Source organism: Streptomyces tirandamycinicus, assembly GCF_003097515.1.
In the GTDB taxonomy this organism is placed as follows: domain Bacteria; phylum Actinomycetota; class Actinomycetes; order Streptomycetales; family Streptomycetaceae; genus Streptomyces; species Streptomyces tirandamycinicus.
In genome coordinates this window covers 6,898,447-7,127,667 of sequence record NZ_CP029188.1, presented here as the reverse complement: position 1 = coordinate 7,127,667, position 229,221 = coordinate 6,898,447, and the positions used below count along the sequence as shown (strand labels likewise).

208 protein-coding genes and 6 pseudogenes (2 of these 214 cut by a window edge) are annotated in these 229,221 nt (G+C 72.0%); 123 read left to right on the top strand and 91 right to left on the bottom strand.

What is annotated here, in order from left to right; genetic code table 11:
• From DDW44_RS30815 to DDW44_RS30795, 5 genes are all read left to right on the top strand, one after another.
• Nucleotides 1-71, top strand: the 3' portion of a protein-coding gene (locus tag DDW44_RS30815; RefSeq protein WP_108908576.1) for a hypothetical protein. Its footprint begins 289 nt before the window's first position; 71 of the gene's 360 nt are visible here — the last part of the coding sequence; the start codon falls outside the window, past its left edge; it ends in the stop codon at nt 69-71.
• 1 nt (nt 72) lies between these two features.
• Entirely contained in the window at nt 73-2,493 is a 2,421-nt protein-coding gene (locus DDW44_RS30810) for a phage portal protein (RefSeq protein WP_108908575.1), read from the top strand.
• Nucleotides 2,490-2,735 carry a hypothetical protein gene (locus tag DDW44_RS30805; RefSeq protein ID WP_244224164.1) on the top strand — a complete coding sequence of 82 codons (246 nt, stop codon included), beginning with the start codon at nt 2,490-2,492 and terminating at the stop codon, nt 2,733-2,735. The genes DDW44_RS30810 and DDW44_RS30805 overlap by 4 nt, the downstream gene beginning before the upstream one ends.
• A 63-nt stretch (nt 2,736-2,798) precedes the next feature.
• The gene (locus DDW44_RS30800; RefSeq protein ID WP_146207073.1) at nt 2,799-23,948 is read left to right on the top strand and encodes a UvrD-helicase domain-containing protein; all 21,150 of its coding nucleotides are present in this window, start codon (nt 2,799-2,801) and stop codon (nt 23,946-23,948) included.
• A gap of 14 nt (nt 23,949-23,962) precedes the next feature.
• Nucleotides 23,963-24,190, top strand: coding sequence for a hypothetical protein (locus DDW44_RS30795; protein WP_108908573.1), 228 nt, complete (start codon nt 23,963-23,965; stop codon nt 24,188-24,190).
• Here DDW44_RS30795 and DDW44_RS30790 read toward each other — a convergent pair.
• Together DDW44_RS30790 and DDW44_RS30785 are read right to left on the bottom strand one after the other, a co-directional pair.
• Entirely contained in the window at nt 24,180-24,368 is a 189-nt protein-coding gene (locus DDW44_RS30790; protein WP_146207072.1) for a hypothetical protein, read from the bottom strand. The two genes, DDW44_RS30795 and DDW44_RS30790, sit on opposite strands and share 11 nt — an antisense overlap.
• 56 nt (nt 24,369-24,424) lie before the next feature.
• On the bottom strand, nt 24,425-24,682 hold the full coding sequence (locus DDW44_RS30785; RefSeq protein ID WP_108908571.1) for a hypothetical protein: 258 nt from the start codon (nt 24,680-24,682) through the stop codon (nt 24,425-24,427).
• Nucleotides 24,683-24,899: 217 nt separating this feature from the next.
• On the opposite strand from DDW44_RS30785, the gene DDW44_RS33295 reads away from it, so the two are divergent.
• The 16 genes from DDW44_RS33295 (at nt 24,900) to DDW44_RS30710 (ending at nt 36,135) form a co-directional block, all read left to right on the top strand.
• Nucleotides 24,900-25,031 carry a hypothetical protein gene (locus DDW44_RS33295; RefSeq protein ID WP_279634823.1) on the top strand — a complete coding sequence of 44 codons (132 nt, stop codon included), beginning with the start codon at nt 24,900-24,902 and terminating at the stop codon, nt 25,029-25,031.
• A gap of 301 nt (nt 25,032-25,332) precedes the next feature.
• Entirely contained in the window at nt 25,333-25,905 is a 573-nt protein-coding gene (locus tag DDW44_RS30780; protein ID WP_108908570.1) for a hypothetical protein, read from the top strand.
• Between the two features lie 107 nt (nt 25,906-26,012).
• Nucleotides 26,013-27,953: an HK97 family phage prohead protease gene (locus tag DDW44_RS30775; RefSeq protein ID WP_167455556.1), complete on the top strand. Its 1,941-nt coding sequence runs from the start codon at nt 26,013-26,015 to the stop codon at nt 27,951-27,953.
• 167 nt (nt 27,954-28,120) lie between these two features.
• Entirely contained in the window at nt 28,121-29,431 is a 1,311-nt protein-coding gene (locus tag DDW44_RS30770) for a phage major capsid protein (protein ID WP_108908568.1), read from the top strand.
• 80 nt (nt 29,432-29,511) lie between these two features.
• The gene (locus DDW44_RS30765) at nt 29,512-29,781 is read left to right on the top strand and encodes a hypothetical protein (protein WP_244224163.1); all 270 of its coding nucleotides are present in this window, start codon (nt 29,512-29,514) and stop codon (nt 29,779-29,781) included.
• Nucleotides 29,778-31,025, top strand: coding sequence for a hypothetical protein (locus tag DDW44_RS30760; RefSeq protein ID WP_108908988.1), 1,248 nt, complete (start codon nt 29,778-29,780; stop codon nt 31,023-31,025). Before DDW44_RS30765 ends, DDW44_RS30760 begins: the two co-directional genes overlap by 4 nt.
• Nucleotides 31,026-31,105: 80 nt before the next feature.
• The gene (locus DDW44_RS30755; RefSeq protein WP_108908567.1) at nt 31,106-31,519 is read left to right on the top strand and encodes a hypothetical protein; all 414 of its coding nucleotides are present in this window, start codon (nt 31,106-31,108) and stop codon (nt 31,517-31,519) included.
• A gap of 67 nt (nt 31,520-31,586) precedes the next feature.
• A complete protein-coding gene (locus DDW44_RS30750) occupies nt 31,587-32,069 on the top strand; it encodes an IPT/TIG domain-containing protein (RefSeq protein WP_108908566.1) in 483 nt (160 codons plus the stop codon).
• 69 nt (nt 32,070-32,138) lie between these two features.
• Nucleotides 32,139-32,630, top strand: a complete 492-nt coding sequence (locus tag DDW44_RS30745; protein WP_108908565.1) for a hypothetical protein — start codon at nt 32,139-32,141, stop codon at nt 32,628-32,630.
• A gap of 12 nt (nt 32,631-32,642) precedes the next feature.
• Nucleotides 32,643-33,509 (top strand): hypothetical protein, encoded by an 867-nt coding sequence (locus DDW44_RS30740; RefSeq protein ID WP_108908564.1) that lies wholly within the window; start codon nt 32,643-32,645, stop codon nt 33,507-33,509.
• 7 nt (nt 33,510-33,516) lie between these two features.
• On the top strand, nt 33,517-33,846 hold the full coding sequence (locus DDW44_RS30735; RefSeq protein ID WP_108908563.1) for a hypothetical protein: 330 nt from the start codon (nt 33,517-33,519) through the stop codon (nt 33,844-33,846).
• Entirely contained in the window at nt 33,846-34,379 is a 534-nt protein-coding gene (locus DDW44_RS30730) for a structural protein (RefSeq protein ID WP_108908562.1), read from the top strand. The genes DDW44_RS30735 and DDW44_RS30730 overlap by 1 nt, the downstream gene beginning before the upstream one ends.
• Before the next feature lie 69 nt (nt 34,380-34,448).
• Nucleotides 34,449-34,703: a hypothetical protein gene (locus DDW44_RS30725; RefSeq protein WP_108908561.1), complete on the top strand. Its 255-nt coding sequence runs from the start codon at nt 34,449-34,451 to the stop codon at nt 34,701-34,703.
• Between the two features lie 2 nt (nt 34,704-34,705).
• A complete protein-coding gene (locus DDW44_RS30720) occupies nt 34,706-35,149 on the top strand; it encodes a hypothetical protein (protein ID WP_108908560.1) in 444 nt (147 codons plus the stop codon).
• Nucleotides 35,146-35,469 (top strand): hypothetical protein, encoded by a 324-nt coding sequence (locus tag DDW44_RS30715; RefSeq protein WP_108908559.1) that lies wholly within the window; start codon nt 35,146-35,148, stop codon nt 35,467-35,469. Before DDW44_RS30720 ends, DDW44_RS30715 begins: the two co-directional genes overlap by 4 nt.
• 75 nt (nt 35,470-35,544) lie before the next feature.
• Complete coding sequence (locus DDW44_RS30710; protein WP_108908558.1) at nt 35,545-36,135, top strand: phage tail tube protein; 591 nt, start codon at nt 35,545-35,547, stop codon at nt 36,133-36,135.
• A 97-nt stretch (nt 36,136-36,232) separates the two neighbouring features.
• On the opposite strand, the gene DDW44_RS30705 is transcribed toward DDW44_RS30710, so the two are convergent.
• Entirely contained in the window at nt 36,233-37,162 is a 930-nt protein-coding gene (locus DDW44_RS30705) for a ParA family protein (RefSeq protein WP_108908557.1), read from the bottom strand.
• 11 nt (nt 37,163-37,173) lie between these two features.
• The gene (locus DDW44_RS30700) at nt 37,174-38,556 is read right to left on the bottom strand and encodes a ParB/RepB/Spo0J family partition protein (RefSeq protein ID WP_167455555.1); all 1,383 of its coding nucleotides are present in this window, start codon (nt 38,554-38,556) and stop codon (nt 37,174-37,176) included.
• 241 nt (nt 38,557-38,797) lie between these two features.
• Here DDW44_RS30700 and DDW44_RS30695 point away from each other — a divergent pair, with 241 nt between their 5' ends.
• The 11 genes from DDW44_RS30695 to DDW44_RS30645 all read left to right on the top strand — a co-directional run bounded on the left by DDW44_RS30695 (nt 38,798) and on the right by DDW44_RS30645 (nt 53,111).
• Entirely contained in the window at nt 38,798-39,328 is a 531-nt protein-coding gene (locus DDW44_RS30695) for a hypothetical protein (RefSeq protein WP_108908555.1), read from the top strand.
• A complete protein-coding gene (locus DDW44_RS30690; protein ID WP_108908554.1) occupies nt 39,325-39,612 on the top strand; it encodes a hypothetical protein in 288 nt (95 codons plus the stop codon). The genes DDW44_RS30695 and DDW44_RS30690 overlap by 4 nt, the downstream gene beginning before the upstream one ends.
• Complete coding sequence (locus DDW44_RS30685; RefSeq protein ID WP_146207071.1) at nt 39,605-43,663, top strand: hypothetical protein; 4,059 nt, start codon at nt 39,605-39,607, stop codon at nt 43,661-43,663. Before DDW44_RS30690 ends, DDW44_RS30685 begins: the two co-directional genes overlap by 8 nt.
• A complete protein-coding gene (locus tag DDW44_RS30680; RefSeq protein ID WP_108908552.1) occupies nt 43,650-44,588 on the top strand; it encodes a hypothetical protein in 939 nt (312 codons plus the stop codon). Before DDW44_RS30685 ends, DDW44_RS30680 begins: the two co-directional genes overlap by 14 nt.
• Before the next feature lie 86 nt (nt 44,589-44,674).
• The gene (locus DDW44_RS30675; RefSeq protein ID WP_108908551.1) at nt 44,675-45,661 is read left to right on the top strand and encodes a hypothetical protein; all 987 of its coding nucleotides are present in this window, start codon (nt 44,675-44,677) and stop codon (nt 45,659-45,661) included.
• Nucleotides 45,661-46,866: a hypothetical protein gene (locus DDW44_RS30670; RefSeq protein WP_108908550.1), complete on the top strand. Its 1,206-nt coding sequence runs from the start codon at nt 45,661-45,663 to the stop codon at nt 46,864-46,866. Before DDW44_RS30675 ends, DDW44_RS30670 begins: the two co-directional genes overlap by 1 nt.
• Before the next feature lie 56 nt (nt 46,867-46,922).
• Nucleotides 46,923-50,816, top strand: a complete 3,894-nt coding sequence (locus DDW44_RS30665; protein ID WP_108908549.1) for a hypothetical protein — start codon at nt 46,923-46,925, stop codon at nt 50,814-50,816.
• A 13-nt stretch (nt 50,817-50,829) separates the two neighbouring features.
• On the top strand, nt 50,830-51,201 hold the full coding sequence (locus DDW44_RS30660; RefSeq protein WP_108908548.1) for a hypothetical protein: 372 nt from the start codon (nt 50,830-50,832) through the stop codon (nt 51,199-51,201).
• A gap of 127 nt (nt 51,202-51,328) precedes the next feature.
• Nucleotides 51,329-51,832, top strand: coding sequence for a hypothetical protein (locus DDW44_RS30655; RefSeq protein ID WP_108908547.1), 504 nt, complete (start codon nt 51,329-51,331; stop codon nt 51,830-51,832).
• Nucleotides 51,833-51,919: 87 nt separating this feature from the next.
• The gene (locus DDW44_RS30650; RefSeq protein ID WP_108908546.1) at nt 51,920-52,246 is read left to right on the top strand and encodes a hypothetical protein; all 327 of its coding nucleotides are present in this window, start codon (nt 51,920-51,922) and stop codon (nt 52,244-52,246) included.
• A gap of 307 nt (nt 52,247-52,553) precedes the next feature.
• Nucleotides 52,554-53,111 (top strand): hypothetical protein, encoded by a 558-nt coding sequence (locus DDW44_RS30645; protein ID WP_108908545.1) that lies wholly within the window; start codon nt 52,554-52,556, stop codon nt 53,109-53,111.
• A 731-nt stretch (nt 53,112-53,842) separates the two neighbouring features.
• Here the strand turns inward: DDW44_RS30645 and DDW44_RS30640 are convergent.
• The 8 genes from DDW44_RS30640 to DDW44_RS32285 all read right to left on the bottom strand — a co-directional run bounded on the left by DDW44_RS30640 (nt 53,843) and on the right by DDW44_RS32285 (nt 60,675).
• Nucleotides 53,843-55,543, bottom strand: a complete 1,701-nt coding sequence (locus DDW44_RS30640) for a DEAD/DEAH box helicase family protein (RefSeq protein WP_108908544.1) — start codon at nt 55,541-55,543, stop codon at nt 53,843-53,845.
• A 191-nt stretch (nt 55,544-55,734) separates the two neighbouring features.
• On the bottom strand, nt 55,735-56,172 hold the full coding sequence (locus tag DDW44_RS30635) for a hypothetical protein (protein ID WP_108908543.1): 438 nt from the start codon (nt 56,170-56,172) through the stop codon (nt 55,735-55,737).
• Between the two features lie 86 nt (nt 56,173-56,258).
• Complete coding sequence (locus DDW44_RS30630; protein ID WP_146207070.1) at nt 56,259-57,446, bottom strand: DUF2637 domain-containing protein; 1,188 nt, start codon at nt 57,444-57,446, stop codon at nt 56,259-56,261.
• A gap of 165 nt (nt 57,447-57,611) precedes the next feature.
• On the bottom strand, nt 57,612-58,418 hold the full coding sequence (locus DDW44_RS30625; protein WP_167455554.1) for an ATP-binding protein: 807 nt from the start codon (nt 58,416-58,418) through the stop codon (nt 57,612-57,614).
• A 31-nt stretch (nt 58,419-58,449) separates the two neighbouring features.
• On the bottom strand, nt 58,450-59,409 hold the full coding sequence (locus tag DDW44_RS30620; RefSeq protein WP_108908540.1) for a hypothetical protein: 960 nt from the start codon (nt 59,407-59,409) through the stop codon (nt 58,450-58,452).
• A complete protein-coding gene (locus tag DDW44_RS30615; protein ID WP_108908539.1) occupies nt 59,406-59,726 on the bottom strand; it encodes a hypothetical protein in 321 nt (106 codons plus the stop codon). Before DDW44_RS30615 ends, DDW44_RS30620 begins: the two co-directional genes overlap by 4 nt.
• A 68-nt stretch (nt 59,727-59,794) precedes the next feature.
• Nucleotides 59,795-60,106 carry a WhiB family transcriptional regulator gene (locus DDW44_RS32290; protein ID WP_167455553.1) on the bottom strand — a complete coding sequence of 104 codons (312 nt, stop codon included), beginning with the start codon at nt 60,104-60,106 and terminating at the stop codon, nt 59,795-59,797.
• Nucleotides 60,103-60,675, bottom strand: a complete 573-nt coding sequence (locus DDW44_RS32285; protein ID WP_167455552.1) for a class I SAM-dependent methyltransferase — start codon at nt 60,673-60,675, stop codon at nt 60,103-60,105. The genes DDW44_RS32290 and DDW44_RS32285 overlap by 4 nt, the downstream gene beginning before the upstream one ends.
• 452 nt (nt 60,676-61,127) lie before the next feature.
• On the opposite strand from DDW44_RS32285, the gene DDW44_RS30605 reads away from it, so the two are divergent.
• From DDW44_RS30605 to DDW44_RS30590, 4 genes and pseudogenes are all read left to right on the top strand, one after another.
• Nucleotides 61,128-61,763 (top strand): ParB N-terminal domain-containing protein, encoded by a 636-nt coding sequence (locus DDW44_RS30605; protein ID WP_108908538.1) that lies wholly within the window; start codon nt 61,128-61,130, stop codon nt 61,761-61,763.
• Between the two features lie 27 nt (nt 61,764-61,790).
• Nucleotides 61,791-62,405, top strand: coding sequence for a hypothetical protein (locus DDW44_RS30600; protein ID WP_108908537.1), 615 nt, complete (start codon nt 61,791-61,793; stop codon nt 62,403-62,405).
• A 70-nt stretch (nt 62,406-62,475) separates the two neighbouring features.
• Complete coding sequence (locus tag DDW44_RS30595) at nt 62,476-63,405, top strand: peptidoglycan-binding protein (protein ID WP_108908536.1); 930 nt, start codon at nt 62,476-62,478, stop codon at nt 63,403-63,405.
• Between the two features lie 62 nt (nt 63,406-63,467).
• A pseudogene (locus DDW44_RS30590) lies at nt 63,468-63,830 on the top strand (single-stranded DNA-binding protein); the annotation flags it as partial.
• 89 nt (nt 63,831-63,919) lie between these two features.
• Here DDW44_RS30590 and DDW44_RS32460 read toward each other — a convergent pair.
• Genes DDW44_RS32460 through DDW44_RS30575 form a run of 3 tightly spaced genes read right to left on the bottom strand, consistent with a single transcriptional unit; the run spans nt 63,920 to nt 66,667 of the window.
• On the bottom strand, nt 63,920-65,602 hold the full coding sequence (locus DDW44_RS32460) for a hypothetical protein (protein WP_108908535.1): 1,683 nt from the start codon (nt 65,600-65,602) through the stop codon (nt 63,920-63,922).
• Nucleotides 65,599-65,985: a hypothetical protein gene (locus DDW44_RS30580; protein WP_108908534.1), complete on the bottom strand. Its 387-nt coding sequence runs from the start codon at nt 65,983-65,985 to the stop codon at nt 65,599-65,601. The genes DDW44_RS32460 and DDW44_RS30580 overlap by 4 nt, the downstream gene beginning before the upstream one ends.
• On the bottom strand, nt 65,966-66,667 hold the full coding sequence (locus tag DDW44_RS30575) for an RNA polymerase sigma factor (protein ID WP_167455551.1): 702 nt from the start codon (nt 66,665-66,667) through the stop codon (nt 65,966-65,968). The genes DDW44_RS30580 and DDW44_RS30575 overlap by 20 nt, the downstream gene beginning before the upstream one ends.
• A gap of 396 nt (nt 66,668-67,063) precedes the next feature.
• Here DDW44_RS30575 and DDW44_RS30570 point away from each other — a divergent pair, with 396 nt between their 5' ends.
• The 4 genes from DDW44_RS30570 to DDW44_RS30555 all read left to right on the top strand — a co-directional run bounded on the left by DDW44_RS30570 (nt 67,064) and on the right by DDW44_RS30555 (nt 70,492).
• The gene (locus tag DDW44_RS30570; RefSeq protein ID WP_108908532.1) at nt 67,064-67,303 is read left to right on the top strand and encodes a hypothetical protein; all 240 of its coding nucleotides are present in this window, start codon (nt 67,064-67,066) and stop codon (nt 67,301-67,303) included.
• The gene (locus DDW44_RS30565) at nt 67,300-67,680 is read left to right on the top strand and encodes a hypothetical protein (protein ID WP_108908531.1); all 381 of its coding nucleotides are present in this window, start codon (nt 67,300-67,302) and stop codon (nt 67,678-67,680) included. The genes DDW44_RS30570 and DDW44_RS30565 overlap by 4 nt, the downstream gene beginning before the upstream one ends.
• Before the next feature lie 206 nt (nt 67,681-67,886).
• Complete coding sequence (locus DDW44_RS30560; protein ID WP_108908530.1) at nt 67,887-68,438, top strand: hypothetical protein; 552 nt, start codon at nt 67,887-67,889, stop codon at nt 68,436-68,438.
• A 635-nt stretch (nt 68,439-69,073) separates the two neighbouring features.
• Entirely contained in the window at nt 69,074-70,492 is a 1,419-nt protein-coding gene (locus tag DDW44_RS30555) for a hypothetical protein (RefSeq protein WP_108908529.1), read from the top strand.
• Nucleotides 70,493-70,534: 42 nt separating this feature from the next.
• Here DDW44_RS30555 and DDW44_RS30550 read toward each other — a convergent pair whose 3' ends face one another.
• Nucleotides 70,535-71,026, bottom strand: a complete 492-nt coding sequence (locus tag DDW44_RS30550; protein WP_108908528.1) for a hypothetical protein — start codon at nt 71,024-71,026, stop codon at nt 70,535-70,537.
• A gap of 176 nt (nt 71,027-71,202) precedes the next feature.
• On the opposite strand from DDW44_RS30550, the gene DDW44_RS30545 reads away from it, so the two are divergent.
• The 4 genes from DDW44_RS30545 to DDW44_RS30530 are packed head-to-tail and all read left to right on the top strand — an operon-like array spanning nt 71,203 to nt 75,135.
• Entirely contained in the window at nt 71,203-71,709 is a 507-nt protein-coding gene (locus DDW44_RS30545) for a hypothetical protein (protein ID WP_108908527.1), read from the top strand.
• A gap of 5 nt (nt 71,710-71,714) precedes the next feature.
• Nucleotides 71,715-72,341, top strand: a complete 627-nt coding sequence (locus DDW44_RS30540; protein WP_244224161.1) for a hypothetical protein — start codon at nt 71,715-71,717, stop codon at nt 72,339-72,341.
• Nucleotides 72,338-73,561: an MAB_1171c family putative transporter gene (locus DDW44_RS30535; protein WP_108908526.1), complete on the top strand. Its 1,224-nt coding sequence runs from the start codon at nt 72,338-72,340 to the stop codon at nt 73,559-73,561. Before DDW44_RS30540 ends, DDW44_RS30535 begins: the two co-directional genes overlap by 4 nt.
• A complete protein-coding gene (locus DDW44_RS30530) occupies nt 73,561-75,135 on the top strand; it encodes an amidase family protein (protein ID WP_208648028.1) in 1,575 nt (524 codons plus the stop codon). The genes DDW44_RS30535 and DDW44_RS30530 overlap by 1 nt, the downstream gene beginning before the upstream one ends.
• Nucleotides 75,136-75,261: 126 nt before the next feature.
• Here the strand turns inward: DDW44_RS30530 and DDW44_RS30525 are convergent, their stop codons facing one another.
• From DDW44_RS30525 to DDW44_RS30465, 14 genes are all read right to left on the bottom strand, one after another.
• Complete coding sequence (locus DDW44_RS30525; protein WP_244224160.1) at nt 75,262-75,939, bottom strand: hypothetical protein; 678 nt, start codon at nt 75,937-75,939, stop codon at nt 75,262-75,264.
• A gap of 233 nt (nt 75,940-76,172) precedes the next feature.
• Complete coding sequence (locus DDW44_RS30520; RefSeq protein ID WP_108908523.1) at nt 76,173-77,165, bottom strand: DUF6884 domain-containing protein; 993 nt, start codon at nt 77,163-77,165, stop codon at nt 76,173-76,175.
• Between the two features lie 77 nt (nt 77,166-77,242).
• Nucleotides 77,243-77,965: a hypothetical protein gene (locus tag DDW44_RS30515; RefSeq protein ID WP_108908522.1), complete on the bottom strand. Its 723-nt coding sequence runs from the start codon at nt 77,963-77,965 to the stop codon at nt 77,243-77,245.
• Nucleotides 77,966-78,059: 94 nt separating this feature from the next.
• The gene (locus tag DDW44_RS32280; protein ID WP_167455550.1) at nt 78,060-79,058 is read right to left on the bottom strand and encodes a hypothetical protein; all 999 of its coding nucleotides are present in this window, start codon (nt 79,056-79,058) and stop codon (nt 78,060-78,062) included.
• 121 nt (nt 79,059-79,179) lie between these two features.
• Entirely contained in the window at nt 79,180-79,974 is a 795-nt protein-coding gene (locus DDW44_RS30505) for a hypothetical protein (protein ID WP_108908521.1), read from the bottom strand.
• Between the two features lie 161 nt (nt 79,975-80,135).
• Nucleotides 80,136-81,215: a hypothetical protein gene (locus DDW44_RS30500; RefSeq protein WP_108908520.1), complete on the bottom strand. Its 1,080-nt coding sequence runs from the start codon at nt 81,213-81,215 to the stop codon at nt 80,136-80,138.
• 5 nt (nt 81,216-81,220) lie between these two features.
• Nucleotides 81,221-81,568, bottom strand: coding sequence for a hypothetical protein (locus DDW44_RS30495; protein WP_146207069.1), 348 nt, complete (start codon nt 81,566-81,568; stop codon nt 81,221-81,223).
• Nucleotides 81,561-81,854 (bottom strand): hypothetical protein, encoded by a 294-nt coding sequence (locus tag DDW44_RS30490; protein WP_108908518.1) that lies wholly within the window; start codon nt 81,852-81,854, stop codon nt 81,561-81,563. The genes DDW44_RS30495 and DDW44_RS30490 overlap by 8 nt, the downstream gene beginning before the upstream one ends.
• A 2-nt stretch (nt 81,855-81,856) precedes the next feature.
• On the bottom strand, nt 81,857-82,483 hold the full coding sequence (locus DDW44_RS30485) for a hypothetical protein (protein WP_108908517.1): 627 nt from the start codon (nt 82,481-82,483) through the stop codon (nt 81,857-81,859).
• A gap of 138 nt (nt 82,484-82,621) precedes the next feature.
• Nucleotides 82,622-83,485: a hypothetical protein gene (locus DDW44_RS30480; protein ID WP_108908516.1), complete on the bottom strand. Its 864-nt coding sequence runs from the start codon at nt 83,483-83,485 to the stop codon at nt 82,622-82,624.
• 84 nt (nt 83,486-83,569) lie between these two features.
• Nucleotides 83,570-84,376 (bottom strand): hypothetical protein, encoded by an 807-nt coding sequence (locus DDW44_RS30475; protein WP_146207068.1) that lies wholly within the window; start codon nt 84,374-84,376, stop codon nt 83,570-83,572.
• 94 nt (nt 84,377-84,470) lie between these two features.
• The gene (locus DDW44_RS30470) at nt 84,471-85,064 is read right to left on the bottom strand and encodes a hypothetical protein (RefSeq protein ID WP_108908514.1); all 594 of its coding nucleotides are present in this window, start codon (nt 85,062-85,064) and stop codon (nt 84,471-84,473) included.
• Nucleotides 85,065-85,223: 159 nt separating this feature from the next.
• The gene (locus DDW44_RS32275) at nt 85,224-85,361 is read right to left on the bottom strand and encodes a hypothetical protein (protein ID WP_167455549.1); all 138 of its coding nucleotides are present in this window, start codon (nt 85,359-85,361) and stop codon (nt 85,224-85,226) included.
• A 223-nt stretch (nt 85,362-85,584) separates the two neighbouring features.
• Complete coding sequence (locus DDW44_RS30465; RefSeq protein WP_108908513.1) at nt 85,585-86,328, bottom strand: hypothetical protein; 744 nt, start codon at nt 86,326-86,328, stop codon at nt 85,585-85,587.
• 274 nt (nt 86,329-86,602) lie between these two features.
• Between DDW44_RS30465 and DDW44_RS30460 the strand changes: the two genes are divergently transcribed.
• From DDW44_RS30460 to DDW44_RS30390, 15 genes are all read left to right on the top strand, one after another.
• On the top strand, nt 86,603-86,932 hold the full coding sequence (locus DDW44_RS30460; protein WP_108908512.1) for a hypothetical protein: 330 nt from the start codon (nt 86,603-86,605) through the stop codon (nt 86,930-86,932).
• A gap of 106 nt (nt 86,933-87,038) precedes the next feature.
• Nucleotides 87,039-87,722 (top strand): hypothetical protein, encoded by a 684-nt coding sequence (locus DDW44_RS30455; protein WP_108908511.1) that lies wholly within the window; start codon nt 87,039-87,041, stop codon nt 87,720-87,722.
• 66 nt (nt 87,723-87,788) lie between these two features.
• Entirely contained in the window at nt 87,789-88,322 is a 534-nt protein-coding gene (locus tag DDW44_RS30450) for a hypothetical protein (protein WP_108908510.1), read from the top strand.
• A 95-nt stretch (nt 88,323-88,417) separates the two neighbouring features.
• The gene (locus DDW44_RS30445) at nt 88,418-88,921 is read left to right on the top strand and encodes a hypothetical protein (RefSeq protein WP_108908509.1); all 504 of its coding nucleotides are present in this window, start codon (nt 88,418-88,420) and stop codon (nt 88,919-88,921) included.
• 80 nt (nt 88,922-89,001) lie between these two features.
• Complete coding sequence (locus tag DDW44_RS30440) at nt 89,002-89,622, top strand: hypothetical protein (protein ID WP_108908508.1); 621 nt, start codon at nt 89,002-89,004, stop codon at nt 89,620-89,622.
• Between the two features lie 130 nt (nt 89,623-89,752).
• Entirely contained in the window at nt 89,753-90,886 is a 1,134-nt protein-coding gene (locus DDW44_RS30435) for a hypothetical protein (RefSeq protein WP_108908507.1), read from the top strand.
• A gap of 112 nt (nt 90,887-90,998) precedes the next feature.
• Nucleotides 90,999-91,451: a hypothetical protein gene (locus DDW44_RS30430; RefSeq protein WP_108908506.1), complete on the top strand. Its 453-nt coding sequence runs from the start codon at nt 90,999-91,001 to the stop codon at nt 91,449-91,451.
• The gene (locus DDW44_RS30425) at nt 91,448-91,666 is read left to right on the top strand and encodes a hypothetical protein (RefSeq protein WP_108908505.1); all 219 of its coding nucleotides are present in this window, start codon (nt 91,448-91,450) and stop codon (nt 91,664-91,666) included. Before DDW44_RS30430 ends, DDW44_RS30425 begins: the two co-directional genes overlap by 4 nt.
• A 64-nt stretch (nt 91,667-91,730) precedes the next feature.
• Complete coding sequence (locus tag DDW44_RS30420) at nt 91,731-91,985, top strand: hypothetical protein (RefSeq protein ID WP_108908504.1); 255 nt, start codon at nt 91,731-91,733, stop codon at nt 91,983-91,985.
• 65 nt (nt 91,986-92,050) lie between these two features.
• Entirely contained in the window at nt 92,051-92,602 is a 552-nt protein-coding gene (locus tag DDW44_RS30415) for a hypothetical protein (protein ID WP_108908503.1), read from the top strand.
• Nucleotides 92,603-92,667: 65 nt separating this feature from the next.
• Nucleotides 92,668-92,934: a hypothetical protein gene (locus DDW44_RS30410; protein ID WP_108908502.1), complete on the top strand. Its 267-nt coding sequence runs from the start codon at nt 92,668-92,670 to the stop codon at nt 92,932-92,934.
• A 69-nt stretch (nt 92,935-93,003) separates the two neighbouring features.
• Nucleotides 93,004-93,327 carry a hypothetical protein gene (locus DDW44_RS30405; RefSeq protein ID WP_108908501.1) on the top strand — a complete coding sequence of 108 codons (324 nt, stop codon included), beginning with the start codon at nt 93,004-93,006 and terminating at the stop codon, nt 93,325-93,327.
• Complete coding sequence (locus DDW44_RS30400; RefSeq protein WP_108908500.1) at nt 93,324-93,866, top strand: hypothetical protein; 543 nt, start codon at nt 93,324-93,326, stop codon at nt 93,864-93,866. Before DDW44_RS30405 ends, DDW44_RS30400 begins: the two co-directional genes overlap by 4 nt.
• Nucleotides 93,867-93,964: 98 nt before the next feature.
• Nucleotides 93,965-94,420: a hypothetical protein gene (locus tag DDW44_RS30395; RefSeq protein ID WP_108908499.1), complete on the top strand. Its 456-nt coding sequence runs from the start codon at nt 93,965-93,967 to the stop codon at nt 94,418-94,420.
• Nucleotides 94,417-94,752 (top strand): hypothetical protein, encoded by a 336-nt coding sequence (locus tag DDW44_RS30390; RefSeq protein WP_108908498.1) that lies wholly within the window; start codon nt 94,417-94,419, stop codon nt 94,750-94,752. Before DDW44_RS30395 ends, DDW44_RS30390 begins: the two co-directional genes overlap by 4 nt.
• A gap of 43 nt (nt 94,753-94,795) precedes the next feature.
• On the opposite strand, the gene DDW44_RS30385 is transcribed toward DDW44_RS30390, so the two are convergent.
• On the bottom strand, nt 94,796-95,104 hold the full coding sequence (locus tag DDW44_RS30385) for a hypothetical protein (protein WP_108908497.1): 309 nt from the start codon (nt 95,102-95,104) through the stop codon (nt 94,796-94,798).
• Between the two features lie 86 nt (nt 95,105-95,190).
• Between DDW44_RS30385 and DDW44_RS30380 the strand changes: the two genes are divergently transcribed.
• The 10 genes from DDW44_RS30380 (at nt 95,191) to DDW44_RS30335 (ending at nt 100,679) form a co-directional block, all read left to right on the top strand.
• Nucleotides 95,191-95,559 carry a hypothetical protein gene (locus tag DDW44_RS30380; RefSeq protein WP_108908496.1) on the top strand — a complete coding sequence of 123 codons (369 nt, stop codon included), beginning with the start codon at nt 95,191-95,193 and terminating at the stop codon, nt 95,557-95,559.
• An 88-nt stretch (nt 95,560-95,647) separates the two neighbouring features.
• Nucleotides 95,648-96,091: a hypothetical protein gene (locus DDW44_RS30375; RefSeq protein ID WP_108908495.1), complete on the top strand. Its 444-nt coding sequence runs from the start codon at nt 95,648-95,650 to the stop codon at nt 96,089-96,091.
• Between the two features lie 99 nt (nt 96,092-96,190).
• Nucleotides 96,191-96,406: a hypothetical protein gene (locus DDW44_RS30370; RefSeq protein ID WP_108908494.1), complete on the top strand. Its 216-nt coding sequence runs from the start codon at nt 96,191-96,193 to the stop codon at nt 96,404-96,406.
• Between the two features lie 87 nt (nt 96,407-96,493).
• Nucleotides 96,494-96,853 (top strand): hypothetical protein, encoded by a 360-nt coding sequence (locus DDW44_RS30365; protein WP_244224159.1) that lies wholly within the window; start codon nt 96,494-96,496, stop codon nt 96,851-96,853.
• Nucleotides 96,854-96,895: 42 nt separating this feature from the next.
• Nucleotides 96,896-97,081, top strand: a complete 186-nt coding sequence (locus DDW44_RS30360; protein WP_108908493.1) for a hypothetical protein — start codon at nt 96,896-96,898, stop codon at nt 97,079-97,081.
• A 351-nt stretch (nt 97,082-97,432) separates the two neighbouring features.
• Entirely contained in the window at nt 97,433-97,933 is a 501-nt protein-coding gene (locus DDW44_RS30355) for a hypothetical protein (RefSeq protein WP_108908492.1), read from the top strand.
• Nucleotides 97,934-98,005: 72 nt separating this feature from the next.
• Nucleotides 98,006-98,500: a hypothetical protein gene (locus DDW44_RS30350; RefSeq protein WP_108908491.1), complete on the top strand. Its 495-nt coding sequence runs from the start codon at nt 98,006-98,008 to the stop codon at nt 98,498-98,500.
• A 115-nt stretch (nt 98,501-98,615) separates the two neighbouring features.
• Nucleotides 98,616-98,996 (top strand): HNH endonuclease, encoded by a 381-nt coding sequence (locus tag DDW44_RS30345; protein WP_108908490.1) that lies wholly within the window; start codon nt 98,616-98,618, stop codon nt 98,994-98,996.
• Nucleotides 98,993-99,421, top strand: coding sequence for a hypothetical protein (locus DDW44_RS30340; RefSeq protein WP_108908489.1), 429 nt, complete (start codon nt 98,993-98,995; stop codon nt 99,419-99,421). The genes DDW44_RS30345 and DDW44_RS30340 overlap by 4 nt, the downstream gene beginning before the upstream one ends.
• A 223-nt stretch (nt 99,422-99,644) precedes the next feature.
• Entirely contained in the window at nt 99,645-100,679 is a 1,035-nt protein-coding gene (locus DDW44_RS30335) for a hypothetical protein (RefSeq protein WP_108908488.1), read from the top strand.
• A 234-nt stretch (nt 100,680-100,913) separates the two neighbouring features.
• Here the strand turns inward: DDW44_RS30335 and DDW44_RS30330 are convergent, their stop codons facing one another.
• Nucleotides 100,914-101,891: a pentapeptide repeat-containing protein gene (locus DDW44_RS30330; protein WP_244224158.1), complete on the bottom strand. Its 978-nt coding sequence runs from the start codon at nt 101,889-101,891 to the stop codon at nt 100,914-100,916.
• Between the two features lie 394 nt (nt 101,892-102,285).
• Between DDW44_RS30330 and DDW44_RS30325 the strand changes: the two genes are divergently transcribed.
• The 5 genes and pseudogenes from DDW44_RS30325 to DDW44_RS30310 all read left to right on the top strand — a co-directional run bounded on the left by DDW44_RS30325 (nt 102,286) and on the right by DDW44_RS30310 (nt 107,211).
• Nucleotides 102,286-104,052 carry a hypothetical protein gene (locus DDW44_RS30325; protein ID WP_208648027.1) on the top strand — a complete coding sequence of 589 codons (1,767 nt, stop codon included), beginning with the start codon at nt 102,286-102,288 and terminating at the stop codon, nt 104,050-104,052.
• Between the two features lie 98 nt (nt 104,053-104,150).
• Complete coding sequence (locus DDW44_RS30320; RefSeq protein ID WP_108908486.1) at nt 104,151-105,185, top strand: hypothetical protein; 1,035 nt, start codon at nt 104,151-104,153, stop codon at nt 105,183-105,185.
• Nucleotides 105,186-105,319: 134 nt separating this feature from the next.
• Nucleotides 105,320-105,799, top strand: a pseudogene (locus DDW44_RS33665) (Rv1352/Rv1906c domain-containing protein); the annotation flags it as partial.
• 18 nt (nt 105,800-105,817) lie between these two features.
• Nucleotides 105,818-106,097 (top strand): annotated as a pseudogene (locus DDW44_RS30315) (HU family DNA-binding protein); the annotation flags it as partial.
• Between the two features lie 259 nt (nt 106,098-106,356).
• The gene (locus DDW44_RS30310) at nt 106,357-107,211 is read left to right on the top strand and encodes a DUF4396 domain-containing protein (RefSeq protein ID WP_108908485.1); all 855 of its coding nucleotides are present in this window, start codon (nt 106,357-106,359) and stop codon (nt 107,209-107,211) included.
• A gap of 45 nt (nt 107,212-107,256) precedes the next feature.
• Here DDW44_RS30310 and rbsD read toward each other — a convergent pair whose 3' ends face one another.
• The 8 genes from rbsD to DDW44_RS30270 all read right to left on the bottom strand — a co-directional run bounded on the left by rbsD (nt 107,257) and on the right by DDW44_RS30270 (nt 117,591).
• Nucleotides 107,257-107,646: a D-ribose pyranase gene (gene rbsD / locus DDW44_RS30305; protein WP_018890613.1), complete on the bottom strand. Its 390-nt coding sequence runs from the start codon at nt 107,644-107,646 to the stop codon at nt 107,257-107,259.
• Nucleotides 107,643-108,545 (bottom strand): ribokinase, encoded by a 903-nt coding sequence (locus DDW44_RS30300; protein WP_108908484.1) that lies wholly within the window; start codon nt 108,543-108,545, stop codon nt 107,643-107,645. The genes rbsD and DDW44_RS30300 overlap by 4 nt, the downstream gene beginning before the upstream one ends.
• Before the next feature lie 148 nt (nt 108,546-108,693).
• Complete coding sequence (locus DDW44_RS30295) at nt 108,694-110,655, bottom strand: ABC transporter permease/substrate-binding protein (protein ID WP_108908483.1); 1,962 nt, start codon at nt 110,653-110,655, stop codon at nt 108,694-108,696.
• On the bottom strand, nt 110,645-112,165 hold the full coding sequence (locus tag DDW44_RS30290) for a sugar ABC transporter ATP-binding protein (protein ID WP_108908482.1): 1,521 nt from the start codon (nt 112,163-112,165) through the stop codon (nt 110,645-110,647). The genes DDW44_RS30295 and DDW44_RS30290 overlap by 11 nt, the downstream gene beginning before the upstream one ends.
• Nucleotides 112,162-113,199, bottom strand: a complete 1,038-nt coding sequence (locus DDW44_RS30285) for a LacI family DNA-binding transcriptional regulator (protein WP_108908481.1) — start codon at nt 113,197-113,199, stop codon at nt 112,162-112,164. The genes DDW44_RS30290 and DDW44_RS30285 overlap by 4 nt, the downstream gene beginning before the upstream one ends.
• A 289-nt stretch (nt 113,200-113,488) precedes the next feature.
• The gene (locus tag DDW44_RS31845; RefSeq protein ID WP_167455548.1) at nt 113,489-113,707 is read right to left on the bottom strand and encodes a hypothetical protein; all 219 of its coding nucleotides are present in this window, start codon (nt 113,705-113,707) and stop codon (nt 113,489-113,491) included.
• Between the two features lie 601 nt (nt 113,708-114,308).
• A complete protein-coding gene (locus DDW44_RS30275; RefSeq protein ID WP_018890608.1) occupies nt 114,309-115,553 on the bottom strand; it encodes a cytochrome P450 in 1,245 nt (414 codons plus the stop codon).
• A gap of 517 nt (nt 115,554-116,070) precedes the next feature.
• Nucleotides 116,071-117,591 (bottom strand): ricin-type beta-trefoil lectin domain protein, encoded by a 1,521-nt coding sequence (locus DDW44_RS30270; RefSeq protein WP_108908479.1) that lies wholly within the window; start codon nt 117,589-117,591, stop codon nt 116,071-116,073.
• Between the two features lie 360 nt (nt 117,592-117,951).
• Between DDW44_RS30270 and DDW44_RS30265 the strand changes: the two genes are divergently transcribed.
• The 5 genes from DDW44_RS30265 to DDW44_RS30255 all read left to right on the top strand — a co-directional run bounded on the left by DDW44_RS30265 (nt 117,952) and on the right by DDW44_RS30255 (nt 121,183).
• Nucleotides 117,952-118,578 (top strand): TetR/AcrR family transcriptional regulator, encoded by a 627-nt coding sequence (locus tag DDW44_RS30265; protein WP_108908478.1) that lies wholly within the window; start codon nt 117,952-117,954, stop codon nt 118,576-118,578.
• The gene (locus DDW44_RS33120; protein WP_244224157.1) at nt 118,562-118,924 is read left to right on the top strand and encodes a phytanoyl-CoA dioxygenase family protein; all 363 of its coding nucleotides are present in this window, start codon (nt 118,562-118,564) and stop codon (nt 118,922-118,924) included. The genes DDW44_RS30265 and DDW44_RS33120 overlap by 17 nt, the downstream gene beginning before the upstream one ends.
• Nucleotides 118,905-119,108, top strand: a complete 204-nt coding sequence (locus DDW44_RS33425) for a phytanoyl-CoA dioxygenase family protein (protein ID WP_341867095.1) — start codon at nt 118,905-118,907, stop codon at nt 119,106-119,108. The genes DDW44_RS33120 and DDW44_RS33425 overlap by 20 nt, the downstream gene beginning before the upstream one ends.
• Nucleotides 119,066-119,410, top strand: coding sequence for a phytanoyl-CoA dioxygenase family protein (locus tag DDW44_RS33115; RefSeq protein WP_244224156.1), 345 nt, complete (start codon nt 119,066-119,068; stop codon nt 119,408-119,410). Before DDW44_RS33425 ends, DDW44_RS33115 begins: the two co-directional genes overlap by 43 nt.
• Before the next feature lie 471 nt (nt 119,411-119,881).
• A complete protein-coding gene (locus DDW44_RS30255; RefSeq protein WP_244224155.1) occupies nt 119,882-121,183 on the top strand; it encodes an MFS transporter in 1,302 nt (433 codons plus the stop codon).
• 317 nt (nt 121,184-121,500) lie between these two features.
• Here the strand turns inward: DDW44_RS30255 and DDW44_RS30250 are convergent, their stop codons facing one another.
• From DDW44_RS30250 to DDW44_RS30240, 3 genes are all read right to left on the bottom strand, one after another.
• Nucleotides 121,501-121,923, bottom strand: a complete 423-nt coding sequence (locus DDW44_RS30250) for an MmpS family transport accessory protein (RefSeq protein WP_018890603.1) — start codon at nt 121,921-121,923, stop codon at nt 121,501-121,503.
• A gap of 182 nt (nt 121,924-122,105) precedes the next feature.
• Nucleotides 122,106-123,047 carry an endonuclease/exonuclease/phosphatase family protein gene (locus DDW44_RS30245; RefSeq protein WP_244224154.1) on the bottom strand — a complete coding sequence of 314 codons (942 nt, stop codon included), beginning with the start codon at nt 123,045-123,047 and terminating at the stop codon, nt 122,106-122,108.
• Between the two features lie 321 nt (nt 123,048-123,368).
• A complete protein-coding gene (locus DDW44_RS30240; protein ID WP_018890601.1) occupies nt 123,369-124,844 on the bottom strand; it encodes a SulP family inorganic anion transporter in 1,476 nt (491 codons plus the stop codon).
• 500 nt (nt 124,845-125,344) lie between these two features.
• On the opposite strand from DDW44_RS30240, the gene DDW44_RS30230 reads away from it, so the two are divergent.
• The 3 genes and pseudogenes from DDW44_RS30230 to DDW44_RS33110 form a co-directional block, all read left to right on the top strand.
• Nucleotides 125,345-125,752 (top strand): MerR family transcriptional regulator, encoded by a 408-nt coding sequence (locus tag DDW44_RS30230; RefSeq protein ID WP_108908475.1) that lies wholly within the window; start codon nt 125,345-125,347, stop codon nt 125,750-125,752.
• 316 nt (nt 125,753-126,068) lie between these two features.
• A pseudogene (locus DDW44_RS30220) lies at nt 126,069-126,719 on the top strand (ATP-binding cassette domain-containing protein); the annotation flags it as partial.
• Between the two features lie 125 nt (nt 126,720-126,844).
• Nucleotides 126,845-127,120 (top strand): annotated as a pseudogene (locus tag DDW44_RS33110) (ABC transporter ATP-binding protein); the annotation flags it as partial.
• A gap of 284 nt (nt 127,121-127,404) precedes the next feature.
• Here DDW44_RS33110 and DDW44_RS30210 read toward each other — a convergent pair.
• From DDW44_RS30210 to DDW44_RS30200, 3 genes and pseudogenes are all read right to left on the bottom strand, one after another.
• On the bottom strand, nt 127,405-127,974 hold the full coding sequence (locus tag DDW44_RS30210; protein WP_167455598.1) for a response regulator transcription factor: 570 nt from the start codon (nt 127,972-127,974) through the stop codon (nt 127,405-127,407).
• Nucleotides 127,975-128,515: 541 nt separating this feature from the next.
• On the bottom strand, nt 128,516-128,926 hold the full coding sequence (locus DDW44_RS30205; RefSeq protein WP_017946996.1) for a Fur family transcriptional regulator: 411 nt from the start codon (nt 128,924-128,926) through the stop codon (nt 128,516-128,518).
• Nucleotides 128,927-129,179: 253 nt separating this feature from the next.
• Nucleotides 129,180-129,542 (bottom strand): annotated as a pseudogene (locus DDW44_RS30200) (IS30 family transposase); the annotation flags it as partial.
• 123 nt (nt 129,543-129,665) lie between these two features.
• On the opposite strand from DDW44_RS30200, the gene DDW44_RS30195 reads away from it, so the two are divergent.
• The 4 genes from DDW44_RS30195 (at nt 129,666) to DDW44_RS30180 (ending at nt 133,280) form a co-directional block, all read left to right on the top strand.
• On the top strand, nt 129,666-130,418 hold the full coding sequence (locus DDW44_RS30195) for a (Fe-S)-binding protein (RefSeq protein ID WP_017949023.1): 753 nt from the start codon (nt 129,666-129,668) through the stop codon (nt 130,416-130,418).
• Complete coding sequence (locus tag DDW44_RS30190) at nt 130,415-131,968, top strand: lactate utilization protein B (protein ID WP_108908472.1); 1,554 nt, start codon at nt 130,415-130,417, stop codon at nt 131,966-131,968. The genes DDW44_RS30195 and DDW44_RS30190 overlap by 4 nt, the downstream gene beginning before the upstream one ends.
• Nucleotides 131,965-132,618, top strand: coding sequence for a LutC/YkgG family protein (locus DDW44_RS30185; RefSeq protein ID WP_240800532.1), 654 nt, complete (start codon nt 131,965-131,967; stop codon nt 132,616-132,618). The genes DDW44_RS30190 and DDW44_RS30185 overlap by 4 nt, the downstream gene beginning before the upstream one ends.
• Before the next feature lie 323 nt (nt 132,619-132,941).
• The gene (locus tag DDW44_RS30180) at nt 132,942-133,280 is read left to right on the top strand and encodes a WhiB family transcriptional regulator (protein ID WP_018891043.1); all 339 of its coding nucleotides are present in this window, start codon (nt 132,942-132,944) and stop codon (nt 133,278-133,280) included.
• A gap of 68 nt (nt 133,281-133,348) precedes the next feature.
• Here the strand turns inward: DDW44_RS30180 and DDW44_RS30175 are convergent, their stop codons facing one another.
• The 5 genes from DDW44_RS30175 to DDW44_RS32270 form a co-directional block, all read right to left on the bottom strand.
• Nucleotides 133,349-133,552, bottom strand: coding sequence for a CDGSH iron-sulfur domain-containing protein (locus DDW44_RS30175; protein WP_017949027.1), 204 nt, complete (start codon nt 133,550-133,552; stop codon nt 133,349-133,351).
• Nucleotides 133,533-134,177 carry a HemK2/MTQ2 family protein methyltransferase gene (locus tag DDW44_RS30170; protein WP_108908984.1) on the bottom strand — a complete coding sequence of 215 codons (645 nt, stop codon included), beginning with the start codon at nt 134,175-134,177 and terminating at the stop codon, nt 133,533-133,535. The genes DDW44_RS30175 and DDW44_RS30170 overlap by 20 nt, the downstream gene beginning before the upstream one ends.
• A 34-nt stretch (nt 134,178-134,211) precedes the next feature.
• Nucleotides 134,212-135,288 carry an iron-containing redox enzyme family protein gene (locus DDW44_RS30165; protein ID WP_108908470.1) on the bottom strand — a complete coding sequence of 359 codons (1,077 nt, stop codon included), beginning with the start codon at nt 135,286-135,288 and terminating at the stop codon, nt 134,212-134,214.
• Between the two features lie 83 nt (nt 135,289-135,371).
• Entirely contained in the window at nt 135,372-135,803 is a 432-nt protein-coding gene (locus DDW44_RS30160; protein WP_206307285.1) for a VOC family protein, read from the bottom strand.
• A gap of 206 nt (nt 135,804-136,009) precedes the next feature.
• On the bottom strand, nt 136,010-136,147 hold the full coding sequence (locus DDW44_RS32270; RefSeq protein ID WP_167455547.1) for a hypothetical protein: 138 nt from the start codon (nt 136,145-136,147) through the stop codon (nt 136,010-136,012).
• Nucleotides 136,148-136,659: 512 nt separating this feature from the next.
• On the opposite strand from DDW44_RS32270, the gene DDW44_RS30155 reads away from it, so the two are divergent.
• Complete coding sequence (locus DDW44_RS30155; protein WP_018891047.1) at nt 136,660-137,406, top strand: VOC family protein; 747 nt, start codon at nt 136,660-136,662, stop codon at nt 137,404-137,406.
• Nucleotides 137,407-137,505: 99 nt separating this feature from the next.
• Here the strand turns inward: DDW44_RS30155 and DDW44_RS30150 are convergent, their stop codons facing one another.
• Both DDW44_RS30150 and DDW44_RS30145 read right to left on the bottom strand, forming a co-directional pair.
• Nucleotides 137,506-139,623 (bottom strand): DUF1996 domain-containing protein, encoded by a 2,118-nt coding sequence (locus tag DDW44_RS30150; protein WP_108908468.1) that lies wholly within the window; start codon nt 139,621-139,623, stop codon nt 137,506-137,508.
• A 337-nt stretch (nt 139,624-139,960) separates the two neighbouring features.
• Nucleotides 139,961-140,857 carry a universal stress protein gene (locus DDW44_RS30145; protein WP_167455546.1) on the bottom strand — a complete coding sequence of 299 codons (897 nt, stop codon included), beginning with the start codon at nt 140,855-140,857 and terminating at the stop codon, nt 139,961-139,963.
• Between the two features lie 371 nt (nt 140,858-141,228).
• Here DDW44_RS30145 and DDW44_RS30140 point away from each other — a divergent pair, with 371 nt between their 5' ends.
• Nucleotides 141,229-141,843 (top strand): LAETG motif-containing sortase-dependent surface protein, encoded by a 615-nt coding sequence (locus DDW44_RS30140; protein WP_108908466.1) that lies wholly within the window; start codon nt 141,229-141,231, stop codon nt 141,841-141,843.
• Nucleotides 141,844-142,144: 301 nt separating this feature from the next.
• Here DDW44_RS30140 and DDW44_RS30135 read toward each other — a convergent pair whose 3' ends face one another.
• Nucleotides 142,145-142,546, bottom strand: a complete 402-nt coding sequence (locus DDW44_RS30135) for a DUF5997 family protein (protein WP_108908465.1) — start codon at nt 142,544-142,546, stop codon at nt 142,145-142,147.
• A 57-nt stretch (nt 142,547-142,603) separates the two neighbouring features.
• Here DDW44_RS30135 and DDW44_RS30130 point away from each other — a divergent pair, with 57 nt between their 5' ends.
• Nucleotides 142,604-143,425 (top strand): LysR substrate-binding domain-containing protein, encoded by an 822-nt coding sequence (locus DDW44_RS30130; protein ID WP_108908464.1) that lies wholly within the window; start codon nt 142,604-142,606, stop codon nt 143,423-143,425.
• A gap of 124 nt (nt 143,426-143,549) precedes the next feature.
• Here the strand turns inward: DDW44_RS30130 and DDW44_RS30125 are convergent, their stop codons facing one another.
• A complete protein-coding gene (locus tag DDW44_RS30125) occupies nt 143,550-143,720 on the bottom strand; it encodes a hypothetical protein (RefSeq protein WP_017949261.1) in 171 nt (56 codons plus the stop codon).
• 165 nt (nt 143,721-143,885) lie between these two features.
• Here DDW44_RS30125 and DDW44_RS30120 point away from each other — a divergent pair, with 165 nt between their 5' ends.
• Entirely contained in the window at nt 143,886-144,059 is a 174-nt protein-coding gene (locus tag DDW44_RS30120; protein WP_017949262.1) for a CsbD family protein, read from the top strand.
• A gap of 323 nt (nt 144,060-144,382) precedes the next feature.
• Here DDW44_RS30120 and DDW44_RS30115 read toward each other — a convergent pair whose 3' ends face one another.
• Nucleotides 144,383-146,167, bottom strand: coding sequence for a sigma-54-dependent Fis family transcriptional regulator (locus DDW44_RS30115; protein ID WP_108908463.1), 1,785 nt, complete (start codon nt 146,165-146,167; stop codon nt 144,383-144,385).
• Between the two features lie 180 nt (nt 146,168-146,347).
• Here DDW44_RS30115 and DDW44_RS30110 point away from each other — a divergent pair, with 180 nt between their 5' ends.
• The 9 genes from DDW44_RS30110 (at nt 146,348) to DDW44_RS30065 (ending at nt 157,222) form a co-directional block, all read left to right on the top strand.
• Nucleotides 146,348-147,373 carry an NAD(P)-dependent alcohol dehydrogenase gene (locus tag DDW44_RS30110; protein ID WP_017949264.1) on the top strand — a complete coding sequence of 342 codons (1,026 nt, stop codon included), beginning with the start codon at nt 146,348-146,350 and terminating at the stop codon, nt 147,371-147,373.
• A gap of 18 nt (nt 147,374-147,391) precedes the next feature.
• Nucleotides 147,392-148,993: an extracellular solute-binding protein gene (locus tag DDW44_RS30105; protein ID WP_018891238.1), complete on the top strand. Its 1,602-nt coding sequence runs from the start codon at nt 147,392-147,394 to the stop codon at nt 148,991-148,993.
• Between the two features lie 78 nt (nt 148,994-149,071).
• Nucleotides 149,072-149,950, top strand: coding sequence for a carbohydrate ABC transporter permease (locus DDW44_RS30100; RefSeq protein WP_017949266.1), 879 nt, complete (start codon nt 149,072-149,074; stop codon nt 149,948-149,950).
• On the top strand, nt 149,947-150,792 hold the full coding sequence (locus DDW44_RS30095; RefSeq protein ID WP_017949267.1) for a carbohydrate ABC transporter permease: 846 nt from the start codon (nt 149,947-149,949) through the stop codon (nt 150,790-150,792). The genes DDW44_RS30100 and DDW44_RS30095 overlap by 4 nt, the downstream gene beginning before the upstream one ends.
• The gene (locus DDW44_RS30090; protein WP_018891237.1) at nt 150,789-151,889 is read left to right on the top strand and encodes an ABC transporter ATP-binding protein; all 1,101 of its coding nucleotides are present in this window, start codon (nt 150,789-150,791) and stop codon (nt 151,887-151,889) included. The genes DDW44_RS30095 and DDW44_RS30090 overlap by 4 nt, the downstream gene beginning before the upstream one ends.
• Nucleotide 151,890: 1 nt before the next feature.
• Nucleotides 151,891-152,970 (top strand): ABC transporter ATP-binding protein, encoded by a 1,080-nt coding sequence (locus DDW44_RS30085; protein WP_108908462.1) that lies wholly within the window; start codon nt 151,891-151,893, stop codon nt 152,968-152,970.
• A gap of 386 nt (nt 152,971-153,356) precedes the next feature.
• Entirely contained in the window at nt 153,357-153,689 is a 333-nt protein-coding gene (locus DDW44_RS30080) for a putative quinol monooxygenase (RefSeq protein ID WP_017949270.1), read from the top strand.
• 419 nt (nt 153,690-154,108) lie between these two features.
• Complete coding sequence (locus tag DDW44_RS30070) at nt 154,109-155,509, top strand: MFS transporter (protein ID WP_018891235.1); 1,401 nt, start codon at nt 154,109-154,111, stop codon at nt 155,507-155,509.
• 279 nt (nt 155,510-155,788) lie between these two features.
• The gene (locus DDW44_RS30065; protein WP_108908460.1) at nt 155,789-157,222 is read left to right on the top strand and encodes an ATP-binding protein; all 1,434 of its coding nucleotides are present in this window, start codon (nt 155,789-155,791) and stop codon (nt 157,220-157,222) included.
• Nucleotides 157,223-157,287: 65 nt separating this feature from the next.
• Here the strand turns inward: DDW44_RS30065 and DDW44_RS30060 are convergent, their stop codons facing one another.
• From DDW44_RS30060 to DDW44_RS30030, 6 genes are all read right to left on the bottom strand, one after another.
• Nucleotides 157,288-159,183 carry a helix-turn-helix domain-containing protein gene (locus tag DDW44_RS30060; RefSeq protein ID WP_026281877.1) on the bottom strand — a complete coding sequence of 632 codons (1,896 nt, stop codon included), beginning with the start codon at nt 159,181-159,183 and terminating at the stop codon, nt 157,288-157,290.
• Nucleotides 159,184-159,311: 128 nt separating this feature from the next.
• The gene (locus DDW44_RS30055) at nt 159,312-160,139 is read right to left on the bottom strand and encodes a 3-hydroxybutyrate dehydrogenase (protein ID WP_018891232.1); all 828 of its coding nucleotides are present in this window, start codon (nt 160,137-160,139) and stop codon (nt 159,312-159,314) included.
• 55 nt (nt 160,140-160,194) lie between these two features.
• Entirely contained in the window at nt 160,195-160,677 is a 483-nt protein-coding gene (locus tag DDW44_RS30050; protein WP_108908459.1) for an NUDIX hydrolase, read from the bottom strand.
• A gap of 9 nt (nt 160,678-160,686) precedes the next feature.
• Complete coding sequence (gene lnt / locus DDW44_RS30045; protein ID WP_108908458.1) at nt 160,687-162,291, bottom strand: apolipoprotein N-acyltransferase; 1,605 nt, start codon at nt 162,289-162,291, stop codon at nt 160,687-160,689.
• Nucleotides 162,292-162,483: 192 nt separating this feature from the next.
• On the bottom strand, nt 162,484-163,047 hold the full coding sequence (locus DDW44_RS30035; protein ID WP_027732898.1) for a hypothetical protein: 564 nt from the start codon (nt 163,045-163,047) through the stop codon (nt 162,484-162,486).
• A gap of 134 nt (nt 163,048-163,181) precedes the next feature.
• Nucleotides 163,182-163,985, bottom strand: coding sequence for a glutamate racemase (locus DDW44_RS30030; RefSeq protein ID WP_108908457.1), 804 nt, complete (start codon nt 163,983-163,985; stop codon nt 163,182-163,184).
• Between the two features lie 58 nt (nt 163,986-164,043).
• Here DDW44_RS30030 and DDW44_RS30025 point away from each other — a divergent pair, with 58 nt between their 5' ends.
• The gene (locus DDW44_RS30025) at nt 164,044-165,225 is read left to right on the top strand and encodes a glycosyltransferase (protein WP_018891228.1); all 1,182 of its coding nucleotides are present in this window, start codon (nt 164,044-164,046) and stop codon (nt 165,223-165,225) included.
• Nucleotides 165,226-165,238: 13 nt separating this feature from the next.
• Here DDW44_RS30025 and DDW44_RS30020 read toward each other — a convergent pair whose 3' ends face one another.
• Complete coding sequence (locus DDW44_RS30020; RefSeq protein ID WP_240800657.1) at nt 165,239-166,558, bottom strand: TerD family protein; 1,320 nt, start codon at nt 166,556-166,558, stop codon at nt 165,239-165,241.
• Between the two features lie 249 nt (nt 166,559-166,807).
• Between DDW44_RS30020 and DDW44_RS30015 the strand changes: the two genes are divergently transcribed.
• From DDW44_RS30015 to DDW44_RS30005, 3 genes are all read left to right on the top strand, one after another.
• The gene (locus DDW44_RS30015) at nt 166,808-167,260 is read left to right on the top strand and encodes a DUF6643 family protein (RefSeq protein ID WP_108908455.1); all 453 of its coding nucleotides are present in this window, start codon (nt 166,808-166,810) and stop codon (nt 167,258-167,260) included.
• A gap of 66 nt (nt 167,261-167,326) precedes the next feature.
• Nucleotides 167,327-168,151: an MOSC domain-containing protein gene (locus DDW44_RS30010; RefSeq protein WP_108908454.1), complete on the top strand. Its 825-nt coding sequence runs from the start codon at nt 167,327-167,329 to the stop codon at nt 168,149-168,151.
• 218 nt (nt 168,152-168,369) lie between these two features.
• Complete coding sequence (locus DDW44_RS30005; RefSeq protein ID WP_018891225.1) at nt 168,370-170,790, top strand: right-handed parallel beta-helix repeat-containing protein; 2,421 nt, start codon at nt 168,370-168,372, stop codon at nt 170,788-170,790.
• Here DDW44_RS30005 and DDW44_RS30000 read toward each other — a convergent pair.
• Nucleotides 170,760-173,162, bottom strand: coding sequence for a hypothetical protein (locus tag DDW44_RS30000; protein ID WP_108908453.1), 2,403 nt, complete (start codon nt 173,160-173,162; stop codon nt 170,760-170,762). The genes DDW44_RS30005 and DDW44_RS30000 overlap by 31 nt on opposite strands.
• Before the next feature lie 201 nt (nt 173,163-173,363).
• Here DDW44_RS30000 and DDW44_RS29995 point away from each other — a divergent pair, with 201 nt between their 5' ends.
• The 3 genes from DDW44_RS29995 (at nt 173,364) to DDW44_RS29985 (ending at nt 175,441) form a co-directional block, all read left to right on the top strand.
• On the top strand, nt 173,364-174,209 hold the full coding sequence (locus tag DDW44_RS29995; RefSeq protein WP_026281875.1) for a DeoR/GlpR family DNA-binding transcription regulator: 846 nt from the start codon (nt 173,364-173,366) through the stop codon (nt 174,207-174,209).
• Nucleotides 174,206-174,661, top strand: coding sequence for an SRPBCC family protein (locus tag DDW44_RS29990; RefSeq protein ID WP_108908452.1), 456 nt, complete (start codon nt 174,206-174,208; stop codon nt 174,659-174,661). Before DDW44_RS29995 ends, DDW44_RS29990 begins: the two co-directional genes overlap by 4 nt.
• A 300-nt stretch (nt 174,662-174,961) precedes the next feature.
• Nucleotides 174,962-175,441, top strand: a complete 480-nt coding sequence (locus tag DDW44_RS29985; RefSeq protein ID WP_208648026.1) for an SRPBCC family protein — start codon at nt 174,962-174,964, stop codon at nt 175,439-175,441.
• A 213-nt stretch (nt 175,442-175,654) separates the two neighbouring features.
• On the opposite strand, the gene cds1 is transcribed toward DDW44_RS29985, so the two are convergent.
• Nucleotides 175,655-176,770, bottom strand: a complete 1,116-nt coding sequence (cds1, locus tag DDW44_RS29980; RefSeq protein ID WP_108908450.1) for an L-cysteine desulfhydrase Cds1 — start codon at nt 176,768-176,770, stop codon at nt 175,655-175,657.
• 181 nt (nt 176,771-176,951) lie between these two features.
• Between cds1 and DDW44_RS29975 the strand changes: the two genes are divergently transcribed.
• Together DDW44_RS29975 and DDW44_RS29970 are read left to right on the top strand one after the other, a co-directional pair.
• Complete coding sequence (locus DDW44_RS29975; protein WP_018891220.1) at nt 176,952-177,299, top strand: hypothetical protein; 348 nt, start codon at nt 176,952-176,954, stop codon at nt 177,297-177,299.
• A gap of 198 nt (nt 177,300-177,497) precedes the next feature.
• Entirely contained in the window at nt 177,498-178,019 is a 522-nt protein-coding gene (locus tag DDW44_RS29970) for an ATP-binding protein (protein ID WP_108908449.1), read from the top strand.
• 244 nt (nt 178,020-178,263) lie between these two features.
• Here DDW44_RS29970 and DDW44_RS29965 read toward each other — a convergent pair whose 3' ends face one another.
• Both DDW44_RS29965 and DDW44_RS29960 read right to left on the bottom strand, forming a co-directional pair.
• A complete protein-coding gene (locus DDW44_RS29965; protein WP_108908448.1) occupies nt 178,264-179,181 on the bottom strand; it encodes an SAM-dependent methyltransferase in 918 nt (305 codons plus the stop codon).
• Between the two features lie 196 nt (nt 179,182-179,377).
• On the bottom strand, nt 179,378-180,604 hold the full coding sequence (locus DDW44_RS29960; RefSeq protein ID WP_108908447.1) for an ROK family protein: 1,227 nt from the start codon (nt 180,602-180,604) through the stop codon (nt 179,378-179,380).
• Nucleotides 180,605-180,850: 246 nt separating this feature from the next.
• Between DDW44_RS29960 and DDW44_RS29955 the strand changes: the two genes are divergently transcribed.
• From DDW44_RS29955 to DDW44_RS29945, 3 genes are all read left to right on the top strand, one after another.
• Nucleotides 180,851-182,242, top strand: coding sequence for an MFS transporter (locus tag DDW44_RS29955; protein ID WP_108908446.1), 1,392 nt, complete (start codon nt 180,851-180,853; stop codon nt 182,240-182,242).
• Between the two features lie 444 nt (nt 182,243-182,686).
• Nucleotides 182,687-183,427 (top strand): maleylpyruvate isomerase family mycothiol-dependent enzyme, encoded by a 741-nt coding sequence (locus DDW44_RS29950; protein WP_108908983.1) that lies wholly within the window; start codon nt 182,687-182,689, stop codon nt 183,425-183,427.
• 225 nt (nt 183,428-183,652) lie between these two features.
• Nucleotides 183,653-183,937, top strand: coding sequence for a DUF6332 family protein (locus DDW44_RS29945; protein ID WP_108908445.1), 285 nt, complete (start codon nt 183,653-183,655; stop codon nt 183,935-183,937).
• A 103-nt stretch (nt 183,938-184,040) separates the two neighbouring features.
• On the opposite strand, the gene DDW44_RS29940 is transcribed toward DDW44_RS29945, so the two are convergent.
• Nucleotides 184,041-184,787 carry a TetR/AcrR family transcriptional regulator gene (locus DDW44_RS29940; protein ID WP_108908444.1) on the bottom strand — a complete coding sequence of 249 codons (747 nt, stop codon included), beginning with the start codon at nt 184,785-184,787 and terminating at the stop codon, nt 184,041-184,043.
• Nucleotides 184,788-184,936: 149 nt separating this feature from the next.
• Here DDW44_RS29940 and DDW44_RS29935 point away from each other — a divergent pair, with 149 nt between their 5' ends.
• Complete coding sequence (locus DDW44_RS29935; RefSeq protein WP_108908443.1) at nt 184,937-185,392, top strand: nitroreductase family deazaflavin-dependent oxidoreductase; 456 nt, start codon at nt 184,937-184,939, stop codon at nt 185,390-185,392.
• Nucleotides 185,393-185,728: 336 nt separating this feature from the next.
• Here DDW44_RS29935 and DDW44_RS29930 read toward each other — a convergent pair whose 3' ends face one another.
• Nucleotides 185,729-187,036: a geranylgeranyl reductase family protein gene (locus tag DDW44_RS29930; RefSeq protein ID WP_244224153.1), complete on the bottom strand. Its 1,308-nt coding sequence runs from the start codon at nt 187,034-187,036 to the stop codon at nt 185,729-185,731.
• Nucleotides 187,037-187,175: 139 nt separating this feature from the next.
• Between DDW44_RS29930 and DDW44_RS29925 the strand changes: the two genes are divergently transcribed.
• Nucleotides 187,176-188,540 (top strand): dipeptidase, encoded by a 1,365-nt coding sequence (locus tag DDW44_RS29925; RefSeq protein ID WP_108908441.1) that lies wholly within the window; start codon nt 187,176-187,178, stop codon nt 188,538-188,540.
• A 388-nt stretch (nt 188,541-188,928) separates the two neighbouring features.
• On the opposite strand, the gene DDW44_RS29920 is transcribed toward DDW44_RS29925, so the two are convergent.
• Both DDW44_RS29920 and DDW44_RS29910 read right to left on the bottom strand, forming a co-directional pair.
• The gene (locus DDW44_RS29920; RefSeq protein ID WP_017949301.1) at nt 188,929-189,963 is read right to left on the bottom strand and encodes an NUDIX hydrolase; all 1,035 of its coding nucleotides are present in this window, start codon (nt 189,961-189,963) and stop codon (nt 188,929-188,931) included.
• A 341-nt stretch (nt 189,964-190,304) separates the two neighbouring features.
• Nucleotides 190,305-191,234, bottom strand: coding sequence for a peptidoglycan recognition protein family protein (locus DDW44_RS29910; RefSeq protein WP_108908440.1), 930 nt, complete (start codon nt 191,232-191,234; stop codon nt 190,305-190,307).
• Nucleotides 191,235-191,973: 739 nt separating this feature from the next.
• Between DDW44_RS29910 and DDW44_RS29905 the strand changes: the two genes are divergently transcribed.
• Nucleotides 191,974-192,858, top strand: coding sequence for a DUF4394 domain-containing protein (locus DDW44_RS29905; RefSeq protein WP_108908439.1), 885 nt, complete (start codon nt 191,974-191,976; stop codon nt 192,856-192,858).
• An 85-nt stretch (nt 192,859-192,943) separates the two neighbouring features.
• On the opposite strand, the gene DDW44_RS29900 is transcribed toward DDW44_RS29905, so the two are convergent.
• Complete coding sequence (locus DDW44_RS29900; protein ID WP_108908438.1) at nt 192,944-193,903, bottom strand: ROK family protein; 960 nt, start codon at nt 193,901-193,903, stop codon at nt 192,944-192,946.
• Between the two features lie 230 nt (nt 193,904-194,133).
• On the opposite strand from DDW44_RS29900, the gene DDW44_RS29895 reads away from it, so the two are divergent.
• A complete protein-coding gene (locus DDW44_RS29895; protein ID WP_425275711.1) occupies nt 194,134-195,117 on the top strand; it encodes a LacI family DNA-binding transcriptional regulator in 984 nt (327 codons plus the stop codon).
• 465 nt (nt 195,118-195,582) lie between these two features.
• Here the strand turns inward: DDW44_RS29895 and DDW44_RS29885 are convergent, their stop codons facing one another.
• Nucleotides 195,583-197,118 carry a multicopper oxidase family protein gene (locus DDW44_RS29885; protein ID WP_244224152.1) on the bottom strand — a complete coding sequence of 512 codons (1,536 nt, stop codon included), beginning with the start codon at nt 197,116-197,118 and terminating at the stop codon, nt 195,583-195,585.
• Between the two features lie 108 nt (nt 197,119-197,226).
• A complete protein-coding gene (locus tag DDW44_RS29880) occupies nt 197,227-199,119 on the bottom strand; it encodes a PDR/VanB family oxidoreductase (RefSeq protein ID WP_244224151.1) in 1,893 nt (630 codons plus the stop codon).
• A gap of 140 nt (nt 199,120-199,259) precedes the next feature.
• Here DDW44_RS29880 and DDW44_RS29875 point away from each other — a divergent pair, with 140 nt between their 5' ends.
• Together DDW44_RS29875 and DDW44_RS29870 are read left to right on the top strand one after the other, a co-directional pair.
• Nucleotides 199,260-200,486 carry a sensor histidine kinase gene (locus DDW44_RS29875; RefSeq protein ID WP_244224150.1) on the top strand — a complete coding sequence of 409 codons (1,227 nt, stop codon included), beginning with the start codon at nt 199,260-199,262 and terminating at the stop codon, nt 200,484-200,486.
• Complete coding sequence (locus tag DDW44_RS29870) at nt 200,483-201,265, top strand: response regulator transcription factor (RefSeq protein WP_108908435.1); 783 nt, start codon at nt 200,483-200,485, stop codon at nt 201,263-201,265. Before DDW44_RS29875 ends, DDW44_RS29870 begins: the two co-directional genes overlap by 4 nt.
• Nucleotides 201,266-201,419: 154 nt before the next feature.
• Here DDW44_RS29870 and DDW44_RS29865 read toward each other — a convergent pair whose 3' ends face one another.
• The 5 genes from DDW44_RS29865 to DDW44_RS29845 form a co-directional block, all read right to left on the bottom strand.
• A complete protein-coding gene (locus DDW44_RS29865; RefSeq protein ID WP_018891200.1) occupies nt 201,420-202,709 on the bottom strand; it encodes a DUF6986 family protein in 1,290 nt (429 codons plus the stop codon).
• A gap of 158 nt (nt 202,710-202,867) precedes the next feature.
• Nucleotides 202,868-203,842, bottom strand: coding sequence for an electron transfer flavoprotein subunit alpha/FixB family protein (locus DDW44_RS29860; protein ID WP_017949311.1), 975 nt, complete (start codon nt 203,840-203,842; stop codon nt 202,868-202,870).
• Between the two features lie 58 nt (nt 203,843-203,900).
• Nucleotides 203,901-204,686 carry an electron transfer flavoprotein subunit beta/FixA family protein gene (locus DDW44_RS29855; protein WP_026281869.1) on the bottom strand — a complete coding sequence of 262 codons (786 nt, stop codon included), beginning with the start codon at nt 204,684-204,686 and terminating at the stop codon, nt 203,901-203,903.
• Between the two features lie 190 nt (nt 204,687-204,876).
• On the bottom strand, nt 204,877-205,383 hold the full coding sequence (locus DDW44_RS29850; protein WP_017949313.1) for a flavin reductase family protein: 507 nt from the start codon (nt 205,381-205,383) through the stop codon (nt 204,877-204,879).
• A 216-nt stretch (nt 205,384-205,599) separates the two neighbouring features.
• Nucleotides 205,600-206,049 (bottom strand): TlpA family protein disulfide reductase, encoded by a 450-nt coding sequence (locus DDW44_RS29845; protein WP_026281868.1) that lies wholly within the window; start codon nt 206,047-206,049, stop codon nt 205,600-205,602.
• A gap of 302 nt (nt 206,050-206,351) precedes the next feature.
• Here DDW44_RS29845 and DDW44_RS29840 point away from each other — a divergent pair, with 302 nt between their 5' ends.
• Complete coding sequence (locus DDW44_RS29840) at nt 206,352-207,074, top strand: lysophospholipid acyltransferase family protein (RefSeq protein WP_017949315.1); 723 nt, start codon at nt 206,352-206,354, stop codon at nt 207,072-207,074.
• Nucleotides 207,075-207,193: 119 nt separating this feature from the next.
• Here the strand turns inward: DDW44_RS29840 and DDW44_RS29835 are convergent, their stop codons facing one another.
• Nucleotides 207,194-207,886 carry a B3/B4 domain-containing protein gene (locus tag DDW44_RS29835; protein ID WP_108908434.1) on the bottom strand — a complete coding sequence of 231 codons (693 nt, stop codon included), beginning with the start codon at nt 207,884-207,886 and terminating at the stop codon, nt 207,194-207,196.
• Nucleotides 207,887-208,344: 458 nt separating this feature from the next.
• Between DDW44_RS29835 and DDW44_RS29830 the strand changes: the two genes are divergently transcribed.
• On the top strand, nt 208,345-211,041 hold the full coding sequence (locus tag DDW44_RS29830) for an HAD-IC family P-type ATPase (protein WP_108908433.1): 2,697 nt from the start codon (nt 208,345-208,347) through the stop codon (nt 211,039-211,041).
• A gap of 61 nt (nt 211,042-211,102) precedes the next feature.
• Here DDW44_RS29830 and DDW44_RS29825 read toward each other — a convergent pair whose 3' ends face one another.
• Nucleotides 211,103-212,299: a cation:proton antiporter gene (locus DDW44_RS29825; RefSeq protein WP_108908432.1), complete on the bottom strand. Its 1,197-nt coding sequence runs from the start codon at nt 212,297-212,299 to the stop codon at nt 211,103-211,105.
• A 3-nt stretch (nt 212,300-212,302) separates the two neighbouring features.
• The gene (locus tag DDW44_RS29820; protein WP_017949319.1) at nt 212,303-212,782 is read right to left on the bottom strand and encodes a cation:proton antiporter regulatory subunit; all 480 of its coding nucleotides are present in this window, start codon (nt 212,780-212,782) and stop codon (nt 212,303-212,305) included.
• A gap of 1,355 nt (nt 212,783-214,137) precedes the next feature.
• Here DDW44_RS29820 and sbnA point away from each other — a divergent pair.
• Nucleotides 214,138-215,121 (top strand): 2,3-diaminopropionate biosynthesis protein SbnA, encoded by a 984-nt coding sequence (sbnA, locus tag DDW44_RS29810; protein ID WP_017948371.1) that lies wholly within the window; start codon nt 214,138-214,140, stop codon nt 215,119-215,121.
• A gap of 186 nt (nt 215,122-215,307) precedes the next feature.
• On the opposite strand, the gene DDW44_RS29805 is transcribed toward sbnA, so the two are convergent.
• From DDW44_RS29805 to DDW44_RS29785, 5 genes are all read right to left on the bottom strand, one after another.
• Nucleotides 215,308-217,026, bottom strand: coding sequence for an acyl-CoA dehydrogenase family protein (locus DDW44_RS29805; protein WP_108908430.1), 1,719 nt, complete (start codon nt 217,024-217,026; stop codon nt 215,308-215,310).
• A gap of 117 nt (nt 217,027-217,143) precedes the next feature.
• Entirely contained in the window at nt 217,144-217,710 is a 567-nt protein-coding gene (locus DDW44_RS29800; protein ID WP_027732569.1) for a PadR family transcriptional regulator, read from the bottom strand.
• 178 nt (nt 217,711-217,888) lie between these two features.
• Entirely contained in the window at nt 217,889-219,706 is a 1,818-nt protein-coding gene (locus DDW44_RS29795) for a S8 family peptidase (protein WP_425275678.1), read from the bottom strand.
• A gap of 415 nt (nt 219,707-220,121) precedes the next feature.
• The gene (locus tag DDW44_RS29790) at nt 220,122-221,348 is read right to left on the bottom strand and encodes an MFS transporter (protein ID WP_108908428.1); all 1,227 of its coding nucleotides are present in this window, start codon (nt 221,346-221,348) and stop codon (nt 220,122-220,124) included.
• Between the two features lie 181 nt (nt 221,349-221,529).
• Nucleotides 221,530-222,207, bottom strand: coding sequence for an NADPH-dependent F420 reductase (locus DDW44_RS29785; RefSeq protein ID WP_108908427.1), 678 nt, complete (start codon nt 222,205-222,207; stop codon nt 221,530-221,532).
• A gap of 591 nt (nt 222,208-222,798) precedes the next feature.
• On the opposite strand from DDW44_RS29785, the gene DDW44_RS29780 reads away from it, so the two are divergent.
• Nucleotides 222,799-223,368, top strand: coding sequence for a hypothetical protein (locus DDW44_RS29780; protein WP_244224148.1), 570 nt, complete (start codon nt 222,799-222,801; stop codon nt 223,366-223,368).
• A 147-nt stretch (nt 223,369-223,515) separates the two neighbouring features.
• On the opposite strand, the gene DDW44_RS29775 is transcribed toward DDW44_RS29780, so the two are convergent.
• Nucleotides 223,516-224,121, bottom strand: a complete 606-nt coding sequence (locus DDW44_RS29775; RefSeq protein ID WP_026165363.1) for a TetR/AcrR family transcriptional regulator — start codon at nt 224,119-224,121, stop codon at nt 223,516-223,518.
• Nucleotides 224,122-224,328: 207 nt separating this feature from the next.
• On the opposite strand from DDW44_RS29775, the gene DDW44_RS29770 reads away from it, so the two are divergent.
• Nucleotides 224,329-225,252 carry an NAD(P)-dependent oxidoreductase gene (locus DDW44_RS29770; RefSeq protein WP_108908425.1) on the top strand — a complete coding sequence of 308 codons (924 nt, stop codon included), beginning with the start codon at nt 224,329-224,331 and terminating at the stop codon, nt 225,250-225,252.
• A 169-nt stretch (nt 225,253-225,421) separates the two neighbouring features.
• Here DDW44_RS29770 and DDW44_RS29765 read toward each other — a convergent pair whose 3' ends face one another.
• Both DDW44_RS29765 and DDW44_RS29760 read right to left on the bottom strand, forming a co-directional pair.
• Entirely contained in the window at nt 225,422-225,985 is a 564-nt protein-coding gene (locus DDW44_RS29765; protein WP_108908424.1) for a TetR/AcrR family transcriptional regulator, read from the bottom strand.
• Between the two features lie 406 nt (nt 225,986-226,391).
• A complete protein-coding gene (locus DDW44_RS29760; RefSeq protein ID WP_026282140.1) occupies nt 226,392-226,736 on the bottom strand; it encodes a hypothetical protein in 345 nt (114 codons plus the stop codon).
• 383 nt (nt 226,737-227,119) lie between these two features.
• On the opposite strand from DDW44_RS29760, the gene DDW44_RS29755 reads away from it, so the two are divergent.
• Nucleotides 227,120-228,760 carry an alpha/beta hydrolase gene (locus DDW44_RS29755; protein ID WP_279634821.1) on the top strand — a complete coding sequence of 547 codons (1,641 nt, stop codon included), beginning with the start codon at nt 227,120-227,122 and terminating at the stop codon, nt 228,758-228,760.
• A 231-nt stretch (nt 228,761-228,991) separates the two neighbouring features.
• Here DDW44_RS29755 and DDW44_RS29750 read toward each other — a convergent pair whose 3' ends face one another.
• On the bottom strand, nt 228,992-229,221 hold the 3' portion of the coding sequence (locus DDW44_RS29750; RefSeq protein ID WP_108908422.1) for a transglycosylase domain-containing protein. It continues 1,816 nt past the right edge of the window; only the last 230 of its 2,046 coding nucleotides appear in the window; the start codon falls outside the window, past its right edge; the stop codon is at nt 228,992-228,994.

Genomic DNA, 229,221 nt, shown 5'->3' with positions numbered 1-229,221 from the left:
TGACGCCCTGGTCCCTCCTGTTCGCACTCGTGCTCGCGGTCGGCGTCTTCCTGAGCAGCGAGGGGGCGTGACATGGCCAAGCGCCGATGGCTCCCCGCGCTCCGCACGCTGATCACGTCCGGGCGCCACGACACCGAAGCGAAGACGATCACCTGGAGTGGCGGATACACCTCCACCACCTACGCGGGCACCGCGAACATCTGGTCCACCGAAGGCCGCGCGGACGGCTGGGACGTCGGCCGCGTCGTCACCGAGGGGTACGAACGCGTCGTCTGGGTCTACAAGGCCATCGACACCATCGGCAAGCACGCCGCACGCCTGCCCCTGCAGATCGGTGTCGGACTGACCGAAGACGGAGAGTTCGAAGAGGTCATCGAGGACCATCCCCTCCTCCGCGTCCTCAACGGCAAGGCCAACCCGGTTGAGACCGGCTCCCAGTTCCGCAAGCGCCTTTCCGCGCAGATCCTGCTCTCCAAGCGCGGTGCGTTCGTTGAGGTCACGCGCTCGAATCGCGGCACCATCACCCGGCTCGACCTACTGCCGCCGGACCGGGTTATCCCCGTCCCCGACCCGCGCGGCGAGTACATCGCGCACTACGAGTTCACCACCCTCTTCGGGGAGGTGAGAGAGCTCGACCCCGAGCGTGTCCGGTGGATTCGCGATCCGCACCCGACCGATCCCTTCTCCGGTGTCACCCCACTGGAGGCCGCGGGGATCAGCGTGGAGCTGGACCACCTGTCCCGCCTGTACAACACCGCCTTCATCAAGAACGACGCGAGGCCAGGCGGCATCGTCGCCGTCGACACCTCCACCCTCAGCCCCGCCGAGATGGACCGACTGGAGGCCCGGTTCCTGCCCGGCTCCGAGTACGCCGGGCACGTCTCAGTCGTGGGCGCAGGCCCGGGCGGCATGAACTATGTGGACCTGGCCGCCAAGCCGCGCGAGATGGCGTACGAGCATGCCGCGCAGAACGCGAAGATCGAGATTCTCGCCGCGTTCGGCGTGCCCGAGAGCGTCCTCGGCAACGCCAGCGGCCGCACCTTCGACAACGCCGAGCAGGAAGAGTTCAACTTCTGGAACCACACAGAGTTGGACCACCTCGCCACGATCGCCAGCGCATTCGCCGGCGACCTCGGCAACCCGCAAGCGAAGATCCGCTTCGACACCTCCGCCGTCGAGGTACTGGAATTGCCGCGCCGCCGGCGCCGCGCCGAGGCCCGTGAGGAGTGGGACGCCGGGCTGATCAGCATTGACGAGTACCGGCGCCGCGCAGGCCTGCCCGCGTACGACAACCCGCACAGCCGCGCCCTGTGGATCTCCCCACAGAAGGCACCCGTTCCCGCCCGGCCGGAAGACGCCGCAGCCCTCGGCATCGCCGCACCCGACGGCGCCGCCGGGCAGCTCCCGCCGGGACAGCCCGGAGCCGACCCCAACGCTCCGATTCCACCGGCGGACGGCACTGCTACCGGTGATGCTGCGGCGGCCGTCGCTCAGGCCCGCGCCGACGCCGACCAGCCGACTGGGCCAGGCGCCGCCCAATCGGTCGTCGCGCAGGCCCGCGCCGACGCGGCTCCCGCACAACCGGGTGCAGCCTCAGCTGCCGTCGAAGCTGCACACCAGAGCGAGCAGCGGATACCGGGCGAGGCCGCGGCCGCCGTCAGCGAAGCCCGCGGCCTTCAGGTCAAGGCCCTGACCGGCGACAGTGCCACATCCTCATTCGAGGTCACCGACGACGACTTCGACCAGGCGCAGCAGGCTGCGGCCGCAGTCCTCGCCCCCCTGTTCGACCGGCAGCAAGGCGTCATCATCGCGCGCCTGCGGTCGCCGAAGGCCCGCAAGGGCACGCGGTACTGGAAGGACGACGGGCCCACCGACACCCGCGGCGGCGACGCGCCGCTGGACATCGAGCGCATCGTGGGCACGGACCGATGGCTGGACGAGCTCGCCGGCGACCTCGCCCACGTCCTCGCCGGCATCGCCCACACGACCGCGCAGCACACCGCGGCAGCCCTCGGCGCCCCCGAGCCGCCCGCGCACACCCCGCTCACGGCCGCCATCCTGGACGCGGTGTACGCAGGCGAGGACGCGGCCCGCCGGTTCCTCGACAGCCTCATGACCCTGCTTGAGCAGGGCCAGAGCGTGACCAGCGACATCAACGACCTGGTGGCGCTCGTCCGGACCGCGTTCACCGACATGGGACGCCACACCGCCGCGGCCATCGCGGAGACCACCGCCGTCGCCACCGTCAACGGCGCCGCCAACGTCACCGCCGCGGCGATCGGGCCGGACATCATCCGCACCTGGGTCACGCGCCGAGACGACCGTGTACGGGCCTCCCACGCCGCAGTGGACGGCACCACCCTGCCCGTCACTCAGCCGTACGACGTCGACGGATACCCCATGCGCTACCCGGGCGACCAGCTCGCCCCGCTCCACCTGACCATCAACTGCCGATGCCGACTGCGCTACCGCACCGCTGAGGAGACCCCGTGAGACGCGCCGCCAGATTCCTCCGCACCCACATCAGCCCAATCCTCTGGACTGCGTGGGTCGCGTTCTTCGTCGTCTACGAGACGATCGCACTGCTCAACAGAAAGGACGGCGACACCCTGAGCGAGAACACCCGCGGGCTGTTCCGCATCCGCCGCTCGAAAGCCGGCCGGGCCATATTCACGGTCGCTGTGGCGGGTGGTGCCGTGTGGTTCCTTCTGCACATCTTGACCGAGTCGATGTAGCACGCCCGGCCTGCGGACTTGAGGGCGCGACGTTAACCACCTCGGGTGTGCATGGTCCGCCGCATGCAGATCACGAACGCCGCTGACCGTATCGCCGCCCGCCTCGAAGCGAAGCGGACCCGCCGCCCCTGGAACCCTGATCTGCACCCCCGGGACTCCAAGGGCCGATTCATTGAGACCGGCGGCATCGCGCGTTTGTGGGGCGGCGGCATGGCGCGCGTCGTGCGTGCCCTCGGCGGCCGGAACGTCCTCGTAGAGAACGTGGCCACCCGCGAGAGGTCCACCGTCCACGCCTCCCGGCTGACGATGGTCGCCCGCCCCGACGGCAGCAAGCCGACCAAGAGCAAGAAGAAGGTCCGCGACGAGGACGAGCGCCGTACCGCCGACCCGCGGCGCGGCACGGGCCGCGCTGACGATGACGACGAGGGCGACCAGGGCGACACCCCCGACGACCCGCACGACAAGGACGACGAGGGCGAGGACATCGGGGAGGACGTCGAGGGCGTAGACCTCGGCGAAGGGCCCGAGCCCGAGGACGATGACCCTGTACTTCCTCGCGGCCGTGTCTTCCAGGACGGCCAGGCCGACGAGGAGAACCCCCAGACGGCCAGGTTCGACGCACTGCCCATCTCCGGAGGCCTGGGGCGCAGCAGGGCTCGGCACCGTCACGGCCAGGGAAGCGCGCTCCGCGCCCCTGGGCCCAAGGCGAAGGGTGACGAGCGCCGCCGGCGGTTCACCGACAGCGACCATGCCCAAGCGGCCACCGAAGAGCTCGTCAGCGACTACATGCAGCCGCTCGACCAGGCGTGGGATGACGACTGGGACGACGATGACGCCCGCTCCGCATACGAGGATCTGAGCCGCGAACTGTCCTCCGCGATCCAGGTCAACGCGGACCCGAACGACCAGGTGAACCCGGCCGAGATCGACGACCTGCCGTTCCTCGCGGAATCGGCCGACGATCTTGCCCGGCGCGCTGAGGAAGCCGGGAAGGACGACATCGCCGAGGCCGCCGCCACGCTGGCCGACGCCCTTGAGCTGGCACACACCCGCTTCGAGGCCCACGGCAACAAGCCCATCCCTCGCCCGCGCGCGAACCGCACCCACGGCAATGCGTGGGAGCCGCAGGCCATCAAGCCCGCCAAGAAGGCTGTGGCAGCCAAGCCGCAGCGCCGCCGGGACCCCAACCGGCGCTTCAAGACCCTGGACGACGTACGCGCCCACTGGGCCGGTGGCCAGCTGCGGCCGTTCAGCAAGAGCGAGGATGCGCAGCAGAAGCACAACGCGGCCATGCCCGAGCTGATGGACCAGCTCGACAAGCCGCAGCTCTCCCGCAACGGGCACTTCACCATCGGCAAGCTCCCCGCCAAGAAGCCCACGGACGGCCCGTACGGCTGGGCCGTCATCCACAACGACACCGGCATGCGCATGGTCACCACCTCGCGCAAGGCCGAAGCGCTGGACTTCGCCAACCGGATGGAGACCGCGGAACTCGACGGCAAGCTGATCGACTGGGACGACCCGAACGCGTTCGACGTCTTCAACACCTCTCAGGGCATGGACCTGGCCCGCCGTCTCTCCGGCGAGTCCCGGCAGGCCTTTGCCGACCGAGCGGCGAAGAAGCGGGAGAGCGCGACCTCCCGCACTCAGCCCGCCCCAGCCACCCCGGAGCAGCTGGACACCCCGCAGGCCCGCGCAGCCCAGCAGATCGCCGAACAGTCCGGCGCCCCCGCCTCGAGCATCGCCGTCGGGCACGTCGGCGCATCGACGTTCGGGGACGAGCGGGGCCGGCCGCAGAACAACGAGGAGCTGCGCGAGTTCTGGAAGCGCGGCGGCAGCGACGACGTCCCCGAATCGCAGCGCGACGTCATGCGGAGGCTCGCCAGCGACCCCACCATCAAGCTCCACCTGGCCGACCACCGCGGGTTCGCCATCATCGAGCGCACCAACCGCGACGACGAGTTCCGCTTCGAGGTGCGGGCCTCCGGCACCGGCCGCTCCCTGTCTGGGCTCGGCACCCGCGGCATCCACTCCTACGGAAAATTCGCAGACCGCGACACCGCCGACCGGTTCACCCTGTTCCTGGCCAGCAACCTGCGCCATGAAGACGGCCGGACCGTCGACTGGGGCGGCCCCCGGCTGAACACCGAGCTCAGCGAGTTCCGCGACAAGGACGGCCAGCGGTCCGGGAAGGCGATCTGGCACCTCGCGGGCCGGTTCGACAGCGAGCGCGGCGCGAACGACGGCCTCGCCGCCGTCCAGTACAACCGCCGCCGCGACCAGGAGGAAGCCGAACGTCAGGCCGCGTCCGCGGCCCCCGAGCAGGCTGCCCAGCCGGACGCTGCGGACTCGCCCCAGACAGCCGCCGCCGACACCGGCGATGAGGAGAGGACGGAGAAGCCGCAGAGCCGGATGGACGCGGCCCGGGCCGCCATGAACGAGGCGTTCACCTGGGCCGGCGCCGCCCAGAGCATGGACGACGCGCCACGTGGAGGGCCGCTCGTCCGCATGCTCTCCGCAGCTGAGGTCGCCGACGACGACGAGATTCAGCACCGGCTGAAGCAGTTCGACTCCGCCCTCGAAGAGCTGGACCGGGAGACCGCGCGCCAGCGGAAGCTCCCGGCCAGTGAGCGCAACTACCTGCGAGAGCGGATCGGCAACGCGCGCAACGTCATCCGCGAGGCCATCGACGCAGACCAGGAGCGTGCCGAAGCGGAGGGCACGCCCTCCCCGGACAGCGCCAGCAGCACCAGCGGCGAGGACCGGCCGCGGTCGCAGCAGCGCAACATCGCCGCCGCCGAGCTGGACATCGTCCTCGACCAAATGATCCTCGCGCAGCGCGGCACCCTCCAGGACGACGAGACATCCAGCGGCCAGATCGAGCGGGCCCGAGCCCTCATCGACGCCGTCCGCGACGGCGAAGCCGACAGCGCCGCCGACCTCGGTGAGATCCTGGCCGAGGTCGAGCAGGCCATCCGCGGCCGCCAGGACGGCCTGGACGAGAGTTCCAAGCGGTACTGGCTCAACGAGCTCGCCGAGGCCCGCAACAATCTCATGGGCGCCGAAGCGCGCCTCGCAGAGCGCAAGCCTGATGACAAGCCCACCCGCGACCAGCCGAGCCAGCAGCCGGCCGACACAGGAGCAGATCGCAGTGAACAAGTACGGCAGGCAGGCCCGGAGGCACTGGGAGACGTACCGTCCGGCAGCCCTGAAGTCCCTGGGCAGCGAGGCGGAGCAGACGGCGTTCTTCGAGACGCTCGGGAACCGGGTGCTCGTCCGAATCGGCGATCTCGCCGAGCAGCTGCTTCGCGATCTGCCGCAGGAGACGACGCAGGACGTGATGGCGTCGCGGATGCAGGCGCGCAATCAGGCGACGGAGATCGTGCTGAACGAGGAAGTGTTCCTGCCGAAGGAGCCCGGGACGGAGCACCTGGAGCTGGGCGAGACGCTGCCGCAGACGTAGACGCCCCCCGGTTCCGGCCGGGATCTCAGGAGGACCTCGCACCGTCCGGCGAGCGGGGGAAGGCGAAGGCGAACGTCGCCGCCGTCCAGACGCTGCGCCGCATCCAGGCGGAGAACCGGCCGGCGACCGAGGAGGAGCAGCAGATCCTCGCCCGCTGGTCGGGCTGGGGTGCGCTGCCCGTCGTCCTCTCCGACAAGCCCAACCCGCAAGACAAGCGGTTCCGCGACGAGGACGGGCAGCCGAACCCCGAGGCTTACGCCCGTGCCCTGAAGCGGTGGGAGTCCTTCGCGGAGGAGCGCGCCGAGGTCCGCGCGCTGCTGGACGACAAGGAATGGGCCGCAGCCCGCAAGAACACCCTCAACGCCCACTACACGGATGCCGCTCTCATCCAGCCGGTGTGGGACGCGCTGCGTTCCCTCGGATTCCGCCGTGGCCGGGTCCTGGAGCCGGGTTCCGGCTCCGGCAACTTCATCGGGCACGCCCCCGACGGCGCCGAGATGGTCGGCATCGAGCTCGACCCGACCTCGGCCGCGATCTCGCAGCTGCTCTATCCGGACGCGCAGATCATCAACCAGCCCTTCCAGGATCTGCGCCTGCCGCCCGACAGCTTCGACCTGGCCGTCGGCAACGTGCCGTTCGGCAAGTACAAGCTGCACGACCCCCTGGACAACCCCGGCCGGCACCACTCGATCCACGACCACTTCATCCTCAAGTCCCTCGCCCGGGTCCGGCCGGGCGGATACGTCGCCCTGGTCACCTCCCGGTACACCATGGACTCCGAGGACGACTCGGCCCGCCGCGCCATGTACGACATGGCCGACCTGGTGGGCGCGGTGCGTCTGCCCGAGGGCGCACACCAGCGAGCAGCCGGCACCCACGTCGTGACCGACCTGCTGCTGTTCCGACGCCGTGAGCCGTCGGAGTACAGGCACGGCCGGGGCGACGACTCCTGGCTGACGGCCAGCAAGACGAACATCGACGGCCACGAGCACGCGGTCAACGACTACTTCCAGCAGAACCCCAAGAACATCCTCGGACAGCTGGCGGTCGGCCGGGGCCAGTTCACCGACCACGACCTCACCGTCAGGGGTGACAGCAACACCCTCGTGTCCCTGCGTGCCGCCCTCGGCCGGATCGCGGCCGACGCCAAGTCCGACGGGAAGGGCTACGACGCCTCCCAGCAGAACGCCGCCCTCTCACTGAACCTGGCCGGCGACGCCCGCGACGGCACGATCGCCCGCGGCGAGGGCGACTCGTTCATGACCGTCGAGGACGGCAACTGGGTCGAGCTCGACGTCCACCCCGGACAGCGCGCCCAGCTGGGCCGCCTGCTGGAACTCAAAGGGCTCTCCAACCGGCTCATCGAGCTGGAAGCCTCCACCCGGCAGACCGGCGAGACCAACGAGATGCGCGAGGCACGCGCGGCTCTGAACCGCGCCTACGACGCCTACGTACGCAAGCACCCCTCCCCGAACAAGCCGGGCCAGCGCCGCCAGTTCTCGCCCCCGGAGGCCCTGGCGCGCCGCAAGGCCGAAGGCCTCAAGGAGGTACCGGACGAGTGGAAGCTCCCCACGGCCCTGGCGCTGTTCGAAGAGGACCCGGACGGGCACATGGTGTTCGGCCTCGACCGGTGGGACGCGGACGCCAAGGCCCCCCGCAAGCTGAACATCCTCACCGAGCGCGTTCTCCAGCCCCGGGAGATCCCCGACCGCGCTGACACCCCCGAAGACGCCGTCGCAATCGCGCTGGAGCAGGACGGCGGCCGCCTGGAGCTGCCGACCGTCGCCCGGCTGCTCGGCATGGACCAGGACGCGGCCCGCGAAGCCCTCGCAGACCTCGCCTTCGATGACCCGGCCACCGGCCGGCTGGAGTCCCGAGCGGCCTACCTGTCGGGCAACGTACGGCAGAAACTCGCCGAGGCCCGCGCTGCGGCCGCCGAGGACCCCAAGTACGCGGTCAACGTCGCCGCCCTGGAGCGGGTCGTGCCCCGCGACATCCGCGCCGCCGACATCCGCGTGAAGATCGGCGCACCGTGGGTGCCGATCGACGTCTACGAAGGCTTCCTGCGCCACCTCGGCCTGTCCGACGCCAGCGTGACCCACTTCGGCGGCAACCGGTGGGCCGTGGACGGCAGCGACAAGGGCGAGATCGCCCGGACCGTGTGGGGCGTCAAGGGCCGCAACGCCTACGAGCTGTTCGACTCGCTGCTGCACCAGAAGCTCATCACCATCACCGAGAGCCAGAAGCTCCCCGACGGCTCCACCAAGACGTACGTCAACCAGAAGGCGACCTCTGCGGCCCGCAACAAGGCCAAGGAGATGGCCAAGGAGTTCAACAAGTGGGTGATGGCCGACCAGCAGCGCGCTGAGCGCCTGGGCCGCATCTACAACGACAAGTTCAACTCCATCGCCCTCCGCGACTACGACGAGACGCCGCTGACCCTGCCCGGGGTGAAGACCGGCTGGCAGATGCGGCCGCACCAGAACGCGGCCATCCGACGCATCACGCAAGAGCCCACCACCCTCCTCGGCCACGTCGTGGGCGCCGGCAAGACCGCCACGATGGTCGGCGGCGCCATGGAGCTGCGCCGCACCGGCCTGGCGTCCAAGCCGGCGATCGTGGTGCCCAACCACATGCTGGAGCAGTTCTCCCGCGAGGCCGTCCAGCTCTACCCGGGCGCGAAGGTTCTCGCGATCTCCCGGAAGGACCTGCACCACAAGAAGCGCCGCAAGTTCATCGCGAAGATCGCAGGCGGCGACTGGGACGTGGTCGTCCTCACGCACGACGCCTTCAACTCCATCCCCATGACGCCCAAGACCCAGCAGGCGTACATGGACAAGGAGCTCGCGCTCCTGCGCTCCCAGATCGAGAAGATCAAGGCCCGGGACGGCGACGACCCCTCGCTCAAGCAGATGGAGCAGACCCTCGCCAACCAGGAGGAGAAGCTCAAGGAGCGCCTGGAGACGCTGAAGGACGAGCGCGGGATCTTCTTCGAGAACACGGGCATCGACTACCTGTTCGTGGACGAGGCGCACGAGTACAAGAACCTGCGGACCGTCTCGAACCTGCCCGGCGCCGCCATCAGCGGCTCCAGCCAGGCCACACAGCTCCACATGGCGCTGGGCTACCTGCGAGAGCACAACGCCTCCGGCCGGGTCGCGTCGCTGGCCACCGGCACGCCGATCGCCAACAGCGTCACCGAGGCGTACGTCCTCATGCGCTACCTGGCCCCGCACATCCTCGAAGAGGCGGGGATTGACGACTTCGACTCCTGGGCGGCGACGTTCGGCGAGGTCGTCACCAGCCTGGAGCTGGCCGCCGACGGAAGCGGCGACTACCGGGAGAAGGCACGGTTCGCGAGGTTCTTCAACGTCCCCGAGCTGCTGCTGGGGTACCGCACCTTCGCCGACATCCAGACCGCCGCCGACCTGAACCTGCCCACTCCGCCGGTCCGCGCCGGCGAGAACGGCCGCCGCGGCGAGGTCATCGCCATCCCCTCGTCGGTAGAGCAGCGCCGGTACGTGCAATCGCTGCAGGACGAGGACTGGATCAGGGAGCCGGGCGGCATCCTCAAGGCCATCGGCTTCGCCTCCCGAGCCGCGATCGACATGCGCCTACAGGGCGGCTCCGGCCACGAGGGCGGCAAGCTGGAGGCCGCCGCCGAGCAGATCGCCAGGATCTACGAGGAGCACAAGGACACCGTCTACCCGGTGTCCACGAAGGACGCAACGCCGCAGGAGCTGCCTGGCAGCCTCCAGCTCGTCTTCCTTGACGAGGGCACCCCCGGCTCCACCGGCAAGATCAAGTTCGACGCCTATGAGGCCATGCGGGACGAGCTGGTCGCTGCCGGTGTGCCCCGGGAGAAGGTCCGCTTCATCCACGAGGCGAAGGACGACAAGGCCAAGGCCAAGCTGTTCGAGGAGGCCCGCAACGGCAAGATCGCCGTCCTCATCGGCTCGACGCAGAAGATGGGCACCGGCACCAACGTGCAGGACCGTGCCGTTGCCCTGCACCACCTGTCGTTCCCGTGGCGGCCCGCCGACATGGCGCAGCGCGACGGCCGTGTCGAGCGGCAGGGCAACCTCAACGTCCCCGGGGTCGACGGCACGCCCGACGACGTGCGGATCATGTACTACATCACCGAGGGCACCTTCGATGAGTTCCGCCTGGGCACGCTGGAGCGCAAGGCGGTCTTCATCAACCAGATGGCGCGCCGCGACTTCAATGCCCGCGAGATGGAGGACATCGGCGACGACGCGGTGTCGATGGGCACCTTCAAGGCCATCGCCTCCGGCAACCCCGCCATCGCCGAGCGTGCCCTCGCGCAGGGCGAGCTGGTGGACCTCCAGCGGCAGAACGCCGACTGGTACGAGCAGCAGCAGGAGCGCCGCGACCGCATCGCCCGCCTCGACGGCCGTATCGAGTCTCTGGAGCGGGCCCTGCCCGAGATGCGGGAGGCCCTGGCCCAGCGCCAGGACGTGAGCGGCGACAACTTCCAGGCGACGATCGGCGGCGTCTCCTACGACAGCCGCGCGGACGCCGCGCAGGATCTCGGCCAGCGCATGGCTGACATCGCCAAGGACACCCGGCACCGCGACGGCGCCACCGTCCCGCTCGGCGAGATCGGCGGCGTGAACTTCCTCGCCGAGGTCGAGTACGACGCCGACGGCAACCGCATGGTCCGGCTGCGCCTGGACCACGCCCCGTCGTACACGAACGCCGCCACCCCGGACACCCGCGGCCTCTGGTCGGCCCGCAAGATCAACGACACGTCGGGCCGCGGCGCGATCCAGTCCCTGGAGAACCTGCTCAAGTCCCTCGACGCCGACATCGAGAAGCGGCAGAAGGAACTCGACCAAGCCCGCGTCACGAAGCGGGAAGCGGAGTCGCACCTGGAGGAGGGGCAGAGTCCCTTCGAGGAGCAGGTCGCTTCCACCGAGCGGCGCGTCCAGGCCCTCACCGAGATGGTCATGCACCACCAGGAGGCGAAGAAGCTCCGCGAGCGAATCCATGAGGCCGGCGAGAAGGCCGACCCTGGCTTGAGGAAGCGGCTGAAGGAAGTCGAGGAGGAGACCCGAGTCCTGAAGGCCCTCGCCGACCAGGAGCGCGCCCGCACCTTCAAGCCCGCCCCCGAGAAGCCGAAGCGCGCCGAGACCGCTCAGCAGCCGGCACCGCAGCAGGCCGCGGTCCGGGAGGACGGCCGGCCGCGCCCGTCGTCGCTGTCCGAGAGTGAACTCGACAGCGAGCTGAGCAGCATCGAGGAGGCCATCAACCAGGGCACGGCCGATGACGCGGCTGTCGACAGGCACGCCCGGCTCACCACCGAGCGGGCTCGGCGCGCCCGCTCGCAGCCCGCGGACAGCACCACCGCGGAGCAGCGCGAAGGGGAGGCCGCTTCTCCGCGGGGGCCGGAGACCGGCGAGGGCACCGTCACCCTTGACCCGGCCAAGGTGCGCTCCGAACTGAACGGGCTCGCCGAGGAAGGGACGAGCGACGAGAGCGCCGGCAGTCCGGGCGAGACGGGCACCACGACGACGTCCGAGACCAGCGAGCCGACCACCAAGGCCCCCGAGACCGAGGAACAGCCCGCCGAGTCTGCGCCCACACCGGCGCCCACTCAGGGCACGGGGTCTCGAGACGAAGCCCCCGCTTCGGGCCGCCAGGCTCCCGCGGACCGCCCGCGGGAGGCATCCCCGCGCGCCGCGGGCGAAGACTCGCAGCAGCAGCCGGCGGCGGGTTCCCGGCCGGAGCGGAGTTCACCGGCCGGCCGCCCGACGCCGCAGCCTTCTGCGACGGACATGGATGACGAGCAGCTGGCCGACGCGATCGGCGACCTGGAGGAGGAGCTCTCCGGGTTCGCCGACTCCACGGACCGGCTCGACCTGGCCCGCCGCCGCCGTATGGAGCAGCGTCTGTTCGAGCTCCAGGAGGAGGAGCGGCGCCGCTGGACGCCCGAGCCTGAGTACGACGACAACGGCAAGCTGGTCGAGCGTTCCCGCGGCTCGGTGGTCCGGGACCGACTGGAGGGCTACGGCCTCAACAACGCCGAGGTCGAGGACCTTGTCACGCGGGTGGAAGACCTGCCCGCGGCCAAGCCGGGCGGCTACTCCGACGAGGAGTGGGAGCGCATCGACGCGGCGGCCGCGGCCAACGAGTCGTACCCGCCCACCGACGAGCAGGACATCATCATCCAGGGTGCGGCCCGCCGCGGCCTGAACATGGCGGTGATGGCGCTCGCCGGTACCGGCAAGTCGTCCACGCTGAAGATGCTCAGCCACCGCATGCCGGGCAAGAAGATCGTCTACCTGGCGTTCAACAGGAGCGTTGCTGCCGAGGCCCGCGAGGCGCAGGCCCGTGGCGAATACGCGAAGAACATGCTCGCCTCCACGGCGAACGCGTACGCCGCGCGCGTGGCCGACCGGCGCCTGAACGACCGCCTGCCCAGCAACAAGAAGGGCGGTTTCAAGAAGCTCAACGCGCAGCAGATCGCCGACCGGATGCGCTGGTACGACACGGTGCGTGCCGGTGGCCGGGAGCTGTCCCCGGGCGGCGCGGCCACGGTCGCCGAGCGGATGCTCCAGCAGTGGGCGAAGTCCGCGGACGCGGAGATGGGCCCGCAGCACGTCAACGCGAAGACCGAGGAAGAGCGACGGGACCTGTTCAACGCGGTCAAGCCGCTCGCCGACCGCATGTGGGCGAACCTGACTGACCCCGAGGCCGGCGACCCCGAGCGAGACCTGACGATGGACTTCGACTACATCGTCAAGCAGTGGGCGCTCGGCGGGTACAAGCTCGACGCGGACACCCTGTTCTGGGATGAGGCCCAGGACGTGAACCCGGTCATGGAGGGCGTTGTCCGCGCCGCTCTCGACCAGGGCGTCCAGGTCGTCGCGGTCGGCGACTCCAACCAGGCCATCTACGGCTTCCGCGGCGCGAGCGACGCCCTGACACGGCTGCCCGTGGACGCCCGCGCCACCCTCACCCAGTCGTTCCGCTTCGGGCCGGCCGTCGCCGACGTCGGCAACCGGTTCCTGCGGCTGCTGGGCACCCGCATGCGACTGAGGGGCTACGACCGCAAGGATTCCCACCTCGGCCAGTTGCAGCCGGGCGAGGAGTCCATGGTCATCGCTCGCACCAACGCGGGCGTTGCCCTGGCGGCGGTGCAGTCACTTGCCGCAGGCCGCACCGTCGCTGTGTCCGGCGGCGTGAAGGCGCTGCAGGAGTTCGTGCTGGCCGCGCGCGCCCTCGCCGCCGGCGAGAACACTGACCATGCCGAGCTGGCGCGCTTCAACGGCATGGCGTACGACGACATCCTGGAGGAGGTCAAGACCGACCCCGACCTACAGCAGCTCGCCTCGCTGTTCTCCCTGCTGGAGAAGCACGGCGACGACATCGACCTTCTCCTGTCGTCCGGAGCCCGCCCCGCCGAGACGGAGCTCGTTGGAGATCGCGTCTGGGTGCGCATGGACTGGAACGACCCAGAGGCCGCAGGCCTTCGCGAGTGGTTCCGCAGCCACAGGACCAACGGCGTCGGCCGGATCACGTACGACGCGAACACGAAGCGCTTCTACTACCAGGCGGGCAAGCGCACCGAGTCCTTCACCAAGAACGGAAGGACGATCAACTACCAGGTCGACAACAAGCTGTCCCTGGAAGAGGCGAAGGAGCGTATCGACGCACACCTCGCCAGGGTGTACCCGCAGACCGAGACCGAGGAGGGCCGCGGCCGCCTGGTGCCCGAGCACGAGAAGCACGACGTGCTCGTCACCACCGCGCACAAGGCGAAGGGCCTAGAGTCCGAGCGAGTCCGCATCGCTGACGACTTCACGGGCCCGGAGGAGACCGACGACGGGAACATCGACTGGGACACCATCCCGGACGACGAGGCGCTGCGCGTCGCATACGTCGCGGTGACCCGGGCCACCGAGGTACTCGACCCGGGCTCCCTCGGCTGGGTGTTCCGCGCCGTCAGGGACGACGACCCCACCCAGCCGCCGAAGGGCGAGTACCGGCGCGACTTCGAGCTCGGCGACTTCCAGCCGGGCGACGAGATCGACTTCCAGGAGGAAGACGGCACCCCGAACATCGGCGTCGTCTCCGAGATCGACCCGCCGGTCCTCAGCGTGCTCAGCACCAGCGACGAGCCGGGCGTGGGCGGCAAGCGGCAGGAGATCGGCCCCGCGCAGGTTCAGCGTCGCAACGGACAGGGCCGGCCGCTTCTTGACGTGGCCTCGGACGAGGAGCTCGACGCCGTGCTTGGCGAAGACACGGCCCGAGCAGCGCGGGAGAGTCAGCCGAACGCCGACAGCGCCGCCGCACCCCAGAGCGAGGAGCCCACCGGCAGCCCGGCCGTGCCCGCCCCGGCCGCCGACATCATCACGGGGGATCAGGTGCCGCCTGGCCCCGGCGCCACCCCGTACGAGTTGGAGAAGTACCGGCGGCGCTTCAACATCCGCTACAAGGTCGGCTACTACGTCGATTACCGAAATGACGACGGCGAGACCGTTACCGCCCGGGTCGTGAAGACCACAGGGAACCCGATCCTGCGCGATGACGCCGGACACGAGTTCCGGGCGGACCCCGACTGGTATGCCGACCGCTTCATCGCGGTGCGTGCGGATGACGGCTCTCCCCTTCCGCGGCCGACGTGGGCGGACACCCTCCCCGAGGGATTCCGGGCTGTCTCGCCAGAGGAGATCCAGCCGGGCCATGCGATCAGGGAGGGTTCGTGGGCTGACCTGTTGTGGGGCAAGCGGTTCGTCATGGCCACGGGGACGGGCGAAGACGGCAGCACGAGGCTCTACACCGCTCACCTGGCCACGATCGGGGGAGTCAACCTCGGCTACGACCCCCGGCAGCTCGTCGTCCTGGACGAGACTGAGGAGTCGCGGCAGCTCGCCGAGGAAGCGCTTCGCCGTCGTGACGTGAGGAAATCCGCCAAGTTCCAAGGCCTCACACTTCCGAAGAAGCTGCCTGCACCCTCCGATGAGACGAACGCGCCGGATGCGCCCACGCCTGCGCCGAAGCCGGACAACGCCCCGGACGCCGACACCAGCTCGTGGGGCGAGGGGGACCAGGTGCTCACCCCGCAGCACGGGGCAGGCGCCATCCGGCACATAGCCGACAACGGCTTCGCTCTGGTCGACACCGACTCCGGGATGCGCCCGATCGCCCTCGCCGAGCTGCGCCGGCCTGGCCAGGACGCGTCGGCCGCCGAGCTGGACAGGAAGGCGGAAGCCGGCGCGAAGCGTGAGCGAGAGAACGCGTGGCTGGCCGCTGCTGCCACCAGCGAAGGTGCTCCGATCGAAAGCATGGACGGCTACCGGCTGGCCAACCTCGACGTGGACGCCGGCCACGGCGCCATCATGCGGGACGGCGAGATGGTCGCCTGGATTCGGGCCCGAGGCCCCAAGGGTGCATCCACCTGGAAGGCGCAGGATGCCCGCGGCGGCGGCCCGAGGACGCCTGCGGCTGCGATTTCCGAGGGCACCGGCGAGAACGGCCTGTACCGCTCCATCAAGGGGGCAGCTTGGTCAGCCGCCTACCAAGCGGATTCCAACGTCGACCCTTCCCACGGCCGTGGCGTGACCCGCCCGGAGGACATGCGCGGCGAAATCCTCGGCACGCTGCTGACCAAGGCCCAGTTCCGTGAGCTCGGGGATCTCGCCAAGCGATGGGCAAACGGCGACGACGCGGACCTGCGGCACGTGGCCAACAACTACTACAGCGGGCCCGTGTCGGCGAACCAGATGCGGTACGCAGCCGACGCCATCGACCAAGAGGCCGACGCTCTCGACCTGAGCACCGCGGACGGCCGCCGCCGCGAGAAGCTGTACCGGCGTCTGGCCCAAGGCGTGCGCTGGCAGGCCCGCGGGCTGGAAGCCTCCGCGACCATGCCCCCGCCCGGCGAGCCCGACCCGTTCAGCCGGCGCGGCGACGCACCGGCGCCGGACGCCGCTCAGGCAGCCGACACCGAAGTCGGGAACGGCCCGGAGGAGATCCGCGAGAAGGTCGGCGAGCACAACGGCAAGCCCGTGGAAGTCGGCGAAGTCCAGACCATCCCCGCCGAGAGCCGTTTCCAGAGGGACGAGGTCCGGCGCTCCGTCTACCTCGACGGAGAGCGGATCGGCTCCCTCCTGCACAGCGATGCGGAGTGGACCGGAGGGGACGCCTGGCGCGCCGACCACGACCTGTACGGCTCCGTCGGTGACCAGTGGTACCGCCAGGGAGACTTCGACAACCCCGGGCACGCCGCGGCTCTCGCGCTCGCAGGCGAGCACGGCAAGCCGCTGCTGAGCTTCCCCGGTGATCGAAGCGGCCGCGCCGAACCGATCCGAGAGTGGGCCGGTGTGTGGGCGGAGCCGCAGCCGGCCGGGGTACGCAACGTGTACCTCGACCGGGCGCTCGCCCACAACGGCGACGGCTGGACGGCCACGGCCGACCCCTGGCAGGTACGGTTCTGGATCTCCACGATGGCCGATGTCGAGCCCTCGGCGCAGTATGACGAGAACACCCGGCGAAGCCTGGAAGAAGTCCCGCAGGAAGCACGCCAGTACCTCGCTGGCCTTGTCGAGGAACTGAGGTCTTCCGTGCAGAAGGCGGGCGAGGAGCTGCGCGCAGACCTCCGTCCCCTCCTGGTCGACCGCATCGCCACCCGGAACGGCCGGAAGAAGGCCCTGGAGCTTCGGAACCAGCTCGCTGAGGAGAGGACGCAGAAGGTCCGTGAGCTGGTGCGCGAGCAGGTCGCGCGTGCCCGCGTCGGGGCTGAAGAGCACGGCCTTTCCGAGCAGCAAGCAGAGGACTTCCTCGTCAGCGTCGTCGGCGGCGACAACCCCGACCAGACGACCTACGGCATTCGTGGCGAGTTTCCCGAAGCCCTCCGCCCTCTCCAGGCCGCTGTCGCGGACGCTCGCGCCTACTGGGCGGCCTTCGCCGGGTGGGCCACGCAGGACGACAGCGGCAACTGGGCTGGCATGCACTGGGAGAACGGCCGGCGGGAGAGCCTCGGCGCGCCGATGATCCCCGCTGCCGATGCCCGATCGGGAACCGGCGAGCTGCGCATCGGTGAAGCAGAGCTGCCCAGGGGCATGCGCTGGGTGCGAGGCTCCGAACTCGGCGAGGGACACATCTTCCACACGGTGAGCTCTGCGCGACGAGGCACGGCCGATGTCTTTGACGGGATGGAGCCGCCGCACTACGTCATCCACACGCACCGGAATGGCCGCGAAGGCGAGATCCGCTCCGTCTCACTGGACTCCGACCGCGGTTCCCACACGGTGGGAGCCGAGGAGTGGGTCGTACTCGTGGAGAAGCCCGAGCCGGCAGTGCGCAAGAGGGCGCAGCACCGGGCGCGTACGGACGTGTTCACCAACTGGGGGCTGCCGAAGGACCACGAGACGTATGAACTCGGCGGTCCCGACCGCGTGGCCGCTCTGGTGGCCCGCGCTGACGTCGCCGAGGTCGCGAACGACGGCAGCAAGAAGGAGTGGAGCGTCAGCGTCGATGGAGTGGACGTCGGCCGGATCGCCCACGACTGGGGGAAGAGCCCAACGGACTACCACGCTGAGAGCGCTGACGGTCAGCGCCGGACGTGGAGCGACAAGGATCTCGCCACGGCCGGACTCGTGGCCGCGTACGACGCGGCGAGCCGCGACGAGCAGGAGGGCAACCGCCGCGACGACGAGAACGACGAGAACGACGGGCAGGACGGGCAGGACGACGCGGACGCCGAGCGGCGCCGCCGTAACCGTCGTCGGCGTCGCGACCGTGACCGCAACCGGCCTGAGTCCGGCGGCGACACTCCGGGCGGCGCACGCCCGGTCATTCCGCGCGTCCCGGGCCGCAACCGGGATGACGATGACGACGACGGCCGCGACTCCTCGGGCAACCAGGACGAGCCACGTCGTCTGGAGGCACTGAAGAACCGGTACCGCTCCGGCGAGGCTCCAGTACCCAGCGGCGCCGACCCGGAGAGGCACGCCCAGTACCTGCGTGGGCTCGCCAGCAACGACAGCCTCACGCTGTCTCCTGGCGGTGGCCTCGTCACCTGGACCAACACCGGTGACACCTGGCGGTTCGGGCACGCGGCCAGCGGCCTGCACCTGGAAGGCTGGGAGGTCAGCGGCGATGCGATCGGCGGCCGTGAGGGCGCCCGTCGCCTCGCAGGCGCCTACGAGGGGCTCCGTGACGCAGACGGCGAGCTGATCGACTGGACCAGCCCCGTGCTCGACCCGGAGCGCATGCGCGCTTGGAGCGACGCTGACGGCATGCCGCTCGCCGGTGCCGTCGCGCGGGCCCGGCAGAACATGATCGACCTGCGCAGCGATGAAAGCCGGGAGGCCTCCGGACCGGACGCCCCGGCAGCGCCCGGCCGCACCACCGAGAGCGGTGACGCCGCGCCCCGGCGCCCCGGCGATGACAGCCGCGGCCGGGCGGGCACCGCAGCCGTGGGCGGCGCCCAGGGCACGACGCAGGGCGAGGGGCAACAGGGAGCGGACACCGCGGCACCGGGTGCGACGGCGGAGCCCTCGCAGTACGTGGGCAACGCGGTGCACGGGCCGCAGCACGCCGGCAGTGTCGACGGCCGCCGCATTCCCACGGCTGAGGAGCTGAAGCGGTACGAGAGCCGCGGCAGCGACAGGGTCATCAACGAGGAAGGCGAGCGTGCGCTGTTCGGCTCTCCGGAGCAGATGCGGGCCCTCGCTGAGGAGGGCTTTGTCCCCGGCCCGCTCATGCGCTCGGACCGCAGTGGACAGGTGTGGCGCAACGGCCGCCTGATCGGCAACCTGAATGCTCCGCACCGCTACAGGAACGACCACACCGACGGCGACCCAGAGGTGTGGTGGAGCGAGCTGCCCTTCGGCTCCAGCGGCCCGCACTTCGCGACCAGGGAAGCGGCCATCGCCCACCTTGTCCTGCGGGACAAGGAGCGGGGCGAGCCGGACTTGAGCATCGTCCACCCGGACCTTGCACGGGACCTGAGCAGCATGGACGACGGTCGCGCCCTTGACGGACGCAGGGGCCTGGAGTCTCTGGAGAACCGCCCGGAGGACATGGAACGCCTCCAGGCGCTCCGCGACCTGCTGGCCGCGCTGGGCCGCGGCGAGACACCGAGCGGCAACGTCGCCGACGACCTCGCCCGCCTGCACGACGAACTGCGCTGGCTGAACACCCACTACAAGCAGCCGCCGACCAGCCTCAAGGAGGCAAACATCCACGGCCCGGGGTGGCTGGCCGACGAGATCCGAAAGCACCTGGACGTGCTGCGCCCGGAGGACCCGCGCGCACAGCACCACGAGGCTCGCCTGAACCGTGCCGCCCACCAGGCCCTCAACGATCTGCTCGCGGACGGCGCACGAGACCGGGCCGACCGTGTGCCCGCAGGCGACATCCGCGAAGGGGACATCGTCCACCTCAGCGGCAGGATCAGCGGCCGCTCCTCGGGTGCGACCGCCTCCCGCACCGGCTACGTCATCGGTGAGCCGCAGAAGGCCACCCTCACCACCGACGGGAAGCGACAGAGGGCCTGGCGTATCACGGTCGGCGGTGACCCGTGGGAGGCCACCCGGCACGCCATCGACACAGAGACCTTCGTCATCCCCGTGGATGGCAGCGGACTCGTGCTCGCCCGCGCCGAAGACGTCAACATGCCCTTCGATGACCACCGCTACGGTCGCCGAGAGGGCGAAGCGCCACGCGATACTGCCCCTGCCCGTAGCGGCAACGGGGCAGACCGTGAGCCCGCCGGCACGCCCGCCGCGCCTGGCTCGGCAGCAGACCGCGACCAGAGCGGCGACCGGGCGGAAGAAGCGCAGCCCACCTCCGCAGGCGGCGCAGCGGACAACGCGCCGTCCTCGGAGGGCGACAGCAGCAACGCGCCGTCCGACCAGGACGACCGGCAGGAAGCTGACCCTTCCGCCGGGAAGAGGACGCAGGGCGGCCGCCCGAAGGGCGAGGAGCCTGCCAGCGAGGGTGACACCACGCCCGCAGACTCGGCCGCGCCGGAACCGGTCGGCGGCCGACCCGCGGAGTGGGTCAAGGTCAGCGACCTCACGTTGGGCGACCTCGTACGGGTCGACGGCACCACCAAGCGGGGAACAGCTCGCACCCTGGCCGGGTACGTCGTGGACGGGCCGAAGTCGATCCCGACGACGCAGGCTCGCCGCCTTCAGGACATGTACCGCGTCCTGATCGCTGACGCCCCCGACAGCCGCGACGGCAAGCCGGTGTGGGTCAGGCCGGACGCCGCGGCCGCGCGCGCCACCCGCGACGACGCCGACCAGTTCCAGGGCTCGCCGCAGACCGGCGCGGACTCGGATGTCCTCACCGGCCGCATCGCCGACCGCGTGCCCACCGACCGCAACGCCAACGGCCTCTTCCCGGGCGCGATCGTCACCAACGACGACGGCCGCGAAGGCGTAGTCACCGGCGCGAGCGCGAACAGCGTCCGTGTCCAGTTCGGTGACGACCGCACCGACGACGACCACGCCCCGACGTCCCTCAACGTCACCGACGGCGGCGCGGCCCGGCCCGACGGCTGGACCACCGGCGGGCACCGGGTGCGGCCCGGCAACATCGTGAGCGACCGCGACGGCAACATGCTCGGCACCGTCGAAGATGTGGACGGCGACACTGCCACCGTCGCCGCCCCCCAAGGGATGGCGGAGCTGCCGATCGGTGACCTTCGTGTCGTCGGCGATACCTCCAACGGCGACGGCCAGGCCCCCCCGAAGGTCGCCCGGGTGGAATCGGTCACCGCAGGTGAGCTGAAGGAAGGCGACCTGCTCGTGCCACGCAACGGCCGACCCAGGAGGATCACCTCCATCCGGCACACCGGGACGCGGACTACGCTCGACACTCAGGACCCCATTGCTGGTGACATCGGCTCGCTTTCGGTGCCCAGCGACGCGCCGATGCGGCGGGCGGTGGACGCGGAGGGAGGCGCCCCCGACTTCGGGCCGGAGGACGAGCCGGAGAGCCCCGAGCCGATCGTGCCCCACGAGCCGGCCCCGGCCGTGGCCCCGGTCAACGGCCCGACGGTTAACCCCGACCTCTCGCCGGAGGAGCGCGACGCGATCACCGACCGCGGGCAGGTCCCGACCGACGACCCCGAGGCGCAGCAGGCCGCGGCCCGTATCGCCAACGACCTGCCGGTCACGGCCGGACAGGCTTCGGCGCTCGCCGGTGCGCTGCGGGAAGGCGCCGACGCCTCAACCTCGGAGGGCCGGGCCGCGCGGCGGGCTGCCGACCACCTGGACGCCGCCGCGGGCAACGAGTCCGACGGTGGTACGGGCCGGCCGGAGCCGGGCACCATCGGCGCCGTCGGTGTCGGCGACACGCTCATGCTCCCGGACGAGTTCGACCCGGACACGATGACCGCGTACCGGGTCGTGCAGATCCAGGAAGCCCCTGGGGGCATGCGGACGCTCATGATCGAGGACGAGGACGGGCTGCGCTTCAAGCGGACCTTCGCCTCCGGAGAGTCGCTGTACCAGCTTCCCGAGCCCAGTTCGGACGCCACGGCAGCGCAGGACGACGACGGCGACACCCCGGCCACGTCCGATCCGGCGGCTCCGGCCGTTCCTGTCGCCCGTGTGCAGGCCGGACAGCTGCGCGTCGGCGATGTCATCGACGCACCCCTCTCCGGTGCCGGCTACCGGCTCAACGACCACCGTCGCCTGACGGTCGTCGCCCCGCCCCACCGCAACGGATGGTGGATGTCGGTGACCGTCATGGACGGCGACGGGAACATGCACGACCTGTCACTGCACAGCGGACGGCAGGTCAACGTGTTCGAGCGGAACCGACCCACCCCGGCCCTGCCGCCGGCGGACGGCAACCAGGACGCCAGCCGCCCCTCCGCGGCAGACCGGATTCGCGCCGACTACGGGGACGCGGTCGTGCGCGGCGTCATCGACAACGCCATCCAGGGCACGACGACGCCGGGCAGCATCCACCAGCTTCGCGAGCAGATCGCCGCGCAGCTCACCCCGGAGTCGCTGCGGTCGGCCATGAGCAGGGTCCGCAACGAGGCTCGCGACGTGATCGACGGCGCGGACCTCGATGACACCGAGCGCGATGAGCTGGTGAGCTCCCTGCGCCCGGAGGCGGCCAGTGCGCGTCAGGACGCTGTCCGCGCGGTCCTGCGCACCGTCAACGACCTCGAACCGCGCGATGGAGAGTCGGAAGAGGAGCTGGCCGCTCGCGCTGCCGACCTGCTGCGACTCATCCCGGAGGCCCTGCGCAACCGGCCCGACAACGACCGTGACGGCGACAGCATCGATGGTGACTCCCGCGTCGATCGCGCTGTGCTGCGGCACGTAGATGACGCTGTCGGCGAGGCCCTGGCGGACGCGGTCCGTGGGGGTGAGCTGACCGAGGAGCGGCGCGCCGCGATCGTCGCGCAGCTCGCCGCGCGGCTGGCAGCGACCCGCGAGGAGACGGCCCGCCGAATCGCCTCCCAGGTACCGGAGGGCCGCCGGCCGGGCGTGTTCGCTCATGCCCTCGCCCTGCTCGTCGCCATCGCCCGGAAGCTCCTGAGCCTCCTCATGGCGCTGCTGAAGTGGCTGGCGAGGGTCGTCGCGAAGGCGTGGCGGGCCGGCCGGAACGGAACGCGGAGTCTGCGGGAACGCCTTGCTCGCTTCCGCCGCAACCTCATGGAGCGCATCAAGTCGTGGCCGGAGACCCGGCGTCTGCGCCGCCTGGCCGCGGCCGCAGACCTTCCCGAGCACGGCGACGGGCTTCCGCTCGGCGACCGTGTCGCCCACTGGGCGCGGCTGCTCCCGGCGCCGGGCCGCTTCGGTCAGGTCTCGCGCCGCTCCCGCTGGTACCGCCCCGCGAGCCGGACGTCTCTGGCTGCCGGACAGCTCCCGGCCGTGCGGGACGGCGTTCGCTGGGCCCCGGACCGTGCCGTGGACGGCGGCCCGGGCCCGCAGGCTCTGCGCCACTTGGCCGCCGTACGGGCAGCGGGGCAGGACGTGGACACCGACGTCGCTGCACGGCTTGCCGCGGCGGCGCCGGAACTCGGCGACGACCCGCACGGCAACGTCCGGCACGCCTCCGGCTACGCCGACGCGGCCGAGCGGCGCCTGCGCGACCTGGAAGCGGCTGCGGCCGGAGGCGCCACGGACACCGACCTGGAGATCGCCGCGGCCCGCGTCGAGGCGCAGTCCGCGCGCCAGGAGGCCACCCGCCTTCAGCAGGCGTACACCGCGGCGCTCCCCGACGCCGTCCGCGACACCCTCGCCGAGCTCCGGGAGATGGGGCCGGGCACCACGGCAACGCTGGTGACCACCCCGGACAGCGACAGGGACTCCGTCCGCGCGCTCACGGACATCTCCCAGTTCGTGCCGCGCGACTGGCTGACGCCGGCCGACTCCCGGTTCATCGGGGCCCGTGGCGGCGACACCGGCGGGTACGACCCGGACAGCCGGATCGCGACCGTCGCGGACCTCGGGGACGGCGGCCGCCGCACGGCCGCGCACGCCCTGCTCGCGCACCTGCAGCAGCACTACCCGGATCTGCTGGCCGCGCAGGAGGCGTTCCACTTCACCCGGACCCACAGCGGCCGGGTGGGAGCGCGGCGCCGCACCTCCGTGGACGTTCTGATGGCGAGGCTGTTCCGCAACCGCACGGAGCAGGGCGACACGGGCGACGTCGTGCCGCTCGGCCTGGGGACGCTGTTCTCCGGCGACTGGTACGAGGACGACGACCTGCGGGCCTTCCTCCTTGGACTGCTCGCGACCCGGTAGAAGGAGAGTCGGATATGAGGGTGATAGGCACGCTGGATGACGGCTCTGCCTACGACGTGGAGGTCACCGGCCAGTGGCCGGTGACCGGCTCCCGCCGCGTGCGGGCCTTGGTCGAGCAGCACGCCGGGAAGCCGGTGCTGCTCGGTCCGCTCGGGCCCCGGCGCACGCTGGAGCCCACGGACACCGGCGCCGTGCTCGCGTTGCTGCGCGAGCACACGACGGTGGTGGAGGTCAGAGAGTGATGGCGAAGACCCACAGGTGAGGGTCGGGGCCCGGGAGGATCACGTAGTGGACGATGGCGGCGCGCGTCGTGATGACGCGCACCGTCTCGTCCATGTCGTACTTGTCTGCCTGCGGCCACGACCAGGGATCAGCGCACGCCTGGAGCACGGCGTTGTGCAGCTCTTCCCTGTCGGGCACTGGCAGGTTCTTGATCGTCTCGCCTACGTTGGCGGCGAACCGCGCCGGGATCGCCGTCACGCGCCGAAGACCTCATCCATGCTCATCGCACCCGTCTCGGGCTGTCCGGCCGCCATCCACTTCTTGTACGCCGCTGCGGCGTGCATGTTCGCACGAGCCCGGCGCAGCTCCTCGCTTCCTGAAGCTGCGGCCAGGTCCGCCTCAAGCACTGCGGCGACGTAGTCCCCGATGTCCATACCGGCCCTGCTTGCGGCTGACCGGACCTCGCTGGCCAGCTCCTCGGGCACGCGGGCGTTCAACTGTGTCTTTGACATAGCAGAATCCTAGCGATCTGCTACGGGCTTGTCAGCGCTGAGTGAGCCTTGCCGCTGCCGGTAGCAGCATTCTTCCTGTTCAACAGCATGATCAAAGTGAGGCTTGGCTCAGTGGACTACACCTCTGCGAGGTGGTGTAGTGGGGGAAACCTCGACCTAGGAGGTGGTCCGCTGCCAGATGGAGCACGCGATTCCCGTCCCCTAGCGCAGGAAGGTGGTGGAAACATTGCCCCGCAAGAAGAAGCGGCAGGGCAGCCCTAAGTGGCGGCCTGCTGACCGCGTCATGATCGCGCTGACAGTCCTCGGACTGATCGTGGCGATCGTGGCCGCAATCGCGGCCTGGATGTAGGCAGTACGGTCGTACCGGCAGGTACCTGGGGGGCACGGAGGGCGGCATGCGACCGCGGCGGGTGAGCAGATCAGGCGAACCCGACCGGTCTCTAGGCGGTCGGATTCGCCCGAAGTGCTCCCACCCCAAGGCGGGGCTGGTGAAAGCGTGCCCATCGGACACCGGACTCTCGCCTCCTGTCTAGCTCCTTGTCCAACTCGTTGCAAATTTGGCGAGCCGGGCACGGAACGCAAAACGAGTGGGCAGGCTGACGCTAACAGCGCCCGAGACGCAAGCGTTCCAAGCGATGACCCTTCGCCGCGTGGACTACGCATACGCCGTGAAGAGGCTGCCCCAGCCCAACGAGCTGACCGCCGGCGACCCGGCCGCCAACCCGCCGCCGGAGCCCCAACCGCCGCAGGAGGACGACGCGCGGCCGTGGGCCGGCGACGTGTACGACGAAGGAGACGAGACCGACCCGGCCCTGGCGTACGCGTCCTTCTCCGGCCAGGACGGAGAGCAAGCCTGGCTCGACAAGGCGGAGGACGGCACCCTCACAGGCTGGGTGCGGGACGAGACCGGCCAGGTGTGGCGCTACTCCGACCCGGACACGTGGGCCATCGACGTGGACGACGCCGGCATGGTGCAGACCAGCGGCACGAACGAAGCCCCATCTGGCGATGAGGCGCCGCAGGCACCGACAGGCGAAGACCCGGCCGCCGACGACACCGACGGCAGCCAGTTCGGAACCGCCGACGAGGTGGTCACTCCCGACGAGGACTTGGGCGACGACATGAGCGAAGAGCCCGACCCCTTCGCTGACGACCCGGACGACGAGACCGACGAAGACAACGAGGACGAGCCGGACCCCAAGGGCAAGAAGCCCTGGAAGTGAACCGGCCCACGGCTTCGCGGCTTGACGCAGTACGCAGCGCAGGACGCTAACCCCCCGGCGGGGGCACGGTGCGCAACGCCCGAGAAGCCCGCCAGGAGGAAACCGCCGTGCCCCGAACCCCGCCGCAGAACACGCCGGCTGCCCGCCGCGCCCAACAGGGTAAAGGCATCGTCCGCGCGATCTACGCCGTAACCGGCGTCGTGGACGAGGTCCAGGACCTCATCATCCCCGGGGCCTTCACCCGCACCCTGGCCTCGCGGCGGGTGAAGGCCGCTTGGCACCACGACTGGAAGGAGCCTGTCGGCACCGTCCTGGAGGTCGAGGAGTGGATGCCGGGCGATCCCCGGTTCGCGACCATCCCCGGCGGGGTCGCGTGGCCGCGCGAGGCCGGCGCCCTGGTCGCCACCGTCCAGTACAACCTGCGCACCAGCCGCGGCCGCGACACCTACGAGCAGGTCCGGCAGTGGCACGACAACGGCGAAGCGGCCTTCTCCATCGGCTACAAGGTCGTCACCGGCGGAGCCTCGAAGCGGCACGACGGCGTACGCATCATCCACGACCTCGACCTGTACGAGATCAGCCCCGTTCTGCACGGCGCGCACCCCATGACCCGCAGCCTGGAGGTCAAGGCTGCCGCATCTCGTCCCGGCGGCAGCGATCTGGAACGCAAGGCGACCTGGTCATCGGTGGAGCTGAAGGCCGCCGAGTCCCAGGCAGGCCGGGGCGTGATGATCGCACTGCGTCTCCCGAGCGACGTCGCGGCCGCCATCGCCCACCCCGAGGGCACCGCTCCAGAGGAGCTGCACATCACGCTCGCGTACCTCGGCGACGTCGCCGAGCTCGGCGGCCACCCGGACGATCTGCGCGACATCGTCACCCCAGCCGTCCTCGGCATCCCGCATCTGAAGGGCAGCATCGGAGGGCTCGGCCGCTTCCCTGATCACGGCGACGGTGAGCCGACGTGGGTGCCCGTGGATGTGCCCGGGCTCGCCGAGCTGCGGCAGCGCATCGTGGACACCCTGAGCACGTCCGTGTACTCGGAACAGCTCCGCACTGACCACGGGTTCACCCCGCACGTCACCCTCGGCTACGACCTGCCCGATATCCCGCCCGTCCCCGCCACGCCCGTCGCCTTCACACAGATCGACGTCGTCCGCGGCCCGGACACCATGTTCATCCCCCTCGGCCAGCCGGAGCCCACGGAGGCGGCAGAGCCCGCCCCCTTTGAGGCGAAGTCGGCTGCGCAGATCGTGCTGGAAGCCGCGCGCCCGGACGACCGCGCAGTCGAGCACAAGTCCGCCGCGCAGATCGTGCTCGAAGCGAAGTCCTCACCCCTCCCGGACCCGGAGACCGCACCCATGCACCCCATGCCCCTGTCCTACGAGCAGCTGCACACACGCCTCGCCGAGTCCCTCCGGCTCCTATGGAAGGACGGGGAGAGGATCGACTGCTACGTGTGCGTGGAGGCGACCTACGCCGACCACGTCATCGTCACCAAGCACGAGGACGGCGCCGCCAGCGTCACCTACTCGATCCCGTACACCGTGGCCGGCCGAGACATCGACCTCGGCGTCCCGACCGAGGTCGAGCTGACCACCGTGGCGGTTCCCGTCTCCGGCGAGACCCTCGCCGTGGACGGCGACGAGGAGATCGAAGCCCGCTACATCACGCCCACCGCCGCGGCGCTGGCGGACGCCACGGCCCTGATCGAGGTCTCCGACGCGGGCCCCTCCCACCTCCAGCACCTGAAGCCGAAGATCGACAACCTGCTCACTGCTCTCGCGAAGAAGGGCCTACCCATGACCGACCAGCAGCAGCCTGCCCCGTCCGGCTCGTCCCTGGACCTGTGGGACGACGACTACGACGTCACCGACGGCTGGGACGACGACGAGGACATGGACGGCTCCGCCGTGCCGACTGTTCCCCCGGGGAACACCGACGAGCCCGACACCGACGACGACTTGGCCGCGGAGGAGGACGAACTCGCCGACCAGGTGCACCTGGACGCCGAGGAAGTCAAGGCCACCCTCGCCACCCTCGCCCTCTGACCTGCACAAACGTCGGGCTCTCGGGATCACGCACTTCCGTGCCCGGGAGCCCGAGACGTTAGTACACGCACTCATCTTCTATGCGCCTCGCGTTGAGGCGTCCCGGTGCTGGCCGGGCGAGCGACGCACGCCTATCGCCCATCCAGCACAGGAGAGTGCAACCAACCATGGCTACCGCCAGCACCGACAAGAGCCTCATCCGGTCCCTCAAGACCCAGCTCGCAGAGAAGTCCGCGGAGGCCGAACGCATCGCCTCCACCTTCAAGGAGGAGAACGGCGCATTCGTCGTCTCCCCCGAGCAGCGCAACTCGTACGTGAAGGCCGTCCGGGACGCCCAGGAGATCAAGGGGCTCCTCGACGCCGCACAGGGCGCCGAGAACCTCAACGGCTACCTCGACGCCCCCGACGGCAGTTCCACAGCCGGGCAGCACTACGGCCGATCCACGCCCGGCGGACCGGAGGTCAAGAGCCTCGGTGACCTGTTCGTGGAGTCCGACGCCTACCAGCGCGCGGCCGCGGCCGACTTCAAGGACCGCCCGTTCATCCGCGCCGAGATGGAGGGCAAGAGCATCTTCAGCCTCTCCGCCGGCACCCACACCCACCAGGCACTCGGCGGCGTCCAGGATCTCGGCATCACTGAGGCGCAGCGCCGCAAGTGGCACATCCGTGATCTGTTCCCCGCGGCCAAGACCAAGAACGCGGTACTCCTCGGCATCCGCGAGACCGGGTGGGTCAACAACGCGGCTCAGGTCGCGGAGCGCCGGGCCGCCGACGGCGTATCCGCGCCGACCGGCACCGACACCGACGTGTTCGGCCGGGCCCCGCGGTCGAAGCTGAAGCTCGAGCCGGTCGCGTTCCCGATCGCCGAGATCGCGCACATGATCGACGGCCACAAGAACATCCTCAGCGACGAGCCGCGGCTGAAGCAGTTCATCAACTCTCGGCTCATCGAGGGCATCAAGTTCGCCGAAGACGTCGACCTTCTGCACTCGGTCGGTACCGACGGCACGTCCCTGACCGGCCTGTTCAACACGCCTGGCGTACAGACCTACACGGGCCAGTCGTCCGACAAGTATTCGATCCAGATGCGCCGGGCGATGACCAAGGCGCTCCTGGCCGAGTACGAGCCGACGGGCGTCGTCATCTCCCCGACGATGTGGGAGCAGGTCGAGGTCGAGACCGACGACACCGGGGCGTTCCGTGTCGCCCTTCAGGTCGCGGTCGGTGCTCAGAAGAAGGTCTGGAAGCTCAACGTCGTGGAGACCACGGCGATGCCGGACGGCAAGTACCTCCTCGGCTCCTTCGGGATGGGCGCGCAGCTCTACGACCGCGAGAACGTGTCCGTCACCGTCTCCTCGGAGAACTCGGACAACTTCGAGCGGGGCGTTCTCACGTTCCGTGCCGACGAGCGCCTGGCGCTGGAGGTCTCCCGCCCGGAGTCCTTCGTGATCGGCACGTGGACCACGCCGGCGGGCTGATCGGCGAGCTGAGCGGAGACGTAACGCGGGGCCGGGCCATACGGTCCGGCCCCGCATCCCTGTAGAGAGCGAGGACTGCCGTGGCAGACACGAACGGGCTGATCACGGCCCTCACGAGGCTCGTTGAGGAGCCCGCCGGCCCCCGCGGTCCGCAGTGCACCGTCGGGGCCATTCTCGACCTGCTCGATCCGCCAGCGGCCAAGAAGGTTTGCGAGGTGCTCGACACGGCGGCCATCAGCGCCACGCAGATCGCCGACGCCCTCACTGGCAGCGGGCACCCGGTGCGGGCTCCTGCCGTCGCCCGGCACCGCCGCCGCGGCGGCTCCAACGGATGCAGGTGCCCGCGATGAACCTTGAAGAACACCTCGACGCGCTGCTCTCGCCGGCCTCCGGCGAGCAGAGCACCCCGCCGGAGATCACCCGGCCCGCGGCCACAGCGCCGAAGGGCTGGGAGCCCGGCGTGCGGTACGAGCCGGGCGGCTCGATGCTCGTCACTGCTCCGGCCGCCGACGCCCCGCCCAAGGACGAAAGCGGGTGGCGCGCCCGCGTGGAGGAGCTGGGCCTGGCAGTACCGGGCGGATACCGGGTGCGGCTCGTGGAGGCCCGCCATGACCCGGCCGCCTGGCACCGTGACACCCAGGGCGAGGACGCGGTAACCCGGCCCGTGTGGCGCTGCCGGTACCTGATCGAGCCGACGGTGCCCGGTTGGGCGTCCGCCGAAGACCTCAACAGCCTGATCCGGGATGTGATGCGCCGCCGCCGCAAGCCCCGGACTCCTGGCGAGCAGCCCGCGCGAGCCCTCGCCGTGGTGTACGCCGACCCGCAGGCCGGGAAGGTCGGGCGCGACGGCGGCACGAAGGAGCTCGTGGCCCGGGTCGCCGAACGCTTCGACCGCCTGGAGGACCACCTCCGCGACCTTGGCAAGGTCGGGCGCGCGCCGGACTCGGCGTACTGGCTCGACGCTGGCGACTGCATCGAAGGGTATGAGAACGTCGCAAGCCAGGCATTCACCAACGATTTGACCCTCACGCAGATGGTGCGCGTGCACCGGCGGTTGACGTTCGAGGGCCTGGATCGGCTCGCCACCACCTTCCCGCGCGTTGTCGCCGCGACCTGCGGCTCCAACCACGGGCGGGTCCGGCGCGGCAAGGACCCCGTGGGCCCACCGCAGGACGACTGGGGGATCGAGGTTCTCAGCCAGATCGCGGATGCGTACGGAATGAACCCCGACGCCTACGGACACGTCTCCTTCGCCATGCCCGAGACCTGGCGCGACACCGTCAGCCTCAACATGGCCGGCACGATCGTCGGCCTCGCCCACGGCCACCAGTACGCCCGGCCGGAGAAGGCGCCGGACTGGTGGAAGGGGCAGACGTTCGGCCGCCAGCCCATCGCCGACGCCAAGATCCTCGTCTCGGGGCACTTCCATCACTTCCGCGCGCAGCAGCTCGGCGCCGGCAGGCTATGGGTGCAGGCTCCTACTCTCGACAACGGCTCCGACTGGTACGCCATGCGCTCCGGAGAGGTGTCCCAGCCCGGCCTGCTGGTCTTCTCCGTCACGGCGAGCGGATGGGACGACCTGCGAATCCTGTGAACCGCGTACGCGGGCAGGGCAGTACGGGGATGATGACGCCCTGGCGGCGCGGGGGGGCGTCGCGGGGGAGGGCGGACAAGATGCGCAAGGCGATGCTGACGGCCGTCGTGGTCCTGGTCGGAGCGCTGGTCGTCGGGTGCCAGGACGGCCCGGCGCAGGACGAGGATGCGCCGACGGCGGCGGCCGAGCGGGACACCAGCGCCGCGCAGGTCTGCACGACGCTGGTCACAGCGAGGATCGTGCAGGGCTGGCGGCAGACCGTGGGCAGCGAGATGGCCGACACGGGCCGCGACTCGGCCCGCGAGTTCGATCGCGACTTCAAGCCCGGCAGCCCCGAGTATGCGAGCTTCATGCAGCGCTACCAGGAGGGCCTGCCTCCGCTCACGCGCGACATCAAGCTCAAGGGGGTGAGCGAGGACGACGCGATCCTGGCACAGACAGCCGAAGTGGCGAAGTACGTCCGCCAGGACTGCGAGGTGGCGTACGGGTCATGAGCCCGCGACCGTAGCCCGGCCCGCCCGGCAACCTTCTCCTCCCGACCACACGAGGAGGAGATCCCTCATGGGCCTCTACAACGCGGCAGGCGCCCGCATCACCAAGGCGGGCTTCCCCGCCGCCGCCACCAGCGACCCCGAGATGCGGGTCACCGCGGACGTCTATTCCACCCGGGCGCACGACATCGGCAACCGCCCGAACGTCTCCAACGACGCCGTACCGGAAGGGTCGATCAAGACCATCCTGTTCAGGGCCGGCGCGATCCTGCGGCAGTCGCAGATCGACAAGCTGTTCCCGCCGGCGACCATCGCCACCGTCACCCCGGCGACCGGGCCCGTCGCCGGCGGCACGGTCGTCACCATCACCGGTACGAACCTCGACGGTGTCGCCGACGTCAAGTTCGGCACCACCGCAGGCACCAACCTCAAGATCCATTCCGCCACCCGCATCGAGGTCACCACCCCCGCGCTGTCGGCGGGCGCGAAGGACGTCAACGTCGGCGACGAGGTGGGCACCGTCACCAAGACCGGCGGCTTCACCTACGTCTGACCGGGACAGTAGGCGCGCCCGGGGTACAGGGTTTCTCCTCCAACGCCCGGATAACGGCAGGAGGACCCTGTGCCCACACCCCGCACCCGCAAGACCGCTGCGGCCGGCCCCGAGGAGAAGACTCCCGAGGCGCCGCAGACCGAGACCCCCGAGATCACCTCCGAGGTAGCGACGGAGGACAAGGCTGCGCCCGCGGACACCGAGACGAAGGTGCCCGACGTCGCCCCGCTGGAGCCGCCCACGGAGCCCGAGCCCGAACCCGAGCCTGCTCCGATCACCACGCCGCAGCAGCTGCTTCCCGCGCAGCTCGCCGACCGCATCGTGGACGAGGCCACCGGGGAGCTCCCGGCCGACCCGGACGCCGTGTTCGTCCCCGTGCAGCCGCACGGAAGCAGCTACCGGTGCACCGTGCGCCTGATCGAGCACGTCGGCATGGGCGCCTACAACACTCCTGCGAGCCGCCTACTCGTCCCGGTCGGCGCGGAGCTCCAGCGCCACCAGGCACAGCGGATCATCGACCGGCTCCGGGACCAGCTCCACACCGCCCCGGACTCAGAGTAAGGCAGGCTCCTGGTGACGGTGTACGACTACCGGCCCATCTACGGGGGCGCACTGATCGACCCGGGCCTGAATGGCGGGCAGGTCTCCCGGATCGACCTGTATGCGACCCCGGACCGCAACGGGACGGTCGCGGCAACGGCCGGGCCGGCGGTGCGGCAACGCTCGACGGTCTACAGATTCGCCCTGCCGGACAACCTGCCTGACGGCCGGTACTGGTGCACCGTCACCTTCACTCCGGGCAAGGATCTCCCGCCCGTCACCGACCGCACGGTCAAGGTGGACCTCCCGCGTGGCAACGGCCTGCTGGCTTCCGCCGAGCAAGTCGCCGACAAACTCGGCGTGCCTCTGCCGCTCACTGCCCAGCAGCGTGAATCCTTCCGCGACGCCATCACCGACGCTCAGGCCGACGTCGTCACCTACCTCGGGCGGCCTGTGGTGCCCCAGCCGAGGACCCTGCTCGGGGCCCATGCCCTGTTCGGGTACGACCTGGACGACGCGCAGGCGTGGCCGATTCACGACCTGGACGACGTGGTCTCGGTCGTCAGCCATGTCGACAACCTGGACGGCACGTACGACGTGCAGCTGCTCGTGGGCCTGGACGGCGCGGCCGAGGAGCCCATCGTCCGGTACATCGTCACGCACGCGGCGGAGAGCATCCGCAACAAGCCGTCTGCCACCGAGGGAACTCGGCGCGTCACCTCCGTCTCCGCCGAGGGGCAGTCGATCAGCTACGAAGGAGCCCCAGCCGCCGGGCAGGCCGGCGCGCCGCCGGAGCTCAACTCTCTGGCCGGGTACCGCAAGTACCTCTACCGGCCCATCCCCGTCGTCCCGGCAGTTCCCTGGCCGTACGGCCGCGGCCGCCGCTACAGCCGCTGGTGAGGCCGCCATGGCTGTAGTGCTGCCCGACCGGGACCTGACCGTGCATGTCCTGGCCCACCCCTGGGGCCGGGACGCCCACGGCGTCCCCGTGCCGCCCCCGCCGGACGCCCGCCCCGAACCGCGCGGAACGTGGCCCGGCGCCGCGAACGAGCAGTCCGACGGCTCGTGGACACTGCGCGTCGATCCCGCAGCGTGGCCTCTCGAACCCGGTGACGTGCTCAGCGACGGCACTCTCACGTGGACGGTGGTCACCGCGCTGCTGAAGAGGGTCCCCGGGTACGGCGCGGCCGACTACATCGCCGTCGTCGGCACTCGCAACCCGCCGGAGGCGCCGTGATGGCGAGGTTCCACGTCGAGCCGGGCCTTGAGGAGAAGCTGGCCCAACTCATCGCCCCGAAAGTCCACGAGATCGCCCGCGAGGTCGAGCGGCAGGCCAAGGTGTTCGCCCCGCCGACGAAGAAGTGGGTCACCGTCGCGGACGACAAGGTGCGCCCCACCCACGTGGCCGCGCACGACCAGGAGGTGCCCGCGAACCTTCGCTTCAAGATCGACTCGATGGACTGGGACCGCAAGCATCGCGGCCTCGGACCGTTCACGTACATGAAGGCCCCGAAGGATGAGTCCTCCCGTGCCGTCGCCAACATCAAGAACTGCCGCTGCCACACCCGGAGCATCCCTGACGGCATCTCCCGGAACATCCGCACCCTGCCGCCCGTCGTCGCGGGCAGCACGGTCACCGTGAAGGTCGTTGCCGAAGGAGATTGGGTCGTGCCGGCCGAGATCGGCACGGTCTACCCGGGGAACCTCGAAGCGAAGGGCACCTACTACATGGCCCGCGCCGCCGCGGTCGTCGCTGCACGGCACCGCTGACTGTTCCCCGGGGGAACAGCTCGCAGGAGCGGGCGACACAAGCCGCCCGCTCCTGCACTGTTCCGCCCCATGACGAACACCCGAAAGACCACCACGACCGCCGAGCCGGAGACCGCACCCACCCCGCAGGCGGAGCCCACCACGACCACCGAAGCTGTGCTCGGCCCGCCGCTGCGCGCCGGCCAGACCCCGGAGAAGGTCACCTTCGCCCACCACCTTCGCATCGGCCGCAACGACTTCCGCCCCGGCGACACCGCCGTGGTGTCCCCGGACTACGCCCGCCAGCTCCGCGGCAACGGCTACCTCGCACGCGGACGCTCCTGACCATGACCGACGCCTACGCCATCGCTGACGCTGACCCGGTGGCGGCCGTCCTGTCCTGGCTCGCCGAGCACCCCAAGGTGACCCAAGTGCTCGGCGGGCCCGGCCGCGTGTCCGGCACCCGCGAGGCCCCGTGGCCTCACCTGCGGGTTGCCCTCGGGCCGGGCGGCAGCCTCGGCGATCTGACGTGGCTCACCGAACCGGAGGTGACGCTGGAGCTGTTCGGCGACCCCAGCGGCTGGCCCGGCCCGGCCGCCATGAGCCGAATCCTCAAGGTGTGCGCTGTCGCCGTCACCGAGCTGCCCGGCAGCACCCCGTCCGGCACCCATCCCGTCATCAGCCGCGTCCGCCCGTCCGGCGTACTCCTCGAATCCCCCCTGGAAACAGGCCAGCCCCGATGGGTAATGGGCCTGCTCGTCTCGCTGCACCCGACCCCGGAGTCCTCGTGAACCTCAATGGCCCCCTCGTCAGCATCGCTCCCGTAGGTACCGACCCTGACGACTCCGCCGCCTGGACGCCGATCGGTGGCATCGCCGACGTGCAGTTCGACCAGGCGGACGCAGACGCCGCGCTCCTGGGCTCGTGGCGAGCGGCGGTGGTCAGCTTCGCCATGCCGGTGCGGTTGATCCGGCATCTCATGCCCATGAGGACCCAGTGCGCGGAAACACTCCGCGTCATCGAGGAACATGCCCAGCGGAAGCACATCGGCCTGCTCCTCAGCATGGCCCGCGCGCAGACCGCTCTTCTTCCGTGCCCGCGCCCCTTCTAGGCCCGGGACGCTAGCCCGGCCTGCCTCCCATCGTGACCCGGCCCGTAACCCCTGGCCACGAGGAGACGCACCGCCATGGCTGGCGAGATCACGAACGCGACGCACATCGTCGTCCCCGCACGAACCCGAGTCTGGCTCGCTCCCGTCGGTACGGCAGCGCCTGCCGATGCCACCGTGGCGATGCCGGCCGGCTGGTACTCGGTCGGCCTGACCACCGAGGACTCTCTGAAGTTCAACGAAGAGCCCCAGTTCGAACAGGTCAAGAGCGCCCAGACCGACTTCCCGTCCCGCACGTTCCAGACCAGCGACAGCGCGACCCTTGAGGTCGATCTCCAGCAGTGGAACGCGAAGAACTTCAAGGCCGTCTTCGGCGGCGGCACCATCACCGAGATCAACGTTGCCGGACCTCCGGCCACCACGCACTACAAGTTCGCGCCGCCGCGGATCGGCGGCCGCTCCGAGGTCGCCGCGTGCATCGAGGTCATCGACGGCGCGAAGGCGTACCGCTATGTCATCCCGCGCTCCATGCAGATGGAAGGCGTGCAGACCGACCTACAGAAGGCCAAGGAAGCGGTGCTGCCGCTGCGCCTGGCCGTGCAGGGCGGCGACGACGCGGACGCCTGGTACCTCCTGACCAACGACAGCTCGTTCGACGACGCCCCGTAGTCTTGGAGGCGCACAACGAAGGCCCGTACTGGGCGCGGGAGATGGCGACTTCCGCGGCCGGTACGGGCCCTTGCTGTTCCCCAGGGGAACAGCCCTCTCAGGCGTTGTCGAGATCCACGAACCCGAGGGCCGTGGCCAGCTTGTTGTAGTCCTCGATCGGTGCGGCGTTCTTGGGGCCCCAGGCGTGCACGGGGGCCTGGCGCCGGTGCTGCTGGCGGACGAAGCTGCTCCAGCGGACCTTATGGAGCTGGAAGTGCTCCCCGTATGTCCTCGTCATGGACTCCACCGTCGCGTCCCCCTCGGCGTCCGGGCGGCCCGGGGTGGGGGTTCCGGCCATCACGATGTGCTTGATGGTGGGGGCGGTCTTACGGCGGCGGGAGCGTGCGTTCTGCTGGTTCCGCATCTCCGCCAGCTCTTCGAACGTCGCCTTGAGGTCGGTCTCTTCCTTGCTCGTGACCAGGACCGGCGGAACGATCTCGTCGTCCTCCTGGAACGGGATCAGCGCGGACACCACGAGCTTGCTCAGCGACGCCGGCAGGTCGAGCAGCCACACATCATCGTCGCCCTCGTACTCGTCGCACAGCTCGCGGAACCAGGTGATCAGCTGCTCGTTGCCCTCCTGCGTCGTCTCGGTGTCGAAGTTCTTCACGTTCCGGGAACCAGGAACGATCCGAAGATTCTCGACCTCCTCGTATTCGGCCGGCGCGCCCGTCGCCGCATCCGCAGGGTTGACGACGTAGCGGAACGGAACGGTGCAGTCCTCCAGAGAGGCGCCGTGCATCAGGTCGTAGATGGTGCCCTGGCCCGCGGGCAGCTCGTCCATGGCGCAGCCGATGTGGCTGGCGCTGCGCTGGTGGTCGAAGTCGAAGACGCGGACCTTGTAGCCGCGAAGGGCGAGAGTGACCGCCATCATGATGATGGTGCTCGTCTTGGCGCTGCCGCCGGTGATGATGAACGCGGCGAAGAGCAGCGGCCAGTTTCGGCCCTCCGGGCGCAGGTCACGCCTGGGCAGGGTCTTGTTGGACATGGAGTCTCCAGTCAGCTGATGGGGTCGGCGTCGGGTTCTTCGTCGGCTCCGGGGAAGGGAACGCCGAACTTGGTGAGCTGTGCTCGCTCCCACCCGGTCTGCGGGTGGTAGTTGCCGACCTCGATCAGGAGCCGGACGTGATCGGCGTCGGTGCGGTCCCACTGCCGACGGCCGTCGCGGGCCCGGACCTCGCCAGCAGCGAGGGCCGTAACGAAGGCGACACGGTTGATGAGGTCGTCTTTGCCGGACGACAGTACGGCCTCGAAGTACGAATCGGTGTCGCTGATCGTGAATTCCGCCTGGCTTGCCTCACGGAGCCACCTGTGTGCCCGGGTCCGGGCGGGTGCCTGCTGCGTGTTCGCCAGCAGAGCGCGAGCGAACAGCGCGTCCTGCTGCTCCGCCGTCAGCTTGGCGCCCAATCCGACGAGGTGCTTGCAAGCGGACTCACGGTCCGCTGAGGCGTTGTTGCGGTGGGCGGTGTCCTTGTCAGCCGCAATGATCTTCGGCTGCGGCGTCTGCGTCTTCGGCTTCTTCCCGGTCGCTGTCTTCTCGTCGGACGCCGGGGTCTCCTCTGCGCCTGACGCAGGAGCAGGGCTCGCCGCCGGCTCCGCGGTCCGCTGGATCGGTACGTCGTTCCCCTGGGGAACACCGTCGCCCCCGTGGATGCGCTGCACTGCTTCACCGAGAGAGATCTCCTCGTCTCGGATCAGCTCCCAGGCGCGGATCTGGTTCTCGGGCTCGGCGAACTTGCCGAGGATGTCTCGCGCGAGCGTGACACCTGGGCCTTCGTCGGTGCCGACGACGTCCTGGAGCGCGGCGGGGAGCTTCAGGAGCTCGATCCGCCGGGAGACGTGGTTCGGGCCGCCGAGGCTGAGCTCTTCAACGATCTCCCGGTAGCTCATCCCCTCCTCGGTGTTCATGCGGTAGAACCGCCGCGCCTCCTCCATCGGGGAGAGCTGCTTGCGGTGAAAGTTCTCAACGAACAGGACCCGCCGGATCTTCGGCGCCACGTCGTTGCGCAGGACCGCGGAGATGTGGCTCAGGCCGGCGGCCTGGTGGGCGCGCCAACGCCGCTCGCCGAAGGCGAGCACGTACTTCGTGGTGATGCCCTCGACCTCGGGATAGCACTCGGTGAAGACGGAGGCGTGAATCACCGACACGTCTTGGAGCAGGCCGTCCTTCTTGATGCTTTCAGCGAGGTTTGTCACGTCCCCGGTGTCCCGGTCGTTGAACGGGTTCGCCGAGATGTCCGAGAGCTCGATGCTCAATGCCTCGCCGTCCGCCTCAGTGGGCGGGAGTGCGTAGAACGCGGCATTCGCCTCGGTGCTCGGGGATGGGACGTTTGCGCCACCCCCGCTGCTGTTCCTCTTGGCCCTCTTCAGGTTCCCTGCCACAGATGTCCTTCTGATAGCTGCGAGATGCGGTCGAGGTAGAGGCTAGTCCCCAGACCCCCCGGGTCTGTGCGCAGATGGGGTGTACACGCGGCCGGCTGTTCCCCCGGGGAACAGCCGAGAGCCGGATTCCTCGGCGGCCGGCGGCTGCTGCCGCCAGGCCGAGACGTAAGCGCGGGGCTCTTGCCACAGTCGCCACCCCCGCCGCCACCAGCGGCAACTCACGAGCTTCTGCGAGGCCTCAATGCAGTACGACCTCAACCTGGACGAGATCGCCGAGCGCGAGATGGCTTACCCGGACGGAATCAACGTCCGTCTCAACGGCCACGGCTTCCGCTTCCCGGCCGAGCTGCCCGCCGCGGCACTGACCCCGCTCCTGTCCAAGGAACTCGACCTGATGGGCCTCCTCGGCGACCTGGTCCGCTCCCAGAACGGCGGCAGCACCTGGCAGATGCTGGAGCTGCTGTTCCAGCGCCGCGACCTGCCCTCGAACTTCCTGGACGCCCTCGACGCGGTGTTCGGCGAGCTCCTCGGCAAGGAAGCGTTCGAACGCTTCCAGTCCGTGAAGCCCTCGGTACCCGCATACTTCCGCCTCACCGTAGGCCTGGCCAAGCTCTACGGAGTTGAGCTGGGAAAGCTCTTTGGGCTCGGCGCCTCCTCCGAGAGCGATGGCGAGACGTCGAGTCCGACCTCAGCCGATTCCACCACGGGCTCGACGCCCGAGGTATCTGGCTCCGTCCCGGACAGCCCGGCTTCATCGGACTCCGACGCTTGATCTCCTTCCTCGACGGGCTGCCGGACGAGTCCCGCCTGAAGTCCGCGCCGATCGGCGGCTGGACCATCCAGACCGAACTCCTGGCGCAGCTCATCGAGGAGGTCTCCCTGCTCGCCGCCGACCGACGCCGTGAAGAGCCGCGGACGGTCACCCGCCCGTACAACACGGCACCAGCTGTTCCCCGGGGGAACAGCGCCCCGGCGCAGCAGTCCGCCCCAATGAACGGCCACCGCAAGATGCTCGCGGCTGCCGCACGGAGAGGAATGGTGCGCCCCAGTGTCTGAGGGCTTGCAGGCCGGCCGCCTCGAAGTCACCGTCGTCGCGGCGCTCGACGGATTCGCCCGCGAGCTGCGGACGAAGGTCGAGGCGGCCGCCGAGGGCCTGGCTGCCAAGGTCCAGGTCGAGGTTGACGACAGCGGCCTGCGTAAGCGCCTGGAGAAGGCCGTGAAGAAGGCGTCGAGAGGCGTCACGGCCAAGGTCCAGGTCAAGGTGGACCGCGACCGGCTACGAGGTGAGCTCGAAGAGATCGCCCGCCTGGTCGGCAACAGCGACGCTCGCATCAACGTGCCCGTACGCCCCGACGAAGACGGCGACGGAAGCGGGGCGCGCAGGGGCGGCTTCCTCGACCGCATCCGCCGTCTCCTTCAGGGCGCGCAGCGCGACGTAGACCGGACACCGATACATGTGCCGGTCAACGTGAAGACGCCGAGACTCGGCCGTGGCCGGATGCGTGGCCTCCTCCTCGGGGCGATCGTCGCGCTCGCTCAGCCTGCCGTCGCGTGGGTCACGCAGCTCGGTGCCGGACTCACCGCGCTCGCCAGCGCGGCCGCGCCCGCGGTCGGCATTCTCGGCACGCTCCCTGGCCTGATCGCCGGCGCCGGCATCGCAGCGATCGGCGCCAGGGTCGCTTTCGGAGGCTTCGCCGACGCCCTGAAGGAGTCGCTCAAGGCCCAGACCCAGCTCGCAGCCGGCGGGAAGCTGACTGAGGCCCAGCAGAAGAAGCTCGACCAGGCGATGAAGGGCTTGTCGAAGTCGGCCCGCGCGACCGTCAAGGCGATCTCCGGCGTCAGCGACAAGTGGAAGGACATGCGGAAGAGCGTCCAGGAGTCGCTCTTCTCCAAAATTGCCGACCAGGTCGAGCCGCTTACGAACGCGATCCTCCCGCGGTTTGAGTCGGCACTCGGCTCGTCCGCGGGCCAGGTCGGCAACCTGCTCCGCGCCATGTCGAAAGGCGCCCAGACCAACTCGTTCAAGAAGGACTTCGACCAGGTCGCCGCTTCCAGCAACAAGGTCGCCGGGTCCCTGATTGCCGGGCTGAAGAGCATCGGCCACGCCGTCGGCGACTTCGTCGTCGCCTCTGGCCCCGCGGTCCAGCGGGTGGCCGCGCTGGGTGAGGGATGGGCGAACTGGCTGCGCGTAGCCACCGAGTCCAACCGCGCTGACGGCTCCATCGACCGGTTCCTGCAGCGGTCCATCGACAAGAGCAAGCAGCTGCTGCGCACCACCATCGACCTCGGCCACGGCCTGGCCGGCATGGGGCGCGCCGCGAGCGCATCCGGCAACTCGCTGCTCAAGGGCCTTGAGTTCCAGATGCGCTACTTCAACGCCTGGGCGAACTCCGCAGAGGGCCAGAAGCGCATGAAGGCCTTCTTCGACCAGTCGCTCCCCGTGTACCGAGAGACCATCGGCCTGCTCGGCGATCTCGGCAAGGGACTCGCGAAGATGGCCACCGACAAGAGCCTGGTGAAACTGGTGCGCCAGATCCGCTACGAGCTCATGCCGTCCGTCGGTAGCTTCCTCGACCAGCTCGGCCGCACGGTGGGCCCGGAGCTGATCAGCCTGCTGTCGTCACTGGCAGGCATCTTCGAGAACCTGGCCACGGCAGGGCTCGGCCTGGCCGTCGTCGTGAAGGCCTTCGCCTCCCTGGCAGTCGCCATCAACAGCGCCTTCCAGGCCGTCCCCGGCCTTGGAACAGCGCTCGGCTCCTTGCTCGGCGTACTGCTCGCCCTCAAGGTGCTGCGCGGCGTGTCCAGCATGTTCACGGCGCTGGGTACCTCCATCGCGGGAGCCGGTACCGCTCTGGCCGGTCAGCCGGCGCGGATCGCAGCCGTCACCAGCGCGTGGCACCGGGCTGGACTCGTGTACCAGCGCATCTCGCAGCAGACTGGCGGAATCGCCGGCGCCGCACGCGGAGCGACCGCTGCGACTCGCGTCATGTCCCGCGGTCTCACCGGAGTGTTGGGCCTGGTCGGTGGTCCCCTTGGCCTCGCCCTCGGCGTGGGTGCCGTTGCCCTCATGGCCTTCGCCGACCGGCAGCAGGACGCCGCGCAGGCCGCTGCCGAGCACCGGGCGCAGGTCCAGACGCTCGTTGACGCCCTGCGCATGTCCAACGGCGCCATCGATGACAACGTCGTGGCCCAAGCTCGCAAGCTCGCTGTCGAGTCCGAGTGGGGCAAGGCGGCCTCGAAGGCCGGCGTCAGCACGGAACAGCTGACCCGGGCGATCCTCGGGCAGGGCACCGACCTGGACGCGCTCGAAAAGAAGCTGCGGGCTGCCGCGAAGGCCACCGAATACTGGAAGGACGTAGCGGGCGGCAAGTCCACCATTCGCACAATGACCGAGGAGGGCAAAGCGGCGCTTGCTGCGGCCGACGCGATCGGCAAGCACGGCACGAGCCTGGCCGACGCCCGCAAGGAGCTCGAAGAGACTGGTGTGCTCCAGGACGCATTCGCCCGCAAGGGCGTGACCGCATACGACCGGGTGCGGGATGCCGTTCAGAGGCTGGCTGACTCGACAGGTGACGCCGAATCCCGTACGTCGGCGTTGAAGAGCCTCATCGAGGCCCTGTCCGGCAAGACGCGCTCGTACGCCGAAGCGACGCAGAGGCTCAATGCCCGCCTGCTGGAGATGCGGGAGTTCGCCAAGGAGAACGCCGGCGCGGCCAAGGGTAAGCCCATCCTCAAGGACGGCCTCCTCGACACCAGTTCTAAGCTCGGCCAGGACATCTACCGGCTCTCGACAGGGCTCGCCGATGACGCCCTCGGCAAGGTGCAGGCCGCGTTCGACAAGGCCGGGGCCGCCGGCAAGCCGCTCGTGGAACAGTTGGCGGCCGCGCGGATCGAAGCGGAGAAGGGCCGCGGTTCGCTGGTCGCCTGGCTGAGATCCCTCGGCGTGGGCGCCCAGGACGCCGAGAAGATCGCTGACCAGATGGGTCTCATTCCCGACAGTGTCGTGACGGGCCTCAAGCTGGAGGGCCAGGACGCCGTCACCGTCGCCATGGCCGGTATCCAGGCCCAGTTCGACGGCCTCGGAGACCCGAAGTCGATCACGGTCAACATGCTTGACGAAGGCGCCCGGGAGAAGCTGGAGACCCTCGGCTTCGAGGTCAAGAACCTGGAGGACGGCCGGTTCGAGGTCATCGCGAAGACCGAAGACGCGAGAGCCAACCTGACCACCTTCATCGACACGGCCAACACGATGCCGGCGAACAAGTCCGTCAGCGTCGCTGCGCAGACTGCCAAGGCACACGAAGACCTCAGAGCTGTCGCCGAACGGGTCGCGAGGTTCAAGGACAAGCCCTTCACCATGAAGGCGCTCACCGGCGATGCGGTGACCGCACTCCGGAACCTTGGCTTCAAGGTCGAGGCGGTTCCCGGGGCGAAGGGCGCCAAGCAACTCAAGATCACCGCGCCTCCTGGCACCGTGAACGCCAACGTGGACGCCATCAACAGGAAGATCAACACCATTGCGCCCCGCAACGTCGGCATCGGCGTCTACCTCAAGGCCACCTCTTGGGACCGGGACGCCAACGGTGTTCCCGACCTCATCCAGGCAGTGCCGCAGGCCAACGGCGGCGTCGTGGACTACTTCGCCAACGGCGGCATCACCGAGGCCGCCAAGAGGATTCAGCAGTTCGCCAACGGAGGGATTCGCCGCGCGGAGAGGCACATCGCACAGATCGTCCCCGCCGGCTCGTGGCGGGTCTTTGGAGAGCCGGAGACTCACGGAGAGGCGTACGTGCCTTTGGCCGAGTCCAAGCGGGGCCGCTCCAAGGCGATCGTGGAGGAGGTTGTCCGCCGGTTCGGTGGCGCGGTCGCCTGGTTCGCCAATGGAGGCATCCACGACCAGACCGGCGGCGCCATGGCTGCCCACCGCAGCACACGCTCCACCGCCACGGCACCGCGCGCTGCTGTTCCCCAGGGGAACACCGCGCTCGTCGGCGGGGACCTGAACCTGACCATGACCGCCGAGCCGATGCGGCCGGCGCAGGCCCTGGGAGAGACGATGTTCGAGCTCCGCCGTATCCGCCGGGGAGGCGCACATGCCTTTGGCTGAGGGTGAGTGGAACCTGCAGTACGCCGCCAACGGCATCCACCCGGCCGCGGACTTCACGTTCGGCACCATCGCGAGCGGCTACTACCTGCTTGAGCCGGTGGAGATCGCGTACGGCGATATGGACGCCGGCGACGTCGCCATGCCGCGGGAGGACGGCATCCGGCTCGGGCAGGACTGGAAAGGCCCGGCGACCCTCACGTTCGAGGTGGGCGTGGACACGGTAGACGACGCGCCCACCGCGGCCGGCCGCCATGGCGCGAACCTCGACGCGGTCTCGGTGATGCTGCAGGCGTGGGATGGCGAGGCGGTCCGCCGCCGCTTCGGTACCCCGGCAGTGCTGCGGACGATGCAGGCCGGGCGGGCGCGACGGTTCTTCGGCCGCCCGCGGAAGTGTGCCCCGGCCGGGTCGCGGTTGACCCGCCAGGGCTACACCCCGGTCGTGGCCACCTTCGCGTGCCTGGACGACACCGCGTACGACGACGTCGAGCAGAACATCCGTATCGACATCATCCCGGCACCGCACCGCGGGCTCGTCGGTCCGCTGACCACGCCGCTGTCGATGACCGGGGCGGGCTCCAGCAAGGTCCCGGGCGAGGTCCTCATCCGCGGCTCCAAGCCGACCTGGCCCGTCATCACCATCTTCGGGCCGATCGCCAAGCCGGCGTGCGAACTCGTCGGCCGGTGGAAGGTGAGCCTCGACCTCAACCTCGCGGCGGGCGAGCGCGTCGTCATCGACCCCCGCCCGTGGGCGCGCACCGTGCTGCGGAACGGCGCGAACGTCGCCGGGAAGGTCACCCGGGACTCCCCGGTGCTGGCGAACCTGCGGCTGCCCGTCGGCCGGCAGGACTTCATCCTGCGCGGTTCCGACCCGACGGGCATGGCGTACATGACCGTCGCCTGGCGTGACGCCTACGCCTACATGTAGGGCGGAGGGGGAAGCAGGGCGCGACGTAAGGCCCTCGGCCAGGCGACAGTCCGCCGCTGAGAACACCAATCAGCGGAGGTACAGCCATGCCGTGGGATTCCGTTCCCTGGTTCACCGAGGGGGGCGCCGAGCACTCCAGCGAGGTCGCGCGAGTGCTCGGATACGCCGCGTTCGGCGGTCACGAGGGCACCATCGGCTCAGCCGATCTGCAGGTGAAGGCTCTCTCCTCACCGGCCGCGAAGATCCAGGTCATGCCGGGGGCGTGTGCGATCCTCAACCGGGCATCGGGCTCCACCTACCAGGCCTACGCCGCCCGGCTGCCCACCACCGACACCGTGGACATCCCCGGCACCGGCTCGACGGCCCGCAGCGACCTGATCGTGGCACGTATCGAGAACCCGTACAGCTACGGGGAGACCTGGCCGAACCCGTCGGACCCGAAGGTGGGCCCGTACGTCTTCACCCGGGTGATCTCCGGGGTGCCGAACACCACCAAGAGCGTCCGGCAGGTCACCGGGAACTTCTCGGCGATCACCCTCGCCCGCATCGACATCCCGGCGAACACGTCGTCCATCACCCAGGCCATGATCAAGGACCTGCGGGAGATGGCGAACCCGCGGCGGCAGCGCCAGGTGCGGTACATGCACGGCCACCGCACCGGCGGCGACTCGGTCGGCGACGTCAAGCTGCCGGCGTGGGAGGAGTTCCCGCAGGGCTGCCGGTGGCCCATCGAGATCCCGCCGTGGGCGACCCGGGCCACGATCATCGCCACCTGGTCCGGGCTGAACCAGAAGAACGCCAAGGACTCCTACGGCTACCTCCGGGCCCGCCTCGGGTCGGCCACCACGCTCATCACCAACTTCGACTGCGACTGGGAAGGCACTGCGCAGCGGCACACCTTCGTCGGGGGCGGGCAGATCGACATTCCCGCGTCGATTCGCGGGACCGTCCAGGACGGAGTCCTCGAGGGCTCCGGTGCCGTGGCCTACACGGGGCAGCTCCTTGCGGACGCGGGCAGCACGATGTTCTTCGACATCGAGTTCGAGGAAGCCCCGCGTGAGGACACCTTCTGATGGCGGAGGGCTGGCGGTTCATCGCCGTGCGCGCGCTGCCGGAGGAGGTTCTCGACTGGGAGGTGCCGCTGACCCTGTCATCGAACCCGCGCCGGGACCTGTCCGGGCCGGGGTCGATGAACGGCGCGATCGAGCCGGAGTACAGCCGGCTCCTCGGCCCGGACGGCAGGCCGATCATCGAGGAGTGGGGCACCAAGCTGTTCCTCGAAGTCGACGGAGCTCTGCGGTGGGGCGGCATCGTCACCAAGACCTCGTTCGACGGGCCGAAGGCGATGGTGCAGTGCGAGGGGTTCTCCGCGTACGCGCACGGCATCCCGTACGAGAGTCACATGCTGTCCGGGCCGCTGATCACCCCGAAGGACCCGTACGCGGGCAAGGACAAGAACAACGACGGCTGGGTGGACGGGAAGAAGGGCAAGCAGAAGGTCCCGCCGCCGCCGAAGCCGTACGGGGGGCCGCGGATCGACGCGTTCGTGGCCTTCCGGAACATCTGGAACCACATCCAGTCGCGGCCGTACGGGAACATCGGCTTGACGATCGATGACGGGTACCTGGGGGAGCTCCTCGGCGCGGCCGACGGCTCCGACCCGTGGGAGCTCGCCTGGTGGAACCATCCCGACTGCGGGCAGGCACTCGACCAGCTCGCCCAGAGCATCCCGTTCGACTGGATCGAGACCCACGCCTGGACCGGGACGGGCAACCAGATCGACTCCCGTATCCGGCTCGGCCGGCCCCGGCTCGGCCGCAAGCGCGACGACCTGCGGTTCGCCGACGGGGAGAACATCGCGGCCATCGCCAAGCCGGAGGGTATGGGCGATGAGTACGCGAACGAGGTGATGGTCCTCGGCAAGGGCGAGGGCCGGAAGATGTGGCGGTTCCAGGTCCACCGCTACGAGGCGGGCCGGCTGCGGCGGGTCGTGACGGTCGCGGACAAGTCCCTCAAGACCGCGGCCGCGATGCGGGCCCGCGGGATGAAGGAGCTGAACGCCCGCACCGGGTCGATCCAGATTCCCGCGATCCAGCTCATCAACCACCCCAACGCCCGGTTCGGTTCCTGGCAGCTCGGCGACGACATCCGCGTCCAGGTCCACGTGCCGTGGTACGGCGACATCGACCTGTGGCACCGCATCGTCTCCGAGGAGATCAGCGCGGACGGCGGCACCTGCGTCCTCGGCCTGCGCCGCAGCGATTCCTTCGTGTACTGACCGGCCGCCGGGCAGGGCGCGACGTTAAGGGGCCGCGGGCCGCAGCATCCGCGGCCATGGCGACATTCCTCGACGACCAGCGCGAAGCCCGGAGAATCGCGCAGCTCCTGCACGACTACGACCGGCGCCTGCAGGCGCTGGAGCGCGAGACGCAGGCGCCGTACACGTCCATCGAGGGCGGCGCGATGGACATTTACGACGCCGAGGGGCAGCTCAAGGGCTCCGTGGGTGTCCAGCCCGACGGCGGTGTCGCCCTGGTCCCCGTCAACACCCCCGCACCGCCCACGCCGACCGCGCCCACGGTCGAGCCTGTTCTCGCCGGACTCCTCATCGGCTGGGACGGACTGTGGGACGACTCGTACACCACCCCCACCGACTTCTCCCTGATCCAGGTCCACGTCGGGCCGGCCGCCGACTTCACGCCCGACGTGTCCACCCTCGTCGCCACGATCACCGCCCCGCTCGGCGGCACCGTCACCGTCGCCATCGAGGGCTACGCCACGGTGTACGTCCGCCTGGTCGGCGCGAACACCGCCGCCATCACCGGCCCGCCCTCGGCCGCGACGGAAGGCACCCCGCGGCAGGCTGTCGAGCAGGACCTGGTCGACGGCATCGTCACCGAGACCAAGCTCGCCGCGAGCGCCGTGACCGCCGCGAAGATCGCCCTTGCCGCGGTGAACTCCGCGGCCCTGGCCGACGGCGCGGTCCTCGCCGACAAGCTCGCCAAGAACAGCGTCACCCAGGCCGCGCTCGCCCAAGGGGCGGTCACCCTCAACGCCCTCGGCGGCCCGCTGGGCGACTCCGCGACCCAGCGGTACGTCGACATTTTCCGCGACCCGGCGAGCTGGCAGCAGCTCGCCGCGTCCGGCGGCGGCACGTGGGTCATCGACCCCGCGGCCACCGGCACCCCGTCCGGCGGCGGGCTGCTCACCGCCACCGGGGACGTGCAGCTCGCCGGGAAGGCGCTCGCCGCGCAGGACACCGACACCCTGTACCGGGTCATGGCCCGGGTCCGGGCCACCGCGCAGGACCCCAGCGGCCCGGCCACCCTGTACGTCGGCGCGGTCGGCGTCGCCGACGACGGCATCACGCTGGTCAACCGCTCGGGCCTCGCGTCGAACTCGATGCACTACTACTGCGGCACCAACGGCGGCACCCTCACCGTCGCCGACGGCTGGAAGACGTACGTCGGCTACCTCCAGGGCCGCGCCGCGCAGGGCGCCACCGCTCCCGCCGGCCCGCAGACCGACCCGCGCCTTCCCGGCACCACGCACGCCAACGTGCGCTTCCTGCGGCCCGTGCTCTGGTTGAACTTCGGCAAGTCGACGGCGTCGGTCATGGAGGTCGACGTCTTCACGATCGAGGCCCTGCGCACCGGTGTCGTCAACTCGACCAACCTGGTCACCGGCTCGGTCACCGCCGGGGCCATCGCCACGGATGCCGTGATCGCGGGGAAGGTCGCAGCGGACACGATCGGCGCCCGGGAGCTCCAGGCCAACTCGGTCACCGCCGCGGAGATCGCCGCGGGCGCGGTGACCACCGACAAGCTGACCGTCACCGGCGGCTCCAACATCCTCCCCGACCCCTCGTTCGAGGGCGCCCTGACCGCGACCCTCGTCTCCGGCCTGTCCTACGCCACCCAGGACAAGACCCGCGGGAACGGCTCCGCATCCTCCGTGAAGATCGATGGCCGCTCGGCCACCCCCGTCTACCGGGACGTCCCGCTCACCCTGATCCCCGCCCTGGAAGGCGACCAGCTCTACCTGGCATGCGACTACTACCTCTCGGCCGACTGGGCGGGGAACTCGGCCAACCTCTACGCCCGCTGGGAGGACGCGGCCGGGAACATCCTCGGCTACGGCGTCGCCGGCACCGGCACCAGCCCGATCCGGGAGGCGTGGACCCGGTTCGCGGCCACCGTCACCGCCCCGGCCGGGACGACCCGGGCGAGCATCCGCCTGCAGAACGCCAACACCACCGCGGGCGACGCCTGGTTCGACAACGCCGCGCTGCGCCCGGTCGTCCCGGGGGTGCAGATCGCGGACGGCGCGATCACCGCCCCGAAGATCCTCGCCGGGGCCATCACCACCGACAAGCTCCTCGCCCTGGCCGTGACCGCGGAGAAGATCGCCTCTCTCGCGATCACCACGGACAAGCTCGCCGCCCTCTCGGTGACCGCGGACAAGCTGGCCGTCAACTCCGTCACCGCCTCCAAGATCGAAGCGGGGGCGATCGACGCCGTCCACATCAAGGCCGGGTCGATCAGCGCGGACAAGCTGTCACTCGGCAGCGACGGCAACCTCATCGCCGACCCGTCGTTCGAGGGCGCCGTCACCGACCAGCGCCTGGTCGGACAGACGCATTGGAGCCTGGCCACCGGCAACGGCACCCCCCGCGGGGTTCAGGTGAACGCCACGGCCGCGGCCGCCGTCACCCGCACCCACACCCTCGCCCTCGCACCCGCCACCCCCGGGCAGAAGATGTTCCTGGCCATGGACTACCTCGCGTCCACCGACTGGCTGGGGGTGCGGGTCAGCATCTACGCCCGCTGGGAGGACGCGGCGGGAAACACCCTCGGCTTCAGCACCGTGACCCCCGGAGCGGGGAACGTGGTCCTCGGCTCCTGGCAGCGCGTCGCCGGCGTCCCCACCGAGGCCGCCCCGCCGAACACCGTCCGCGTCCGCGTCGCCCTGTCCACCGTGGACTCCACCGCCGGCACCGTGGCGTACGACAACGTCGAAGCACGGCCCGTCCTCGCCTCCGGAATCGCCGGCGGCCGCGCGGAGCTGTCCCCGATGGGGCTGACGCTGTTCGACGGCGACGGCCAGGAGGCCGTGGCCCTGGTGACCGGCCGCCCCAACTACCTCACCATGTCCACCGACGGCCTCCCCGTGGCCACGATCGACCAGCACGGCAACGCGGGTTTCGGCGACCTGGCCGTCGCCGGCAGCTTCACCGTGGGCGGCGACCCCATCGACGGCCTCCTCGCCAACGGCGCCCGCGGGATCATCGCCCAGAGCCAGCAGTCCGGGACGGTCACCGCGGGCACGACCGACTTCGGATACGTCGAGCTCGCCTTCGAGGCCGACGCGAGCCGCATGTACCGCGTCGTCCTGGACGTCTACGCCGACCCGTCCGTGGCCGGCGGCGAGCTGGTGCTGGTGTTCAAGGACGGCGGTGCGTCCGCCCCCAGCATCGGCTCCCCGCAGATCCAGTCCGGCATCTACCCGATGACGACGGACGGTCTCCGCCGAGTCCGCATGGAGCTGATCAAGTCCGGCGCCCAGTTCGGTGCCGGGCTCCACCGCCTGCTGTCGACCTTCCGCTGCAGCGGCGGCCCCGCAGGGCAGAACGTGGCCCTCAAGGGCAGTACGGGGTGGCCCGGCCTGTTCTACATCGAGGACACCGGCCCGGCCGTCCCGGACACCGGCGTGTTCAACACCGGCGGCGGCTCGTCCACCCCGCCGAAGACGACGGTCACCAAGACCTACGCCGCGTCCTGGTCCGGCTCGTACGCCAACCGCGGGTCCTACAACAGCTACTACGGCAACCAGATGATGTGCGGCTACGTGTCGTCGACCAACGGCGTGCAGGCGTCCCTCGTCGGCTTCCACCCCCAGCTGGCGACCGACCTGTCCGGGGCCGTGATCAACAAGGCGGAGGTCTACCTCTACTTCGACCACTGGTACGCCAACGCCGGCGGCACGGCCGTCATCAAGGCCCACAAGCACGCATCCCGCCCGTCGACGTTCTCCTCCGACGCCGAGTCCATGTCCGTCGCCTGGAAACGCAATGAGGGCAAATGGGTCAATATCACCAGCGTGTTCGACTCCACGACGTGGCGCGGCATCGCCCTGGACCCCAACTCGACTTCCTCGACGTACTACGGCTCCGCCCGCGGCGTCGGGGAGACCTACCCCCCACTGCTCCGCGTCACCTACACCAAGTAACAGGAGGAACCCGGTGCCCCTCTCCACCCTGCTCGCCGAGCACGACCTTCTCTGCAACCCCAAGTTCGGCTCCCGCGTCCGCATGGCCCTCATCCGGGTCGCCCGCGACGTCCTGAACGAGGACCCCGCCACCCCCGGCAACCCGCTCCGCGTCGGCTTCGCCCGCACGGTGCTCACCCCCGGCGACTTCACCAGCCCCGGCAACGCCTCCGTCATCGCCGCCGACCCGACTATCTCCACCGCGGCCGCGGCCGGCGCGATCGAAGGCGACCCGGACAGCGCCCAGGCCGCGCTCACCGACGAGCAGATCGTCACCGCGGTGAGCGCGGCGTGGAACGTCCTCGCCGGATACAACGGCGCCCCGCCGTACTCGTCGGAGCCCTGATAGAGACGAGGCCGCGACGTTAGGCCGGCGGCCCTGCACCGTTCGGCCTGCGGGGAGCCGCGGGTGCCAGTCAGCGCCCGCGGCTCCCGCGCACCCTCACTGACCGATCCATCCACGAGGAGGCGCCATGGACTGGCTCACTTCCGCGGCGCCCATCGTTGCCCCCATTTTCGGCTCGCTCGGCGTCATCGTTGGCGCCTTCTTCAGCTACCGGCAGGTCAAGCGGAGGGGCGACGCCGACGAGAATGTGGCCGCCGTACAGGCCAAGGCCGCCGCCGAAGCCGCAGAGGGCCAGACGTACGTCGAGGCGATGAAGACGGTCACGGCGGGGTTCTCCTCGCTCCTCGACCAGCAGCGCGGGATGCTCGATCAGCAGCGCGTCCTCCTGGACCAGGAACGCACCATGCATGCCCAGACCGTCCAACGGGTGGCGATGCTGGAGGCCGGGCAGCTGGAGCTCACCCGCGAAGTCCGCGAGCTCCAGGAAGAGCAGCGCAAGGATCGCCGCTGGAAGGCTGCCGCGCTGGACTACATCCGCGACCTTCGCGGCCTGGTGGTGAAGGCCCTCGGCCGCTCCGCGCCGGAGCCGCCCGAGGAGATCGCGGCCGACATCGCCAGCCTCGACCGGTGACCCCGGCCGCCGTCGCCGCCCGGGACGCAAGCGGCGGCCGGGCAGCACAGTCCCGCCTACTCATCACCGACAGACGGGAGACGTCCTATGTCCTCGCTCACGCTCAACTCCGTCGCCGCAGGCTCCGCCGTCGGCACGCTCCTGCCGCTCCTCACCGCCATCGTGCAGCGGCCTCAGTGGTCCGTGCGGGCGAAGCAGATCGTCGCGGTCGCCATGGCGCTGGCCGCCGGCGTTGTCACGGTCGCCTCCGTGGGCGGGCTGGATCAGTTCCAGCACGGACTCCCGACCCTCGGAACCATCGCCACCGTCCTCGCCGCGTCCCAGAGCACCTATGACCTGATCTGGAAGCCCACCAGAATCGCCCCGGCCATCGAGTCCGCCACCAGTCCGAAAGCCGGCTCAGCGGCCGGATAGAGCTGCTGGATACAGGCCCTGCCGGGTCACGCGGGTATCATCCGCATAAGGTGGCCGCCGTGCCGCCGATCTCGCCGTCGCAGGAAGCGACCTTGCGGCTTTCGGGGCTGTCCTACTGGTTGGGCCCGGAGCGTTGACCGCAGGGAAGCGCCAAGCAAACTGCGCCCCTCCGGGGGCCCAGGGTCGGGTACTGGCCGCTATCCGGGATGATCCGGCTCGCGGGGAGATCGGGCGCAGGGCGGCCACCTTCCCCTATACCGCTGTCGGCTTCGGCCGACCATGATCGATCCCAGGAGGGCCAGCCGGGATGGCGGCACCGCAGCAAGACGCGCCTGACGGCCGGGGCTCCCGCCAGAGTCGATGGACAGAACCTGACCTGGTTGCAGTCACCGAGCAGATCAAGGCCCTCAGCGCTCTGACCAACCGAGAGTTCGCCGCGGAGCTTGCTGCCTTCATCGCAACGGACAACGACGACCGCGACCAGGTCGTGGCGTACGCGATCCGCTCGCCCGAGCTCGTCCGCAAGGCCCGGCGCCTGATTCCGGACATCGTGCGGGAGCCGGAGAAGTACCTGCCCGCCGTTCCCGGTGAGTCCAACAACGCACATCGCCGCCGCCTGGCTCAGGTCCGGGCCAGGGCGGAACACGAAGCGGAGATCCTGTTCCGGGTGCAGGCGGGAATGGTGGCGCGCCGGGGCCACCTGATGCCGGAGCCCAGTCCCCGTTCTCGAGCGCGTCGCCGTCTCGCCGACGAGTACCCCGAGCGGTTCCTGGAGCTGGTGCGCGCGGAGGAAGAGGCCGACCGGGCGCGGGCCGCGGAGCGAACGGCCGAACGCAAGAGGCAGCGCGACGCGGCTGGCCAGTAGGTCGAGTCGTTCGCTTCGAGGGCGTACCCCATGCGGGTGCGCCCTCGTTCCATGCGCGTACCCCGTACCCCCGTACCCCGTACCCCCGCGCCTCTGGGTACGGGGGTACGGCGTTCCTTCCCCGTCCCCCGGGGTCTCCGCCGGGGACGGGGTACGGCCGCCGGGCGCAGGGGTACGCAGGTACGCGGTACGGGTAAGCCGAGGTACGGGTACGGCGTTCGGGTACGGGTACGCCGCCACCTTCAGGTACGGGTACGGGTACGGAGAGCCTCCCACAAGGTACGGTCATATACGCAGGTCAGATGGGGTGCACCCGGCCCGTACCGTGGGTGGTCGGGGTGTGACGGGAGCCGCACCCTCGTTCTGCAGGGGTGGCGCTGTTCCCCGGGGGAACACCTTGCGCCGCATTCGCGCGCGGAGGGCTGAAGGGGGCGTACCCCTTCAGCCGTACCCGTACCTCCGCGCCGCCCGTACCCGTACCCGAGCCGTACCCGTACCCCCGAGAGGCGCCCGGCGTACCCCGTACCCCTCGCCGAGCCGTACCGCTCGCCGAGCCGTACCCCGTACCCCGCCCCAGGGCCGTACCCCGTACCCCGCCCGTTCGGATCGGTGCACCCGCCAGGCGCGGAGGCCGATGGAGAGGACGTGACGTGACGTGACGCAACGAGCGGGCCACCCTGGCTGATCTCCGGAGCACGTCGCAGTGCCCCGGAGATCGGCACGTCACGCCATCACTTCCCCTGAAGCACGCCAGTGATGAACTGGTTGATGTTCCTCGCCGGAACACGGTCGCCGAACTTCGCGTACTCGGCCGCCGCCTGCGCCATCCCCCGCTTGGTGAACGCCGCGAGAACCTGGGCTCGGTGGCCCCGGATGTGGTCCTGGAGGCGGCTGCCGCCCCTGATGTCCTCGACGCTGGTGGCTCCCGCTGGGAGAAGGTCGGCGACGAACTCCGTGGTGTTCATCCCGAGCATCTGCGCCTGCAACTCCAGCTCGGCGATCATGTTGGCCCGCGCGCGTTCCTCGGCGGTCATGCTTGCGCGGCGCGGGGCGGTTCGAGGAGCTGGCGGGGCGGGCGGCTCGACGGGCGGGCTCTGCTGCGGTGCGGGCTCGGGGGCCGGGGCGGGTGCACTACCGGCCGACTGTCGTTCGTTCCCGCTCATGAGCGCCATGGTGATCGCGCTGTTCGCGTCGACCGTTCCCCACTCCGTCTGTACGACGGTCTGCGCGAGCGGCGCGGCTCCGTACTCCTCGCGCATCGTGTGGAGACGCTGCTCAGCGTCGGGCGCTGACAGCGCCTCGGCGAGCCGCCGCTCGATCTCGTCCGCGTCCAGTGGCAGGGCAGCCGGGGCCGGGCCGGAGGGCTGGGGACGGCCAGCCTGCTCGCCCGGCGTGGCGGGCTCGATGTTGAGGAGCGCCGTGTCGATCGCCGCGTTGGCGTCCATCTCACCCCACGGCGTGCTCACCACCACCTGAGCCAGAACACTGGCGCCGTAGTGGGCACGCACCTTGACCAGCTCCCGCCGCTTGTCGCTGCGCGACTCGAACGCCGCCCGGATGGCGCGCGAGACCGCCTCCGGGTCCGGAAGCTGTCCTTGAGCCGCGTTCTGCCGTGCTTCGCGTGAGCGGTTGTTCCGATCCGCCAGTCGGGCCAGTTCCGAGTCGTGCTCCTCCACGTACGCCTCCGGTTGGGGCGCGACGTACGTACGCGGCGCGGCCTCCAACTCGTGCAGCCCGAGGTCGCGCATCAGCTTGTCGAGAGAGAATCCCGGGTAGGGCACCGTCTTGTCCGGGGTGATGTTCAGAGTGAGGCTGCGCATCCCTGTGAGGAATGCCCGTCGGTACCCGCGAAGCTGGAGCGTCCCGGTGACCTCGAAGGGCAGCTTCTTCTCCGCCTGGATCTTCCATGTGCGGTCCTTGGTCGGCTGGCCAGCGGCATCGAACAGCGTGACCTCGTCCATACGGGCGCAGAGGATGACGGGGCCGTCGTGGTGGCGCAGGGCGTCGATAACCAGTCCCCAGCGCTTCTTGGCCACGTTCCACTGGTCGGTGGTGATGGTGTAGTCGGTGGGATCGGTCGGGGCCGGCTGCTTCTGCCGGGCGGCGCGTTCCGCAGCCCGCCGGCGGGAGATCACAGCTTGCTCGTCACCGAGGAGTTCCCACAGGACGCTCACCGAGTCGAGCACGATGGCGTTCGGCTTGCCGTCCTCGCCCCGCGGCTGCCAGACAGCCCATCGGACGGCGTCGAGAATGTCGCGGAGGCTGCCGTCGTGGGGCACGAGTTCGTAGCGGGCCCCGGGCACGGCACCGTAGTGGTGTCCCTCGCCTTCGCCAATCTCGATCCAGAACGTCCGGCCGATCAGGTCGCTCCCCGAGAACGCGGCGGCCTCATAGGACTTGCCGGACTTCTCCGTCCCCGCAAGCAGAAGCATGGGCCATGACGGGAGGCCGTTCGGCTTGAGACTGGTTCGTTGGCGCTCGGGTGCGACGCGTCCGGCCACGGCGGTGCCTTTCTGGTTGATGCGGAGCGTTGATGCCCACGGCTTGCTCGTACCGGGGCATGATGCGCTGCGGAGGGGCCTAAGATCCCCTCTTGGACATGGTGGTCAGTTTACCACCCAGGTCAGCCGTTTGGGGGCGTGAAAAGCCCTGATACCGGGGCGTCTTCGGCCGGGTCGATCAGCTCCTCGGCGTGCGTCCGGTACCAGGCATCCAGGGCGCGCGCGGCCTCGACGCTCTGCTCGGCGGCCGCCGCGTCGTCGGCCAACCGATCGGCCCACTGCAACGTGCCCGCCTCGTACTCGGCCCTCAGCGACTCCTCGTCGCGACCGAGGGCCGCCGCCAGCTCCGGCCACGGGGTGCCGCGCAGGATCTCCGCCCGAACAGTCCACTGGAGCACTTGCAGGCTCAACAGCCTCAGCCGGCGCCCGGCACGGATGCGCTCCGCCGCGGTGTCCGCACCGGATGTGGAACCGACGATCGCCCGGGCGAAGTCAGAGGCCTCACGCGCATGCGCGGCCGCAATCAGCCGCGCCTCGGCTGCCTGCTGGGAGCGGTCCATGAGAAAGGTCCATTCGATGAGCCGGAACGACGACGGCGGGCGCCCCGAGGATATGAGGCGCCCGCCGTCACGGAATGCATGTGGGGTCAGCCCACGCCGACGAGCTCCCGCTCTTCGGCCTTCTTCTCAAGGTGCTCCGCGTACCACCGCTCGAACTTGGGCTTGACCTTCGCGCGGCCCGACGCGTCCGAACGGCCCAGCCGAACCCCGAGCCGGCTGCCGCAGAACTCCCCGCCCGGCTGGGCCAGCGGGTCCTGCTCCCACTCCGGGTACGTGCTCGCGTCACGGGCAGCGCGGTACAGCTCGAACAGCGCCGCCTCCGCCTCGGCTTGCGTCATGCCGGCGAACTCGTTCTCCATGACGACGGGCTGCACCACACGGGGCGGCCGCGTGTGGGCCTTCGCGCTCACCGGCTGCCGGGCGGGAGCGGGAGCCGCGGCCGCTGCGGAGGTCTGCGCCGCGAGCTCCTGTTCCCGGCGCTGGCGCTCCGCGCGGTCCTGGCGCTCCCGCTCGATGCGCTCCTTGCGCTCGCGCTCCTCCTGGTGGCGGCGCTCGGCCGCTGCCCGCTCGGCACGCTGGCGCTCGATGCGCTCTTCTCGCTCAGCGCGCTCCTTCTCCTGCTGCGCTTCGCGCTCCGCCCGCTCCCGCTCGACGGTCAGGGCGTGCTCGCGCTCGGCGCGCAGGCGGGCGTCCTCGCGCTCCTGGCGCTCACGCTCGATCTGCTCCGCGTGCTCGCGCTCTTCCCGAGCAGCCTGTTCCCGCGCCGCGCGCTCGCGCTCCCGCTCCTCACGCAGGCGCTGCTCCTTCGCCTCGCGCTCGGTCTGCCTCCGCGCTTCGGCGGCGGCTTCCTCGGCGGCGATGCGGTCCAAAGCGGAGCTGATCGCGCGCCGGTAGGCAAGGCCCGCCTCCGCGGTGACGATCAGCAAGAGCGGCGCGACGGAGTGCACGGCCACACCGACCCAGTCGCCGTGCAGGGCGCTGTGGCCGACGTTGAGAGCGAGCGTCATCATGCCGGTCATCCACCGCAGCAGCGCCGGCCAGGCGCCGCCGGTGCTACCGAGCCTGGAGACCACCGAGTCGAGCTTCACGACGATGATCACCGCGGCGTCCACGACGAGCGGCAGGATGGGCGCGGTCCATTCCCAGCCAGCCGGGCTGACCGATCGGACGAGCGGGGTGACGGTGAGCACGCTGAAGAGCAAGGCCCCGGCAGTGATTGCCCAGGTCCCGTTCTTCAGGGTGCGTTCAGCGGATCGAATCTCCGCCTCGGACATGGTGGCAAGGCGCGCGGTCGAGAGGGATCGGGCCACGTTGCTGTCCTCCTGGAGCGTTGCCCTGGTGCGCTCTTGCTCGTGAGCGCCCGGTCCCGGACAGCCTAGATCACCCTCAGCCTCTCGACCGTGTCACTTTGTCGTTATGCCGTCAAAGCCTCGCCACTGCTACCACCTTTGCGGCTTTCGCCGGTCATCTCCCATCATCTTCAGCACCGTCGCACGGTTGCCGACGCGGGACGCCAGCCGCTCGCCGAGGACTTCGGCGACCTGGTCGAAGTTGAGGTTGGTCGTGAACAGCGTCGCGCGGCCGGAGTTGATCCGGGACGTGATCAGGTCCGAGGTGTTGGTGCGTACGTGGTTCGTGGCGTACTGGTCCATCTCGTTGCACAGGTCGTCCACGATCAGCAGATCGCACCGCTCGTAGCGCTCCCGCACCTGAACCTTGGTCAGCCCCGCCGGGGCGTTGTCCGGCTGGAGCCACGACAGGTACATGGAGTGGGACACGAAGCGCGCCATCAGGCCGCACTCGACGGCGAACGCGCCGGCCGCCGCCGCGGCGACTGTCTTGCCCGCGCCGACACCACCGGCCGCGATGAGGTTGAGGATGTTCGGCCGCAGTATCCGCCGGTCCTCGGGGTCGAGCTTGGCCTGCTCGCGGTTGTGGCGGCGTGCGGCCGAAAGCTGACCGACGTACTCCCGCAGATGCTGGGGGAACTGTGCCTCGTCCAGCGAGTCGAGCGTGTAGCGCGCGTACTCCGCGTGGCCGGAGAGGGCGAGGGAGTTCACCCACGCCTGCCGGTACACCTGCCGCTGGTAGTCCTCGGTGCTGTCCGGCCGGTCTTCCGTGAGCGCTGCCTTGCTGGGGTCGAGCCCACGGCGCAGCAGGATCTCCCTGACGGCGGCCACCGGGCTGGCGGCGGGCACCGGCTCGCGGCTCTCGGGAGGGGCGGGGGCAGGCAGAGCGATCGACATGTCGTCGGTCCTCCTCTCGTCGGTCGGCTGGTCAGACACCATCGGACTGGACACCGAACACCGCCAGGTCCGGGGCGGCAGGCACCGCGGGCGTAGCGTCCTGCTCGGGCTGGTTCTGCTGCCACTGGTCGTTGGTGAAGATGGGGGCCCGGCCGTGGCTGTTCGCACGCGACGGGCGGACACCGGACAGGCGCCGCAGGGCCCGGTCCAGCTCCCGCTTCGCGGGCGACCACTCACCGATGTCGTGCAGGGCCTGCCAGATGACGCGCGAGTCGTAGCCCGCTGCCAGGGCCTCCCGGATGCGGGTGCGCACGTTCAGGTAGTAGCCGCTCTTCTGCTTCGGGGTCCCCATGAGGGGACCCATCTTCTTCTTCGTGACCAGCTCGCCCGCCTGCTCCCACCACCTGTCGGCGCCGTTCCGGGCCTGCTCATCGAGAGCGAGCTCCTCGGGCGTCTTCTCCTTCGCCGCAGGCTTCGGGGCGGCTGCCTTCTTCGCCGCAGGCTTCGGCGCCTCGGCAACCTGATCCGCCTTGGCCGGCGTCTTCTTGCGGGGGCGGCCCGGCTTCGGGGCAGGCCCGGCTGCGGCGAGGCCTTCGCGGCGCCGCTTGTACCAGGCGGACAACGTGTGAACGCCGTCGAAGTCGTCCGGCGGAGTCTCGTGGACGGTGTACCGCTTCCCCTTGGCGCCGTTGGGCCGGGAGAAGTCCTCGGTGTCGATCGCGCCGATGGCTTCGAGCTGCTTGATGTACTTGTCCACCGACTGCGGGCGGGTGTAGCCGAGCATCTCCGCCATGGCCAGCCGTGTCGGCCACACCAGACTGTCGGAACGGGAGATGTTCACGTGCGCGGCCAGCACGCAGTACAGCGCGATGGCCTGCGGTTCGACGTCGGGGTGCAGCGTCACCCAGTCGGGAATCCGCGAGTATGGAGCCTTGCGGCCCAGCGTGGCCTCTACCTGCTCTTCCAGGTCAGCGGGGTCGTGAGCGGTCACTGCGTCACCCCTTCCGGCGTGGTGTGGGACAGGCGGTAGACGGTGTAGCGGGCGTCCTGGCGGCCGATGCGGTGCGGGACGACGTCGCGCTCCATCAGCCCGGTGCGGACGAGCTGCCCGAGCGCGGTGCGCGCCTGGTGGTGGGTGAGGCCGGCGGCCGTGGCGAAGTCGTCGCAGCGGTGCCAGTCGCACACGTCGAGATCGCGGCGCCGCAGGTTCCGCACGAAGGCGGTGAGCGTTGCCGGGCTGAGCCCGGGGTCGCCGAGGAGATCGGTGGCCCGGTCGATCAGCGCCAGGCGGGTATCGCTGGAGATCACGAGGGTTCCTTGCGAGAGGTGCCTGAGCCCCCGCGCGCAAGGCGGGGGCGGGCAGAGCGTGCGGGCGATCAAGCTGCGGCGGCGACCTTCATGCGCCTCGACTTGGGCGGTATGGGCCCGTAGTTGATGGGCACGGCCCGGCCGAGTTTCCTGGTCCTGATCAGCTTCTTGCGCTCGTCCTCGGTGAGGCCGCCGAAGACTCCGGAGTCGCAGCGGGTGGCCGGATCGAGCGACCGCTCCAGGCACTGGGCCGTGAAGGGGCACCGTCCGCACGTGGACTTGGCGAGCTTGATCCCCTTGGCGTCCCGCGGATTCGGGAACATGATCTCGGGGTCGATGCGCGAGCACGGTGCTTCGAGCATGAAGGTGGGAGTGCTCACTGGCCTGCCTCCAGCACCGGGAGGGAGAAGTCGGCCGCCGTCAGTTCGGGCAGCTTCTCCAGTGCCGCGTCCACGAAGCCGAGCAGGGCGTCCAGGGCCTCGACCCCTGCGTCGCTCCACTTCGGGCCGACGGTGTCCGTCAGGCCGCCCGGGATGTAGCTGATGCCCTCGACAATCTCGCCGGTCACCGAGTCGATGACCTCGCTGGTCTTCGGGTCGAGGACTACGCGGGCGAGCAGCGCCTTCTCGAAGGAGGGGCGGATCACGTACTCGGTTTCGCCCTGCTCGTCGGCGTACTCGAGCACCTTCTTCGGGTCCGTGACGGAGAACTTCGCCTTCGCCATGGAGCGGGTGAAGGTGCCGAGCGGCATGACGCCGCCGTCGGGAAGCGGCAGTTCCGTCGCCACGCTGCGCATGCCCTTGGTGGCGTTGATCTGGTCGGCGTTGGCGTTGATCACCGGGTCGCAGATGGCTGCGACCCTCTTCTTCACGCGGTAGGCCACCGCTGCCCTCAGCGCCAGGTCGCTCTGATCGACAGCGACGGTCGGGGCGTCGTCCTTCTCGGGCATCCGTGCGTACCTCTCTGGTTTGCCGGCTGTGACCGGCTTTGGAGCGTTGAAGGTCTGCTGCTGGTGGCCTTCCGCCGCTATGGACGGAGTGAGGGCCGAATTCGTTACACCAGACCGGGTGCAGCTGCTCGCTCGTGCAGCCACGGTTCGGAACTGTACACCACGTCCACCCCGGTGGCGAGATGGACAAGAGGACGCAAACGACTGCTCGATGACTGTCTTGTGCCTGGTCCAGCAGGGGGCCGGCGGAACGCGCACCCGCCGAACTCCCCAGCCGGACCCCGGCACAGCCCCGTCCGGACACGTGGGGCGACGCCGGCCGAGGAGCGGCCGAACGGTCCGGCCATGACGGCATGTCCCGGTAGCGAGCCGGGGCGCCGCGGTACGAGTCCGCGGGCTCGCTGACCAACGGCCGCTCCTCACTCCGGCCCAGCTGCGCGACAGGAGCAGCCGTGTCCGGACTCGCCGCCCCCCGCTACATCAGCTACATCCCGCTCACCGACCTCCCACCGGACCCGGCCAACCCGAAGAAGCACGAGATCGAGCGGATCATCCAGTCCATCAAGGACCACGGATTCATCGACACCCCCGTCGTGGACGAGCGCACCAACCTGGTCATCGCCGGACACGGCCGCCGCGCGTCCCTGATCGAGATGCAGGTCCGCGGCGAACCCGTTCCGGACGGGCTGCTCCTGGACGACGACGGCGGATGGCTGGTCCCCGTGACCCGCGGCTGGTCCTCGACCAGCGACCGCCAGGCCCATGCCGTGCTGATCCTCCTCAACCGGCTCAGCGCCGCCGGCGGATGGGACCCGGGCGCTCTCGCCGAGATCCTTGAAGACCTGGCCACGTCCGACGCCGACCTGTTCGACTCGCTGTGCATCTCCGACGACGAGATGGAGGAGCTGCTGCGCCAGGTCGATCCCGAGGGCCTTCCGCAGGGCCCCGACGGCAGCGACGCCCCCGAGAAGGAGCCGCAGCTCGGCGACGACTTCCCGGACGACGGGTACGCCGACAGCGGCGACAACGAACGCACAGGCGCGGTGTGCTGCCCGGCCTGTGGTCATCTGTTCAGCCCGGGACGGTAGTCCGGAAGCCGATCTACGGTCCCCGCCATGGCCCGCCGCAAACACCGTCGCTCCGCCGCCCCGGCGCGCGCCCGGCTGCTCACGCCGGACGTGGAGGCACGCCTCATCGAGGCGAGCCGCGCCGGCCTGGCCGTGGACCTGGCGGCCGTCACCGCGGGCATCAGCCGCGCCACGTTCCTGCGCTGGATGGCCTATGGCCGCACCGAGCAGGTAGACCGGGCTGCCGGGAAAGACCCGGACCCCGAACTCGACGTGTTCGTGGAGTTCTTCGAGAAGGTCGAGCGGGCCCGTGCCGCTGCCGCCCTGGCAGCCGCCCTCGACATCCGCCGCGCCAGCCGCGGCGGCATCGTCACCACCCACCGCAAGTTCGACCCGCACTCCGGCAAGGTGCTGGAGGAGACCATCACGACGCCCCCGGACTGGCGTGCAGCCGCCTGGTACCTGGAGCGGCAGCACCGCAAGCAGTACGGCAAGGAGGACCACCTGGAGGTGGAGCTCACGGGCGCGGCCGGCGGGCCCGTCAGCATCGAGAACACCGGCCCCGCCGCCGACCTCGCCACCCGCCTCGCCGAGACGCTCCACGCCCTTCAGTACCCCGAAGCCAACGACGACCAGGACGATGACGACTCGGCCGCCGAGTGAGCCCGGGACGCAAGCCCCCGCGAACCCGCACGGTGCTCCCTCCCTGCTCGCCAGCTCCGGAGGAAGCACCGTGACCGTTCGCTACTACCCGGGCGCCAGCCGCGCCTACGACTTCTCCGACCGCTTCAAGGGGGCCGACATGGACCCCGACAAGGTCGGCCTCCACACGACTGAGGGCACCAGCCTGGTCGACTACGCCAAGGGCGCCAACGCGCCGAACATCACCGCCAAGCCGAACTTCGGCAAGTCGCAGCTCGACTGGTACCAGCACTACCCGTTCGACCAGTCCGCGCGGGCCCTGGTCAACAAGCCGGGCGGGGTCGAGACCAACACTGACGACATCGTCCAGGTCGAGCTGATCGGCACGTGCGACCCCAAGCACCGCAAGACCTGGGGCAAGCTGCAGGCCGGAGTGCACTACATCTACTGGCCGGAGGCGCCGGACTGGGCGCTGGACGACCTCGCCGAGTTCCTGGCCTGGCAGCACGTCCGCAACGGTGTGCCGCTGTCCGGCCCGACCGAGTGGCCGGCCTACCCGTCCTCGTACGGCGCGACGTCCGCGCGCATGACGCACGACGAGTGGCGGGCCTTCAAGGGCATCTGCGGTCACCTGCACGCGCCGGAGAACTCGCACGGCGACCCCGGCAACATCCCGTTCGCGAGGATCGTGGCGAAGGCGAAAGCGAAGGCGAAGGGAATGACCGGCGGCGGGAAGCCGAAGCCGCCAGCGTCGGGCGGCGGGAAGCCGAGGCCGAAGCCGGTCCCGCCCTTCCCGGGCAGGGACAAGTTCGGCCCGGGGAAGTCCAATGGGAGCATCACGCTCCTCGGGCACCAGCTCGTCCGTAAGGGCTTCGGCAAGCACTACACGAGCGGCCCGGGCCCGCGCTGGTCAGATGCCGACCGCAAGAACGTCGAGGCCTTCCAGCGCTCGCGCAACGAGCTGCGAGGCGACGCCGACGGTCTGCCGGGTCCGCTCACCTGGAAGCTGCTGTTCTCCTGACCCCCCGGCCGGCCTGCACACCTGCGGGCCGGCCGCCGTACGCATCATGAAAGGTCACCTCTGTGGCAGGCGAAACCGTCATCACCGTCGTCGGCAACCTGGTTGACGATCCCGAGCTCCGCTTCACCCCATCCGGCGCCGCGGTCGCGAAGTTCCGCGTCGCGTCCACTCCGCGGACCTTCGACCGGCAGACCAACGAGTGGAAGGACGGGGACAGTCTGTTCCTGACCTGCTCGGTGTGGCGGCAGGCGGCTGAGAACGCCGCCGAATCACTCCAGCGCGGAGTGCGCGTGATCGTGCAGGGGCGGCTCAAGCAGCGCTCGTACGAGGACCGCGAGGGGGTGAAGCGCACGGTCTACGAGCTGGATGTGGACGAGGTCGGCCCGTCGCTGACGCGGGCGACGGCGACGGTGACCAAGGTGTCAGCTCAGCGGCCCGGTCCTACCCCTCATGCCGCGAACACTGCGGCCGCCGATCCGTGGGCGAACGGCGGCACCCCACAAGAGCCGCCCTTCTAGGCTGCCGCCCACACCGGGGGCAGCGCGTCCAGGGAAAGCCCGTCGTCATCCGGCTCCTCCGTCTGCGGAGGGGCCGGAGACGTTTCTGCATCAGGGGCGCGGTCGGGCGTCTCCGCCTGCTCGGGCTCGGGCTCGACTGCCTCCGGCGCCTCGCGCTCGGGCTCGACTACCTCCGGCTCGGGCTCGGGCTCGACTGCCTCCGGCGCCTCGCGCTCCGGCTCGGGCTCCGGCTGCGGCCTGGGCGCGACCGCCTCCTGCTGCTCGGGCGCCGGCGCAGGGGCAGGGGCGGGAGTGGGCGCGGGGGGCCGCTGGGTGGCGGGCACCACCGGCCTCGGGCCTACCGGCGGAACGGCAGGCGGCTGGATGACGAGAGGCCCCTTCGACTTGCCGTATGCGAGAACGTCGGGGTCTGCGTCCGGCGGCTCGGTGGCCGCGTCCAGGACGATGGCGACGGCGTCGTTGGGGCCCGCCGGCACGACGCCGAAGTGGCTGGTCTCGGCACTGCCGAGGACGAGCCTGACGGCCTGGACGAGCTGCACGGACCGCGTGTCATCGCTCGTCACGGCCTGCTCAAGCGCTTCTTCCGTCACGCCGAGGGTGCCGAATGCGAGAACTGCAAGGCGATCCGGTAGGGGCGTGTACGCCGATATCTGGGTGCCCTGTGCGAGCGCGCCCGCCGGCGTCACGGGGTTGTGCTGCGGGTACGCGCGGCTCTGCGGCTCCGGGTTGATCCGCGAGGCCGCTGCCCCGTACGACGCGAAGGGCTGGGCCTCGGACCTGGCCGTGGAGCTCGACCGGCCGGGCTGGTACTCGGACACGGCCGCGGATGAGGTCATGCCCCCCGATGCCACCCGGTGCTGATTGTCCCGGTCGCCGTTGCTGAGCGCGCGTTCCCAATCGGTGATGCGCGTCAGGTCGGTGCCCCACAGCACGACACGGCCGTGCTGCCGAATGTTGCGGAAGCTGGACCTGTTGGCGGCCTCAGCGGTCCAGGTCGTGGCAGATGCCATGTCCGGGAAGAGCCGGAAGCCGATCTTGTGGAGGTCGTAGGAGAAGGTAAAGGCGGTGCTGGTGCCGACGGACGCCTCGCTGTACATGACCTTGCCGTCCACGTCCACGCACTTGGCCTCGAAGGCCCCGATGGGGTCGCACGTCATCCGGCCGCCCTGGGCGATCTTCAGGAACGAGGGGTTCTTGTACGTGTCGGCTGCGACGTTGTCGCCCTGGCTGACGGAAGAGGCGGCGGAGGCACCGTCCTTGGAGACGCCGGGGTTGAGCCACTGGGCGAGGAAGGCGCCGCCGACCAGCGCAGGCGCGGCCACCGAAGCGATCCTGGCCCAGCGCGGCGGCCGCGGCCGCCGGTGAGCGCCGGTCGGCTTCATCGGCACGGGCGGGACGACGCCGGCGTCGGGAGCTGCCTCGAACCGGGGAACGACCTGGTCGGCACCCAGCCGCTCGTTCATCTCCACGATGTGCGGGCAGTGGGTGCGCACGAGGTCCTGCACGCGCGGCAGGCTCATCTCTGGGCAGACGCGCAGGATGCTCTTGACGGCGGAGTCGAAGGACTGGCCCGGGCGCACGAACAGGTACGTCACGCCCTCGTCGTAGTTCTCGAAGGTGATCGCATCTGCGCCCATGTCCTCCTCGAGGACGCGCAGTTCCTGAGTGGCTCGGCTCACTGATTGCGGTCCGGGGCGCTCTGGCCGAGACGGGCCGCGAGACGCGCGGCGATGTCCTCCAGGCGCTCGTCATCGATTGATTCGATGTCGGCGACACTGAGGCGCATGCCGGGACCGGCTTGGGCGACGCGGGCGTGGACGCCTGGGTCGGTGAGGTCTTCGGTGTGCGCGGCGTCGGCGTGCGCGCCGCGGGCCTGCCGGTCGGCCTCGCGCATCATCGCGTCGAACGCGCGCTGGCGGGCGCTCTCGCTGATGGGGCGACGCGGGCGCAGTGCTGCTGCGGCCATCACCATGCCGGATATCTCGGGGCCTGCGGGCTCGGCGTCGCCGGACAGGCAGCGGTCAAGCTGCGCTGCGACGGCGCTATCCCTGCGACCCAACATCGTTCTTCTCCCTCAGCTTCACCGGAGCTGCGTCCTCGTCCTGCTCCGTGTTCGAAGCAGACAGCAGATACGTTGCCAGGTTGCTGTCACATTCCGGCATCAATCCGCGGAGTTTGGCTAGTGCTCGGCACTGCAATACGCGAATGGTACCCACTGGCTTGCCCATGATCTCCGCAGTCTCGGCGGTGGAGTACCCGCAGGTGATGCGGAGGGCAAGCACCATGTGCTGAGCTTCGGGCAGTTTGTCCAGCTTGCCCCTGATGGCCAGGCGGAGGTCGCTCCATTCGGCGGTCTCCTCCGGGCCCATCTCGGCGCTCGGGGCGTCGAGATGCCAGAAGTCGCCGGTGGGCTGTTCGATGCCGCGGTTCTTCATCGGGCGGAAGTAGTCGTTGTAGACGTTGCGGGCGATCCGCCACACCCACGCGAAGACGCCGCCGCCGGTGTAGCCGCCGATGTTCTGGACGATCTTGACGAAGACCTCTTGCGCCAAGTCCTCTGCGGTGACGGGGTCTTGGATGCGCGCGTGCATGAATCGAACGACCGGCTCGTACATGCCGTTGAACAGCTCGGCAAGGGCGGCCTTGTTCGTCGGGTCCTCGGCCGCCATGGCGGCGGCGGCTTCCAGGGGGTGCGCGAACTCGCCCTGGCCCGACGTGGTCTCGCCGCTGGGCGTCTTCGGCATGCCGCCTCGCTCCCCGGTCTTGATCGGCCTCTGAAACGCCATCTTCCGACAGCCGTGAACACGTGCGCCACCATCAATTCGCACGACAGATCGAAAACTTCTGCTGCACGGCAAAAGCGTTCATTGCATGAGGACGAGATGGTTGATCCCTGTTCGCACCGGAGCAATAGGGGACGTTGCACCCACCTTCCGGGCCTGACGAGCACTCAACCACTCCACGGCTGTTACGGAACCGTTACAGAGCGTTCGCGTGTCGCGGAGTCCTTCTCTCCGGATTCAGGGCAGCCATGCCACCGAGCCGCCGCCACTGCTGAATCTGGACGTGGCGTGCACTATGGTGTGTGGTCATCGCCCTGGGACGAGCAACCAGAGCCAACCAGTAGGGGGGAGGCGACCATGCAAGGTGCCCGCCTGGCTGACCAGATCAACCGACTGCCGTTCGAGACCTGGCTGCGCGCCGACGAGAGCGCCCAGCGCATCGGGCTGCCGGCCGCCGAGGCGGAGAAGGTGCTCCGCGCCGGCCGCCGCCGCGGCAGCATCACCGTGCGGCGCGAAGAGAGTTCCGGGCACGTGTTGTTCAAGCGCGTCCGCCGGCACCCGCTCCCGCAGATGCGTCCCGACGGGGCCCGCGCGTGACCCGCCCGAGCGGCGAGACGGACGTCGACCTGATGGCCCTGTACCTCTCAGGCTGGTACAAGGGCCCGCTGGACGTGGTCTTCCACGAGGACGTCGAGGACCGCATCTTCCAGACCCGGGAGGTCAACGCCCGCCGCCACATGAGCGTGGACGACGCGCTGCGCGAGAGCTTCGACGTGGTGGCCGCCGAGTTCGGGATCGACCGTGAGCGGCTGGAGGCCGCGCGCGGCGCGCTCTCCCGCTACCGCTTCGACCTCCTCCCCAGCGACCCGGACCACCCTGATGCCCTCCACGACATCGACCAGTTCGGCATCCCCCTGACCAACCGCGACATCGCGGAGATTTACGCTGGCGAGGTGCCCGATGGGTCGGACTGAACGATTGATAACCGGCCCCAGGCCTGCTGTTCTCAGGTGCCCGCGCGTGCGCGCGGCCCGGCCCTCGCGCATCGAAAAGGCGCAGTTGGGAGACGGGGGGCCTGGGGCCGGTTATCGTGAAAACTGGTGCCTCGGAACGCCTTCCAGGGTAGGCGCGTCGAGACCTACGAGCAGGCCCAACAACCTGGCGACTCGGGAATGGACGGATGAACGCGGACCTCGGCGGCTTCAGCACCTGGCGCACACGCATGGTGCGCCGCCTGAGAGCCGCTCAGATGGACGGCCTGGACGGCGAGGCGGCGCAGCTCGCGGCCGAGCTCATGGGTGCGCACATCCTCCTCGGCGAGCGCCGGCTCGGCACGGCCGAGGAGCAGCGCGCCTACCTGCTGGCGCGCAGCACCGGAACGCCGCTGCCGGAGCTCGCGGCCGTGGGCCTCGACACCAACACCTGGCCCGCTCCGCCGCACTCCTCGCCCGCCCTTGCCGAGCCCGAGTCGGCCTCTCCTGCCACGGAGGAGCGGATCATGAGCCTGTTCCGCTCGGCAGGCCCGCTGGGCGACCGGCGGTTGCCGGGGCCGCGGTACGAGGTCCGGCACCGGCCGGAGGACGGCCAGCGGTACAAGGGAAGGCCGCTCCCGTGGGCGATCTGGGACACCCGGGAGGATCTGCCGGTGAGCTACCACTGTGACCAGGAGCTCGCCGAGTACCAGGCCGAGCAGGCATCCGAACGGTTCGCGCGCCGGAGTCGACCAGGGTGACTACACGTCAGCGACACGGCGCGCCAGTCAAGATGGCCCAGCTGGGGGACGCAAAGGTCTAGTCTGTCCCCACGAATACCGTCGTCAGTATCCTGCCCCCAGCGTGCGGGTCGGTGGTGGCGCCGAGTACCAGACCCATACAACCGAAAAGCCCCGCCGCTCGGCTGCAAATGAGGCGTCCAACCTTCGCAGCGGAGCACCCGGCGGGGCTCATTCGGGAGACCTACATAGAGGATCGGTCTCGATGACCACCAATGTACCCGCCTCCAGGCGGGATCACGCAACAAGCAGGCCCACCGGGTGGCGCGTCGTGCGCCGGCTTCCGGTGGGCCCAAGTGCGTTTGGTGAGTGCGGTCCGTCTCCTCTGCCTATCGCTCCCCCTGTGGAGGTCGTCGTGACCTAACTCGCTGCGGAGGGTCTGTGAGTGGGCCGTTCCCGTGTGGCGCGGGTTCGCCCTGACCAGTCCTCCAGGCTGTTCGCTCGATGTGGCGTCGAGCTCTCGGCCGTTTCGTTACTCGGGCCTTTGACCAGGCCCGTTGGCTCCCCGCGCGTTATGCGCGGTTTCACCGGGTTCCTCCCGAACCCCCATCGCTGAGGGTCCTTTTGCGCTCTCAGAACCCCAAGAGCACGGAGTCATGATGCCTCATGCCCGCGCGCGCTGCCAGCCCATCCCGGCGACGCGCCGACAAATGAATGACGCGGATGCCCCCGCCGAGACTGCTGTCCTCGGCTTCTCGCTCGTGCGCTCCGAAGCCGAGCAGTGGGTCAGCCGTACACGCTCGCGCCGCATCCGCCGCCGCGGGGAATGGCTGCGCGCGGTGACCTGCATGGTGGCGGGGGGCTTCCGCAAGGGCGCCAACGCGACCACGATCCTGGTCGCCGAGGACATCGCCGACCGGATGCCGCGCAGCAAGGACGGCACCGTGGCCTACTGCCTTGCGGGCATGGTGCAGCGGCTCCGTCTGTCGAAGCGGTGCATCGCCATGCACGTTCAGATCCTGCGGGAGCTGGGTTTGCTGGCCTGGGCGGAACAGGGGAGCTCGCAGCGCAACGCGCTACGCACTCGCCTCGGTGACGCGTTCGGTCCAGGCGTCGGGTTCAAGCGCACGGCGACCATCTACGCCCCGGTCGCGCCGCCGGCGTGGGACGAGGCGATGGGGCACCGGATCGAGGGCGAGGGGTACGGCGCGCGCCTCCAGGGCGTCACGGACGCGGGCAGGGAACGGGCCATCGGCGATGCCCGCGACCGGCACGAGGACCGGGCTCGCGGGAGCTCCCAGAGTCCTGTGGATAACGCGGGTTCGTGCACCCCTTCTGTTGTGGTACCTCAGCCACGTACTTCCCGTTCTGTTGATGGGGGGTTTAAAGACAGGCCGCGCCGGCGCGCGGCACGTTCGCAGACATCACTCACGCACCGAGCCAAGGGTTCGACGGGCTGGACCCCGAGGCAGGCCGCGTACGCGATGGCTCAGAGCGAGTTCGTCGCGCTGCACACCTGGTGGGCTCAGAGCTCCTGCCGGCGGCAGCTCGCGTTCGCCCTGCGGCCGTTCTTCGCCGCTGGCTGGTCGGGTGAGGAAGTGGCTCGCGAGCTCGCCCGCTGGAGCGTTCCACTTCGGCCCCGGCACGTGGCGTCCTACGTCCGGTCGGAGATCCGCCGCCGGGTGAACTCCGGGGCACTGTTCCTGCCGGACGGCTCGGTGGCCCCGTACCGCCAGGCCGCGAGCGACGATGGCCGGTACCAGGGATGGCTGGCGCGGCGCCGGAGCGAGGCCGAGGAACGCTGGTCGCAGACGGCATCGTTGCGGGAGACCGCGCGCGCGGCGGTGCCGCAGGGGGTGCGGAGGGCGCGGCGGGTTCCGCGGGGCTTGGCCGATGCCCGGCCGGACAGGGTCCTGTGCACGTCCGACGAGCTCAGGGCTGCGATGGAGAAGGCGCCGAGGTTCCGCTCGGGCGAGGAACTGTGGGCGGAGATCGAGGAGCTCTCGGAGGTGCGGCGTGCTCACGCGGGTGCGACGTGGGAGTTCCACCCGCCAGCCGCGGCGGAGCCGCGGTGAGGGGCGCCGGGGAACGGTGTTCCCGCGGGGAACACCCGTGGCTCAGGGTCGGCGCAGAGCGACCCAGGTCTGATGGGTGCCTTCGGAGACGTGGGTGCCGTAGTCGTCGGCGAGAGCTCTGACGACATGCAGGTACATGGTCGAGTCATCGTCCTGCGGGAGGGGCTGGTCGTGCTCGACGGAAAGGAAGGCGTGCTCGGCGTCCGTCCATACGGAGCACAGCAAGTGGTCGTCGCTGGTGTGGGTGTAGGCGACGGCGACCAGCTCGGACAGGCACGTTTCGATTCGCCGGGTGAGGGTCTCCGCGAGCTCGCCGATGCCGAGCATGAGCATCAGTACGGGCCGGATGACCGTGCGCGCCTGGATGGCGGCGGTGCCGTTGGCAGGAACGGGGAAGCGGGTGCGCCGGGTGACGGCGAGGCCGTTGGGCAGGGCGGGCCTCTTGAGGAGGAACGAGGGGCCTTTGGGCAGTGTCAGCCACGGCTCGAAGCGCCTGCCGTCGGGCGGAGTCCAATGCTCCGGCGTGGTGGTCACTGTGCGTTCCGTCCCCTGCGGTATTGCTGGTCAGTGCTGTGGTGCGCGAGCGGGGGCCCGGTGAGTCCCCCGATCACTCGTCAGTAAACAATAGTTCGCCTGGCCCTGCCGATGCTCCCCTTTGCCTGTGGCATAGTCAACTATTGTTTAGCACGCCCGAGGAGAGCAGCCCATCGATGCCGTACCGGAAAGCTCAGGATGCCGAAAAGACGCGGGACCTAGTCCCTGCGCCCGGACCTGGCTCGACGTTCGCCGAGCGACTCAACTACCTGTTTGATGTCCTGCGTCCCCGGGACGGCGACCCGGCCAAGACGAACCCGCGCACCGGCGAGTTCCTTCATACCTACGTAGCCGAGACGATCTCGTCCTACGGCCAGGGCACTCTGACTGCGGCCTACATCGGCAAGCTGCGTGGACCTGCGGGTGAGAACCCCACCATCCGCGTGGTGCGCCTGCTGGCCCGGTTCTTCGAGGTCCCGGCCGGCTACTTCGTCGAGGACGCTGTGACCGAGCGCATCGTGGCCCAGTTCTCCCTCGTCCAGCAGCTGCACGACCAGGGCGTGAAGAACATCGCCATGCGTGCCGCCGGCCTGTCCCCGGCCAGTCAGGAAGCACTCCTGAAGATGGTCGAGGCGGCCCGAGCCATGGAGGGCCTGCCTTCAACGCCGGAAACCCCGGCCTGATACTGATGCGGAACGCCCACTTCCTGCTCGCGAAAGGAGTCGCCATGTGGAAGCGCCGCCGCACGGCGACTCGTGCAGCCGAATCGGAGGCCGAAGAGCGCCGCCGCGCGCAGGAGCAGGACCAGCAGCGCGTCCGCGACTTCCTCGCCGAGCTCCAGCTCCCCCCGGTCAGCAGCATCCACGACCTGCTGCCCTTCGTGGAGCAGCGGACCGGCCGCGCCATCAAACTCATGCCCGCCGACCCGAAGGCTTTCCCCGAGGCCCTGGATGCCTCGGCCCCGTGCGGCCTCTGGCTCGCGACCGACACGGCCGACCACATCTTCTACGACGCCACGACCAGCCGTGCCCACTCCGACGGCATCATCGGCCACGAGCTCGGCCACATCCTGCTGCGCCACCGCACCGTGGATGACGAGCTCCTCGCCGGCGTCGGCACCCTCGGCGGGGTGCTGCCCGACATGACCCCAGCTCTGATCCGGATGCTCGTCGGCCGTACCCGCTACACCGAACCCGACGAAGCGGATGCCGAGACCATCGGCTCTCTCCTCCTGGAGCACGTCCACTCAAGCCACTCGGGCCTCCAGGACCGAGACGACCCCATATCCCGCACGCTCCTGCGAAGGTTCCGTTGAAAGACATCCTCCACCCCCTGTGCCTGGTCATCGCGGGCACAGGGTTCCTCGTCCTGCTCCGCGATCTCAGGCGTGACCGGCGCGACCGCGCCCTGGTCGCCCTCGCCGCCGCGTTCCTTGCCTCCGCCCTCAGCTACGCCGTATCCATCACGTGGGTATGGGTGCGCGTCGACGGCTTCTTCGGAGTCCCCAACATCGTCGTACCGATCGCGCAGTCCTTCGTGATCGCCGTCCTGGCACTCCAGTGCAGCGTCATCGCGTACTGGTCGAAGCCGCCGGAGGAGGCCCGCTACCGCTCCCGGAAGCTGCTCATCACGGGCGGCGTGGTCATCGTCGGCATGGCCGTCCTGTTCACGCTGCTCACCCCGGCCACCCAGCGGCCCGTGGACTTCGCGACGTACTACGCGCACGACCCCTTCTACCAGGCGTACGTCCTGCTGTACTTCGGCACGTACACGGCCGCGGAAATCTACCTGGCCCGCGCCTGCTGGAAGTACGCCCGCAACGCCTCCACCCGGTCCATCGCCGTCGGCCTGCGCCTCGTCACGGTCGGCGCCATCATCACCCTCGGCTACAGCGGCATCCGCATCGCGGCCATCGTCGGGGCAGAAGTCGGCTTCACTGTCCAGCACCTCAACGAGTTCGCGTGGGCCTGCGGCGACATCGGCGCCACCCTGACTCAGATCGGGTACTTCCTTCCGGTCCTCGCCATCCGCGCCAGGGCGCTGTACACCTTCGCCTACGAGCACTACAGCTACGCCCGTCTCGACAGGCTGTGGGCGGCGCTGGTGCACGCAGACCCGAGCATCGTCCTCATCGAGCCGACGCCCCAGCGGGACTACCTGCGCAAGCGGGAGAGCATCCACTTTCCCCTGATCCGTCGCCGCACCGAGATCCGCGACGGACAGGTCGCTTTGCGGCCGTACCTGTCCTCCGCGGTCCGTACCGAGGCCGAGGCCTGCCGCCGTCAGGAAGGCCTCACCGGGGAGAAGCTCGCCGCGGCCGTCACCGCCGACCAGCTGCGGCACGCGATCGTGCTCCTCGGACGGGGCAAGCCGGTCGCCGAACCGGCGGATTTCGCCGACGCTGCTCTCACCCTCGACACGGTCGAGGCTGAGCAGGCGCACCTCCTGCGTGTCGCTTCGTTCTTTGCTGCACCCGGGCCGGAGACTCCTTCCGATTCGCTCGCCCCCAGCGCCAACCATGGAGCCAGTACGTGATGTCCCGTCGCAGCCTCCTCGCCGCCTCCGCGGCCGCTGCAAGCGTCATCGGTCTGCCGCGCACCGCCGCCGCAGCCGAGACGAAGCCCGCCGCCGCCGGCGGCGGCACCGGCCAGATGCACCTCGCCCCCGCACGCACGCAGGTCAGTGCCCTGCGCAACCGTCAGATATCCAGCCGCGCGCTGCTCGACCAGCTGCTGGAGCACCACGCAAGGGTCAACCCGGGCCTCAACGCGGTCGTCACCCTCGACATCGAGGGCGCGCGCGCCGCCGCCGACAAAGCCGATAAGTACCTCGCAGCGACCGGCCGGACGCTGGGCCCGCTACACGGCCTGCCCCTGACCGTGAAGGACGCGTTGGAGACCAAGGGGATGCGCACCACGTGCGGGTCCACCGACCTCACCGACCACGTCCCGGACACGGACGCCGACGCCGTCGCGCTCCTGCGCGCCGCCGGCGCCATCATCATCGGCAAGACCAACGTCCCGACGCTGTGCCAGGACATCCAGACCAGCAACCCCATCTTCGGCAAGACCAAGAACCCCTTCGCCGAGGACCGCACTGCGGGCGGCTCCTCCGGCGGGCCGGCCGCCGCCGTCGCCGCGGGACTGACCCCCCTTGAAGTCGGCTCCGACCTCGCGGGCTCCCTGCGCCTCCCGGCCGCGTACTGCGGCGTGTACGCGCTGCGGACTTCCCGCGGCGCCTCGCCGATCGTGCCGACCCGCGGCCACATCCCTCGCCCACCGGACTGGCTGACCAGTTCCGACATGGTCACCCTCGGCCCCATCGCCCGCACCGCGGCGGACCTCGCCCTCCTCCTGGACGTGCTCGCCGCACCGTCCCCGGCCGACAGCGCCGCGTGGAAGATCCGCCTGCCCGCGCCCACCAAGACGCGCCTCAGCCAGTACCGCGTCGGCATCTGGGCCGACGACGCCTACTGCGGTGTCGACTCCGCCACCCGCAACCTGCTGAACCAGGTCGCCACGGCCCTGCGCACGGCCGGCGCCATCATCGACAACTCCACCCGGCCCGTGGACATGGCCACGAGCGACATCCTGTTCCAGCGACTCCTGTACGCGACCGCCTCGGCGACCGCAACGGACGCCGGGTTCGCCGACGAGATCAAGGCCGCCGACGCCATGGCCGACGACGACCCCGCCGCCCTGTTCCTCAAGTCCCGCACCATGCGGCACCGGGACTGGGCGCGCGCCGATGAGGACCGGCAGAAGCTCCGCGGCATCTGGGCCGACTACTTCACTGAGCACGACATCCTCATCACCCCGGCAGCGCCGACTGCCGCCGTCCTCGATCAGACGTCCGTGCCCGTCCCGCAGCGGTACATCACCGTCGACGGGGAGAAGCGGTCGTACTTCGCCCAGACGAGCTGGATCAACCTGGCCAGCCCGGTGGGTCTGCCCTCGCTCGTGTTGCCCGTGGGTAAGACAGCCGAGGGCCTGCCCATGTCGATCCAGCTCATCGGCCCGTACTTGTCGGACCGAACCCTGGTCTCCGTGGCAAAGCTCCTCGCGCCCGTGCTGCCCGCGGCACCGAAGGCCCCGGCGCTTACCGCCTGATCCGCCGTCTCGCCTGACACGGGGGTGCAGGCGGAACGGAAGCAAGAGGGGCCCCAGATTCTGGGGCCCCTCTACTGCTGTCTCGGGCAAGACAGCACCGGCGCATGCAACCGTACGGCACACGACTCAGGCGGCGGCACGCGCCTGCTGCGACGTCTCCCGGCGCCACTCCCGGCACCCGGTTCCCCGGCACGCCGGCCGGGGGTCTCGCCCGCGGGCATACCCGCGGTACCCCGACGGTGTGCTGCAACCGGGCGAGTCCGGGCCCAGCACGCACAAGGACCATGCCGCCTCGTCCAATTCCTCGGCGAACGAGGGGTCCCAGTTCGCGCGCCCGTAGACCTGGCCGAGAGTCACCCCGACTGCTGCTGCGGCCTCGGCCACGGGCATCTGATCGGCGACCAGGCCGAGAAGCCGCTTCTGCTTCTCTTCGGGGAAAGCCTCGTCGGAGAGCCGGTGGCGACGCTCCCGGCTCTCTACCGTGTGGGCGTCCACACATGTCTGGCACCGGCAGCCGACCCGGTACAGCGTCGTCGGCGAGAACAGCTCATGGTCGAACGCGACCCGGATGGGCCGGTTCGCAAGCCGCAGCAGCTGCTTCCCCGTCCACGTGTACCGCCGCCCGCCACGGGCGTGGGGCCGCACTCGGCTACCGGGAAGCCACCCGTGGCGAGCCATGGCCTGCACGCTGCTCGGCGCCAGTTCCATCAGCCCGGCGACCTGCCGCAGGGTGTAGACCGCCTCTACGTCGATCTTCTCCGCGTACGCGGCCAACGGGTGCGGCCGCGAAGGGGTACGAGACACCGCCAATCCCTTCGATCCACCCCCACACATGCGGGGGAACAACGGACAGTGCAGCCTCATCGGGAGGCCAAGAGGGAGGAAACCCCGCTTGTGCGGGGAGCAAGTTGCCTCGTCCGTCACGGTGTAACGGATATGGGGCCAACCCCGCTTGCGCGGGGAGCAGGGACCGGCCGGGCAGATGTCGGCCTGGACCACCCCCGCAGCGGCGGGGAGAGTGAAGCCACCATAGCCTCTCAGGCGCGGGCCGGGTGGTGCTCTGCGTGAAGTTCTGCGGCTTCCTTCCACCAGGCGTCGCGCACGGCGGCGTCCTCGCGGGCCTGCTTGCACAGTCCGCGGTGCTCGCCCATTCCGCCGGCGAGCGGGGTGAGCAGGTGCGGGATCGCCGGGCGCAGCAGCGCGGCGTACTCCTGACCGCCGAGGAAGATGACGTCGGCGTCGTCGGTGCCGAGTTCGGCTGCGTGGCGGGCGACTCTCTCGGCGGTAACGGCGCGCTCGTCGCCGATCGTCACGTCGTACGGGAGGAGGGGGCGCTTGAGGTCCACCAGCCCGTGCAGCGCGGACGCTATCCGGATCAGGGATGGGGCAGTCAGCGCGTCCGCGGCCAGGCGCAGGGACCGGTGGTACTGGCCGGTGTAGAGCTCTCCGGCCGGGTAGCCCGCGTTCAGGTTGCCGTACTCGTTGCGGCCCGGGTGCGGCAGCTTCTCCGAGCCGCACGCGATGATCACGACCCGGCGGCGGTGCACGTCGATGCTGCCGCGCAGCCGGGCGTACTCGCGGCCGGCCGGGGTGAGATACAGGGACCGGCCCGTGTACGGCGCGTTCTCCTCGCCCGGGCGGCGCCAGAAGTCCGCGTATCCGGCGGCGTGGACGGCGCGCAGCGTGGGCCCACGGAACCACGTCTCCCCGGCGGCGAACACGTCGCCGTCGTCCCGGCCCGGGACAAGCTGGTCGGGTCGGCCGGCGGCCGTCAGGATCGCATCGTGCTGGGCCTTGGGCAGCCTGCGCGGGATGGTGACGGGCGCGGCCGGGGCCCGGCCGTTCTTCTGGCGCCACGTGTCCAGGGCCGTCCAACCGTCCTCGGTCATCCAGTGCGTCCCGCCGTCGCGGTCGTGCCGGACCACCAGGCCGTCGGCTTCGAGCCGGGCCATCGCCGCGGCGTGGCCAGAGACGACGCCGTCGTTGTTGCTGTCGAGGATGCGCGCGCCGGTGGGGCTGAGCGTGATCATGGGGCTTCTTCCTTCCGGCCCGGCCGGACGATCCGGCCGGGCCACTGTCTGAGAGAGGGGCGGTGCGGTGAAGGTGGTCAGTCGGCGGCGGCCCGCGCGCTGGTGCGGCCCATGCCGTAGGCGCTCTGCTGGACGAACCGGACCGGCCATGGCAGCCGGACCGGCAGGTGGCGGCGGCCGTCCTCGGGTCGGTGGACCAGGTAGCGGGTGGCGGGCCGCCACTCGTGTGACTCCGGCAGCAGCTCGACGCCTCGGCCGTCGTGCGCCGGTGTCGTCTCGACCGCATACACGTCGCCCTGGCGCCGCACCCGGAGCCCCTTCTCCAGGGCCTTCTTCACATCGGCCGGGGTGAGCCACTCCAGGGCATCGGCGACGGTGGTCACGGTGCCGGGAACGCGGACGGCCCAAGGGCCGGACCCAGCGTCGTCCGGGCCCCACAGGTAGCTGAGCTGGGCCCGCCGCGCCGGCTGCTTGCCGTAGCGCCGCCAGCCTTCAGCGTGCATCAGCACCATGCGGTTCTTCCGGTCGGTGATCTCCAGGTCGGCGGTGCCGTAGTTGCTTTCGATCTCGGTCTCACCGCCGCGGCGGCGGATCTCGCGGATCGCGGACGTCCACAGCCGGTCGTGGGCACGCTCGGGCAGCGGGCGAGTCGTGGGCAGCGGCGCGTTCAGGCGCCGACGTTCGAGGCGTAGGCGGGCGATGGCGGTCTTCGAGCGCTGGCCGGGCATGTGGTGCGCGGCCAGATGCGCGGCCAGCGCGGCAGGGTTTCCGACGATGACGGAGGGCAGGGACGGGCGCATGGGGGGCCTTTCGCGGTGGTGGGGTAGGGGGGAACCGGGGTTCCGCACACCCCCGCCCGTGCCGGGGCGCGGGCGGGCAGTGCGGCGCTCCGGGTCACTGCTGGGTGAGCACGGCCCAGACATAGGTGGCGATGGCGCCAGCGATGTGCGCGCTGTCCTCGGCGAGGGTGGAGCCCGCCGGCGCGGCGTCGAGCGTGGTCACGTAGGCGCCGTCCGCGTCGTAGAGCGAGGCGCCCCACAGCTCGTCATGGGCGGAGGCCGGACGGTCCGCGTGCCCGCCGGAGGAGATGCGGAAGTGCGGCCCGCCGTACGGCTCGTCCTCCGGGTCGACCTGGACCACGAGCCACGTGACGCCGCCTTCGCTGTCCTTGCGCGCGGTCATGCCGTAGACGTCGAGTGCGGCCCTCAGCGCGTCGCCCTCGGTGGGCGGGGCCGCGAGGTCGTCGGGGACGAGCTCAAGCAGGATCGACGGGGCAGCGATGAACAGCTGGCCGTCCGCGTCGCGCAGGATGTACGTCTGCGGCTCCCTGGCCCATGCGGAGAGCATGGAGCGCACCCGGGAGCGGCGTACGGTGCGAGAATCGACCGTCCCCCAAGAGCCGCCAGCGGCGCCCTGGTCCAGGGACAGCCGGGTCACGGTGTAGCTCGAGGCGTGCACCAACTGGGTCATCACGTCCAGGGGCAGGTGCCGCAGCACACGGGCGAAGCGCTGCGCCTCCTCGTTGCCGCGCGGCGAGCGGCGGGTCAGCTTCGCGAGCTCCAGCCGAGCGGACTCGTACACGACGTTGGCGGCGGCCTTGTGCGCCTTGGCGTGCGTGTCCGTCCTCGTCAGCTCCGTGATCTGCGCTTCGACGTGCGTCCGCTGGTCCTGCCTGTCCTGGGAGTACGGGTAGATCAGGCTGTGCCCGGCCAGCTTCTCGGCGTGGGCCGTCACTTGGTCGAGCTTGGTGCTCGTCATGCGGCGGGTCTCGCGGGCGGCGTCGAGCTCCGCGCGGGCGCTCTCCAGCGCGTCGGCGAGTTGCATCCGCCGCACCACGCGCAGCGCGTCGTGGCGGGCGCCGGTGGACAGTCGGGCGAAAGCGTCAGGGGTCATGGGGATGCTCCGGGTTCGGGCAGGGCGCGGCGGTGCGCGGGCACGCCGGCCACGCCGGTAGGGAAGGGGGATAGAGGTGTGCGGTGCCGGGGAGGTGGCGATCCCTCCCCGGCCGGGAGCGTCAGAGAGCGGCGGCCGCGCGGACCTGGCTGTCGATCGAGCCGGTCACGGTGACGTTGGTCGAGTGGCAGGCGGCGACGAACTCGACCTTGACCAGCCCGTCGATGCCCAGGGCGATGGTCTGGCGGCCCCACTGCGCGAATCGCACGGTGTCCAGGGGGCGCAGTCCGGGCGCTGCGGCCTTCATCCGCTGGGCGAACAGGCCGTGTACCGGGGCGTGCTGCCGCACGTCGTCGCTGGTGGTGTCGATCGCGCGGAGCACCGTTTCGACCTGGTCGGGGTTGAGGTCCGTGAACCTCACCCACGACTCGGCGCCGGGCCCTTGGGGCGGGTCACCCAGGTGCGCGGGGCGCGGCTCGGTGTGGTGCAGGGCGCGGCCGCCGTCGCGGAGCGCCCAGCTGGTCGTCGCGCGGCCGAAGCTCCAGTGCGTCGTGACGTCGCGGCCGATGGCGGCCCGGATCTTGCCGACGTTCGCCCGGGTCTCGCTGAGCGCGTTGTGGGCGGGCGCGAGGGTCCGGGCGATGAGCTGGGCCAGGGCGACGCCGTAGGCGGCTGCGGTCGGCGCGGTGGGTGCGGCGTTGGCCTCGAAGCGGGTGCCGTCCGGCAGCATGGCGGCGGCGTAGACGAAGCCGCAGTTGGCGCCGAGGAGTTCGATGCGGTGGCCGTGGTCGGACCGCACGGTGCCCTGGATCTGGCCGTTGTGGGCGGGGAACGTCTGCCAGCCGGTACCGAGGACCGTGCGCGTGGCTTCCAGCACGGCCGAGGCGGTGAAGTCGGTGCTCGTGAGTGTGGGCACAGCGGTGCCTTCCTGGTTGATGCGGAGCGTTGGCGTTGGTCCGGCTCGCTCGTGCCGTCCAACAAGCAAAACTGTACACCGTGTCCGACGATGGGGGTAGGGGCCCGCGCACGTCCCGGGCCCCCGCCCAAGGTGTTCCCCCGGGGAACAGGCGCGCTCGGCTACCCGGCCGGCGGGAACGCCGTCCACGCGCCAGCCCAACCACGGTCGCCCTCAACCCTCCAGCCGGCCCCGCGCAGCACCTCCGGCACCCGTTCCTGCTGCTCGTGTGCCGACTGGCCGATGGCGTCAACGTGGATACCGGGCACGGACAGGTTGGTCGGGTCGGCGGCGCTCACCATGAACCCGTTCTGCTCGCACATCCATGCGCCGTCACCGACGGACTCGCCGTACACGACCGGCTGCAACCCGCCTTCGATCAGCAGCGTGATCGCCGCGTTCTCCGCCGGGCCCCGCTGCCATGCCGGGCTGGGGAAGTACCCGACGGCCGGGGCGGCGCTCTTCGGCACCCACTGCACGTCGTAGGTCAGCGGCGGATGCGCCCGGGTCAGCATCGGCACCGGTTCCGCCCAAGCCACCATGCGGCCCACCTCCGTGACCGCCCGACCGGCCCGCAGCGCGTTCGCCACCTGCACCAGGGCGTCTATCCGCTCGCGCCGTACGATCGCCCCGTACCGGGTGACGGCATGCACCTCGCGCCGCAGCCACGTCAGCCCGTCGCCCAGCAGCTCGTCCGCGCGCACCAGGTGGTCGTGCAACTCCGGCGCGGTGACCATGCGGGCGTCGGTGAGGGCGTGGCGCCGCTCGGCGCGCATCGCTGCCGCCTTCGCCTCCTCCTCCGTCGCCGCGGTGGTCACCTCCGCACGCGTCCACTGGTCTACGACCACCCACGGGTCACCGAACGGCAGATCGGAAGGTATGGGCGCGTACCGGGGCCCGGAGGTGTTCACCGGCCGGTCCGCCACGTACACGTCCCAGCAGCCGGGCGGCAGCGTCACGGCGTACCCCTCACGGGCGAGCGTGTCGGCGATCTGGGCGCGGTACTGCTCGACACCGTCCTTCCGTCCATCGTCGTACCAGCGGACGAACATCCGGCGCGGCTCCTGGTAGTCGTGCGACGTGACGCGGAAACCGTCCTGCCCACCGGGGCCGCACTCCGGCAGCGTGCGGGCGAGCAGCGTCGTCACACGGGCGGTGAGCTCTACGGACCGGAACACGGTGCGCGGCAGATTGCTGGTCATGCTGATCACTCCTGATCTTTACGGAAGGGGACGTGAAGAAGAGGGCCAAGAGCGGCGATCCGGGCCTGCCACGGGCGTCGGGCGACAGCACGGGCAGCAGCGGCCACGGCGCCCACGTCGATGCCCTCTACGGGCATCTCGACGGTCAGGGGCGGGCGGGCACGGTCGTGGCGGCGGATGGTGACGCGCACCAGGCCGGCCCGGACGGCGATGACGGTCACGACGGCCCGGATGCGCCGAGTCTCGACCGTTCCGTCGGCTTCGACGGTGCCGCGAAGCCGACGGGCAAGGTCGTACCGGAGGGCGTCCGCGTGCAGCACCAACTGCGCGCGGGCCCAGGATCGTTCACTCATCGGTCAGGCTCGGCAGCCCGGCCGGGTACTGCGCGAGGTAGGCCAGTTGCTCCCGACCGAACTGGGTGATCTCCTCGTCGGTGAAGCGGTGACCGATCATGGCTGCGCACTCCCGCGCGAGCAGGAACCGGCCATGCAACCAGCGGAGACGGCTGTCCGGGGGCCACACAGCCCAGGCCCAGACGGCTTCCCAGTCGTGCCCTGCCTCGGTGAGGGCGGTGATGTACTCGCACAGCTCCCGCATGAGGATGTCCCCGAGCCGGCCGCGCTCCTTCGCGTTTGCCACGGCTACGCCTCCGCCGGGGTCGCGGTGAGCACGAACACGTGCAGGCACTCCACGATCGCCGGACGGCCGTACAGGTCCACGGGCAGGTCGTACCGGACGTACACCCGCCCCGCGGCTTCGTCGTACGTGGCGCGCGGCCGTCGCTGCTGGCTGACGACTTCCATCACGACGTCCCGCATCCTGTCGCCGGGGATGACGCCGGGAACGTCGTACGCCGCGTCCTCGTCATGCTGCGCCACCAGGTCCCGCAGCGGCACGAGCAGCCCCGACCCCTGGTGCTCGGTCACGTACTGCGCGGAGTCGCGCATGGGCGGAAGCGCGAGCAGCGTCCGCCCCGGCAGGGCGGGGCCCGGGGCGGCGGGCACGAACCGCTGCCGCACGTCCCAGTTCGCAATGGCCCGGCCCAGAGCAGCGCTCACCTGGGCGTCGGACCACCAGCCGGTGCCGTCGTCCTGGCCGTCGTTCAGCCCGTCGTACCGGGACGGCACCCACGACCCGTTGGTGCGGGTCCACACGTCCCCGGTGTGCGTCCACACGTAGCGGTCGCCATCGGCGAAGAGTAGCGGGACGGACGGCGGGGGGAACATGGCCGGCTGCACGGCCGGGACGGTCGAGGTCATGGTGGACACGAGGTCATCTCCAAGGGGGTTCGGTCGGTACGGCGGGGGCACGGTGCGCCCTGCTCACGGCCGCGACGGGCACGGCCGAGGGGAGGGAACAGCGGGCGGGGCCGGGGCGGGCGACGGGCGCGCCCCGGCCGGGCAGGGCTACGGCGCGGCGGGCCGCAGGATGCGGACGTTGCGCCACCACTCGTGCCGGGACGGGCCGAGGACGTATCCGGCGTCCTGAAGCGTGTGGTCGAAGTCCCGGGGGCCGTGGACGGCGTGACCGTCGAACCGGAAGAACAGCGCGCCACGGTGCGCGTCCGGGGCCGCGTCCTCCGGCAGGCGCTCGGGCAGCGCGGGCTTCATGTGGACGTTCCACCCGACGTGCGTGTGCTTGCTCTGGAGGAGACGGCGCACCGTGTGCGCCAGCGCCCACTCCTCCCGCCGCTCGACCGGGGGCCGCACGACCAGGTGGTGAAGCGTGCCCCACTCCCGCCGCTCGGCCCCTTCGCCCTCATGGACGGTCGAGACGTCGAACCCGGCAGCGTGCAGCGCGGGCAGCGCCACGTCACTGATGGACAGCTCCCGGCAGTTCCAGCCGCCCGCGACGTCAATACTGACGGCGCCCATGTACGGGGACACGTCGAACCGGGCGTAGCCGGGCTGCCCGTCGCGCTCCAGGACGTGGATGGTCTCCTTCACCATCGGCGCCAGCGGGCCCGCCGGGGCGCGGAAGACATTGCCGTCCCACGTGTCGCCGGTGCGCTCCCACCCTTCGGCGGTCACCGCGTCCAGCGCGGCACGGTTCATGGCGCGCCACTCGCTCATGGAGCCGCCACGGAACACGGGATTGGCGGGGGCGCCGGGCCGGCCGTCGAGTACCGGGCAGACCGTGACCGTCCCGTCGGAGTTCTCCCGCAGCTGGTAGCCGCGGGAGTCCTCCAGCGGCTCCCCGTCGATCACGGGCAGGGATGCGGCGGACAGGATCTGACGGGCGAGGGCAACGGGCGACGTCTGTACGGACACGGGGAGCCTCCGGGAAGGTGCGGGCGGAACGCGGATGGTGGGGGCCGTCCGGCCGGGACGACGGGCGCCCGGCCGGACGGGCGGTCAGATGCGGTACAGCGCCTCTCCCACGGCGTTGCGGCGCTTCTCGCTCGCGTACGGGGACAGCGCAAGGGCGTGCCGCTCCACGGCATTGCTGGGGCCGATGCGTACGGCCACGACCAGGCCGAGCGGGGCGCCGTCGCCGTTGTACGGCCGGGTGACGGTGAACCGGTACAGCGCTGAGCCGATACGGCGCGTCCACGCGTGCTCGTCATCGGCCACGGCCTGACGGCCGCCGATGGGGAACAGGCCGAAGTCGGCGGCCGCGAGCGCCACGGCGTCACGGGCCTCGCTCAGCGCCCGGTACGCGATGGCGCGCCGCGCGGCGGTGAGGAACGCGGTCATCCGCCGGTCGAACTCGCCGGTGCCCACCTCTTCGCGACGGACCACGCGCATCACGATCGACAGGGCCTCCACGCCGTGCCAGTACGCGCGGTCCCACGCCTTGGCGAACACGGATGCGCTCTCGTCGGTGTGGGCGATGCACGTGGAGACCAGCTCCAGCAGAGCGACGAACGCCGGGTCGTCCTGCACGGCCCCCGTGGGCCCGTCGTGGATGAGCTGAGACACGGCCGTCTCCACGCGGCGCACAGCCTCGAACTCGTCGCTGTCCATGGCGTGCGTGGCGAGCCGGTCGGCGCGGTCGACGGCCCTGAACGCGACGTCGCCCAGCTCGTTGCCCGGGACGTTGCGCAGGGCCGCGCTCAGCTTCCCGAGCGTCTCCGTGCTGGCGCGCTCCTCCACGGCTCTCAGCGCATCGTGAATGGCGGCGACGTACGGGCGCATCTGGGGCGTAACGGCGGTGCTCATGGGTCGAGTCCTCCAAGGGCTCACAGGGACGGGAGAAGGTGGAGCAGCAGGCCGGCGGGGGCGCACGGGCGGTACGCCCCCGCCGGGGCCCGAGTCAGATCCGGTCGGGCTCGATCGCCACGGCCCCGGCCGGGAACGCGGCGCGCAGCACGGCCACGGTCATCAGCGCCTCGATCTGCTCGGCGCCGGGCTCGTCGGCCGGGATGTACGCGTACGTGCCGGTGCCGCTCGGGAGACGGAGCCACACAACGCCCGTCGGCGTCAGCGTCATCTGCCAGCACCGCATGCGGGCGAGCGGCTTGTGGCTGACGCGCGTCCGCTGCCCGAAGCCCCACGGGCCCGGCACGTCATCGCGGAGCGGCTGGAACGGCATGTGCGACGGACCGGCGGTACCGGCCATGAGGTACGGGCGGCTGAGCTCGAACGGGTCCTCCCCGCTCTCCACGACACGGCCGGGCAGCGGGTCACCGGGCGCAAGGTCAGCCGGGGCGATCATCAGCGGCCCGACCTGGGCAAGGGTGCGCGGGTCGGCGAAGAAGCGCCGCATCTCGTCGTCGGTGAAGGAGGACGGGCACAGCGGCGTGTCGCACGCCCAGTGGCCGCGCTCGTCGCGGGTGTGGGTCTCCTGGGCGAGCGTGATGCGGTCCCCCGGTGTGAACACGGCAGGGACGTACGGCAGAACGGACACAGCTACTCCAGATGGTTCGGGATGGGGACCGGGCGCGAAGGATGACCGGCAGGACTCGCTTACGGCGCGCCCTGCACACGGCCGCGACGGACAAGCGGCGCGGTCGGGGGCCGGGGCCGGGGCGGGCGACGGGCGCACGCCCCGGCCCCGACTGACGGATCAGCCCGTGAAGTCCAGCGCCAGGAGGCAGGCCAGCGCGAGGGAAGTGCAGATGAAGCCACCGGCCGTGCTGAGCGCGAGGAAGCGGAACTCCTTGCGGGTGACGGGACGCTCGTCGTCAGGAGACTTGCCGAACATGTACAGACCTCCAAGGGCCATAGGTGGGTGGGGCGCTCGTGCATCCCCGCACCGGGTCGCGACCAGGGCGCCGCGGCTCGATGCGGGCACGACGAAGGGCAATGCTGTGACCAGCGGAAAGGGACGCTCGTGGAACTCGTGAGACCGTCCTATGCGCGCGCGGGGCGGGGGTCTCATCGGGCAGGCCGGGGCGCGCCGGGGGGTGCGGCGCGCCCCGCCGGGGCTAGCGGGTGCGGGCGGTGATGCGGCGCCGGTAGCGGTCGAGCCGCTGGCCCATGCGGCGGGTGAAGTGGGCCCAGTTGGTGATGCGCCACAGGCCGTAGCGGACGGGGATGCGGTGCAGCGGGGCGAGTGCGGCGGGCTCGATCTCTCCGGCGTCGGCGAGGTGCACGAGGATCGCGGCGGCGACGCGGCGGGGGGTGGCGTCGGCCGGGGCGATCGGGGCGCGGTACTCGTATGCGCCTTCGGCGGTGGTGCAGTCTTCGGTTGCGAAGCGCCAGCCGCCGTCACCGTTGTAGGCGTAGTGCTCGGCGCTGCCCGCGAGGGTGAGGCCGAAGGAGTGGCAGGCGACGCTGCCCACGTGCGCGTCCAGGTATCCGGCGCGGATGAGGTGCGCTTCCACGGTGCGCAGGAACGCGCGCTCTTCGGTGTGGTCGAAGTGGAAGGCGAAGGCGTTGCGCTCGCCTTCGGCCCAGTCGTGGCCGTTGGTCTGGCGGTACTCGGGGCTCATGGCGAGGTCGAGCACCTTGGTGGCCATCGCGCGGTCGTCGTCGTCTGCGTCGGGGGTGAGGCCGGTCCACACGGTGGCGCGCGGCTCGTCGTACCAGAGCTCTTCGCTGTCGGGGGCGGGGCCGCTGATCTCGACGCTGGAGATACGCCCGTCGGGGAGCTGGGCGATGGTGATGTGCAGGTGGGCCGGCCCGGTGACGGTGGGGGTGTCGGTGGCCTTGCCGAGGGTGACGGGCATGGGTGTCCCCTTTGGTTGGTTGGGAGCGTTGGTGTTGGGCCGGCTCGCTCGTGCCGTCCAACGAGAAGAACTGTACACCCTGTCCGGCAGTGCGCAACAGCCTTAACGGGAATCCCCTGATCTATCGCGCCTCTTATGCGTGGCGCGCATTCAATCTTGGACGTGGTGTGCACTTTTTGATTCTGGTCATGTAGAGTGGTGCTCGCACCGAACGGCAGCGACGGAACGAGCACCCGTCAGCCGCCGAACGCTCCGGAACCAAAGGGGAACCCCTGTGTCTGCTGCCGCCGCACGCCGCGCCCGCCGCCGCAACGCCGCCGCCGAACTCCGCAACCGCCGCCGCATGAACCGGCCGCACACCGTGAAGCCGTTCCTGCGCTCCCTCGGGTACGAGACAGCGTTCGTGGAGCGCTACGCCTCCCCGTTCGGCCGCCACGCCGCCAAGGCGTACCGGGCCGCCCACGACGGCCGTGACCCTCAGACCACCCGCCGCCGCGTCAACGGCAAGCTCCGCACCGTCTTCCAGTACCAGCCGGGTGACCCGGCCCTGACGATCGCGCTCTCCACCTACAAGCGCACCGCCGAGTACGCCCCCGCCGCGTAGCACCCGCTACGCCCCCCAGCTGGCCGGGCGCCCGGCACTCCCCCCTCACCGGCCGCCCGGCCACCCTTCCCCGCTCACCCCGCTACGCCTCGACAGGAGATCAGCCGTGCCCGCGATCGACCGCGCCCCCGAACTGCCCGACCCCGTGACCGTCATCGTCTGCGCCAACTGCTGCAAGAACCACTTCGCCGCCGGGCCGGACGGCCGCTTCCACTGCCCGTGCGGAAGCGTCATCACCCCGCGCGACCTGGTGTTGGACCCGGATGAGCGCTGGTGCATCACCCCGGCCGGTCTGCTGGCCTACGTCACGGCGCCCGTCGTGGCGCTGAACCGGTACCGCGAGGCGCGGGCCGTGATGGAGGACCCGACCTTGTGGGGGTGGCAGAAGGCGGCTCACGCCGAGTACCGCCGGGCGCTCGCCGAGCTGGACGCCGCGCGCGCCATGGGCCTGCCGCTTCCCCACGACATCCCCGTGGAGATCGGGCGCGTCTACTTCGCCGCCGTGGTCAACCCGGACGGCACGTACGGCGGGGGCAACCCTCACGCGCTGGGGTGGGACTGCACGATCTGCGCGCCCCGCGCCACCGACCCGAGTCGGCAGGAGTCGCACCCGTGCCGGAACCCGCGCGGTCACGCCTTCAGCACGGTCAACGGCTGGACGCGGCACGCCGACCGCCGCCACACCCACACCTTCGAGGTGCTGTCCCCCGTCGCGCCGAACCTGCCCACGGCGCGCGACCGCGCCGCCGAGATCCTGACCCGCCGCCAGGCCGCCGCCGTCCTCGCATAGCCCTGCTGCTCCCCGGGGCGCGGCACCCCGCCGCGCCCCGCCCTTCCCGCGATCGGAGAACCCGTCATGACCCGCTCCCGCCAGACCTTCGAGCAGATCCGCGCCGCCGTCATCCTCGGCGCTCTGGGCGCCCTGCTGGTGCTCGCCGCCGCTGCCGTCGTCGGGGCCGTGCGCTCCGCTCCGTCCGGTCCCACCCGGCCGCCTGCCACGGTCACGGTCGTTGCCGAAGACGACCAGGAGGACACCGTGGCCGCGTACAACGCCGGTGACGACAACCGCGACGGCGTCATCGAAGAGGACGAGTCCGGCCGGGACTGCGCCACGATGGGCAACCGCCAGTGCGGCCCCGTCCCGAACGCGCCGCTCGCCGCGCCCCTGGAGTGCGAGCACAACGACGCCCCGCAGGACGTCTTCCGGCTGTGCCTGAAGGTCGCCGCGCAGCCGCCGTACGCGTGGACCAACCCGGACGGCTCCGGTGGCGAGGCGCCCGACGGGCGGGCCCGCATCGCCGACCTGGACGTAGGGCCCGGCACGCCCGCGTGGGCGGACGCGCTGCGCGCCCTGGACGCCGAGTACCGCGAGCACACCACGCGCCACTGAGGAAACGGCCGGCCCTGCGCACCGTGCGCCGGGCCGCGCCGCAAACCCGCCGCCCCTGAAACCCTCCCCGCACCCTTGGAAAGGACCCCCGCGCGATGAGCAGCAACCCGAACCCCACCCTCCCGGACGGCACGCCCCTGAGCGTCCAGCTCTTCACCGTGGAGGGCAGCGCGTACGGCCCGTACGTCGCTCTGCCGCTGAGCGACATGTGGACGCCGTACAGCGCGCACCTGTTCACCCGGGCGACGGCCGAGGAGATCGTGAAGGACCTCCACAAGGACGACTGCGGCATGACGGCCGCGTTCGCCGACGACGGGACGCTCACGTTCACGTGGACCCGCGACTACGACGGCGACGGCGGCACCAAGAGCATCGCTCCGGACGGCCACGGCCGGTACGCCATCGGCGGCATGTGGTCGTGGGACGAGTGGGGTGACCACGTGCCGCACACCGCCGGGCAGGCCGTGTTCGCGCTCGGCGCCGCCGAGTACCGGTGGACGGCCGACAGGTGCACGGCCCAACCCGAAGGGCTGGACGGCCTGTACGCCCGGGGCCGCGAGGAAGCGCACGCCGTGACGCTGCGCCGCGAAGAGCCCTGACCAGCCAGTGGGCCCGGGGCGCGCCGCGTGCTGCGCCCCGGGCCCTGCAACCGCCCATTCCCGTCCGAGAGGAACCGATCATGACCACCGTCGCCGCCCCGTCCGCCCACGCCATCGCCCGGCCGCTGGACGCCACCGCGACCGCCTACGCCCTGAGCAACGCCGACCGCGACAGTTCACCGGCCCCGGTGTCCGGTGCGCTGCTGCGCTCCCTGCTGGCGTCCGCGCTCCACTCCCGGGGCGCGGCCGCCGTCGAACCCGACACGGGCACGGTGCTGCTGACGTTCGGGCAGATCGCGTGCATGGCGCCCGCCGAGCTCGGGCCGGTGTTCCGTGCCGTGCCGTGCGAGCGGCCGCCGCTCACTCCGTGCTGCGCCCGGTGCGGGCACTGGAAGGGGGAGCACGACAACCCGGCGGCGCCGACGGCGTGCACCCGGTACCGGCTGAGCATCGGGCCGGCCCGGTACTCGATGCCCGACCACGACGGGGTCACGTACGCGTGGGTGCGCCGCATGGGCCGCTCCCGGGTCGTGTTCCAGGTCATGGAGCCGTCCGTGTACTTCCCCGGCGGGACGCTGGTCGTGCACCGGTACCCGGAGATCGGTGACGGGCCGGTGTCGTTCTCCGCGCACTTCCGGGTGATCGACCCTGCGATACGGGCCGCGTTCATCGCCCGGGCCCGGGCGCGTGTGCGCCGCTGACTACCAACGATCCCCGGAGGAGCGGGGATTCCCTGTCAACCTGGTCGGACATGGTGTACAGTTTCCCTTGTTGGACCGCACGAGCGAGCGGGACCAACGCCAACGCTCCGAACCGACCGAAGGGGACACCATGTCCGCCGACCCGCAGTGGACCTCCTACCTGACCAGCTCCACGGTGTGGAACTGCACGGAGTCGAACCTCCAGCTCTGGCACGCGTTCGACGCCGACGGCCACGCCCTGTGCAACCGCCGCATCCGCGCCCACGGGCACCGCGACTGGACGTGGTTCCGCACGCTGGCCGACGCCGAGGCGTTCCCCCTCTCCAACATCCACGACCGGTGCCGCGCCAAGGCTGAGGCCAAGGTCGCCAGCCACCCCGAGGCGCAGAAGCGCGCCGCCGAGGACGCCGCGTGGGAAGCGGAGCTCGCCGAGGAAAAGCGCCAGGACCAGCGCGCGACGGCCGCGTTCATCTTCGGTGAGACCTGCTACACCGCCTCCTACGTGGTCACCGCCTTCCAGGCGAACGCCGACGACACCGTTGCCGAAGGCGGCCCGCAGTTCACCCCGGCCGAGATCTGGGCCCAGATCGGTGACGTGCTCGGCGACTACGGCCCCGACGCCATGGCCCACTACACCGAGGAGCGCACGCCCGTTGCGGCCCTGATCGCCACGTGGAACCACGTGGACGACCTCGCCGTCGCCGGGACCCTCTCCGGCGACCGGGAGAACGAGCTGATCGCCGAGGCGCGCGCCGTGCTCGCCGCCGCCACGGCGGCCGCCACCGCCGAAGACGACGACCAGGACGACGAGCAGCCGGAGACGTCTACCGGCGTCACCCTCGCCAAGAACCCCCGCTCCTGGCAGGTGCTGCTCCACACCGACTCGCCACTCACCGGCGCCCGCTGGGCCGACCTGCCCCTGCATTCCGTCGTCCCCGCCGAGCAGCTCTGCGCCGGACAGGACTGGCACGCCGTCGACCAGCAGCTCACCGCGCGCGGCCTGACCCGCTACGGCTTCCCCCACGCGATGAGCGCCGGGCACGCCCTGGACCTCGCCCGCAAGCGCTGGGAGGCCAAGGGCCCGCGTGCCGCCTGGTTCGCCTTCCTGCGCGAAGAGGCGCCCGCCATCGAGGCGATGCGCGCCGAGTACGCGCCCACCCCGGAGCACGAGCGGGCCGCGTTCGAGTTCGCCACGGCCGCAGTTGCCCACCCCGCCCCGCTCACGCTCGCCGAGCTGCGCGCCATCGCCAACGGCACCGCCTGACGGCCGCACCCCCCGGCGGGAGCGCGCGACCCAAGCCGCTCCCGCCCCCCATCCTCCTACCCCAGCACCGAGCCCGGCCCGCTGCCGTGCCCTGCACTGAACGGAACAACCGATGTCGCTCACTGCTCTGTCCCCCGCTCACGACCAGTCCGTGCGCGAGCTCGCCGACCACCCCGTCATCGAGGAGATGGCCCGGGACCTCCTGCGCGCGACCCCGGACATGCTCGCCGTCCTCACCACCGACGGGCACAGCCCGACGACTCAACTCATGGCCCTGGCCAACGACCGATACGCGGAGCGCACCGGCGGGCACGGCCGCCACCTGGGCAGCGTCGCCCGCGCCGTCCTCGCCCGACTGGGGACGCTGCGCGCCGAAGTGCTCTCCGACCAGCTCGCCGCCCTGCCGGACACGGTCACCGAGGCCCGGGCCGCCGAACTGGAGGCGCGCCAGGCCATCCGTGACATGTGGGCGTACGGCTTCCCCCGCTGTCCGCTCACGAAGTACGCCGAGGTTTCCGGGGAGCTCGCCGACCGCCTCGCCGAGGGCCCGGAGGCGACCCGATGAACCGCAAGGCCGCAGAGGCAGCGCTGGCCGCGTACGTCGGCAACTGCGGGCCCGGTGAGGCCAAGGAGCCCGAGCACTGGCAGGCCAGTGACCTGGTCACGGATCTGCTGATGCTGTTCGACGCCGACACGGCCAGGAAGATCCTCCGGCGCGTCGAGGGCGACCTCACCGCCGAGCAGCCGGACGTGACTCCGGTCCTTCCCGCCGCCATCTGACCCGCTACGCCCCCGGGGCTCGGGCCGACGACCGGCTCGAGCCCCGCCCAGAAAGGAGTGCCCCGTGCCCACGTTCGAGTTCACCGCCACGCTGACCGCGAAGCTCACCGTCACCGCCGACAGCGAGGACGCCGCCCGCGACGCCATCGACGCCATCAGCGAGACCAAGTTCGAGGAGTCGTTCACACAGGGCGGAGTCGAGATCGAGGACATCGCCATCGAGCCGCACACCGCAGACCTTGACGCGGTCGACGGCATCGAGCTGCACAGCTGCGTGGGGGACGGCTGCACCGTCTGCCCCACGCCTGCCGCCGCTTAGACCCGCCCTCCCGCGCCCGGGCCCGATGCCGGCCCGGGCGCGGCCCTCGCAGAAAGCCTCTGATCATGAGCGACACCATCGACTACGTCGGCTACGTCCACGGCCTGGTGCGCCGGTACCGCGACATGGACGCGTGCCACACGGAGAGCCTCGCCCCGTACCTGGGCGCCGACGGCGACGCGGACCCCCGCCGCTACGCGGACTACGACGAGACCCGCGCCACCAACGCGCTGCAGGCGGCCGAGTTCCTCGCCGAGCTGGTCGGCGAGCTGGTCGCCCTGTGCGGTGAGCCGGTGCCCGGGGAGGCGTTCACGCTGACGTTCGCCGGACTGGAGCGCCACGACGGAGAGAAGCCGTACGGCTTCGTCGTCTGCGCCCGCGACCTGGACGACGCGCGCCGTACCCTCACCGGCCTGCCCTCTTTTCGGGAGTGGTTCGAGGGGCAGCGCCCTTTGGGCGCCCCGGACGGCCAGGCGCCGGACGTGCTGTTCGTCGCCGACGAGTCCCACCCCGGCATACCCGCGTGGGGCGCGTACAGCGACCTGCGCCGCGAGCAGGCCGCCGCTGCTTCGGCGTCTGCCGTAAACGCTGCTGCGCCGCTCTCCCTCTCCGCCTGACCACCCCTGCCGCGCCCGCCCGGCCGGTACGCCGGGCGGGCCCCTCGAAAGGACCCCGACATCTCATGTCCACTCTGCTGCTCGGCCGCTGGGACCACGGCGGGAACCTCGTGATCACCGAGTCCCACCAGGTGGAGGACGGCGACCAGGCGACCATCGACGCCCTTGTCGAGGACCAGGACGACGCCGACTCGATGGCGTGGTCGTGCGCGTTCGACGTGGACCGGCACGCCGACGCCGTGCAGCGCGCGTTTGAGGAGTACGTCCGGGACGGCTTCGACGCCGAGGGCCTGATTGATGAGGTCGAAGGCTTCGAGCCCGTCACCGCCTGACCACCTCTCCGGCCGCCCGGCACGTACGCCGGGCGGCCCAACCCCCAACCTCACTCCCTGGAGGAGCCCATGACCGCTACGCCTGCCCTGTGCGGAGCGCCCGGCCGCGACGAAGAAGAGGGCATCGACGTCACGTGCGATCTGGCCCCACACGGGCCCGACGAGCGGCATCACGCCGTGCTCATCGGCCCGTACACGCGTGAGCCCATCGGCGAGATGTGGTGGCCGAACCCTGAGCCGGCCCCGCCGCACGAGGTGATCCTCCGCCTGATCGCGGAGCACGTCACCGAGTCGAACAACGTCGGCGGCCTGGACGTCAACGACCTGGTGACGGACCTGGAACGCGCCGGATTCACCCTGCCCGAGATCCGCGAGGACGGAGAGCCCGCATGAACCTGTACGGCACTGGCGACACCATCGACGTCGGCACGACGCGCGGGCCGGTCGGCTACGCCCCCGGCGGCATTGTCTCCGCGCACCTGGACCCGGGGTTCCTGACCGACAGGGAGCGCGTGCTGCCGCTGCTCACGTCGTGGACCCGGGAGCAGCTGTACGCCCTGGCCGACATCGTGATCGGGGAAGCGGACAGCCGCACCGAGGGCGAGTTGCTGCGGCTGCTGCGCGACATCGGCGCGGGTGAGCCCGGCAGTCCGCGCGTGACGCACATCGAGTTCGTCACCACCTCGAACTACGAGGACGGCGTGTACTGGGACGACAGCACCGTCTACGTCCACATCGACGGGCATGACGAGCCCGTCCCGGTCGACTTCGAGAACCCCGACGACGACCCGGTGCAGACGGCCCGGGACGGAAAGTTCCGGACCCTGCTGGCCGACTACTCCCGCGCTGCGCCCCCGGCCGACGGCGCGCACCTGGTCGTGAACCTGGCCACCGGCGAGTTCGACGTCTCCGGCAAGTGGGCCCTGGTCTGACCCGCGCCGCTGCGCCCCGCCGCGCCCGGCGGCGGGGTGTAACGCATTCGCCCCCTCACTCCGTCTACGTGGCGACTCCACCGCACCGAGAGGACCCCATGAACCACCACCCGCACCCCGGCTTCATCTGCGTGCCCATAGGCAGCGACATGTCCGGCACGAAGGTGAACGCCGCCCTGGCGGACGAGGTGAAGCAGCTGCGCGCCGAAGTGGCGCGGCTCCGCGCCGGTGAGGAACCCATCGAGCCGTACGAGGAGATGACCAGCGGCGGGCATCTGCTGTGGGCACTCGGGCACGCCCCGGCCGAAATCCGCCTGAGCGTAGCCAACGGCCTGGTGCACAGCATGAACACCGCGCACCGGTGCGGCATGGAGAACCATCAGGCGACGATCGCCCTGAACCGGCGCCGTATCGAACGGCTCGAAGCCATGCGGGACCGCCTGCACCACGAGGCGAAGCGGCAGTCCCAGAAGGGCGGACCGGAGGCGCGCGCCGTGGGCCTGGCGCTGAGCTTCGTCCTGGCCTACGACACGGACCCGGTGACGGTGCTGTGAGCCGCACGCGCGTCTTCCGCTACGCCCACACCCCTGTGCGGGTCCGCGTGCGCGGCGGTGAGCCCGTCTGGTTCACCCGGGACCTGGCCGCCGCGCTCGGCGTCCCGTTCCCGCCCGGCCCGCTGCTCCCCGCATCGCCGAACGGCCTGCTGGGGATCGCGACGGCAGCGCAGGTACGGACGGTCATCGAGCGGGCCGGCTCGGGTACGCCCAACGGACTCCGGGCCTGGATGACGGACGTGTCCGCGCAGCTCACCGCGCCCGCGCCCCGACAGCCAGCCCTGGCCCCGGTCCGCCGCTCCCGTCCCGCCCGCGACTACGGACACCACTGACCGGCCCGGCGCTCATCGGCTCCACCTACTGACGGCTACGCGGTCAGCCGTACCGGCCCTGGAAGCGAGTCGGCTCCACTGTGCTGCCGTGCGCCGCCTTGAGCCCTTCCTGCGGCCACCAGTACGAACGGGAGGTGATCGACGTCGAGCCGTGCACGTCGACTTCCACCTGATACGAGACCCGGCCGTCCGGGTAGTCGTGCCGGGCCTGCACGACGGCATACCGCCATCGCCCGTTCACCAGCACGAACAGACCCGGGCGGTTCCCGGCAGGCCAGAGCCACACCGTCGGCGCGGGTCCGTCTTCCGGCCGCCACGGCGGTGCCTGCTCCGGTTCCGTGCTGGTGTCCATGGTTCGAGAGTAGGCGGCAGGACGCGACGCAAGGCGTGACGGTAGGCGACCCTCCCGCGGATTCGTCTCCGACAGGAAGGTTCCCCATGTCCGACTCCCGGACCTCGCTGCGCAGCGCCGCCGAGCTTCTCGGTCTCGCCCTGGTCGTCCTCGGCATCGTCGTCGCCCTCATCGCTGTGTTCGGTGGCAGCCCGAGTGCGCCCGGCCCCGGGCCGGCCCCGTCGCCCACCGCCACTACGCCGGTCCCGTCGCCCACCAGCCCGACGCCGACCGGCGGCACGGACGCGGGCACGACGACCGGCGGCGGCCCCGGCCCGGCCCCGACGTCCGGCACGGACGGCGGCACGACCACCGGTACGACGTCCGGCGGGACGTCCGGCACAGACGGCGGCACGACCACCGGTACGACGTCCGGCACGGACGCCGGCGCCGTCACCGGCGGCGCCTCCTCCTGAACCTCGTCCCGCCCCGCGAGGCACCCCGCCGCCAGGCGCGCGGCGGGGTGCCCCCGCATGTCAGAGCCTCGAACTAACATCCCCGAACATGCCGAGCACCTCCCCCGAGCAGAACCCGACGAACAACGCCTCCACCGCCGACGAGCAGCCGTTCGACCCCCTGTACTTCCCGCCCGACCTGGTCCAGAAGCAGCAGGCGCTTGCCGCCGCCTACGCCGAACTGCACGCCTTCAGCGCGAACCCTGACCTGCCGTGGTCGGTCGAGCCCGGCGGGGGATGGGACGACACCGGCAGCGGACGGTGGCGGGAGACCGCGCGGCCGGAAACCGGCGGCTGGACCGACGAGCAGAACGCCGAGTATGACCGGCTGTGGGCGCAGGCCCGCGAGCGCGCGATCGACGTCAGCTGTCACCCGCACTGGAACGCCGTCCGGCAGCACTGCTCCCCGGAAGATGTCGTCAAGGCGCGGCAGGCCCTGAAGACCTACAAGGGCGCCACGCTCGCGCAGGAAGACATAGCGGCAGCGGCCTGAGCGAATCCTGCGCGGTCATGCTGTCCTACCCCGCACGACCGCGCCGAAGGGGTGAGGCGCCCAACCTGGCGTCGCAACCCCGCACCGAAAGGCCATCCAATGGGCCAGAACAACGCCGCCGCGCGTCCGCGCACGTACGTCGTGATCAACGGCCAGCCGCTCTTCGGCGACCGCGAGATCACCTTCGTTAGCGCAGCGCCGCTCGGTTCCACCATCCGTATCCGCGTCGGTGGCCGGGCCGCCACCGTCACCCTCACCGGGGAGTCGATCGCGTTCGGCCGGCTCGGCGCCACCGCGGTGATCCGCTACCTGTAGGCCCGGCCGGATGATCCGCGCGCCCCGGACGACTGCCCGTCGCCCGGGGCGTCGGGTCGTGTCAGTCCCGGGTGGCACTGTGGCCACATGGTCACCGGTTCCGCCCCCACGGCCTCCGCGACCGGTACGGCAGCCAGCCCGGACGCTCTGCGCCTCGCCGTGCGGATCACGCTCGCAGCCCGGGCCGACATGCTGCGCCGCAGCCTCCCGCCGCGTCCGCACGATGTGCGCGGTCGGTATGAGTGGTGGCGCTCCCTCAGCGCCGAGCAGGCCCGGCAGGCGACGCTCTTGGACCACCTGGACGCAATGTGTGGGCACCTGGACGGAGAGCCCGCACTGGGGCACTCGGCCGACGACCCGCTCCCGGAGGCCGCTCTGGAGGCCGCTGACGGGTTCACCGACGAGGAGACGGCCGCCATGATCGCCGCGTTCCGCGAGGCACGCTGACGCACGGGACGGTAGTACGCGGCCGCGTCTACGTTCCCGCCCATGACTGACAGCTCCGCACCCGATGCCCGGCCCTCCGGCGGTGTCGTTTCCTCCCGGCTGGTGATCGGCGAGACCGTGCCCCCGCGGATCGTCTACGCCCACCCGCCCGGCCGGGATGCCCTGGACCGAATGCTCGCCTCCAGCCTGAAGCGCCTGCGCCGTGTCCGTCGTGGCCTGCGGAAATAGCCCAAGTGCGCTCCAGCGCATCAGGGTTTCCTAGTGCGCTGCAGCGCATCAGGTGAAATCCACGTGCGCTGTGGCGTACCTGGCCACGTGCGCTACACCGCACCTGGCCTGATGCGCTGCAGCGCACGTAAACAAGAAGAACCCAACACAACCGAAGGAAGAAGACGAACAAGGGCCGTAGCGGACCCCGGTGAGCCGCTGCGGCCGCGCCGTGGTCACCGGCATCCTCGGCCGACAAGCGGCCTCACCCGGGACGCAAACCCCTTCAGCCGGCTTCATCAGCTCCGACCGCTCCAGGCCAGGCAGCCGACCCCATCGGCACGCCCGGCACGAACGACCGGAAAGAGCACCATGAAGCCCACCGTGATGAACGCCCTCGAAGCGTGGAAAGAAGCGTCCGACAGCCTCCAGGAGAGCGCCGTCAACGCGCTGCGCCTGGCGCTGCCCGGCCTCGACCACACCAAGACCCCGACCTACTGCTGCCCCGTCATGCTCCACATCGACCGGCCGAACGACCTCGGCGCAGGCCGGGTGTGCGTCGATGACGACACCCGCGCCACCGTCGAGCTCGACGACGTACCGAACGCGGTGATCGCCGAAGCCGTGGACGAAGTCTTCGGGATCGCCTGGTTCGACCACGCCGACGGTCCCCTGGAAGACGAAGGACCCGGCACGTACAACTACGACGACGAACAGACCGGCGCGGAGTACGAAGTCGTCCTCGGCGGCAACGACGCCAACACCGGCCGCGTCTTCGTTGCCTACGTGCCCGTCCCGTACGCCGTCGAGCTCCTCGACGCCATGAGCACCGCGCGCGAGCGACAGCAACGCGAGGCCGCCGCGACCTCCTGAGCAGCCGGGGCGGGCCCGCGCTGCCGGTCCCGCCCCGCCACGCTGTCGCACCCGGCTGGCACACTGCACCCCATGGCCCGGCACGACCCCAGACGCGAATACCTGCTGCTCATGACCACGATGGTTACCTGCGCAGCCGCTATCGGCGCTGCCCTCGGCGCCATCCTGGAAGGCCCGGCGCTCGGCCTCATCGCCGCAGTGTCCCTCGGCGGCGGCACGGCCATCGGCACCCAGCTTGTTCGCCGGCGCACCCTGGCCAACCTCACCAAGGCCCGCGGTGAAGCCGCCGCGCGCGGCTACGCCGAAGGCATCGCCCACATGACCCTGGTCAAGATCGCCATGTACGAGGCGTCCGTCTTCCCCCTCTCCGGCGACGACGCAGTCTCCGCCGAAGAGCGCCGCGCCCGCCGTGCCACCGCTTACCAGGTCGCGGCCACCGAGGAACTGCCCCACTCCGTACGCGAAGCCGCAGCGGCCGCGCTCGCTGTTCTCGACGCGGGCAGCCGTGACCGGGCCCGGGAAGCGATGCAGACCCTGATGACCGCGGTCAACAAGCTGCGCCACTGATCGCCGGCAGCCCGCGACGGTAGCCGTCCCGGGCGTGCATGTTCCGTCCCGCCTCGCCGCTCCCCGCGGCCGCCGTCGCGGCCCAGCGTGCGGGGCGGGACGGAGAACCCCTGCCGTGGCCTCTCGACGCCGCACAGGCCCCACGGACACGGTCCGCCAACTCGTCCACCTGCGCGACGGCGGGCGCTGCGTGCGCTGCAACACCGTCCGGGACTTGACCATCCACCACCGCGTCAACCGGGGCATGGGCGGCGCCCGGGAGGAGTGGATCAACGAGCCGCATAACCTGCTCCTCACCTGCACTACCTGTAATGGCTGGTTCGAGGACCACCCCCGCGAGTCCTACAGCCACGGCTGGAAGGTCCGCAGGCCGATGCTCCCCGGGGAGATGCCCGTCCGCTACCCGAGCGGAGCCGAGTACGTCCTCCACCCCGACGGCACCCGCTCCCGCATCGCGCCGCCCATCCGCTACGCCCACGCCGGCGGTGCACGATGAAGGCCCGCACCATCCAGCTCACCCTGTGCTGGCACCTGCTGCTGTGGCGCGGCGGCTCCCGCTTCGCCATCGGCCCCATGCGCGCCTACGACCCCGACAGGGCCCGCATGCGCACCGTCGGCGTCACCCTGAGCATGTGGCGCCTGACGATCAGCCTGGCCCGCCTCGGGCCGACCGTCGGCCTCGCCATCCACGACTCCTGGTGGCGCGACTTCGGCGGACGCCTCATCGGACGGTGGACCGTCGGCGGGTGGCGCACCGGCACCTCCGTCCCCATCAGCACCGGATGGATGCGCGGCGGCCCCCGGCCCTACGGCATCAGCGTCACGCTCGCCTCCCGCACCGTCTACGTCATGTACCTGTGCTCGGCCGCCGAGTACCGCCCGTACTGGGAGGCCAAGCGCGCCCGGAAGGGGAAGCGATGACCGCCACCGCCACACCCCCGCGGACCATCCCGCCACGCGTCCGCCTGGAAGCGGGCCGGCCGCCCGTGATGGACACCCTGCTGCTCCTCGCGCTCCTGGACCTCAGCCGCACAACCCTCCCCAGTCGAGACGTGGTGTACAGTTTCGGGCCAAGGATGAACGGCTAGGGGAGGCCCCTGCCACCAGCGCCCCCAGGGCGCGCGCCCGGAAACGGGACACCGCCATGAGCAGCACCGACTACGCCAAGCTCCGCGCCGCGGCGAAAGCCGAGGTCAACGCCGAACTCGCCGAGGTGAAGGACCCCTTCGAGCGGCGCACCGTCGCCGAGGAAATCCGCGACCAGGCGCACATGGAGCTCGCCTCGCGGAGGAGCGAGTGGCAGCAGCTCATCGCCGCCGCGGCCCTGTACGAGTACGCTCCCCAGCTGCACGAGCGGTTCGGGATCACCCGCACCCACCTCAAGCGGCTGGCCATGAGCGAGCTCCTCGGAGGCCTCGAAGACCCGGTCAGCCCGCCGAGCTGGCCCGCGGACCGGGCGAAGGCCGCTGCCGACGCCGGTATCCCGCACCCGAAGAACGTCGTGGACCAGGCCGCCGCCGTCGCCGAACGGTACGAGTACGCCGAAGCCCGCCGCGGCGCCGCCCTCGCGCACCTGGAGGCCGCGCACGAAGCCGTCCGCACCGCCGGCGGCCGCGTGGCAGTCGAAGCCCTGGAGCGCCCCGACTTCGACGCCATCCGCGAGCAGGCCCGCAAGGAGATCGTGGAGGAGTTCGCCAAGCTCGCCGTCTCCCCGGAGGAGCGGCTGCGCCGCGCCGCCGAGGCCGTCGACCAGGCGGAGGAGGAGGCCGCGACCCTGCTGCCCGAGCGGGACGCCGCGGTGTGCAGTCTCGCCTTCTACACCACCGCCCGCGGCGTGTACTACTCCGCGGGCATCAACCGGAACTCGCTCAAGCGCGTCCTGACCCGCGCCCTCGGGCTCCCCCGCGACAGCGAGCCGCCCAAGAGGGCCGACCAGCCCGCCGCGGCCCGCGCCGCCGGCGTGCCGTTCCTCGAGGACGCCGCCTCGACCCTCCCCGATATCGCCAAGGAGTACGAGGCCGCGCAGGCTCGACGGTCCGCGGCCATCGAGATCCGCGACGCGGCGATTCGCGTGATGCACGCCGCCCCGTACAGCTGGAGCCGCACGCAGATCGCCGAGGCCATCGACCGGGACCCGAAGGTCGTCGCCAGGGTCGTGGCCCCCGCGGAGAACACCTGAAAGTCCCTCCGCGGAACCTGTAACGCTTTCGCGGGTCACTCCGTCTATGGCCGTGAAGGGCCCACCCCCTTCACGAGGTAGGTCAGCAACCCGCTCACGGGGCGGCCCGGCCCCAACCGGGCCGCCCCCACCAGCCGCCGGCCCCCGTCCCCGATCGCGCACCGCTCCCACCCAACTCCCCTGGTGGCCGCAGCGGAGGCACGAGACCGGACGGGGGCCGCACCGTGCGGCTGATCAACGGGCACCCGCCGGCAACGGATGAGCGGCCCGCTCCCACACCTTCGGATCGGATGCAATTTCGGACGGCAACCTCGTGTACGCATTGAGCACCGCTGCTGCCACCTGCCCTGCAGAGACGCGACAGTTTCTGAGATTCGCGCCGCGGAGGTCCGCGCCGCGGAGGTCCGCGCCAGTGAGGTCCGCGCTGCTCAGATCCGCGCCAGTGAGGTCCGCGGCGCGGAGGTCCGCGCCGCGGAGGCCCGCGTCGCGGAGGCCCGCGCCGCGCAGGTCCGCGTCGCGGAGGTCCGCGCTGCTCAGTTCCGCGCCAGTGAGGTCCGCGGCGCGGAGGCCCGCGCCAGTGAGGTCCGTGCCGCGGAGGTCCGCGCTGCTCAGGTCCGCATCGTCCAGGTCCGCGCCGCGCAGGTTCGCCATTAACAGGTCCGCTCCGCTCAGGTCCGTGCTCCCCAGGGTCGCGCCGCGCAGGTCCGCGCCGCGCAGGTCCGCGCTGCTCAGGTCCGCGCTGCTCAGGTCCGCGCCGCGCAGGTCCGCTCTGTGCAGATCGATCCAGGTGCGGCCAGCGTCATGGATGGGGTTGCGCCGGCCCAGGACGGACAGCGCGGCTTGGACATCGGCATCCGGCTCAGTCGGTTTCGACTGCTCCTTCTTCTGGTCTTCAGCTTCTGCCGAGCGCCGTGGCGCCTCGGGCAGGGGGGCGTGGCTGCGGATGTAGGCGGTCAGGACGTTCACGATGGTGGGGTGGTCGCGGACCGAGTCCTGCATGATGCGCTGCAGGGCGTAGATGCCGCCGAGCCGTACATCGATCGCATCGTCGCCGAGGTTCTCCACGGCCGCGGTGTAGCGGTCGGTGATCTGACCTTCGTACTCCGTTGCCCGCTGCTCCCGAGCCTGCACGTTCGAGTACCACAACCCAGCCACCGCTACGACCGCCGCGACAACGACCGTGACCAGTTCTATTCGACGCGCCCAGTCCAAACCACCGCCCTGCTCGTGGCCACCAGCGGCACCCGCCCGGCGCCGAGGCGACGGGGCGACCGGAACCAGGACTCGCGCAGTGCGCACCACGCGGTTGACCGCACGAGGTCGTGGCCGGGATAGGGCACGGCTGGTAGCCGCGCTGCGAGCGGCGTGTAACTGGGCGATTCTGCGATAGGACATGCCGCCTATTTCACCGTGTCGAGACGGCCGCAGGTAGACATTCGTGGTAGCAAGCGCCGGAACGTCGCCGTACGCCCGCTCACCGCCCGCTCACCGCCCTCTCGCGACTTCGATGGGCTCGATACGACTACTGCCCCCGACGTTGGCGGTGGCCCCCGACGTTGGCGGTGGCCCGGGACGGTAGCCGGGCAGGCCATGCACGGTGCGCGCCATGGCCACCCCGCACACCCCGACCCCCGCCGTGGTGGCCGCCCACGCCTCCAAGGAGAAGCGACAAGGCGTCCGCTCCTCCGACGCCGCCAGCATCGCCGACATGCTGCTCCGCGCCCCGGTACCTGTGCGCCGCGCGGCCATCAAGACCCTCGACAACGTGGACCTGGCGCACGTCCTCACCGAGGTCGAGCGCGAGACCGGCTCCATGTACGGGCTCTGGCACGACACCCCGTCCGGGTTCATCGAGGACGTGCTGGGGGAGTCGATCTGGTCGAAACAGCGGGAGATCGTCGACGCCATCCCCTTCCACAAAAGGGTGGCCTGCCCCGCGGGCTTCGGAGTCGGCAAGACATGGATCGCCGGGCGCCTGGTCGCGTGGGCCGGGGCCGTGAACCCGCCCGGCACCATGGTCATCGTCACCACCGCGACCCGGTTCCGGCAGGTCCGCAACCAGCTGTGGCCCCACATCCGCAAGACCGTCGCCCGCGCAGGCCTGCCCGGATGGTGCGACACCACCCAGTGGAAGATCCCCGACGCCTACGGCAACGACGTCGTCGTCGCGTACGGCTTCACCGCCCCGGAGAACGACGAGGCGGCCATGCAGGGCATCCACGGCACGCCGAAACTGCTGATCATCGTGGACGAGGCCGGCGGTATCGCCCGCACCATCGGCAACGGAACGAACAACCTCCTCACCGGTGACGCGCGGATGCTCGCCATCGGCAACCCGCCGGCCGACGACCCCCGCTCCTGGTTCGAAGGCCTCTGCGAGGAAGGCGACGACCCCGAAGAACCCGGCACCGTCACCGTCCCGATCGCCACCTTCGACAGCCCGGCCATCACCAACGAACGCGTCCCGTTCTGCAACGACTGCCCCCCGGGCGTACCGAAGCACTCCCTCGCGATCCACCTGCCCGATCAGGACTGGATCGACCGCACCATCCGCGAGTACGGAGAAGACCACCCGTACGTCCAGGCCAAGGTGTACGCCCGCTTCCCCAAGGGCGGCGGCGGCAAGGTCATCCCCGTCACGTGGGTCGAGGACGCCCAGCAGAACGAGGACCCCACCGGGCCCGGCTGGGTCCGCCTGTGCGACCTCGGCCTGAAGGGCGAGACCGCCACGCACACCGTCAAGCGCGGCTCCTGGGTACGCCTCGGTATCGACGTCGCCGCGGACGGCGGCGACGAGTTCACCATCTACCGGGTGGTCGGCGACGCCGTCGAGCACCGCCACCACTCCAGCGGCGCCGCGAACGACAACCAGGTCACCGTCGCCAAGAAGATCCTCGAAGAGGTCCACGCCGCGGAGCGCCTGGCGCAGGCCCTCGGCTCCACCGCGAAGGTCCACGTCAAGATCGACAAGAACGGTCTCGGCCACGGCGCGGTCAGCATGCTCACCGTGTGGGGAGACAACGGCAAGCACGACTCCGAGATCATCGGCGTGATGGTCTCTGAATCTCCCGAGCGGGACGACCCGGGCGCCGTGATGCGCCCGTACCGGAAGCGGGACGAGATGTGGCTCGCCGGCCGCGCCCTGCTCCAGCCCGACCCCGCAACGGGCTCCGGCCGACTGCGCCTGCGCGTCGACCGCCAGGCCGGCATCCAGCTCACGACCCCCAACCTCGGCAACAACAGCGGCGGCTACGCCGTCGTGGAGTCGAAGAAGCAGATGAAGGCCCGCGGCATGAAGAGCCCCGACCGCGCCGAAGGCATCCTGCTCGCCGTGTACGAGCCGCACGTCCGCCGCCGCGGCCTGATCGCCTGACCGCGCGGACAGGGTGATCACCGCTGGAGCGCCGAGCAGCACCCGGCAGAAACGAGGGAGACCGCACCGCCCGCAGCCCCAGCCGTCATCATGGGGGCATGTCCACCGCCCCGGAGCCGACCGTCACACCCTCGCTGGCCGCCCTCAGCCGCGCCGTGGACGAGCTGTGCGCGCTCCCCAAGGAGCAGATGGGCGCCTCCCGCAAGAAGCACCTCCGCGCCCTCGAAGGCGCCTTCCAGCGGGCCGTGAACGGCTTCGGACTCACCCCCGACGCGTACGACGACCTGGCATCCCTGCTCGCCCCCGACTCGGTCGCCGAGTTCCTACGTCTGGCCGCCCGCGGCCTGATCCGCGGCGACGGCAAAACCGAGCCGGAGTCCGACGCACAGATCCGCGCCCGTATCCGCGCCATGGAGATCGTCGCCGAGCACACCCGCACACCCTTCATGCGGCCCGAAATGCCACCCGCGCCCCAGCCGGCCCCGGTCGTCCCCCCGGTCACCCGCGCCCTGCTCCTGGAGCACTTCAAGGGCCAGGTCGAGCGGTCCATCAGCGAGCCATTCCGCGTCCGGTTCCTCGCGATGTACGGCGTCGTCCTCGACACCGCCGCGAGCTCCGGCACCCTCGCCGGGCAGCACGTCGCCCACCTCGCCCGCGACCTATCCACGCTGCGCCTCCAACGCCCGCGGGGCGGGCGCCAGACCACCGAGCCGCCCGTAGAGGAATGGGAGCTCTCCCCGGCCACCCGCGACGCCCTGGCCGCCTACCTGCCGCTCCGCGACCAGCTCACCAAGCCCCTGGAGCACCCCGTCAAGCACCTGTGGGTGTCCCTGGAGCACAACAACCGGCGCCTCCCGGACGGCGACGTCGTCCAGGACCCGCCAGGCCTCCCGCTACGGCCGCGCGGCGTACAGCGCGTCTTCGCCCGCGCCGCCCAAGTCCTGAACGAGGAGATGGAGAAACTCCTCGCCGAGCGCAACGCCCCGCAAGTCGGCACCGCGGTCCCGGAGTGGACGCCCATGCCGACCCGCCTCGAACCGCTGCGCCGCGCCGTCGAGGACGAGCTACGTCAGCGCGAGGAAGAGCAGGGCGGCGTGCATCAAGTCATCGTCCTGCGCGGCCGGACAAGCTGACGGCCCGGTACCGACGGGGGATGCAGTACCGGGCCTGACGATCAGCGTACGCCCTCTTGCGCATTCCACACCGCCAGGGGGCACGATCCGCCATATGATGCGCCGTCGGACACAGAGCCGAAAAAGGGGTGGGGATGCACAAGAAGACCGCATGGCGCGCAGCGGCTGGAGCCGCGATCCTTGCAACGATCACGCTCACGGGATGCGGGGGCGCCGAGGGGGACGACAAAGCCGCAGCGCCGAGCAAGCCGGCAGCGACGACCAGCCCGGCAGCCGAGCCCACGGTGGACCCGTCCAAGGCCCTTGAGGACGCCAAAGCAGAGTTCGACAAGGTCCTGGAATCGTTCGACGCGGCCATGGGCGAAACCCTCGGCATCCAGCCCGGCACCTACGAGGTCACCGAGAACACGCCGGACTACGAGGACATGACCGAGGCCCTCGATGACGAATACCTCGCCCCCGGCACCTACAAGACCAAAGGCCCCGACAGCGCCGGCGGCTGCTACTGGGCGCGCATGAGCGACGCCAGCGGCAGCAACAGCAGCATCCTCGCCAACGACTACACGACCGGCAGCGCCATCGTGGAGCTCAAGGAGGGCGACTTCTTCAAGACCTCGGGCTGCAAGCACAAGATGGGCGGTCGGCAGCAGGCCGCCGACGCTGTCGACGCGGTCCTCGACGCGATCGTCCGCGCGGTTGTCGGCGGCGACCGGGTTTCGGTCACCGGCTTCGGCTCGTTCGAGAAGGTGGACCGTCCGGCCCGCTACGCCCGCAACCCGCAGACGGGCGAGCGCGTACGGGTCAAGAAGACCTCGGTGCCGCGGTTCCGCGCCGGCCAGGGCTTCAAGGACCTGGTGAGCGGCACGAAGAAGCTCCCCAGGGGTGGCGAAGTGTCCGTCAAGAACGGCCCGCGGGCGGTCGGCCGCGCCGGCCCGCGCCCCCGGCCGCGGCGGGGTGGCGCGGGCCGGCGATATCGGTGCCGTACGGCGGCCGGTCCGCCGAGCGGTCATCCGGTCGGCGACGCGGCAAGCTCGCCCAGTGGGGTGAGAGCAGAGGCGGAGACGGCGCGGTGAGAGCGTCGGCCGACCGCGTCCCGCACCTCTGCGCCCATGATGCACGGTGAACCGGGACAGGGCGCCCGTCGGGTGGACGATCAGGGGGCACGACGTACATGTACGCGGCCGGCAACGGCATCAGCGGGACCACCGCTGACGCACTGATGTATTCCTGGTTCCTCCTGGTCGCCGTGTCCACGGCCTATGTCGCCTACGACGCGTACACCAAGAACCCCGAACTGACCGTGATGAAGTGGGGCTGGGTCCTGGTGACGCTCTACATCGGCCCGGTCGGCGCGGCCCTCTATGTGCTCTCCTGCAAGGAACCCCGGCCCGGGACCCACGAGCGGTTCGTGGCACCGCTGTGGAAGCAGGCCTTCGGATCCACCATCCACTGCGTCGCCGGCGACGCCACCGGCATCATGATCGCGGCGGTGGCCGCGTCGCTGCTGAGGCTTCCCCCGTGGGGCGACAGCCTGCTCGAGTACGTCGTGGGCTTCGGCTTCGGACTGCTCGTGTTCCAGGCCCTGTTCATGCGCGACATGCTGGGCGGAAGCTACCTCCGGGCCGTGCGTTCCACGGTGTTCTCGGAGTGGCTGTCGATGAACTGCGTGATGGGCGCCATGGTGGCGGTACTCGTGATCATCCGGAGCCATGTGCCGGGCACCGACGACGCCGGCGACGTCCGCTTCTGGGCCACCTTCTCCCTCGCCGTCCTGGCCGGTCTCCTGTTCGCCTATCCGGTGAACGTCTGGCTGGTGGCCAACCATCTGAAGCACGGCATGGGGACGGTAAGGGTGCTGGGCAAGGGCGGCGAGGCGGCCCCCGCGGCGCCCGTCCGGGCCGGCACGGGAATGGACATGCCGCAGACCGAGGTGACCCGGGAGCAGAAGACGGCGATGGCGACGCTGACCGTCGTCTTCCTCGCCTCCGGAGTCCTGCTGGCCGGCATCTTCGGACGTCTGGGCTGACGGTGCGGCGGAACCGGCCGCACCGTCAGCCCGGAGGGACGGGCCTCAGAAGAAGACACCGCAGCGCAGCAGCACATTCGCGTACGGCGACGCCTCCCCGGTGCGCACGACGAGACGTGCGCCTCCCGAGAGCCTCTTCAGCCGCTCGTGCGGTACGAGTCTGAGCGCGGGGAGGCGGCCGTCCAGCAGCGCGGCCGCCGCCGGGTTGGCCCGCCGTGTCTCCTTCGCCGCGGTGGCGCCCTCCACGACCAGTTCGGCCAGCAGCCCGTCCAGCACCTCCGCGAACGACGGCACCCCGGCCCGGAAGGCCAGGTCGACGACGCGGGGCCCGCGCGGGATCGGCATTCCGGCGTCACACACCAGCACCAGGTCACCGTGCCCCAACTCCGCCAGGGCCCCGGCGAGATGGCGGTTGAGGATCCCGGCCCTCCTCACAGCGCGGCGACTTCTTCGCGCGTCGGGTACGCCTCCTGCGCCCCCGCCCTCGTCACCGCCGCGGCCCCGACCCGCACCGCGTACGCCGCCGCGTCCGCCAGCGCGTCGCCCTGCCCCAGCCGCCAGGCCAGTGCCGCGGTGAAGGCATCGCCCGCACCAGTGGTGTCGACTGCGTCCACCCGCACCGCGGGCACCAGGTCCACGCCCCGCGCCGACGCCACCAGAGCACCCTGCGCACCGAGCGTCACCACCACCGAACGCGGGCCGCGGGCGAGCAGGATCCGCGCCCAGTCGGCGGCACCGCCGCCGACCGGCACGTCGCCGAGGATCGCCTTCGCCTCGTGCTCGTTCACGATCAGCGGGTCGCACGCCGCCAGCACCTCCGCCGGCAGGGGGCGGGGCGGCGACGGGTTCAGGACGAAGCGGGTGCCCGGCGCCAGGTTCCGTACCGCCTCCACCACCGTCTCCAGCGGAATCTCCAACTGCGCCGACACCACCCGGGAGGCGTGGAAGAGGCTCCCCGCCGCCCGGACGTCCCCGGGCGTGAGCTTCCCGTTCGCACCCGGCGACACCACGATGCTGTTGTCACCGGACGGGTCCACGGTGATCAGCGCGACGCCGGTCGGCGCGCCGCCGACCAGCACGCCCACCGTGTCGACCCCGGCCGCCCGCTGCGCGTCGAGCAGCAGACGGCCGTGCGCGTCGTCGCCGACCCGGGCCAGCAGCGCCGTGCGGGCTCCCAGCCGGGCGGCCGCGACGGCCTGGTTGGCGCCCTTGCCGCCCGGATGGACGGCCAGGTCGGAGCCGAGCACCGTCTCCCCTGGGCCCGGCCGCCGGTCGACCCCGATCACCAGGTCGGCGTTGGCCGACCCGATGACCAGGAGGTCGTAGTCGTACATGAAAGGTCTCCCCTGGTACCCCGTATCCGGCAGGTGGCCGGAGCCGAGGCGCCGGCCACCTGATGATGACAGCTGACAGAAGTCGTCAAGTGTCATCCGTCAGATGTGTTCCGTCAGTCGTCACATGGCCGACGTCAGCCGTCAGTCGTCAGCCACCAAATCCGGCCACGTTCTCCTTCGTGACCACCTTCACCGGCACCTTCACCGTCGCACTCACCTTCTCGCCCGCGGCGGCGCGCAGGGCGTTGCCCACGGCGATCCGGCCGAGTTCCCTCGGCTGCTGGGCCACCGACGCGTACAGTGTCCCGTTCTCGACCGCCTTCAGCCCGTCCGGCGTGCCGTCGAAGCCGACCACCTGAACCGACGTACCGGCCTTTGATCCCAGTGCCTTGGTCGCGCCGAGCGCCATCTCGTCGTTCTCCGCGAAGACCCCGTCGATGCCGGGGTGCGCCTGGAGGAGGTTCGTCATCACGTCGAGGCCCTTGGTGCGGTCGAAGTCGGCGGGCTGCTTGGCGACCACCTTGATGCCCGGGTAGGCCTTCAGTCCCTCCGCGAATCCCGCGCCGCGCTCCCGGCTGGCGGAGGTTCCGGCCTGGCCCTGCAGGATGACGATGGTGCCTTTGCCGCCGAGCTTCTCGGCGAGTGCCCGGGCCCCCAGCCTGCCGCCCTCGACGTTGTCGGAGGAGACCAGCGCCGCCGTCTTCGCGTTGTTGACGCCCCGGTCGACGCCGACGACGGGTATGCCGGCCCGGTTGGCGGCCTGGACCGCCGGGCCCGCCGCGTCCGAGTCCACCGGGTTGACGACGATCGACGCCAGGCCCCCGCTGGTGAAGTTCTGCAGCTGGTTGGCCTGCTGAGAGGCGTCGTTCTGCGCGTCGGTGACGGTGAGGTCGACACCGAGCCTCTTCGCCTCGGCCTCCGCGCCCGCCCTGATCTGCACGAAGAAGGGGTTGTTGAGCGTGGACAGCGACAGCCCGATCCGCTGCTGCGCGGCCGTCTGCGCGCCGCCGTGCAGCAGCGAGGTGGCCCCCACGACCGCGGCGGCGACCACGGCGGCGAGGAGGTAGGTGGCCGCCTGCCTGCGCCTGCCGGGGCCGCCACCGGTACCGGCGACCACCGGAGTCGCCCCCGCCTTGCGCCGCACGGTGTCGAGCAGCACGGCCAGCGCGATCACCACACCGATGACCACCTGCTGCCAGAAGGCGGACACGGACAGGAGGTTGAGGCCGTTGCGCAGCACCGCCAGTATCAGCGCGCCGATCAGAGTCCCGGACGCCTTGCCGGTACCGCCCGCGAGCGAGGCACCGCCGATGACGACGGCCGCGATGGCGTCGAGTTCGTACCCCTGGGCGGCCTGCGGTTGCGCGGACGACAACCGGGAGGCGAGCACGATGCCCGCGGCGGCGGCGAACAGCCCGGACAGCGCGTAGACGGCGACTTTCTGCTTGCTGACCCGCAGCCCCGACAGCCGGGCCGCTTCCTCGTTGCCGCCGATCGCGTACATGGACCGGCCGAGGTAGGTCCGCCCCAGCACGAACGCCGTGATCAGCCCCATGACGGCCATCACCAGCACCGGCACCGGGAGCCAGCCGCCGAGGGTGTCACCGAGGCGTGAGACCGATTCCGGAAAGGCGATCGGCGAGCCCTGCGAGATGACGAGCGACAGCCCGCGCGCCACGGACAGCATGGCGAGTGTCGCGATGAACGGCGGGAGTTTGCCGTACGAGACCAGGAAGCCGTTGACCAGGCCGCAGACCGTGCCGGTGGCGACGGCCAGGATCACCGCCAGGACGACCGGTACTCCCTCGCTGGTGGCGCTCCAGGCGAGGACGGTCGCGGACAACGCGGCGACCGAGCCCACCGAAAGGTCGATGCCCGCCGAGACGATGACGAAGGTCACGCCGAAGGCGAGGATCGCGGTGACGGCCGCCTGGACGCCGATGTTGAGCAGGTTGTCCGCCGTCAGGAAGTCGCCGGACAGTGCCGACAGCGCGACGACGAGGACGATGAGCGCGGTGAGCGCCCCGTTGTCGAGCAGCAGCCGGCGCAGCCCGCCGGGGCCGGAGGCGCCGCCCGCGCCCGCGGGGCTCTTGATGGTGTCAGTGGCCACGTGAGGCCTCCGTTTCCGTAGTGGGGTTGCCGACGGCGAGCGCCATCACGGCGTCCTGGGTCGCCTCGCCGGCGGGGAGTTCGCCCGCGATCCGCCCCTGCGCCATCACCAGGACCCGGTCGCTCATGCCGAGCACCTCGGGCAGATCGCTGGAGATCATCAGGACGGCGGCTCCGGCGGCGGTCAGCTCGTTGACGAGCCGGTAGATCTCGACCTTGGCGCCGACGTCGATCCCGCGTGTCGGCTCGTCGAGGATCAGCACCCTGGTGTCGGCGAGCAGCCACTTGCCGATGACGACCTTCTGCTGGTTGCCGCCGGACAGGGTCCGCGCCTGCTGCCCGGGCCCGACCATCCGCACTCCGAGCCGGTTGGCGATCCGTGCGGCGGCCTCGCGCTGCCTGCCGAGGTCGACGAGCCCCGCGCGGGTGGCCTGCCGCATGGTGACCAGCCCGAGGTTCTCCTCCACGGAGGCGTCGAGGACCAGTCCCTGGCCCTTGCGGTCCTCGGGCACCAGGCCGATCCCGGCGGCCATGGCGGCGTTGACGTCGTGGGGTTTCACCGCCGCTCCCCCGGCTTTCACGGTGCCTTTGTCGTAGGGATCGGCCCCGAACACGGCCCGTACGACCTCGGTACGGCCGGCCCCGACGAGCCCCGCGATGCCCACCACCTCACCGGCCCGCACCTCGAAGCTCACGTCGTGGAAGACGCCGTCCCGGGTGAGGCCCTCGACGGTCAGCAGTGTGGCTCCGGCTTCGGCCGTTTCCCGCGGGTACTGCTGCTCGATCGGCCGCCCCACCATGAGCCGGACGAGTTCGTCCTCGGCGGTGGAGGCGGGCACCTGCCCGACGGTCCTCCCGTCGCGGATGACGGTCACGCGGTCCCCGAGGGCGGCGATCTCCTCCAGGTGGTGCGTGATGAACACGACTCCGACCCCGTCCGCCCGCAGCTGCCGCACGATGGCGAACAGCCTCTCGACCTCCTCGGTGGTGAGTACGGCGGTGGGCTCGTCCATGATGAGCACGCGTGCGTCAAGGCTGAGCGCCTTGGCGATCTCGACCATCTGCCGCCGGGCGATGCCGAGTTCACGCACGCGCGCCCGTGGGGACACGTTCACGCCCACGCGCGCGAGCAGTTCCTCGGCGTCGGCCTCCATCCGCTTGCGGTCGACCATCCCGAACCGCCGGGGCTGGCGTCCGAGGAAGATGTTCTCGGCGACGGACAGATCGGGTACGAGGACGAACTCCTGGTAGATGGTGGCGATTCCGAGCCGCTCGGAGTCCTGCGCACTCTTGATGTGCACCTCCTCACCGCCCGCCAGGATCCGCCCGGCGTCGGGCGTGCAGGCACCGGAGAGCGTCTTGATGAGCGTGCTCTTGCCGGCGCCGTTCTCGCCGAGCAGCACATGCACCTCGCCCCGGCGCAGATCGAAGTCGACGCCGTCGAGCGCGACCACGCCGGGGAAGGTTTTGCGGATGCCCTCGATTCGCAGCAACTCGTCCGGGTCGCTCACGGCATACTCCTTCGTACGGGGGACGGGGGCGGCACGGTCGAGGGGGGCTCGCCGCACGATCGGCGGATGACGAGGCGGGCGGGCAGGGTGAGTGACTCACCGGGCCGGCCCTCGATCCGGGCGACGAGTGCGCGCACCGCGGCGCGCCCCAGTTCGCCGGTGGGCTGCGCGATGGCGGTGACCGGCGGGTCGGTGTGCACGAACCACCGGACGTCGTCGAAGGCGGCGAGCGCGATGTCGCCGGGGACGCGCATGCCCCGGGCGCGTACGGCGTCCAGGGCTCCGAGGGCCATCAGGTTGTCGGCCGCGAAGACGACCTCGGGCGGCTCGGGCAGGTCGAGGAAGCGCTCGGTGACCTGGCGGCCGCTCTCGGCCTGGAAGTCGCCCTGGCCCACGTAGGCGTCGGGGAGGTCGAGGCCGTGCGCGCGGAGCGCCTCCCTGAAGGCCTCCACGCGCTCCCGCCCGGTGGTGGTCGCGGCAGGTCCTGCGATGATCGCGAGGCGCCGGTGCCCGAGGCCGTGCAGGTGCTCGACCAGGTCCCGTACGGCCGCCCGCCCGTCCGAGCGGACCACGGGCACGTCCACGCCCGGGATCCACCGGTCGACGAACACCATCGGCGTCCCCGCGCGTGCGGCGTCGAGCATCAGCGGCGAGCCGCCGTCGGTGGGGGAGACGAGGAGGCCGTCGATGCGGCGGTCCAGCAGGTTCCGTACGTGGTGGTCCTGGAGGTCGGGCCGCTCGTCGGCGTTCCCGATGATCACGCTGTAGCCGAGCGCGCGGGCCTCCTCCTCGACGGAGCGGGCCAGTTCGGTGAAGTAGGGGTTCAGCACGTCGCTGATGACCAGGCCGAGGGTGTGGGTCTGGTCGGTGCGCAGGGAGCGGGCGACGGCGTTCGGGCGGTAGCCGAGCGTCGCGACGGCGGCCAGCACGCGCGTGCGGGCGTCGGCGCTGACCGACGGATGGTCGTTCAGGACGCGCGAGACCGTGGCGGCGGAGACACCCGCCTCGGCGGCGACGTCCTTGATACTCGCCATCGCTGGTACACCTCCTTGGGGAGCAGTGCGTGGAATCGATTACACGAGTGGGCGCAGAGAGGATTGGAATCGATTACACACGGGGTCCGCAAGGGGTGGGGTGACGGGCGAGATCTGATCGTGACCTTCAGGACGTGTCTCCGGCGGCCCCGGTCATCTCACTCGACGGGCGCACACGTCGCCGCGCCGCTTGCCGGAGGGAGGCTCATCGTGCCCTCCGGCGAGCGGCGCGATTCAGCACGCGACACTGCGTGCACCGCAGCGCGTCAGCGCTCAGGGCCGCACGGCGTCAGCGGTTGACGGGCTTCGCCGCTGCGAACACCTCGGCGGCACCAGCGGCACCGGCCTTGCGCTCAGGCAGCAGGGAGGAGACGGCAGGGGCCTTCCGCTCCGGCACGGACGAGACCAGCGGTCCCTTCCGCTCCGGCACGGACGAGACCAGCGGTCCCTTCCGCTCCGGCACGGACGAGACCAGCGGTCCCTTCCGCTCAGGGAGGGAGGAGACCAACGGCCCCTTACGCTCCGGCACGGACGAAAGCAGCGGCCCCTTACGGTCAGGTACAGACGAGACCACCGGCCCCTTACGCTCCGGTACGGAGACGGCCGGCCCCTTCCGCTCCGGTACGGAGACGACCGTAAGGTCACCGGCAACGGCCTGCTTCGGCGCGGAGGCGGACTTCACCTCCGCTGCGGCCTTCTTCGCGACGGGCGCAGCCACCACGCCCGTGGGTGCTGCCGCCTTCGCAGTTGCGCCGGCGACGGCCGCGCCTCCGAGGGTGAGCGCGCCTGCGGCGGCGGCGCAGAGTGCGGTCCTGGCAACGACATGCATGTGGGGATCCTTTCTCGTGGTGCTGCGGGCCCGCCGGGTTCTCGTCCTCCCCGGTGGGTCCGACCTGGGTTCACCACGCTAGGAAGTGCGGACCGCCGCCGTGATCCACCGATCGGCTCCCGCGACGGGGGAATCGCGGGATCCGTCCGGGGGACGGATGTCGCTCCCTCGGGGGACGGGCCGCCCACGCCGGTGCGGCCGCGGCACGGCCCCGCCTCGTGGGAGACGGGGCCGTGGAAGGCGAGGGGCCGCGCGCGGCGGGACGAGGGGCGGTCGCGGGTCAGGGCCGGATGTCGTCGCAGCCGAGGTACAGGTGCCGGGGTCCGCGCAGGACCGCGTTGCTGCGGTAGGGCGGAGGGTCCTCCAGCAGCCGGGGATTGTGCAGTCTGCGCGCCAGATGGATCAGGGCGAGCTCCGTCTCCTGCCGGGCGAGCGGGGCGCCGAAGCAGATGTGGATGCCGCTGCCGAAGCCCAGGTGCTCGATGTCTTCGCGGTCGGGGTCGAAACGGTCGGGGTCGGCGAAGCGCCGGGGGTCCCGGTTGCCGGAGCCGGGTACCAGCCAGAGTGCGGCGCCGCTGGGGATGGTGAGGCCGCCGATGTCGATGTCCGCGACGGCGGTGCGATTCGGCATGAGCTGCACCGGCGGCTCGTAGCGCAGCAGTTCCTCCACGATGCGCGGGGCCAGCAGGGGGTCGTCGCGGAGCCGTTTGAGCACCTCGGGATTGCGCAGCAGGGTGAGCATCCCGTTGGTGATCAGGTTGACGGTGGTCTCGTGGCCGGCGATCAGCAGCAGCGCCGCCGTGGTGATGGCCTCCATCGTCGACAGCGTGTCGTCCGCCCCGGAGCCGGCCGCCAGTGCGGAGAGCATGTCGTCGCCCGGCCGGCTGCGGCGTTCCTCGATGAGGCCGGCGAGGTACCCGCCGAGCTGCAGCTGGGCGTCGCGGGTCCGCTGGTTGCGTTCGGTCGGGTCCTCCCCGGGCATGGGGTCCAGGCTGGCGGCGAGGGTGTCCGCCCAGGTGTGGAAGCGTGCTTCGTCCTCGCGGGGGACGCCGAGGAGGCGGCAGATCGCGGTCACGGGGAAGGGGTACGAGAACTGCTCGACGAGGTCGATCCGGCCGGTGTCCTCGATGCCGTCGATGAGGCCGGAGACGACCGCTTCGAGCTCGCCGCGCATCTCCAGGACGCGCCGGGGCGAATGCGGCGGCCCGAAGGAGCGGTTGGTGACCGTGCGCAGCCTGTCGTGTTCCGGGGGGTCCAGGCGCAGGAAGGGGGGCGGCAGGGTGGCACCCTCGCCGCCGTCGCCGCCGTCGTCGGTCATGCCATAGATGTCCTGCACGGTGCGTTTGCGCCGGTCGGAACTGACCCGGGGGTCGTGGAGGAGGCTCAGGATCTCCCAGTAGGTGCTGACGACGTAGGTGCCGTGCCCGTCGTGGAGCACCGGCGTCTCGCGGAGCTTCGCGTAGAGGGGGTAGGGGTCCGCGCGGTTTTCGTAGTCGAGGATCTGCCGGATCAGGGGTTGGGTCATGGCGTTTCCTTGGAGGTCCCTCGTGGCCGGTGCCGGGCACCGGGCCCTTGGCAGCACCATACGGAGGGGCTGGGTAAGGCGGTCGTAACGGCTCGCGGCCGCGGGGTGTGTGACGCACCCGCCTGGTGGCTCGGCGGCCCGGGGTGATCCGCGGGGCACCCGTGGCGGCCCTGTCGGTTCCGGCATCCGGCCGGGCGGCTGCGATCCGCCCGCCACGGGTCGGGCCGGCCGGCCCGACCGCGCGCCGAGGGGTGGTCGACGAGGGGAGCCGGGACGGCCGTCCACCGGCTCCACCACCAGCATGATGGCCCGCGGCCGACTGTGCGAACCGGAACGCGGCGGAGCCCGGTCCACGGGGGTGGGAGCGGATCGTCTCCGCTCCCACCCGCGCGGGCCTCGGTGTGGCGCCGGGCACGGAGCCGACCGGTCAGCCGATCGCAGGGATTGCATGGGCGGCCGGACTCAGGCGGGCCACGGAGTCGGCCGGACTCAGACGAGACCGCGGAGGCGGCCGGACTCAGACGAAGCGCTGCCCTGCCGAGCCGTCGCAGGGGCGCAGGCGCAGCTCGTCCCGGGCGGAGGCCAGCGTCAGGCACAGGTGCTGCGCCGACCTCGGGCTGATGGTGCCGTCCCTGAGGACGAAGCGCTGGTTGGGACCGCCGTGGCAGTTCCACAGGTGGAGGGACGCCCCTGCCGTGTAGTCGCCGCGGGGCACGTCCAGGCACCGGTCGTGGGTGAGCGCGCTGTGCAGCGAGCCGCGCTCCCCGTCGTACCACCACTCCTGGTTGCGGCCGCCGTGGCAGTCCCAGCCGCCCACGTCCGAACCGTTCGCGGTCTTCGAGCGGCCGACGTCGACGCAGGTGCCGGTCGCGCGGTTGCGCAGCGGACGGAACATGTCGTCCCACGCGCCCTCGTAGAGCACGGGTCGCGAGGTGCTCGCGGGGTCGGCGCAGCTCGCCTCGCGCCAGTCGACGGCGTACAGCCGGGTCAGGCAGGCCGCGAACGCGGCGTGCCCGCCCTTGTTGGGGTGGAAGGACTGCCGCAGCGAATTGGAGTCCGGGGGAAAGGGGTTGAAGAGGTCGATGTGGAGTCCTCGCGCCCACGCGCCGTCCATGCACACCTCGTGCCCGTGGAAGAGGCGCGAGTTGTCGAGGTAGACCGCGCCGGCGTTGCGCGCCGCTTCGCGGATGCCCCGCTCGAAGGCGGGGACGGCCTGGTTGCGGCCCCAGGCGGCGTCGGAGTCGTAGCCGGTGCAGCCGCCCAGCAGCTTGCCCCGGAAGCGCGGGTTGTCGTAGACGTCCGGGCCCACGGGGCTCGGGTAGCCCATGACGACGAGTTTGTAGTCGGAGTCCGCGTAGCCGGCCTCGCGCATCACGGTCCGCAGGTCGCGCGCGGCCTGCTCGACCTTGGGCCGCAGCCCGTCGACGCGTGCCTGCCAGCCGGGGGCGTAGCCGGGCTCGCAGGCGCCCTTGAACAGGAACCAGCGTGTGACGCAGTCGGTCATCACGGACCCGAAGCGCAGGTCGTCGTTGGCTCCGGCGACCAGCAGCACCATCTTCACGGCGGTGTTGCGCGCCTTGACGGCGAGATGGTCGCTCTGGACGAGTTCGTCGGCGTGCTGCTTGGTGCCGCCGATCACGATGTGCCCGGTCCGGGCGCCGGAGCAGGCGAGGTTGTACGTGGTGTCCGTGCCGATGCCGGTGCGGTGGATCGCCGCGTCGGGTGAGCGGTGGCACCAGTTGTCGGGCCCGTTGGTGCCGGGCTCGTACGTCCCGATGCCCTCTCCGGAGATCTCGCTGTCGCCGAGGGAGACGATGGACGTCTTGCGCTCGGCCAGCGGGCGCTCGGCGGGGCTGCCGTAGAGGGCCGTGGCCTCTGCCGCCCGGATGCGCTCCAGCTCGGCGGGCAGCGGCGCCGAGACGGCTGCGCCGCTGCCGGCCGCGGCCGCCGGCGCCATGGCGGGCAGCCCGGCGAGGGCGGCGGCCGCGGCGACGGCGGTCACGAGCGTGTGTCTGAGTCTGCGTCTTCTGCGGTGCATGGGCGTCCTCCTGTCCGGCGGAACGGTTACCGCCGGTTTCTACTGGGGGGTACGGCGGATGGGAACGCCGCGAACGAGACAAAGGGAGGCCGGTTCCGGTCGTGCGGCGCGGCGGCTGAGGCCACAGCGGATGAGGGAGGCGAAGGCGTCCCTGGTGGCCGGGGGCGGCTTCCGGTGGGCCGCCTCAAAGTCGCGGCGGGAGGGCGCGGCACCGGCTGCCCGGCACGGGCGACCGGGCGACTGAGGGACCGGGGCGACTGAGCGACCGGGCGACCCGGCGCCCTTGAGCTGATGGGTCATCAATCGCCGGTGTCCGCAGACCCGTTGATTGTTGAGTTGAACTCAACTTACTGTGAGGCGGTGACCACGCCCACGCCTCGCGGTGCCGCCTCGCGGGCCCTGCTGCTGCGCGCCGCGGCCGAGGAGCTGACCGGGAGCGGGAGGGTCGAGGTCGCAGCCGTCGCCCGCCGGGCCGGAGTCAGCGTAGGCCTGCCCTACCGCTACTTCGGCAGCCGGACCGGCCTGCTCATCGCCGTGGTCGAGTCCTTCTACGAACGGCTCGCGGCGGCCTGCGTGCTGCGTGAGTACGACGATCCGGCCTGGGCCGAGCGGGAGTCGCGCAGGGTGCGCGACTGGGTCGGGTTCCTCTACGCCGAGCCGCTGGCCCCGATGATCCTCGGCGGCCTGGTCGGCGAGGGCGAGGTGGCCGCCTTCCGCACGCGCCGGCTCGCCGGCATCGTCGAACTCGGGGCGCGCAACATCGCCGGTGCCCAGCGCACGGGCGAGGTCCCGGCCGGTGGCGACGCCGAGTTGCTGGCCGCCGCCACCCTCGCGGGAGCGTCCGCCATGGTCGCGGTGGCCCTCGCCCGCACACCGCGCCCGCCCGCGGAGGAGGTGGCCGCCCAGGTGTGGGCGTTCATCCGTGGCGCGATGAACCTGCCCGGCGCCGCCTCCGGAGAGGACGCACACCGTGCCCCCGATTCCTGATGCCCACCGCCTGGCGGGCGGCGAGCACGCCGCTGCGCCGGGACACGCCGCCGATGACCTGCCGTCCGGGTATCCGCGCGGGCACGGCGCGGGCGCACGGGTCGACCGAGCCACCGTCGAATACGACCTCGCCGCCCTCGAACGCGACGGCTATGTCGTCCTCCCCGGCCTCCTCACCCCCCTCGAGTGCGCCGAGATCCGGCACACGGTGGCGCCGCTGCTCAACCGGGCCGGCCGCAGCGCCTTCGAGGGGCACCGCACACAACGCGTCCACGGTCTGCTCAACAAGACCCGCCGCTGCGACCGGCTGGCCGACCACCCCAGTCATCGACATCAACCACGGTGAACACGCCCAGCCGCTGCACACCGACGACGCGTTCTACCGTTCGCCGCGCCCCAGACCGCCACTCGGGGCCGCGACGATGTGGGCCGTCGACCCCTTCACCCGGGACAACGGTGCGACCGTCCTGCTGCCGGGCAGTCACCCGTGGGGCGACGACCGCCGCCCGGCGGCGACGACACCCGTGTGACGGCCGTGATGCCTCCCGGCTCCTGCCTGTTCTACGTCGGCACCCTGTGGCACGGCGGCGGCGCCAACCGATCGGGTGGCAACCGCCTCGCCGTGACCGCCCAGTACATTCAGCCCTGGCTGCGGCAGCAGGAGGCCTTCACCCTCTCCGTCACCCGCGACACCGCCAGAACGGTGTCCGAGGACATCCGGCGCATGATCGGCTACAGCGTCCATCCCCCGTTCGTCGGCATGGTCGACGGGATGCACCCCCGGCGCCTGCTGGAGGCACGGCCCGCCGCCTCCCGGCCCGCGGGCGGGTGAGCGGGCCCGCGGGTGTCCGGGCGGGCGGGGCGATGCCCGCGGCGCGCCGGAGTCGGTGCCCGGCGTGCGCGAGTCCTCCCGGCACGATGGCGCGGCTGCGCCGGAAGCGTGTCCCGCTCATCTATGGTGCTGGTGCCGCCGCGGCTGGGACTCGGTCCGGCATCCGCACCGGTACGAGGCACAGCCGGCGAGCCGGCGCCGGCGGGTGGAGGCAGGGGATGGCAGATCCGACCGTGCTCCCGAGCGGGGACTACCACGAGCGCCGCTGGCAGGCCCTGACCGGTATCTGCCTGGCCGCCGCCGTGGTGTGGTTGTCCTTCGCCGACTTCGCCGTGGTCATCCCGACCGTGGCCGCGGAGATTCCCGTCACCCTGCCGCAGCTCCAGATGGCCAACAACGCCTTCGGGCTGACGACCGGTGTGCTCGTCCTCGCGGCGGGACGGCTGTGCGACGCGTACGGGCGCCGCCGGGATGCTGGAACTCGGTCTCGTCGGGATGGGCGCCTTCTCGCTGCTCGTGCTGCTCGTGCCGGGGTATCCGGGCCTGGTCCTGAGCCGCGCGCTGATGGGTTGCGCCGCCGCCTTCGTACTCCCCGCCACGCTCGCCCTGATCCCCTCGATGTTCCCGCCGCACGAGCAGGCGCGGGCGTTCGGCGCCTGGATGGGCACCACCTGGATCGGTCAGGCGGCGGGCCCGGCGGTGGGCGGGGTGCTCACTCCCCTCCTCGGCTGGCGCTCCGTCATCTGGATTGCGGTGCCCCTGGGGCTGGCGGCGCTGTGGCTGGTGCGCAGGAGTGTGCTCGTCGAGTCACGTGATCCCGACGCTTCCCGGCACGTGGACGTGCCCGGGCTGCTGACGAGTGGAGCGGCCTTCTTCTCCCTGATCTACGGCTGCACGCTGGGGCAGGAGCGCGGGTTCGTCGATCCGCTGACGCTGGGGCTGCTGGGCGCCGCGGTGCTCCTCGGTACGGCCTTCGTGCTCCTGCAGCGGCGGGCGGCCCAACCGCTGCTCGATCTCGTGCTGTTCTCCTATCCGTCCTTCCGGGGGGCGCTCCTGGCCAACACCGTGATGAACGCCGTGTTCACGGGTGTCGTGTTCCTGCTGGCCGTCTACTTCCAGGACGTGCAGGGGTTCTCCGTGTTCACCACCGGGCTCCTCCTGCTGCCGGCCAGCGTGACCATCCTGGCCCTGATCCCGGTCGGCGGGCGGTTCGAGTCCCGCCGGGGCCCCCGGCTGCCGGTGATGGCCGGCCTGGTGTTCCTGGGGGTCGGGGCGCTGGTCATGGGGGCGCTCGGGCGCGGCGCCGGGTATCCCGTCGTCGTCACGGGCCTGGTGGTGGCGGGTGTCGGGCTCGGTCTGATGTCCATTCCGATGTCGCGTGCGCTGGTCGCGGGACCGCCGCTCAGGCTCGCCGGCACCGCGTCGGGGGTGTTCAAGGAGTCCAGCATGCTCGGCGGCGCCTTCGGTGTGGCCGTCTTCTCCGCCGCTCAGCGCTACTTCGAGGACGACGTCGCGGTGGACGTCGCCCGGGCGGAAGGGCTGTCACAGGACGACGCCGGCACTCTGGCGATCGCGGTGACCGATTCCACCCTGACCGAGCGGCTGCTGTCGGGGGTCGCGCCCGCGACCAAGGAGGTCATCAAGGCGGTCCTGCGCGACGTGCAGGAAACCGGGACCGGGCAGGCGGTCTGGCTGGCGGGGCTGGTGGCCGTGGCGTCCGCTCTGGCCCTCCCGCTGCTCTGGCGCCCGTACCGCGCACGCGGGGCGCGGTGACCGGCGGCCGGCCCGCGTGCCGGTGATGCGGTTGCGGGGCGGGGCGGGTCGGTGGAGCGGTGCCGGGTGTCTCCCGGTGGTGCCGGGGCCGCCGGTCGGCGGTACGGACGTGCGCCACTGCGGCGGGCGATGGGCGGCGGGCGCCACTGCGGCGGGCGATGGGCGGGGGGCGCCACTGCGGCGGGCGGCGGGCGTGGGCCGGGGCGGGGCACCGCCAACGGGCCGCCGACCGCACCACGGCGTTCCCCGTGCACGGGCCCGGTGGCAGGGCCCGCACACGGCGGTGCGGGGCCGCCGTGTGCGGCCTGGCCGGGGGGTTACCCGGCCAGTGGCGAGACGGCGACGCAGCCGCCCGCCGCCACCAGTCCCGCGTCCTTCGACTCCTTGATGACCTTGCCCTTGTAGGTGATCGAGCAGGTCAGTTCGGCCTCGGTGACGTCCACCGCGGTGGGCATGACGGCGGGCGGCATGATGCCCTTCAGCGTCACCGTCTTCTTCCACGGGAGCGTGGGCTTCTGCACCGTCTCGATCTGCGGTTCCAGCGCCGTGCCGCCGCCGGCGTGGAAGTCGATCGAGTCGACGCCCTTGCCCGTGACCTCGTAGGTCACCTCGTATGTGTCGGTGACGGCCTTGTCGACCTGGTCGACGGCCTTGTCCGCGGCCTCGGTGCAGGCGGTGAGGCCGAGTGCGAGGCCGGCGACGGCGAGTGCGCCGACGGCGGCACGGACGGTTCGGAGCATGGGATCCCCCTTGATCACAGTTGCAACCGGCAGGGAATCCCAGGGGTGCGGCAAAGTCAAATCGGTACCCTCGGCACCCGGTTCACGGGGACTCGGCCAAGTCCCGCCCACACCGGCGGACCACACCCGCGGACCACACCCGCCGGCCCTCGCCCCGCGGCCCGGCCCGATCGCGGCGGCGGTCAGCCGTCGCCGTCGACGGTGAAGGCGAACGTCACGGCCGGTGGATTGTGGTCGGACAGCGGCTCCCCCTTGGCGTCGAGGAAGCGCGCGTACTCGTTTCCGTAGCGGGTCGCCTCCAGCGTCACTCCCGGACCACTGCGGTAGAAGACCTTGTCGAGGAGTTCGCACCCGGTGGAGTCCTTGCACGTGGGAGCGTCGTCGTCGACGCCGGGGGTCGAGCCGCCCCGGACGAGCTGGACCCAGGCGTCCGTGAGCCCGTTGCCGTCCCGCAGTTCGCGGACGGCGTCGCCGGATCTGGTGTAGCGGCTGTTGGTGTCGCCGGTGACGATGACCGCCCGCCCGGCGGAGTGCTTCGCGATGTAGCGCGACAGCTGGCGGACGTTGTCCCGGCGGACGCGCAGCATCTCCTCCGTACCGGACCCGGCGTTCATGTGCGCGTTGTAGAGGTCGAGCGACCGCCCGCCGGGCAGTTCCAGCCGCAGGTACGTGAAGCCCTTCGGGGTGAGGCAGTCGGCGTTGGTGCACCGGTCCCACGCCACCCGGTCGAGCTTCCTGATCCTGAAGTCCGACAGGGTGTTGAGTCCGTCCGAGAAGGGCACTCCGGGCACCGGCACCCACGGGGGGACCGACGGGCGGGTCCGGTAGGCGTGCTCGTCGTGGGCGAGGAGGTCTGCGTGGTAGGCGAAGTCCTCCTGGACGTTGACGACGTCGTAGGTGTTGATCCTCTTGGATATCTCCTTCGTGTTCTTCGCGGGCCGACTGCCCGAGAGGGGTTCGGGCAGTCCGGCGATGTTGTAGGTCAGCACGCTGAAGGTGCCGGTGACGGGTGCGGCCGGGGGGCCGTCCGCACGCGCGGCGGGAGTGGCGACCGCGGTCGCGGTGACCACCGCCATGCTCACGGCGAGCAGACCGGCCCGTGGTCCTGTACGTGGTGCCGACATGTTCTGGCCCTTCTCTCGGGGGAGGCGGGGAACGCTGGCACTACCGGGAACCGCGGCTACTGCGGCGACCGGTGCGGTACGCGCGCGGCCCGGCGGGCCGCGGCGGGCGGGAACCGGCCGGGCGGCGCCGGGCCGGTGAGGGCACTGCGCCGCGCCGTGACCCGGCCGGCTCCGTGCCGCGCGAACGGGGGAGCCGGCCCGCAGCCGGGCAGGGGTGGACCGTCATGAACTGACGGGTTGTCATGAACGTATCCTCGGGGCTGAGGGCCGTCGAGCACAACCCGGTGCGCGGGACGGCGGCCCGAGGCCGCCCGGGGCGCGTCAGTGGCTGCCGGTGAGCTCGCCGCTGAGCTTCTCGTGGATCCGGGCGCTGGGCCGGTTGAGACCGACGATCTCGATGCTCTTGCCGCGCTGTGCGTACTTCGTCTCGATCGCGTCGAGGGCGGCGACGGAGGAGGCGTCCCAGATGTGGGCGCCGCTCAGGTCGATGACGACCCTGTCCGGATCCGCGGCGTAGTCGAACTGGCCGACGAGGTCGTTGGAGGAGGCGAAGAAGAGCTCGCCGGTGACGGAGTACACGACGCTGCTGCCGTCGGGGTCGGTGACCGAGGTGACGTTGGCCAGGTGGGCGACGCGCTTGGCGAAGACGACCATCGCGGTGAGGGTGCCGACGACGACACCGACGGCGAGGTTGTGAGTGGCGACCACGCAGCCGACGGTGACCGTCATCACGGTGATCTCCCCGGCGGGCATCCGCCGGAGGGTCCTCGGGGCGATGGAGTGCCAGTCGAAGGTCGCGAAGGACACCATCACCATCACGGCGACGAGCGCGGCCATGGGGATGTCGGAGACCACGGGGCCGAAGACGATGCACAGCACCATCAGGAAGACACCGGCCAGGAAGGTCGACAGACGGGTGCGGGCGCGGGACACCCGCACGTTGATCATGGTCTGGCCGATCATGGCACAGCCGCCCATCCCGCCGAAGAGACCGGTGACGATGTTGGCGATGCCCTGGCCGACGGACTCGCGGGTCTTGGAGGAGTGGGTGTCGGTGATGTCGTCCACCAGCTTGGCGGTCATCAGGGACTCCATCAGGCCGACCAGCGCCATGGCGAGCGCGTACGGCGCGATGGTGGTCAGCGTGTCCAGGGTGAACGGGACGTCGGGAAGGCCGGGCACGGGCAGGGAGGAGGGCAGGTCGCCCTTGTCGCCGACGGTCGGCACGGCGATCCCGGCCGCGACCGTGATGACGGTGAGGACCACGATCGAGACCAGCGGCGCCGGGATCACCCTGGTGACCCTCGGGAAGAACACCATGAGTGCCAGCCCGCCCACGACCAGCGGGTAGACGGCCCAGGGCACCCCCGCCAGCTCGGGCACCTGGGCCATGAAGATCAGGATGGCGAGGGCGTTGACGAAGCCGACCATGACCGAGCGGGGCACGAACCGCATCAGCTTCGCGACACCGAGCGCGCCGAGGACGATCTGGAAGACACCGGCCAGGATGACCGCGGCGATCAGGTAGCCGAGGCCGTGCTCGCGGTTGAGCGGGGCGATGACCAGGGCGACCGCGCCGGTCGCCGCGGAGATCATCGCGCGTCGGCCGCCGACGATCGCGATGGTCACGGCCATCGTGAAGGAGGCGAACAGGCCGATCGCCGGATCGACCCCGGCGATGATCGAGAAGGAGATCGCCTCGGGGATCAGCGCCAGGGCGACGACCAGGCCGGCCAGGATCTCGGTGCGCCAGACGCGCGGATCGGACAGCCAGTCGGGCTTCAGGCCACGCAGCATGGCGGCCGGGGACGGTGCGGAGGAAGACAACGGAGGCAGAACCTGTCGTGCTCGGGCACGCCCGGCATCACCTGGGGCGCGCAGGAGGGGCGCGGGAGGCCGGGCGGCCTTCCGCGGCGTCCGCCGGCGGCGGACTCAGGGGCAGGGGGCGGCTGCGGCCGCCGGTCCCGAAGGCCCGGACGCCGCTCGGGGACGAGGCATCAGGGCGGGCAGGCGGCGGCGCTCGGCACCATGGGCATGCGCACGCTCTCTCCTGCGGGCTCGGTGTCGTCCGGGGGCGTCGTCGGCCCCGGCGCGGCGGGGAAGTGCGGGAGGATGTCCCCGCACCACGGCAAGGGGCCGGCCCACGGGCCGACCCGGCACGACAACTCTACCCTAACGTTACGGTAGAGACGGCAGAGACGGCAGCCGCCCTTCGCGAGGGCGGCCGGGACGAGGAAGGCGGGCGGGTGCGAGGTCACGACCCCACCGAGGAGGACCGCGGCAGACATGGCCCTCCCATGAGCCGCGGGCACATGCAGATCGGCGAGGTCGCCGCGCGGACCGAGCTGTCGCTGCGCACCATCCGGCACTACGAGGAGACCGGCCTGGTCAGCCCGTCCGCCCGGTCCCAGGGCGGGTTCCGCCTCTATACCGAGGCCGACGTCGCCCGCCTGATGGTGATCCGCCGGATGAAGCCGCTGGGCTTCACCCTGGACCAGATGCGCGAACTGCTCGCCGCGACCGACCGCCTCGACTCCGGCGAGGAACTGCCCGCCGCGGAGCGCGCCGAACTGCTCGGGCGGATCCGCGCCTTCGAGCAGGACGCTCAGCGGGCCGTGGCGGACCTGCGCGTCCGGCTCGCCCGCGCCGAGGAGTTCGCCGCCACACTGCGCGAACGGCTTCCGCAGGACGCGGCCGCTCCGTGACCGCGCGGGCAGGCGCAGCTGCACGAGGAGCCGCGGCCATCGGGCCGTTCATGCCCGGCACGCCTTGGCGACACGTGTCCGCGGCTCGTTCCGCGGCAGGCCTCCGCGCAACGTGCAGCGGGACGTTCAGCGGTTCGGCCTTGGCCGCACGTTCGTACTGCACGTCCATGAGGGTGCCGACGGCCGGGGGCCGCTGCAGCCACGGGAGGCCGTGCCGCTGAAGGTCCGCCCACGCGCCGCGACGGTGAGCGGAGTCGGGCGCGGCGCGTGGTCGCAGCGCGGCGCGTGACCGCGGGGCGGCGCGTTTCGCAGCCCGCGGGACGCCCTGGCCGGGCTGCCCGGTCGGCTGGCGGACGCCGCCACCGGCACGGTCCACCTGGACGGCGTCCCCGTCGCGGAGATCGACCCCGCAGTCCTGCGCCGGGAGGTGACATACGCCTTCGAACGGCCCGCGCTGCTCGGCACGACCGTCGCGGACTGCATCGCCTTCGGGCCGTACGCCCCACCCCCTGCCGAGGTGGTCGCCGCCGCCCGGGCCGCGGACGCCGACGCCTTCGTCCGGCGGCTGCCGGAGGGCTACGACACGCCGCTGGACCGCGCGCCGCTGTCCGGCGGCGAGGCGCAACGACTGGGTCTCGCACGGGCCTTCGCGCACGCCGGACGGCTGCTCGTCCTGGACGACGCCACATCGAGCCTGGACAGCGTCACCGAGCGCCGGGTCGCCCAGGCCCTGCTGCACCAGGTCCGGCCCGGCACCCGTCTGGTCGTCGCCCACCGGGTCTCGTCGGCGGCTCGGGCCGACCTCGTGGCCTGGCTCGACGATGGCCGCGTCCGGGCGGTGGGCCCGCATGCCGCGTTGTGGGAACTGCCCGGGTACCGTGCCGTGTTCGCCGCACCGGACGACGACTCGGGCCGCGCGCCGTACGGTTCGGCGGGGAACGACGAGCCGGCCGAGAGCGCCCGATGACGGCCGGAGGGCGGGTGCCCGCGGCCGTGGGCGCAGCCGGGCACGGGGCGGGGAGCACTCCCCCACGCCGGCACCGTCCCTCTCCGCCCGGGGAGCCCGATCCGGTCCGGGGGGCGCTGCGGAGGATGCTGCCGCACGCGGTCCCCTTCCTCGGCCGGCGGCGCGGCGCCGTGGTGCGCCTCGGCGCCTGGTCGCTGCTGGAGTCCGTGCAGACCTTCCTCGGCGGATACGGCGTGGCCGCGGCACTGGACCGCGGCTTCCTCGCGGGGCGGCCGGGGGTGGGGCTGGTCTGGCTGGCCGTGGCCGCCGCGGCGGTCATCGCCGGAGGTGCGGCCCCGAGCAGGGTGTTCCACCATCCCGCCGGACTGGTGGAGCCGCTGCGCGACGGCCTCGTCCGCCGGGAGAACTGCTGCGGCGGTCGGAGACCTACCGGGACCTCGTGGGGCACTGGGTTCCCCGGCATCCCTGAGCCTCGGACTGCGACGGCGGGGTGGCGGCAATCCGTACCGGGAGCGGGAGCGGGGGCACGCCGGGAGCCCGGCCCGCCGACGACGGACGGACGGCGACAGACGGCGACGGACGGCCCCGTCCCCACGGGCGGGGCACCGCACCCTCGCATGCGGGGCACGGCCTCCTCACCGGCAGGGCGGCGCTCTCACGGGCCTCGCGCGGGCGTTTCCGCCCCTCAGACCCAGCCCGCGTGCTGGGACTTCCGTATCGCGTCGACCCGGTTGCGGGCTCCGGTCTTGCGGGTGATCGCGGACATGTAGTTGCGTACGGTCCCGAGCGACAGATGCAGCTTGCGTGCGATCTCGGCGATCGTCGACCCCTCCGCGGCGAGCCGCAGCACGCTGAGCTCGCGCGGCGTCAGAGGCATCTCCGCGGCCTGGAGAAAGCCGAAGGCGAGCGATTCGTCGACGAACCGCTCGCCTGCCGCCACCTGCCTGATGGCCTCCACTAACCGCCGAGGACCGGCGTCCTTGCTGACGTAGCCGAGGGCGCCCGCGTCGAAAGCGCGGCGCAGCGGACCCGGCCGGGCGGCCGTGGCCAGCGCGAGCAGTGCGCAGGCCGGTCCGGTCGCACCTCGGGCCGGCCCGACCAGAGTCCCCAGCATGACCGCACCGGGGCACTCGACGTCCACGACGCAGACGTGCGGGCGCACGGAGCGCGCCTGTCCGGCGGCCGCCCGCCACGAGGATCCGCTGACCTCCAGGTCGCTTTCCTTCCCCAGCAACGCCGCCAGCGCTGACCGCATAAGACAGCCGTCGTGCACCAGCAGCACTCTGATCACGTTCGCTCCCCCTCAACTGCCTCGCAGCCCCATGTGACCGGCCGGATACCAGTGGTCAGTACGTACAGCCGGTGCCCGCGGATCGGACACGTAGTCGCCGTCGGGGAGGCACAGGAACGCTCAAACCAAGCCGAATGCGCCCCAGTGCGCCCTCTGTGCGCCGAGCGCGCATTGGAGCGCAGTGGGGCGCGTTGCAGCGCACAGGAGGGCGGACCGGTGGCGATCACGCGCGGTTCCGCGCCGGGCCGGCGGGGCGCGGGCGGGTACGGCCGCCCGGTCGCGTGCTCTCCTGGGCCGCCCACCGGCTCCGGTGCCCGGCGCCAGCGGGTGGGCGTTGCTGTGATCGGGAGAGAGCGGGACGTCGCGAGATCAGGACGTGGCGAGATCAGGACGTGACGAGGTCGCGAGGCCGGGAGAGCGGACGCCGCGAGAGCGGGAGATCAGGCCGTCGCGAGGCCGGGAGGCCGGGACGTAGGGAGGTCGGTCGGGTCCGCGCCCGGGGGGGTCAGGCGCAGGACGGGCACAGCCCGCGGTAGGTGACCTCGGCCCCGGACACCGTGAACCCGAACCGCTGCTCGGCCGGAAGGGAGGCCAGCGGGTCCCCGGCCGGGCGGACGTCGCGGATGGTGCCGCAACCGGAGCACACCAGGTGCTGGTGCGGGTGGTGTGCGTTGGGGTCGTAGCGCTTGGCGCGGCCGTCCGTGGAGACCTCTGCGACCTCGCCGAGAGCAACCAGTTCACCCAGCGTGTTGTAGACGGTCGCCCGGGAGATCTCGGGCAGCCGCCGCACGGCGCGGGCGTGCACCTCGTCCGCCGTGAGGTGCACATGGTCGCCGTCGAGGACCTGAGCCACGACGCGCCGCTGGGCGGTCACCCGCCAGCCACGTGCTCGCAGCCGCTCCAGCAGGTCGCTCATGTCGGTTCACCTATTCGCACTCGACGGGACGGCCGAAGTCTACCCGCGGATGTCCGAAATCTGATCGGATATGGATCAGGCGAGCTTCTTGACCTGGACTGTGTCCATCGTAGGATCGGTTCCGGCGACAGCCAAGAGTGCAGAGGACTCCCGCACGGCAGGAGACGAGGACATGACGGGAACACCGCCGCCGATCCGCACCGTGCCGGCCGGCGGATGACGGCCACCGGCGTCACGCCGTCCGCGACGGCCACCGCGACCGCGGAGGACGCAGCCCGCCCCGGCGCCGGGGCGGGCACCTCCCCGGCGCGCGCCCGGGTCGGCGCCCCTGGATGAACAATGCCTGGTAGATGGCCTCGTGCGAGATGCGCATCGTGTCGTCCTTGGGGAAGTCGAGCGGCAGTCGGCGGGCGATCTGCTCGGGGCTCCATGCCGTCCCCCACCGTCGGTCCGCCCTGCGGCCGTGCCGCCGCTTCTTCCACGGTACTTCCGGGCTGGCCACCTCGCTGCCGTCCTCCGTACGCACGGTCCCGGCCAGCCGGTCCTGCACCCACTCCCGCAACCGCGGATTCTGCTTGAGCTTGCAGGACTTGGGGCGGCGAGCGGGCCGGTCCGCGGCCGGTGAACACCCGTGGCGCCCGCGACGCGCGCACCACGCGGCCCGGCGGCCGCCGTTCCGCCGCCCGGCCGGGACGTGCCGGGGATAGTGTGGTGCCGACGGTTGCCGGGAAGGACGGCCATGCGGGTAGCGCTCTTCGTCACATGCGTCAACGACACGCTCTTCCCGCGCACCGGCCGGGCCGTCGTCCGGCTGCTGGAGCGCCTCGGCGTGGAGGTGGACTTCCCACCCGGGCAGACGTGTTGCGGACAGCCGCAGTACAACAGCGGCTACCGCCACCAGGCCGAGCCCCTGGTACGCCGCCACGCCGCCGCCTTCGACGGCTACGACCACGTCGTCACGCCCTCCGCCTCCTGCGCGGCGATGGTCCGCGACGGCCATCCCCGGATCGGGGCCCGGGCAGCCGCCGAAGGCCGCGGCCGGGAGCTCGCCGAGGCCGCGGCGGCCTCTGCCCCGCGGACGTACGAACTGACGGAGTTCCTGGTCGACGTGCTCGGGGTGACGGACGTCGGGGCGTACTACCCGTACACCGTCACCTACCATCCGACGTGCCACGGCCTGCGGATGCTCGGGCTCGGCGACCGGCCGCGGAGGCTGCTGGAGCACGTCGCGGGGCTGGAGCTCAGGGAGCTCGAGGGCGCCGAGGAGTGCTGCGGTTTCGGCGGGACCTTCGCCCTGAAGAACGCCGCCGTGTCGGCGGCCATGGGCGCGGACAAGGCACGCCACATCTCCGCCACCGGCGCCCGGGCGGTGTGCGCGGTCGACAACTCGTGCCTGATGCACATCGGCGGCGTCCTCGCCCGGCTCGACTCGCCGGTGCGGCCCGTCCACATCGCCGAGATCCTGGCGAGCACGGAGGAGGACGTCCGATGAGCGGTACGTATCTCGGCATGCCGTCGTTCCCCAGGGCGGCGGCCGAGGCCACCCGCGACAGCACCCTCCGCGGCAATCTGCGGCACGCCACGCACACCATCCGCGACAAGCGGGCCAGGGCGGTCGCGGAACTGGCGGACTGGCCGCGGTTGCGCTCGGCGGCCGCCGCGATCAAGGACCGTACGCTGCGTCATCTGGACCACTACCTGGTGCAGGTCGAGGCCGCGGTGACGGCCGCGGGCGGCACCGTGCACTGGGCCGCGGACGCGGCCGAGGCGAACCGGATCGTGACCGCACTCGTCCGCGCCACCGGCGAGACGGAGGTCCTCAAGGTCAAGTCCATGACCACCCAGGAGATCGAGCTCAACGAGGCGCTGGGCCGCGCCGGGATCACCGCCTGCGAGACCGACCTCGCCGAGTTGATCGTGCAGTTGGGCGAGGACCGGCCCTCGCACATCCTGGTCCCGGCCATCCACCGCAACCGCGCCGAGATCCGCGACATCTTCCGCGCGCGGATGGCGGACTGGGGCCGGCCCGCCCCGGACGGCCTCACCGACCGCCCGGCCGAACTGGCCGAGGCCGCCCGGCTGCATCTGCGGGAGAAGTTCCTGCGCGCGAAGGTCGCGATCTCGGGCGCCAACTTCATGGTCGCCGAGACCGGCACCCTGGTGGTGGTCGAGTCGGAGGGCAACGGCCGGATGTGCCTGACGCTGCCGGAGACGCTGATCTCGGTGGTCGGCATCGAGAAGGTCGTGCCGACCTGGCGCGACCTGGGGGTGTTCCTCCAGCTCCTGCCGCGCTCCGCCACGGCCGAACGGATGAACCCGTACACCAGCATGTGGACGGGAACAGGGATGGGGGCGGGGACGGGGACGGGAACAGGGCCGGGAACCGGGGCTGGGACGGGGGCCGGGGCGCGAACCAGGGCGGGCGACGGCGACGGCCCGCGCATCTTCCATCTGGTCCTGCTCGACAACGGCCGCACCGACACACTCGCCGACACCGTGGGACGCCAGGCGCTGCGCTGCATCCGCTGCTCGGCGTGCCTGAACGTCTGCCCGGTGTACGAGCGGGCCGGCGGACACGCGTACGGATCGCCCTACCCGGGCCCGATCGGAGCGATCCTCACACCTCAACTGCGCGGCACGGACAGCGAGCTGGACGCCTCGCTCCCCTTCGCCTCGTCGCTGTGCGGCGCCTGCTACGAGGTGTGTCCGGTCGCCATCGACATCCCCGAGGTCCTGGTCCATCTGCGGGAACGGGTCGCCGAGGGCGGTGCCGTGACCCGCGGCGGCCGGAAGGCCGTCATCCGCCCGGCGCGAGGGCATGCGGCGGAGCGTGCGGCGATGCGCGCGGCACGCTGGACGCTGGACCACCCCGCGGCGCTGCGCACGGCCCAGCGCGTCGCCTGCCGTACCCGCCGGCTCCATCCGCGGCGTCTGCCCGGGCCGGGCAGGGCCTGGACCGACACCCGGGCGCTCCCGGAGGTGCCGGCGAAGTCGTTCCGCGACTGGTGGGCGCGTACGCGCGGCCAGGGGAGGCCGGGGTGAGCGACAGGGAGACGGTGCTCGGCCGGGTGCGGCGGGCGCTGGCGGACGTACCCCGCGAGGAGCGGCCGGAGGACGTGCCGGTCGCCGGGGAACGTCTCCGGGGGTACGGGGAGCGCACCCCGGCCGCGGCCGCCGGCCTGCTGGCCCGGAACCTCGCGGACTACCGGGCGCTGGTGCACCGGGTGTCCGCCGCCGGGCTGCCCGCACTGGTCGCCGGGCTGCTGGCGGCCCGGGGCGCCCGCACGCTCCTGGTGCCGGAAGGGCTGCCGGAGCGGTGGCCCGCCGCGGCCGTCGCGGCGGGCGTCCGGCTGTGCCCCGACGATCCGAGGGCGACGCCCGCCGAACTGGACGCCGTGGACAGCGTGCTGACGGGTTGCGCGGTCGCCGTCGCGGAGACCGGGACGGTCGTGCTCGACGGCGGCCCGGGGCAGGGGCGCCGCCGGATCACCCTGGTGCCGGATCACCACATCTGCGTGGTGCGGGTCCCCGGACAGGTCGTGGACTCGGTGCCGCAGGCCCTGGAGCGGCTGGACCCGACGCGGCCGCTGACCTGGATCAGCGGGCCGTCGGCGACCAGCGACATCGAGCTGGACCGGGTGGAGGGCGTCCACGGGCCCCGCACGCTGGAAGTCGTCCTGCTGGAGGGCTGACCCGGGCCGTCCCGCGGCCGGTTGCTCCGCGGCGCGCCCGGGGACGGGCGGCACCGTCCACCGCGCCGCGCCCGGGAACGAGTCGCACCCCGTACCGCGCCACGATCGGGGACGAGCCGCGCCACGATCGGGGACCAGTCGCACCCCGTACGCCGCGGCGCCCACCCGGGCGCCGGTGCGCCACGGACGGCGGTCCCGGGGGGGCCAAGCCGGCCCGGGCTCCGACCCGCGCGGCGCGCCGCACGCCCGCACGCCGCCCGGCGTTCCGCTTGGCGCGGGGAACGCGGGGTACCCGGGCACGACAGCGAGGGAAAGGACGTCCGATGACGGATGTGTCGCGCCTGCCCGGCGCCGCGCCCCACCACTGGGAGTGGCAACTGCGCGCCGCGTGCCGGGGTACCGACAGCAGTCTGTTCTTCCACCCGGCCGACGAGCGGGGCAAGGCGCGGCACGAACGGGAGGAGAAGGCCAAGCGGGTGTGCGGCGGTTGTCCGGTGCGAGCGGCCTGCCTCCGCCACGCCCTGGAGACCCGTGAGCGGTTCGGTGTGTGGGGCGGGCTCGGCGAGCAGGAGCTTCGGGCGCTGGTCGGCCCCGCCCGGGGCCGGCCGGCGGAGGAGTGCGGGCCGGACGGCCGGGACGTGGTGTGCCGCACGGCGGCCTGAGGCCGCAGGCCCGGCGTCCGGCCCGGCGTCCGGCTCGCACCCGCCCGGCAGCGAGCGCCCCGCCCCGCTCAGCCGCGGGTGCGCCGCCGGTGGCTGGTGTCGCACCAGGGAAAGCGGAGGCTTCTCCGGCAGGTGCACAGGGCGACGCAGAAGCGGTCCGAGGAGACGACGGTGCCGTCCTCCAGGACGACCTCGACCGGCCCCTCTACCAGCACGGGCCCGTCGGTCCGCACGGTGACACGGCGCGGCTTCTCACTGCGTGCGTTCGGCACGGATGACCACCAGTTCCTCGTTCTGACCGCCCGGGGGCAGCAGGCCCCGGCCGCACAGCCATGACCGCCTCGACCGCAGCACGGGTCCCAGGGCCACCCGGCGCCGCACCGTGACCTCGGCCGTCAGCCCCGCCGACCGCAACCGGGCCAGCGTGGAGCGCTCACCGCTCAGCGCCGAGTGCACGAGGAGCAGCACCCCGCCGGGCCTGAGCAGCCGGGGCACCTCGCCGCAGATCCGGTCCAGGACCAGCCGTCCGTCGTGTCCGGCGTCCCAGGCCCGAGCAGCGCCCCGGCCAGGTGGGCGGGGACTGGGCACGTACGGGGGATTGGCGACGACGAGATCGAAGGTGCTGCCTTCGACGGGGCCGGCCAGATCGCCGCGCAGCACCCGGACCCGGGTGCGGGCGAGCAGGGCGTTGAGCCGCGCCGTCCACACCGCGGGCCTGGAGATGTCCACCGCGGTGACCCGGGCGCCCCGCCGCGCCGCGGCCACCGCCAGGACGCCGGTCCCGGTGCCCATGTCGAGGACCCTCGCCCTCGGCGGCAGTGCCTCGCGGCGCAGTGCCCCGGCGAGGAGGGCCGTGTCCTCCTGCGGGGCGTACACACCCGGAAGGGCGATGAGCATCACATAGAGCACATACCCTGCTCTATCAGACCAATCATCCTCGCCCCCTCCCCCGTCCTCCTGGCCCGGGTTCGGTCAGGTCTCCTACGGGGCCGGGATCGGTCAGGTCGGCGAGGCCTGCGCCCTCGAGCGAGGTCCTCCCCTCCCGCCAGGCGGCGAGCAGATGCCGCTCCAGCCGCTCGTCCAGATGGACCGTCGCGTCGACACCGAAGGCGACGTCGGCGGCCAGGTCCGGCTCCTCCTCCAGGAGCCCCGCCATGACCTCGCGCCGCACGACCTGCTCGTGGACGGCATCGGCCTCGACGTGCTCGTCGTAGAAGTACGCGGCCGCGGGCCCCGCCCCGGTGCGGCGCATCGCCTCGGCCATCCGCCGCGACGCGGGCGAGGAGGTGATCTCGACGGTCGCGAAGTGGCCGACCAGGCAGCCGCGGAGCGCGCGGTGCAGCCCGAAGAGCGTCATCAGGTTCACCGCCGCCAGCATCGGGGCGGGCGCCTGGTCGAGATAGCGCCCGTACGCCGGGTCCAGCCCCAGGTCCGCCATGAGGTCGGCGAAGAGCCGGGCGTGGATCCGGTCCGCCCGGCCGCCGCCGTACTCGTCGAACTCCACCGCGGCCATCCCCGCCTTGGCCCTGCCCCAGAGCCTCGGCAGCACCCAGGCGTGCGGGTCGGCCTCCTTGAGGTGGTACAGGGACCGCTGGGCCGCGAGTTCCCTCAGCTGCCACAGCTCTCCCTCCCGCCGCAGGTAGTGCGATACCGACACACCGTGGGCCGGCTCGGCCAGCAGTGCCGTGACCGCCTCGTCCACGCCCTCGTGGCGGGTTGCGTCGCTCCGCAGGGCGGCCAGGAAGCGGTCCTCCAGGTCCCGCCGCACGCGGAGCAGCTCCGGCTCCCACTCCAGGCCGGGGTCGACTCCGGCGAAGCCCCGGTAGTGGAGCTCGTAGCAGAGGTACAGGGCGAGCTGAAGATCGCCGCCGTACGGGTCGCACCCGGCCGGGACCGGGGACGCGGGAAGCGGCGTTCCCTGCCTGAGACGTCCGATGACCGCCTCGGAGAGCCTGCCCCGCGGTTTCGGCAGTGCCGGTGCCCGGGGGTCCATCGCCGTGTCGCTCATGACTCACGTGTACCCGCTGCCTCCGCCTTCGCTCCTGTGACGGTGCAGCGGACGTGCGCCGCCCGCACGGGGACCTCCGACGGCTACCCGGTGGCCGCGGAACCGCCGTCCGGTCCCGCGGCCCCGCCCACGGGCTCGGCCCGGGCCCGCAGCAGGAAGGAGTGGCCTGCCGGATCGGACATCAGCCGGGCCTCGCGCGGGGTTCCCCGGCCGATCACGTCCATCGGGGTCGCCCCGAGGCTCACGGCCTCGCGCTCGGCCTCGTCCAGGTCGCCCGGGGGCAGCAGGATCAGCAGATGGGCCTGCTGCGCGTCCTCCGGGCGGGGCCAGCTCGGCGGCGCCAGTCCGTGGTCGCGCCGGAAGCCCAGCACGGAACCGTCCCGGCCGACGGCCTCGATGAGATCGGGATCGGACGTCCTCCGTATCTCGGCGCCGAGCAGCGCCGCGTAGAACTCCGCGAGCGTCTCCGGCTCGGCGCAGTCGAGGGCGAGCATCGCTGTCCTGGAAACCGCCATTTCCCCTCCCCTTCGGCGGGACTTCACGGATACGGCGGGTACCCCGGATGCCGCCACGCAGTCGCCACTCGCGGTGGACCGCCGGGCGGCCGGCACGGGTGTCCACGGCCTGGCCGGGCCGTGGTGGCCACTCCGGACGGGGGGACCTGCCGGTGGGCCGTCGGGCACGCGTCGTCGTCGGGCACGCGTCGCTGCCGGCTTCGCCGTCAGAGCATCAGGACGAGTGCGTAGGCCAGGAAGAAGGCCGCGACCAGCAGCACCAGCGCGCAGACGGCCGCGACCGCGGCCTTGGCCCGGTTTCGTGGGCGGGGACGCGGCTCAGGGTCGGGGTTGTTCACCGTCATGTCCCCCGCCTGCCCCGCGTCTCCCGTTCCAAGGGGCGGAACCCGATGGACGGGTCCCGAGCGCGTCCCGAGCGCGTCCCCGGGGGGCGTCCAGGAAGCGTCCAGAGGGCGTTTCGGTGGCGCTGCGGGGGCACTGCGGCATCGCTGGTCGCGACGGCGAAGGCACGCGCGATCACCGGCTCGCTCCATGGCGCTCCTGCCCTGTCGCGCCGTGCCGGACCCGATGCGGGCGCCGCCGCGTAAGGCGGGAGGCGGGAACCGCGCCGCTCTCGCCTTCCCGCCGACCGCGGAGAAGCCCTCCACGCGCACGGCCGGAACCCCCTGGGCGCAGGGACTCTCACCGCCGTACGGCCCCGGTCACCCGGAGTGACGCGGTACGGCGGCGGCCGGACGAGCGGAGTAGCGTGGGAGGTCCAGTCTCGCGTGCCCGGGTGCGCGCGACGTGGAGATGGGCGGCTGTCGTGTCTACGTCAAGTCATGCGCTGTTCGGCGCTCCGTGCTGGGTGAGCCTCATGGCTCGTGATCTCCCGACGGCGGAGGAGTTCTACTCGGAGGTGCTCGGGTGGGCGTTCCGTCCCACCCGGCTCGGCGAGGAGTTTGCCGTCGGCTTCCTCGACGGCACTCCCGTCGCCGGGATCGGGGCACTCGCGGACAGCCTCGCGGTCGCGGTGGCGTGGACACCCTACTTCGCGGTCGACGATGCGGACCTGACGGCGGCCCGGATCCACGAGCGCAGCGCCACGGTGGCGGTGGGCCCGCTCAGCTTCGGCACCGGCCGGGCGGCGCTGGCCGCGGACCGCGACGGCGCCGTGTTCGGCATCTGGCAGGGCAAGGCCATCCCCGACTGGAGCATGGGCACCGACAAGGCTCCGGCCTGGCTGGAGTTGCGCACCCGCGACGCCTTCGATGCGGCGATCTTCTACGCCGAGGTACTGGACTGGGCCTGCGCACAGCCCGGTTGCTGCCAAGTGGCCTACGAGGACGACCATGTCGTCCTGCGGCACCAGGGGGACGTGGTCGCCCGGATCACCGGCGGCGCCGTCGGCGAGGCCCCCGACCCGCACATCCGCCCCCGCTGGCACGTGTACTTCTACGTGCCCGACGTGGACTTCGCCGTGCGGACGGCCGTCGGGCTCGGTGGCCGGGTCATCGCGCCGGCCGACCCGACCAGCGCGGACGCCTGGGTGACCCTCCGCGACCCCGACGGCGGCCTGTTCACCGTCACGTCGAACGATCCGGTGGCGGGGCCCCCTCGCTGAGCCGGTCGCCCGGCGGACGGCCGCGGAGCGCTCACCACGGCCTGGCCGGCCCCCGTCGGGACGGGGGCCGGCCAGGACCGATGTGAAGGAAGACCCGGGTCAGCGGCGGCGCGCCGCCACACGCTGCGGACGGCGCGTACGCAGCAGCAGCCCACCTGCCAGGAGCAGCACGGCCCCGGCCGCGGACGGCCACAGCTGGGCACCGGTCTCCGCGAGCCCACCGCTCTGAGCCTGACCGCCTGCCAGCGGACCGCCGCCGCCGTTGGGCTCGGTGGCGTTCTCCCCCGCGGCCTCCGTGGCCTGGGCGGCGGGCTCGCCGTCACCCGTGCCCGTCTGCGCCGAACCGTTCGACCCGGCGGGGGCGTCCGCGGACGAACCCGCGGAGGACCCGGTGGACGAATTGGCGAGAACCTCGGGGTTCTTCACCTTGCCGCCGCCTTCCGGTGCGTTCCGGTCTCCGGAGCCGTTGTCCCCCGAGCCGTTGTCCCCGGAGCCGGACCCGTCCTGACCCGCGCCGTCCTGGCCGGAGTCCTGGCCGGCTCCGGGAGCCGCGCCGGGCTTGCCGTCCCCGCCGTCGGCCGGAGGGTTGCCCCCGCCGGGGTTCTGCGGCTCAGCCGGTGCGCCGGGCGCGTCCTGACCACCCGTCGCTCCGTCGTTGGGCGGGGCCGGGTCGCCGGGGTTCTCCCCGTTGCCACCTCCGTCACCGTTGCCGCCGTTGCCACCTCCGTCACCGTTGCCACCGTTGTTGCCGTCGGCGGGAGGTGCACCGGCGTCGCCGGGACCGCACTCACGGCCCTCGTTGATGCAGCCCACAAGCTCGTCCATCAGGTTGTCGTCGAAGACGTTGATGAAGTCGCCGTGGTCGGTGACGGGCTTGTGCAGCTGCTCCGGGAAGGAGTCGACCGCGAAGACGCTCGGGTTGGCCCCGTCGAACACCGGCGGCGGCACGTCGTACACGATGCGCTGCACGAGCTGCGGGATGGCGCGGAAGCCGTTGGGGCAGGCGCCGTTGGCCTGGGCGAAGGCGACATGGGTACGGTGGTTGGCACTGTCGGTGTTCTGGCCGTCCCAGCAGCTCTGGAACTTGAACGTCCGCACCACCTGACTGCCCTCGGGGCAGATCGGGTACTTGTCCTTCAGCTGGCGGTTCTCGAAGCCGGTGCAGCTCCACGAGGCGTTCGCGTTCGCATCACCGTTGACGAACGCCTTGGCGTCGCCCGTGATGATCCGCAGGAACCGCGGCATCGCCGTCACCTTCGACCGCGGGTTGCCCACGAAGTTCAGCGTGACCTGCGACGGCGTCTGGATCTCACCGACGTTCTGGTCCTTGCCGCCGCCGTCGGCATCGGCGTCGGCCTCCTGCTGCCCGTTCTGCAGCCGCAGCACCGGCCAGTAGTACGTCGACTTGTCGCCCTGGTTCACACAGGTCGTCTCGCCTGCCGCGAGGTCGTCGTCACTGGCGAAGGCGTCGTTGGCCTGGTTGCCCACGTAGTCGTGCATATGGTGGGCACCGTTGGCGACACCCGGCGCCACGATCACGTTGTCCGGGTTGAACTTGCCGTTCTCGTTCACCCCGCAACTCGTCGTGAAGACGCCACGGGAGGCACCACGCCGATTGCGCGGGTCACCGGCGTTCGGCTGCACCGACTGGATCTCGACGAAGTCGGACTGCTCCGGACCGTTGCCCGCCTGACCAGCGTTGCCGCCGCCGTCCTGACCGCCCCCGTCCTGGCCTTGGCCGTTGCCGTCGTTCTGACCCCCGTCCTGACCCTGACCGCCGTTCTGACCTCCCTCGTTCTGACCTCCGTTGTCGGCTTCGTCCTGCTTCAACTCGCAGGCCGCCATGGACTCGAGGCCCTTGGGCCGTTCGCCGGCGCGGCCGATCGCCGTGGCGATGCGGTCGAGGCTGGCCGTCCGCTTGTCCTCCAGCGGACCGAGGACCGCGTTCTCGGCGAACCCGGGGTCCTGAGCAACCTGTTCCCTCTGCTCGGCGAATCGCTGGTAGGCCTCCGTGATCTGGCTGTCCATCGCGGCCAGTTCCCTGTCGACCTCGCGCCGCGCCGCGTCAGGCACCTCCGAGAGCCCGTTCGCGGCCTCGGGACACCTGATGGTGGAGGCCGCGGCGCCGGCTCCGAGAGTCCGGTTCTGCGACCGCCCCCACCCCTCGCCGGCCGAGGCATAGGTGTTGACGGCGATCAGCCCGCCACCGCCCAGCATGAGCGCGATCGAGGCCGCAACTACTCTCCTGCCGCCCGTTGAGCGTCTGCGTGCACTTCTTCTCAATGGAACTCCTGTGCGTCTCTGCCGGTTCGCGCATGGACGCGAACGGCTGTGGGGGACCCGCTGAGTTCCATACGGACGCGCGCCGGTGGACGTTCAGATCGATCGGCAACTCTTCGGCCCGGCACGGCGAAACGGCCCCGCACGCACTTCGCCGGAGCGCCCCTCGGCGGTGCCCGGGCCGGGACGGGCCGGGACGGGTCAGGACGGGCCGGGACGGGTCAGAAGCGGCGGACGGCCCGGGGCACGGCCCGGGGCAGGAAGAAGGGAGTCCTCACGTGTCAGTGCCGGCAGTGCCGCCTCCCCGCACCACGGCGACCGGGCAGTGGGCGTGGTGGAGCATGGCCTGGCTCACCGAGCCCAGCAGCAGGCCCTTGAAGCCTCCGCGCCCCCGGGCGCCGACGACCAGGATGCGGGCCGACCCGCTCGCCTCGATCAGCGCCTGCCGCGTGTCACCGCGCACCGCCCTGTGCTCGACCGGGACGCCCGGGTACGTCTCCCGCCGGCCCGCCAGTGCCGCGGCCAGCAGACGCTCCTCCGCCTCGGCGGCGGCGCCCGCCGGATGCGCGTACGGCATCGAGGGGTCCTGCGGCGGAGGCAGCGGCGCGTTCCAGGACGTCCAGGCGTGCAGGGCGAGGACGCCCGCGCCGCGCAGCACGGCCTCCGCGAAGGCGAAGTCGACCGCCGCCTCGCTCGCGGGAGAACAGTCGACGCCCACCAGCACGGGGCCGTCGGCCCTGGGAGCCTCCCGTACCACCAGCACGGGACATCGGCCGTGCGCGGCCAGATGCACGGTGGTCGACCCCACCAGGAGCCCGACGAAGCCGCCCGTCCCACGGGAACCCACCACCATGAGTTCGGCCTCCTGGGACTCCGTTTCGAGTACGGTCAGCGGCTCGCCCGGCACCACGACGGAGCCCACCTCCACCTCCGGTGCCGTTGCCGTGGCCCGCTCGACCGCTTCGGCCACGAGACGGTCGGCCATGTTCCGCAGCCCGCCCTCGGGCGGGCCGTACGACGGCGGGCCCAGCGACACCTTCATCCTGGCCCAGATGAACGCGTGCACCACCCGGAGCGCGGCCCGGCGCCACCGGGCCTCCCGGGCCGCCTCCTCCACCGCGGCCAGTGCGGACGCCGATCCGTCCACTCCCACTACCACCAGGCCACCCATGACGCCGCCTCCCGTACCAGGGATCCGCCCTCAGTACCAGGCTCACCCCGTTCGCACCCCGCCGCCAGAGCGCCGGGGTCGCTTGCGTCCCGGCGCCGGTGCGGAGTGGCTCGGGGGCGCCGGGGCGGCGCTCAGGTCTCCCGATCCACCCGCGCGGCACGGCTGGATCCCGCCACGTCACCGCCGCGCCCCCACCGCAGCGCCACCGCCGCAGCGGTCCTCGTCGGGCCGGAAGTCACCCGCGTGAACGGGCGGTGCCCGTCAGGGCGATGGGAACCAAGTCGTTACCGGGGATGGAGTGAACGGTGCTGCACGGGAGGAGTACTGTGCGCTGCCGTCAGACCAGGTGTCAGGACCTCCATGGAGGATTGATGATTGCACCCACCCGTGCGTGGAAGCGCTCGGGCGCTCTCATAGCGGGCGCTGCCCTCGGACTGGTCGGAGTGGGAGTGAGCGCCGCTCCGGCGTCGGCCCACACGCCCGTCTGGACGGTGACCTGCTCCGAGGTCACCATCGACCTCAAGGCGTACAGTGCCCGCGTCACCAACACGGTGACGGTCACGGCCGACGGCAAGGACCTGCTGCCCACGCAGGAGTTCGGGCGCGAGTTCAGCAAGACCCTGCAGTTGCCCGAGCACAAGGCCGAGATCGAGGTACGGCTCGTGGTGAAGGCGGGCGACGGGGACCGCTTCTCGCGCGACGAGACCAAGACCGCGCCCGTATGCGAGAGCCCTGAGCCCTCCGAGCCGCCCCAGGAGCCGGAGCCCTCGGAACCGCCGAGCACGGAACCGCCGAGCACGGAGCCCCCGAACACGGAGCCGCCCAACTCCGAGGCTCCGCCCGCCCCGGCGCCGAGCACACCGCCCCTCGCGGAGACCGGCGGGTCCAGCGCCACGCCGCTGATCGCGGGCGCCGCGGCCGCGGCGGTGGCGGCGGGTGCCGGCATCCTCGTGGTGACGCGCCGGCGCCGCGCCGCCCGCGGTTGACCGCACCACGCCTGTGCCGTGCCCCGGGGCCCGTGAACCCCGGGGCACGGTCGTACCCTGGTCAGGTCGGTGGCGGGTGCCGCCTCGGTCCGGCGGTCCCGGAGCCGGAAGGCCGGCCTCGATGTCGGCGAGACGGGTGCGCGCCCCCTACCCCCGGCGGAAGGTCACGGACCGAGGCCGGGACTGCCCGGCGGAAGACCACGTGCCGTACCGGGGCTGCCCGGCGCGGGCCCCGGCCCTACCGGGAAGCCGGCCGGGCAGCCCCGGCCCGCGGGACGGCCGCCCCGCGGGCAAGCCGCACTCAGGAGCGCTCTTCGGCCCTGGCGTCCTTCTCCGCGCGCCTCTCCTTGAGGCGCACGGTCTCCTTGCGCACCTCGGCCTGGGTCGCACGCTCCCGCCGGAGCCACTCGGGACTCTCCTGCTTCAGCGTCTCGATCTGCTCCGTCGTCAGGGCCTCCGTGACCCCGCCCCGGGCCAGGCCGGAGATGGAGACGCCCAGCTTCGCCGCGACGACGGGCCTGGGGTGCGGGCCGTTGCGCCGCAGCTCGCGGAGCCACTCGGGCGGGTCGGTCTGGAGCGCGTTGAGCTCGTCGCGCGAGACGACGCCCTCCCGGAACTCCGCGGGGGTGGCTTCGAGGTACACACCCAGCTTCTTCGCCGCCGTGGCGGGCTTCATGGACTGGGTGCCGTGGTGCGACGTCATGGGTCAAGGATATCGAGCGTGTGCACGAGCTCCGACCACGCCGGATAACCTGGTGCGGTGACCGGCTCGGAAGCTTCCCCCTCGTTCAGGCTCGCCTACGTTCCCGGCGTGACCCCTGGTAAGTGGGTGCGGATCTGGCAGGAGCGGCTGCCCGACGTCCCGCTGGACCTCCTCGCGGTCCCGTCCGCCGAGGCACCGGGGCTGCTGCGCGACGGGGGAGCCGACGCGGGTGTGGTGCGGCTGCCCGTCGACCGCACCTTCTTCAGCGCGATCCCGCTCTACACGGAGACGACGGTCGTGGTCGTACCCAAGGACCACGCGGTGGCAGCCGTCGACGAGGTCTCCCTGGAGGACCTGGCCGAGGACGTCGTGTTCCACCCGCTGGACGACACCCTCGAATGGCACCGCCTTCCCGGACGTCCCGCGATCGAGCGGCCGGCGACGACCGCGGACGCGATCGAGCTCGTGGCCGCGGGGGTGGGTGTGCTGGTGGTCCCGCAGTCCCTCGCCCGTCTGCACCACCGCAGGGACCTCACGTACCGCACGGTGACGGACGCGCCTCGGTCGAGCGTGGCCCTGTCCTGGCCCGAGGACCGGACCACCGATCTGGTGGACGACTTCATCGGCATCGTCCGCGGGAGGACCGTCAACAGCACGCGGGGCCGGCGCCCCTCCCCCGCCGAGCAGCCGAAGCACCAGTCGACGAACCAATCGAAGGACCAGCCGAAGGACACAGCCCGGCGCTCCGGCCGGCCGGCGCAGGGAGCCGCCGGCGGCAAATCCGCGGCGGGCGGGCGGCGCGGTGCCGCCACCGGGCGTGGCGGTGCTTCGGCCGGGCGCAGGGGTGCCAAGCCCGGCAGGCCTCGCCGCCGCTCCTGACCACCGGGGTCCGCCGGGCCGCCGGGGTCCGCCGGGCCGCCGTCCCGGACAGCGAAAAGCGGGTGTCCCAGGAGAGGTCCTCCTGGGACACCCGCGTTTCGGGCGGTCGGCGGCCGGAGCCGCCTTACCAGCGGTACCAGCGTCCCCGGCCGCCACCGGATCCGGCCGGGCGAATGACGAAACCGAGCAGCCATACGACGAGAACGATCGCGGCGATCCACCAGAGCGCCTCAAGAGCGAATCCGGCACCGAAAAGCAGTACGGCGAGTATGAGAACCAGAAGCAACGGGACCATGTTTATCAACCTCCGAAGCCACGGTTGCCCCGGCTCTGCGCATTCACACCTGAGGAATCGGGCGATCGCTCCCTCGTTTTCCCGGACGGCTCGGAGGTTTGACGGAGCGGGCTCCGGTTACTCGACGCCATGCACCTGTTGTCGACTTCTTGGGAAGTGAGAGTCATGGCCGCAGATGAGAAGTCCCGGGCCCGGATCGAGCAGGCCAAGGGCAAGGTGAAGGAGACCGTGGGACGCGCCGTCGGCAACGAGCGGATGACCGCCGAGGGCCGCGCCGAACAGTCGAAGGGCGACATGCGCGAGGCGAAGGAAAAGACCAAGGACGCATTTCACCGCTGAGCGGCCGGTATGGCCCAGGGGCCCGGTGTCCGCGCGGCGGACACCGGGCCGCTCGTTTCTCGCGCATTGCCGGAACAACCGCTCGCCACACGCCCGCCCCTAGCCGTAACAAGCCCCGAGCCGTGGAAGCCGCGAGCCGGGCAACCCTTCGCCGTTTGCCCGCCCCGAGCCGGGCAAGCCGCGAGCGTGACGACCGCCGCCGGCCGCAGAGGCCGCCTCCCCGGGTCGGGCCCCGTCGGCTCCCCACCGCCGGACGATCCGGGAAGCGGTCAGGTCAGGTTCAGGTCAGGCTCAGGTCCAGACCAGGTTCAGTGCAGGCAGGCTCAGGTCAGGTTCGACGGGACGATCCCGTAGCGGCGCATCTTGCGGTACATCGTGGCGCGCGAGATGCCGAGGTCCTGAGCGGTGCGCTGGACGTTGGAGTCGTGGTCCATCAGGCCGCGCAGGATGGCGTCGCGTTCCAGCGTCTCGATGGTGGTCAGGACCTTGTGCGAGGACACCCGGCATTCCGGGGGGAGGTCCTCCGCCTGGATCACCGGTCCGGCGGGCCGCCGTGCCAGCCCGCGCATCACCGACTCGAACTGCCGGACGTTCTCGGGCCAGGGGCATCGCTGCAGCATGGTCAGGGCGTCCGGGGAGATCCTGCTTTCACCGCTCGGCCGGTACCTGCGCAGGAAGAACCGTGCCAGGCGCTCGATGTCCCCGTGGCGATGGCGCAGGGGCGGCACCTCCACCAGGACGCCGCAGAGCCGGCCGAGCCGGTCGTCGGCGCCGACCGTCGACGGCTGGCCGGTCAGGACCAGTTGCGCGGTGGCGGTTCCCTCCAGCTGCGTCAGCAGGTTGCCCAGCCGCTGCCGCAGCGGGTCGCCCAGCAGGTGGACGTCGCGCAGGACCAGCACGTTGGACGGCACGGCGAGCAGCTCTCCGACGTCGTGCAGCCAGCGCTCGGTGACGGCGGGCGAGTCGGACGGCGGCGGCTGTGCCGTCTCCAGCCGGCGTCCGGCGCCGTGGGCCCGGTGCAGCGCCTCGACCAGCGTCCTCTTGCCGACGCCGGCCTCGCCCAGGAGTTGCAGCGAGGTCCCGGCGACGAAGGCCGCCCGGCTGTCGGCGACGGCGCGCAGCCACTGCGGGGCCGAACCCACCAGGCCCGGGTCGGTCCGGGCAGGCGCGGCGGAGGCCGCGGGTCCCGGCTGCGGGCGCCCGATCAGCCGGACCCTGAGGACGGCGCCCGCGTCGCTGTCCTCGCGCCGGCAGCGGCTGACCCTGAGTTCGGCGACCCGTCCGGAGGGCAGGGCGATGCTGCGCGTCCCCTCCGACCGGGGGCTGTCGGCGATCTCGCGGGCGTGGTCGAGCAGCGCGTAGTGGTCCGGCCCGGTCACGGCCGCACCGAGCTGCTCGTTCATCATGACGACATCGCGGTTGATGGCCAGTACCGGTCCCGGGCGCACCGAGGAGCAGGCCGCCATGTAGTCGTGGAACAGGGCCCGTTCGCGCCGCGAGGTGATCGCTGCGATCTCTCCCTCGATCTGGGCCGCGACGGAGCGGGCGAAGGCCATCAGCATGCCGCCCGAGCCCTGACGGACGGTGGTGAGGTTGAAGGCTCCCAGCAGCGTGCGCCGGGTGGGATGCAGGATCGGTACGGCTGCGCAGTGGAAGTCCCGCAACGCCTCGACGTAGTGCTCCATTCCGGCGATCATGACGGGGCGGCCGCTGGCCAGCGCGGTCCCGATGCCGTTGGTGCCCACATAGCGCTCGGCGAACACATGGCCCGGGGCCAGCTGCACGCGGTTGAGGTTCGTCGTCAGCCCGTCGTGGGACACCTTCCGGGAGAGCACCACGCCGTTCCGGTCGGTGATCATCGTGGCCACCGGGTCGTCGGCGAGCTGCTCGTGCAGCCTGGCCAGGATCGGCAGCGCCGCCCTGGCGAGGGGGCTGTCGAGGTTGGGGTCGTCCAGGTAGGGGGCGTCGAGGCTGCCCGACTTCACCCGGTGCTCCATCGAGCGCTGCCACGAGGCCACCACGAGCGGACGGGCGCTGGGGTCCCTGGTGACTTCCAGATAGAGCTCCCTGGCTGCCTGCAGCGAGCTTCCGGGCTGGTGGCGGGGCATTAACACTCCCGTATCGCGCGCGTCACAAATCCTTCACTGCAGTGATTGGACCAGCTCGACGCAGCCGCGCCCACGCCCTGTATCAGATTGAGACATCCGTGAGCGATTTCTGAGACATCGACCCCACGGCGGCGGCCTGTGTAATCGGCGCACATCACACCCGACTCGCAGGGAGCCGCGATGAAAGCCGTGCAGGTCATCGAGTACGACAAGCCGCCCGAGCTGGTGGACGTGCCGGACCCGCGGATCACCGGTCCGCTCGATGTGATCGTGAGGATCGGGGGCGCCGGGGTCTGCCGGACCGATCTCCACATCCTGGAGGGGCAGTGGAAGGAGAAGAGCGGGGTCGCCCTGCCCTACACGATCGGTCATGAGAACGCCGGCTGGGTCGCGGAGGTCGGGCAGGCCGTCACCCACGTCCGGGTCGGCGACCCGGTCATCCTGCACCCGCTGGTGACCTGCGGTCTGTGCCGCGCCTGCCGGGCCGGCGACGACGTGCACTGCATGGACTCGGCCTTCCCCGGCATCGACGCCGACGGGGGGTACGCCGAGTACGTCAGGACCAGCGCCCGCTCCGTGGTGCCCCTCCCCCCGTCCCTCGACCCGGCCTCGGTGGCGGCGCTGGCCGACGCCGGGCTGACGGCGTACCACGCCGTCGCCAAGGCGGCCCGGGTACTGCGGCCCGGTGACCGGGCGGTGGTCATCGGCGCGGGCGGACTCGGGCACATCGGGATCCAGGTGCTGCGGGCCCTCTCGCCGGTCGAGATGATCGTCATCGACCGCAGTCCGGAGGCCCTGTCACTGGCCCGGGAACTGGGCGCGGACCACACGCTCGTCGCCGACGGCAGCGAGGCCGAGCGGGTGCGGGAGCTCACCGGGGGGCACGGCGCGGAGGCCGTCCTGGACTTCGTCGGTGAGGGGGGCGCCGTCGAGACGGGCGTGGCCTGCCTGCGCCGCAACGGCAACTACTACGTCATCGGCTACGGCGGTCAGCTCCACGTCCCGACGATCGACGTCATCTCCACGGAGATCAACTTCATCGGGAACCTCGTGGGCTCCTACAACGACCTCGCCGAGCTGATGGTCCTGGCGGCCCGCGGCAAGGTCACCCTGCACACCCAGCGCTACCCCCTCGACTCCTTCCAGCAGGCCCTCGACGACCTGCACGCCGGGGCCGTCCGCGGCCGAGCGATCTTGATTCCCTGACACCGCAGGAGCAGACACATGCGCAGCAGACCGTACACGGGCCTGGTCGCCGTCGCGGCCGTCGCGGCCCTGACCGCCACCGCGTGCACCGCCCAGAACGAGGAACAGCAGAAGCCCAAGGAGAAGGCCGCGCTCTTCAAGCCCGGCTCGGACATCAGCTACCAGAAGTACGGCAAGAACTACCCGGCCACGAAGGTCAAGGACGTCCCCGGCCCCTGCAGCTACGAGTCGATCAGCCGCAAGGACTACTCCGGGCAGACACTCAAGATCATCAGCCATGCCGTCCCGGTCATCGGTGAGCCGACGCAGCTGCACGCCAAGCAGTTCGAGGAGATCACCGGGGGGAAGGTCGAGGTGGTCAACGTCCCCTTCGGCGAGCTGCACCAGAAGATCCTCACGCCGCTCCAGGCGGGCCAGCCGGCGTACGACGTCATGTTCTACCCGTCCCTGTGGATCGGCGACCTGGCCCCGTACCTGGCGCCGGTGCCGGAGAAGTACCTCGAGACCCCCGGCATGAAGGACGTCACCAAGGCCTACATGGACGTGGCGACCTGGAACGGGAAGGTCGTGCAGTACCCGGTGGACGGTGACCGGCACTATCTCAAGATCCGCACCGATGTGCTGGAGGACCCCCAGCGGCAGGCGGAGTACCGGAAGGCCACGGGCAAGGAGCTCCGGGCCCCCGGGACCTGGGCCGAATACCAGGAGATCGCCCAGGTCTTCAGCGGGAAGGACTTCGACGGCGACGGCAAGAAGAACTACGGCAGCGCCGAGGTCACCAAGCGCGACGACCTGACGTTCTCCGCGTTCATCAGCCGGGCGGCGCCGTATGTGAAGCATCCGCACGTCAAGGGCGGTGTCTTCTTCGACCCCGAGACCATGAAGCCGCTGATCAACACGCCCGGCTTCGTCCGCGCGCTGGAGGACATGGTCAAGGCGAAGTCCACCTGGGCACCCGGCGGCGCCAACTTCGGCCTGGGAGACGAGATCTTCTCCTTCGGAGGCGGCCAGACGCTGATGTCCTACTCCTGGGACGACGCCTTCGTCCAGGCCCAGCAGCCGGACAGCAGGATCCGCAACAAGGTCCAGGCGGCGCCGCTGCCGGGCTCCACGGAGGTCTACAACCGCGCCACGGAGTCCTGGGACAAGATGGCCAACCAGGCGCCCTACTTCACCTGGGGATGGACCTCGGCGGTGGCCAAGGCCTCCAGCCACCAGCAGATGGCCTTCGACTACCTGTGCTTCTTCGGCAACGAGGCCAACACCGCCCTCGACCTGACCATCGGCCGCTTCGGCGTCAACCCGTACCGCAACGCCCACTTCGACCCGGCGTTCTGGGAGAAGCAGGGCTGGGACAAGGACGTCGCCGAGTCGTACACGAGCACGCTCTCCGGCATGGAGAAGAGCTCCAACCGCGTCTTCGACCTGCGCGTTCCCGGCGTCAACCAGTACATGTCCTCGCTGGCCAACGGCGTCGCCGCGGCTCTGGCGGGACAGAGTTCGCCCCAGCGTGCGCTGGACGGCGTGGCCAAGGAATGGTCCGCGATCACCGATCAGATCGGCAGGGACAAGGTCCGCAGCGCCTACCGCAACGTGGTCGTACTCGAGGCCGACTCCTGATCCGACCGCAGCACGCCCCGGGTGGCCGGCCGGTCCGGGCCGGCCACCCGGGGGCACCCCCCTTCCGCAAGGAGAACCATGGACGGCCTGCGCCGGCACAAGAGCATGTTCCTGCTGCCGGGACTGCTCACGCTCTTTCTGATCATCATCTTCCCGCTTCTGTTCACCATCCGCGTCAGCTTCTCCGGCTGGAACGTCAGCAACCCGCAGCTGGACTTCATCGGCGGGGCCAACTACACCGCGATGCTGCACGACGGCCGCTTCTGGGCCTCCATCACCCGGCTGGTCCTGCTCGCCGGCGGCACGGTCCTGATCCAGTACCTCATCGGATTCGGTATGGCCCTGCTGGTGTGGCGCGAGGTACGCGGCCGCAGATTCTGGCGGGTGCTCTTCCTCGTCCCCATGATGACCACACCCGTGGTGATGGCGGCCATCTGGCAGACGATCTTCCATGAGTCCCTGGGACCGGCGAACGACCTGCTGGAGGTGCTGGGCCTGACCGGGATCCCCTGGCTCACCGAGTCCGGGCCGGCGCTGGTCGCGCTCATGACCGTCGAGGTGTGGCAGTGGACCCCGTTCATGTTCCTGCTGCTGCTGGCCGGCCTGCTGAGTCTGCCCAAGGAGCCGTTCATGGCAGCGGCGATCGACGGCGCAGGCACCTGGCGCACCTTTCGGAAGGTGACGTTCCCGCTGATGGCACCGGTCTCGGTCGCGGCGGTCGTGATCCGGCTGATCGAGGCGTCCAAGCTCTCCGACAGCGTCTACGTACTGACGTCCGGCGGGCCGGGATCCTCCACCGAGACTCCGGGCTACTACCTCTACATCCAGGGCCTGCGCGACCAGCAGACCGGCTACAGCGGGGCGATGTCCCTGACCTACCTCGTCCTGATGATCGTCACGCTCACGGTCGTCGCCGCCCTGCTCACCAGGGCCTTCAAGCTGAAGGGGGACTCATGAGGTCGCGCCTCTACCCCGTGTTCAAGTACACCGTGATCGCGCTGTGGGCCTGCTTCGTCGCGGGGCCGTTCCTCTGGGCGATGACGACCAGTTTCAAGAACGCCAACGCGGTCCAGGGCGGCCCCACCTACGTCCCCTGGGCGCAGTACGAGCCCACCCTCACCGGCTGGCGCAACATCTTCGGCGGCGCCGGCGGTGTCGATGTGATCGAGCCGTTCGTCAACAGCGCCGTCGTCACCGTCGCCGCGTCCGCCATCAGCCTGGCCCTGGGGTCCCTGGCCGCGTACGCGCTGTCCCGCTACCGCTTCAAGCTGGGCTTCATCAAGAACGGCGACATCGTCTTCTTCTTCGTCTCCCAGCGGATCATGCCGCCCGTCGTCCTGGTGATCCCCTTCTTCTACCTCCTGCAGTGGGGCGGCCTCCTGGACACCATCGCCGGACTGGTCATCGTGACGGTCGCGCTGCTGCTGCCCATCGCGGTCTGGGTGATGGTCGACTTCTTCAACGGCATCCCGCGGGAGATCGACGAGATGGCGATGCTGGACGGCTGCCCTCCGTTCCGGACCTTCGTCCGGGCGATCCTGCCGAACTCCCTGCCCGGCCTGACCGTCGCCGCGATGTTCTGCGCCGTGTTCGGCTGGAACGACTTCTTCTTCGCCTTCCGGCTGACCTTCACCGAGGTCCAGACGCTGCCCCAGGCGGTCGTCGCCCTCAACTCCTCCATTCCACCGTGGTGGACGCTGTCCGCCGCCGCGCTGTTCGGCGTGGCACCGCTCGTCCTGCTCGCCCTCTGGGTCGAGCGCCTGCTGTCCAAGGGGAACCTGTCGGGAGCCGTCCGATGAACCTGTGCGCCACCGATCTGTGCCTGACCGTCGACGGCGTCGACCACCTCAGGAACGTGACCGCGACCTTCGAGCCGGGCCGGCTCCATACCGTCATCGGCCGGACGATGGCCGGGAAGACGACGCTGCTGCGGGTGCTCGCGGGCCTGGAGAAGGCGGACTCCGGCTCGCTGACCCGGGCGGGAGCGGACTTCCTCAAGACGCCGGTGTGGCGGCGCGACACCGCCATGGTCTACCAGCAGTTCATCAACTACCCGCATCTGAACGTGTTCGACAATGTGGCCTTCCCGCTGAAGCGGGCCGGGCTGCCACGGGACGAGATCCGGCGGCGGGTCCGGCAGAGCCTGGCGCGTGTGGGGCTGGCGGACTTCGAGAAGCGCAAGCCCTCCCAGCTCTCCGGCGGCCAGCAGCAGCGCGTCGCGATGGCCCGCGCCCTGGCCCGCGCGACCGGCATCCTGCTGCTCGACGAGCCGCTGGCGAACCTGGACTACAAGCTGCGCGAGCAACTGCGCGACGAGTTCAGGACCCTCTTCTCCGACCGGGGCGACACCATCGTCGTCTACACGACCACCGAACCCGCCGAGGCGATGATGCTCGGGGACGTGGTGCTGGTCATGCACGAGGGCCGGATCCTGCAGACCGGCACCCCGCAGGAGGTCTTCGAACGCCCGGCGACCACGACGGTGGCGTCCATCATCAACGACCCGCCCATGAACATCTTCCCGGGCAGGATCGAGAGCGGCCGGGTCGTGGCGGCCGGTCTCCAGGCCGTACCCGCTCCCGGGCACCTGGCCGACCTGCCCGACGGGCCCTACCAGTTCGGCCTGCGCGCGACGGACGTCGGCCTGGCCGCCGGCGGAGCCGAGCGCGGGGTCGAGGGCGAGGCCGTCTTCGTGGAGATCTCCGGTTCCGAGACCTTCGTCCACGTGGCCGTCGGTGAGACCCCCTTCGTCGTGCAGATCGAGGGCATCCACGACGTCGGCCTCGGCGACCTGGTCGAACTGCACCTCCGCGACGCCCGGTTGTTCGCCTTCGACGAGCGTGGGGCGCTCGTGCGGACACCCTCATACGAGCTCACTCCAGTGGAAGGGCGTTGACATGGCGCAGTTGGACATCGTCGACGTGGGGCACGCGTACGCGCCGGGCGTCGAAGAGGAGCGGTGGGCCCTCAAGCCGCTGAGGCTGACCTTCGAACCGGGCAAGACCTATGCGCTGGTGGGTCCGTCCGGGTGCGGCAAGACCACGCTGCTGAACATCCTCTCCGGGCTGGTCAGACCCTCGCGGGGGAAGGTGCTGTTCGACGGAGTCGACGTCACGGACCGGCCCACGAAGGCCCGCAACATCGCGCAGGTCTTCCAGTTCCCGGTGATCTACAGGTCCATGACGGTCTACGAGAACCTCGCCTTCCCGCTGCAGTGCCGGCGCTGGGACAAGGCGAGGATCGACGCCAAGGTCCGGCAGGTCGCCGAGGCCCTGGACCTGCACGACCGGCTGAAGCAGCCCGCCCGGGGGCTCACCGCGGACGACAAGCAGCTGATCTCACTCGGCCGCGGCCTGGTCCGCGACGACGTGGCGGCCGTGCTCATGGACGAGCCGCTCACCGTCATCGACCCGCAGCTGAAGCACTCGCTGCGGCGCAGGATCCGCGAGATCACCGAACAGTTCCGGCCCACCGTGATCTACGTGACCCACGACCAGTACGAGGCGATGAGCTTCGCGCAGGAGGTGCTGGTCATGAAGGACGGCCGCGCCGTACAGCAGGGCACCCCGGAACAGCTCTTCGAGGCGCCCTCGTCCACCTACGTCGGCTACTTCATCGGCTCACCGGCGATGAACTTCCTGACCGTGGACCGGACCGACGGGCAGTTCACGCTGGACGGCCGGGCACTGGCCGTCGCCTGGGACATCCCGCAGAGCCCGGACCGGCTCCAGGTGGGCGTCCGGCCCGAGTACGTGAAGCTCGTCACGGACCCCGGCCCCAACACCTTCCCCGGCAGACTGCGGAGCGTCACGGACCACGGCGCGCAGCGCGTGCTCGAGGTCGAGGTGGCCGGGCAGCTCGTGCGGACCAAGACGCCGCGGGAGGAGGGAGTTCCGGCGGGTGAGGGGGTGCTGGTCCACCTCCCGCGTGCCAAGGTCCTGCCGTACGCGGACGGCCGGCTCCTGCTCCGGTCCTGACGCCCCGTCGGGACACACAGGCGCCACCGGCCGTCCCCTTGCGGCGGCCGGCCGGGCGTCCCCTCGCGGCGGCCGGCCGGGCGGCCGCCGCGGGACACGGGGGCGCGAGGCCGTTCCGGAATCGTCGCGGCACGTCCGCCCTCACGGGCCCGCGGGCCGGCCGCGGCAGGCGGAGGTCGTACGATCTTGTCTCGGCGAGCCCGGGTGGCTGCCGGACGGACGCGGAGGGGAGCCCCCGCCGCGGTTCGGCTTCTCACCCGGCCGGTCGTGTACCGCGGTGCCGGCCCGGGGCCGGCTCGGAGCCCGGCCCCGGGCCGGCCCGAACGTTCTCCTTGCCCGGCCGCCGCGCCGCGGCTGTCACCAGCAGACATCAGCGAAGGAATCCCATGATCTTCATCACCGCCAAGTTCCGGGTCCGTCCCGAGCACGCCGACCGCTGGCCCGAGATCACCGCCGACTTCACCCGGGCCACCCGCGCCGAGCCCGGCTGCCTGTGGTTCGACTGGTCGCGCAGTGTGGAGGACCCGACGGAGTACGTCCTGGTCGAGGCCTTCCGCGACGACGAGGCCGGGGGCGCGCATGTGCAGTCCGCACACTTCCAGGCGGCGCGGCAGACGCTGCCGCCCCATCTGGCCGAGACACCGCGCATCGTCCACATGAACGTTCCGCAGGACGACTGGTCGCCGCTCGGGGAGATGGCCGTCCCCGGTCAGGAGTAGCGGTCCCGGCGCGGGGTGCGGCCGGTCCGTCGCGCGCCGCTGCCGTCCCCGGCGGATTCGCGGTCGCCCGGCAGGGCCGTGCCGGGCGACGCGCCGGTGACGGGTGAGGCGCCGGCGACGGAGACGGGGGCGGGGCGGGCGGTGACGGGGCGCGGGTGGTGACTGGGGCGGGGGCGGTGCGGCCGCCGGGTCACCGGAGTCGCCACATAACCGCCAAGACGCCTCGATACGGGGTGAATCCAACAGCGCTCCGCATGGCCTCATCGAGGCCTCACCGAGTGCCTGGTACCGCCTCCATGGTGGGCTGGTGCACTCCGGCAGGGAGAACTATGGTGTCCCACCACATGTGATGGTGACGTGCCACTTTCTACGTTGTGCCGACACACAAACGTCCCCGCCAACGCCTGGAAGTGGTGTTCATGGCCGCCTCGGCAACCGCTCCACCCGAGCCCTCGAACCTGCGGCGCATCGTCGCAGCGAGCCTCATCGGCACCACCATCGAGTGGTACGACTTCTTCCTCTACGGATCAGCCGCGGCGCTGGTCTTCAACAAGCTCTTCTTCCCGGACTCCGATCCGCTCGTGGGAACGCTGCTGTCGTTCCTGACCTACGCGGTCGGATTCGCCGCGCGGCCGCTCGGGGCGCTGGTGTTCGGGCACTACGGGGACCGCCTCGGCCGCAAGAAGCTGCTGGTGCTGAGCCTGCTGCTGATGGGCGGGGCGACCTTCGCGATCGGTCTGCTGCCGACGCACGCCACCATCGGGAGCGCCGCTCCCGTGCTGCTGACGGTGCTGCGGCTGGTCCAGGGGTTCGCGCTCGGCGGTGAGTGGGGCGGAGCCGTGCTGCTGGTGTCGGAGCACGGGGACGCGCGCCGGCGCGGCTTCTGGGCCTCGTGGCCGCAGACGGGTGCCCCGGCGGGGCAGCTGCTGGCGACGGGGGTGCTGGCGGCGCTGACCGCCCTGCTGTCGGAGAGCGCCTTCACGTCATGGGGCTGGCGCATACCGTTCCTGCTCTCCGGTGTGCTGGTGTTCGTCGGACTGTGGATCCGACTCTCCGTCGACGAGTCGCCGGTGTTCAAGGCCGCGCTCGCGCAGGCCGAGCAGCGGAAGGCGGAGTCCGGCCAGGTCGAGAAGATGCCGCTGGTGGCGGTGCTGCGGCACCACTGGCGGGACATCCTGATCGCCATGGGCGCCCGGATGGCGGAGAACATCAGCTACTACGTGATCACCGCCTTCATCCTCGTCTACGCCACCACGTCGGCGGGGCTGAGCAAGCAGACGGCCCTCAACGCGGTGCTGATCGCGTCGGCCGTGCACTTCGCCGTGATCCCGCTCTGGGGTGCGCTGTCCGACCGCATCGGACGCCGGCCGGTGTACCTGATCGGCGCGGTGGGCGTGGGCGCGTGGATGTTCCCGTTCTTCACGCTCATCGACACGGGGTCCTTCGGCAGCCTGCTGCTCGCCGTCACGGTCGGGCTCGTGCTGCACGGTGCGATGTACGCCCCGCAGGCGGCCTTCTTCTCGGAGATGTTCGCGACGCGCATGCGCTACTCGGGGGCCTCCATCGGCGCCCAGTTCTCCTCGGTGGCCGCCGGGGCGCCCGCGCCGCTGATCGCCACGGCGCTGCTCGCCGACTACGGCAGCTCCACACCGATCGCGCTGTACGTGATCGCCGCCGCGCTGCTCACGATCGTGGCCGTGGCGTGCGCCCGGGAGACCCGTGACCGCGACCTCGCCTCCGTCGAGGCGGGCCGCCGGGACGACGACGCCGCCGAGGGCGCCCGGGGATCGAGCACCGCGGACGCCCCGGCCTCCGCCTGATCCGCTTCGCGCCTCCGGAGCCGCGTGGACCGTGCACAACGGTCGACGCGGCTCCCGGCATTCCCTCTGGTTGGACCGATGCCGGCGCACCTGCCCAAGAAACCCGGAACCGTGTGGCGCGCCTGTCCGTACTTCCCACGGACGGGTTCCCGGACGGGTTCCCGGACGGGTTCCCGGACGGGTTCAGCGGTTTCACGCCGACACAGGAAGCGAGCTACCATCTACGTAAGATTCAATCTACGTAACATTGGAACTGCCTTCTGCCGTGAGGAGCTGCCTGTGGAATTCAAAGGGAGGGTGGCTGACCTGGATCTGCTGACTCGGCAGCTGGGCCTGGTGGTCGAGGGCGTGGGTGCTACCCGTGGACGGGCAGTGATCATGACCGGTCGGCGCCGGGTGGGGAAGTCTCGCCTGGTCCAGGAGTTCTGTGACCGGTCCCGGGTTCCGTACGTGGTCTTCCAGGCGACCCGGGGCCGCAATGCCGCGGCCGAGCGGGCGGACTTCACCGGGGCGGTCGCCCAGTCCGCCCTGCCGGGGGCGGAGTTGGTGGCCGGGCTGCAGGCCGCGGATTGGAATCAAGCGCTGCGTTCACTGGCCGTCGCGGTTCCGGACGACGCCCCGAGCATCGCGGTGATCGACGAGGTGCCGTGGCTGGTCGAGCAGGACACGGAGTTCGAGGGGGCACTGCAGACCGTCTGGGACCGTCACCTGTCCGCCAAGCCGGTCCTGCTCATCCTGGTCGGCAGCGACATGTCGGTGATGGAGGCGCTGCAGTCGTATGGCCGCCCGTTCTTCGGGCGGGCGGCGAAGATGACCGTACGGCCGCTGCACCTGGGCGATGTGCAGGCCATGACCGGGCTGGATGCAGCGGACGCGGTGGACGCGCTGCTGATCACGGGAGGCTTTCCGGAAATCGTCCAGTCGTGGCGGCCCGGGACGGGCCGGGCGGACTTCCTGCGCGAGGCGGTGGCGAATCCGCTGTCTCCGCTCCTGGTGGCGGGCGAGTTGTCGCTGCTGGGGGAGTTCCCCGAGGCGTCGCACTCGCGGGCGGTGCTGGAGGCGGTGGGCAGCGGCGAGCGGACCTTCTCCACCATCGCCGCACAGGCCGGGGGAACAGGTGCCCTGCCATCGGGCACGCTGTCCCCGCTGCTGAACACCCTGCAGGCCAAGCGGGTTCTGGCGGCCGACCTGCCGCTGTCCGCGAAGGCCGACACCAGGAACAAGCGCTACCGCGTCGCCGATCCGTATCTCCGTTTCTGGCTGGCCTTCCTGCAGCGGGGTATCCCACTCATCGAGCGCGGCCGGGGCGATCTCGCCCTGGAACGCATCGAGCGGTCCTGGACCACGTGGCGGGGGCGCGCGATCGAGCCGCTCGTCCGCGAGTCGCTGCTGCGGCTGCTGCCCGACGAGCGATGGCCGGGGACAGAGGCGGTCGGCGGCTGGTGGAACCGGCAGAACAACCCTGAGATCGACCTGGTCGCCACCGACCGTGAACCCGTGGCGGGCGCGGTGCACTTTGCCGGCTCCATCAAGTGGCTGGAGTCCCAGCCGTTCGGCCGCCGCGAATACGACGCCCTGGCTCGGGACGTACTCGCGGTGCCGGGTGCCGGGCGGGACACCCCGCTGGTCGCGGTGTCCCGCAGCGGTGTCGCCGGCAGTCTGCCGCTTGCGGCCCACTGGGGGCCCGAAGATCTGGTCCGCGCCTGGCAGTAGCGGAGAGACGGTGAGGCATGGGGTACGTGACTCAGGATGCCCACGCCCCCGGGCGAGGGGCCCGGTCAGCGCGCCACGGCCCCGGATATCGCGTGCAGCCGCAGCGCCAGCTGGATCTCCAGGGCACGGGCCGGCGACTGCCAGTCCTCGCCCAGGAGTCTGCCGATGCGTTCCAGCCGCTGGGCGACCGTGTTCACATGGACGTGCAGTGCGTCCTTGGTGCGGGCCGGGCTCATACCGCTGGCGAAGTAGGCGTCGAGGGTGCGCACCAGGTCCGTGCCGCGGCGCTCGTCGTAGCCGGCGACGGGTCCGATGGTGCGGTGGACGAAACCCTCGATGTCGCCGGTGTCGGCGAGCAGCAGCCCGAGGAATCCCAGGTCCGGTGCCGCGGCGCCTTCCCCGGAGCGGCCCAGTAGCCTCAGGGCCTCCACACAGCGCCGGGCCTCCGCGTAGGCCGCCGCGACCGAGCCGGGGGTTCCGGCGGGTGCCTCGACCGGTGCCGAGGCTCCGACGGTGACGGGCTCGCGGAGGGTGCCGCCGAGATGCTTCGCCGTCTGGCGGGCCAGCTCGGGCGCGCTGTCTCCGGGGCCCATGGGCAGCAGGAGCACCGTGCCTCCGTCGCGGGTCGCCGCCAGCCCGTGGCGGGTGGCCGCCAGATGCGAGGCCGCGGACCACAGGCGCTGGCGGTCGGCGGCGGCCCGGTCGCTGCCGCCGCCCGCCGGCGGGGCGTCGACGCGGGCGGCGAGCACGACGTGCGGGGCGTCCAGGTCGGCCCGGAGACGGGTGGCGCGCTCGCGCAGCAGGCGGGGGTCGCGTCCGGGGGCGTCCAGCAGGTCGTCCAGCAGTTCCCCGCGTACCCGCTGCTCGGCCTCACCGGCGGAGCGGCGGGCCAGCAGCAGCAGCGAGGTGACCATCGCCGCGCGTTCGAGGGTGCGCCGGTCGACGGGGTCCAGGCCGGGATGGCCGCGGAGCACGAGCGCGCCGAGGAGCTCCCCGCCGGCGGACACCGCGACGACCCAGTCGTCCGCGTGCCGTACGGCGTGGCCGTCGGCGCCGGAGAACTCCACGCCGGCCAGCGAGGGCGCGTCCGGTTCGGCGAACTCCACCGTGCCGTCGAGCACCTCGGACACGGCCCCGGCGACGTCGTGCACCCCGCCGCCGTGCAGGACCAGTTCGGTGAGCCGGTCGTGGACGCCCGAGGCGCGCTCGATGACGGCGCTGTGGTCGCGGATGATGGCGTTCGCCCGCTCCAGCTCCGCCAGCGCGTTCCGCGTCTCGGCCAGCAGGTTGGCGGTGTCGATGGCGACCGCGGCGTGGGCGGCGAAGGAGGCGAGCAGCGCCACCTGCTCCCGCTCGAACACCCGGGCGCGGCGGTCGGCGGCGAACAGCACGCCGATCACCTGGCTGCCCAGCATCAGCGGGACGCCGAGGATCGCGACGAGTCCTTCGTCGCGCACGCCGGAGTCGATGGCGCGGGTGTGCCGGAAGCGTTCGTCGTCGAAGTAGCTGTCGGTCACGTACGGCCGGGCGGTCTGGGCGACCAGTCCGCCGAGTCCCTCGCCCATGCCGAGCCGGAGCTGCTGGAAGCGGGCGGACACGGAGCCCTCGGTGACCCGCATATAGGTGTCTCCGGCCGCCGGGTCGTTGAGGCTGAGGTAGGCGACCTCCGTGCCGAGGAGGGAGCGGGCGCGCTGCACGATGGCCCGCAGTACGGCGTCGAGGTCGCGCAGCCCCGACAGGTCGTGCGCGGTCTCGAAGAGCGCGGACAGCTCCGCCTCGCGGCGGCGTCTGCCTTCGAGCTCGGCGCGGACCCGCAGGGCGAGCTGCTTGGCGTGCTCCAGGCCCGACAGCGTCTCGGGTCCGGCGCCGCCCGCCCGGGCCAGCAGCACGGGCCGGTCGTACGCCTCGGCGGGCGCGCCGCGTGCGAGGAGCTCCAGGTAGGAGGCCTGTTCGTGGGACATGGTCACAGGGATACCTGCCGTTCCGGGGGTCCCGCCAGCCCTGTGGACGACGGGACCCTGGTGGACCACTGCGTCAGCCGCCCCGCGCGGATCCACCGCTCCGGCCGGTTCGGTGCGCCGTCCAGCCGTCAGTGCGCCGTCCAGCCGCCGTCCAGGACGAGCGACGCACCGGTGACGAAGGACGCCTGCGGGGTGCAGAGGTACGCGACGGCCTCCGCCACCTCCTCCGGTTCGACGAGCCGTTTCAGGGCCGAGTCCTTCAGCAGGACCTCCGTGAGGACCCGCTCCTCCGGGATGCCGTGGGCGGCGGCCTGGTCCGCGATCTGCTTCTCGACCAGGGGGGTGCGCACATAGCCGGGGTTCACACAGTTCGAGGTGACCCCGTGGGCCGCGCCTTCCAGGGCCGCGGTCTTGGACAGTCCTTCCAGACCGTGTTTGGCGGCCACATAGGCGGACTTGTAGGCCGAGGCGCGGAGTCCGTGCACGGAGGACAGGTTGACGACGCGCCCCCAGCCCTGGGCGTACATCTGCGGGAGCGCGCCCCGGATCAGCCGGAACGGGGCCTCCAGCATCACGGTGAGCACGGTGTGGAAGACGTCCGGCGGGAACTCCTCGATGGGGCGGACGAGCTGCAGGCCCGCGTTGTTCACGAGCACGTCGGTGCCGGCGGCGGCCTGCTCCGCGGCGTCGAGGTCGGTCAGGTCCAGGACCAGGGGCTCCACGGCGCCCGGCAGGCCGAGGCCCTGGGACCGCCCGACGAGCGCGTCCAGGCCCGCCGCGTCCCGGTCGACGGCTCTGACCTTCGCTCCGGCCGCCGCGAGCCGCAGGGCGCAGGCGCGCCCGATCCCGCCCGCGGCACCGGTGACCAGGGCGGTGCGGCCGCCGAGGTCGAGGGAGACGGACGGCTTTCCGGCGGAGGGGACGGGATGGGGGGCGGGACCCGGGTTCATGGTCATGGTCCGCACCCTAGGGAGGGCCAGGACACCAACCGATGTGGTCAACGCCCATAGTTCACCCGGCAACCGTAGAGTCGAACCACGTCGGGCCGTCGATGAGCGCCTGCTTGATCCGGAACAGCGCGAACTCCTGGAGTTCGGGCAGCATGTCGACGGGGAACCATCCCACGTCCAGCGACTCCTCGTCGTTGACGCGTGCCTCGCCGCCCACCGCCCGGCAGCGCAGGCAGACGTCCATGAACTGGCACTGGTCGCCGTTGGGGTAGGTCACCGGCCGGGTGAACGTCTGGACGAGCACGACGCGCTCGGCGACGCAGCGTACGGCGGTCTCCTCGTACACCTCGCGCACCGCCGCCGCCGCGGGCTGCTCCCCCGGCTCGGGGATGCCGCCGATGATCGACCACCCGCCGGTGTCGGCGCGTCTTCCCAGGAGCACCCGGCCGGCGTCGTCGAAGACCACGGCACTGACCCCCGGCAGGAAGAGCAGCTGGTGACCGGCGGTCCTCCGGATCTCGCGGATGAAGTCGGGGATGCCCATGGACCGACCCTAACGGGCTGCGGCCCGGCGCTCCTTCGCACGGGTGCGGCCCGCCCAGCCCAGGGCGCCGAGCGCGAGTGCGGCGAGCGCGGCCTCGGGCAGTGCTCCCATACGGGTCGCGGGGGTCAGGGAGGAGCGCAGCGGCACCTCGGCGACCAGGGCGTCCGGGGTGAACATCCGGGTCTGCTGCTCGATCGTCCCGTCGGGCCGGATGATCGCGCTGACACCGCTGGTTACGGGCACGACGACGGCCCTGCTGTGCTCGACCGCCCGCACCTGCGACATCGCCAGCTGCTGGTAGGTCATCTCGCTGCGGCCGAAGGTGGCGTTGTTGCTGGGTACCGAGATGAGCCGGCCGCCGTGTGTGACGGTGTCCCGCACGGCCCAGTCGAAGGCCGCCTCGTAGCAGGTGGCGAGGCCCACCCTGGTGCCCGCGAGATCGAAGACGCCCACCCTGTCGCCGGGGCCGAAGTCGCGGCGGACCCGGTCCACGTCGGAGCTGAAGAGGCGGACGAACGGCCGCATGGGGATGTACTCGCCGAACGGCTGCACATGCCGCTTGTCGTAGGTGGCCACCGGCCCCTTCCCGGGCTCCCAGGCGATCAGGGTGTTGCGCAGCGGTCCGGTCTCGGGGGTGAGGACCGCCCCGATCACGGTCGGCGCCCCGACGGCCCTGACGGCGCGGTCGATCACGAGCCGTGCGTCGCCGTTGCGGTAGGGGTCGAGGTCCGAGGAGTTCTCCGGCCACAGCACGAAGTCCGGCTTGGGGACCCTGCCCGCGGCGACGTCCTCGGCGAGCTGCTCGGTGCGGGCCGCGTGGTTGTCGAGTACGGCCCGGCGCTGTGCGTTGAAGTCGAGGCCGAGCCTCGGCACGTTGCCCTGGATGGCCGCGACGGTCGCGGTGCCCTCCTCGGCGGAGGCGTCGACCAGGGGCAGCGCGGCGAGGGCGGCGGTGATCGGGAGCAGGACGGCGGTGGTGGCGGCGGCGAGCGGCCCGCGCGGAAGCCCCCCGGTCCGCCGGTACGCGCGGAGGCGGCGGGCCGTCTCGTACAGCCCGAAGCCGCACAGCGCGACCGCGAAGCCCAGCACGGGGGTGCCGCCCACCGCGGCGAGCGGCAGGAACACGCCCTCCGCCTGCCCGAAGGCGATCTTGCCCCAGGGGAAGCCGCCGAACGGCACCCGCGCGCGCAGTCCCTCGCCGAGGACCCATACGGCGGCCGCCCACACCGGCCACAGCGGCAGCCGCGACACCAGCGCGATCCCGACGCCGGTCACCGCGACGAACAGCGCCTCGACGGCGGCCAGGGCGAGCCACGGGACCGCGCCGACCTCCTCCCCCGTCCAGATCAGCAGCGGCAGCAGGAAGCCCAGACCCGCGAGGTGCCCGAGCCCGAACGCGGCCCGCGGCCGCCGCCCGTGGAGGCTCCAGCCGAGCAGGGCGAAGGCGGGGAGCGCCAGCCACCACAGCGGGCGCGGCGGGAAGCTCAGGAACAGCATGGCCCCGGACAGCACGGCCGCGGCGGGCCTGGTGAACCGCCGCAGCAGCGGGCGGGCCCGGCCGGAGGAGTCGGGCTCGGGCCGCCGGGTGCCGGCGGGAGTGATGGTGGCGCTCACGTGCCGGAGTCTACGGCGAGGCGGCCCGCGCCCGTCGGCGCCGCCGGCCGCTCCGGCGGGCGCGACGGGCGGGACGGGCGGCGGCCGGGACGGGCCCGTCCCCCGCGGGGTCGGCCCGCGCCGCAGGGGACGCACCCGGCGCGGAAGCAGGGGACGTACCCCCGCCGAGGGAGGAACGGACTCCGCCGTGGGTCAGGCGGCCGGGGCCGGTCCGGTGGTGGCTCCCGGCCGGAGGTGTTCGCGGATCACCCGGACCGCCGTCTCGGCGTCGTCGACCGTGACCGTGAAGGAGCGGCCGTCACCGAGGGTGAGCGCGATGCCCTCACCCCGGCGGACGATGACGGCGGTGCCCTGCTCGGGGCGCCAGCGGCAGCCCCAGCCGCCCCAGTGGCAGGGCGTGACCCTGGGGACGAACTCGGCTCGGACGACCTGGTCGAGCGGGATCCTGCGCCGGGGCACCCCCATGTGGCCGCAGCGCACCTCCATGGCGTCCCGGTCGACCCGCACCGCCACATGCACGAAGGCGAGGGTCCCGAAGAGCATCAGCAGCCCGGCGGCGACGCAGCCGATGACCGACATCAGCAGCGCCACGACGCCGGACGTCCACGGCTCGTCGACGGCGAGTTCGATGCCGAGGGCCATGCAGGCCGCTCCGGCGGCGGCCAGCACCCACTGGAGGCGGTTGGTCGCGCGACCGGTCCAGAGGGCGGGCGGTGGTTCTCCGGCCTGCCCCTTGTCACGGGGGTGGTCCGTCATGCCTCGCACAGTACCCACCTTCCGGTTCGGGGGCAGCGCCCGCTGCGGAGGTCCGCGGGGCCGGAGGCCCGGTCCCTCCGTGCGGTTCTGCCCAGGTCGCCGCCGGCGAACCCGGTCCGTCGGCGGGCGGCCGCTCAGTGCGCGGGCGTGACCGGTTTCACCGCTTCGAGCAGCCTGCCCTCGGCGTACGCCCGGGCCGCCGCGGGAAGCTCCGAGTCACGTCCGCTGAGCAGCACCGTGAGCCCGCCGTCCGGTGCGGCCGAGGGCGCGGGACGGGCACCCGCGCGCCGCAGCGCCTGGGTGGCGACGGCGACGGCGGAGCCGTGCAGCACGACCGGCGGGAGCCCTTCCGGGCGGCCTTCCGCCACGGCCGCGCGGATCCGCTCGGCGACGAGTTCGTAGTGGGTGCAGCCGAGGACGACGGCGCGTACGTCCGGAGGGGTGAGTGCGGCGGCGGCGGCCACGGCGTGGGCCACTCCCGCCTCGTCCGCCCACTGGACGGCGTCGGCGAGGCCGGGGCACGGCACCTCGGTGACCTGGGCCCCGTCGGCGAACTCCGCGATGAGCCGGCGCTGGTAGGGGCTGCCGGTGGTGAGCGGGGTGGCCCAGATGGCGACGCGGCCGCCACCGGCGGCCGCGGGCTTGATCGCGGGTACCGTCCCGACGACCGGCAGACCGGGTTCCAGTGCGGCGCGCAGGGCGGGGAGGGCGTGCACGGAGGCCGTGTTGCAGGCCACGATCAGCGCGTCGGGACGGTGTGCGGCCGCGGCCCCGGCGACGGTGAGGGCGCGCTCGGCGACGTCGTCCGGGGTCCGCGGGCCCCACGGCATGCCGTCGGGGTCGGAGGAGAGGACGAGATGCGCGTCGGGCCGCAACCGGCGCACCGCGGCGGCCGCCGCGAGGAGGCCGATTCCGGAGTCCATGAGCGCGATCTTCACCCGGTCACCCTAGCCGACCGCCCTTGCGGTCCCCGCTGTGTGGTGCAGACTGCGGCGAATGAGCCCCCTTGCGTGGATCGCCCTGACTTCCCTGGCCGCATGGCTGTGGCTGCTGCTCGGGCAGGGCTTCTTCTGGCGCACCGACCAGCGGCTGCCGCGGCGGACGGCGCCGGCGCACTGGCCGTCGGTGGTGATCGTCGTGCCGGCCAGGGACGAGGCCGGCGTACTGCCGGAGAGTCTGCCGTCGCTGCTGCGGCAGACCTATCCGGGCCGGGCGGCGGTGGTGCTCGTCGACGACGGCAGTACGGACGGCACCGGCGAACTGGCCCGCAAGCTGGGCGAGCAGTGCGAGGGGCTGCCGCTGACCGTGACCTCGCCGGGCGATCCGGAACCGGGGTGGACGGGCAAGCTGTGGGCGCTGCGGCACGGCATCGCCCTGGCCCGCACCCTCGGACCCGACTACCTGCTGCTCACCGACGCCGACATCGCGCACGAGCCGGACAGCCTGCGCGAACTCGTCGCGGCGGCGAAGACGAACGACCTGGATCTGGTGTCGCAGATGGCGCGCCTGCGGGTGGCGACGGGCTGGGAGCGCCTGGTCGTGCCCGCCTTCGTGTACTTCTTCGCCCAGCTCTACCCGTTCCGCTGGGTCAACCGGGAGCCCGCACGGGCCACGGCGGCGGCGGGCGGGTGTGTGCTGCTGCGCACGGCGGCGGCCGAACGCGCCGGGATCCCGGAGTCGGTGCGGTGTGCGGTGATCGACGACGTGGCGGTGGCACGGGCGGTGCGCCGGTCCGGCGGGCGGGTCTGGCTGGGGCTGGCCGAGCGGGTGGACAGCATCCGCCCCTACCCGCGGCTGGTGGATCTGTGGCGGATGGTGTCCCGGAGCGCCTACTCCCAGCTGCGGTACAGCCCGCTGCTGCTCGCGGGGACGGTCGCCGGTCTCGCGGTGGTCTACCTGGCGCCGCCCGTCGCGGTGTACGCCGCGGCGGTCCCGGGGGTTCCGGGATCCGCGGTGGCCGGCTGGGCGGGGCTCGTGGCGTGGGCGGTGATGGCGGGGACGTACGTCCCGATGCTCCGCTACTACCGGCAGACGCTGTGGCTCGCCCCGCTGCTGCCGTTCACCGCGCTGCTCTATCTGCTGATGACGGTGGACTCGGCCGTGCGGCACCGCCGGGGGCGGGGAGCGGCCTGGAAGGGGCGTACCTGTCCCCGTCCCGAGGCCGCACCCGACCGCTGACGCCCGGCGTAGCTCACTTCCTGCCGGGCGTCCAGTTCATGCCCCATCCGTAGGCGTAATCGACGGTGCGCTGGGGGCTCACTCCGCGTTCCGGCACCAGGTAGCGGGCCTCGCGCTGGACGACGAGGTCGCCGCCCTGGTTGGTGATCAGCGCGAGGGCGCAGACGGTGGACGGGACGGTGCACTCGTCCAGGGAGAACTCGACGGGGGCGCCGTGCTGCGGCTGGAGGGTGACGGTGGCGTGCAGATCGGCGAAGCTGCGGGCGCCCTCGTAGATGGTGACGAAGATGACCACGCGGCGCAGCTTGTCCCGGTGGTCGAGGTTGACGGTGAGGTTCTCGCCGGCGGCCACCGCGCCGGTGCGGTCGTCGCCGTCGAGGTGGATGTACGGGGGCTGGTGGAGTGCGCCGAACGCGTTGCCGAGGGCCTGGACGACTCCTTTGCGGCCGTCGGTGAGTTCGAAGAGCGCGCACAGGTCGAGGTCGAGGTCGGAGTGCATCGCCACGGCCCGGCCGAGTTTGGCTCCCCATCCCCTGAACTGCTTGCGCACCTCCCAGTTGAGGTTGACCCGCATCACGCCGGAGGTGCCGCCCTGTTTGGCGAGCGAGACGGCCGGCGCCTCCTTGGTCAGCGTGACCTTGGTGAGGCGTACCGGCCCGGTGGGTGGCGCCGGCGCGGGGGCGGGTGCCGCGGGCGCCGAGGTGTGCGCGGGTCCCGCCGGCGCGAGAGGCGTGGCAGGCCCCGGCGTGGAGGGGCCCGGCATGGCGGGAGCGGGGGGCGCCGGCGGCGGGGCCGCAGGCCCGGGTTCGTCGACCGTGATGCCGAAGTCGGTCGCGAGGCCCTCCAGCCCGCTGTCGTATCCCTGTCCCACCGCCCGGAACTTCCAGGCGCCGTCGCGCCGGTAGAGCTCGCCGAGGACGAAGGCCGTCTCGACCGTCGCGTCCCGGCTCTCGTAGCGCGCGATCTCGGTGCCGGCGGCGGCGTCCAGGACCCGTACGTACAGCCCCGGGACCTGTCCGAAGCTGCCTCCGTCGGCGGAGGCGGCGAGCACGATGCGCTCGACGGCGGGCTCGACGCGCCCGAGGTCGACCGCGATCCGGTCGGTCGTGGCACCGCCGGCGGCCTGCTTGCCCTCGTGGCGCACCGCGCCCGAGGCGTGCGCCGGCTGGTTGTAGAAGACGAAGTCGGCGTCGGAGCGGACCCTTCCCGATCCGGCGGCGAGCAGGAGCGCCGACGCGTCCACGTCCGGGACCCCGTTTCCCGAACTCCAGCCCAACTCGACCCGAACGCTCGGTGCGGGTACCGGAACATTGGCTCCTTTGAGCATGGACATCCTCGCCCCCATCTTCCTCGTGCCCGAAAGAAGTGCGTGCGGACAAGGTAGCCGCGGTGCCGCCCGAACACCCCGGACGACCCGGGGGTAACCCCTTCTCAGCTCGCTCTTTACACGCTCTGAACGGCGAGAGGCGACCGTTTTTCCCATGTTCGCTCGGATTGGGGAATCCCGGTCACCAAGTAACACGTCAAACAACCCTCTTATCGGGCTCCCCAACCAGCACATCGTGGGCTTAACTTATGTGCCATGACCTCCCCCCGCTCCACCTACGGCGGCGGTTACTACTCCGCGCCGTCCTTCCCCGACACCCCGATCTACGACTCCCTGGTCGCTGAGCGGGGCACGCCTCAGATCGCCCCGATCCGAGTGCCCTCCGCGTACGACACCGGCGGCAGCCACCTGCCGGCGCTGCCCGCGGCCCTGCCCGCCCTCCCGGCGGCCCCCGTCCAGCCCGGCCCGGCCTACGGCTACCCCCAGCACGTGCCGCAACCGGTTCCGCTGCAGCAGGCGGCTGCCCCGTACATCCCCCAGCAGCCCGTCGGCCCGCGCGGCTACCCGGGCGGCCAGCAGCAGCACATGGCCCGCCCGATGGCGGGCGGGTACGAGGCGATGCGCCCGGCCGCTGCGCCGCGGCCGATGCCCGCGCCCGCCCCCTACGACGATCCCTACAACCGGCCGTACCAGGGCGGTGGCTACTGAGTCCGGCCCGACCGGCCCGACCGGCCTGACCGGCGGAAGGTGCGGAGCACCTGGCAGGATGGCCGTATGGCGACTCCCGTGCTGCGCTCCCTCCACGTCCACCCGGTCAAGTCCGTCGCCGGCCACGCACCGGCCGAGGCCGCCGTGGAGCCCTGGGGACTCGCGGGCGACCGCCGGTGGATGCTCGTCGACGCGGCGGGCCGGGCCGTCACCCAACGCCAGCAGCCGCGACTGGCGTTGGCCGCCGCCGCGCCCCTCGCGGACGACGCCGTCCGGCTGACCGCACCCGGCGCGGCACCGCTGACCGTGACGGTGCCCGAGCCGTCCGGCACCACCGTCGTGGAGCTCTTCGGGGAGAAGGTGGAGGCGGTGCCCGCGGGTGCCGCCTCCGACCGGTGGTTCAGCGCGTACCTGGCGGCACCGGTCCGGCTGGTGCACCTCGACGACCCCGCGTACCGCCGCCCCGTGGACCCGGACTACGCGCTGCCGGGCGAGACGGTGTCGTTCGCCGACGGCTTCCCGCTGCTGCTCGCGTCCGCCGCCTCCCTCGACGCGCTCAACTCGCTCATCGCCCAGGGCGACCACGCGGACGAGGGCCCGCTGCCGATGAATCGTTTCCGTCCCAATCTGGTCGTGGACGGTACCGCCCCGTGGGCCGAGGACGGCTGGAGGCGCGTCGCGGTCGGCGAGGTGTCCTTCCGGGTCGTCAAGCCCTGCGGCCGCTGCGTCGTCACGACCACCGACCAGGCCACGGCCGATCGCGGGAAGGAGCCGCTGCGCACCCTCGCCCGGCACCGGCGCTTCGGGGACCGGCTGGTCTTCGGCCAGAACCTGGTGCCCGAGCACACCGGGACCGTCCGCGTCGGCGACCCGGTGCGCGTCCTGGCCTGAGCGCGGCGGCACGGGGCGGGGGACCAGGGCCACGGGGAACCAGGACCACGGGAACCAGGACCACGGGAACCAGGACCGCGAGACGCCGGAAGCCGCTCCCGGCCGGGACCACGGGCGCGTGCGGCCGACCGGTCAACCCCCGGTTCCCCCGCACGCTACGGTGGTGCGACGCGCGGCACGGGCGCGACCGACGCACGAGGTGGGGGCAGATCAGCACCATGGCACAGGGCACGGTCCAGGTGACGCACTCCGGCACATCGCGGTGGCGGCGCCGCACGGGTGAGTACGCCTCCCTCGCCGCGGCCCTGGAGGCGGCGGCCGACGGCGACGTCCTCACCGTCTCACCCGGCACGTACCGGGAGAACCTCGTACTGCGGCGTGCCGTGACCCTGCGCGGGACGGACGGCTCGGCCGGATCGGTGCGCATCGCCCCCTCGGACGGGGTGCCGCTGACGGTTCGCGCATCGGCGACCGTACAGGACCTGCACGTCGAGGGGCAGGACGCCACCGCGCCGGCGCTGCTCGTCGAGGACGGCGCCCCCGAGTTGACCGATCTGCGGATCGTGACGCGCTCGGCGGCGGGCATCGAGGTCCGCGGGGCGGCCCGCCCCACGGTGCGGCGCTGCACGGTGGACAATCCGGCCGGCGTCGGGATCGGCGTACTGGACGGCGCGGGCGGGGTGTTCGAGGAGTGCGAGGTCGTCGCCGCCGGGCAGGCCGGGGTGTCGGTGCGCGGCGGCGCGCACCCGCGGCTGGAGCGCTGCCAGGTGCACCACGCCTCCGGCTCCGGGCTGAGCGTCACCGGCGAGAACAGCTCCCTGGAGGCGCTCGGCTGCGAGGTGTACGAGATCAAGGGCGCCGGCGTGCAGGTCACGTCCCGTGCGACGGCCCATCTGACGGACTCTCGGGTGCACCGCACCTCCTCCGACGGCATCACGCTCGACACGGACGCGGTGCTCACCCTCGCCGACTGCGACATCCACGACGTGCCGGAGAACGCGGTGGACCTCCGGTCCCGCTCGGTGCTCACGCTCACCCGCTCCACGGTGCGGCGGTTCGGCCGCAACGGTCTCTCGGTGTGGGACCCGGGGACCCGGGTGGACGCCAACCAGTGCGAGATCCACGACAGCACGGGCGACTACCCGGCCGTCTGGGTCAGCGACGGCGCGACCGCCGTGCTCGACTCCTGCCGGGTGCACGACGTCCCGGACGCCCTGTTCGTGCTGGATCGCGGCTCGCGTGCCGACGTGGTCGACAGCGATCTGACCCAGGTGCGGAACACGGCCGTGTCCGTCAGCGACGGGGCCACGGCCCAGCTCGACGACTGCCGCATCCGGGACGCCTCGACGGGTGCCTGGTTCCGCGACCACGGGAGCGGCGGCACGCTCGGCAACTGCACCATCGACGGCGCCCAGACGGGCGTCATCGTCACCAAGGGCGCGGACCCGTCGATCGAGCGGTGCACGGTGACCTCCCCGGCCGAGGCCGGGTTCTACGTCTCCGCCGAGGGCCGGGGCACCTTCCACGACTGCCGGGTCTCCGGCAGCGGCGGATACGGCTTCCACGTCATGGACGGCTGCCGTACGACCCTGACGCGCTGCCGCACGGAGCGGTGCGCGCGCGGCGGTTACGAGTACCCCGAGGACGGCACCGCCGTCGAGGACTGCACCAGCGACGAGAGCGGTGTGCGCTCGGCACCGCCCGCGGCGGCTCCGGTGGTGGCCACCGCCACCCAGTCGCCCGGGCTGCTGTCCGTGATCCCCGGGCAGCGGACCGCCGAGCCCGATCTCGCCGCCGCCCCGGCGGCCCCGGCGGCCGCGCCGGCCGTCAGGACGTCCGAAGCGGTCCTCGGTGAACTGGACGCCCTGGTGGGCCTGGAGAGCGTCAAGCGCGAGGTCCGGACGCTCACCAACATGATCGAGGTGGGCCGGCGCCGGCAGGAGGCGGGTCTCAAGGCCGCGTCGGTCCGCCGCCATCTGGTCTTCACCGGCTCCCCCGGCACCGGCAAGACGACGGTGGCACGGCTGTACGGCGAGATCCTGGCGTCCCTCGGGGTGCTGGAGCGCGGCCATCTCGTCGAGGTGTCCCGGGTCGACCTGGTCGGCGAGCACATCGGATCCACCGCGATCCGCACCCAGGAAGCCTTCGAACGGGCCCGCGGCGGCGTGCTGTTCATCGACGAGGCGTACGCCCTCTCCCCGGAGGACTCCGGCCGGGACTTCGGCCGGGAGGCCATCGACACGCTGGTGAAGCTCATGGAGGACCACCGGGACGCCGTGGTCGTGATCGTCGCCGGGTACACCGCGGAGATGGAGCGGTTCCTCACGGTCAACCCCGGTGTCGCCTCACGCTTCTCACGGACCATCACCTTCAGCGACTACCTGCCGGACGAGCTGCTGCGGATCGTGGAGCAGCAGGCCGAGGAGCACGAGTACCGGCTGGCCGAGGGCACCGCCGAGGCGCTGGCGAAGTACTTCACGGCACTGCCGAAGGGCCCGGCGTTCGGCAACGGCCGGACCGCGCGCCAGACCTTCGAGTCGATGGTCGAGCGGCACGCGGGCCGGGTCGCCGAGCTCACCGAGCCGAGCACGGACGACCTGTCGCTGCTCTACCCGGAGGACCTGCCCGAACTCCCCTGAGGCGGGGCGTCGACGTCGCGCTGGCGGGGCAGCGCGGGCGGCAGCCGTTCCAGGAGGGCCCGGCGTTCCTCGGCGAACGCCGGGTCGGCCGGGTAGTCGGAGTGCCCGAGGACGGGCTCCGGCAGCGGATGGGTGTCGGTGCGCCCGTACACCACGGGGTCCCTGAGCGCTTCCCGGTCGACCGCGGGCCTGCCGTCCTCGGCGGGGAGCCGGACCGGGCCGCCTATCGGGTCGGTGTGCCGCCACAGATTGCGCCAGCAGTGCAGTTCCCGGTGCAGCCCGCGCAACTGCTCGGGACCGAAGTAGGCGGGGAACCAGCGGCCGTAGAGCCGCTCCAGCGGTGAGCCGAAGGTGAGCAGGGCGACGCGCCGGCGGGTGGCCGGGGGCAGCTGCCAGACCGCGGCGGCGGCCAGCACACTGCCCTGCGAGTGACCGGAGATCACGAGCCGTCCGCCGGTGGTGGAGGTCCAGGACGCCATGCGCCAGGTCAGATCGGGCACGGCCCTTTCCGCGTAGCAGGGCGGTGCGAAGGGGTGGGCGGCGCGGGGCCAGAAGGTGCCGACGTCCCAGAGGATCCCGATGGTGCGGCGGGCCGAAGCGTCCTGGTAGGCGCGCCGGCCCCAGGTGACGAAGAGGATGAAGCCCAGTCCGACCAGCCAGGAGCCGAGGGCCTGCGCGGTGTCGGCGGCGGCCTCGACAAGCGGATGGGCCCTGTCGAACGCCTCGCCGGGCACCTCCGCGCTGATCCACGCCCCGGCGACCGCGCCCGCGCCGAGCAGCAGCGTCGCCAGGCACAGGATGCCGATGACGGCCGGTGCGGCGTCGGTGAGACCCGCGCGGGCGCGGATGCTCGCGATCCGGCGGGTACGCACCCGATCGGGCCGCTCGTCCGGGTAGTCCCGCTCGACCCGGTCGCCGAGGGCGCGCGCGGTCCGCCAGGTGCGTACCCCGAGGACGCACAGCGGCACCAGGAGGAGCAGCAGCAGGACGGGGATGACCGACGCCTGCCAGCTGAGCAGCACCGGCGGACCGGGGATCGCGCCTCCCCCTTCCCCCGGGGTGCCCGATCCGTCGAGCCAGTCGGCGACCCGCTGGGCGACACCGCCCGTCATCACGCCCCCGAGCGCGCAGGCGAGCAGGGCGACCGCGGGCCCACCCAGACCGCGCAGAGCGGTACGGCCGTGCCGTACGCGGAGGTGCAGCACGCCCGCGGCGACGGCGAGCACGACGACGAGGCCCCCCTGGGCGACGGCGATGACGCGGAAGGCCTCCTCACCGGGGAGCGTGCCCCGGGAGACCCAGCCCGGGCGGGACCAGGACGCGTACACCGTCGCGACGGAGAGCAGGACGAGCGAGACACCGGGCAGCCGGCTGACGACGGCTCGGTCGATCCGGTTGTCGAGGACGTCCTCACTGCGTCCTCGGCGGAGGACGACGGCGACGACGAGGGCGCCGGCCAGGACCAGCACCCCTTCGAGGAGCCACCCGGCCGCCTCCAGCGCACGGACACCGGCGCTCCGGTCGTGCCGCGCGGCAGCGCCGGTCACGGCGGCGGCGATGACCAGCAACCCCGCGGCGGTGTGCGCCGCGCGCAGCCGGGCGACCAGCCGGCGGCCGTACCAGAAGCCGGGCCGCCCGAGCGCGGGCCGGACGGTCACCGGGGAATCGGCGTCCCGCTCACCGCTCCCCCCGGGGCCGTCGGCTGCCGTCCGCGCGTGCGTGACGGTGGGGTCCGGCGGACGCTGCGCCTCGTACGCGCTCCACGTGCGGTTGGACAGGTACCAGAGCAGGCCCACCAGCGCCGCCGGCACCAGTGCGGCGAGGGAGAGCCGGCGGCCGGGCTGCGACCACCAGCCGTCGTTCGCGGCGGAGAGGAAGCCGATCCAGGAACTCTCCCGGGAGCAGCGGGCGGACCCCGCGCACTGCCAGGCCGTCAGGTCGAGGGCGACCTCGCAGGCCGCGGCGGTGAACAGCACCGTCAGGCTGAGGGCGATCAGCCTGACGAGCGCGCCGTACAGCCGTGAGGTCCGCGTCCTGCCCGTGGTGGCGGGCCGCATCCAGTGGGCCAGGTTGACGACCATGAACGGGAGCAGGAGCAGCCACAGCGCCCTGGCCCCGTCGCCCGAGGTGAGGTTGGACCAGCAGTACGCCTCGGGGACCGGCCCCTTGCGGCCGCGCGCGCGGTCGGGGCGGAGCTCGGCGTCGGCGTCCTCGGTTCGCCGGTACACGGCGGCGGTGGCATCACCGGTGACCCGCACCGTACGCGGATCGCCGAGCATGCCCTGGGGGGTGGCTCCGCCGACGCCGTGGACCAGCAGCTCGAGGGCCGGGCCGCCGGGCTGCGGCAGGGGGCCGGACGTGGCAGGGGACACTCTGCGGCTCGCTCTCTGCAGGCGGGATCGAGGCGGCGGGGGCTCTCCGGCGCCCGGAATCCCGGTTCACGGCGCGCGGCCGCGCGCCCCTGCACGTAATCTCCCCTCCTCCGGGGCGCCCCCACCGTGGCAGGATGAGAAACCTCGGTGAACGAACAGCGGTGGCAGCTCGACGGCACGACGGAAGGACCGGCCCCAGCGGTGAGCGACAATCAGAACCTCCTCGCGGAGCAGCGGCGCGCCCTGATCGTCGACGAGGTGCGGCGGCGAGGCGGTGTGCGGGTCAACGAACTCACCCGCCGGCTGAACGTCTCCGACATGACCGTCCGCCGCGACCTGGACGCCCTCGCCCGGCAGGGCGTCCTGGAGAAGGTGCACGGCGGTGCCGTGCCGGTCGCCGAGGCGAGCACCTACGAGCCCGGATTCGAGGCCAAGTCGTCGCTGGAGCCCGGTGCCAAGGAGGACATCGCCCGTGCGGCGGCGGCGATGGTCGTCCCGGGCAGCGCCATCGCCCTGTCGGGTGGCACCACGACGTACGCGCTCGCCCACCGTCTCGTCGACGTCGCCGATCTGACGGTGGTGACCAACTCGGTGCGGGTCGCCGACGTGTTCCACACGGCACAGCGGCCGGGTGGGCCGGCGGAGCGGCGTCCGGGCGCCCCGACCGTGGTGCTCACGGGAGGCGTCCGCACTCCGTCGGACTCGCTCGTGGGCCCGGTCGCCGACCAGGCGATCCGCTCCCTCCACTTCGACCTGCTGTTCCTGGGAGTGCACGGCATCTCCGTGGAGGCGGGGCTGTCGGCACCCAATCTGGCGGAGGCCGAGACCAATCGGCGGCTGGTCCGCTCGGCCCGCCGGGTGGTGGTCGTGGCGGACCACACCAAGTGGGGTACGGTCGGGCTGAGTTCGTTCGCCCGGCTGGACGAGGTGGACACACTGGTGACGGACGCGGGGCTGCCGGACGGGGCGCGCGAGGCGATCGCCGAGTACCTGCCGAACCTCGTGGTCGCCGGTGAGCCGGCGGAACCCCGGGAGGCCCCGGAATGACCGTGTTCCGGATCGTGCGGACGACATCGCTGCCGGTCGCGGAGGCATGGCGTCGGCTGACCGACTGGCCTGCGCACGCGGCGCAGGTGCCCCTGACCCGCATCACCGTGGTGACGGAGGGTCCGAGCGCCGTGGGCACCCTGCTCGTCGCCCGGACCGGCGTCGGCCCTGCCCGTTTCGACGATCCGATGGAGATCGTGCGCTGGGAGCCGCCGGAGGCAGGGCGACCCGGGCACTGCCGGCTGGAGAAGCGGGGCCGGGTCGTCCTGGGCTGGGCGGAGATCGAGGTGCGGGAGTCCCCCTCCGGGGCGGTGGTGACCTGGACGGAGGAACTGCGGCTGCGGGGACTGCCGGAGGCGGCAGGGCCGGTACTGGCGCGGGCCGGCCGGCGGGTCTTCGGTCGCGCGGTGGACGGTCTGCTGGGCGGCGGGCCGCAGTCGCCGGCGCGGTGACCGTCCGAAGGACGGCCCGCTGCCCGGTGCGGGCTCCCGGCCGAGCGCCGGTCCGCGCCCTCGTCCTCCCGTTGCACCCTGCTCCCCCGGTCCTTCTCCGTGCGCCTGGCGAGCCAGGCGAGCCAGGCGCTTCGCCGTGCTCTGCGGGCTCTGCAGGCTCTGCGGGCTTGTGCGGGCTCTGCAGGCTTCTGCGTCTGCGGGCTTCTGCGTGCACGGCTCCGCGCGCCTCGTCGGCCCGTTCCTGCCACCGCTGCCCGCGTCCGTCTCCGCTTCCACGCTCTCTGCCCGGAGGTACGATCCATGACTCACCGACTCAGGCCCGTGGAACCGGGCTTCGCCGAGTCCGCGCCGGTCCGCCTCGTGTTCACGGCGGAGGTGCGGGCCGACCCCGCGGCCGTGTACCGCGCCCTCGCGGAGGACGTCGAGGGCTGGCCCGGCTGGTTCCCGGCCGTCACGTCCGCCCGACCGACCCGGGACGGCCGGGGACGAGAGGTCCGGCTGCGTGGCGGCACGCGCTTCCAGGAGACGATCGTGAGCACCGAGCCGGGGGAACGCTACGCGTACCGCATCGACGAGACCAACGCCCCGGGCATACGGGCGATGCTGGAGGAGTGGCGGCTGTCGCCCGCGGGCGGCGGGACCCGGGTGCGGTGGACGATGGCGATCGACGGCGCCGCTCCGCTGCGCCTCCTCATGGGGCTCGCCAAGCCGGCCATGGGCCGGGCCTTCCACGACGCGGTACGCCGGCTGGACCGTCGGCTCGGGTCCCCGGCGGCGTAGCCGGCTGCCCGGGTCCGCGCGGCGACCGAGCAGGGGAGCGAGCGGCGCGGCAACGGGCGACGACCGAGCAGTCCGGGAACGCGCAACCACCGGGCGGCGCGGGAACAGGCGGCGCGGAAGCGGGCCCTGACCGGGCGCGGGCCGCCCTCCGCGGGTCCGGCGCGTTCCTCGTGGCGAACGCCGAGGGGCCCGGGCCGGATCAGCCGTGCCGGATCAGCCGGGCCAGACCCCGGTGCGCAGGAACTCCTCGATGGCGGCGGCGTACGGGGCGATGTCGAGGCCCTGCTCCGCCAGCCACTGATCGGAATAGTACTTGTCCAGATAGCGGTCGCCCGGGTCGCAGATCAGGGTCACGACGCTGCCCCGCTCCCCCGCGGCCACCATCTCCGCGACGATCTTCAGCGCGCTCCACAGCCCCGTTCCGGTGGAGCCTCCGGCCTTGCGGCCGATGGCCCTCTCCAGCGCCCGGACGGCCGCGACCGTCGCCGCGTCGGGCACCTTCATCATCCGGTCGATGGCTCCGGTCACGAAACTCGGCTCCATGCGAGGGCGCCCGATGCCCTCGATGCGGGAGCCGCAGTCGCTTGCGGCCTGAGCGTCGCCCCGGGTCCAGCCGTCGAAGAAGCAGGAGTTCTCCGGGTCGGGGACACAGACCCTGGTGTCGTACTGCATGTAGTGGACGTAGCGGGCGATGGTCGCCGAGGTGCCGCCCGTACCGGCGGTGGCCACGATCCAGGCGGGCTCGGGGTAGCGCTCCAACTCCAGCTGCTGGTAGATCGATTCCGCGATGTTGTTGTTGCCGCGCCAGTCGGTGGCCCGCTCGGCGTAGGTGAACTGGTCCATGTAGTGCCCGCCGGTCCTGGCGGCGAGCGTCGCCGACTCCTCGTACATCTTCCGCGGGTCCTCCACGAAGTGGCACCGGCCACCGTGGAATTCGATCAGGCGGCACTTCTCCGCACTGGTGGTGCGGGGCATCACGGCGACGAAGGGCACCCCGATGAGCTTGGCGAAGTACGCCTCGGAGACGGCGGTCGAGCCGCTGGAGGCCTCGATGACCGGCTTGCCCGGCCGGATCCAGCCGTTGCACAGCCCGTACAGGAACAGCGATCGCGCCAGCCGGTGCTTGAGGCTGCCGGTCGGGTGGGTGGACTCGTCCTTGAGGTAGAGGTCGATGCCCCATGTCTCGGGCAGCGGGAAACGCAGCAGATGGGTGTCGGCCGAGCGGTTGGCATCGGCCTGGACCTTCCGTACGGCTTCTTTGAGCCATGCCCGGTACTCGGGGTCGCTGCGGTCCACATCGACGGTGGCCATCGCCTCGTAGGTGGTCATGCGCCCCGCTCCTCACTCTCGACCCGACGTGTGCCACCGTCCACAATAGGCCCCTCACCTGCACAAACGTTGACTTTGAGGTTCCATAGGGGTTGCTTGTGGATGCGGCGGGGAAGCGCTCTGGTGCCCGTACGGATGCCTGGGCAGACTGAGGTGCAGGAACGGCGCGAAGGGGGCGTCCATGTCGGAGGCGGAGTTCGCGGCACCCGTGCGGGAGCCGGAGTTCAGCGCCACGGGCGTGCGGATCGAGCGGTGGCCCCGCTCGCTGACGACGGCCGGTCAGGTCCTGGTCGAGGGCGGCACCCTCGCCCTGCTGACCAGCTACGGGCGGGTCATCGACAGCGCGCCCGTGAGGGCGGTCCGGGTGGGCAGGCCCTGGTTCGCGGGCGGCGCCGACAGCGCGGTCGCCACGGTCAACGGCACCCGCTACCGGCTGACGCTGAGCGGCTCCGGCCGGGGAAGGGACGACAGGGCGCTGACGGGCCGCCTTCTGGAGGTGCTCCGCAAGGCCGGCGGCGGTCCCGGCTGATCCACCGCACCGTCCCACCTGCGCCGCGTGTGCGCGGAGTTGCGCAAGCGTCACACCGGGTTCACTCTTGACTCATCACTCAGGGTTCACCGGCGGTGACACTGTGACCCAGCTCCGCCGGCGCAGACAGCAGTCGGCAGCCAACTGCTGGATCCGATCCTTCGTCTTCTTCCGGACCTATTTCGGGGAGTCGCAGCCGTGATCAGCGAGGCAAGCAGGCATTGCACGGTAGAGCTCCAGGCTCTTCCGTCGCGGATCGGTCAGATCCGCAGAATCGTATCGGCACAACTGCGCTACTGGCAGCTCGATCGCTTGATCGACCAGGCGGCTCTCGGCGTCACGGAGCTCCTGACCAACGTCCACCGGCACGCACAGCCCGACAAACTGTGCACCGTGGAGATGGAGCTGCTCTTCGACCGGCTCACCGTTTCGGTGCACGACCACGACCCCCGGATACCGATGCTCGGATCCGCGGGACCGCTCGAGACCACCGGCCGTGGACTCGCGCTGATCGAGGCCGTGAGCGAGAGCTGGGGAGTGCTGCCCAAGGGCGATGAGGGAAAGGCCGTCTGGTTCACGCTCCCGACGGCCCTCCCGCCCCCTGCGGCGCCACCGCCGTACACGGGCACCGCCGCCTTCGGTACGGCCGCCACCCCGTTCCCCGTCGTCGAGGCCGAGCCGCGGGAACGCGCCCCGGTGCGGGCCGCGGTGGCGACCTGAAGCAGGCACGTCCCGGCCGGGGTTCCGCCCGTCCGTCCCGGAGTCCGGGACGGACGGGCGGAACGCACGAACCGGGACACACGGGCTGGAACGCGTGAGCCGGGACGCACGGGCCGGGACGCACGGGCCGGCACGGCACCTCAGCCGCGTGACACCGCCTGGGCAGGGCGGGCGCCAGACGCCGGGCATCAGGCATCAGGCATCAGGCATCAGGCATCAAACGCCAGACAGCAGGCAGCAAGCATCAGGCAACCGGTATCAGTGTGAGGTACGCGAGGCCCAGGACGCCCCGGTAGCCACGCAGCCAGCTCGCCCGGTGACGATCCACCCGCTCACGGGTGCTGCCGGCGAGGCGATGCCCCGGGTGACTGGCGAGCCATTCCTCCACGTCGGCCAGATAGCCCGATTCGAAGTCCTCCCACTCCGACGTGCTCGCCGTCTCGATCGCCTCGACACGGAATCCGGCGGCCGTGGCGGCGTCGGCGACATCGGCCAGCGGGAGGTGGTCGTCGGCCCGGGCTCCCGGCCACATCTCGGCCAGCTCCCCCGGCACGGGGGTGCGCTCCCAGAAGCCCTCGCCGAAGAGCACGCGCCCGCCCGGGGAGACCAGGGAACGCAGCGCGCTGAGCGCGGCGGTGGTCGCCGGGAGCGTCCCGGGGGCACCGGCCGCTCCGTCGGCGGCCGGACCGGCGTCCTGGGCCACACCGCGATCCCGCGCGACACCACCCTCCTTCGAGACACCGGCGTCCTGCGCGACGCTTCCGTCCGGGTCGAGCAGCGCCTGTCCGGAGCCCAGGCACAGCACGACGTCGGCAGGCCCGTGCGGGGTGCCGGCGGCGGACTCCTCGAGGAACCGCACACGCTCGGCGAGCCCGCGCCCGGCCGCGTTGCGGCGCCCGCGGGCCAGGTCGTCCCCGTTCAGGTCGATGCCCACGCCCTGGGCGCCGGGCGCCGCCTCCAGGATCCGGAGCATCAACTCGCCCCAGCCGCAGCCGATGTCGAGCACCGTGGCCGGCTCCCGGCGGGCCAGACGTGCGACCAGCCGTCCGGCGCGCTCCTCGGACAGCGGCCCGTGGAAGATGAGGCGGGTCAAGCGGGGTGGGAGTGGGAGATCGGTACCGGCCATGCCGTGGACCGTACGGCGGCCCGCCCGCGGGCGCATCCGAATTCCCGCGAGGCCGGAGTCATATCGAGTCGCGGCGCGTCGGCCACCGGGCCGGGCGCCGGCCGGTCGGCGCCCGGGCAACGGACCCCGAGGACGGACCGCGAGCAACGGACCCCGTGCGGCGGACCTCCCGGATGTGCTCTCCGACCGAACCGTGCCGGTCACACACGGGTTCCGTGCATCGCGGGCGCGCTCACGGAACGCGCTGCGCCAGCACGCTCTGCGGATCGTCCAGCACCGGCTGCCAGGCCAGTTCCGCCGCACCCACCAGGCTGTTGTGGTCGAGGGTGCACGGCAGGATGGGCACACTGCCGCTGCGGCCCCACAGGCTGCGGTCGGCGACCACGGCCCGCAGGCGCTCCGGATCGGCGTCGAGCAGTTCGCGGTGCAGACCACCCAGGATGATCCGGTCCGGATTGAGGATGTTGACGAGCCCCGCGAGCCCGAGGCCCAGCCGGTCGACGAGCTCCTCGGCCGCCGCCCGCACCGCCGGGTCGTCGTACTCCGTACGCAGCAGGTCCCTGGACTGCTGGAGCAGTGAGACCTCGGGGCCGGGGTCGATACCGGCGGCCGTGAGGAACGCGAGCGGGTCGGCCTCCACGTCGAGGCAGCCGCGGCTGCCGCAATGGCAGGCGCGCCCCTCGGGGTTGACGGTCAGATGGCCGACCTCCAGGGCGAGGCCGGAGCTGCCCGTGTGCAGCCTGCCGTCGAGTACGAGCGCGCCGCCGACACCGCGGTGACCGGTGGCGACGCAGAGGAGGTGCCGGGCTCCCCGGCCGGCGCCGTGCCGGTGCTCGGCGAGGGCGGCGAGGTTGACGTCGTTGCCGGTGAAGGCGGGCCCCGTGATGCCGGCTGCCTGCACGCATTCGGCGAAGATGTCACGGACCTCGGCGCCCGCGGGCCAGGCCAGATGCAGCGGGTTGAGGGCGGTGCCGTCGGGTTCGGCCACCGCCGAGGGCACGGCGAGCCCTGCGCCGACGCAGTGGCGCCCGGACTCCTTCAGCAGCGCCACGCCCGCCTCGACCACGTCGCCGAGCACCTGCGCCGGATCGGCGGAGACGGTGACGCAGCCGGGGGCGGTCGCGGCGATCGTGCCGCCCAGTCCGACCAGGGCGGCCCGGAAACCGTCGGCGTGCACCTGGGCGGCGAGGGCGACGGGCCCGCTCTCGTCCACGGCGAGGCGGTGGGAGGGGCGGCCCTGGGAGCCGGCGCCCGCACCGGGCCTGGAGTCCACCCGGATGAGGCCGAGCGCCTCCAGTTCGGCGGCGACCGCGCCGGCCGTGGCCCTGGTGACGCCCAACTCGGCGGTCAGCACTGCCCGGGTGGGCGCACGCCCCGTATGGACCAGTTCCAGTGCGGGGCCGAGGGCGCCGCGTCCTCTCTCCAGCCGCGTCCGAGCGCTCGTCGCCTTGCCGTTCATGGGCGAAGTCTCCCATGATCCCGCACGCCGGTGGGCGTCGCGGCGGGCCGGTCACGGGGGCCTCGGGGCACCGCGCCGAGCCACTCGGGGAGGCCGCGCGGCGGCTCCCGCGGCGCTGCCGGACGCGGCCCACGCAGCGGGGGCAGGACCACCCGCGGTCCGGGCCGAGTCCGCCGCTCTCGCGTTCCCGGGGCCGCGGCGCCGACGCGATTGGGCGGCAGGGCGGCCGTCCCCTATCCTAAGTTTGTGCCGCTGCTAAACAAACTTGCTCCCTCCCGCTCCCTCGTCCGACTCCGCATCGCGCTCACCGTCTTCTTCGCCCTCGACGGCTTCCTCTTCGCCGGCTGGGTCGTCCGCATCCCCGCCATCAAGGAGCAGACCGGCGCCTCGGCCGGCGACCTCGGTCTCGCCCTCCTCGGCGTGTCCGCCGGGGCCGTGGTGACGATGACGCTCACCGGGCGCCTGTGCGCGCGCTTCGGCAGCCGTCCGCTGACCGTGGCGGCCGCGGTCCTGCTCTCCCTCGGCATCGCACTGCCCGCGCAGACGCACTCCCCGCTCGCCCTGGGCCTGGTCCTGCTGGTGTTCGGTGCCGCCTACGGCGGGATCAACGTGGCCATGAACAGCGCCGCCGTGGATCTGGTCGCCGCGCTTCGACGGCCCGTCATGCCCGGCTTCCACGCGGCCTTCAGCCTGGGCGGCATGATCGGCGCGGGCCTCGGCGGGCTGGTGGCCGCGGGTCTCTCCCCCGCCTCCCACCTGCTCGTGCTCACCGCGACCGGGCTGGTCGTCACCGCCGCCGCCGGGCCGGTTCTCCTGCGGTCCCCCTCTCCCACGGGCCACGACGGCACCGGCCGGGCGGCGTCCCCCGGCACACGCGCAGACGAACGGACCGCATCCCCCGACGGACCCGCAGGCGGCCCGGAGCGCCTCTCCCGTCGCACGCGCCGACTCGTGGTGGTCTTCGGCGTCATCGCCCTGTGCACCGCATACGGCGAAGGAGCGCTCGCCGACTGGGGAGCGCTCCATCTGGAGCAGGACCTGGGGGCGCACGCGGGCGTGGCGGCCGCCGGGTACTCGCTGTTCGCGCTGGCGATGACCGCGGGACGGCTCTCCGGCACGACCATGCTGGAACGGCTCGGGCAGACCCGGACCCTGGTCGCGGGCGGGGTGACCGCCGCCGCCGGAATGCTGCTCGGCTCCCTGGCGCCGACGGTCTGGCTCGCCCTGCTGGGCTTCGCGGTGACCGGTCTCGGGCTCGCGAACATCTTCCCCGTGGCGGTGGCACGGGCGGGCGCGCTCGCCGGACCGCGCGGCGTGGCGACGGCCTCCACGCTGGGCTACGGCGGCATGCTGCTCGGGCCCCCCGCCATCGGCTTCCTCGCGGACTGGTTCTCGCTGCCGATGGCGCTGACGACGGTGGCCGCGCTCGCCGCCGTGGCCGCGGTGATCGGGTACGCCGCTCGCGGGGCCGCGGACGGGGACACCGGCGAAGGGAACACCATGGACGAGGGCACCACGGTGGAGGGCTCCATGGACGGGGACACCACGGTGGAGAGCACCGCGGCGGAGCGGGGCGGGGGACGGCGGTCGCCCGTCGGCAGGGCCTCGGAGCAGCGGTGCCGGGCCGAGCCTCGCTGACGCGACCGTCCCACGGCCCGCGTGGAACCGTCCGGGGCCGGCCTGTTCGCGGGCTCGCCACCGGTGCCCCGCGGCGGGACCCACCCGGTACCGCCGGCCCTGGCGTCGTTGCCTCCGTACCCGTCCCGGCGGCCGCCCTGCTCCGTCCCGCTGCCCGGCCGCCGCGAGCCGTGTGTTACTCGGCGGCCGCGAGCCGTGCGGCACAGGGGGGCCGCACACGCCCGAAGGATCCCGCGGCACGGTCTCCTCGTCGCACCGCTTTCCCTCGTCGCACCACTTCCTCGTCCTGCCGCCTCCATGCCCCACCAACTCCCGCCGTACCACCTCCTGTTCTGCCGCCCCCTGTCCTACCGTCTCCCGACCGGCCGTCTCCCGACCGCACTCCGGCGCCGGAACTCCCCGGTGGCGTACCGCTGTCCCGGCGCCTCCGGCAGAATCCCCGGTGTGGAGACAACCGAGCTCATCGCGCACCTGAACGAGGAGGGCCGTCTGCTGGCCGGAGCCGCCGCGGCGGCCGGCCCGGACGCGGCCGTGCCGACCTGTCCCGGGTGGCGGATCGGGGATCTGCTGCGGCACACCGGCATGGTGCACCGCTGGGCGACGGCGTTCGTGGCCGAGCGGCACACCGGGTACCGCCCGGCCGCCGGTGACCCGGACCTGGACGGTGCGGCGCTGCTGGACTGGTTCCGGGAAGGGCACGGGCTGCTGGTGGACGCGCTCTCCAACGCCCCGGACGACCTCGACTGCTGGACGTTCCTCCCCGCAGCCTCCCCGCTCGCCTTCTGGGCGCGCCGCCAGACCCATGAGACGGCCGTGCACCGCGCGGACGCGGAGTCGGCGCTGGGCGAGCCGGGCCCCGTACCGCAGCGGCTGGCGGCCGACGGTGTGGACGAGTTGCTGTGCGCGTTCCACGGCCGCCGACGAAGCCCGGTGCGGACCGACGCACCGAAGGTGCTGCGGGTGCGGACCACGGACACCGGTGACGTCTGGACCGTACGCCTGTCGGCCGAACCACCGCGTGCCGAACGCTCGTCGGAAGGACCGGCGGACTGCGAGCTGAGCGGCCCGGCAGGGCGGCTCCACCTCGTGCTCTGGAACCGGCTTCCGCTCACCGCCGTGACCCTGGACGGGGACGCGGACATCGCCCGTCTGTGGCGGGAGAAGTCCGCGATCACCTGGGCCTGAGGGTCCCGTCCCGACGCCACCGGGGGTGTGCGGGTCCCGGACGGCCTCCGCGCGCCCGTGGGCGTCAGGGTGATCGCGCTTGTCGTGTCGACACGGCGGGAGGCGGCGGGAGGCGGCGGGATGCGGCGGGATGCGGCGGGATGCGGCGGGATGCGGCGGGACGGCCAACGAGGCGGCACGGGCCGGGGATTGCCTGCTCACCGTGGCCCTTGTGACACTCTTCGCATGGGGGAGCGTACACAGGCACAGCGGGACGAGACGACCGTCGAGATCGGCTACGCGCTGTGCAGCGCGACTTTCGCGGCGGCGGTGGTCTTCGGGCTGATCGCGGGACCGAAGCTGATGTTCACCATGCCGTACGCCGTCGAGCTGGGGCTGCTCCTCGCGGCCACGACCGCCGCCGGGCTGGTGTTCCCGATCCGGGTGGTCACGGTGCTGCGACGGCATGCGCGCCAGGTGGGTCGGCGAGTTGCGCCCGGTCAGCCGGACCGGACCAGCCCCGACGCGTAGGCCGGGCCGACGCGTCGGGCCCGGTCCCGTAGGTGGCAGGCCAGGGCGACGGTTCGGGTCGGGTGTCCTCCCCTGCCCTGCCCTGCCCCACCGTCGTCCCGGGTCAGCTCCGGTCTCCGGCCGACGGGACGATCCCCGCCTCCCGGCCGAGCCGCTCCGCCGCGTGTGCGAAGAACGCGTCCCTGTCCTCCACCACCCGGTGGTACTGCCCGAACACCTCGAAGGAGATCAGACCGAAGAGCTGCGACCAGGCGGCGACCAGCGAGGCCGCGAGTTCCGGCGGCAGCCCGGGCGCGAGGTCCGCGGCGATCCGCTCGGCCTCGGGGCGGAGGCCGTCCGGGAGTCCGGGTGGTGCGGTACCCGGTCCGCGCTGGGCGTCGCGCGCGATACCCACGAGGGCGAGGCCGACCCGGGAGGCGGGCTCGACGGTCGTCCGCGGGGCGGCGTAACCGGGTACGGGCGAGCCGTAGATCAGCGCGTACTCGTGGGGATGCTCGAGCGCCCAGGCGCGGACGGCGGCGCAGACGGCCCCCCAACGGGTGAGCGGATCCCCGACCGTCCCCGCGGCCGTCTCGGCGGCGACGCCCACGGCGTCGTAGGCGTCCACGATCAGCGCGGTGAGCAGTTCGTCACGGCTGGGGAAGTAGCGGTAGAGCGCCGAGGAGACCATGCCGAGCTCCCGGGCGACCGCACGCAGGGACAGCTTGGCGGCACCGTCGGCGGCGAGCTGCCTTCGCGCCTCGTCCTTGATGGCCGCGGTGATCTCGTCTCGGGCCCGCTGCCTGGCCCCCCGGACGGCGGCGGGGGCGAGGCTGCCGGGAGCACGGCCGGTGGGGCGCTCGGTGTCCATGCGGAGCAGTGTTCCACGTTCTGAAGCACCAGCCCACGACGAGAGCATTGCTCTTGCCTCGGCGGTCGGCCTGGGTGCACACTGCTCACAAGAGAGAGCACTGCTCGCCCCGGATTCGTCCCGTCCGGGTTCCGCCGTTGGAGGTCGCCATGTCGCCGTCGCCGCACTACATCAAGGCCGGACCTGTCGCACAGCGCTTCAACAACCTCGTCGGCCGGCTGGCGCGCCACGGCATCAGCCTCCTCGGGTCAGCCGAACTGTCCGTGCGGGGCCGAAAGAGCGGCCGGATGCAGCGCATCCCGGTCAATCCGCACAGCCACGGCGGCGCGCAGTACCTGGTCTCGGCACGCGGCCACTCGCAGTGGGTCCGCAACATGCGCGCGGCGGGCGGCGGGGAACTCCGCGTGGGCCGCAGGGTGCGCCGCTTCACGGCCGTCGAGGTCACGGACGACGCCGAGAAGCTCCCGGTCCTGCGGGCCTACCTGAAGCGCTGGGGCTGGGAGGTCGCGCAGTACTTCAACGGCGTGACCGCCAAGTCCTCCGACGCGGAGATCCTGGCGGCCGCCCCGGACCATCCGGTGTTCCTGATCACCACTCGGAATTGAGCCGGTACGGACGCCGTCGGGTGCGGAAGTGAGCCCGCACGCAGACCGTCCGGCACGGAATTGATCCGTACGGAAGTGATCCGTACGGAAGTGATCCCGCCACCCGGGTCACCCCCGTATTCGGGTGACTCCGGTATCCCGGTGCCGCCGCCACGGAAGTGACTCCGCCACACCCGAGGACTGCGCCACACCCGAAGACCCCGGCACGCCCACGGACTCCTGCACGCACCGGGACCCGGCCACCCAGAACCCGGCCACCCACGACCCGGTGCCCCGGCGGCGCCGGGCTCGCGGGGACCGCACCCGGACCTCCGGATCGTCACCCGCGGGCAGCGGTCAGGAGGCGGCCCGCGATCCGGCCGTCCCGTCCCGTCCGTCGGCGGCGTCCGCGGCACCGTCCACAGCGCCGTCCTGCGCCGTGGGCGCGGGACGGGAGCGGTCCATGGCCTCCAGGGCGCGCCGCGCCATCCCGTGCGAGCGCACGATGCCGGCCAGGGTCGTGGCCCCGCGCGTGATGTCCGAGAACGCCGTCCAGGCCGGACGGAAACCCGTGATCACGGCGTGCAGGATCCCGGGGCGCCGCGCGAACACCGAGAGCATCCGCCTGCCGACACCCATCTCCACGCCGAGCCCCGCCTTGACGGCGAAGGCGTAGTTCAGCGCCTGGCGCCGCGCGTCGACGGCGTCGCCGGCCTCGGCGACCCGTACCGCCCACTCCCCGGCCAGCCGGCCCGAGCGCAGTGCGAAGGAGATGCCCTCCCGGGTCCACGGCTCCAGCATCCCCGCCGCGTCACCGCAGACCAGCACCCGCCCGCGGGACAGCGGGGAGTCGTCGCTGCGGCAGCGGGTCAGGTGCCCGGAGGAGACGGCCGGCTCGAACCCGGCCAGTCCCAGCCGGGCGATGAAGTCCTCGAGATAGCGCTTGGTCGCGGCGCCCTCTCCGCGGGCCGAGATCACCCCGACGGTGAGCACGTCGCCCTTGGGGAAGACCCAGCCGTAACTCCCCGGCATGGGGCCCCAGTCGATGAGCACCCGGCCCGCCCAGTCCTCCGCGACCGTCGCGGGCACCGGGATCTCGGCCTCCAGGCCCAGATCCACCTGGTCCATCTTCACGCCGACGTGCGCCCCTATGCGGCTTGCGCTGCCGTCCGCCCCGACCACCGCGCGGGCGAGGACGGTCTCCCCGCCGGCGAGTACGACCGCCACGGTGCGGCGGTCGGGCACGGCAGGCCCGTGCTGCTCGACCCGGACGACGGTGACCCCGGTGCGCAGGACGGCGCCGGCCTTCTCGGCGTGCTCCACCAGCGCGGCGTCGAACTCCGGGCGGTTGACGAGCCCGAACAGCATCCGCCGGGAGCGCCGCGTCCGGGCCAGCCGTCCGTTCATCGAGAACGTGACCGCGTGCACCCGGTCCTTCAGGGGCAGTTCGAAACCGGGCGGCAGCGCGTCCCGCGACGGGCCGATGATCCCGCCGCCGCAGGTCTTGTAACGAGGCAGTTCGGCCTTCTCCAGGAGGAGCACCCGCCGGCCCGTCACCGCGGCCGCGTAGGCCGCCGACGCTCCCGCGGGCCCCGCGCCGACCACGACGACGTCCCACACCGGCTCGTCCCGCCCGCTGGCGGCATCTGCGTTCTCGCTGCTCACGATGTGCTTCTGCTCCCGATCCGACGCTCGGCCCAAGGTCTCCACGGCATCCTACGGCGCTGCCTCCGCCCGTCCCGCTGTGGGAGGATCGCCGTACCTTCGCACTACACACAACGTCGCACCCACAAGGAGCGTGCCCATGACCGCGAATCCGATCGCCGAGACCGTCGCATCCCTGATGCCGCGCGCGAAGGCGGAGCTCGCGGAACTGGTGGCGTTCGAGTCGGTGGCGGATCCGGCGGTGGCGCCCAGGAGCGAGTGCGAGGCCGCCGCCGGCTGGGTCGCGGACACACTGCGCTCGGAGGGTTTCCGGGACGTGGCGCTGCTGGACACCCCCGACGGGTCGCAGTCGGTGTACGGCTTCCTTCCCGGCCCCGAGGGCGCTCCCACCGTGCTGCTGTACGCCCACTACGACGTGCAGCCGAAGCTCGACGAGTCGGCGTGGCTGTCGCCCCCGTTCGAGCTCACGGAGCGCGACGGCCGCTGGTACGGCCGCGGCGCCGCGGACTGCAAGGGCGGCTTCATCATGCATCTGCTCGCACTGCGCGCCCTCAGGGCGAACGGCGGAGTGCCCGTCTCGGTCAAGGTGATCGTCGAGGGCTCGGAGGAGCAGGGCACCGGCGGCCTCGAGCGGTACGCCGAGGCCCACCCCGACCTGCTCGCCGCCGACGCGATCGTCATCGGTGACGCCGGCAACTTCCGGGTGGGTGTGCCCACCGTCACCGCGACGCTGCGCGGTATGACGACGGTTCGGGTCACCGTCGACACCCTGGAGGGCAATCTGCACTCGGGCCAGTTCGGCGGCGCCGCCCCCGACGCCCTGGCGGCGCTGATCCGCGTCCTGGACTCGCTGCGCGCCGAGGACGGTTCGACGGTGGTCGAGGGGCTGGACGCCGACGCCGTCTGGGAGGGGATCCAGTACCCGGAGGCGGACTTCCGCACGGACGCCAGGGTCCTCGACGGGGTGGACCTGATCGGCCGCGGCACCGTCGCCGACCGGATCTGGGCGCGCCCCGCCGTCACGGTCGTCGGCATCGACTGCTCCCCCGTCGCGGGCGCCGCCCCGTCCGTGCCGGCGAGCGCCCGTGCGCAGATCAGCCTGCGGGTACCGCCCGGCCAGGACGCCGCCGAGGCGACGAAGCTGCTCTTCGCGCACATCGAGAAGCACACACCGTGGAACGCGCGGGTGAGCGTCGAGCAGGTCGGCCAGGGCCAGCCGTTCCTCGCCGATGCGGGCAGCCCGGCGTACACGGCGATGGCGGACGCCATGCGGATCGCCTACCCGGGCCAGGAGATGCAGACCGCCGGCATGGGCGGTTCGATCCCGCTGTGCAACACGCTCTCCGAGCTGTACCCGTCGGCGGAGATCCTGCTGATCGGGCTGAGCGAGCCGGACGCCCGGATCCACGCCGTCAACGAGAGCGTCTCGCCGGAGGAGCTGGAGCGGCTGTCCGTGGCCGAGGCGCACTTCCTGGTCAACTACGCACGCTCCCGCCGGGCTTGACGGGAGGCCGGCCCCGGCCGGGGTCCGCCCTCCCTGCGAGGCACGCCGAGGCGGCGGCCGTGCTGGGCGCCGCCGCGGCCGACGCTTCGCCATGAGCCGACGCGGCGCGTCCTCCGGTGCGGCTCCGTGAGCCGATACGGCGCCCATCCGGTGCGGCGCCATGAGCCGATACGGCGCCTCATCCACTGCGGCTCCATGAGCCGACCGATGAGCCGACCGATGCGCCGCCCCGTGGGCCGCCGGCACGGGACCGCAGGGGCACGGGGCGGCCGGCACGTGGATCCTGGACCCGGCGCACGGCGCACGGCCGGGGTGCGTCCGCAGTGCGGCCGGGGTGCGTGCGGAGTGCGCCGGGGTGCGGGCGGCGACTGTGGGCCCGGCACGGGTTTCAGCCGACGGGCACGCCCGCCTCCAGATTGAGCACGGTCCCCCGCTCCCGTGCGCGCAGGGCCCAGCGGAGCCGCTCGTACCGGACCGGGGGCAGCATCCCGGCGGCCTCCTCCTCCGACGCGAAGCGCCAGCCCCGCAGTTCGGCCCCGGGCAGGCTCACCCGCGCGGCGGCGTCGTCGCAGGTGAGCCGTCCTCCGTCGAAGAGCAGCCGGAGCCCTCCGTAGCCGGGTGGCCGGGGCGGCTCCCAGTCGACGACGAGCAGCCGCGGTACGGCGTCGAGCTCGATCCCTATCTCCTCGGCGACCTCCCGGATCCCCGCGCGCGCCGGGGCCTCGCCGGACTCCACGACACCGCCGGGGAACTCCCAGCCGGGTTTGTAGGTGGGGTCGACGAGCAGCACCCGGTCCTGTTCGTCGAAGAGCAGAACACCGGCCGCGAGGGTCTCGGCCGTCGGTTCCGCCGTCTGCACGATGTCGCTGACCGCGGCGGCGCCGGAGCGGACGGCCTCGGCCACCGTCCGAGCGGTCTCCCTCGGTGTGAGGCGGGAGTTGTCGACGACGTGGGCGTCGGCGGCCAGCCAGCCGAGGGCGGTGCGGTAGCGCTCCACGTGGTCGCGGGCGTCGGCCTCCCCCGGGAGCCCGCCGGGGACGCCCGGGTCCTCGCGGGTGGCGATCCGCGCCCGCAGGATCGTTTCGTCCGTGCGGAGGAGCACATGCCGCACCGGGATCCGGCGCGCGGCGAGACCACCGAAGATCTCGTCGCGGTACTCCTGCCTCAGCAGGGTCATCGGGACCACCAGCACCCCGCCGACCTCGGCGAGCAGCGCGGCCGCGGTGTCCACGACCAGCCGGCGCCAGATCGGCAGGTCCTGGTGGTCCGTCACTTCGGCCAGCCGCTTCTGCGGCAGCAGGGCCCGCATCGCACCGCCGATCACTTCGGGGTCGTACAACGTGCTGTTCGGGATCAGATCGATCAGCTCGCGAGCAGTGGTCGTCTTGCCCGCGCTGAACGCACCGTTGATCCAGACGATCACGGTTCCCCCTCCTCCGTAGCCCCCTGTGGACTGCCCGCAACACCCTGCCACGGAAACGTCACTCCGGATGTGTCACGGCCCGTCGTGCGACCGGGCCGTAACACATCCGCACGGAGGTTCGTTGGGGATCAGGAACGAGCAAGGGGGTGCGAGGTGCGCCGAACGGTGCTGGAGAGATTTCCCGCCGGTGGCCCACGAGGAAGCTGGCCGGCCGAGGAGTTCGCGCGGGCACGCCGGGACGAGGGCGTCCCGGCGGAGGTCGTGATGGACCTGGACTCCGACGCGTTCCTCGTCGTGATCCCCCGGCAGGGCCCCGGTCCCGCCGGGCGGTCAGCCCCGGGTCACAGGGCCCAGTACGGCCCCGACACCACGCGGTGGAGCAGCCGCACCGACGACCCGTCCGGTGTGGTGGCCCGGACCTCGAACCGGAGATGACGGCCCGTGGGCACGTCGGCGCTGCACTGGAACTGATGGCCGCCGGGCCCCTTCGCGGTGACCGTGAGGTACGCGGACGGGTTCCCTCCGGCGGTGTCCGTCAGATAGAACCGGCCCTCGATGCGCGCCTCCTTGTGGGTGCTGTCGCTGAACAGCAGGTGGACCAGGGTCGAGTGGCGCCGCGGCCCCGAGTGCACCACTGCGTCCGTGAAGGCCAGGCCCGTCCAGACGCCGGAACGGAGCGAGACGTCCACGGCGTTGGACTCGTTCAGCATGGACGGCATGTCGGGGTCCTCCAGGGGTGGGCTCTGTCCGGTCGCGCGGTCGACGATTCCGGGGAAGACGACGTTCCTGAACTGGCTCACCCGGGCGTCGCCCGGGCAGGCGGTGCCGGACACCGACCAGTCGGCGTACAGACGGTGGTAGCCGTAGCCGGGGTCGGAGGCGGAACGGCAGACCCGCAGCGGAATGCCGTGCCGGTGGTGCAGCCAGCTGCCGAGGGCGATCAGCTTCTCGACCTGCTTGTCGGTCCAGGGGTCCGACGCCTTGGTGTTCGACGCCGTCTCGATCGAGACGGCGCCCGTGCCGTCCGGGCGCCGGTTGGCCCCCGCGTTGGCGTCGGCGCGGGTCTCGGTGCCGATGAACTGGCCCAGGTCGCCGGCGTAGTCGAGGCCGAAGTGGCTTTCGAGTGAGGTGGACTTCCAGTACTCGAAGAGCCGGTCCACGCTCCACGGGGCGGCGATGCTGTGGAAGATCACCTGCGTAGGCCGGATCGCCGGCTGGCCGTCACTCTCGGGTTGGAGCTCCATCTTTCTGGCGAACGGGCACCAGGCCATCGGGGTCCCTCCTTCCTCTCCCCGAAGGGACGACGGCACGAGCGCCGTCACCTGCACTGCCGACGGACACGGGCGCCCGTGCGGCGGGCGGTCCCGGGAGCGATGTCCCCGGGCCGGGGGCCGCGAGCCGGGGGCACCGGCCGCCGCCGCCACCAGCGGCCCGGGGACACGGGACGTGGGGTGGGGTGGCTTTCGAACCGGCGGGAGGCCGTCCCACCGGAGCTGCGACTCGTACGCGGTGGCGCCCGGGTACCTGGTCATGCGAGCACCCCCTTGTGTCGTGCCCATGTCCGTGATGCCGCAGGCAGCGGCCCGGGAAACCCCCGGTAACGGCCTTTCGGTGCGAGGCACGTCCCCGCACGCGCGGCGCACGCACCGAACCACCGGCCCGAGCGGGGCGCGTCCGTGCACGCCCCGGCACGATCAGGTCCGCACGCCCCGGCCCGACCGGGTCCCGCACGCCCCAGCGCGGGCCGGACGGCGGCGGGTGACGTACGGACGGGAGCCGGGCCACACGAGGAACGACGAGGGTACGGCCACCTTCCCCGTCCGGGCGTACGGCAACGGGACCGCCACGCCGGGCGGCACCCACGACACGCCGGCGAACCCGTCCCTCGGTCGGAGCAGCAGACGACGCCTTATGGGTCTATTCAGAGAGCTATACGGTGATTTACATGCTTATCGTCGGCGTGTTGACGCCTCATCGGATGGGGGCGTCCGAACAGATCTCGGAGATCTCATGCGTGCAGCAGTAATCGCTCTTGCCCTCGCGGCCTCCATCGCCACGGCCGCGCCGGCAACCGCCGTCGGTCTGGATGACGGAGGCAACGAGAACGGCGGCAGCAACGGACTGACCGTTACGGGTCTGACCAGCGACCAGAGGCTCGTGCAGTTCCGCGCCAACCGTCCGCAGAACGTCACGGAGATCGGCGTCGTCACAGGACTGCAGCAGGACACGATGCTGGTCGGCATCGACTACCGGCCGCAGGACGGCCGGTTGTACGGCATCGGCAACGCGGGCGGCGTGTACACCATCGACGATGAGACCGCTCAGGCCACCCTCCTCCACCAGCTGGAGACGGCACTAGACGGCACCCACTTCGGCGTGGACTTCAGTGCGTCCGCCAACCGGCTGCGGATCGTCAGCAACACGGGGCAGAACCTCCGCCACAACGTCGAGGACGGGAACACGGAGGTGGACACCCCGCTCACGGTCCTCGGGGCGAGCGGCGCGGCCTACACCAACAACGACATGGACCCGTTCACGGACGCCACCCTGTTCGTCATCGACACCACCGGCGACCAGGTCGGGATCGTGTCCCCGCCGAACGACGGTCTCTTCGAGTCCACCGGCGACCTGGGCGTGGCCGCCTCCCTCCCCGCCGGATTCGACATCCACTCCTCGGCCAAGGCCACCAACCAGGGCTTCGCCTCGCTCCAGACGGCCGGCGGCAGCACCGGCTTCTACCGGGTGGACCTGCTGACCGGTGAGGCCACGAGGGTCGGCGAGGCGTTCCCGGTCCAGGTGGTCGACGTCTCCCTGCCTCTGACCCAGGACCAGGACGGCGACGACGACGACGGTGGCCCCGGGAAGCGCAAGCCCGAGAACGTCAACGGAAGCTGACCCGGCCGATCCCCGCCTCCGACCGGTGCTGTGCCGGAGCGTCGACCCGGCACAGCACCGTCGCGCGCCCGCGCACCGGCGGTTCTCAACCCGCCGCGGTCGCCGCGGCCTGGCCCCGCGGGCCGGGCGACACCGCGGCGGCCGCGCCGAGCAGACCCGCATCGGTACCCGTCAGGGCCGGCGCCACGGCGAGGTCCCGCACGAAGGAGAGCCTGGCGTAGTCGTGCAGGGCACGGCGGAGGGGGGCGAAGAGGACCTCGCCGGCACCCGCCACTCCCCCGCCGATCACGGCGATGCGGATCTCGACGAGGGTGGCGGTGGCGGCGATTCCCGCGGCCAGCGCCTGCGCCGCGCGCTCGAAGGAGGCGACGGCGACCGGATCGCCCGCCGCGGCGGCGGCGGCCACGGCGGCCGCGGTGGAGTCTCCGTCCTCGCCGGGGCGCCAGCCGTCCTCGAGGGCCCGGCGGGCGATGTTGGGGCCGCTCGCGATCCGCTCCACACAGCCGCGCGCACCGCACGGGCAGAGGTCGCCGTCGAGGTCCACACTGATGTGGCCGATATGGCCGGCGTTCCCGGTCGGGCCCGGATGCAGCCTGCCGCCGAGTACGAGCCCGCCGCCGACGCCGGTGGACACGACCATGCACAGGGCGTTGTCGTAGCCGCGTGCGGCGCCCTGCCAGTGTTCGGCCGCGGTCATGGCGACCCCGTCGCCGACCAGTTCCACCGGCAGTCCGCCGGTGACCGTGCGCACCCGGTCCACCAGCGGGAATCCCCGCCAGCCGGGGACGTTGACCGGGCTGACGGTGCCTGCGGACGCGTCCACCGGCCCCGCGCTGCCGATGCCCACCGCGGTGACGTCGAGCCAGCGGGGCGAGCCGCAGAGCTCCCCGAGCACGGACGCCACCGCCCGCATCACCGTCTCCCCGTCCTCGCGCGCCGGGGTCGGCCGCTGCGCGCGGACGAGAATTTTGCCGCTATCGTCCACCAGCGCTCCGGCGATCTTGGTACCGCCGATGTCGAGCGCGGCGACGAGGTCGTTATGCATCGGTGTGCGATCTCCCGGGAACTGGAACAGCGGCTTGTACGACCAGTCTCCCTGGCTATGACAACGTTGTCCAGGCTCTATGCTCGACGCCACAGCCTCGCACAGCCCCGAAGCGGGCGCACGCGACACCCGCCAGGTGGCCCGGACGGGCACTCCCGACGACGATTGGACCGCGCATCGTGGCCGAGTTCGCCCGCCGCAACGAGACCCGCTACGGCAACCGGCCCACCATGAAGGACGTGGCCGCGCGTGCCGGAGTGGGGCTGAAGACGGTCTCGCGGGTGGTGAACGGCGAGCCCGGCGTCACTCCGGACACCGAGCGCCGGGTACAGGAGGCCATCGAGGCACTGGGGTTCCGCCGCAACGACAGCGCGCGCGTGCTGCGCAAGGGCCGCACCGCCTCGATCGGGCTGGTCCTGGAGGATCTGGCCGACCCGTTCTACGGGCCGCTGAGCCGGGCCGTGGAGGAGGTCGCCCGAGCGCACGGAGCACTGCTGATCAACGGCTCCAGCGCGGAGGACCCCGACCGGGAGCAGGAGCTGGTGCTCGCGCTGTGCGCCCGCCGGGTGGACGGCCTGATCGTGATTCCCGCCGGCCACGACCACCGCTATCTGGAGCCCGAGATCAAGGCGGGTGTCGCGACGGTGTTCGTGGACCGGCCCGCCGGCCGGATCGACGCGGACGTGGTGCTGTCCGACAGCTACGGCGGGGCCCGGGAGGGCGTCGCGCATCTGATCGCCCACGGACACCGGAGAATCGGGTTCATCGGCGACCAGCCGCGCATCCACACCGCCGCGGAGCGGCTGCGCGGCTACCGGGCCGCGATGGCGGACGCCGGGCTGCCGGTGGACGACCGCTGGGTGTCCCTGGGCTCGACGGACCCCGCACGGGTGAGGGCGGCGACGGAGGGGATGGTGTCCGGCCCCGAGCCGGTCACCGCCCTCTTCGCGGGCAACAACCGGGTGACGGTCACGGTGGTGCGGCTGCTGGCGGGGCGGGGAGCCCCGATCGCCCTCGTCGGGTTCGACGACATCGAGCTCGCCGATCTGCTCGGCATCACGGTGATCGCCCAGGACTCCGCCGCGCTGGGCCGTACGGCCGCGGAGCGGCTGTTCCGCCGGCTGGACGGGGTGTCCGAGGCGCCGGCGCGGGTGGAGCTGACGACCAGGCTCCTCGCCCGCGGCTCGGGCGAAGTGCCTCCGCCCGGCGCCTGAACCGCGCCCGGCGCGCCGGGCGCCCCCGCATCCCCCGGCCGGTACGCCCGACGTGTGCGCCTGCCCTGCCCCGACCGGCGTGGGCCGTGCGCGTCCCGCTCGGCGACTTCCCCGCCATGATGCTCAGTCCCCGTCCGCCGCGCCCCGCGCACGACGAAGAAGCTGTTCAGCACGCGCGTGGGGGTGGTCAGACCGCGGACGAGCGCGAACCCGGCAGGACTGTCGCCGTCGGTGCGGCTGTGTCCGGGCCGGGAAGGCTCACTACCGGCGGAGATTCCAGCAGTTGACTGCGTGAGCCCGCCTTCCCGTGACCACGGTCGCAGGTCCGGGCGCGCGGATGGTCGCAGGTTTGGGCACGCGGATGGTCCCCGTGCGTGGTCCCCTCGGGTGGGTCGGCTCCCCGTCCCGCCGGTCTCCGCTGCGGGCGGGCGAGCGAGCCGCACCGTGCAGGCCGGGCGTACGGCTTCAGTGGCGACCATGGCCGTCGCCGCTCTCGGTACCCGGCCCGCCCGGCTCCTGCCCCGGCTCGACCACCACGAACTGGCCCATCAGGCCCCGGTCTTCGTGGTAGAGGACGTGACAGTGGTACATGTACGGCACGGCGGCGTCGCTGTGGTCGTCGAAGCGCATCGCGAGGCGGAGGGGGACGCCCGGGCGTGTGTGGACGGTGTCCTTCCAGCCGGCCAGTTCGGGGGGCGGCGGCTCGCCGTCGACGGAGAGCACCTGGAACTGCACGTCATGCACATGGAAGTTGTGCTGTGCGCCGTCGGTGGCGGTGACCTCCCATATCTCGGTGACGCCCCGGGTCGCGGCGAAGTCGATGCGGCGCATGTCCATGCTCTTGCCGTTGATCGCGAAGCCGTTCAGTGCGAACCTGCGGTCCACAGGGGTGTCCCTGTCGGCCAGCGCCGGTGCGGCGGCCAGTTCGTCCGGCAGCCGGGGCGAGGGCTCCAATGTGCGGTTCGGGCGGATCTCGAGGATGTCCAGGGTGTCGTCGCCGCCCGCGAAACGGCGGTCCCAGACGTTGAGACCGAGGTCGGGAGGGAAGCTGCGCAGGACGGCACGCTGTCCGGGGCGCAGCGTCACCACGATCTCGGCGCGTTCCGCCGGGGAGAGCTGGACGCGGGTCGTCCGGTGCGGCGTGGGGAGCAGCCCGCCGTCGGTGCCGACGAGCGTGAAGGGCCGGTCGTCGGCGAAGCCGAAGCGGTAGATGCGGGCGTTGGAGGCGTTGAGCAGCCGCAGGCGGACACGTTCCGTGCCGGCCGGGAGGTACGGGCCGGTGACGCCGTTGACGAGGATCACGTCGCCGAGCACGCCGACCTCGCTCGTGAGGGGGTGGCTCTCGACGAGCTGGTTGTCCTCGTCGAGGTGCTTGTCCTGCACGATGACGGGGATGTCGTCGACCCCGTACCGGCTGGGGAGTGAGGCGCCGCCGGGGCCGGTGGGTTCCGCTTCCGGGTCGTCCAGGAGGAACAGGCCCGCCAGCCCCCGGTACACGTGCCGGGCCGTCCCGCCGTGGGGGTGCGGGTGGTACCAGAGCGTGGCGGCGGCCTGGTCGACGGTCCAGGTCGGGGACCAGGTCCCACCCGGCTCGACGGGCTGGTGCGGACCGCCGTCCATCCGCGCGGGCAGGTGCATGCCGTGCCAGTGCAGGCTCGTCGCCTCCGGCAGGCCGTTGCGTACGTGCACGCGTACGGTCTCGCCGCGTGCGGCGCGGAGGGTGGGCCCGAGGTAGGCGCCGTTGACGCCCCAGGTCGCGGTGGGGCGGCCGGGGCGCAGCCGGTGACTGCCCGGTGCCGCGCGGAGGTGGAACACCTTGCGGCCCCCGGCGTCGTGGTGGGCCTTCGCCGGGGGCGGGATGGGCAGACGCCGGTCGAACTCGACGGCGCCCGCGGTGTCGGTGCCCGCGGCCGCCCACCACCACCCGAGCGTGCCGCCCGTACCGGCGGCGACGGCGCCCGCACCGCCCAGAGCGCCCTTCAGCACAGTGCGGCGCCTCACCGGACCTCCCCCGGTGACGGTCCGGTCGGGGCGCTGGGGGGTCGGTATCCGGCATGCGGGCATGCGGGTCTCCTGTGGGGGCGAGTGGGGGTCGGGCGCGGTGCGGGATCACAGGTCGAGGGCGATGTGCCGGCCGCGGGCGCGGGAGACGCAGGGGTAGATGACGTCGCGGCGGTCGCGCTCGTGCTCCTGCAGCACGCTGTCCCGGTGCTCGGGTGTGCCGGCGACCACGCGCGTCTCGCAGCTGCCGCAGACGCCCTCCGCGCAGGAGAAGTCCAGCGCCGGCTCGAACTCCCGGATCGCCTCCAGCAGGCTGTGGCCGGGCTGGACGCGGACGACCGCGCCGGTGCGGGTCAGTTCGGCGTCGAACGGCTCGTCGGCGGCGCGTGGGGGCCGCTCGGCTGCGGCGAAGCGCTCGACGTACAGCCGTCCATGAGGGCAGGCCGTCCGCATGGCGGCCGAGACCGCGTCGAGCATCGGGGCGGGCCCGCAGCAGTAGACGGCCGCGCCCCGTGCCGCGGCGCCGAGGAGTGCGTCGAGGGCGGGGCGCGGGTCGGTGTCCGAGGCGCTCACCGCGATCCGGCCCGGATACCGGCGGATCAGCTCGTCGGCGAACGCCATCGCCGGGCGCGTCCGGCCGCGGTGGAGCAGCTTCCAGTCGGCCCCTTCGGCATCCAGTCGCCGGATCATCGGGAGGAACGGGATGATGCCGATGCCGCCCGCGAGGAACACATACGCCGGGGCTTCGACCAGCGGGAAGTTGTTCCGGGGGCCGCGGATCGCTGCGGAGGATCCGGGGCGCAGCGCATGGGCCTCGACGGAGCCGCCACGGCCGTCGGCCTCGCGCAGCACCGCGATCCGGTAGGCGAGAGGGGCTCCCTCGTCACCGTGTCCGTGGTGACCGCCGTAGAGGGAGTACTGCCGTACCCTTCCGGACGGCAGCACCAGGTCGATGTGCGCCCCCGGCTGCCATGCGGGGAGCGTGCCGCCGTCCGTACGCCGCAGCTCCAGCGCCACGACGCCCTCGGCGAGCTGCCGGACCTCGGTCACGGTGACCGGGGTGTCCCGCGCGGGTGCCGGCCGGTCCGAGGAGGCCTGGACCGCGCCCTGCCCGGGACCACGACCCGCGCGGTCACTGCCGCGCCCCCAGCGGGTTCTGCCTCCGGGCTTGACGACGGAGAGGACGACGGCGACCCAGAGCAGCACGGTGAACGTGGCCAGGCAGACGGCCAGTGCGACGCCGGTGCCGCCCGGTTCGGCGGCGGGGTCCTTCGTCAGCGCCTGGAGGCTCCTGACCCACTTGCTCTCGGCGAAGGCGGCGAACGTCGGCAGGCTCAGTGCGATCACGAACTTGGCCAGCACCCACCGGTGGCGGATCAGACCCCACGGCGTCCCCAGCGACAGCACGACTCCGGAGAGCACGGCCACCGCCATGCTGGGGATGACGAGCACGAGGTCGAAGAGGTGCATCAGCTCGTAGGCGCCGTGCCGGACGGCGTGCGTGCCGGCGGTGAGCCCGGCGAAGGCCAGGACCGTCATCGCGAGCGAGAGACCCAGCCAGCTCACGGCGACGCCGACGTGCACCGTCAGCCAGACCTTGCGGGCCCTGCGCCCCAGCTTCGGGAAGCGCGGCTTCAGCAGCACGACGAACACGGCGGAGAGCGCCATCCCCGCCAGCGGCTCGAAGTTGCCGAAGCTGAAGAGGAACTGCAGCGGAAGGAACAGGAGGTGGAAGACGATCAGGACGCTGCGGGCACGCGCCGCGCCGGCGGGGCGCCGCAGGGCCAGGGCGCAGACGGCCACCAGCGGCGCGGCCAGCAGATAGCCGATCACCCCGGCCGTCTGGATGACGGGGAAGACGTCGCCCTCGCGCCGGCCGAGCACCAGCGCCGTACCGACGCAGAAGACGGCGAAGGCGAGCTGCCCGGTCCGCAGGAGGCCCGGTCGCCGGGATGCGGAGGAGGGCTGTGAGCGAGAGGGAGGAGAGGTCGTCGTTGGCATGGTGCCAGCCTCGCGAGAGCCGCGGGTGCGGGCGTCCGCCGATCCGCGCGCCCGGTGTCGGCGGAAAGGTGCAGCTCCGCGGCGGCGCCGTACGACTATCGATTGACGCCGCCTCGCGGCGGCGCCGCTAGCCTCATCCCATGAGATGGCCCCTGCGTTGCGCCGCCGTACGGAAGCGGGCCCGTCCCGCCGCCGACGTCGCCGTGGCGGTCGCCCTCGCGCTGACCACGGCCGTGCAGGACGGCCGGTCCGCCAACTTCGCCTACGCCGACTGGATTCCGCCGCTCTGGCTGGCCGTCCCGCTGGGGCTGCTGACCGGCGCGGCTGCCTGGCGGCGGCGCCGCCACCCGAAGCTGTTCCTGCTGTGCGCCCTGGGCTCCTATGTGGCGTTGTCGTCCTGGGTGGCCGTCATGGTCGCGCAGTACACGGTCGCGGAGCGCAGCGCCTCCTGGCGGAAGGCCGCACCGGCCACAGTGGCCGCACTCGTGATCGTCGCCGTACCGGTGTGGGACATGGGCGGTGCCGACGCCGCGGTGCCCATCAGTCTGGGGATCTGCCTGCTGCCCACGCTCCTCGGGCTGTACGTCGGTGCCCACCGCGCGTTGCTGGCCGAGCTGCGGGAGCGCGCCGAACGCGCCGAACGCGAGCAGCACCAGCGGGTGCTGCAGGCCCGCAGCGACGAACGCACCCGGATCGCCAGGGACATGCACGACGTGGTCACCCACCGGGTGTCGCTCATCGTCCTGCACGCCACCGCCCTCGAGGCCGCCCGCGGGGAGACCGCCCTCACGCTCGGCCGCCAGATCGGCACCATCGGACGTGAGGCCCTGACCGAACTCCGCTCGCTGGTGGAGGTGCTGCGCTCCGACACCGAGGTGCCGCTGGCTCCCCAGCCCGGCCTGGCCGAACTCGACGACCTGGTCGGGGAATCCCGGCGTACCGGCATCCCCGTCACCCTGACCATGACCGACGGCACCGGGGCCACCACCGAATCCGGGTCGCCCGCAATGCCGGTACTGCCCGCACTGGTCGAGCACGCCGTCTACCGCGTCGTCCAGGAAGCCCTCACCAATGTGCACAAGCACGCCGGTGACGCCGAGACCCGTGTCGAGGTCCGGCACACCCCGGGGCTGCTGCGGCTGACGGTCACCAACCGGCGCGGCACCGCCGAAGGCACCACCGACCTGCCCGGCGGGGGACACGGTCTGCTCGGCATCGCCGAACGCATCCGCCTCCTCGGCGGCCGGCTCACCGCTCAGCCCATGCCGGGCGGCGGCTTCGGGATCCTCGCGGAGATCCCCCTCGACGGAACCCCGCCCACGGCCCACACCGCCGAGGGACCCCCGGCCACGGAGAGTGCCCGATGACCGACACGAACAGCACGAACGACCCGACCGGCACGACCGGCACGACTCCAGCCGGCGGCACGACTCCGGTGGGCGGGACGACTCCGGCGGGCGGGACGGGCGGGACCGTCAGCGTCCTGATCGTGGACGACGAATGGATGGTGCGCTCCATGCTGCGCACCATCATGGAGTCCGCTCCGGACATCACCGTGGCCGGCGAGGCATCCGACGGCAGCACCGCGGTGACCATGGCCGGCGTCCTCCGGCCGGACGTGGTCCTGATGGACATCCGCATGCCCCGCTCCGACGGGCTGACGGCCACCGAACGGCTCGCCCGCTCGGAGCACCCACCCCACGTCGTCGTCCTCACCACCTTCGACCTGGACGAGTACGTGCGCACCGCGCTGCGCCACGGTGCCGTCGGCTTCCTGCTGAAGGACGCCACCGCGGACGACATGATCAACGCTGTGCGCAGCGCCGCGCGCGGCGACGCGATGCTCTCCCCCAAGGTGACCCGACGGCTGCTCCGCCACTTCGCCGAGGACGGCGAAGAACGCGGAGCCCGCGCCCGGCAGCAGCGGGCCGGCCAAGCCAGGGAACGCCTCCGGGCGCTCACCGCGAAGGAACGCGACGTGCTCGTCGCGCTGGGCCGGGGCCTGTCCAACGCGGACATCGCCGCAGCGCTGCGCATCAGCGAGGCCACCGCGAAGACCCACATCAGCCGGATCCTCACCAAGGTCCGCGCGGCCAACCGGGTCCAGGCCGCCCTCCTCGCCCACCACGCCGGCCTTCTCGACTGAGGCTCGGGGCGCCGCCGGGCCCCGGGGCCCCGGGGGGCGAGGGGCGGGCAGCGCGGCGCGGCCGGCCGTCGTCGCACGTCGTGTTCCGCCGCCGGGCGGTCGGCCCCGCGCCGGCGAGCGGCATGCGCGGCGGTGGCCGACGGCCGTGCGGCGGCTACCGGGCGGTGGCCGTCAGATCGCCGCGGCGCGGCCGGGCGAAGCCGTCGAGCTCGGCCCGGGTGAGGCCGGTGAGGCGGGTGACCTCGTCGTCGTCGAGCGCGCCGCAGTCCAGTCCGCGCAGCAGGTAGCCGCTGAGCGCCTTCGCCGTGGCGGGCTCGTCCATGATGTCGCCCTCGGTGCGGGCCACGTAGGCGGCGAGGCGCGCGGCAGCGGCCTGAAGGCCCTCGCGGTAGAACGCGAACACGGCGGCATAGCGGGTCGGGAGGTGGCCGGGGTGCATGTCCCAGCCCTGGTAGTAGGCACGGGCCAGGGCGCGGCGGGTCAGGCCGTAGTGGAGCCGCCAGGCCTGGTGCACCTGCTCGGTGCCGCCCACCGGCAGCACATTGGTGGAGCCGTCCGAGACCCGTACGCCGGTGCCGGCGGCGGCGACCTGCATGACGGCCTTGGCGTGGTCGGCGGCGGGGTGGTCGCTCGCCTGGTGGGCGGCGCTGACGCCGAGGCAGGCGCTGTAGTCGAAGGTGCCGTAGTGCAGCCCGGTGGCGCGGCCCTCGGCGGCGTCGATCATGCGGGCGACGGTCGCGGTGCCGTCGGCGGCGAGGATGGCCTGGCTGGTCTCGATCTGGATCTCGAACCCGATCCGTCCCGTGTCGAGTCCGTGGGTCTTCTCGAAGGCCTCGAGGAGCCGGACGAAGGCCGTGACCTGCTCCGGGTAGGTGACCTTCGGGAGGGTGAGGACGAGGCCGCCGGGCAGTCCGCCGTGCTCCATCAGGCCGGTCAGGAAGACGTCGGTGGTGCGGATGCCGCGGTCGCGTACGGCGGCCTCCATGCACTTCATGCGGATGCCCGTGTACGGCGCCGCCGTGCCCCGGGCGTGCGCCTCGGAGAGCAGGCGGGCGGCACGGGCGGCGTCGGCGTCCTCGTCGCGGCCGTGGTACCCGTCCTCGAAGTCGACGCGGAGGTCCTCCACGGGCTCGCGTTCCAGCTTGGCCCGTACCCGGGTGTAGACGGCCTCCGCGAGGTCGCCGGGGAGTCCGAGCACCCGGGCGAGGGCCGCTGCGTCCGGGGCGTGCTCGTCCAGCGAGGCGAGCGCCTGGTCGCCCCAGGAGCGGATCGTTCCGGCGCCGAAGGCGTCGCCGGGCACATAGACGGTGTGGACGGGCTGGCGGGTGCCGGGGTCTCCCGGGTACCGGCGGGCGAGCTCGGCGTCCACCGGTGCGAGGGAGGCGCTGATGCCCTCGCCGACCGCGCCGGCGAGGCTCGTCGACACCTTCTCCTGCTGACCCATCCTGGCACCCTCCACACTCGCTTGATTCCACCTGACGGAATCAACAATCCGCATGGTGAAGCTATCGGGGTGACTGATCTGCGTCAATGGTCTCCCGGAACGCGGCGGGGCCGCGCGGTGGCGTCACCGCGCGGCCCCGGACGGGCGTCCTGCCGGACTCAGCCCTTGCGGGCCTTGATCTCGTCGGTCAGCTGGGGGACGACCTCGAACAGGTCACCGACCACGCCGTAGTCGACCAGGTCGAAGATCGGGGCCTCGGGGTCCTTGTTGACCGCCACGATGGTCTTGGAGGTCTGCATACCGGCCCGGTGCTGGATCGCGCCCGAGATGCCGGAGGCGATGTACAGCTGCGGCGAGACGCTCTTGCCGGTCTGGCCGACCTGGTTGGAGTGCGGGTACCAGCCGGCGTCCACGGCGGCGCGGGAGGCGCCGACGGCGGCGCCGAGCGAGTCGGCGAGCGCCTCGATCACCGAGAAGTTCTCGGCGCCGTTGACACCGCGGCCGCCGGAGACCACGATCGCGGCCTCGGTCAGCTCGGGGCGGCCGGTCGACTCGCGCGGGGTGCGGGAGACGACCTTGGTGCCGGTCGCCTTGTCACCGAAGGCGACGGTGAGCGCCTCGACGGCGCCGGCGGCCGGGGCGGCCTCCACGGGGGCCGAGTTCGGCTTCACCGTGATGACCGGGATGCCCTTGGACACGCGGGACTTGGTGGTGAAGGCGGCGGCGAACGCGGACTGCGTGGCCACCGGACCCCCGTCGCCGGCCTCCAGGTCGACCGCGTCGGTGATGATTCCGGAGCCGATGCGGACCGCGAGACGGGCCGCGATCTCCTTGCCCTCGGCGGAGGACGGCACCAGCACCGCGGCCAGGGAGCCGCCGGCCGACGCCGCCTCGTACGCGGCCTGCAGCGCGTCCACCTTCGGTACGACCAGGTAGTCGGCGAACTCGGGCGCGTCGGCGGTGAGGACCTTGACCGCGCCGTGCTCGGCGAGGGTGGCGGCGGTGGCCTCGGCGCCGGAACCGAGCGCGACGGCGATCGGCTCGCCGATGCGGCGGGCCAGCGTCAGCAGCTCCAGGGTGGGCTTGCGGACGGCGCCGTCCACGTGGTCGACGTAGACGAGAACTTCAGCCATGGGACTTCTTCTCTCCTGCTTGCGAAGTGTGCGGGGCGGTTGGGTTGATGACCGAAGCTCAGATGAACTTCTGGCTCGCGAGGTACTCCGCGAGCTGCTTGCCGCCCTCGCCCTCGTCCTTGACGATCGTGCCCGCGGTGCGGGCCGGGCGCTCGGCCGCGGAGTCGACCGCGGTCCAGGAACCCTCCAGGCCGACCTCCTCCGCCTCGATGTCGAGGTCGGACAGGTCCAGCGACTCCACCGGCTTCTTCTTCGCGGCCATGATGCCCTTGAAGGACGGGTAGCGCGCCTCGCCCGACTGGTCCGTCACGGACACGACCGCCGGCAGGGACGCCTCCAGCTGCTCCGACGCGGTGTCGCCGTCACGGCGGCCCTTGACGGTGCCGTCCTCGACGGACACCTCGGACAGCAGGGTCACCTGCGGAACGCCGAGCCGCTCGGCGAGGATCGCCGGAAGGACGCCCATGACGCCGTCGGTCGAGGCCATGCCGCACAGGACCAGGTCGTAGCCGGTCTTCTCGATCGCCTTGGCCAGGACCAGCGACGTACCCATCACGTCGGTGCCGTGGAGATCGTCGTCCTCGACGTGGACGGCCTTGTCCGCACCCATGGACAGCGCCTTGCGCAGCGCGTCCTTGGCGTCCTCGGGACCGACGGTCAGCACGGTGATCTCGGCGTCGTCCGCCTCCTCGGCGATCTGCAGCGCCTGCTCGACCGCGTACTCGTCGAGCTCCGACAGCAGGCCGTCGACATCGTCGCGGTCGACCGTCAGGTCATCGGCGAAGTGCCGGTCGCCGGTGGCGTCGGGCACGTACTTCACACAGACAACGATCCTCAAGCTCACGCCGGCTCTCCTACTGCATCGTCATTTCCGAGCTGCCTTGTGCAGGCAGCATAGGCGCCTGAAGGCGGGGTTTTCCGGTCGGGGCGACCGGCGCTCCGAACGAAATATTACTCGCCAGTACACCCACTACGTACCCGGTGAGCAAGCGCTTGGAACTGTGACCTTGCCAACGCTGTGTAACCGGATTTCCTCAGTCCCTCAACGCGTTGAAGCGCCCCTGGTGGTACAGCAGAGGGCGACCGGGTCCCTCCGGGTCACCGGCGACCGCCTCGGCGATCACCACGCGGTGGTCCCCCGCCGGCACCCGGGCCACCACCCGGCAGACCAGCCACGCCGGCACGCCGTCCAGGAGCGGAACCCCCTCGGGCCCGATGCGCCACCGGGTCGGCGGGGCGAACCGGTCGGCGCCCCTGCGGGCGAACGTGGCGGCCAGATCGCGCTGGTCCTCGGCGAGTATGTGCACCCCGACATGGTCCGCGTCGGCGATGACCCGCCAGCTGGAGGAGGCGGTGCCGATGCCGAACGACAGCAGCGGCGGCTCGGCGGCGACGGAGCTGAGCGAGGTGGCGGTGAAGCCCACCGGGCGGTCGCCCCGGGCGGTGATCACCGCCACTCCGGCGGCGTGCCGCCGGAACACGGAGCGCAGCAGATCGGGGGAGGCGAGTCGAGGGGTGCCGAGGCCGGGCCTGGCCGCCATGGAGGGTTCCTTCCGCGAGGGGGTCGGTCGGGTTCGTCGCGGCTCAGACACCCGGGCGGAGCGGGCTCGCGGCTCGGGCCGAGGCTGCTCGGTGCGGCGCCCGCCCGACGGGAAGGAGTTCTGTCGGCACATCGTCAGACTGACGATTGCGGGCGGACGCAGTCAAGTGGGCACGGACGGATGGGAGCTGCGTCACGGGCGCCCGTCCGGCAGCCGTCACCCGCGCGCCGGCCACCGCACGGCCTCGCCGAGGGCCGCGATCACGTCCGCCTTGCGGGGCTGCCCGGCGGCCCTCCGTACGATCCGGCCCCGGGCGTCGAGCACCAGCACGGTCGGGGTGCGAAGGACGTCCAGTTCGCGCACGAGCGCGAGCCGGTCCTCGGCGTCGATCTCGACATGGGCGACGCCGTCCACCATTCCCGCGACTTCCGCGAGCGTGCGGCGCGTCGCCCGGCACGGCTGGCAGAAGGCGCTGGAGAACTGTACGAGCGTCGCCCTCTCCCCCAGTTCGGCGCCCAGCTCGGCAGCGCCGAGCCGCCGCTCCCCGTGCTCCTCGCCCGGTCCGCTCACCATCGGTCTCCCGCCCGTCCGCCCGTGCGCGGTGCGGCGCACCGACCGCCCCGCCACCGCGGGGACCGTCACGCGCGCACCCGCGAGTCCCGTCATCGACTCCCTCCAGCGTTCCCGGGGCCGGGATGATTCCCGACCGTCCGAGCCGCCGGAAGCGCCCGCCGCCCCGGCCCGCGGGCGAGCGGGAGGGACGGGAGGCACGGAGGTAACCGGGCGGTGAACACCGTGGCGGTGTGGCAGGTGACACGACGTGACGAGAATCTCGCCGCACGACGCGCCGAGGACTGGCCGTCGCGCCGTACATGGGGCACCATCTGCCCAATGCCGAATACCTACGGCTGCGTAACCTCCGCTGGGAGAACCCTCCCCGGGAAACAGAAGGAAGGGCCTCTCCCGACATGGCAGAGCTCGTCTACCGGCCGGTCATCGGCGCCGCACTCGCGATGTTCAAGGCGCTCGACCTGAAGATCGACTGCCAGGGTTCGGAGAACATCCCCCGGTCCGGCGGCGCGGTGCTGGTGAGCAATCACATCGGCTACCTGGACTTCATCTTCTCCGGCCTGGCCGCGCTGCCGCAGAAGCGACTGGTGCGCTTCATGGCGAAGGAGTCGGTCTTCCGGCACCGCGTCTCGGGCCCGCTGATGAGGGGCATGAAGCACATCCCGGTGGACCGGCGCCAGGGCGAGGACGCGTACGCCCACGCGCTGGACTCGCTGCGCGCGGGCGAGGTGATCGGCGTCTTCCCGGAGGCCACCATCTCCCAGTCGTTCACGCTGAAGGGCTTCAAGTCCGGCGCGGCCCGGCTCGCGCAGGAGGCCGGCGTGCCGCTCGTCCCGATGGCCCTGTGGGGCACGCAGCGGCTGTGGACCAAGGGCCGGCCGAGGAACCTCCGGCGCAGCCACATCCCGGTGACGATCCGCGTCGGCGAGGCCATGGAGGCGCCGACCGACCAGTACGCCGGGGCTCTCACGCGCCGGCTGCGGGAGCGTGTCCAGGAGCTGCTGGAGTCGGCGCAGCGCGCCTATCCGGTGCGCCCCAGGGACGCCTCCGACACCTGGTGGGTACCCGCTCACCTCGGGGGCACGGCACCGACTCCCGCCGAGGTCCGCGAGGCCCGCTGAGCGAATCCCCGCGGCGTTCCCGCCGCGCGGGGACGCCGCCCGGCCGGGCGGGCGGCCAGCCGGGCGGGCGGAACCGGCTCCGGTCCGAGGGGGTCGCGGCGACTCCCCCACCACCTCCGTCAGTCCGCGTCACGGAGGGTGATCCGGGCTCCGGGGCTGAGCTTCTCCAGGGACTCCGCGAGCTCCGCGCCCGCCGCCTCCAGTTCCGCCGGGTCCATCGGGGCCAGGGACTCCAGCAGGAAGAGTCCGTTGACGGATTCCTCGGTGAGCCGGGTGCGGGGGCCCTGGCGCCAGTTCCAGCGGCGGCAGGTGACGCCTTCCTCGTCGCACCAGACGATCTCGCCCGGGTCGGGGCACTCCACCGTCTCCTCGCCACCCGCGACGGTGACGAACGGCTCCCGGCCGGTGGCGCGCACCAGGCGCATTCCACCCCGGACGCGGTCGAGGTCCTCGCCGCCGACCGGGATCAGGCGGGCCACACTGAGTGCGTTGTACGCGTCGACGAGCAGATTGATCCGCGGCAGCCCGGCGCCGGTCAGCGCTCGCCGGGCGAGCGCCTCGGCGGAGTTGCGGGTACGGGACGGCTTGGCCCCGAAGGCGGTGTAGGCGGCGCGCCAGGCCGCCATGTGCGGGTCCTCGTGCGGGGCCCGGCCGCCGAGCCGTTCCGCCACCCGGCGGGCGGCCTCGTCGAGGAGCGCCGAACTCGCCTCGTTGCTGGGCCCGTTGACCAGGCCGCGGGCCTCGACGACGAGCGGGGTGAAGCCGGGGACGAGAGCGTGGACCTCGTCGGAGACGGTGAGCGTGAGAGGCATCTGCGTCCTTGCCTGGAAGTGCTGCGACGGTGCTCCGGGTCCGGGAAGGGTCCTCCGGGCCACGGAGTGTGATGCATCCTACAGGACCGGGCGGTCCAGTTCACTGCACTTCGGGCCGGACCGGGACGGGATGCCGCCGACGCCGGCCCCAGAGGCCCGCGGGGACCACCGTCGAGGCCCCCGCATGGGCAGGGTGGCACGGCATGGGCACATGCTGAGACCAGAGGGGTATGACCAGAGAGGTATGAACTGAAGGGTCACCGGTTGCGCGAGGCAGCCGGTCATCCCGCGGAACGCCGTGGCATGGCGTGCCAGGCGGGCCGGCAGCGGTGCCGCCTCCCGCCCGGCGTGACGCGGCCCGAGCTGGAGGCTTGATGTGAGCAGGCCCGTCGCCGTCGCGGGAGGCTCGGATGCCCGGCGGTGAGGCCCCCGGAGCGCCTCGTCGCACCGGCGGTCCCGTGGCCGACGACACCCACCACGGGCTGGCCGCCCACGAGGTGGTGCTGCTGCTGCAGAGCGATGCCGACCGCGGCCTCGGACCCGGCGAGGCGGAACGCCGACTGGAGCGGTTCGGCCCCAATGTGCTGCCCCCGGCGACGGGCGGCGGCCTGCTGTGGCGGGTCCTGCGCCAGTTCCATCACCCACTGGTCTACGTCCTGCTCGTCGCGGGCGCGATCACCGCGGCGCTGAGTGCGTATGTCGACTCGGCGGTGATCTTCGCGGTGGTGCTGCTGAACGCCGTGATCGGGTTCGTCCAGGAGTCGAAGGCCGAGACGGCGCTGGAGGGGCTGCGGGCGATGGTCCGTACGACGGCCACGGTGGTGCGGGGCGGGCGCGAGCGGAACGTGCCGTCATCGGAACTGGTCCCCGGGGACCTGGTCGTGGTGGAGGCCGGCGGCAAGGTACCGGCGGACGTGCGACTGGTCCGGGCCTCGGAGCTCCGTGTGGACGAGTCGGCGCTCACCGGCGAGTCCGTGCCCGTGGCCAAGGACGAGACGGTGCTGGACCTGCGGACCCCGGTCGCCGACCGGCGCAACATGCTGCACTCCGGAACCCTGGTGACATCGGGGCGGGGCGCGGGCATCGCGGTGGCGACGGGCGCGGAGACCGAGCTGGGGCGGATCCACCGCCTGGTGGGGGCGGCGGAACGGCTGGCGACACCGCTGACCGTCAAGCTCGCTGCCTTCAGCAGGATCCTGACCGTGGTCATCCTGGTTCTGGCCGCGGTGACCTTCGCGATCGGCGTGGTCCGCGGACGGGGCGTGGTGGAGACCTTCACCTCCGCGGTCGCCCTCGCGGTGGGGGCGATTCCCGAGGGTCTTCCGGCCGCCGTCACCATCACGCTGGCCATCGGCGTCGCGCGCATGGCGCGCCGCCGGGCGGTGATCCGCAGGATGCCCGCGGTGGAGACGCTCGGCAGCACCACGGTCATCTGCTCGGACAAGACCGGCACCCTGACCGAGAACCAGATGACGGTGCAGACGGTGTGGACACCCGACGACGTCTTCGACGTGACCGGCTCCGGGTACGGCGGTGACGGTGCGCTGCACGACGCGGCCGGTGCGGTGGCCACCGGCGGCGTGCACCGCGCCCTGCACTGGTGCCTGCTGGCCGGCGCCGGGTGCAACGACGCGGTACTCGTCCGCGGGGACGGCAGGTGGGACCTGGTGGGCGATCCCACCGAGGGCGCCATGCTGGCCGTCGCCGGCAAGGGCGGCCTGAGCGCGCCGGCCGTGACCCGGCGCCATCCCCGGGTCGGGACGATCCCCTTCAGCTCCGAGCGGCAGTACATGGCCACGCTGCACCGCGACACGGACACCGGTGGCCACCTGGTGCTGGCCAAGGGCGCCACCGAGCGGATCCTCGGTCTCTGCGGCGCGCAGATGGCCGCCGACGGCGGAATCCGGCCGCTGGACCCCGGCGCGGTCCTGGCGGCCGTCGAGGGCCTGGCGGCCAGTGGCCTCAGGGTCCTGGCGACAGCCGCGCTGCCGTCCGCCGATCCCGGCGCCTTCACCGAGCGGCAGCTGCCCGGGACGCTGGTCCTCACCGGGCTGCAGGCGATGCTCGACCCTCCCCGCGCCGGCGCTGCCGCCGCGGTGAGCGCCTGCCGCACCGCCGGGATCACCGTCAAGATGATCACGGGGGACCACGCGGCCACCGCAGCGGCCGTCGCGGCCCGGATCGGGCTGCTGGACGCGTCCGGCGCGCGCGAGGGGCAGGTGCTCACCGGAGCGGACCTGACGGCGCTGCCCGATCACGCCTACCCCGCCGCCGTCGACCGGGCCCGTGTGTTCGCCCGGGTGTCGCCCGAGCAGAAGCTGAGGCTGGTCCAGGCGCTCCAGGAGCGCGGGCAGGTGGTGGCCATGACCGGCGACGGCGTCAACGACGCCCCGGCCCTGCGCCAGGCGAACATCGGCATCGCCATGGGGCGCGGCGGCACCGAGGTGGCCAAGGACGCCGCCGACATGGTCCTCACCGACGACGACTTCGCCACCATCGAGGCCGCCGTCGAGGAGGGCCGAGGCGTCTTCGACAACCTCACCAAGTTCATCGTGTGGACCCTGCCGACCAACATGGGCGAGGGTCTGGTCATCCTGGTCGCGATCCTGCTGGGCGCCACGCTCCCGATCCTGCCCACCCAGATCCTGTGGATCAATATGACCACCGCGGTCGCGCTGGGCCTGATGCTCGCCTTCGAGCCCAAGGAGGCGGGCATCATGTCCCGGCCGCCCCGCGACCCGGCCCGTCCCCTGCTCACCGGGGCTCTCGTCGTGCGCATCCTGCTGGTCTCGGCGCTGCTCGTGGCCGGTTCCTGGTGGCTGTTCACCTGGGAGCGGGGCACCGGCGCGAGTCTGCCGGAGGCCCGTACCGCCGCGGTGAACCTGTTCGTCGCCGTCGAGTTGTTCTATCTCTTCAGCTGCCGCTCCCTGACCCGCTCGGCATGGCGGCTCGGGCTGTTCGGCAACCGGTGGATCATCGCCGGTGTCATCACGCAGACGGCGGGGCAGCTCGCCCTCACCTATCTGCCGGCGATGAACCGCCTCTTCGACACCGCACCCGTCAGCGGCGAGGCGTGGCTGCGCATCCTCGGCATCGCCGCACTCACCGCGCTGGTGGTCGCCGCCGACAAGCGTCTGCGTCACCAGCGGCTCTGACCTGCCCGCACGTGCAGTGCCCTGAACGCTTCCTCCACGGCCGTGCGCCCGGCGTTCCGCCTCACCCGGGCCCGGCCGCGGCGGGGGTGCCTCCCTGGTGCCCCGCCGCTGCCCGGGGGACCGGGCGGGCACCGGCGAAGCGGGTGATCACGGGTCCGGCTACGGCGAGCAGCAGGACGTAGGCGGCCACCAGGGCGCCGAGCCGGTCCTGGCGCACACCCACCAGTCCGATCATGACGATGGAGAACTCGCCGCGGGCGATCAGCGCGGTGCCGGCCCGCAGCCGGCCCCGGGGCCCCGCGCCCTCGCGCCTCGCCGCGTACCAGCCTGTCACCACCTTGGTCAGCGCCGTGACCACGGCCAGCAGCAGGGCGGCGGGCAGCACCGGCAGCAGGGCCCGGGGACTGATGGCCAGGCCGATGGCGAGGAAGAAGACGGCGGCGAACAGGTCCCGCAGCGGGCTCAGCACCTGGCGCGCCCGGTCGGCCGCCTCACCGGTGAGCGACAGTCCGACGAGGAAGGCGCCGACCGCGGCGGAGACGTGGACGGCCTCGGCGAGAGCCGCGACGACCAGCGTCACCCCGAGGACCCGCAGCAGCAGCTGCTCGGGGTCCGGACGCAGATGCAGCAGCGCACGTCCCAGCCGGTGTCCCCACCAGTACGACACGCTGAACGCGGCCAGCACCGCGCCGAGGGCCAGCAGCACCCCCAGCAGGGCCTGCCGCCAGGTGCCGCCGGCGGCGACGACGGAGAGCAGCGGCAGGAACCCCGCCATGGCGAAGTCCTCCAGCACCAGTACCGACAGCACGGCCGGGGTCTCCCGGTTGCCCAGCCGCCGCAGGTCGCCCAGTAGCCGGGCGATGATGCCCGAGGAGGAGATGTACGTCACGCCCGCGAGGGCCAGGATCCCGCTGGCATCGAGCCCCAGCAGCCAGCCCGCCACGGCCCCGGGGGTCGCGTTCAGCACCAGGTCCACCACCGCGCTGGGCAGATGGCGGCGCAGGCTGACGGCGAACTCCGGCACGGTGAACTCGAGACCGAGCACCAGCAGCAGCAGGACCACTCCGATGCCCGCACCGGTCTCCACGAACGGGCCGGCGGCGGGAACCGGGGCGATGCCCCCTTCGCCCAGCGCCAGTCCCGCCAGGAGATAGAGCGGGATCGGCGAGAGCGCGAAGCGCCGGGCCAGCGCCCCGAGCAGGCTGAGCACGGCGAGGATGGCGCCCAGCTCCAGCATCAGGGCGACCGAGACGTTCACGGTTCAGCCCTGGATGATCTGTTCCACCGCGGAGATCCCGTCGCGGGTCCCGATCACCACCAGCACGTCCCCGGCCTGCAGCAGCTCCGCAGGCCCCGGGGAGGGGATCACCTCCTCGCCGCGCACGACCGCCACGATCGACGCCCCGGTCCGGGTCCGGGCCCTGGTCTCCCCCAGCGGTCGGCCGGCGAAGGGTCCGGCCGCCCGCACCTCGACCTGCCCGGCGCTGAGCCCGGGCACCTCCTTCGTCAGGTCGGCGAACCGCTCGGCGATGCGCGGCGCGCCCAGGATCTCGGCGAGGGTGTCGGCCTCCTCGCCGGTGAGCCGGAACACGACCCGCGCCTCGTCCGGATCCGCACCCTCGTAGACCATCAGTTCGAAGTCGCCCGTCCGGCGGGCGACGACGCACATCCGGTCCCCCTCGCGGTTGGCGAACTCGTAGCGCATCCCCACCCCGGGCAGCAGCACCTCGTTGACGTCCATGCAGCCATCATCACGCCATGCGCAAACCCCCACGCGGCTACATGAAGGAGGCATACGGGGGGTTTCACCGGCGGGCAGGGGACCTCTTCGGCCGCCCGCGCGGCGAGCGGGCCTGCGGGGCGGGCGGACGTGGCGGGGGCGGGCGCGGCGGGCGGACGTGGCCAGGGCGCGGCGAGCCCTCCGCCAGCCCCTCCACCGGGAACTCCCGATGCCCCACCACCCCCGAAGCCACCCGATCCGCATCCCCCACCAACTCCCGCCAGGAACGCCCACCACCAGCCGCCACCCGGCACGGCAACCCCCGCCCACCCCCCACCGGCACCCAACCCGTCACCACCTCGTCCTCACCCGACAACACCGCCAGCACCCGCGCATGAGCCGCCAACCACAACGACGACACCGGCACACCCAACACCCCGGCCAACCCCCGCAACCCACCCACCAACTCATCGGGAACCCGCGTCTCACAGACCGCGGTCCCCTGCGACGGCTTCGCCGTCCACCTCGGGATCGCCGTCGGGCCACCGGCACCGAGCACCTCGCGCCAGAACTCCCGGCCCTTGTCCGCATGCATGTCCATCGTGTCTTTCCTCGGTTGTTCCGGTCGTATGGGGTGGCGTCGCAGCGCCGGTCGGCCGTCAGCGGGCGTGCCCGGCGCCACGGTGTGGTAGCGGCGTCCTGTGCGGCCCTGCGAGGGGAACTCCGTGGTCCCCTCCCCTGACCGCTTCCCTGACCGCGCCGCCGCGCCACCGTGCGTTAGGGGGAACTTCGGCGGCGAGCGGCAGAGGGTCACGTTGTGTCACGCCGATCGGGTCTCCGCCGAGCCGCTCGGGCCGGAGGCCGGACCGGAGGCCGGATCGGCGCCCGTCCCGGGAATCCGGGTAGGCCGAAGCCGTTCCCGCGCCCCGGTCGCGGAACCATGGACACATGAGTCGCACACCTGCAATCTGGGCGGTCGTACCGCCGTTCTCCCTTTGAATCGACAATTCCCGGATCGCCCTTTCCGGACGATCGCGGCCGCGGATCAGCTACGTGCTCTCCGTCGATGCCGAACAATCTCCAGTAGGCCAGATCGGACCGGCTGTGTCCTGCCACTGGGATTCGGTACTTGACTCGGTCACCTATTCCGGATAAGCAGCCAGTCGGAAAGCGTCCGACGCTCCCACTATCGAGAGATCATGCCTCTGACCTGCGCAGACATGGGGATGATACTGGAGTGCACACTTTTGGCCGATGTCAAGCCCCGAATTCCGGTGGCATGACGGACGGCCTTCCCGGCGGGCGTACTGGAGGAGCGTTCGGGAAACACCCGGACGGACTTGGTCCCCTCACCCCCTGTCCGACAGGAGGCCGCCGTGCCGGTCATATCCGCTCCCCAGGACTTCAACGAAGACGATCTCTATGTCGACCTGGAGTCGTTTGCCGGGCACCCGCTGTTCCTGAAATGCGAGGGCTTCAACTTCGCAGGCTCGATCAAGCTCAAGGCCGCCTCGGAGATGGTCGAGGCCGCCGAGCGCGACGGTCTGCTGCGGCCGGACTCGATCCTGATCGAGTCGTCGTCCGGGAACCTGGGCGTGGCGCTCAGCATGATCGCCGCCAGCAGGGGCTACCGGTTCCTGTGCGTAACGGACTCACGCTGCAATCTGTCCACCCGGCTGCTGATGGAGGCCCTGGGTGCCGAGGTCCACGTGGTCACCGAGGCGGGCGACGGCGGCTTCCTCGGGGCACGTATCGACCATGTGCGGGAGCTGTGCGCCTCGGACGGCCGCTACGTTTGGCTCAACCAGTACATGAACCCGCACAACGGCATGGCCCACTACCGCAGAACGGCACCGGCGATCGCCCGGCAGTTCCCCGACCTGGACGTGCTGTTCGTCGGCGCCGGCACCACCGGAACGCTGATGGGGTGCGCGCGCTACTTCCGCGAGTGGCACCGCCCCGTGCGCATCGTGGCCGTGGACAGCGTCGGCTCGGTCACCTTCGGCGACACCCCGGGCCGGCGGATGATCCCTGGTCTGGGCACCAGCGTCCGGCCGCCGCTGCTGGACACCTCGTACGTGGACGAGGTGGTCCACGTACCCGAGGCCGACACCATCCGGGTGTGCCATCGGCTGGCCCGGCGCGGATTCCTCTTCGGCGGCTCCACCGGCACCGTCGTCAGCGGTGCGACGGACTGGCTCGCCGCACACGGGGACCGCGACCTGACCGCGGTGGCCATCGCGCCGGACCTGGGCGAGCGGTACCTGGAGACGATCTACCAGAGCAACTGGGTCCACGACCTCTACGGCGAGCACGTACTCGCCCAGCGGACCGCCGCGGCCCCCTCACCCGCGGCGTGACACCCGCCGCGGGTGAGGGGCCCCGCCCCGCCGGGGCCCGCAACCGCCGGGCACCGGCAGCGCGCCCTGGTGAGGCGGCGGGCGCCGCGCATCACCAGTCCCTCAGGCGCTCCCCTGCGGCGGGAGGGTGTCGACGGGGATTCCGGCTGTCCGCGGTGCGCACAGCCGGGCCGCCGGTCCCACCGCCTACGGTGCCATCTCGTACGCCCCGGACAGCGCCTCGACCCGCTCCCAGACGCGTGCCGAGCGGGCCTCGTCGACGACGGGCCGGCGGACGGCGCCCAGAGCCCAGGCCTGCTGCTGCTCGGTGGCGGAGTCCTTGCCGTGCAGTTCGACGGCGTAGCCGGAGAAGTCGCGGACCAGGACGGCGAAGAGCTCGTCCAGCACGTCCTGGTCCAGGCCGGTGAGCCGGGCCTGCTCAAGGATCAGCTGGCCGTGCACCACCAGGGCGAACAGCTGCCCGACGGCGAGCAGCAGGTCCAGGTCGCGACTCTGCTCCTCGTCGGGGGCGGCCGTGCCGACGAACGTGCACAGGGCGTCGGCCTGCTCGCGGAGGCGGGCGACGTTGGGTACCGCGGCGTAGGCGTCGAAGGCGGCGCGCCAGTCGTGGAAGCGGATGGAGCCGAGTCCCCGGGCCGGCCCCTGCCGGAAGAGGAACGCGTCGTCGGCGGCGTCGAGCCGGGTGGGAACCTCGGGGTAGTCCACCGGTTCCAGCAGGTGGTTGCGCATGAACTTCAGGATCAGTGCGAGGTTGACGTGCACCGTGCCCTCGAGCTTCGGCAGGCCCCGGATCTCGACCGCGGCCTGGGCGAAGTAGTTGTCCTTCTCGAAGCCCTTGGCGGCGATGACGTCCCACATCAGGTCGATGACCTTCTCGCCCTCGGTGGTGACCTTCATCTTGGTCATCGGGTTGAAGAGCAGGTAGCGGCGGTCGTCCGGGCCGGCGGAGCGGAAGTAGTCGACGGCGCGGTCGCTGAACAGCTTCATGCCGACGAGGCGTACGTAGGCGTCGGTGAGTTCGCGCCGCACATGCGGGAACGCGGTGACGGGGCGGCCGTACAGGATGCGGTTGTGTGCGTGGGTGACGGCCTCGTACATCGCGTGCTCGCAGATGCCGACGGAGGCGGTGCAGAGGTTGAACTTGCCGACGTTGACGGTGTTGAGGGCGGCGTCGAAGGCGGCACGGCCGGTGTGCAGGACGTCCTCGGGCGCCACCGGATAGTCGTCGAGCCGGAACTCGCTGACGTACTTGGAGGAGTCGACGACGTTCTTCACCAGGTGGTACGCGGGGTGGCGGCTGTCGGCGGCGAAGAAGACGTATCCGTCCGGGCCCTCGACGTCGGTGCGGCGGCCGAAGACCGAGACCAGCCCGGCGGCGTTGCCGTTGCCGATGTAGTACTTGGACCCGGTCGCCCGGAAACCGCCGTGGCCGTCGGGCTCCAGCAGCATGTCGGTGGAGTAGATGTCGGCGCCGTGGCTCTTCTCGGAGAGACCAAAGGCGAACACCTCGCCCCGGGAGAGGAGTTCGGCCGCACGGGCACGGGCGGCGGCGTTGCCGCTCTGCCACACCGGCCCGAGGCCGAGGATGGTGACCTGCCAGGCGTACCAGTAGTCGAGGCCGTAGAACCCGAAGATCTCGTTGAGGGCGGCGACACGGGCGGTGTCCCAGCGCTGGTCCGGCCGGGCGGCGTCGGTCGCCGGGGTCAGGAAGGTGGCGAACAGGCCCTCCTTGGCGGAGAACGCGAGGAAGTCCTCCAGCCAGACGCGGGAGCGGTAGTCGTCGATCAGCCTGCGCTTGCCGCGGGACTCGAACCAGTCGACCGTGGCGCGCAGCAGCCTGCGGGTCTCGGGGTCGAAGTGCGCCGGGTCGTAGGTGCGGGGGTTGAACAGGAGTTCGTCGGCCATCAGATACGCCTTCCGGAGGTCGAGGGTCGGATGGGTGGGCGCGGGCGGTGCGGTTCGCCGCGGGGCGGGGGCACGGGCGGCGGAACCGGTCGGGGCCTTCCGCGCCGGTCGCCCGGTTCAGCTGCCCGGAGGTGCGGCGCCGAGCCGGTGGAGGGTCGCGAGGACGTCGTCGAGCCAGGCGATGGTCATGCGCTCGTAGGCGATCCCCCCGCGCAGCACGACGTGCTGGAGTTCCTGGCGGGTGTCGTGCGGCCGGGGCGCTTCGGGTCCGGTGAAGTCCCGCTGCTCCCCCGAGAGGTAGTGCGCGAGCCGGTCGCTGTGGGCCTCGCGGTGCCGCTCGACCTCGGAGATCAGCGCCGCCGGGTCGTCGAAGGCGGCACCGCGGATCTTCACGGCGAGTTCGTGGCGGATGCTCTCCGGTTCGACCGGCTCGTGCAGCCACCGCGAGAGGGCGGCGCGGCCGGGGCCCGCGACCGAGTACTCCTTCTTGTCCGGCCGGCCCTGCTGGGCGACTTCGCGGACCTGCAGCAGGCCGTCGCCCTCCATGCGCTTCAGGACGCGGTAGATCTGCTGGTGGGTGGCGGTCCAGAAGTACCCGATGGACCGCTCGAACCGGCGCGCGAGCTCATAGCCGGAGCCCGGCTTCTCCAGCAGGGAGACGAGGATCGCGTGTTCGAGAGCCATACCCCCGATCCTTATGTGCAACTCGTTGCATAGGCAAGTGGAGGTATGCGGATGAGACGCGACTCACCCGCGGGCCGTGACGCCACGGCACTTCCGGGGCACCGGCACGGGCCCCGGCGAGGTCGCCGAAGCGCTCCCCGGGGCCCGTACCGTGCCCGTTTCGTTCCGTTCCGTTCCGCTAGAAGGTCAGGTTCCAGGCGTCGATGCGCCCGGTGTCCTGGGCTGCGGTGTCGCGTACCCGCAGCTTCCAGGTGCCGGCGGCCGCCTCCGACGAGGCGTTCACCGTGTACGTCTTCACGACGTTGTCGGCGCTGTCGCCGTCCGGGAAGTCCTCCAGCAGGTAGACCGTGCCGTCCGGGGCGACGAGGGACAGCACCAGGTCACCGCGGTAGGTGTGCTTGATGTCCACGCCGACGCGGAGCGCGGCGGGGGCGTTGCCCGTGAGACCGGTGACCGTGATGGGCGACTCGACGGTGGTGTTGTCGGTGACGGCCACGTCGGTGGTGTTCTCGAAGTAGCGGGCCGGGGGCGGTGTGCCGCCGACCGCCTTCAGCGCGTCGACCTGCCCCTCGCCGAAGAAGGCGTTGTCGGCGGTCGTACCCGTGCAGCGGCTGTCGGACGGGCAGGCGGTGTCGTTGGCCTGCGCGGCGAGGCGGGCACGCAGATCGGCCGGGGTCGCGCCCGGGTCGGCGCTCACCATCAGGGCGGCGACGCCCGCCACGTGCGGGGACGCCATCGACGTGCCGTTCATGTTGCCGTACTTGCCGCCCGGGAGTGTCGAGTACACCCCGTACGCACCGTCGCCGCCCGGGGCGGCGACGTCGATGATGCCACGGCCGAAGTTGGAGTACGACGCCTTGACGTTGCCGTTCCCCATCGCGGCGACCGTGACGACGCCCGGCAGCTCCGTCGGGATGTCGATGCAGGCGTTGGTGATGGTGCGGGTCACCGGCGTCGAGTCGTTGGGGCTGGACCTGTCGGTGCGCTTGTTCGCCAGGTCGTAGTTGGAGTTGCCGGCGGCGGCGACCTGCAGCGAGCCCTTGCCCTCCGCGTACTGCTGGGCGCGCCTCACGCCCTCGATGATCGCGGCCTGGTCGGCGTCGTCCGGGCAGTTGAACATCCACGGATCGGTGTAGTAGCTGTTGTTGGTGACCTTGAAGCCGTGGTCACCGGCCCACATGAAGCCGCAGATGGTGTTCTCGGCGAAGAACATGCTGGTGGTGGGTTCGGCGATACGGACGGAGGAGATCCGCACACCGGGGGCGACACCGATGACGCCCTTCCCGTTCCTCGCCGCGGCGATCGTGCCCGCCACATGCGTGCCGTGGTCGCCGATGTCGCGCCAGGCACCGGTGCGGGTGTCGGGCCTGCCGTAGGCGCAGGAGACCGAGTCCGCCGCGTTGAAGTTGGGCGCGATGTCCTGGTGCAGGTCGTCCACGCCGGTGTCGAGGACGCCGACCTTGACCGAGGCGGAACCGGTACTGACCGCCCACGCCTTGTCCGCCTTGATCTGGGTCATGTCCCAGCGGTTGGACTCGGTGAGGGTGGTCGGCGACTGGGACGGTGCCGCGGGCAGCGCGGGGTTGTACGCGTCAGCGGGCACGTCCGAGGTGCGGGTCGCCCCGACCTGCTGCACCCCGGAGACACCGCGCATGGTGCCGGCGAACGACGAGGACGTGGAGTGCGCGACGATCACACCGATGGCGTCGTAGTGCGCGAAGACCGTCCCGCCGTTGGCTGTGACGGCGCCGCGCACGGCGGCCGTGTCACCGGGCGCGGTGATCACCAGGTAGGCGCGGGTCCCGGCGGCCCAGACGGCCTGCGGGGCGGCGGGCGCCGCCGACGCGGCCGGGGCGGCCGGGGCGGCCGGGGCGCTCGCCTCTTGGGGAGCGGCCGGTGCGGCACTCGCGGGGACGGCCGTCACCAGAGCCGCCCCGACGGCGGCGAACGCCACGAGCGGACGTCTCAGGCGGCTGGATATGAGGGGGGTAGGCAATGCATCCTCCGGAAGCCCGGTCGCGCCGAGGCGCACACCGGGCGTGTGATGAACGGAATGGACGCAAGATTTCAGACCGCGGCGCCGCAGGGGAAGGTGTTGCCCGCACCCAACTGCCGCTGACGGAGAAGTGGTTGGCGAGTATTCCGCCCGTTTTGACTACCGGTCGGGCGGCTTGTCTCACCGGAGGACGGCCATGCTCCCCCGGCATCCGGACGGGGCGAGGGGCCGGTGCGGGCGCGCACAGCCGGGTGCGGGCGCGCCCAGCCGGCCGGGCCGGTACGTCGCCGCCGGCGGGCCGGGGCTCAGACGACGCGGTGCGGCGCCGCCGGCGAGCCAGGGGCGCAGGCGAGGCGAGACGGGCCCCAGCGGGGGCGGGGCTCAGGCCGGACGGTACCCGGGCGAGGCGGGGCGCTCATTCTCGCGTCGGCGGGTGGAGTGCCGCGTACGCGCCCGCGACGGAGGCGACCACCGCGACGCAGCCCGCGAAGACGAGTCCGGCCGTACGCAGATCCAGCTCCACGGCCAGGGCGCCGACACCGACCACGGGCAGCGAGATGCCGGTGTAGGCGACGACGAAGAACGCCGAGATGGTTCCGCCCCGGTGGTGCGCTGGTGCCGCGTCGCTGACCAGGGTCAGGGCGGCGCGGAAGGCGAGACCCTGACCGGTGCCGCCGAACAGCGCGCCCAGCACGAGCAGGGGCAGGGACTGCGCGAGCAGGGACGAGGCCACGAGCAGCAGTCCCAGCACGAGGACGCCGCAGCCGACGGGGAGCGCGCGGGCGGCCCCGACCCACGGTGTCAGCGACTGGCCGGCGGTCGAGGCCAGGAACACGGAGAACACGACGGCGCCCGACACCGCCAGGTTGTGCACCTGGAGGGTCACCGCCACGAAGCTGGGCGCCACCGCGGTGAAGAGTCCGAGGAGGGCGAATCCGGCGAAGGCCGCGACGGAAGCGGGGACGAAGACGCCCCGCACCCCGGGCGGTACGGAGATGCCCTGCGGCCTGAGCCGGGGCCGGCGCTGCGGGTCCTCGACCGTCTCGGGGAGCAGGATCGTCAGCACGCAGGCCACCGCGATGAGACCCAGGTGCACGCCGAAGACCAGCTTCAGCGGCCACGGCGCGTACTCCGCGAGCAGCCCGGACAGCAGCGGGCCGCAGCCGAGCCCGCCCATGTTCGCGGCGGTGGCCGCGAAGGCGGCACGCGCCTTCTTCTGCGGCGGGGCGAGTTCGATGACGGCGGCCGTCGCCGCCCCGCTGAGCAGCCCGGCCGCGCACCCCGACAGCAACCGGCCCGCGAACAGCAGCGGCAGACCGCCCTCCAGCAGGAAACTGCAGGCGCTGGCGGCCGAGAAGCCCATGGCGGCCAGCAGTACGGGCCGGCGCCCCACGAGGTCGGAGTAGTTGCCGGCCACGAGCAGGACGGTGATGACGGCGATCGCGTACACGGCGAAGACGACCGTCACCATCAGCTCGGAGAAGCCGATCTGCTCCTGGTAGAGCCCGTAGAGCGGCGTGGGGAGCGTCGTCCCCGCCATGCCGATGGCGAACACCGCGGCAGCCGCCGGATATCCCGGCCGCCGTGCCCCGCTCGCTCCGCCGCGGTGCGCCCCGCCTGTCTCCCCCGTGCGATCGGCCATCCCGGCACCCTACGGGTGATGGGCCGTCAGGGCCGCCCGCCACGGCGTGGGCGCGTCCGTCCCCGTCGGCCGGACGTGGACCGGCGGAGCGCTCGCACCACCGTACGGGGCGCCGGGCGCGGGGTGGCGGCGGTCATCACGGCATCCGGGCCGCCGCCGTGCACCGCACCGCGTAAGGCCGTCACCCCCGGAAGGCGGCCGGACCTTCGGGGGACGCCTCGGCGAGGGCCTTGCCGACCGCCTCCGCTCCGGCCCGGAGGCCGTAGACGGGTGTGCCGGGCTGCTGGCGCCAGGAGTCGTCGATGCCGCCGGCATCGACGGTGTCGAAGCCGAGCTCGTCGATCAGGGCGCGGACGACGCGCTTGGACCTCTCGTCGTCCCCGGCGACCGGCAGGGCCATCCGCTCGGGGTCTCCCGCGGGCCGCGGGCGTTCGAGGATGTCCTGCGCGTAGGTGCCGTTGAACGCCTTGATCACGGCGTGGCCGACGTGGCGCTCGGTCCAGCGGCTCTCGGTGAGCCCGCCGTCCTCGATCTCCGCGATACGCCCGTCGCGCTCCCTGGGGTAGTAGTTGCCGGTGTCGATCACGACGACGCCGTCGGCCGCGCCCTCGAACAGGCCGGTCGGCAGGTCGGGGACCCGCTTGAGGGGCACGGTGACCACGACGAGCTCGGCGCCCCGGGCCGCGTCCTTCGCGTCGGCCGGGGTGGCTCCGGTTTCCTCCGCGAGCGCGGTCAGGGTGTGCGGACCCCGGGAGTTGGCCACCGAGACGTCGTGTCCCAGTGCGGTCAGCCTCCGGGTGAGGTTTCCGCCGATGTTGCCCGCGCCGATGATGCCGATCTTCATGGTGATTCCTCGCATGGTGGGTCGGTGGATGATGCGGGTCCCGGCGAGCGCGCCTGGCCGGGTTGTCACACGGCCTCGGGGGAGCGGCTCGAACCGTTGTCGACCGGCTCCTTCTCGCCGCCCGCAGGGCTTCCCGGGATGGGCGGCACGGCAGGCGCCGGCGGAGCCGGGGCGAGGGCGCCTGATGCTCCGGGGGGCGGGAGGCCCTGGTGCCCATCAGAGCGATCCTTTCGCGTGCCGCTGGACGCCATTACTGAACCCGGCCGACGGCCGCCCTATTCCGTCCACCGCATTCCGCCCGCCGCATTCCGCCCGCCGTGTTCCGCCGGCGGTCTTCCGCCCGCCGCAGTCCGCACCCGGGTTCCGTCCGCCGTACTCCGCCCGCCGCAGTCCGTCGCTCCGAATGCGGGAGCCTCCGGGGTGTGGTGGCCCGGCACCTGTGCCCTCGGGCACGGGTGCCGTTCCGCCCGGGGCGCACGTGCGGGACGAGGGGGGTGAGGGGAGTGAGGGGAGTGAGGGGAGTGAGGGGAACGAGGCGGACGAGGCGGACGGAGATGAGTACCCGAACTCATGGCGCGAAGCGAGCCGAGACGCAAGGCTCTGCCCATGTCCATCAGACGATCAGCCGCAGCAACGGCCGTCCTCGTCGCGCTCACCGCGACGGCGTGCGGCACCCAGCGGGACGGGCCGACGCGGACCCAGGGGGCCGCCCCGGCGCCGTCCTTCACTCCACGGCCGACGTGCGCTCAGGCCGCCGAGGTACCCGTGGCCGTGCCGTCCTCCCCGGCCCCCAGCGTGGACGGCGGTCGTACGAGGGAGAACGTGGACGCTCCGCCCAACTACGCCGACAACCACGCCTACCGCACTCAGGCCCCGCTGGCCGCGGACAGCCGCGCCCAGGGCGAGGCGTCGGCCGCGCTCATCCGGACGGAACTGGAGAAGGCCCGTGCGGAGGGTGACTTCCGGGACGAGCGCATCGCGGCCGCGCTGCGGAACCTCGGCTGCGGCAAGGAGCACGGCGTACACATCGGGTACGGCTTCTACAGCGTCCACACGGGAGTCGCGTGCGTGTCCGGGCGCTTCACCGCGGAGGAGCTGACCGGCGAGGTACACGGCGCCTACGCCGAGCCCCAGCCCGGGACGGGACCCTGTGTCGAGAACCGCGGCGGCCACTGACCGGGCCCGGGCCGGTCGGTTCAGGTCAGGTCAGGTCAGGCCAGGCCCCGTCAGCGCAGGCAGACAGGCAGGCAGACAGGCAAGCAAGGTCAGGTTCGGCAGGCCGGGACCGGCCTGGCCTGGCCTGGTCCGGCCGCCCCGGGGCCTTCACCGCCCCGTCGGCCGTTCCGTGGCGCATCCGTCGAGAAGCGGGCCGAGTTCCCCCGCAACGCAGTTCAGCGCGCGTACGTCACGTTCGGCACGGGCGATGAGGATCGCGCCCTCGAGGGCGCCGATCATGAGCGTGGCGAGGGCCTCGGTGCGGCCGGACGGTACGCCCATCTCGCCCAGCGCGCGGGCCACCGGACGGTTCCAGCAGGCGAAGGCGTCGGCGGCGGCGACGCGGGTGGACTCGGTGGCGGCCGTGCAGTCCACCGTCGCCGCGGCGACGGGACAACCCGTTTCAAAACCCGAGGTCTCGTACTCGTCGGTCCACTGGCGCACCATGGCGGCGAACAGCCCGCCCGGCGTGGGGCGGGGCATCTCGGCGAGGAACCGGTCGACGCGCTTCGCCGCGTACCGCCCCGCCCAGGCGACGGCCTCGTTGACGAGTTGCTCCTTCCCTCCCGGGAAGTAGTGCTGGAGCGAACCGCGCGGTGCCGAGGCGTGGGTGGCCACGTCCCGCATCCCCGTGGCCGTGACACCGTCGCGCCGGATGAGCTGGGCCGCGCTGAAGACCATCCGCTCCCGCGGCCCCCGCCCGGAACCCGTCATCATCGACCTCCCACCGACCGGCGAACGAGGGCGCGTGGTCAGCGCCCGGGTCGCCTCAGCTTATCGACGCGAGCCGGACCGCCCCGGGCGACGGGGGGCCGAGGCCGGGGCCGGGGCCGGGGCCAGAGGTTCCGCTATGACGAGCGTCATAGGGTCCCGTATCATGACGAGCGTCATAGCGAGACAAGGCGACCGTGGTGGTGCTGGATGGACACCCGTATGGGCTTCGTGGGGCTGGGGATCATGGGGCAGCCCATGGCGCTCAACCTCGTACGTTCGGGTCGGGAGCTCGTCGTCTGGAACCGCAGCCCAGCCCGGTGCGAGCCGCTGCGCGCGGCGGGAGCCCGGGTCGCCGCCCGGCCGTCCGAGGTCTTCGCGCGGTGCGGCGTGGTGCTCATGATGCTGGCGGACGGGCCGTCGACCGACGCCGTACTGGGCCGAGGCACGCCGGAGTTCACAGCGAACGTCAAAGGACGGACGATCGTCCACATGGGCACGACGTCTCCGGAGTACTCCCGGCGTCTCGAGTGCGAGGTGCGTGCCGCGGGCGGACGGTATGTCGAGGCCCCGGTCTCCGGTTCCCGGGGGCCCGCCGAGGACGGCAGCCTGGTCGCCATGCTGGCCGGGGGGGAGGCCGCGGTGGAGTCGGTCCGCCCGCTGCTGCGCCCGATGTGCCACGAGGCGTTCGTCTGCGGCCCGGTCCCCAACGCCCTGCTGACGAAGCTCGCGGTGAACCTGTTCCTGATCACGATGGTCACCGGGCTGACCGAGGCGTACCACTTCGCGGACCGGCACGGCCTGGACCGGGAACGGTTCCTCGAAGTGCTGGAAGCGGGACCGATGTCCAGCGGGGTCCTGCGGACGAAGGCGCCGAAGCTGCTCGGCCGTGACTTCGAGGCCCAGGCCGCGGCGGCGGACGTACTCAAGAACAACCGGCTGATCGCGGAGGCCGCGAGGAAGTCGGGGCTGGCGTCACCCCTGCTGGACGTCTGCCACGCCCTCTTCGGGGAGGCCGTGGCGCTCGGCCACGGCGCGTCCGACATGGTCGCGGTGCTGCGGGCGGTCGAGGCGCGCACGGACGCCGAACGGCCGTCCCGAGACGAACGGGCCGAACGGGCCGAACGGGGATGACTGGGCGCTCGGTCGGCCCGCGGTGTGGGTGACGGCGGGGCAGCGGGTGTGGTCGACGGCAGGCAAGCGGGCCTGGTCCCCGCAACCGGAAGCCCCGGCCCGCGAGCGGAGGCGACCCGTGCTCCGCGAGCCGGGACCGGGCCGGCCCTCCTGACGTGGGCGGGGCGCACTACCCCCCGCGGGCGAAGAGGAGCTCGATCACCGGTCGTGCGGCCGCTGCGGGATCGTCCCCCATGTCCTCCGGCAGGGCTCCGGCCAGCCAGAGCGTGGCGAAGCCGTGCACGATCGACCAGGCGGCCAGGGGCGCGTGAGCGGACGCGGTACCCGGGCCGGCGGGCATCCGCTGCAGTCCCCCGGCCAGCGCCAGACCGGCCCGCTCACGCGCGGCGCGTACCTCCGGAGCGTCCGCGTGGTACAGCTTCGGCTGGAACATCAGGTCGAAGTGCGCCCGGTGTGTCACGGCGAAGTCCACGTAGGCCGTGCCCACGTCCAGGAGTTCACCGCCGGCCTCGGTCAGCGCGTCGGCGAGGAGCTCGAAGCCCTGGCACGCCACCGCGGTCAGCAGCCCGGCCTTGTCGCCGAAGTGGTGCTGCGGAGCGGCGTGCGAGACCCCCACCCGGCGGGCCAGCTCCCGGAGGCTCATGGCACCCGGACCGGATTCGCCGATCGCCTCGATCGCCGCGTCGAGAATCGCCCTGCGCAGGTCGCCGTGGTGGTAGGACTGACGCGCCATCGGAGGACCCCCATCTTTCCCTTGGCACGTCACTACAGCACACGGGCTCTTCCGCTGCCAGCGGCCACCGGATGCCGCCAGGTGTCGCCGAGACCGCCAGCTGTCGCCGGGACCGGCGGGAGCCGCCGGGGACGCCGGGAGCCGCCGGCAGCGGGCGGCCGGGCTCCGGGCTCCCGGGGACGGACGTGCGCCCGCGGCCGTCGTCGGTGGCCGCGGGCGCACTCCGGCGGTCGGCCGGTGCGGTTACCCCGCCCTTCGCGGAAGCGGCCGTTCGCCGGCGGGCCGCCCGACCACGAAACCTTCCCCTACGGGCCGCTCGACCGGCGGAGACCGGTCGACTGACGGGGACGAGTCGAGCGCCGGAGGCCGGTCGGCTGACGGAGGCCGCTTGAGCGCCGGAGGCCGGTCAACTGGCGCGGGCCGCCCTCGGGCCCGGGACGGTGATCCAGTGCAGGATGGTCTCCACCGTCCGGTCGTCGAGCGCACTGAGGGTGTTGATCGCGTCCAGGTCGCCGGGCAGCGGCGCGACCCCGTTGGCGGTCAGGGCCGAGTGCAGGTCCAGTCGCCGCCGGTCGTGCGCCGCGATCGGGATGGACAGCCGCTGCTCCGCGGCGGGCGGCAGGAGGTCGGTCTCGACACCCGCCGTCGCGGGGTACAGCCCGCCGATGTCACGCGCACCGAACACCCGGCGGGGGTCGTCGGCCGGCTCCGACAGCACCGACGACAGCGAAAGAAGGGGCTCAGCGGTCATGGAAGCCTCCAGGGTTGCGTCACTGACGCCACTGAGGGCGCTCCCCGGCGGCGGAGCGGTTCCTCCCCGCCGCACACATCACCCGTACGCCCTCAAAACCACGTCATCACACGATCTCGCGCGCCGAGGACCGCAGGAACCCGGGCGCGACCCCTCCCAGCTGCACGGACACAGCGCTCCGGGGAGGTGCGTGAGCTGTCAAGCCCCGAGTTCCCGGACGTGTTCCGGCGCGCCGCCCGCCGCTTCACTCGAGGTGGGGCCGCAGCCGCGGCCGTACGCAGACCTGGAGCAGACCTGGAGCGGCCATGGACACCCGAGCACCCGGCCACCGCCGGCCCGGCGGGCCCGCGGACGCCTGCCGGGATCAGGGAGCACCGGGCCGCGTGCGCCGCACGGCCCGGGGCCGGACGGCCGGGCTGCGGGGCGCGCTGTACCGGGCGCTCACCGCCGGCGGCGCGCCGATCACACGGCACGGCGGCGCCCGCCGGGCGGGCACGTACCGGCGGCGATGGACGGCGCTTCTGTCGGCCGTGCTTCTCGCCGTGGCCGCCGGAGCGGGGCTGCCGACCGCGGCCGCCGACGACGGCGGCCCGGCCACTCGGTCGCGGGGCACCGCGGCGAGCATCCCCGCCTCCGTACCGGAAGGGCTCCGCCCGTTCTACACGCAGCGGATCGACTGGGAGATCTGCGGCAGGGGCGTCCAGTGCGGCCGGCTGGAGGTGCCGCTGGACTACGCCGACCCGGCCGCGGGCACCATCCGGCTGTCCCTCGCCCGGGTGCGGGCGGCCGATCCCGCCGCCCGGCTCGGCTCGCTGGTCTACAACCCCGGAGGACCGGGTGTGTCGGGCGTCGACGCCGTGAAGTCCGCTCCCGAGCCGCCCACCACACCCGCGCTGGCCGCCCGGTACGACCTGGTGGGCTTCGACCCGCGCGGTGTCGGGGAGAGCATTCCGGTGTACTGCCCGCCCGGCAGCGCGGCCGGTGACACCGACCCGGCCGACATCACCCCGGACACCCCGGCCGAGGTGGACGGACTGGTCCGGTCCGCCCGGGAGACCGCCGCCGCCTGCCGCGCCGGTACGGGGCAGCACCTGGGCCATGTGTCCACCCTGGAGACGGCTCGGGACATGGACGTGCTCCGCGCCGTGCTGGGCGATCCCCGGCTGACGTACCTGGGCGTCTCCTACGGCACGTATCTGGGGACCCTGTACGCCGACCTCTTCCCGGACCGGGTCGGCCGGCTGGTCCTCGACGCCGCGGTCGACCCCCGACTCGACGCACTGGAGTCGCTGCGCGGTCAGGCCGCCGGATTCCAGGGGGCACTGGACGCCTTCCTCGCCGACTGCGCGAGCCGACCGGAGTGCCCCCTCGGCACCGATCCGGCCGAGGCCGCCGGGCGCCTTACGGAACTGCTCGCGCGGCTGGACCGCGCCCCGCTGCCGGCGGGCGGAACCTCACTCCTCGACCGGGACAGCGCAGTCGTGATCATGGCGCAGGCGCTGTACGCCAAGGACTCCTGGCCCGCGCTGGAGTCCGCGCTCGGCGCGGCCCTCGCCGGCAACGGGACGGAGTTCGCCGGGCTGGTCGAGACGTCCCCCGACGCCGCGTCCGACCGGTCCTTCGAGGCCATCTCGTGCCTGGACCTGCCGCCCGCCGCGGCCTCCGCCGAGGACGTGCGAGCCGCGCTGCCCTCCTTCCGCGCGGCCTCCCCCGTGTTCGGCGAGTGGCTCGCCTGGAGCGGACTGAGCTGCACGGACTGGCCGGTCGAGGCCGTCGGCGCGCCCCGTACGGTCAGCGCACCGGGCACCGGGCCGATCCTGGTCGTGGGCACCACACGGGACCCGGCCACGCCGTACCACTGGGCCGAGGCCCTGGCCGGGCAGCTGGAGTCCGGCGTGCTGCTGACCCGCGAAGGCGACGGCCACAGCGCGTACAACGTGGGCAGCGCTTGCGTCGACCGGGCCGTCGACAGGTATCTGATCGAGGGCCGGCCGCCCGCGGACGGCACCCGCTGCACCCGATGAGCACCGCCCCCGGCCCCGGACCGCACCCGCTGCACCCGATGAGCACCGCCCCCGGCCCCGGACGGCACCCGCTGCACCCGATGAGCACCGCCCCCGGCCCCGGACCGCACCCGCCGCGCCGGACCAGCCCCGCCCGCCGCTGACCGCACCCGCCGCGCCGGACCAGCCCCGTCTGAACGCACTGCGGACGAGCCCCGCCCGCCCGGGCGGCGGCCCCGGGGGCCGGTCCGGCTACCCCCGTGACGGCGCGGTGGGAACGGCCTCCGGGGCCGCGGCGGGCAGCGGCGCGACCTTCCGCAGGGGGTCCGAGGTCATGTAGTCCGCCCAGATCCGCGCCGGGAAGAGGCTGCCGCGCACCGTTCCCTCACCGCCCGTGCCGGCCATGGGGAGCAGCGGTTTGCCGGGCTGGGAACGGAACATCGTCACGGCCGTGGACAGGTTCCCGGTGTACCCGGCGAACC

Bases quoted from the DNA above. Each gene is read 5' to 3' on its own strand.
- DDW44_RS32270 (WP_167455547.1), bottom strand. From the start codon at position 136,147: ATGACGGTGAACAACCCCGACCCTGAGCCGCGTCCCCGCCCACGAAAC.
- DDW44_RS29880 (WP_244224151.1), bottom strand. From the start codon at position 199,119: ATGCCAACGACGACCTCTCCTCCCTCTCGCTCACAGCCCTCCTCCGCA.
- DDW44_RS30425 (WP_108908505.1), top strand. From the start codon at position 91,448: ATGAACCGCAAGGCCGCAGAGGCAGCGCTGGCCGCGTACGTCGGCAAC.
- DDW44_RS30340 (WP_108908489.1), top strand. From the start codon at position 98,993: ATGAAGGCCCGCACCATCCAGCTCACCCTGTGCTGGCACCTGCTGCTG.
- DDW44_RS30005 (WP_018891225.1), top strand. From the start codon at position 168,370: ATGGCACAGGGCACGGTCCAGGTGACGCACTCCGGCACATCGCGGTGG.
- DDW44_RS30640 (WP_108908544.1), bottom strand. From the start codon at position 55,543: ATGCTTCTGCTTGCGGGGACGGAGAAGTCCGGCAAGTCCTATGAGGCC.
- DDW44_RS30395 (WP_108908499.1), top strand. From the start codon at position 93,965: ATGAACCACCACCCGCACCCCGGCTTCATCTGCGTGCCCATAGGCAGC.
- DDW44_RS30100 (WP_017949266.1), top strand. From the start codon at position 149,072: ATGGACGGCCTGCGCCGGCACAAGAGCATGTTCCTGCTGCCGGGACTG.
- DDW44_RS30570 (WP_108908532.1), top strand. From the start codon at position 67,064: ATGCAAGGTGCCCGCCTGGCTGACCAGATCAACCGACTGCCGTTCGAG.
- DDW44_RS30645 (WP_108908545.1), top strand. From the start codon at position 52,554: ATGGCGGCACCGCAGCAAGACGCGCCTGACGGCCGGGGCTCCCGCCAG.
- DDW44_RS30115 (WP_108908463.1), bottom strand. From the start codon at position 146,167: ATGCCCCGCCACCAGCCCGGAAGCTCGCTGCAGGCAGCCAGGGAGCTC.
- DDW44_RS30705 (WP_108908557.1), bottom strand. From the start codon at position 37,162: ATGTCCAACAAGACCCTGCCCAGGCGTGACCTGCGCCCGGAGGGCCGA.
- DDW44_RS30020 (WP_240800657.1), bottom strand. From the start codon at position 166,558: ATGTCCATGCTCAAAGGAGCCAATGTTCCGGTACCCGCACCGAGCGTT.
- DDW44_RS30785 (WP_108908571.1), bottom strand. From the start codon at position 24,682: ATGTCAAAGACACAGTTGAACGCCCGCGTGCCCGAGGAGCTGGCCAGC.
- DDW44_RS29860 (WP_017949311.1), bottom strand. From the start codon at position 203,842: ATGGCTGAAGTTCTCGTCTACGTCGACCACGTGGACGGCGCCGTCCGC.
- DDW44_RS30735 (WP_108908563.1), top strand. From the start codon at position 33,517: ATGGCTGTAGTGCTGCCCGACCGGGACCTGACCGTGCATGTCCTGGCC.
- DDW44_RS30205 (WP_017946996.1), bottom strand. From the start codon at position 128,926: ATGAGCGACCTGCTGGAGCGGCTGCGAGCACGTGGCTGGCGGGTGACC.
- DDW44_RS30410 (WP_108908502.1), top strand. From the start codon at position 92,668: ATGTCCACTCTGCTGCTCGGCCGCTGGGACCACGGCGGGAACCTCGTG.
- DDW44_RS30350 (WP_108908491.1), top strand. From the start codon at position 98,006: ATGGCCCGGCACGACCCCAGACGCGAATACCTGCTGCTCATGACCACG.
- DDW44_RS30445 (WP_108908509.1), top strand. From the start codon at position 88,418: ATGAGCAGCAACCCGAACCCCACCCTCCCGGACGGCACGCCCCTGAGC.
- DDW44_RS30360 (WP_108908493.1), top strand. From the start codon at position 96,896: ATGACTGACAGCTCCGCACCCGATGCCCGGCCCTCCGGCGGTGTCGTT.
- DDW44_RS30240 (WP_018890601.1), bottom strand. From the start codon at position 124,844: ATGCTGCGTGGCCTGAAGCCCGACTGGCTGTCCGATCCGCGCGTCTGG.
- DDW44_RS29945 (WP_108908445.1), top strand. From the start codon at position 183,653: ATGGGGGAGCGTACACAGGCACAGCGGGACGAGACGACCGTCGAGATC.
- DDW44_RS29780 (WP_244224148.1), top strand. From the start codon at position 222,799: ATGTCCATCAGACGATCAGCCGCAGCAACGGCCGTCCTCGTCGCGCTC.
- DDW44_RS29935 (WP_108908443.1), top strand. From the start codon at position 184,937: ATGTCGCCGTCGCCGCACTACATCAAGGCCGGACCTGTCGCACAGCGC.
- DDW44_RS30760 (WP_108908988.1), top strand. From the start codon at position 29,778: ATGAACCTTGAAGAACACCTCGACGCGCTGCTCTCGCCGGCCTCCGGC.
- DDW44_RS29850 (WP_017949313.1), bottom strand. From the start codon at position 205,383: ATGGCGGCCAGGCCCGGCCTCGGCACCCCTCGACTCGCCTCCCCCGAT.
- DDW44_RS30230 (WP_108908475.1), top strand. From the start codon at position 125,345: ATGAGCCGCGGGCACATGCAGATCGGCGAGGTCGCCGCGCGGACCGAG.
- DDW44_RS30050 (WP_108908459.1), bottom strand. From the start codon at position 160,677: ATGGGCATCCCCGACTTCATCCGCGAGATCCGGAGGACCGCCGGTCAC.
- DDW44_RS30725 (WP_108908561.1), top strand. From the start codon at position 34,449: ATGACGAACACCCGAAAGACCACCACGACCGCCGAGCCGGAGACCGCA.
- DDW44_RS30495 (WP_146207069.1), bottom strand. From the start codon at position 81,568: ATGAGTGAACGATCCTGGGCCCGCGCGCAGTTGGTGCTGCACGCGGAC.
- DDW44_RS29875 (WP_244224150.1), top strand. From the start codon at position 199,260: ATGAGATGGCCCCTGCGTTGCGCCGCCGTACGGAAGCGGGCCCGTCCC.
- DDW44_RS30120 (WP_017949262.1), top strand. From the start codon at position 143,886: ATGGCCGCAGATGAGAAGTCCCGGGCCCGGATCGAGCAGGCCAAGGGC.
- DDW44_RS30580 (WP_108908534.1), bottom strand. From the start codon at position 65,985: ATGTTGGGTCGCAGGGATAGCGCCGTCGCAGCGCAGCTTGACCGCTGC.
- DDW44_RS30555 (WP_108908529.1), top strand. From the start codon at position 69,074: ATGATGCCTCATGCCCGCGCGCGCTGCCAGCCCATCCCGGCGACGCGC.
- DDW44_RS29760 (WP_026282140.1), bottom strand. From the start codon at position 226,736: ATGACCGCTGAGCCCCTTCTTTCGCTGTCGTCGGTGCTGTCGGAGCCG.
- DDW44_RS29870 (WP_108908435.1), top strand. From the start codon at position 200,483: ATGACCGACACGAACAGCACGAACGACCCGACCGGCACGACCGGCACG.
- DDW44_RS30015 (WP_108908455.1), top strand. From the start codon at position 166,808: ATGACCTCCCCCCGCTCCACCTACGGCGGCGGTTACTACTCCGCGCCG.
- DDW44_RS30055 (WP_018891232.1), bottom strand. From the start codon at position 160,139: ATGACCATGAACCCGGGTCCCGCCCCCCATCCCGTCCCCTCCGCCGGA.
- DDW44_RS29805 (WP_108908430.1), bottom strand. From the start codon at position 217,026: ATGGCCGACGAACTCCTGTTCAACCCCCGCACCTACGACCCGGCGCAC.
- DDW44_RS30155 (WP_018891047.1), top strand. From the start codon at position 136,660: ATGGCTCGTGATCTCCCGACGGCGGAGGAGTTCTACTCGGAGGTGCTC.
- DDW44_RS30500 (WP_108908520.1), bottom strand. From the start codon at position 81,215: ATGACCAGCAATCTGCCGCGCACCGTGTTCCGGTCCGTAGAGCTCACC.
- DDW44_RS30025 (WP_018891228.1), top strand. From the start codon at position 164,044: ATGAGCCCCCTTGCGTGGATCGCCCTGACTTCCCTGGCCGCATGGCTG.
- DDW44_RS30415 (WP_108908503.1), top strand. From the start codon at position 92,051: ATGAGCGACACCATCGACTACGTCGGCTACGTCCACGGCCTGGTGCGC.
- DDW44_RS29925 (WP_108908441.1), top strand. From the start codon at position 187,176: ATGACCGCGAATCCGATCGCCGAGACCGTCGCATCCCTGATGCCGCGC.
- DDW44_RS30250 (WP_018890603.1), bottom strand. From the start codon at position 121,923: ATGCTCCGAACCGTCCGTGCCGCCGTCGGCGCACTCGCCGTCGCCGGC.
- DDW44_RS30650 (WP_108908546.1), top strand. From the start codon at position 51,920: ATGTCCTCGCTCACGCTCAACTCCGTCGCCGCAGGCTCCGCCGTCGGC.
- DDW44_RS30210 (WP_167455598.1), bottom strand. From the start codon at position 127,974: ATGCGGTCAGCGCTGGCGGCGTTGCTGGGGAAGGAAAGCGACCTGGAG.
- DDW44_RS30575 (WP_167455551.1), bottom strand. From the start codon at position 66,667: ATGCCGAAGACGCCCAGCGGCGAGACCACGTCGGGCCAGGGCGAGTTC.
- DDW44_RS29965 (WP_108908448.1), bottom strand. From the start codon at position 179,181: ATGCGCCCGCGGGCGGGCCGCCGTACGGTCCACGGCATGGCCGGTACC.
- DDW44_RS29905 (WP_108908439.1), top strand. From the start codon at position 191,974: ATGCGTGCAGCAGTAATCGCTCTTGCCCTCGCGGCCTCCATCGCCACG.
- DDW44_RS30545 (WP_108908527.1), top strand. From the start codon at position 71,203: ATGCCGTACCGGAAAGCTCAGGATGCCGAAAAGACGCGGGACCTAGTC.
- DDW44_RS30275 (WP_018890608.1), bottom strand. From the start codon at position 115,553: ATGACCCAACCCCTGATCCGGCAGATCCTCGACTACGAAAACCGCGCG.
- DDW44_RS30475 (WP_146207068.1), bottom strand. From the start codon at position 84,376: ATGAGCACCGCCGTTACGCCCCAGATGCGCCCGTACGTCGCCGCCATT.
- DDW44_RS30255 (WP_244224155.1), top strand. From the start codon at position 119,882: ATGCTGGAACTCGGTCTCGTCGGGATGGGCGCCTTCTCGCTGCTCGTG.
- DDW44_RS30320 (WP_108908486.1), top strand. From the start codon at position 104,151: ATGTCCACCGCCCCGGAGCCGACCGTCACACCCTCGCTGGCCGCCCTC.
- DDW44_RS30630 (WP_146207070.1), bottom strand. From the start codon at position 57,446: ATGTCCGAGGCGGAGATTCGATCCGCTGAACGCACCCTGAAGAACGGG.
- DDW44_RS30010 (WP_108908454.1), top strand. From the start codon at position 167,327: ATGGCGACTCCCGTGCTGCGCTCCCTCCACGTCCACCCGGTCAAGTCC.
- DDW44_RS30800 (WP_146207073.1), top strand. From the start codon at position 2,799: ATGCAGATCACGAACGCCGCTGACCGTATCGCCGCCCGCCTCGAAGCG.
- DDW44_RS30600 (WP_108908537.1), top strand. From the start codon at position 61,791: ATGGCCCGCCGCAAACACCGTCGCTCCGCCGCCCCGGCGCGCGCCCGG.
- DDW44_RS32275 (WP_167455549.1), bottom strand. From the start codon at position 85,361: ATGTTCGGCAAGTCTCCTGACGACGAGCGTCCCGTCACCCGCAAGGAG.
- DDW44_RS30795 (WP_108908573.1), top strand. From the start codon at position 23,963: ATGAGGGTGATAGGCACGCTGGATGACGGCTCTGCCTACGACGTGGAG.
- DDW44_RS32285 (WP_167455552.1), bottom strand. From the start codon at position 60,675: ATGCCCGAGAAGGACGACGCCCCGACCGTCGCTGTCGATCAGAGCGAC.
- DDW44_RS29775 (WP_026165363.1), bottom strand. From the start codon at position 224,121: ATGACGGGTTCCGGGCGGGGGCCGCGGGAGCGGATGGTCTTCAGCGCG.
- DDW44_RS30385 (WP_108908497.1), bottom strand. From the start codon at position 95,104: ATGGACACCAGCACGGAACCGGAGCAGGCACCGCCGTGGCGGCCGGAA.
- DDW44_RS30515 (WP_108908522.1), bottom strand. From the start codon at position 77,965: ATGCGCCCGTCCCTGCCCTCCGTCATCGTCGGAAACCCTGCCGCGCTG.
- DDW44_RS29975 (WP_018891220.1), top strand. From the start codon at position 176,952: ATGTCGGAGGCGGAGTTCGCGGCACCCGTGCGGGAGCCGGAGTTCAGC.
- DDW44_RS30285 (WP_108908481.1), bottom strand. From the start codon at position 113,199: ATGGCGAGTATCAAGGACGTCGCCGCCGAGGCGGGTGTCTCCGCCGCC.
- DDW44_RS30035 (WP_027732898.1), bottom strand. From the start codon at position 163,047: ATGACGGACCACCCCCGTGACAAGGGGCAGGCCGGAGAACCACCGCCC.
- DDW44_RS30145 (WP_167455546.1), bottom strand. From the start codon at position 140,857: ATGGGTGGCCTGGTGGTAGTGGGAGTGGACGGATCGGCGTCCGCACTG.
- DDW44_RS29900 (WP_108908438.1), bottom strand. From the start codon at position 193,903: ATGCATAACGACCTCGTCGCCGCGCTCGACATCGGCGGTACCAAGATC.
- DDW44_RS30710 (WP_108908558.1), top strand. From the start codon at position 35,545: ATGGCTGGCGAGATCACGAACGCGACGCACATCGTCGTCCCCGCACGA.
- DDW44_RS30080 (WP_017949270.1), top strand. From the start codon at position 153,357: ATGATCTTCATCACCGCCAAGTTCCGGGTCCGTCCCGAGCACGCCGAC.
- DDW44_RS30720 (WP_108908560.1), top strand. From the start codon at position 34,706: ATGACCGACGCCTACGCCATCGCTGACGCTGACCCGGTGGCGGCCGTC.
- DDW44_RS30730 (WP_108908562.1), top strand. From the start codon at position 33,846: ATGGCGAGGTTCCACGTCGAGCCGGGCCTTGAGGAGAAGCTGGCCCAA.
- DDW44_RS29940 (WP_108908444.1), bottom strand. From the start codon at position 184,787: ATGGACACCGAGCGCCCCACCGGCCGTGCTCCCGGCAGCCTCGCCCCC.
- DDW44_RS30635 (WP_108908543.1), bottom strand. From the start codon at position 56,172: ATGGACCGCTCCCAGCAGGCAGCCGAGGCGCGGCTGATTGCGGCCGCG.
- DDW44_RS29990 (WP_108908452.1), top strand. From the start codon at position 174,206: ATGACCGTGTTCCGGATCGTGCGGACGACATCGCTGCCGGTCGCGGAG.
- DDW44_RS30300 (WP_108908484.1), bottom strand. From the start codon at position 108,545: ATGTACGACTACGACCTCCTGGTCATCGGGTCGGCCAACGCCGACCTG.
- DDW44_RS30170 (WP_108908984.1), bottom strand. From the start codon at position 134,177: ATGCTCATCGCCCTTCCGGGTGTGTACGCCCCGCAGGAGGACACGGCC.
- DDW44_RS30105 (WP_018891238.1), top strand. From the start codon at position 147,392: ATGCGCAGCAGACCGTACACGGGCCTGGTCGCCGTCGCGGCCGTCGCG.
- DDW44_RS30085 (WP_108908462.1), top strand. From the start codon at position 151,891: ATGGCGCAGTTGGACATCGTCGACGTGGGGCACGCGTACGCGCCGGGC.
- DDW44_RS30665 (WP_108908549.1), top strand. From the start codon at position 46,923: ATGGCGACATTCCTCGACGACCAGCGCGAAGCCCGGAGAATCGCGCAG.
- DDW44_RS29910 (WP_108908440.1), bottom strand. From the start codon at position 191,234: ATGGCCTGGTGCCCGTTCGCCAGAAAGATGGAGCTCCAACCCGAGAGT.
- DDW44_RS30405 (WP_108908501.1), top strand. From the start codon at position 93,004: ATGACCGCTACGCCTGCCCTGTGCGGAGCGCCCGGCCGCGACGAAGAA.
- DDW44_RS30755 (WP_108908567.1), top strand. From the start codon at position 31,106: ATGCGCAAGGCGATGCTGACGGCCGTCGTGGTCCTGGTCGGAGCGCTG.
- DDW44_RS30150 (WP_108908468.1), bottom strand. From the start codon at position 139,623: ATGCTGGGCGGTGGCGGGCTGATCGCCGTCAACACCTATGCCTCGGCC.
- DDW44_RS29985 (WP_208648026.1), top strand. From the start codon at position 174,962: ATGACTCACCGACTCAGGCCCGTGGAACCGGGCTTCGCCGAGTCCGCG.
- DDW44_RS30435 (WP_108908507.1), top strand. From the start codon at position 89,753: ATGTCCGCCGACCCGCAGTGGACCTCCTACCTGACCAGCTCCACGGTG.
- DDW44_RS30365 (WP_244224159.1), top strand. From the start codon at position 96,494: ATGGTCACCGGTTCCGCCCCCACGGCCTCCGCGACCGGTACGGCAGCC.
- cds1 (WP_108908450.1), bottom strand. From the start codon at position 176,770: ATGACCACCTACGAGGCGATGGCCACCGTCGATGTGGACCGCAGCGAC.
- DDW44_RS30140 (WP_108908466.1), top strand. From the start codon at position 141,229: ATGATTGCACCCACCCGTGCGTGGAAGCGCTCGGGCGCTCTCATAGCG.
- DDW44_RS30110 (WP_017949264.1), top strand. From the start codon at position 146,348: ATGAAAGCCGTGCAGGTCATCGAGTACGACAAGCCGCCCGAGCTGGTG.
- DDW44_RS30060 (WP_026281877.1), bottom strand. From the start codon at position 159,183: ATGTCCCACGAACAGGCCTCCTACCTGGAGCTCCTCGCACGCGGCGCG.
- DDW44_RS30770 (WP_108908568.1), top strand. From the start codon at position 28,121: ATGGCTACCGCCAGCACCGACAAGAGCCTCATCCGGTCCCTCAAGACC.
- DDW44_RS29960 (WP_108908447.1), bottom strand. From the start codon at position 180,604: ATGAACGGCAAGGCGACGAGCGCTCGGACGCGGCTGGAGAGAGGACGC.
- DDW44_RS30540 (WP_244224161.1), top strand. From the start codon at position 71,715: ATGCGGAACGCCCACTTCCTGCTCGCGAAAGGAGTCGCCATGTGGAAG.
- DDW44_RS30400 (WP_108908500.1), top strand. From the start codon at position 93,324: ATGAACCTGTACGGCACTGGCGACACCATCGACGTCGGCACGACGCGC.
- DDW44_RS29840 (WP_017949315.1), top strand. From the start codon at position 206,352: ATGGCAGAGCTCGTCTACCGGCCGGTCATCGGCGCCGCACTCGCGATG.
- DDW44_RS30245 (WP_244224154.1), bottom strand. From the start codon at position 123,047: ATGTCGGCACCACGTACAGGACCACGGGCCGGTCTGCTCGCCGTGAGC.
- DDW44_RS30095 (WP_017949267.1), top strand. From the start codon at position 149,947: ATGAGGTCGCGCCTCTACCCCGTGTTCAAGTACACCGTGATCGCGCTG.
- DDW44_RS29790 (WP_108908428.1), bottom strand. From the start codon at position 221,348: ATGGCCGATCGCACGGGGGAGACAGGCGGGGCGCACCGCGGCGGAGCG.
- DDW44_RS29835 (WP_108908434.1), bottom strand. From the start codon at position 207,886: ATGCCTCTCACGCTCACCGTCTCCGACGAGGTCCACGCTCTCGTCCCC.
- DDW44_RS30675 (WP_108908551.1), top strand. From the start codon at position 44,675: ATGCCGTGGGATTCCGTTCCCTGGTTCACCGAGGGGGGCGCCGAGCAC.
- DDW44_RS30190 (WP_108908472.1), top strand. From the start codon at position 130,415: ATGAGCGGTACGTATCTCGGCATGCCGTCGTTCCCCAGGGCGGCGGCC.
- DDW44_RS30135 (WP_108908465.1), bottom strand. From the start codon at position 142,546: ATGACGTCGCACCACGGCACCCAGTCCATGAAGCCCGCCACGGCGGCG.
- DDW44_RS32280 (WP_167455550.1), bottom strand. From the start codon at position 79,058: ATGACCCCTGACGCTTTCGCCCGACTGTCCACCGGCGCCCGCCACGAC.
- DDW44_RS30680 (WP_108908552.1), top strand. From the start codon at position 43,650: ATGCCTTTGGCTGAGGGTGAGTGGAACCTGCAGTACGCCGCCAACGGC.
- DDW44_RS30165 (WP_108908470.1), bottom strand. From the start codon at position 135,288: ATGAGCGACACGGCGATGGACCCCCGGGCACCGGCACTGCCGAAACCG.
- DDW44_RS30810 (WP_108908575.1), top strand. From the start codon at position 73: ATGGCCAAGCGCCGATGGCTCCCCGCGCTCCGCACGCTGATCACGTCC.
- DDW44_RS30530 (WP_208648028.1), top strand. From the start codon at position 73,561: ATGTCCCGTCGCAGCCTCCTCGCCGCCTCCGCGGCCGCTGCAAGCGTC.
- DDW44_RS30090 (WP_018891237.1), top strand. From the start codon at position 150,789: ATGAACCTGTGCGCCACCGATCTGTGCCTGACCGTCGACGGCGTCGAC.
- DDW44_RS29785 (WP_108908427.1), bottom strand. From the start codon at position 222,207: ATGCGAGGAATCACCATGAAGATCGGCATCATCGGCGCGGGCAACATC.
- DDW44_RS29895 (WP_425275711.1), top strand. From the start codon at position 194,134: ATGAAGGACGTGGCCGCGCGTGCCGGAGTGGGGCTGAAGACGGTCTCG.
- DDW44_RS30355 (WP_108908492.1), top strand. From the start codon at position 97,433: ATGAAGCCCACCGTGATGAACGCCCTCGAAGCGTGGAAAGAAGCGTCC.
- DDW44_RS30670 (WP_108908550.1), top strand. From the start codon at position 45,661: ATGGCGGAGGGCTGGCGGTTCATCGCCGTGCGCGCGCTGCCGGAGGAG.
- DDW44_RS29770 (WP_108908425.1), top strand. From the start codon at position 224,329: ATGGACACCCGTATGGGCTTCGTGGGGCTGGGGATCATGGGGCAGCCC.
- DDW44_RS30655 (WP_108908547.1), top strand. From the start codon at position 51,329: ATGGACTGGCTCACTTCCGCGGCGCCCATCGTTGCCCCCATTTTCGGC.
- DDW44_RS30180 (WP_018891043.1), top strand. From the start codon at position 132,942: ATGACGGATGTGTCGCGCCTGCCCGGCGCCGCGCCCCACCACTGGGAG.
- DDW44_RS29765 (WP_108908424.1), bottom strand. From the start codon at position 225,985: ATGGCGCGTCAGTCCTACCACCACGGCGACCTGCGCAGGGCGATTCTC.
- DDW44_RS30440 (WP_108908508.1), top strand. From the start codon at position 89,002: ATGACCACCGTCGCCGCCCCGTCCGCCCACGCCATCGCCCGGCCGCTG.
- DDW44_RS30625 (WP_167455554.1), bottom strand. From the start codon at position 58,418: ATGTCGATCGCTCTGCCTGCCCCCGCCCCTCCCGAGAGCCGCGAGCCG.
- DDW44_RS30310 (WP_108908485.1), top strand. From the start codon at position 106,357: ATGTACGCGGCCGGCAACGGCATCAGCGGGACCACCGCTGACGCACTG.
- DDW44_RS30335 (WP_108908488.1), top strand. From the start codon at position 99,645: ATGAGCAGCACCGACTACGCCAAGCTCCGCGCCGCGGCGAAAGCCGAG.
- DDW44_RS30195 (WP_017949023.1), top strand. From the start codon at position 129,666: ATGCGGGTAGCGCTCTTCGTCACATGCGTCAACGACACGCTCTTCCCG.
- DDW44_RS30125 (WP_017949261.1), bottom strand. From the start codon at position 143,720: ATGGTCCCGTTGCTTCTGGTTCTCATACTCGCCGTACTGCTTTTCGGT.
- DDW44_RS30695 (WP_108908555.1), top strand. From the start codon at position 38,798: ATGCAGTACGACCTCAACCTGGACGAGATCGCCGAGCGCGAGATGGCT.
- DDW44_RS30375 (WP_108908495.1), top strand. From the start codon at position 95,648: ATGCCGAGCACCTCCCCCGAGCAGAACCCGACGAACAACGCCTCCACC.
- DDW44_RS29800 (WP_027732569.1), bottom strand. From the start codon at position 217,710: ATGGCTCTCGAACACGCGATCCTCGTCTCCCTGCTGGAGAAGCCGGGC.
- DDW44_RS30450 (WP_108908510.1), top strand. From the start codon at position 87,789: ATGACCCGCTCCCGCCAGACCTTCGAGCAGATCCGCGCCGCCGTCATC.
- DDW44_RS30750 (WP_108908566.1), top strand. From the start codon at position 31,587: ATGGGCCTCTACAACGCGGCAGGCGCCCGCATCACCAAGGCGGGCTTC.
- DDW44_RS29820 (WP_017949319.1), bottom strand. From the start codon at position 212,782: ATGGACGTCAACGAGGTGCTGCTGCCCGGGGTGGGGATGCGCTACGAG.
- DDW44_RS30325 (WP_208648027.1), top strand. From the start codon at position 102,286: ATGGCCACCCCGCACACCCCGACCCCCGCCGTGGTGGCCGCCCACGCC.
- DDW44_RS30160 (WP_206307285.1), bottom strand. From the start codon at position 135,803: ATGGCGGTTTCCAGGACAGCGATGCTCGCCCTCGACTGCGCCGAGCCG.
- DDW44_RS30465 (WP_108908513.1), bottom strand. From the start codon at position 86,328: ATGCCCGTCACCCTCGGCAAGGCCACCGACACCCCCACCGTCACCGGG.
- DDW44_RS30520 (WP_108908523.1), bottom strand. From the start codon at position 77,165: ATGATCACGCTCAGCCCCACCGGCGCGCGCATCCTCGACAGCAACAAC.
- DDW44_RS29845 (WP_026281868.1), bottom strand. From the start codon at position 206,049: ATGACGGGACTCGCGGGTGCGCGCGTGACGGTCCCCGCGGTGGCGGGG.
- DDW44_RS30380 (WP_108908496.1), top strand. From the start codon at position 95,191: ATGTCCGACTCCCGGACCTCGCTGCGCAGCGCCGCCGAGCTTCTCGGT.
- DDW44_RS30370 (WP_108908494.1), top strand. From the start codon at position 96,191: ATGGGCCAGAACAACGCCGCCGCGCGTCCGCGCACGTACGTCGTGATC.
- DDW44_RS30560 (WP_108908530.1), top strand. From the start codon at position 67,887: ATGAACGCGGACCTCGGCGGCTTCAGCACCTGGCGCACACGCATGGTG.
- DDW44_RS30070 (WP_018891235.1), top strand. From the start codon at position 154,109: ATGGCCGCCTCGGCAACCGCTCCACCCGAGCCCTCGAACCTGCGGCGC.
- DDW44_RS29865 (WP_018891200.1), bottom strand. From the start codon at position 202,709: ATGGGTCAGCAGGAGAAGGTGTCGACGAGCCTCGCCGGCGCGGTCGGC.
- DDW44_RS30270 (WP_108908479.1), bottom strand. From the start codon at position 117,591: ATGCACCGCAGAAGACGCAGACTCAGACACACGCTCGTGACCGCCGTC.
- DDW44_RS30430 (WP_108908506.1), top strand. From the start codon at position 90,999: ATGTCGCTCACTGCTCTGTCCCCCGCTCACGACCAGTCCGTGCGCGAG.